Source organism: Vibrio sp. LQ2 (genome assembly GCF_023920125.1).
GTDB lineage: Bacteria > Pseudomonadota > Gammaproteobacteria > Enterobacterales > Vibrionaceae > Vibrio > Vibrio fluvialis.
Genome location: NZ_CP085308.1, coordinates 3,450,835 through 3,681,520, shown reverse-complemented (window position 1 = coordinate 3,681,520; position 230,686 = coordinate 3,450,835). Strand labels below are relative to the sequence as shown.

196 protein-coding genes, 3 tRNA genes and 1 other annotated feature (2 of these 200 running past the window's edge) are annotated in these 230,686 nt (G+C 50.5%); of the genes, 110 read left to right on the top strand and 89 right to left on the bottom strand.

The genetic code is table 11. The features are described from left to right. On the bottom strand, positions 1-1,170 hold the 5' portion of the coding sequence (gene tolC / locus LGV68_RS17135) for an outer membrane channel protein TolC (RefSeq protein WP_020332188.1). 147 nt of this gene lie to the left of the window's left edge; only the first 1,170 of its 1,317 coding nucleotides appear in the window; its start codon is at positions 1,168-1,170; its stop codon lies off the left edge, out of view. A 234-nt stretch (positions 1,171-1,404) separates the two neighbouring features. On the opposite strand from tolC, the gene nudF reads away from it, so the two are divergent. From nudF to parC, 6 genes are all read left to right on the top strand, one after another. Continuing rightward, positions 1,405-2,034, top strand: a complete 630-nt coding sequence (nudF, locus tag LGV68_RS17130) for an ADP-ribose diphosphatase (RefSeq protein WP_252535714.1) — start codon at positions 1,405-1,407, stop codon at positions 2,032-2,034. Then, on the top strand, positions 2,022-2,471 hold the full coding sequence (locus LGV68_RS17125) for a DUF1249 family protein (protein ID WP_024374517.1): 450 nt from the start codon (positions 2,022-2,024) through the stop codon (positions 2,469-2,471). Before nudF ends, LGV68_RS17125 begins: the two co-directional genes overlap by 13 nt. 17 nt (positions 2,472-2,488) lie before the next feature. Continuing rightward, a complete protein-coding gene (cpdA, locus tag LGV68_RS17120) occupies positions 2,489-3,310 on the top strand; it encodes a 3',5'-cyclic-AMP phosphodiesterase (RefSeq protein WP_020432345.1) in 822 nt (273 codons plus the stop codon). 2 nt (positions 3,311-3,312) lie between these two features. Beyond that, entirely contained in the window at positions 3,313-3,900 is a 588-nt protein-coding gene (gene yqiA / locus LGV68_RS17115) for an esterase YqiA (protein WP_020332192.1), read from the top strand. A gap of 211 nt (positions 3,901-4,111) precedes the next feature. After that, positions 4,112-5,992, top strand: coding sequence for a DNA topoisomerase IV subunit B (gene parE / locus LGV68_RS17110; RefSeq protein WP_020332193.1), 1,881 nt, complete (start codon positions 4,112-4,114; stop codon positions 5,990-5,992). A 3-nt stretch (positions 5,993-5,995) separates the two neighbouring features. Further along, entirely contained in the window at positions 5,996-8,269 is a 2,274-nt protein-coding gene (parC, locus tag LGV68_RS17105) for a DNA topoisomerase IV subunit A (protein ID WP_020332194.1), read from the top strand. Between the two features lie 50 nt (positions 8,270-8,319). Here parC and yacG read toward each other — a convergent pair whose 3' ends face one another. From yacG to nadC, 8 genes are all read right to left on the bottom strand, one after another. Further along, positions 8,320-8,517 carry a DNA gyrase inhibitor YacG gene (yacG, locus tag LGV68_RS17100; protein WP_020332195.1) on the bottom strand — a complete coding sequence of 66 codons (198 nt, stop codon included), beginning with the start codon at positions 8,515-8,517 and terminating at the stop codon, positions 8,320-8,322. A 54-nt stretch (positions 8,518-8,571) separates the two neighbouring features. After that, positions 8,572-9,312: a cell division protein ZapD gene (gene zapD / locus LGV68_RS17095; RefSeq protein WP_020332196.1), complete on the bottom strand. Its 741-nt coding sequence runs from the start codon at positions 9,310-9,312 to the stop codon at positions 8,572-8,574. Positions 9,313-9,344: 32 nt separating this feature from the next. Further along, positions 9,345-9,953, bottom strand: a complete 609-nt coding sequence (gene coaE, locus LGV68_RS17090) for a dephospho-CoA kinase (RefSeq protein WP_020332197.1) — start codon at positions 9,951-9,953, stop codon at positions 9,345-9,347. 2 nt (positions 9,954-9,955) lie between these two features. Beyond that, positions 9,956-10,825, bottom strand: a complete 870-nt coding sequence (locus LGV68_RS17085) for an A24 family peptidase (protein WP_020332198.1) — start codon at positions 10,823-10,825, stop codon at positions 9,956-9,958. 51 nt (positions 10,826-10,876) lie between these two features. Further along, positions 10,877-12,103, bottom strand: a complete 1,227-nt coding sequence (locus tag LGV68_RS17080; protein WP_222761183.1) for a type II secretion system F family protein — start codon at positions 12,101-12,103, stop codon at positions 10,877-10,879. Between the two features lie 35 nt (positions 12,104-12,138). Beyond that, the gene (gene pilB, locus LGV68_RS17075) at positions 12,139-13,827 is read right to left on the bottom strand and encodes a type IV-A pilus assembly ATPase PilB (RefSeq protein ID WP_252535713.1); all 1,689 of its coding nucleotides are present in this window, start codon (positions 13,825-13,827) and stop codon (positions 12,139-12,141) included. Between the two features lie 9 nt (positions 13,828-13,836). Beyond that, on the bottom strand, positions 13,837-14,256 hold the full coding sequence (locus LGV68_RS17070; protein ID WP_252535711.1) for a pilin: 420 nt from the start codon (positions 14,254-14,256) through the stop codon (positions 13,837-13,839). Between the two features lie 231 nt (positions 14,257-14,487). Continuing rightward, positions 14,488-15,375 carry a carboxylating nicotinate-nucleotide diphosphorylase gene (gene nadC / locus LGV68_RS17065; protein ID WP_061056143.1) on the bottom strand — a complete coding sequence of 296 codons (888 nt, stop codon included), beginning with the start codon at positions 15,373-15,375 and terminating at the stop codon, positions 14,488-14,490. Between the two features lie 152 nt (positions 15,376-15,527). Between nadC and ampD the strand changes: the two genes are divergently transcribed. Then, positions 15,528-16,079 carry a 1,6-anhydro-N-acetylmuramyl-L-alanine amidase AmpD gene (gene ampD, locus LGV68_RS17060; RefSeq protein ID WP_202639829.1) on the top strand — a complete coding sequence of 184 codons (552 nt, stop codon included), beginning with the start codon at positions 15,528-15,530 and terminating at the stop codon, positions 16,077-16,079. A 4-nt stretch (positions 16,080-16,083) separates the two neighbouring features. Here the strand turns inward: ampD and fldB are convergent, their stop codons facing one another. Beyond that, a complete protein-coding gene (gene fldB / locus LGV68_RS17055) occupies positions 16,084-16,605 on the bottom strand; it encodes a flavodoxin FldB (RefSeq protein ID WP_020430452.1) in 522 nt (173 codons plus the stop codon). Between the two features lie 141 nt (positions 16,606-16,746). Here fldB and xerD point away from each other — a divergent pair, with 141 nt between their 5' ends. From xerD to lpdA, 7 genes are all read left to right on the top strand, one after another. Next, positions 16,747-17,655 (top strand): site-specific tyrosine recombinase XerD, encoded by a 909-nt coding sequence (xerD, locus tag LGV68_RS17050; RefSeq protein ID WP_047459088.1) that lies wholly within the window; start codon positions 16,747-16,749, stop codon positions 17,653-17,655. A 16-nt stretch (positions 17,656-17,671) separates the two neighbouring features. Next, positions 17,672-18,436, top strand: a complete 765-nt coding sequence (gene dsbC, locus LGV68_RS17045) for a bifunctional protein-disulfide isomerase/oxidoreductase DsbC (protein ID WP_055452474.1) — start codon at positions 17,672-17,674, stop codon at positions 18,434-18,436. Between the two features lie 49 nt (positions 18,437-18,485). Beyond that, positions 18,486-20,225, top strand: a complete 1,740-nt coding sequence (gene recJ / locus LGV68_RS17040) for a single-stranded-DNA-specific exonuclease RecJ (RefSeq protein ID WP_143683922.1) — start codon at positions 18,486-18,488, stop codon at positions 20,223-20,225. 342 nt (positions 20,226-20,567) lie between these two features. After that, on the top strand, positions 20,568-21,338 hold the full coding sequence (gene pdhR / locus LGV68_RS17035) for a pyruvate dehydrogenase complex transcriptional repressor PdhR (protein ID WP_020331986.1): 771 nt from the start codon (positions 20,568-20,570) through the stop codon (positions 21,336-21,338). Positions 21,339-21,389: 51 nt separating this feature from the next. Next, positions 21,390-24,050, top strand: coding sequence for a pyruvate dehydrogenase (acetyl-transferring), homodimeric type (aceE, locus tag LGV68_RS17030; RefSeq protein ID WP_252535709.1), 2,661 nt, complete (start codon positions 21,390-21,392; stop codon positions 24,048-24,050). A 17-nt stretch (positions 24,051-24,067) separates the two neighbouring features. Continuing rightward, a complete protein-coding gene (aceF, locus tag LGV68_RS17025) occupies positions 24,068-25,963 on the top strand; it encodes a pyruvate dehydrogenase complex dihydrolipoyllysine-residue acetyltransferase (protein ID WP_020430458.1) in 1,896 nt (631 codons plus the stop codon). 258 nt (positions 25,964-26,221) lie between these two features. Beyond that, positions 26,222-27,649 (top strand): dihydrolipoyl dehydrogenase, encoded by a 1,428-nt coding sequence (gene lpdA, locus LGV68_RS17020; protein WP_020331989.1) that lies wholly within the window; start codon positions 26,222-26,224, stop codon positions 27,647-27,649. A 121-nt stretch (positions 27,650-27,770) separates the two neighbouring features. Here lpdA and LGV68_RS17015 read toward each other — a convergent pair whose 3' ends face one another. Further along, positions 27,771-28,388: a LuxR/HapR/OpaR family quorum-sensing transcriptional regulator gene (locus tag LGV68_RS17015; protein WP_024374317.1), complete on the bottom strand. Its 618-nt coding sequence runs from the start codon at positions 28,386-28,388 to the stop codon at positions 27,771-27,773. Between the two features lie 320 nt (positions 28,389-28,708). Between LGV68_RS17015 and hpt the strand changes: the two genes are divergently transcribed. Continuing rightward, positions 28,709-29,236 carry a hypoxanthine phosphoribosyltransferase gene (hpt, locus tag LGV68_RS17010; RefSeq protein WP_020331991.1) on the top strand — a complete coding sequence of 176 codons (528 nt, stop codon included), beginning with the start codon at positions 28,709-28,711 and terminating at the stop codon, positions 29,234-29,236. 49 nt (positions 29,237-29,285) lie between these two features. On the opposite strand, the gene can is transcribed toward hpt, so the two are convergent. Further along, positions 29,286-29,954: a carbonate dehydratase gene (gene can, locus LGV68_RS17005; protein ID WP_020331992.1), complete on the bottom strand. Its 669-nt coding sequence runs from the start codon at positions 29,952-29,954 to the stop codon at positions 29,286-29,288. Positions 29,955-30,297: 343 nt separating this feature from the next. Between can and LGV68_RS17000 the strand changes: the two genes are divergently transcribed. Further along, complete coding sequence (locus LGV68_RS17000) at positions 30,298-31,215, top strand: ABC transporter ATP-binding protein (RefSeq protein ID WP_020331993.1); 918 nt, start codon at positions 30,298-30,300, stop codon at positions 31,213-31,215. Between the two features lie 4 nt (positions 31,216-31,219). Beyond that, positions 31,220-31,990: an ABC transporter permease gene (locus LGV68_RS16995; RefSeq protein ID WP_020331995.1), complete on the top strand. Its 771-nt coding sequence runs from the start codon at positions 31,220-31,222 to the stop codon at positions 31,988-31,990. 58 nt (positions 31,991-32,048) lie between these two features. Here LGV68_RS16995 and panC read toward each other — a convergent pair whose 3' ends face one another. The 7 genes from panC to sfsA form a co-directional block, all read right to left on the bottom strand. After that, on the bottom strand, positions 32,049-32,930 hold the full coding sequence (panC, locus tag LGV68_RS16990) for a pantoate--beta-alanine ligase (protein ID WP_020331996.1): 882 nt from the start codon (positions 32,928-32,930) through the stop codon (positions 32,049-32,051). An 11-nt stretch (positions 32,931-32,941) separates the two neighbouring features. Beyond that, positions 32,942-33,736: a 3-methyl-2-oxobutanoate hydroxymethyltransferase gene (gene panB, locus LGV68_RS16985; protein ID WP_020331997.1), complete on the bottom strand. Its 795-nt coding sequence runs from the start codon at positions 33,734-33,736 to the stop codon at positions 32,942-32,944. Next, positions 33,733-34,242 carry a 2-amino-4-hydroxy-6-hydroxymethyldihydropteridine diphosphokinase gene (gene folK / locus LGV68_RS16980; RefSeq protein ID WP_020332000.1) on the bottom strand — a complete coding sequence of 170 codons (510 nt, stop codon included), beginning with the start codon at positions 34,240-34,242 and terminating at the stop codon, positions 33,733-33,735. The genes panB and folK overlap by 4 nt, the downstream gene beginning before the upstream one ends. After that, positions 34,239-35,600 carry a polynucleotide adenylyltransferase PcnB gene (gene pcnB, locus LGV68_RS16975; RefSeq protein ID WP_100268295.1) on the bottom strand — a complete coding sequence of 454 codons (1,362 nt, stop codon included), beginning with the start codon at positions 35,598-35,600 and terminating at the stop codon, positions 34,239-34,241. Before pcnB ends, folK begins: the two co-directional genes overlap by 4 nt. A 90-nt stretch (positions 35,601-35,690) precedes the next feature. Beyond that, complete coding sequence (gene gluQRS / locus LGV68_RS16970) at positions 35,691-36,581, bottom strand: tRNA glutamyl-Q(34) synthetase GluQRS (protein ID WP_020430470.1); 891 nt, start codon at positions 36,579-36,581, stop codon at positions 35,691-35,693. 94 nt (positions 36,582-36,675) lie between these two features. Next, positions 36,676-37,125 (bottom strand): RNA polymerase-binding protein DksA, encoded by a 450-nt coding sequence (gene dksA / locus LGV68_RS16965; protein WP_020332003.1) that lies wholly within the window; start codon positions 37,123-37,125, stop codon positions 36,676-36,678. Between the two features lie 125 nt (positions 37,126-37,250). Continuing rightward, the gene (gene sfsA, locus LGV68_RS16960) at positions 37,251-38,006 is read right to left on the bottom strand and encodes a DNA/RNA nuclease SfsA (protein ID WP_047459077.1); all 756 of its coding nucleotides are present in this window, start codon (positions 38,004-38,006) and stop codon (positions 37,251-37,253) included. Positions 38,007-38,078: 72 nt separating this feature from the next. Between sfsA and hrpB the strand changes: the two genes are divergently transcribed. From hrpB to LGV68_RS16910, 10 genes are all read left to right on the top strand, one after another. Beyond that, positions 38,079-40,541 (top strand): ATP-dependent helicase HrpB, encoded by a 2,463-nt coding sequence (gene hrpB / locus LGV68_RS16955; RefSeq protein WP_252535704.1) that lies wholly within the window; start codon positions 38,079-38,081, stop codon positions 40,539-40,541. After that, positions 40,538-42,886 carry a penicillin-binding protein 1B gene (gene mrcB / locus LGV68_RS16950; RefSeq protein WP_075988160.1) on the top strand — a complete coding sequence of 783 codons (2,349 nt, stop codon included), beginning with the start codon at positions 40,538-40,540 and terminating at the stop codon, positions 42,884-42,886. The genes hrpB and mrcB overlap by 4 nt, the downstream gene beginning before the upstream one ends. Before the next feature lie 101 nt (positions 42,887-42,987). After that, a complete protein-coding gene (locus LGV68_RS16945; protein ID WP_289781666.1) occupies positions 42,988-45,249 on the top strand; it encodes a patatin-like phospholipase family protein in 2,262 nt (753 codons plus the stop codon). A 244-nt stretch (positions 45,250-45,493) separates the two neighbouring features. Continuing rightward, the gene (gene acnB, locus LGV68_RS16940; RefSeq protein ID WP_020332008.1) at positions 45,494-48,091 is read left to right on the top strand and encodes a bifunctional aconitate hydratase 2/2-methylisocitrate dehydratase; all 2,598 of its coding nucleotides are present in this window, start codon (positions 45,494-45,496) and stop codon (positions 48,089-48,091) included. 127 nt (positions 48,092-48,218) lie between these two features. Continuing rightward, the gene (locus LGV68_RS16935) at positions 48,219-48,590 is read left to right on the top strand and encodes a YacL family protein (RefSeq protein WP_024374324.1); all 372 of its coding nucleotides are present in this window, start codon (positions 48,219-48,221) and stop codon (positions 48,588-48,590) included. A 207-nt stretch (positions 48,591-48,797) separates the two neighbouring features. Then, positions 48,798-49,136 carry a P-II family nitrogen regulator gene (locus tag LGV68_RS16930; protein WP_004729026.1) on the top strand — a complete coding sequence of 113 codons (339 nt, stop codon included), beginning with the start codon at positions 48,798-48,800 and terminating at the stop codon, positions 49,134-49,136. A 26-nt stretch (positions 49,137-49,162) separates the two neighbouring features. Further along, on the top strand, positions 49,163-50,392 hold the full coding sequence (locus LGV68_RS16925; protein WP_020332010.1) for an ammonium transporter: 1,230 nt from the start codon (positions 49,163-49,165) through the stop codon (positions 50,390-50,392). A gap of 140 nt (positions 50,393-50,532) precedes the next feature. After that, positions 50,533-51,546 (top strand): Fe(3+) ABC transporter substrate-binding protein, encoded by a 1,014-nt coding sequence (locus LGV68_RS16920; RefSeq protein ID WP_222777186.1) that lies wholly within the window; start codon positions 50,533-50,535, stop codon positions 51,544-51,546. Between the two features lie 100 nt (positions 51,547-51,646). After that, the gene (locus LGV68_RS16915) at positions 51,647-53,272 is read left to right on the top strand and encodes an iron ABC transporter permease (protein ID WP_172570515.1); all 1,626 of its coding nucleotides are present in this window, start codon (positions 51,647-51,649) and stop codon (positions 53,270-53,272) included. Further along, positions 53,272-54,303 carry an ABC transporter ATP-binding protein gene (locus tag LGV68_RS16910; RefSeq protein ID WP_020332013.1) on the top strand — a complete coding sequence of 344 codons (1,032 nt, stop codon included), beginning with the start codon at positions 53,272-53,274 and terminating at the stop codon, positions 54,301-54,303. The genes LGV68_RS16915 and LGV68_RS16910 overlap by 1 nt, the downstream gene beginning before the upstream one ends. Positions 54,304-54,347: 44 nt before the next feature. Here LGV68_RS16910 and LGV68_RS16905 read toward each other — a convergent pair whose 3' ends face one another. The 14 genes from LGV68_RS16905 to hemL form a co-directional block, all read right to left on the bottom strand. Further along, positions 54,348-55,760: a phosphoglucomutase/phosphomannomutase family protein gene (locus tag LGV68_RS16905; RefSeq protein ID WP_252535699.1), complete on the bottom strand. Its 1,413-nt coding sequence runs from the start codon at positions 55,758-55,760 to the stop codon at positions 54,348-54,350. 48 nt (positions 55,761-55,808) lie between these two features. Continuing rightward, positions 55,809-58,211 carry a N,N'-diacetylchitobiose phosphorylase gene (locus LGV68_RS16900; protein ID WP_252535698.1) on the bottom strand — a complete coding sequence of 801 codons (2,403 nt, stop codon included), beginning with the start codon at positions 58,209-58,211 and terminating at the stop codon, positions 55,809-55,811. A gap of 69 nt (positions 58,212-58,280) precedes the next feature. Next, positions 58,281-60,197 (bottom strand): family 20 glycosylhydrolase, encoded by a 1,917-nt coding sequence (locus LGV68_RS16895; protein ID WP_252535697.1) that lies wholly within the window; start codon positions 60,195-60,197, stop codon positions 58,281-58,283. Between the two features lie 9 nt (positions 60,198-60,206). Beyond that, positions 60,207-61,082, bottom strand: a complete 876-nt coding sequence (locus tag LGV68_RS16890; RefSeq protein WP_252535693.1) for an N-acetylglucosamine kinase — start codon at positions 61,080-61,082, stop codon at positions 60,207-60,209. Further along, a complete protein-coding gene (locus tag LGV68_RS16885) occupies positions 61,079-62,803 on the bottom strand; it encodes a glycoside hydrolase family 9 protein (RefSeq protein WP_252535692.1) in 1,725 nt (574 codons plus the stop codon). Before LGV68_RS16885 ends, LGV68_RS16890 begins: the two co-directional genes overlap by 4 nt. A 46-nt stretch (positions 62,804-62,849) precedes the next feature. Beyond that, entirely contained in the window at positions 62,850-63,845 is a 996-nt protein-coding gene (locus LGV68_RS16880) for an ABC transporter ATP-binding protein (protein ID WP_020332020.1), read from the bottom strand. A gap of 32 nt (positions 63,846-63,877) precedes the next feature. Further along, positions 63,878-64,861, bottom strand: a complete 984-nt coding sequence (locus LGV68_RS16875; protein WP_020332021.1) for an ABC transporter ATP-binding protein — start codon at positions 64,859-64,861, stop codon at positions 63,878-63,880. A 2-nt stretch (positions 64,862-64,863) separates the two neighbouring features. Next, a complete protein-coding gene (locus LGV68_RS16870; RefSeq protein ID WP_020332022.1) occupies positions 64,864-65,889 on the bottom strand; it encodes an ABC transporter permease in 1,026 nt (341 codons plus the stop codon). A gap of 2 nt (positions 65,890-65,891) precedes the next feature. Then, complete coding sequence (locus tag LGV68_RS16865) at positions 65,892-66,878, bottom strand: ABC transporter permease (protein WP_044363926.1); 987 nt, start codon at positions 66,876-66,878, stop codon at positions 65,892-65,894. Positions 66,879-67,043: 165 nt separating this feature from the next. Then, positions 67,044-68,714: an ABC transporter substrate-binding protein gene (locus LGV68_RS16860; RefSeq protein WP_020332024.1), complete on the bottom strand. Its 1,671-nt coding sequence runs from the start codon at positions 68,712-68,714 to the stop codon at positions 67,044-67,046. Positions 68,715-69,401: 687 nt separating this feature from the next. Next, positions 69,402-72,791: a response regulator gene (locus LGV68_RS16855; RefSeq protein WP_222814074.1), complete on the bottom strand. Its 3,390-nt coding sequence runs from the start codon at positions 72,789-72,791 to the stop codon at positions 69,402-69,404. Between the two features lie 204 nt (positions 72,792-72,995). Beyond that, positions 72,996-74,018 carry a 16S rRNA (guanine(1207)-N(2))-methyltransferase RsmC gene (gene rsmC / locus LGV68_RS16850; RefSeq protein WP_024373683.1) on the bottom strand — a complete coding sequence of 341 codons (1,023 nt, stop codon included), beginning with the start codon at positions 74,016-74,018 and terminating at the stop codon, positions 72,996-72,998. Positions 74,019-74,102: 84 nt separating this feature from the next. After that, entirely contained in the window at positions 74,103-75,188 is a 1,086-nt protein-coding gene (locus LGV68_RS16845) for an AI-2E family transporter (protein WP_024373684.1), read from the bottom strand. A gap of 264 nt (positions 75,189-75,452) precedes the next feature. Further along, a complete protein-coding gene (gene hemL / locus LGV68_RS16840) occupies positions 75,453-76,745 on the bottom strand; it encodes a glutamate-1-semialdehyde 2,1-aminomutase (RefSeq protein WP_020332029.1) in 1,293 nt (430 codons plus the stop codon). 308 nt (positions 76,746-77,053) lie between these two features. On the opposite strand from hemL, the gene erpA reads away from it, so the two are divergent. The 3 genes from erpA (at position 77,054) to LGV68_RS16825 (ending at position 81,682) form a co-directional block, all read left to right on the top strand. Continuing rightward, positions 77,054-77,395 carry an iron-sulfur cluster insertion protein ErpA gene (erpA, locus tag LGV68_RS16835; RefSeq protein WP_020332030.1) on the top strand — a complete coding sequence of 114 codons (342 nt, stop codon included), beginning with the start codon at positions 77,054-77,056 and terminating at the stop codon, positions 77,393-77,395. A gap of 96 nt (positions 77,396-77,491) precedes the next feature. After that, entirely contained in the window at positions 77,492-78,592 is a 1,101-nt protein-coding gene (locus LGV68_RS16830) for an efflux RND transporter periplasmic adaptor subunit (RefSeq protein ID WP_024373685.1), read from the top strand. Positions 78,593-78,601: 9 nt separating this feature from the next. Then, positions 78,602-81,682 carry an efflux RND transporter permease subunit gene (locus tag LGV68_RS16825; RefSeq protein WP_252535690.1) on the top strand — a complete coding sequence of 1,027 codons (3,081 nt, stop codon included), beginning with the start codon at positions 78,602-78,604 and terminating at the stop codon, positions 81,680-81,682. Positions 81,683-81,710: 28 nt separating this feature from the next. On the opposite strand, the gene LGV68_RS16820 is transcribed toward LGV68_RS16825, so the two are convergent. After that, complete coding sequence (locus tag LGV68_RS16820) at positions 81,711-83,003, bottom strand: peptidoglycan DD-metalloendopeptidase family protein (RefSeq protein WP_020332033.1); 1,293 nt, start codon at positions 83,001-83,003, stop codon at positions 81,711-81,713. A 130-nt stretch (positions 83,004-83,133) separates the two neighbouring features. Between LGV68_RS16820 and tyrS the strand changes: the two genes are divergently transcribed. Then, positions 83,134-84,321: a tyrosine--tRNA ligase gene (tyrS, locus tag LGV68_RS16815; protein WP_020332034.1), complete on the top strand. Its 1,188-nt coding sequence runs from the start codon at positions 83,134-83,136 to the stop codon at positions 84,319-84,321. 35 nt (positions 84,322-84,356) lie between these two features. On the opposite strand, the gene LGV68_RS16810 is transcribed toward tyrS, so the two are convergent. Continuing rightward, positions 84,357-84,926 (bottom strand): YbaN family protein, encoded by a 570-nt coding sequence (locus tag LGV68_RS16810; RefSeq protein ID WP_020430505.1) that lies wholly within the window; start codon positions 84,924-84,926, stop codon positions 84,357-84,359. Positions 84,927-85,152: 226 nt separating this feature from the next. Here LGV68_RS16810 and LGV68_RS16805 point away from each other — a divergent pair, with 226 nt between their 5' ends. After that, positions 85,153-85,998, top strand: a complete 846-nt coding sequence (locus LGV68_RS16805) for a magnesium transporter (RefSeq protein ID WP_158125387.1) — start codon at positions 85,153-85,155, stop codon at positions 85,996-85,998. Here LGV68_RS16805 and dacB read toward each other — a convergent pair. Further along, complete coding sequence (gene dacB, locus LGV68_RS16800; RefSeq protein WP_252535689.1) at positions 85,964-87,406, bottom strand: serine-type D-Ala-D-Ala carboxypeptidase; 1,443 nt, start codon at positions 87,404-87,406, stop codon at positions 85,964-85,966. The two genes, LGV68_RS16805 and dacB, sit on opposite strands and share 35 nt — an antisense overlap. A gap of 99 nt (positions 87,407-87,505) precedes the next feature. Further along, complete coding sequence (locus LGV68_RS16795) at positions 87,506-88,510, bottom strand: porin (RefSeq protein ID WP_061056168.1); 1,005 nt, start codon at positions 88,508-88,510, stop codon at positions 87,506-87,508. A 543-nt stretch (positions 88,511-89,053) separates the two neighbouring features. Here LGV68_RS16795 and greA point away from each other — a divergent pair. Continuing rightward, a complete protein-coding gene (gene greA, locus LGV68_RS16790) occupies positions 89,054-89,527 on the top strand; it encodes a transcription elongation factor GreA (RefSeq protein WP_020332039.1) in 474 nt (157 codons plus the stop codon). A gap of 75 nt (positions 89,528-89,602) precedes the next feature. On the opposite strand, the gene yhbY is transcribed toward greA, so the two are convergent. Beyond that, the gene (gene yhbY, locus LGV68_RS16785; protein ID WP_252535686.1) at positions 89,603-89,899 is read right to left on the bottom strand and encodes a ribosome assembly RNA-binding protein YhbY; all 297 of its coding nucleotides are present in this window, start codon (positions 89,897-89,899) and stop codon (positions 89,603-89,605) included. Positions 89,900-90,018: 119 nt separating this feature from the next. On the opposite strand from yhbY, the gene rlmE reads away from it, so the two are divergent. The 17 genes from rlmE (at position 90,019) to LGV68_RS16700 (ending at position 107,917) form a co-directional block, all read left to right on the top strand. Continuing rightward, positions 90,019-90,648, top strand: a complete 630-nt coding sequence (gene rlmE / locus LGV68_RS16780) for a 23S rRNA (uridine(2552)-2'-O)-methyltransferase RlmE (protein WP_020430511.1) — start codon at positions 90,019-90,021, stop codon at positions 90,646-90,648. 99 nt (positions 90,649-90,747) lie between these two features. Then, complete coding sequence (ftsH, locus tag LGV68_RS16775) at positions 90,748-92,718, top strand: ATP-dependent zinc metalloprotease FtsH (protein WP_080650541.1); 1,971 nt, start codon at positions 90,748-90,750, stop codon at positions 92,716-92,718. Between the two features lie 72 nt (positions 92,719-92,790). Next, positions 92,791-93,630: a dihydropteroate synthase gene (gene folP, locus LGV68_RS16770; RefSeq protein WP_252535685.1), complete on the top strand. Its 840-nt coding sequence runs from the start codon at positions 92,791-92,793 to the stop codon at positions 93,628-93,630. Positions 93,631-93,646: 16 nt separating this feature from the next. Then, on the top strand, positions 93,647-94,987 hold the full coding sequence (gene glmM / locus LGV68_RS16765) for a phosphoglucosamine mutase (protein ID WP_020332043.1): 1,341 nt from the start codon (positions 93,647-93,649) through the stop codon (positions 94,985-94,987). A 256-nt stretch (positions 94,988-95,243) separates the two neighbouring features. Continuing rightward, positions 95,244-95,582: a preprotein translocase subunit SecG gene (gene secG, locus LGV68_RS16760; protein ID WP_024374244.1), complete on the top strand. Its 339-nt coding sequence runs from the start codon at positions 95,244-95,246 to the stop codon at positions 95,580-95,582. Positions 95,583-95,609: 27 nt separating this feature from the next. Continuing rightward, positions 95,610-95,693, top strand: a tRNA-Leu gene (locus tag LGV68_RS16755). Positions 95,694-95,747: 54 nt separating this feature from the next. Beyond that, a tRNA-Met gene (locus tag LGV68_RS16750) sits at positions 95,748-95,824 on the top strand. Between the two features lie 206 nt (positions 95,825-96,030). Continuing rightward, the gene (gene rimP, locus LGV68_RS16745; protein WP_020332045.1) at positions 96,031-96,486 is read left to right on the top strand and encodes a ribosome maturation factor RimP; all 456 of its coding nucleotides are present in this window, start codon (positions 96,031-96,033) and stop codon (positions 96,484-96,486) included. A gap of 18 nt (positions 96,487-96,504) precedes the next feature. Beyond that, positions 96,505-97,992, top strand: a complete 1,488-nt coding sequence (nusA, locus tag LGV68_RS16740) for a transcription termination factor NusA (RefSeq protein WP_020332046.1) — start codon at positions 96,505-96,507, stop codon at positions 97,990-97,992. 24 nt (positions 97,993-98,016) lie between these two features. Continuing rightward, positions 98,017-100,722, top strand: coding sequence for a translation initiation factor IF-2 (gene infB / locus LGV68_RS16735; protein WP_020332047.1), 2,706 nt, complete (start codon positions 98,017-98,019; stop codon positions 100,720-100,722). 99 nt (positions 100,723-100,821) lie between these two features. Beyond that, on the top strand, positions 100,822-101,217 hold the full coding sequence (rbfA, locus tag LGV68_RS16730; protein WP_020332048.1) for a 30S ribosome-binding factor RbfA: 396 nt from the start codon (positions 100,822-100,824) through the stop codon (positions 101,215-101,217). Beyond that, positions 101,217-102,164 (top strand): tRNA pseudouridine(55) synthase TruB, encoded by a 948-nt coding sequence (gene truB, locus LGV68_RS16725; RefSeq protein ID WP_020332049.1) that lies wholly within the window; start codon positions 101,217-101,219, stop codon positions 102,162-102,164. The genes rbfA and truB overlap by 1 nt, the downstream gene beginning before the upstream one ends. 116 nt (positions 102,165-102,280) lie before the next feature. After that, positions 102,281-102,550 carry a 30S ribosomal protein S15 gene (gene rpsO / locus LGV68_RS16720; RefSeq protein WP_020332050.1) on the top strand — a complete coding sequence of 90 codons (270 nt, stop codon included), beginning with the start codon at positions 102,281-102,283 and terminating at the stop codon, positions 102,548-102,550. 284 nt (positions 102,551-102,834) lie between these two features. Next, positions 102,835-104,970: a polyribonucleotide nucleotidyltransferase gene (gene pnp, locus LGV68_RS16715; RefSeq protein ID WP_055452129.1), complete on the top strand. Its 2,136-nt coding sequence runs from the start codon at positions 102,835-102,837 to the stop codon at positions 104,968-104,970. Between the two features lie 116 nt (positions 104,971-105,086). Then, a complete protein-coding gene (gene nlpI, locus LGV68_RS16710) occupies positions 105,087-105,995 on the top strand; it encodes a lipoprotein NlpI (protein WP_238775764.1) in 909 nt (302 codons plus the stop codon). 125 nt (positions 105,996-106,120) lie between these two features. Beyond that, the gene (locus LGV68_RS16705) at positions 106,121-106,531 is read left to right on the top strand and encodes a MarR family transcriptional regulator (protein ID WP_020332054.1); all 411 of its coding nucleotides are present in this window, start codon (positions 106,121-106,123) and stop codon (positions 106,529-106,531) included. A 51-nt stretch (positions 106,532-106,582) separates the two neighbouring features. Beyond that, a complete protein-coding gene (locus tag LGV68_RS16700; protein ID WP_024374246.1) occupies positions 106,583-107,917 on the top strand; it encodes an MATE family efflux transporter in 1,335 nt (444 codons plus the stop codon). Positions 107,918-107,971: 54 nt separating this feature from the next. Here LGV68_RS16700 and LGV68_RS16695 read toward each other — a convergent pair whose 3' ends face one another. From LGV68_RS16695 to LGV68_RS16685, 3 genes are all read right to left on the bottom strand, one after another. After that, positions 107,972-108,850 carry a U32 family peptidase gene (locus tag LGV68_RS16695; protein ID WP_238775765.1) on the bottom strand — a complete coding sequence of 293 codons (879 nt, stop codon included), beginning with the start codon at positions 108,848-108,850 and terminating at the stop codon, positions 107,972-107,974. Between the two features lie 17 nt (positions 108,851-108,867). Continuing rightward, on the bottom strand, positions 108,868-109,881 hold the full coding sequence (locus LGV68_RS16690; protein WP_024374248.1) for a peptidase U32 family protein: 1,014 nt from the start codon (positions 109,879-109,881) through the stop codon (positions 108,868-108,870). A 107-nt stretch (positions 109,882-109,988) separates the two neighbouring features. Beyond that, positions 109,989-112,034 carry an EAL domain-containing protein gene (locus tag LGV68_RS16685; RefSeq protein WP_024374249.1) on the bottom strand — a complete coding sequence of 682 codons (2,046 nt, stop codon included), beginning with the start codon at positions 112,032-112,034 and terminating at the stop codon, positions 109,989-109,991. Between the two features lie 208 nt (positions 112,035-112,242). Between LGV68_RS16685 and LGV68_RS16680 the strand changes: the two genes are divergently transcribed. The 4 genes from LGV68_RS16680 to rimI all read left to right on the top strand — a co-directional run bounded on the left by LGV68_RS16680 (position 112,243) and on the right by rimI (position 114,254). Further along, entirely contained in the window at positions 112,243-112,770 is a 528-nt protein-coding gene (locus LGV68_RS16680) for an SCP2 domain-containing protein (protein WP_024374250.1), read from the top strand. Beyond that, on the top strand, positions 112,754-113,260 hold the full coding sequence (locus LGV68_RS16675; protein WP_024374251.1) for an N-acetyltransferase: 507 nt from the start codon (positions 112,754-112,756) through the stop codon (positions 113,258-113,260). Before LGV68_RS16680 ends, LGV68_RS16675 begins: the two co-directional genes overlap by 17 nt. 140 nt (positions 113,261-113,400) lie before the next feature. Continuing rightward, a complete protein-coding gene (locus tag LGV68_RS16670) occupies positions 113,401-113,808 on the top strand; it encodes a DNA polymerase III subunit psi (protein ID WP_020332062.1) in 408 nt (135 codons plus the stop codon). Then, positions 113,808-114,254, top strand: coding sequence for a ribosomal protein S18-alanine N-acetyltransferase (gene rimI / locus LGV68_RS16665; RefSeq protein ID WP_020430533.1), 447 nt, complete (start codon positions 113,808-113,810; stop codon positions 114,252-114,254). Before LGV68_RS16670 ends, rimI begins: the two co-directional genes overlap by 1 nt. On the opposite strand, the gene LGV68_RS16660 is transcribed toward rimI, so the two are convergent. After that, the gene (locus LGV68_RS16660) at positions 114,255-116,312 is read right to left on the bottom strand and encodes an EAL domain-containing protein (RefSeq protein ID WP_222742071.1); all 2,058 of its coding nucleotides are present in this window, start codon (positions 116,310-116,312) and stop codon (positions 114,255-114,257) included. Between the two features lie 208 nt (positions 116,313-116,520). On the opposite strand from LGV68_RS16660, the gene prfC reads away from it, so the two are divergent. Next, positions 116,521-118,110, top strand: a complete 1,590-nt coding sequence (gene prfC, locus LGV68_RS16655; protein WP_020332065.1) for a peptide chain release factor 3 — start codon at positions 116,521-116,523, stop codon at positions 118,108-118,110. 98 nt (positions 118,111-118,208) lie between these two features. On the opposite strand, the gene srmB is transcribed toward prfC, so the two are convergent. Together srmB and LGV68_RS16645 are read right to left on the bottom strand one after the other, a co-directional pair. Beyond that, on the bottom strand, positions 118,209-119,456 hold the full coding sequence (gene srmB / locus LGV68_RS16650) for an ATP-dependent RNA helicase SrmB (protein WP_252535684.1): 1,248 nt from the start codon (positions 119,454-119,456) through the stop codon (positions 118,209-118,211). A gap of 91 nt (positions 119,457-119,547) precedes the next feature. Further along, positions 119,548-120,267, bottom strand: a complete 720-nt coding sequence (locus LGV68_RS16645) for a tRNA1(Val) (adenine(37)-N6)-methyltransferase (RefSeq protein ID WP_143683194.1) — start codon at positions 120,265-120,267, stop codon at positions 119,548-119,550. A gap of 307 nt (positions 120,268-120,574) precedes the next feature. On the opposite strand from LGV68_RS16645, the gene brnQ reads away from it, so the two are divergent. From brnQ to LGV68_RS16620, 5 genes are all read left to right on the top strand, one after another. Beyond that, a complete protein-coding gene (gene brnQ, locus LGV68_RS16640; RefSeq protein WP_020332069.1) occupies positions 120,575-121,888 on the top strand; it encodes a branched-chain amino acid transport system II carrier protein in 1,314 nt (437 codons plus the stop codon). A gap of 174 nt (positions 121,889-122,062) precedes the next feature. After that, positions 122,063-123,161, top strand: a protein-coding gene (prfB, locus tag LGV68_RS16635; protein WP_100268275.1) for a peptide chain release factor 2 whose coding sequence is annotated in 2 segments (ribosomal slippage) — positions 122,063-122,137 and positions 122,139-123,161 — 1,098 coding nt in all. Because the reading frame shifts where the segments join, the coding sequence is not laid out codon by codon here. Positions 123,162-123,193: 32 nt separating this feature from the next. Continuing rightward, positions 123,194-124,726, top strand: a complete 1,533-nt coding sequence (lysS, locus tag LGV68_RS16630; protein ID WP_020430543.1) for a lysine--tRNA ligase — start codon at positions 123,194-123,196, stop codon at positions 124,724-124,726. A 268-nt stretch (positions 124,727-124,994) separates the two neighbouring features. Beyond that, entirely contained in the window at positions 124,995-126,329 is a 1,335-nt protein-coding gene (gene vpsR, locus LGV68_RS16625) for a cyclic-di-GMP-binding transcriptional regulator VpsR (RefSeq protein WP_024374499.1), read from the top strand. A 519-nt stretch (positions 126,330-126,848) separates the two neighbouring features. Next, complete coding sequence (locus tag LGV68_RS16620; protein WP_020332074.1) at positions 126,849-127,100, top strand: hypothetical protein; 252 nt, start codon at positions 126,849-126,851, stop codon at positions 127,098-127,100. Positions 127,101-127,139: 39 nt separating this feature from the next. On the opposite strand, the gene LGV68_RS16615 is transcribed toward LGV68_RS16620, so the two are convergent. Next, positions 127,140-128,174, bottom strand: coding sequence for an NADP(H)-dependent aldo-keto reductase (locus tag LGV68_RS16615; RefSeq protein WP_020430547.1), 1,035 nt, complete (start codon positions 128,172-128,174; stop codon positions 127,140-127,142). A 191-nt stretch (positions 128,175-128,365) separates the two neighbouring features. Between LGV68_RS16615 and LGV68_RS16610 the strand changes: the two genes are divergently transcribed. Then, positions 128,366-128,671 carry a DUF6482 family protein gene (locus LGV68_RS16610; protein WP_158125375.1) on the top strand — a complete coding sequence of 102 codons (306 nt, stop codon included), beginning with the start codon at positions 128,366-128,368 and terminating at the stop codon, positions 128,669-128,671. 17 nt (positions 128,672-128,688) lie between these two features. Here the strand turns inward: LGV68_RS16610 and mutH are convergent, their stop codons facing one another. Beyond that, positions 128,689-129,354 carry a DNA mismatch repair endonuclease MutH gene (gene mutH / locus LGV68_RS16605; RefSeq protein WP_158125374.1) on the bottom strand — a complete coding sequence of 222 codons (666 nt, stop codon included), beginning with the start codon at positions 129,352-129,354 and terminating at the stop codon, positions 128,689-128,691. Between the two features lie 618 nt (positions 129,355-129,972). Here mutH and rppH point away from each other — a divergent pair. The 5 genes from rppH to LGV68_RS16580 are packed head-to-tail and all read left to right on the top strand — an operon-like array spanning position 129,973 to position 135,252. Continuing rightward, complete coding sequence (rppH, locus tag LGV68_RS16600) at positions 129,973-130,491, top strand: RNA pyrophosphohydrolase (RefSeq protein ID WP_020332079.1); 519 nt, start codon at positions 129,973-129,975, stop codon at positions 130,489-130,491. A 2-nt stretch (positions 130,492-130,493) separates the two neighbouring features. Next, a complete protein-coding gene (gene ptsP / locus LGV68_RS16595; protein WP_020332080.1) occupies positions 130,494-132,740 on the top strand; it encodes a phosphoenolpyruvate--protein phosphotransferase in 2,247 nt (748 codons plus the stop codon). A 9-nt stretch (positions 132,741-132,749) separates the two neighbouring features. Next, entirely contained in the window at positions 132,750-133,544 is a 795-nt protein-coding gene (locus LGV68_RS16590) for a sulfite exporter TauE/SafE family protein (protein WP_020430552.1), read from the top strand. 31 nt (positions 133,545-133,575) lie between these two features. Beyond that, a complete protein-coding gene (gene lgt / locus LGV68_RS16585) occupies positions 133,576-134,391 on the top strand; it encodes a prolipoprotein diacylglyceryl transferase (RefSeq protein WP_020332082.1) in 816 nt (271 codons plus the stop codon). A 9-nt stretch (positions 134,392-134,400) separates the two neighbouring features. Further along, positions 134,401-135,252, top strand: coding sequence for a thymidylate synthase (locus tag LGV68_RS16580; RefSeq protein WP_252535683.1), 852 nt, complete (start codon positions 134,401-134,403; stop codon positions 135,250-135,252). A gap of 97 nt (positions 135,253-135,349) precedes the next feature. Here LGV68_RS16580 and LGV68_RS16575 read toward each other — a convergent pair whose 3' ends face one another. Continuing rightward, on the bottom strand, positions 135,350-136,498 hold the full coding sequence (locus tag LGV68_RS16575; protein ID WP_020332084.1) for a Na/Pi symporter: 1,149 nt from the start codon (positions 136,496-136,498) through the stop codon (positions 135,350-135,352). Between the two features lie 396 nt (positions 136,499-136,894). Between LGV68_RS16575 and nhaR the strand changes: the two genes are divergently transcribed. Further along, positions 136,895-137,785, top strand: a complete 891-nt coding sequence (nhaR, locus tag LGV68_RS16570; protein WP_020332086.1) for a transcriptional activator NhaR — start codon at positions 136,895-136,897, stop codon at positions 137,783-137,785. A 257-nt stretch (positions 137,786-138,042) separates the two neighbouring features. Continuing rightward, a complete protein-coding gene (locus LGV68_RS16565) occupies positions 138,043-138,339 on the top strand; it encodes a metalloregulator ArsR/SmtB family transcription factor (protein WP_038129795.1) in 297 nt (98 codons plus the stop codon). Between the two features lie 154 nt (positions 138,340-138,493). Here the strand turns inward: LGV68_RS16565 and rpsT are convergent, their stop codons facing one another. After that, the gene (rpsT, locus tag LGV68_RS16560; RefSeq protein ID WP_004728884.1) at positions 138,494-138,754 is read right to left on the bottom strand and encodes a 30S ribosomal protein S20; all 261 of its coding nucleotides are present in this window, start codon (positions 138,752-138,754) and stop codon (positions 138,494-138,496) included. A gap of 258 nt (positions 138,755-139,012) precedes the next feature. Between rpsT and murJ the strand changes: the two genes are divergently transcribed. The 6 genes from murJ (at position 139,013) to ispH (ending at position 146,617) form a co-directional block, all read left to right on the top strand. Then, a complete protein-coding gene (murJ, locus tag LGV68_RS16555; protein ID WP_020332088.1) occupies positions 139,013-140,575 on the top strand; it encodes a murein biosynthesis integral membrane protein MurJ in 1,563 nt (520 codons plus the stop codon). Between the two features lie 71 nt (positions 140,576-140,646). After that, positions 140,647-141,582 carry a bifunctional riboflavin kinase/FAD synthetase gene (gene ribF, locus LGV68_RS16550; RefSeq protein ID WP_020430559.1) on the top strand — a complete coding sequence of 312 codons (936 nt, stop codon included), beginning with the start codon at positions 140,647-140,649 and terminating at the stop codon, positions 141,580-141,582. A gap of 63 nt (positions 141,583-141,645) precedes the next feature. Then, positions 141,646-144,492 carry an isoleucine--tRNA ligase gene (ileS, locus tag LGV68_RS16545; protein WP_020430560.1) on the top strand — a complete coding sequence of 949 codons (2,847 nt, stop codon included), beginning with the start codon at positions 141,646-141,648 and terminating at the stop codon, positions 144,490-144,492. 9 nt (positions 144,493-144,501) lie between these two features. Beyond that, positions 144,502-145,008: a signal peptidase II gene (gene lspA, locus LGV68_RS16540; protein ID WP_020332090.1), complete on the top strand. Its 507-nt coding sequence runs from the start codon at positions 144,502-144,504 to the stop codon at positions 145,006-145,008. A 166-nt stretch (positions 145,009-145,174) separates the two neighbouring features. Beyond that, positions 145,175-145,621, top strand: coding sequence for an FKBP-type peptidyl-prolyl cis-trans isomerase (gene fkpB / locus LGV68_RS16535; protein ID WP_020430561.1), 447 nt, complete (start codon positions 145,175-145,177; stop codon positions 145,619-145,621). A gap of 33 nt (positions 145,622-145,654) precedes the next feature. Next, positions 145,655-146,617, top strand: a complete 963-nt coding sequence (gene ispH / locus LGV68_RS16530) for a 4-hydroxy-3-methylbut-2-enyl diphosphate reductase (RefSeq protein ID WP_032081028.1) — start codon at positions 145,655-145,657, stop codon at positions 146,615-146,617. Positions 146,618-146,724: 107 nt separating this feature from the next. Here the strand turns inward: ispH and LGV68_RS16525 are convergent, their stop codons facing one another. Beyond that, positions 146,725-148,209, bottom strand: a complete 1,485-nt coding sequence (locus LGV68_RS16525; protein ID WP_024373694.1) for a carbon starvation protein A — start codon at positions 148,207-148,209, stop codon at positions 146,725-146,727. Between the two features lie 239 nt (positions 148,210-148,448). Between LGV68_RS16525 and LGV68_RS16520 the strand changes: the two genes are divergently transcribed. Then, positions 148,449-148,790, top strand: coding sequence for a DUF2799 domain-containing protein (locus tag LGV68_RS16520; RefSeq protein WP_100268282.1), 342 nt, complete (start codon positions 148,449-148,451; stop codon positions 148,788-148,790). A gap of 22 nt (positions 148,791-148,812) precedes the next feature. Further along, positions 148,813-150,612, top strand: a complete 1,800-nt coding sequence (locus tag LGV68_RS16515) for a sodium:proton antiporter (protein WP_171933883.1) — start codon at positions 148,813-148,815, stop codon at positions 150,610-150,612. Here the strand turns inward: LGV68_RS16515 and murQ are convergent. Both murQ and LGV68_RS16505 read right to left on the bottom strand, forming a co-directional pair. Next, positions 150,609-151,541, bottom strand: coding sequence for an N-acetylmuramic acid 6-phosphate etherase (gene murQ / locus LGV68_RS16510; RefSeq protein ID WP_020430567.1), 933 nt, complete (start codon positions 151,539-151,541; stop codon positions 150,609-150,611). The genes LGV68_RS16515 and murQ overlap by 4 nt on opposite strands. A 43-nt stretch (positions 151,542-151,584) precedes the next feature. Then, the gene (locus LGV68_RS16505) at positions 151,585-152,697 is read right to left on the bottom strand and encodes an anhydro-N-acetylmuramic acid kinase (protein ID WP_252535682.1); all 1,113 of its coding nucleotides are present in this window, start codon (positions 152,695-152,697) and stop codon (positions 151,585-151,587) included. Positions 152,698-152,833: 136 nt separating this feature from the next. On the opposite strand from LGV68_RS16505, the gene nagZ reads away from it, so the two are divergent. Further along, entirely contained in the window at positions 152,834-153,823 is a 990-nt protein-coding gene (gene nagZ, locus LGV68_RS16500) for a beta-N-acetylhexosaminidase (protein ID WP_222744574.1), read from the top strand. A gap of 60 nt (positions 153,824-153,883) precedes the next feature. Here nagZ and btsR read toward each other — a convergent pair whose 3' ends face one another. Next, positions 153,884-154,600, bottom strand: coding sequence for a two-component system response regulator BtsR (gene btsR / locus LGV68_RS16495; protein ID WP_020332100.1), 717 nt, complete (start codon positions 154,598-154,600; stop codon positions 153,884-153,886). Further along, the gene (locus tag LGV68_RS16490) at positions 154,600-156,276 is read right to left on the bottom strand and encodes a sensor histidine kinase (RefSeq protein ID WP_024373699.1); all 1,677 of its coding nucleotides are present in this window, start codon (positions 156,274-156,276) and stop codon (positions 154,600-154,602) included. The genes btsR and LGV68_RS16490 overlap by 1 nt, the downstream gene beginning before the upstream one ends. Before the next feature lie 320 nt (positions 156,277-156,596). Between LGV68_RS16490 and LGV68_RS16485 the strand changes: the two genes are divergently transcribed. Together LGV68_RS16485 and tyrA are read left to right on the top strand one after the other, a co-directional pair. Next, complete coding sequence (locus LGV68_RS16485; protein ID WP_047461292.1) at positions 156,597-157,670, top strand: 3-deoxy-7-phosphoheptulonate synthase; 1,074 nt, start codon at positions 156,597-156,599, stop codon at positions 157,668-157,670. 14 nt (positions 157,671-157,684) lie between these two features. Further along, on the top strand, positions 157,685-158,812 hold the full coding sequence (gene tyrA / locus LGV68_RS16480; protein ID WP_020430575.1) for a bifunctional chorismate mutase/prephenate dehydrogenase: 1,128 nt from the start codon (positions 157,685-157,687) through the stop codon (positions 158,810-158,812). Between the two features lie 51 nt (positions 158,813-158,863). On the opposite strand, the gene LGV68_RS16475 is transcribed toward tyrA, so the two are convergent. Continuing rightward, entirely contained in the window at positions 158,864-159,241 is a 378-nt protein-coding gene (locus LGV68_RS16475) for a PilZ domain-containing protein (protein WP_020332104.1), read from the bottom strand. 134 nt (positions 159,242-159,375) lie between these two features. Next, complete coding sequence (ettA, locus tag LGV68_RS16470) at positions 159,376-161,043, bottom strand: energy-dependent translational throttle protein EttA (protein WP_020332105.1); 1,668 nt, start codon at positions 161,041-161,043, stop codon at positions 159,376-159,378. A gap of 257 nt (positions 161,044-161,300) precedes the next feature. Here ettA and sltY point away from each other — a divergent pair, with 257 nt between their 5' ends. Continuing rightward, positions 161,301-163,247, top strand: coding sequence for a murein transglycosylase (gene sltY, locus LGV68_RS16465; protein ID WP_020332106.1), 1,947 nt, complete (start codon positions 161,301-161,303; stop codon positions 163,245-163,247). Positions 163,248-163,302: 55 nt separating this feature from the next. Next, positions 163,303-163,596, top strand: coding sequence for a trp operon repressor (gene trpR, locus LGV68_RS16460; protein ID WP_020332108.1), 294 nt, complete (start codon positions 163,303-163,305; stop codon positions 163,594-163,596). 51 nt (positions 163,597-163,647) lie between these two features. Here trpR and yjjX read toward each other — a convergent pair whose 3' ends face one another. From yjjX to LGV68_RS16425, 7 genes are all read right to left on the bottom strand, one after another. After that, positions 163,648-164,175 carry an inosine/xanthosine triphosphatase gene (gene yjjX, locus LGV68_RS16455; RefSeq protein ID WP_252535681.1) on the bottom strand — a complete coding sequence of 176 codons (528 nt, stop codon included), beginning with the start codon at positions 164,173-164,175 and terminating at the stop codon, positions 163,648-163,650. After that, a complete protein-coding gene (locus LGV68_RS16450; protein ID WP_020430580.1) occupies positions 164,147-166,495 on the bottom strand; it encodes an EAL domain-containing protein in 2,349 nt (782 codons plus the stop codon). Before LGV68_RS16450 ends, yjjX begins: the two co-directional genes overlap by 29 nt. Further along, positions 166,479-167,525, bottom strand: a complete 1,047-nt coding sequence (locus LGV68_RS16445) for a spermidine/putrescine ABC transporter substrate-binding protein (protein ID WP_020430582.1) — start codon at positions 167,523-167,525, stop codon at positions 166,479-166,481. Before LGV68_RS16445 ends, LGV68_RS16450 begins: the two co-directional genes overlap by 17 nt. A gap of 171 nt (positions 167,526-167,696) precedes the next feature. Then, the gene (gene pheA, locus LGV68_RS16440) at positions 167,697-168,878 is read right to left on the bottom strand and encodes a prephenate dehydratase (RefSeq protein ID WP_020430584.1); all 1,182 of its coding nucleotides are present in this window, start codon (positions 168,876-168,878) and stop codon (positions 167,697-167,699) included. Positions 168,879-168,891: 13 nt separating this feature from the next. Further along, positions 168,892-169,011: a sequence feature (Phe leader region), on the bottom strand. A gap of 110 nt (positions 169,012-169,121) precedes the next feature. Further along, positions 169,122-169,451, bottom strand: a complete 330-nt coding sequence (gene raiA / locus LGV68_RS16435) for a ribosome-associated translation inhibitor RaiA (protein ID WP_020430586.1) — start codon at positions 169,449-169,451, stop codon at positions 169,122-169,124. Between the two features lie 294 nt (positions 169,452-169,745). Next, on the bottom strand, positions 169,746-171,191 hold the full coding sequence (locus LGV68_RS16430) for a lytic transglycosylase F (RefSeq protein ID WP_252535680.1): 1,446 nt from the start codon (positions 171,189-171,191) through the stop codon (positions 169,746-169,748). A gap of 122 nt (positions 171,192-171,313) precedes the next feature. Further along, complete coding sequence (locus LGV68_RS16425) at positions 171,314-172,039, bottom strand: outer membrane protein assembly factor BamD (RefSeq protein ID WP_252535679.1); 726 nt, start codon at positions 172,037-172,039, stop codon at positions 171,314-171,316. 155 nt (positions 172,040-172,194) lie between these two features. On the opposite strand from LGV68_RS16425, the gene rluD reads away from it, so the two are divergent. From rluD to clpB, 3 genes are all read left to right on the top strand, one after another. Then, complete coding sequence (gene rluD / locus LGV68_RS16420) at positions 172,195-173,169, top strand: 23S rRNA pseudouridine(1911/1915/1917) synthase RluD (protein WP_020332116.1); 975 nt, start codon at positions 172,195-172,197, stop codon at positions 173,167-173,169. 3 nt (positions 173,170-173,172) lie between these two features. Beyond that, positions 173,173-173,907, top strand: coding sequence for a peptidoglycan editing factor PgeF (pgeF, locus tag LGV68_RS16415; protein WP_020332117.1), 735 nt, complete (start codon positions 173,173-173,175; stop codon positions 173,905-173,907). A 99-nt stretch (positions 173,908-174,006) separates the two neighbouring features. Further along, positions 174,007-176,580 (top strand): ATP-dependent chaperone ClpB, encoded by a 2,574-nt coding sequence (gene clpB / locus LGV68_RS16410; RefSeq protein WP_024373708.1) that lies wholly within the window; start codon positions 174,007-174,009, stop codon positions 176,578-176,580. Between the two features lie 59 nt (positions 176,581-176,639). On the opposite strand, the gene LGV68_RS16405 is transcribed toward clpB, so the two are convergent. The 5 genes from LGV68_RS16405 to LGV68_RS16385 form a co-directional block, all read right to left on the bottom strand. After that, positions 176,640-177,626, bottom strand: coding sequence for a 2-oxoglutarate and iron-dependent oxygenase domain-containing protein (locus LGV68_RS16405; RefSeq protein WP_252535678.1), 987 nt, complete (start codon positions 177,624-177,626; stop codon positions 176,640-176,642). 105 nt (positions 177,627-177,731) lie between these two features. Further along, positions 177,732-178,208 carry a nucleoside deaminase gene (locus LGV68_RS16400; RefSeq protein WP_252535677.1) on the bottom strand — a complete coding sequence of 159 codons (477 nt, stop codon included), beginning with the start codon at positions 178,206-178,208 and terminating at the stop codon, positions 177,732-177,734. Between the two features lie 9 nt (positions 178,209-178,217). Then, on the bottom strand, positions 178,218-179,000 hold the full coding sequence (locus LGV68_RS16395) for an ABC transporter permease (protein WP_252535676.1): 783 nt from the start codon (positions 178,998-179,000) through the stop codon (positions 178,218-178,220). 24 nt (positions 179,001-179,024) lie between these two features. Beyond that, on the bottom strand, positions 179,025-179,849 hold the full coding sequence (locus LGV68_RS16390) for an ABC transporter ATP-binding protein (protein WP_203344630.1): 825 nt from the start codon (positions 179,847-179,849) through the stop codon (positions 179,025-179,027). A 10-nt stretch (positions 179,850-179,859) separates the two neighbouring features. Continuing rightward, a complete protein-coding gene (locus tag LGV68_RS16385) occupies positions 179,860-180,852 on the bottom strand; it encodes an ABC transporter substrate-binding protein (protein ID WP_055452153.1) in 993 nt (330 codons plus the stop codon). 482 nt (positions 180,853-181,334) lie between these two features. On the opposite strand from LGV68_RS16385, the gene LGV68_RS16380 reads away from it, so the two are divergent. Beyond that, complete coding sequence (locus tag LGV68_RS16380) at positions 181,335-182,696, top strand: amidohydrolase family protein (RefSeq protein ID WP_252535675.1); 1,362 nt, start codon at positions 181,335-181,337, stop codon at positions 182,694-182,696. Positions 182,697-183,554: 858 nt separating this feature from the next. Here LGV68_RS16380 and LGV68_RS16375 read toward each other — a convergent pair. The 4 genes from LGV68_RS16375 to LGV68_RS16360 form a co-directional block, all read right to left on the bottom strand. Then, positions 183,555-184,820 (bottom strand): HD-GYP domain-containing protein, encoded by a 1,266-nt coding sequence (locus LGV68_RS16375; RefSeq protein ID WP_233931185.1) that lies wholly within the window; start codon positions 184,818-184,820, stop codon positions 183,555-183,557. 112 nt (positions 184,821-184,932) lie between these two features. Continuing rightward, entirely contained in the window at positions 184,933-185,337 is a 405-nt protein-coding gene (locus LGV68_RS16370) for a VOC family protein (RefSeq protein WP_020329585.1), read from the bottom strand. A 61-nt stretch (positions 185,338-185,398) separates the two neighbouring features. Beyond that, a complete protein-coding gene (locus LGV68_RS16365; protein ID WP_252535674.1) occupies positions 185,399-187,825 on the bottom strand; it encodes an EAL domain-containing protein in 2,427 nt (808 codons plus the stop codon). A 182-nt stretch (positions 187,826-188,007) separates the two neighbouring features. Further along, positions 188,008-188,970, bottom strand: a complete 963-nt coding sequence (locus LGV68_RS16360; RefSeq protein WP_061056120.1) for a 2-oxoglutarate and iron-dependent oxygenase domain-containing protein — start codon at positions 188,968-188,970, stop codon at positions 188,008-188,010. Between the two features lie 68 nt (positions 188,971-189,038). Here LGV68_RS16360 and LGV68_RS16355 point away from each other — a divergent pair, with 68 nt between their 5' ends. Together LGV68_RS16355 and LGV68_RS16350 are read left to right on the top strand one after the other, a co-directional pair. Further along, complete coding sequence (locus LGV68_RS16355) at positions 189,039-189,215, top strand: hypothetical protein (RefSeq protein ID WP_222764816.1); 177 nt, start codon at positions 189,039-189,041, stop codon at positions 189,213-189,215. Positions 189,216-189,475: 260 nt separating this feature from the next. Beyond that, entirely contained in the window at positions 189,476-189,904 is a 429-nt protein-coding gene (locus LGV68_RS16350; RefSeq protein WP_252535673.1) for a hypothetical protein, read from the top strand. Positions 189,905-190,009: 105 nt separating this feature from the next. Here the strand turns inward: LGV68_RS16350 and LGV68_RS16345 are convergent. Beyond that, positions 190,010-190,094, bottom strand: a tRNA-Leu gene (locus tag LGV68_RS16345). Between the two features lie 143 nt (positions 190,095-190,237). Further along, complete coding sequence (locus LGV68_RS16340) at positions 190,238-191,611, bottom strand: GGDEF domain-containing protein (RefSeq protein WP_252535672.1); 1,374 nt, start codon at positions 191,609-191,611, stop codon at positions 190,238-190,240. A gap of 235 nt (positions 191,612-191,846) precedes the next feature. On the opposite strand from LGV68_RS16340, the gene LGV68_RS16335 reads away from it, so the two are divergent. Beyond that, positions 191,847-192,320: an RDD family protein gene (locus LGV68_RS16335; RefSeq protein WP_075988115.1), complete on the top strand. Its 474-nt coding sequence runs from the start codon at positions 191,847-191,849 to the stop codon at positions 192,318-192,320. Positions 192,321-192,371: 51 nt separating this feature from the next. On the opposite strand, the gene lptG is transcribed toward LGV68_RS16335, so the two are convergent. Continuing rightward, entirely contained in the window at positions 192,372-193,442 is a 1,071-nt protein-coding gene (gene lptG / locus LGV68_RS16330) for an LPS export ABC transporter permease LptG (RefSeq protein WP_020429039.1), read from the bottom strand. A 3-nt stretch (positions 193,443-193,445) separates the two neighbouring features. Next, on the bottom strand, positions 193,446-194,549 hold the full coding sequence (lptF, locus tag LGV68_RS16325) for an LPS export ABC transporter permease LptF (RefSeq protein ID WP_020329556.1): 1,104 nt from the start codon (positions 194,547-194,549) through the stop codon (positions 193,446-193,448). A gap of 191 nt (positions 194,550-194,740) precedes the next feature. Between lptF and pepA the strand changes: the two genes are divergently transcribed. The 3 genes from pepA to LGV68_RS16310 all read left to right on the top strand — a co-directional run bounded on the left by pepA (position 194,741) and on the right by LGV68_RS16310 (position 199,728). Then, the gene (gene pepA, locus LGV68_RS16320) at positions 194,741-196,249 is read left to right on the top strand and encodes a leucyl aminopeptidase (protein WP_020329555.1); all 1,509 of its coding nucleotides are present in this window, start codon (positions 194,741-194,743) and stop codon (positions 196,247-196,249) included. 75 nt (positions 196,250-196,324) lie between these two features. Then, on the top strand, positions 196,325-196,774 hold the full coding sequence (locus LGV68_RS16315; protein WP_038127904.1) for a DNA polymerase III subunit chi: 450 nt from the start codon (positions 196,325-196,327) through the stop codon (positions 196,772-196,774). 92 nt (positions 196,775-196,866) lie between these two features. Then, positions 196,867-199,728 (top strand): valine--tRNA ligase, encoded by a 2,862-nt coding sequence (locus tag LGV68_RS16310; protein ID WP_024373384.1) that lies wholly within the window; start codon positions 196,867-196,869, stop codon positions 199,726-199,728. 72 nt (positions 199,729-199,800) lie between these two features. Here the strand turns inward: LGV68_RS16310 and LGV68_RS16305 are convergent, their stop codons facing one another. Both LGV68_RS16305 and LGV68_RS16300 read right to left on the bottom strand, forming a co-directional pair. Continuing rightward, the gene (locus tag LGV68_RS16305) at positions 199,801-200,763 is read right to left on the bottom strand and encodes a D-2-hydroxyacid dehydrogenase (RefSeq protein WP_252535671.1); all 963 of its coding nucleotides are present in this window, start codon (positions 200,761-200,763) and stop codon (positions 199,801-199,803) included. Between the two features lie 45 nt (positions 200,764-200,808). Then, complete coding sequence (locus LGV68_RS16300; RefSeq protein WP_158125443.1) at positions 200,809-201,546, bottom strand: pseudouridine synthase; 738 nt, start codon at positions 201,544-201,546, stop codon at positions 200,809-200,811. Positions 201,547-201,886: 340 nt separating this feature from the next. Between LGV68_RS16300 and LGV68_RS16295 the strand changes: the two genes are divergently transcribed. Next, on the top strand, positions 201,887-203,158 hold the full coding sequence (locus LGV68_RS16295; protein WP_020429043.1) for an Nramp family divalent metal transporter: 1,272 nt from the start codon (positions 201,887-201,889) through the stop codon (positions 203,156-203,158). 64 nt (positions 203,159-203,222) lie between these two features. Here LGV68_RS16295 and rapA read toward each other — a convergent pair whose 3' ends face one another. Further along, positions 203,223-206,132, bottom strand: coding sequence for an RNA polymerase-associated protein RapA (gene rapA / locus LGV68_RS16290; RefSeq protein WP_252535670.1), 2,910 nt, complete (start codon positions 206,130-206,132; stop codon positions 203,223-203,225). A 416-nt stretch (positions 206,133-206,548) separates the two neighbouring features. Between rapA and LGV68_RS16285 the strand changes: the two genes are divergently transcribed. The 5 genes from LGV68_RS16285 (at position 206,549) to LGV68_RS16265 (ending at position 211,383) form a co-directional block, all read left to right on the top strand. Beyond that, the gene (locus LGV68_RS16285; RefSeq protein ID WP_202641016.1) at positions 206,549-207,925 is read left to right on the top strand and encodes a PhoH family protein; all 1,377 of its coding nucleotides are present in this window, start codon (positions 206,549-206,551) and stop codon (positions 207,923-207,925) included. 117 nt (positions 207,926-208,042) lie between these two features. Next, positions 208,043-209,047, top strand: a complete 1,005-nt coding sequence (gene argF, locus LGV68_RS16280) for an ornithine carbamoyltransferase (protein ID WP_202641017.1) — start codon at positions 208,043-208,045, stop codon at positions 209,045-209,047. A 431-nt stretch (positions 209,048-209,478) separates the two neighbouring features. Then, positions 209,479-210,408, top strand: a complete 930-nt coding sequence (gene pyrB / locus LGV68_RS16275) for an aspartate carbamoyltransferase (RefSeq protein WP_020329546.1) — start codon at positions 209,479-209,481, stop codon at positions 210,406-210,408. A 12-nt stretch (positions 210,409-210,420) separates the two neighbouring features. Further along, complete coding sequence (pyrI, locus tag LGV68_RS16270) at positions 210,421-210,888, top strand: aspartate carbamoyltransferase regulatory subunit (protein WP_020329545.1); 468 nt, start codon at positions 210,421-210,423, stop codon at positions 210,886-210,888. Positions 210,889-210,993: 105 nt separating this feature from the next. Beyond that, positions 210,994-211,383: a RidA family protein gene (locus LGV68_RS16265; RefSeq protein WP_020329544.1), complete on the top strand. Its 390-nt coding sequence runs from the start codon at positions 210,994-210,996 to the stop codon at positions 211,381-211,383. A 55-nt stretch (positions 211,384-211,438) separates the two neighbouring features. Here the strand turns inward: LGV68_RS16265 and LGV68_RS16260 are convergent, their stop codons facing one another. From LGV68_RS16260 to mlaF, 8 genes are all read right to left on the bottom strand, one after another. Continuing rightward, positions 211,439-212,179: a 1-acylglycerol-3-phosphate O-acyltransferase gene (locus LGV68_RS16260; RefSeq protein WP_020329543.1), complete on the bottom strand. Its 741-nt coding sequence runs from the start codon at positions 212,177-212,179 to the stop codon at positions 211,439-211,441. A 72-nt stretch (positions 212,180-212,251) separates the two neighbouring features. Continuing rightward, the gene (murA, locus tag LGV68_RS16255) at positions 212,252-213,517 is read right to left on the bottom strand and encodes a UDP-N-acetylglucosamine 1-carboxyvinyltransferase (protein WP_020329542.1); all 1,266 of its coding nucleotides are present in this window, start codon (positions 213,515-213,517) and stop codon (positions 212,252-212,254) included. 9 nt (positions 213,518-213,526) lie between these two features. After that, positions 213,527-213,781, bottom strand: coding sequence for a BolA family iron metabolism protein IbaG (ibaG, locus tag LGV68_RS16250; protein WP_020329541.1), 255 nt, complete (start codon positions 213,779-213,781; stop codon positions 213,527-213,529). After that, the gene (locus tag LGV68_RS16245) at positions 213,774-214,103 is read right to left on the bottom strand and encodes a lipid asymmetry maintenance protein MlaB (RefSeq protein WP_020329540.1); all 330 of its coding nucleotides are present in this window, start codon (positions 214,101-214,103) and stop codon (positions 213,774-213,776) included. The genes ibaG and LGV68_RS16245 overlap by 8 nt, the downstream gene beginning before the upstream one ends. Next, positions 214,100-214,759 carry a phospholipid-binding protein MlaC gene (locus LGV68_RS16240; RefSeq protein WP_075988107.1) on the bottom strand — a complete coding sequence of 220 codons (660 nt, stop codon included), beginning with the start codon at positions 214,757-214,759 and terminating at the stop codon, positions 214,100-214,102. The genes LGV68_RS16245 and LGV68_RS16240 overlap by 4 nt, the downstream gene beginning before the upstream one ends. A 2-nt stretch (positions 214,760-214,761) precedes the next feature. Further along, positions 214,762-215,256, bottom strand: a complete 495-nt coding sequence (gene mlaD, locus LGV68_RS16235) for an outer membrane lipid asymmetry maintenance protein MlaD (RefSeq protein ID WP_020329538.1) — start codon at positions 215,254-215,256, stop codon at positions 214,762-214,764. A gap of 2 nt (positions 215,257-215,258) precedes the next feature. Continuing rightward, positions 215,259-216,050, bottom strand: coding sequence for a lipid asymmetry maintenance ABC transporter permease subunit MlaE (mlaE, locus tag LGV68_RS16230; protein WP_020329537.1), 792 nt, complete (start codon positions 216,048-216,050; stop codon positions 215,259-215,261). Next, the gene (gene mlaF, locus LGV68_RS16225; RefSeq protein WP_020429047.1) at positions 216,040-216,843 is read right to left on the bottom strand and encodes a phospholipid ABC transporter ATP-binding protein MlaF; all 804 of its coding nucleotides are present in this window, start codon (positions 216,841-216,843) and stop codon (positions 216,040-216,042) included. Before mlaF ends, mlaE begins: the two co-directional genes overlap by 11 nt. A gap of 324 nt (positions 216,844-217,167) precedes the next feature. On the opposite strand from mlaF, the gene LGV68_RS16220 reads away from it, so the two are divergent. The 12 genes from LGV68_RS16220 (at position 217,168) to mgtE (ending at position 226,349) form a co-directional block, all read left to right on the top strand. Next, a complete protein-coding gene (locus LGV68_RS16220) occupies positions 217,168-218,133 on the top strand; it encodes a calcium/sodium antiporter (RefSeq protein WP_020329535.1) in 966 nt (321 codons plus the stop codon). A gap of 12 nt (positions 218,134-218,145) precedes the next feature. Continuing rightward, a complete protein-coding gene (gene kdsD, locus LGV68_RS16215) occupies positions 218,146-219,120 on the top strand; it encodes an arabinose-5-phosphate isomerase KdsD (RefSeq protein WP_020429052.1) in 975 nt (324 codons plus the stop codon). Next, positions 219,120-219,677: a 3-deoxy-manno-octulosonate-8-phosphatase KdsC gene (gene kdsC / locus LGV68_RS16210; protein ID WP_020429053.1), complete on the top strand. Its 558-nt coding sequence runs from the start codon at positions 219,120-219,122 to the stop codon at positions 219,675-219,677. Before kdsD ends, kdsC begins: the two co-directional genes overlap by 1 nt. Then, entirely contained in the window at positions 219,674-220,237 is a 564-nt protein-coding gene (lptC, locus tag LGV68_RS16205; protein ID WP_020429055.1) for an LPS export ABC transporter periplasmic protein LptC, read from the top strand. The genes kdsC and lptC overlap by 4 nt, the downstream gene beginning before the upstream one ends. Then, positions 220,218-220,712, top strand: coding sequence for a lipopolysaccharide transport periplasmic protein LptA (gene lptA / locus LGV68_RS16200; protein WP_020329531.1), 495 nt, complete (start codon positions 220,218-220,220; stop codon positions 220,710-220,712). Before lptC ends, lptA begins: the two co-directional genes overlap by 20 nt. Before the next feature lie 6 nt (positions 220,713-220,718). Further along, positions 220,719-221,444 carry an LPS export ABC transporter ATP-binding protein gene (gene lptB / locus LGV68_RS16195; RefSeq protein ID WP_020329530.1) on the top strand — a complete coding sequence of 242 codons (726 nt, stop codon included), beginning with the start codon at positions 220,719-220,721 and terminating at the stop codon, positions 221,442-221,444. Positions 221,445-221,494: 50 nt separating this feature from the next. Continuing rightward, positions 221,495-222,955: an RNA polymerase factor sigma-54 gene (locus LGV68_RS16190; RefSeq protein WP_158142569.1), complete on the top strand. Its 1,461-nt coding sequence runs from the start codon at positions 221,495-221,497 to the stop codon at positions 222,953-222,955. A gap of 23 nt (positions 222,956-222,978) precedes the next feature. Next, entirely contained in the window at positions 222,979-223,266 is a 288-nt protein-coding gene (gene hpf / locus LGV68_RS16185) for a ribosome hibernation promoting factor (RefSeq protein ID WP_020329528.1), read from the top strand. A gap of 1 nt (position 223,267) precedes the next feature. Next, positions 223,268-223,720 (top strand): PTS IIA-like nitrogen regulatory protein PtsN, encoded by a 453-nt coding sequence (gene ptsN / locus LGV68_RS16180; RefSeq protein ID WP_020329527.1) that lies wholly within the window; start codon positions 223,268-223,270, stop codon positions 223,718-223,720. Between the two features lie 7 nt (positions 223,721-223,727). Next, on the top strand, positions 223,728-224,588 hold the full coding sequence (gene rapZ / locus LGV68_RS16175) for an RNase adapter RapZ (protein ID WP_055451912.1): 861 nt from the start codon (positions 223,728-223,730) through the stop codon (positions 224,586-224,588). Between the two features lie 9 nt (positions 224,589-224,597). Then, on the top strand, positions 224,598-224,876 hold the full coding sequence (locus tag LGV68_RS16170) for an HPr family phosphocarrier protein (protein WP_202641019.1): 279 nt from the start codon (positions 224,598-224,600) through the stop codon (positions 224,874-224,876). A gap of 114 nt (positions 224,877-224,990) precedes the next feature. Continuing rightward, positions 224,991-226,349, top strand: coding sequence for a magnesium transporter (mgtE, locus tag LGV68_RS16165; protein WP_020429062.1), 1,359 nt, complete (start codon positions 224,991-224,993; stop codon positions 226,347-226,349). A gap of 62 nt (positions 226,350-226,411) precedes the next feature. On the opposite strand, the gene pmbA is transcribed toward mgtE, so the two are convergent. Further along, complete coding sequence (gene pmbA, locus LGV68_RS16160; RefSeq protein WP_100267620.1) at positions 226,412-227,755, bottom strand: metalloprotease PmbA; 1,344 nt, start codon at positions 227,753-227,755, stop codon at positions 226,412-226,414. Between the two features lie 108 nt (positions 227,756-227,863). On the opposite strand from pmbA, the gene yjgA reads away from it, so the two are divergent. Beyond that, the gene (gene yjgA, locus LGV68_RS16155; RefSeq protein ID WP_020329522.1) at positions 227,864-228,391 is read left to right on the top strand and encodes a ribosome biogenesis factor YjgA; all 528 of its coding nucleotides are present in this window, start codon (positions 227,864-227,866) and stop codon (positions 228,389-228,391) included. A gap of 88 nt (positions 228,392-228,479) precedes the next feature. Here yjgA and thiQ read toward each other — a convergent pair whose 3' ends face one another. After that, complete coding sequence (gene thiQ, locus LGV68_RS16150) at positions 228,480-229,196, bottom strand: thiamine ABC transporter ATP-binding protein (protein ID WP_222761049.1); 717 nt, start codon at positions 229,194-229,196, stop codon at positions 228,480-228,482. After that, positions 229,190-230,686, bottom strand: partial view of a thiamine/thiamine pyrophosphate ABC transporter permease ThiP gene (gene thiP / locus LGV68_RS16145; RefSeq protein WP_252535669.1) — the 3' portion only. 114 nt of this gene lie beyond the right edge of the window; 1,497 of the gene's 1,611 nt are visible here — the last part of the coding sequence; its start codon lies off the right edge, out of view; it ends in the stop codon at positions 229,190-229,192. Before thiP ends, thiQ begins: the two co-directional genes overlap by 7 nt.

Genomic DNA, 230,686 nt, shown 5'->3' with positions numbered 1-230,686 from the left:
CGCATCCAGTACGTCAACGATAGTACGGGTGCCCACATCAAAGCCAGCTTCCGTTGCATCCAGCGCTGATTGCGCGGAAATCACAGATTGTTCATAAGCTCGCACCGAACCGATCGACGCATTGATGTTGTTGTTGTACGCACGCACGTTTTTCACCACGCTGCGGTACGAAGCTTCCAGATCCTGGCTGGCTGCAACGTATGCGTATTCCGCTTGTTTGGTTTGGGAAGACACGTTACCACCACTGTATAGCGGAACAGTCAGGTTCAGACCAATGTTGAAATCGTTGTTTTCGTGGTAAGTGTCGTAACTGCTGTAGTTATCGTTGTACTCACGACCGTAGTTGTAACCACCGTCCAGAGTCAGCGAAGGCAGGTGACCAGAGCTTGCCAGCGAAATGTTGTCTTTCGCCACGTCTTGAGAGATACGGGCCGACAACAGTGACAGGTTCTTTTCTTGCGCTTGTTCAATCAGTGCTTCCATCGATTCGGTGGTGCGGCTGGTTGAGAAACGGTTGGTATCCAGAATACTCAGGTTAGTGTGTTCCTGACCTGTAATTTCACGCAGCGACTCGTAGCTGTTGATCAGCGAGTTTTCTGCCAGAACTTCGTCTGCCAGAACAGTATCGTATTGCGCTTGTGCGTCATGGACGTCAGTAATCGCCGACAGGCCCACTTCAAAACGTTGTTTGGTTTGTTCCAACTGACGGCCAACCGCGGCTTTTTCAGCACGAACAAATTCCAGGTTGTCCTGCGCGCTCAGTACATCAAAGTAAGCTTGTGCTACGCGTAGCATCAGGCTTTGCTGAGAGTTGGCGTATTGGGCATCAGCCTGACGAGCTTGCTTCTCAGCGGTATCCAGAGAAACCCAGCTTGAGCGGTCGTACAGTTCTTGCGAGAAGTTGATGCCTGCGCTCAGTTTGTCACTGTCGCGTAGATCGACGTCACTGCGGTTAATGTTGTAACCCGCAGTCAAATTGATTTGAGGCAAAAGAGAGCTACGGCTTGAGTTGATCGCTTCAAACGCTGCGTCACGTTGTGCCGCTGCACTCAGCAGTTGAGGATCGTTCTGTTTTGCTTGGTCGTAAATTTGTGCAAGGTCATCCGCGGAAGCTGTTGTGCTAAGGCCGCCCAGAGTTGCACTAATCAATAAAGGAAGCAGTTTTTTCATTAGTCCTATTCCTGCCTGAATATGAAAGGAGTTACGCTCACGAGAGTGTAACGCAAATTGATGGCATTTCACTCGAAACTTTGCACTTTTTTACACTTAGCTATCCAATTGTGCAATAAAAATTGTGTGACGACTTAAATATAAGTACAACTTTTGTATAAAAAGTTGAGCAATGTCCTTGGAAGTCACAAAAATTCATGAGTAAACTATAAGATTCACTGAGAGAGGTTTCTAATGCAACAGTCTGATCAGCCGCCAGGAGTGTTTACTCCTGAAGATGTAGAAATTGTCTCAACCGAGACACTGTTTCAAGGATTTTTCCGAATGGTGAAGTATCGGTTCAAGCATCGATTATTTCAAGGCGGGTGGAGTCAGACTATTGAACGGGAAATGTTTGAGCGCGGTCATGCCGCAGCGTTGCTGCCTTATGATCCGCAACGTGATCAGGTCGTAATGATAGAACAGATACGCGTTGGTGCGCTGGAACATGCCAATCCCTGGCAGTTAGAAATTGTCGCGGGCATCATTGATCGCGCGGAGAGCGCAGAAGAAGTGGTGCGCCGTGAAGCGGAAGAGGAAGCTGGGATCTCCGTCAACAGAACGGAGAAAATTACCTCTTATTATCCCTCTGCTGGGGGATGTTCTGAAAAACTTGATGTCTATGTGGGAGAAGTGGATGCATCCCTGGCTCACGGCGTTCATGGTTTAGACTATGAAGGTGAAGATATCAAAGTTCACGTAATGAGCCGCCGCGATGCGTATCAGTTAGTGACAGAGGGGCGAATTGAGAATGGAGCCTCAATAATCGCACTACAATGGTTGGAGTTAAACTACGGGCAATTACAATCGCAATGGCAGAAATGACAGCACTAAAAAAGCCGTATCATGTTGATTTACCAGAACTGATGCGGACTTATGAAACGAACTACGCCAAGTTGAACGCTTTGTTGCCTGCGCAACCGAGCGTCGGTGACGTGCGCTGTTATCAAGCGGCACATCTGGCTTATCAGCTGCAAGTGCTGGAAGTCACAAAGTACACAACTTTGGTGGAGATTTGTCAAAGTGACGACATTTCGATATTTCCATTACCAACCATGTCTGTCAGGCTGTACCACGACGCTCGTGTAGCAGAAGTACTGACCACCGATCAGCTTAACCGGGTAAAAGCTCGCTACGACTATCCGAATGAGAAGATGGTGCAAAAGGACGAAAAGGCACAGATCAATCGTTTCTTAGGGGACTGGCTGACATTTTGCCTGAAAAGAGGCATTAGCCGAGCGCCCATTAACATCAATCAATAGCATTAGGTTTATAGATTTTGAACGTGTCGTCCAGTATAGACAATTCCGACAGCATCAAGCTGGTTCAGATTACGGATACGCACCTCTTTGCGCCCGATGACGGTAGCCTGTTGAGTGTTAATACCGCAGACAGCTTTCTCGCGGTGGTAGAGGCTATTCGTGCCCAGCAGTTGGAATTCGACGCCATTTTGGCGACCGGCGATATTTCTCAGGATCATACGGCTGAGTCTTATCACCGTTTTACCCAAGGTATTTTACCGCTCGAGAAAATTTGTTTCTGGCTGCCGGGCAATCACGATTACAAACCCAATATGAGCAGTGTGCTGCCATCAAAACAGATTCATGCACCTGAGCATGTACTGCTTGGCGAGCACTGGCAAATGATCCTGTTGGATTCGCAAGTTGTGGGCGTGCCTCACGGCCGTTTGAGCGATCAGCAATTGACGCTGCTTGAGGAGAAACTGTCCGCGCACCCGGAGCGGTTTACCTTGGTGCTGCTGCACCATCATCCGCTGCTGGTCGGCAGTGCCTGGCTTGATCAGCACACGCTGAAAGACAGCGAGGCATTCTGGACCATCGTTGAGCGCCATCAGAACGTGAAAGCGGTGTTGTGCGGGCATGTCCATCAGGACATGGACCGTTTACACCACGGTGTGCGCGTCATGGCAACACCATCCACGTGTGTCCAGTTCAAACCCAATTCCGATGACTTCGCGCTGGATAAATGTTCTCCAGGCTGGCGTGAGCTTGAGTTGCATGCTGATGGGCGTGTGACGACGGCGGTCAAGCGCTTGGCGAAGGGGCTGTTTCAACCGGACTTTAACTCCAACGGATACTGAATATGTCGGACAAACCATCGTTACTTTTGTACATTCACGGCTTCAACAGCTCCCCTTTGTCGCATAAAGCGCAGGTGATGCAGCAGTATTGCGCGCAGCATCGTCCGGATATAGAGGTTGTCGTGCCAAAGCTGCCTTCATTTCCTCAGCAGGCGGCAGAGCATCTGCTGAATGTCGTCAATCAGTACAAAAACGATTATCAGATAGGTCTGGTCGGTAGCTCATTGGGCGGCTATTTGTCTACCTGGCTCAATCACCAGTTCGGCTTTCGCGCTGTGCTGATTAATCCTGCCGTGAAACCTTACGAGTTGTTGGCTGATTTTTTGGGTGAGCAGCAAAATCCTTATACCCAAGAACGTTACGTATTAACCGCCGAACACATTGATGAACTGAAGGCGTTGGATACGGAGACGCTGCGTGCGCCGCAAGACTTCTGGCTTCTGCAACAAACCGAAGATGAAGTGCTGGATTACCGTCAGGCGGTGGACAAATACCAACACGCCCGTCAAACCGTTGAAGAGGGCGGTGACCACAGTTTTGTCGATTTTGAACGTTATCCGGCGCAAATCATTCAATTCTTAAATCTCTGATCTTTTCATTGAGGGAAGAGTCATAATTTTACTTGTTACTTACTGATGTCGCTTGACATCAGCGAGCCTCTTCCAGACTATGTTTCTCTTGGACTTTCCTCGTTTAATTGGCCGATAAAGCGGCAAAGCGCCTGTCATTTCATCAAAAATCAAGCGTTCATAAACGAGTCGTAAAGTTACGAATCATTTATCGATAAAAGCATTCCGTATTATGACTGAACAATATAATGCTGGAGCCATTGAAGTTCTTAATGGCTTAGAACCAGTGCGTCGCAGACCTGGGATGTATACGGATACCACGCGCCCTAACCACCTTGGGCAGGAAGTCATCGACAACAGTGTCGATGAAGCGCTGGCCGGATACGCCACTAAGGTTCAAGTGATCCTACATGCCGATCAATCGCTGGAAGTGATTGATGACGGTCGTGGTATGCCTGTAGACATTCACCCGGAAGAGAAAGTCTCCGGGGTTGAATTGATCTTATGTAAGCTTCACGCGGGCGGTAAGTTCTCCAATAAGAACTACCAGTTCTCCGGTGGTTTGCACGGGGTAGGGATCTCAGTCGTGAACGCGCTCTCCAAGCGCGTCGAAGTTACAGTGCGTCGTGATGGCCAGGTGTATGACATCGCGTTTGAACACGGCGAAAAAGTCTCAGATTTAACCGTTACCGGCACCTGTGGTCGTCGCAACCGCGGCACCAGCGTCCATTTCTGGCCAGACACCAAGTATTTTGATTCGCCGAATTTCTCCGTTACCCGTTTGGTCAACAACCTGCGCGCGAAAGCCGTACTGTGCCCGGGACTGGAAATTACCTTCACCGATAAGGTGAACAATAACGAATACCGTTGGTTCTACGAAGATGGCCTGAAAGACTATCTGGCTGAAGGCGTCAAAGGGTACACCTTATTGCCGGAAGAACCGTTTACCGGCGAATTTTCTGCCGAAACGGAAGCCGCTACCTGGGCCGTGATCTGGCTGCCGGAAGGCGGCGAACTGATCACCGAAAGCTACGTCAACCTGATCCCGACCGCGCAGGGCGGCACGCATGTCAATGGCTTGCGTCAGGGCCTGTTGGATGCGATGCGTGAGTTCTGTGAATTTCGTAATTTGCTGCCGCGCGGCGTCAAATTGACTGGCGAAGATGTGTTTGACCGTTGTGCTTACGTGCTGTCGGTAAAAATGCAGGATCCGCAATTTGCGGGTCAGACTAAAGAGCGTCTCTCCTCGCGTCAGACCGCGGCGTTTGTTTCCGGTGTCGTGAAAGATGCGTTCAGTCTGTGGCTGAACGAAAAGCCGCAACTGGCCGAGCAACTGGCGGAAGTGTGTATTGCTAACGCCCACCGCCGTATGCGTGCGGCGAAGAAAGTTGTGCGTAAGAAAGTGGCTTCAGGCCCGGCGCTGCCGGGTAAATTGACCGACTGTTCTCAGCAGGATCTCAGCCGCACCGAACTGTTTTTGGTGGAAGGTGACTCGGCGGGCGGCAGTGCCAAACAGGCACGCGATCGTGAGTTTCAGGCCATCATGCCGCTGCGCGGTAAGATTCTGAACACGTGGGAAGTTTCGGCAGATCAGGTACTGGCTTCGCAGGAAGTGCACGATATTTCAGTTGCGCTGGGCATTGACCCGGACAACGACAACCTTGAAGCGCTGCGTTACGGCAAAGTCTGTATCCTTGCCGATGCGGACTCGGATGGTCTGCATATCGCGACACTGCTGTGCGCTCTGTTTACCCGTCATTTCCCGGCGCTGGTGCGCGCGGGACACGTGTATGTGGCGATGCCGCCGCTCTATCGTATCGACTGCGGTAAAGAAGTGTTCTACGCGCTGGATGACAGCGAGAAAGACGCAATTCTTGAACGCCTGAGTAAGAAGAAAGCCAAAGTGAACGTGCAGCGATTTAAAGGTCTGGGTGAAATGAACCCGCTTCAGCTGCGCGAAACCACCATGGATCCGAATACTCGTCGTCTGGTTCAACTGACCATTGACGATGATAAAGCGACCGAAGAGATGATGGATATGCTGCTGGGTAAAAAGCGTGCGGATGACCGCCGCAACTGGCTGCAAAGCAACGGCGATCTGGCTGAGGTGTAATAAATGTCGACTGAAATCACCTACGATGGCGTTGAACAGCTGCCACTGCGCAAGTTTACTGAAGACGCTTATCTGAATTATTCCATGTACGTCATCATGGACCGCGCGTTGCCATACATTGGCGACGGTCTGAAGCCGGTTCAGCGACGTATCATCTATGCAATGTCTGAGCTGGGTCTTTCTGCCTCAGCCAAATACAAAAAATCGGCGCGTACCGTTGGTGACGTGCTGGGTAAATATCACCCGCACGGCGATTCAGCATGTTACGAAGCGATGGTGCTGATGGCGCAGCCGTTCTCTTACCGTTATCCGCTGGTTGACGGTCAGGGCAACTGGGGTGCGCCGGACGATCCGAAATCGTTCGCTGCGATGCGTTATACCGAAGCAAAACTGTCTAAGTTCGCGGAAGTACTGTTGAGCGAACTCGGCCAGGGCACAGTAGACTGGCAACCGAACTTCGATGGCACAATGAAAGAGCCGAAGATGCTGCCAGCACGTCTGCCGCACATTCTGCTCAACGGCGTGACAGGTATCGCGGTCGGTATGGCGACCGACATTCCACCGCACAACGTGCGTGAAGTGGCGGCCGCAACGATTCACCTGATTGACAATCCGCAGGCCAGCCTGCCGGATCTGATGCAATACGTGAAAGGTCCGGATTATCCGACCGAAGCAGAGATCATCTCGCCGCAGATTGAGCTGGAGAAAGTCTACCGTACCGGCCGTGGCAGCGTAAGAATGCGCGCAGTGTGGCACAAAGAAGGTTCGGACATCGTGATCTCGGCGCTGCCGCATCAGGTATCGGGCGCCAAACTGCTGGAGCAGATTGCCAACCAGATGCGCGCGAAGAAACTGCCGATGGTGGAAGATTTGCGTGATGAATCGGATCACGAAAACCCGACTCGTATTGTGATTGTGCCGCGCTCTAACCGTGTCGATTGCGATCTGCTGATGAATCACTTGTTTGCTTCGACCGATCTGGAACGCAGCTACCGCGTCAACCTCAACATGATTGGCCTCGACAACCGCCCGCAGGTGAAAGGTCTGGTCAGTATTCTGAGCGAATGGATTCAGTTCCGCCGTGAGACGGTGCGTTCTCGTCTGCAACACCGTCTGGATAAAGTGCTGGCTCGTCTGCACATTTTGGAAGGTTTGTTGATCGCGTATCTGAACATCGATGAAGTGATCGAAATCATTCGTACCGAAGACGATCCTAAAGCTGTGCTGATGGCACGCTTCGGGATTACTGATATTCAGGCGGATGCGATTCTGGATACCAAACTTCGTCACTTAGCCAAACTGGAAGAGATGAAGATCCGCGGTGAACAGAGCGAGCTGGAAAAAGAGCGTCAGAAGCTGGAAGAGCTGCTGGGTTCTGAGCGTCGCCTGAATACATTGCTGAAAAAAGAGATCAAAGCGGATGCCGAGACCTACGGTGATGATCGTCGTTCGCCGCTGGTTGAACGTGAAGAAGCCAAAGCGCTGACGGAACGTGATCTGATGCCAAGTGAAATGATCACGGTCGTGTTGTCTGAGAAAGGCTGGATTCGCCATGCGAAAGGTCATGAGGTTGATTGTGAAGGATTGAACTACAAAGCGGGTGATAACTATCTGGCGCACGCGTGTGGTAAGAGCAATCAGCAAGCCGTCTTCCTCGGTAGTGATGGCCGCAGTTACTCGTTGGAGTCACACACTCTGCCGTCTGCACGTGGGCAGGGGGAACCGATTACTGGTCGTCTCAACGTGGCGGAAGGCACGTCGATTCGTCAGGTCGTCATGGGCGAAGAAGATCAGCTGTGGCTGGTGGGATCTGATGCCGGTTATGGCTTCGTGTGTAAAGGCACCGATCTGTTGTCGAAAAACCGCAGCGGTAAGGCGCTGGTCAATCTGCCGGACAATGCAGAAGTGATGACGCCACAGGCGGTGAACGATCTGCAAAGCGATGAGATCCTGGCGATTACCAATCAGGGCCGCATGTTGCTGTTCCCGATAAAAGATCTGCCGCAGTTAGGCAAAGGCAAAGGCAACAAGATCATCAATATCCCGGCGGCGAAAGCCAAGTCGCGGGAAGAAGTGGTGTCCCATCTGTTGGCACTACCAAAAGATGTGTCTGTAACGCTGTATGCCGGCAAACGTAAGCTGGGGCTGAAACCATCGGATCTGGATAATTTCCGTGGTGAGCGTGGTCGTCGTGGTGCTCTTTTGCCACGTGGTCTGCAACGTGTGACCCGCATCGAGCTGGAATCGGATGCGCAAGAAAGTTCTGAAGAAGAATAATGTAGTCTGAACAAGCAAAAGCCCCGCAATGCGGGGCTTTTTTATGCCAGTCAGTAATTATCTTCCGACCAACCGTCACTGTCGGACATGTCCGGTGCACCGGGAATGGATTTCTCTTCATCGGCCCATTCACCGAAGTCGATCATCTGACATTTTTTACTGCAGAACGGGCGATGAGGGCTTTGCTCCCCCCATTCCACATCCTGGCCACATTGTGGGCATTTCACCACAGTTGGTTTTTTTGACATGGTCATATCCTGTGCGTCGAGAAAGCACATTGCTTTATGGTTAATTAAAGTTGATTAACTGCAAACGGCGAGATCAAATTCAATATCCTGCGTGCTGGCCTGACCGGAACTGAATTCGATAAATTTGATGGCGAAGCGGTTCTTGTGCCCCGAAATCATCGGGTAGACGCCGTAATCCAACGGAATGGACAGGCGCAGAATGTTCGCCTCTTCCGCATCGCTCTGATAAAAACCTGACTTGGCTTCACGGGCGCGAAAGTTACCAGTTTCCCGTGTCAGTTTCAGCCACAGTTTCAGCGCGTCGGCTAACGGTTGCAAGGTATCCATCCACTGGCGGGCATCCTGGATTTTTTGTTCCAAGGCCAGATGCAACCAATAGTGCAGTGCCGGCAAATCAAAACAGCAAGAGCCACCGGGCAGATTGAAGCGCTGGCGAATCGCACTCAGGAAACGGTCTTCTTTGAGAGACTGGCCAAATCGCTCACCACCCATCAGGTTGCGGTGAATGTCGTCAATTTCTCTCAGCAGGCCCAACAACATCTCTTGATCCACCCCTTCGACGTTGAGCCAGTTGCGGTAAGCCAGACGTTGTTTTTCGATATCTTTGGCGAGTTCGCTTTTGAGTTGGATCTGCTCAAAAATTTCCAGCAGATCGAACAGAGAACGGAAGAATAGCTGATGCTGAATATCGTCACGAAACTGCGACGCTTGCTCCATCTGATTGAGCAGCGCTTCGACACGAAGGTAAATACGCGTTTTTTCGTTGAGCGGATGTTCAAACTTATGTGTGGTCATCAAACTAGCCTTGGGTTATTTGGGACTTATTCTCACAGATTTGTACGGCTCATGGCTAGATACTTTTGGTGCAATTCTGTGATTTGAGGCAAAAGTTTCTGGTTTTCTGCATCATTTTTAATCACATCGTCGGCGATGGCTAATCGTTGTTCACGGCTGGCCTGCGACGCGAGAATCGCCTTCACCTGCTGCTCGGAGACATTGTCGCGCGCCAGAGTGCGTTGGATCTGCGTGGTTTCATCGACATCGACCACCAAAATGCGGTCCGCCATAGACTGTAACTGGTTTTCCACTAACAGTGGCACCACTAGTAACGCATAAGGAGAGCGTACTTGTTGTAAATCTTGTGTCATTTTTTGGCGAATCAATGGATGCAACAAATGATTGAGCCAGGATTTTTCTTCGACATCGGCAAAAATACGCTCGCGCAGCGCTGCACGGTCGAGGCGACCATCGGCCTGTAAGATGTCATCGCCAAAATGCTCGGCAATCGCGTTCAGTCCCGGAGTGCCGACGTCCACCACTTCACGAGCCACTACATCGGCATCGACGATATCAATGGCGAAATGTTGCTGAAACAGATTCGCGACGGTGGTTTTTCCGCTGGCGATGCCACCTGTTAAGCCAATGATGAGTGCCATAATCAGAATCCTAATACCGAATGAAAATACCAACCCGCAATGTCATGACCAAACAACAGAGACAGCCAGCCTGCAATCGCCAGATAAGGCCCGAAGGGAAATGCTTTATCAATGCCGCGCTTTTGCAGACGCAGTTGAATGAGGCCGAACACCAGTCCAACCAGAGATGACATCAGAATGATGATCGGTAGTTGCTGCCATCCCAGCCAAGCACCGAGAGCCGCTAACAGCTTAAAGTCGCCATAGCCCATGCCTTCTTTGCCTGTCAGTAGCTTAAACAGCCAGTACACCGACCATAACGACAGATAACCCGCTATCGCACCAATCACCGCATCTTGTAGCGAAATCGGGCTGATGCCCGCCAACGCCAGCGCAATACCAGCCCAGAGTAGGGGCAGAGTAAGCTGATCCGGCAGCAGCATCGTATCGAAATCAATGAAGGTTGCCGCAATCAGCGTATAGGTAAAGAACAGCATGGCAACGGCAAACCAGCTAAAACCAAATTGCAGCGCAATCAAGAGGCTGCATGAAGCCGTCAGCAGTTCAATCAGTGGATAACGCGCGCTGATAGGGCCGTGACAATTCGAGCATTTACCACGCAGCAACAGCCAGCTCAGTACCGGAATGTTGTCGATAACCCGGATCGGCGTATCGCAATGCGGGCAGGTGGAACGTGGCGTGCTCAGCGTTAAAATGCCCTGAGGCGGCTCAATATGATACTCGGGAAAGGATTCCGCACACTCCTGACGCCACTCACGCTCCATGATTTTCGGCAGGCGATAAATCACCACATTGAGGAAACTGCCGATAATTAACCCCAGCACTGTCGCCAGCGTAGGAAACAGCCAGGGGTAAAAATTAAAAATGTCCATTTTATGTGCTCGCGGCGCGTCGCCATCATGTTGGTCTTAATGAGGGTCATACTAACCTAATACACTCATTAAGTTAAAGATTGGCAGGTACATCGCCACCACCAATCCACCGACCACAATGCCCAAAAATACGATAATCAGCGGTTCAAGAATTTTGCCCAGATTGTCGACGGTGTTGTCGACTTCAAACTCATAGATGGTAGCGACTTTATTGAGCATGTCGTCGAGCTTGCCGGACTCCTCGCCGATCATCACCATTTGCAACACCATTTCCGGAAAGGCTTGTGTGTTGCGCATTGCAATATACATCGGCATCCCTGCCGCCGTATGGCGGTGAACATCCTGAATGGCGGTTTCAAAATGCACGTTACCTGCCGTTTTAGCGGTGGTTTTGAGGCTGGCGAGTATCGGAATTCCCGCACTGAAGCTGGTCGCCAGAGTGCGGCTGAATTTGGCAATTGCGGCTTTGGCAAGCACACCGCCAATGATGGGAAAACGCAGGCTGAGCTGGCTGGTTTTAAGACGGACCACGAAGGATTTTTTCCGCGCCGCTTTGATGCCAAACACCAAGCCCAATGACGCGATGAACGCCCCCGCACTGTAGGCTTGTACCCCATGCGATAACTTGAGGATCTGCTGAGTAAACCAAGGCAGTTCAGCCCCAAAACCCTTGAACATACTTTCGAACTCTGGAATGACCATCATCAGCATCAAATAGGAGACGCCGAGTGCCACCAGAATGACCATGCTGGGATAGATCAGCGCTTTGATTACTTTCGCGCGCAGTTGCTCGCTTTTTTCCCGATAGGTGGCAAGGCGTTCAAAGACTTCGGCAAGATTGCCGGACTGCTCGCCAGTCTGAATTAAGTCGACGTACAACGCGTCAAAGTGAGTGCTGGCAGTGCGCATCGCTTTGGAAATCGGCGTACCGGCTTCGACGCCTTTGGTAATTTGCGCCAGAATCGATTTCATCTCGGCTTTACGATGATTATCGCCGACCAATTTAAGTGCCTGCACAATTGGCACTCCGGTGGTCAGCATGGTGGCAAGCTGGCGGGTTAGGATGGTGATGTCTTTAGTTTTGACCCGATTGGTGAGACGAGTCAGAACCGACACGCTGCCTTTTTTGATCTTCTTAACCTGAATGTGCTGTTCTTTCAGTTTGTCGCGGACTTCTATTTCACTGATAGCCAGTGTCTGTCCCGCGACTTTCTTGCCAGTGCTGTTGACGCCTTTCCAGCGATAGTTTTTTAACTCAGGGCCTTTGGTCGGTTTCATGATGGAAGAGTCTCAGAATAAGGTCTTAACCAGAATTAGAAATAGAGAACACGCTGCAACTCACTGAAACTGGTGATCCCGGCGCGAAGTTTTTCGATCCCCGATTGCAACAGCGTTTGCATGCCATGTTGCTGGGCAATGGATTCGATCTGATGGATGCTGGCTCGTTGCATAATCGCTTCAGCCAGCGCGGAGTTAAATGCCATCACTTCATAAATCCCCACCCGCCCGCTGTAACCGTTGGTGCACTCGTTGCAGCCTGATGGGTTGGCGGCATAGATAGGCTGCTGAGAACTCAAGTGAAATTGTTGCTGCAGTGTCGGAGAGGGCGATGTGGCGACTTTGCAGTGAGGGCAAAGGCGTCGGGCAAGTCGTTGAGCGATGATGAGGCTCAGCGATGAAGCGAGGTTAAACGGTTCAATGCCCATGTTCGCCAGCCGAATCACGCTTTCGGCGGCGGAGTTGGTGTGCAGTGTGGATAGCACCAAGTGGCCGGTTTGGGCGGCTTTGACGGCAATCTCTGCCGTTTCCAAATCGCGGATTTCGCCCACCATCACCACATCGGGATCCTGACGCAGAAAGGAGCGCAGAGCCTGCGCAAAGCCAAAACCAATTTTGGGCTGCACCTGAACTTGGTTAATGCCGGGCAGGTTAATTTCCACCGGGTCTTCGGCGGTAGAAATATTCACTTCGTCGGTGTTGAGAATGCGAAGGCCGGTATAGAGTGAGACTGTCTTACCGCTGCCTGTCGGGCCAGTCATCAGAATCATGCCTTGCGGCTTGGTGAGGGCCGCCAGATAAAGCTGCTTTTGCGCATCGTTATAACCCAACTTGTCGATATCGAGGCTGGACGCACTGCTGTCGAGCAGACGCAGGACGATTTTCTCCCCCCACAAGGTTGGCAGAGTGGAGACCCGCATATCAATGGCCGTGTCCGCATTGAGGCGTAATTTGATGCGGCCGTCTTGCGGTAAACGTCGCTCAGCGATATCGAGTTTCGACAAAATCTTAATCCGCGCAGCCAGTCGGCGGCTTAAATGGCTGGCTGGTTGCTGGATTTCCACCAAAATACCGTCGCAGCGCAAGCGAATGCGATAAAAGGATTCATAGGGTTCAAAGTGGATATCAGAAGCGCCTTTACGCACCGCATCCAGCAGGATCTGGTTGATGAAACGACTGACCGGGGAGTCATCCTGACTCAGATCTTCGATTGATGTTTTTTCGTCATCGGAAACCTGCACCAGACTGGCCAGTTCGTCCTGGCTGATCTCCTTGCCCTGCGTGCCATGTGACGTGATGGCTCGGCCATACAAGCGGCGAATAGCGGCTTGCAGTGCTTTATGATCAGCCAATACCAGTTCTACTTGTAACCCGGTCGCAAAACGAAACTCGTCTTCAACTTGTAGGTGAGTAGGATCGGATACCGCAAGAGTCAGTACCTGACCGTTGCTGTTGAGGGGCAGAGCCTGATAACGGGTGATGAGCTCTCGCAGCCCCAACTGCTGGCAAAGCGGCGCGAAGTCAAAACGGGTCAGATCCGTATTCGGCAGACCAAAGATCTGGCTTAGATGCTCGGTCAGTTCATGGTGATGGAAGATCGCCAAATCGATCAACGCTTCCGGAACATTGGTTCCGGAAGCGTGAATATGATCCATTACGGCCTGTTCCTGCGTAGGGCTAAGCAAATCGGCCTGACGCAGAATGGCGAGTAGGTTGGTGAGCATTGTAAAGAATTAACAACCTTTCGGTGCTGCTGCGCTCACGGCTGCTGGGCCGGTGTACGCACATGACCAGCCACCAGTTGTTCTTGTGTATACGAACTTCGCGCCCTTTGCTGAACCATCAGTGTGAGAAAAGGTGATTTCATTGTCTGCTGAGATACTTAGTGTGCCTAAGCTATTAGCGGCAGAGGAAACACCCAGCGATGTGATGGTACTTACTCCACTACTAATCTTTCCATTTTCTTGGACATATAACTCTGCTGGTGTTAGCACGGATTTAATTGTGGCAAAGCCAGAAGCTAACTCACTCTTGGTTACGTAATCCTTATAAGCGGGTACGGCAATCGCCGACAGAACTCCGATGATGGCGACCACGATCATCAGTTCGATCAGGGTAAAGCCCCGCTGTTGTTTGCGTTGATTCGCGTTCATGACACTCTCCGTTATGCGTGTGTTTGTATGATGAGCAGAGCATAAGAAGTTGTTGATATTAGGAGAATTGGGGGAATGAGAGGGCGCGAGGCATTCGGGATTTTTATGCTTGGATTTACATCCATCGGGCAAAATATTTCGACTCAGTTAAAAGCGTTGCGGTGATATGAGGTACGGCAGGCATAAAAAAAGGAGGCGAGGCCTCCTTTTAATACATTGAAAATTCTATTTTTATTTGAAGCGCATCGATAAATCCATGGCGCGCACATGTTTGGTCAGTGCGCCGACAGAGATGTAATCAACACCCGTTTCGGCGTATTCACGCAGTGTTTCCATCGTGACGTTGCCGGAATTTTCCAGCGCTGCACGACCTGCGTTGATCGCTACCGCTTCGCGCATCATGTCCAGCGTAAAATTGTCGAGCATAATGATGTCGGCACCGGCTTCAATCGCCAGACGCAGTTCGTCCAGATTCTCGGTTTCGACTTCAACGGGTTTGCCCGGGTTGAGTTTCTTCGCGGTGCTGATCGCTTGTGTAATGCCGCCACAAGCGATGATGTGATTCTCTTTGATCAGGTAAGCGTCAAACACACCAATACGATGGTTAAAACCACCGCCGCAGGCAACGGCATATTTCAGCGCGCTGCGCAGGCCCGGAATGGTTTTGCGAGTGTCGAGCAGACGACAACCGGTGCCTTCCAGCGCTTTTACGTATTGCGCTGTGGTCGTCGCGCAACCAGACAAGGTTTGAATAAAGTTCATCGCGTTGCGCTCGCCCGTGAGCAGAATGCGCGCCGGACCGCTCAGCGTACACAACGTTTGGTTTGGCTCAACGGTATCACCGTCTTTGACCAACCACTCAATGGTCACTTCGCCGCCCAGTTGCGTGAATACTTCGTCAGCCCAGGCTTGACCACAAAACACACCGTGCTCACGGGTAATGATGGTGGCGCGTCCTTGCACGTCGGCTGGGATCAGACTTGCGGTGATATCGGCTGCGGGATCGAGCGTGCCGCCTAAATCTTCTTTAAGCGTGTCGGTGACCGAGCGGGTGATTTCCAGTGGCAGTTGCTGTTTCAGATATTCGAGGCGTTCTTGACTGTTGTGGGACTCTTTCATCGCAAATCGTTAATATAAGTTGAACTGGGGGAGGGATAATACGCTGAGTGCGGTTGAAATTCAGCCCTTGATCTCGCATTTCATAGCAAGAAAGTTAAAATCAGCCATAGGCTAATGTCGGGGTTTACCCATCAATCAAATGGATAGTGTTTATGATCGATAATCAGGGCTGGTATCAATTTGCCCGTCGCGTACCATCGCCATTCTGCGATCAGCGCAGCGACGAACAGGATATCTCTTTGCTGGTGGTGCACAACATCAGTTTGCCGCCAGGGCAGTTTGGTGGGCCATATATCGAACAGTTTTTTACTGGCCAGCTTGATCCGAATCAGCATCCATTTTTCCGTGTGATACACACCATGGGTGTGTCGGCGCACTGTCTGATTCGCCGGGATGGAGAGGTGGTGCAGTTTGTGCCATTTTCGGCCAGAGCCTGGCATGCCGGGCAATCGTCGTTTGCCGGGCGCGCGCGATGCAACGATTATTCGATTGGCATTGAGTTGGAAGGGACCGATTTTGTCGCCTATACCGAAGCGCAATATCAGGCATTGGCAGCACTCAGCGACGCGTTGATGACGCACTATCCGGCGATTACGTTGCCGCGTATTACCGGGCATCAGTACATTGCCCCGATGCGTAAAACCGACCCGGGGCTGGTGTTTGACTGGCAGAAATACCGCGCGTTATTAAAGCGGTCTGATTGATGTGTCAGATGGCGTCGTGGTATTCGACTAGAACTTGCTCAATCCAGGTGGCGATGCGCTCATCACTCAGTTCGTATTGCGAGTCTTCATCCAGAGCAAGGCCGACAAACTGGGTCCCATCTTCGGTCAGCGCTTTTGAGGCTTCAAACTGGTAGCTGTCATCTTTTGGCCAGTAGCCGATCAGGTTCGCTCCCGTCTTCTTGATCTCGTCGTGGAGCATCCCCATCGCATCGAGGAACCATTCGCCATAGCCTTCTTGATCGCCTAAGCCGTATAACGCGACGTACTTGCCTTTTAGCGACACGCCACCGATGTGATCCCATATTGCGCTCCAGTCTTCTTGGATTTCGCCGAAATCCCATGTGGAGATTCCCAGTATTAACAGATCATAGTCGCTCATAAAACTGAGCGGCGTTTCTTTCACATTGTGAATGTCGAGCAGATCATCACCGAGGATGGCACGCATTTTTTCCGCCGCCATTTCGGTGTAACAGGTTGTTGAGCCGTAAAAAAGACCGATCTTCATAGTTTCATGTTCGTTTTTTATCTGGAATGGTGAATTCTAACCATAAAATAACCCAGAGTGCAGTGAATATCCTGCTGTCAGAATACTTTTATGGTATTAAGCTTAGGGGAATCACGAACGATAAAGAGATGAGAAGTACAGGTGTCAGAGCATTTTTCTCCTGATCACGGGCTGGTGGAACAGTTCCTTGATGCGATGTGGATGGAACGCGGGTTGTCGGAAAACACCCTGATGTCATACCGCAATGATCTGATCAAGCTGCTCGACTGGATGCAGCACAACAATTATCGATTGGATTTCATCAGCCTGTCGGGCCTTCAGCAATACCAAACCTGGCTGACGGATCAGGATTACAAACAGACGTCGCGGGCGAGAATGCTGTCGGCGATTCGTCGCCTGTTTCAATATCTGCACCGTGAAAAAATGCGTGCGGATGATCCGAGCGCACTACTGGTAAGCCCCAAACTGCCTAAGCGTTTACCCAAAGATTTAAGCGAGCAGCAGGTGGATGCATTGCTCAGCGCGCCGAACCCGGACGATCCGATTGAGTTGCGCGACAAAGCGATGCTGGAACTCTTGTATGCCACTGGTTTGCGTGTCACCGAACTGGTATCGCTGACGATGGAAAACATCAGTCTGCGTCAGGGCGTGGTGCGCGTGATTGGTAAAGGCGGCAAAGAGCGCTTGGTGCCAATGGGGGAGAATGCGATTGAGTGGATTGAAACTTTTCTTTCTCAGGGTCGGTCTCACCTGTTAGGTGAACAGACATCTGATGTGGTGTTTCCGAGTAAGCGTGCGCAGCAGATGACACGCCAAACTTTCTGGCACCGGATCAAACATTACGCGGTGATTGCCGGCATTGACGTCGATAAGCTATCACCACACGTTTTACGCCATGCGTTTGCGACCCACTTGTTGAACTACGGGGCGGATTTACGCGTGGTACAAATGCTGCTCGGTCATAGTGACTTATCGACAACGCAAATTTATACTCATGTCGCGACTGAGAGATTGAAACAATTACACAGCGAGCACCACCCAAGGGCTTGATGGAAAGGACTTTTTTATGAAGATTTTACGCCGATTATCACTTCTGCTGCTGCCGTTTGTTGCGGTGGCGTGTAACGCAGAGACTGTGTCAGCCGACAAACCAGCCGCACAGGTGCAGATCGACAAGAGCGTATTTGAGCAACGCTTTGCCAAACTGGGCTTGGATGTCATGGACGTTGTGCCATCGGATATTGATGGGCTGGTCGAAGTGCAAACCGCGGGTGGCGTGCTGTTTGCGTCTCCTGATGGCAAGCATTTTATTGCCGGCACACTGTATGAGATGGACGCCAATGGCGGTTACACCGATGTATTGGCCAAGCGTCAGGCGCCAATCAACGCCAAGAAAATCGCGCAGTTCCAGAAAAGCATGATTGAGTACAAGGCGGACAACGAGAAATATGTGGTGACGGTGTTTACTGACATTACTTGCGGATACTGTGTGCGTCTGCACAGCCAGATGAAAGAGTACAACGACGCGGGTATCACTGTGCGTTATCTGGCGTACCCACGCCAAGGACCCACCGGTCAGGTGGCAGAACAGATGGCGGCTATCTGGTGTTCAGAGGATCCCAAAACGGCGATTCACAACGCCAAGATGAATCGTCAGATGCTGGAAACTAAAGGCGACTTGGCGCAGTGCAAGCAAACCATCGCTCAGCATTATCAATTGGGCCGTGAGCTGGGTATCAGCGGTACACCAGCGATTTTCCTGCCAAACGGCGAAATGGTGGGTGGTTACCTGCCGGCAGCACAACTGTTGCAACGCCTACAACAAATGTAATCGAAGCTTAAAGGATACGGGCCTGAGCCAGTCTCAGGCCTGATAACAGATGATTGAAATTCAACGACGACCTGAGCCGGATCTGGCTCAACTTCCCGAGACCATTCCTGCTCTGTTAAGACGCATCTACCTCAACCGTGGTGTTGAGAGCGTCGAACAACTGGAGAAGGCCGCGAAAGCGCTGCACTCTTATACCCAACTGCACGGCATCGATGCAGCTGTTGAACTCCTGTTTGAAGCGATTAAGCAGCAGAAGCGCATCATCGTTGTCGGCGATTTTGACGCCGACGGCGCGACCAGTTCGGCGTTGTCAGTTCTGGCACTGCGTATGCTCGGCAGCCACAACGTCGATTATCTGGTGCCCAACCGTTTTGAGGACGGTTATGGCCTGAGCCCGGAAGTTGTGGAACAGGCATTGGCGATGAATGCCGAAATGATCATGACGGTCGATAACGGCGTCTCCTCGATTGAAGGGGTACGCTTTGCCAAGCAACACGGGCTACAGGTGCTGGTGACCGATCACCACTTACCAGGCTCTCAGTTGCCGGATGTCGATGCCATGGTTAACCCCAATCTGCAGCAGTGTGCGTTTCCCTCAAAAGCTTTAGCCGGGGTGGGCGTGGCGTTCTACCTGATGATGGCGTTGTGCGTTCACATGCGTAAGTGCGGCTGGTTTGCTGAACAGGGCATGGCGGAACCCAAGCTGATGGAACTGATTGATTTGGTGGCCTTAGGTACGGTTGCCGATGTGGTGCCGCTGGATGAAAACAACCGCATTCTGGTGCACCAGGGCTTGCAGCGTATTCGCGCTGGTAAAGCTCGCCCGGGGATTCAGGCGCTGATTGAAGTGGCCAAACGCGATGCGCGTAAACTGGTCGCGTCAGATTTTGGCTTTGCGCTGGGGCCGCGGATTAACGCCGCAGGGCGTCTTGACGATATGTCGTTTGGCGTCGAGCTGCTGCTGTGTAACAACATTCACGCTGCGCGCCGTATGGCCAGTGAATTGGATGGCCTCAATCAGACGCGTAAAGAGATTGAAGAGGGTATGAAGCAGGAAGCGATGGCGTTTTGTGAACGTCTGCAGTTTGGTAAAGACACCGAACTGCCGCATGGTCTGGTGATGTTTCAGCGTGACTGGCATCAGGGTGTGATTGGTATTCTCGCTTCGCGTATTAAAGAGCAGTTCCATCGTCCGGTGATTGCGTTTGCTGATGGCGGCGATGGTCTGATTAAAGGTTCCTGCCGTTCGGTTGCTGGTCTGCACATGCGTGATGCGCTGGATAAAATTGATACGCAGAATCCGGGCATTATTCTTAAGTTTGGTGGCCACGCCATGGCGGCCGGATTGACGATTGAAGAGAAGAACTTTGAGCGTTTCAGCCGACTGTTTGATGAAGTGGTGCGTCAGGATCTCGATGAAGCGCTGCTTAAAGGTGTGATTCTGACCGACGGCGAACTGACGCCTGAGGAGTTCTCTATGCACGTGGCGGAAATGCTGCGCGCTGGTGGTCCATGGGGACAGGCGTTTCCTGAACCGGTATTTGATGGCGAGTTTAAAGTGCTGCATCAGAAACTGGTCGGGGAGAAGCATCTCAAATTGATGCTGGAGCCGCTGTATAAAGGCCACCCGACCAACATCATGATCGATGGCATCGCGTTCAACGTTGACCTGCGCCGTTGGCCGGACGCATCGGTGAAAACCGTACGCCTCGCTTATAAACTCGATATCAATGAGTTTCGTGGTAATCAATCCTTGCAGCTGATGGTTGATCACATCGAAGCCAAATAAATCAGATGCTGTGAACATAAAAAGAGCACCTTAGCGCGAGGTGCTCTTTTTTTATGCAAATTTTGTGATTTGGTTCTAAATTCTGCTTGTGATATCGACAATGTGAATAACTGTCATAGCCCGTTAATTCCCCGTCTGTATGATTTTTGTAATTGGTCTGACCAATAATATTGCCGTTTTAGTGCGCTATTGTTAGTAAAGTGTTTTGGTAAGGCCTGTTCTATGATTTGGGTCAATTTTTGACTGGACATTGGCGTTTTAATTATGTTAATTTCTGCACCAACTTGAAATTGGTATTACCAATTGCCTGCAAGAACATAAAGAGTAGAAGAATAATAAATTATGGCTTATCAAAGGATTCGTCAGCCGAAGCTATCTGATGTCATCGAGCAAGAGTTAGAACGGTTGATCGTGGAAGGAACATTAGCCCCAGGGCAACAACTGCCACCGGAGCGAGAGCTGGCCAAACAGTTCGATGTTTCCCGTCCGTCCGTCCGTGAAGCCATCCAGCGATTAGAAGCCAAACGCCTGCTGACTCGTCGTCAGGGCGGCGGCACCTTCGTAAGCGAGCACATGTGGAAGAGTTTCTCTGATCCTCTGCTAAATTTATTGTCTAGCCACTCGGAAACCCAGCTTGATCTATTGGAAGCGCGTCATGCGCTGGAAGGTATTTCGGCTTATTTTGCAGCACTGCGTGGTACCGAAGAAGATTTTGCCCGTATTCAAGCCTGCGTGGCGCGAATTGGTGAGCTTCAGGATGCGAAGGACGTAGAAACAGAATCCGCAACTGTCATGGAGTTTCTGATTGCTATTACGGAAGCTGCCCATAACGTGGTTCTGCTGCACATCGTTCGAAGTCTCGCTCCCCTGCTTGAGCAAAATATTCTGCAGAATTTTAAATTATTACGCCGCCGCCCTGAAGCGGTGGAGAAAGTAAGCAAGCACCGAGCTAATATCGTGGATGCGATCGTATCCGGTCAGCCTGAGAAGGCGCGCGAAATGTCTCATTCTCACTTAGCTTATATCGAAGAAACATTGTTGGATTTGACCCGGGAAGAGTCTCGTCGTGAGCGTTCTCTGCGTCGTATCCAACAGGGTAATGAGCCGCAATAAGCGGTCCATTGCGATTCTAAATAAATCCAACCAACAGAAGGATAGATCGCCATGTCTGACATGAAGCATGACGTAGATGCACTGGAAACTCAGGAGTGGTTAGCCGCGCTTGAGTCAGTTGTACGTGAAGAAGGCGTAGAGCGTGCCCAGTACCTGCTAGAAGAAGTACTGGAAAAAGCACGTCTAGACGGCGTTGATATGCCAACTGGTATTACAACGAACTACATCAACACGATTCCTGCGGCCCAAGAACCAGCATACCCAGGCGACACGACTATCGAACGTCGTATCCGCTCAATCATTCGCTGGAACGCGATCATGATCGTTCTTCGTGCATCGAAGAAAGATCTGGATCTAGGCGGCCACATGGCATCATTCCAGTCTTCAGCTGCGTTCTATGAAACATGTTTCAACCACTTCTTCCGTGCTCCAAACGAGAAGGACGGTGGTGACCTGGTTTACTACCAAGGTCATATTTCTCCAGGGATTTACGCGCGTGCTTTCGTTGAAGGCCGCCTGACAGAAGAACAACTGGACAACTTCCGTCAAGAAGTGGATGGCAAAGGCATTCCTTCGTACCCACACCCTAAACTGATGCCTGAATTCTGGCAATTCCCGACCGTATCTATGGGTCTGGGTCCAATCGCATCTATCTACCAAGCTCGCTTCCTGAAATACCTAGAAGGCCGTGGCATGAAAGATACGTCTGAGCAGCGCGTATACGCGTTCCTGGGTGACGGTGAGATGGATGAGCCAGAATCACGTGGTGCTATTTCTTTCGCTGCGCGTGAGAAACTGGACAACCTGTGCTTCCTGATCAACTGTAACCTACAGCGTCTGGACGGCCCGGTAATGGGTAACGGCAAGATCATTCAAGAGCTGGAAGGCCTGTTCAAAGGCGCTGGCTGGAACGTGGTTAAAGTTATCTGGGGTAACAACTGGGATTCTCTTCTGGCGAAAGATACCTCTGGTAAACTTCTGCAACTGATGAACGAAACCATCGACGGCGACTACCAGACTTTCAAAGCGAAAGATGGCGCGTACGTTCGTGAGCATTTCTTCGGTAAATACCCAGAGACTGCAGCCCTGGTTGCTGACATGACTGACGACGAAGTGTTCGCACTGAAACGTGGTGGTCACGAGTCTTCTAAACTGTACGCAGCGTTCAAGAACGCACAAGAAACTAAAGGCCGTCCAACGGTAATCCTGGCTAAGACTGTTAAAGGTTACGGCATGGGTGACGCGGCTCAAGGTAAGAACATTGCGCACCAAGTTAAGAAGATGGACATGACGCACGTGATCGCGATGCGTAACCGTCTGGGTCTGCAAGACATCATTTCTGATGAAGAAGTGAACAACCTGCCTTACCTGAAACTGGAAGAAGGTTCGAAAGAACACGAATACCTGCACGCTCGTCGTAAAGCGCTGCACGGTTACACGCCACAGCGTCTGCCTAACTTCACTCAGGAATTGGTTATTCCAGAACTGGAAGAGTTCAAACCGCTTCTGGAAGAACAGAAACGTGAAATCTCTTCAACGATGGCTTACGTGCGTGCACTGAACATTCTGTTGAAAGACAAAAACATTGGTAAGAACATCGTTCCTATCATTGCTGACGAAGCGCGTACTTTCGGTATGGAAGGTCTGTTCCGTCAAATCGGTATCTACAACCCACACGGCCAGACTTACACGCCTGAAGACCGTGGTGTTGTGTCTTACTACAAAGAAGACACAGCAGGTCAGGTACTGCAAGAAGGTATCAACGAACTGGGTGCAATGTCATCTTGGGTTGCGGCTGCGACATCTTACAGCACCAACAACCTGCCAATGATCCCGTTCTACATCTACTACTCTATGTTCGGTTTCCAACGTGTTGGCGACATGGCATGGATGGCAGGTGACCAACAAGCTCGTGGTTTCCTACTGGGCGCAACAGCTGGCCGTACTACACTGAACGGTGAAGGTCTGCAGCACGAAGATGGTCACTCACACATTCAGGCCGGCACTATCCCGAACTGTATCTCTTACGATCCGACTTTCGCATACGAAGTAGCGGTGATCATGCAAGACGGTATCCGTCGCATGTACGGTGAGCAAGAGAACGTGTTCTACTACCTGACGCTGATGAACGAAAACTACGCGCATCCAGCAATGCCAGAAGGTTCTGAAGAAGGTATCCGTAAAGGTATCTACAAACTGGAAACTCTGTCTGGTTCTAAAGGTAAAGTTCAGCTGATGAGCTCTGGTACTATCATGAACGAAGTACGTAAAGCGGCAGTGATCCTGAGCGAAGAATACGGCACCGCCTCTGATGTTTACTCTGTAACCTCGTTCAACGAACTGGCTCGTGATGGCCAGGACGCAGAGCGTTACAACATGCTTCACCCAGAAGCAGAAGCGAAAGTACCTTACATCGCTTCAGTAATGGGTACTGAACCAGCAATCGCTGCAACCGACTACATGAAGAACTACGCTGACCAAGTTCGCGCGTTCATTCCTGCTGAGTCTTACAAAGTACTGGGTACTGACGGTTTCGGTCGTTCAGACAGCCGTGAGAACCTACGTCGTCACTTCGAAGTGAACGCAGGCTACGTTGTTGTTGCAGCTCTAAACGAACTAGCGAAACGTGGTGAAGTTGAGAAATCTGTGGTGGCGGAAGCTATCAAGAAATTCAACATCGACACTGAAAAAACAAACCCGCTATACGCTTAATTGAAGGTAGGAAAAGCATGGCTATCGAAATTTACGTACCAGATATCGGTGCAGACGAGGTTGAAGTTACTGAGATTCTTGTAAGCGTAGGCGACAAGGTTGAAGAAGAACAATCTCTGATTACTGTTGAAGGCGACAAAGCTTCTATGGAAGTTCCAGCGTCTCAGGCAGGTATTGTTAAAGAAATCAAAGTAGTGGCTGGCGACAAAGTAACGACTGGCTCACTGATTATGGTTTTTGAAGCGGAAGGTGCAGCAGCGGCTGCACCAGCTCCTGCGGCCGAAGCAGCACCAGTTGCGGCAGCGCCAGCAGCAGCGACTGAACTGAAAGAAGTCAACGTACCGGACATCGGTGGCGACGAAGTTGAAGTGACTGAAATCATGGTTGCTGTGGGTGACACAGTGTCTGAAGAGCAGTCTCTGATCACTGTTGAAGGCGACAAAGCTTCAATGGAAGTTCCAGCGCCATTCGCGGGTACCGTGAAAGAGATCAAGATCGCGTCGGGTGACAAAGTGACCACTGGCTCACTGATCATGGTCTTCGAAGTGGCCGGTTCTGGCGCTCCAGTAGCGGCAGCTCCAGCTCAGGCAGCGGCTCCAGCAGCAGCGCCAGCGGTGGCAGCCGACAAAGAAGTCAACGTTCCAGATATCGGCGGCGACGAAGTTGAAGTGACTGAAATCATGGTCGCGGTTGGCGACATGGTGAGCGAAGAGCAATCTCTGATCACTGTGGAAGGCGACAAAGCGTCGATGGAAGTTCCTGCACCATTCGCAGGTAAAGTGAAAGCGATTAAAGTAGCGGCTGGCGACAAAGTGTCAACTGGCTCACTGATCATGGTGTTTGAAGTGGCGGGCGCAGCGCCGGCAGCAGTCTCAGCACCAGCTCAGGCAGCAGCTCCAGCAGCAGCGGCACCGAAAGCTGAAGCTCCAGCGGCGGCAGCGCCTGCAGCGGCAACGGGTGACTTCCAAGAAAACAACGAGTACGCACACGCGTCTCCAGTGGTTCGTCGCCTAGCGCGTGAATTCGGCGTTAACCTGTCTAAAGTGAAAGGTTCAGGCCGTAAGAGCCGCATTCTGAAAGAAGACGTTCAGAACTACGTGAAAGAAGCTCTGAAACGTCTGGAATCAGGTGCCGCATCAGCAGCATCTGGCAAAGGCGACGGCGCGGCACTGGGTCTGCTACCTTGGCCAAAAGTGGACTTCAGCAAGTTCGGTGAAACTGAAATTCAGCCACTGTCTCGCATTAAGAAGATCTCTGGCGCGAACCTGCACCGTAACTGGGTCATGATCCCACACGTTACACAGTGGGATAACGCAGACATCACTGAGCTGGAAAACTTCCGTAAAGAACAGAACGCGATTGAAGCGAAGAAAGATTCAGGCATGAAGATCACGCCACTGGTGTTCATCATGAAAGCTGCGGCGAAAGCTCTGGAAGCGTTCCCTGCGTTCAACTCTTCTCTGTCTGAAGATGGTGAGAGCCTGATCCTGAAGAAATACGTGAACATCGGTATCGCGGTCGATACACCAAACGGTCTGGTTGTTCCTGTATTCAAAGACGTGAACAAGAAAGGTATCTACGAGCTGTCTGAAGAGCTGGCTGTAGTATCTAAGAAAGCACGTGCAGGTAAGCTGACTGCGGCAGATATGCAAGGCGGCTGTTTCACCATCTCAAGTCTGGGTGGTATCGGCGGTACGGCATTCACGCCAATCGTGAACGCACCAGAAGTTGGTATTCTGGGTGTATCTAAGTCTGAGATTAAGCCAGTGTGGAACGGCAAAGAGTTTGCTCCACGTCTGCAACTTCCTCTGTCTCTGTCATACGACCACCGTGTGATCGATGGCGCAGAAGGTGCACGCTTTATCACTTACTTGAACGGTTGCCTGAGCGACATTCGTCGTCTGGTTCTGTAATCGGTTCAAACAAAATAAGGCGGCTATTTAGCCGCCTTGATTCAAGCATTGTCTTGCAATTTGATGATGAAAAAATTTTTCCGCATTGAATTGTTGTCTAGCTCACAGGCTACATGGATTTACTTTTCACACCATTAACATCTCTGTAAACTGTTGCGGTCTGAAAAATAATCGTTTTAAGTAATTCGTTTTAAACATAAAACAAATAGATAGAACACCCACTCAGCCTGTTAGGGATATTGACTACAAGAGGTCGAAATGAGCAAAGAAATTAAAGCCCAAGTTGTAGTGCTTGGTGCCGGTCCTGCTGGTTACTCCGCTGCATTCCGCTGTGCAGACTTAGGTCTGGAAACAGTACTTATCGAACGTTACAACACCCTAGGTGGCGTGTGTCTGAACGTGGGTTGTATCCCATCGAAAGCACTACTGCACGTAGCTAAAGTTATCGAAGAAGCAAAAGCGCTGGCTGAGCACGGTATCGTGTTTGGTGAGCCACAAACAGACATCGACAAGATCCGTCTGTGGAAAGAAAAAGTAATTAACCAACTGACTGGCGGTCTTGGCGGTATGGCTAAGATGCGTAAAGTGAACGTGGTTAACGGTTTTGGTAAGTTCACTGGCCCGAACACGATTGAAGTGGAAGGCGAAGACGGCAAAACTGTTGTGAACTTCGACAACGCGATCGTTGCTGCGGGTTCTCGTCCAATCAAACTGCCATTCATTCCTCATGAAGACCCACGTATTTGGGATTCAACAGACGCTCTGGAACTGAAAGAAGTTCCTGGAAAACTGCTGATCATGGGCGGTGGTATCATCGGTCTGGAAATGGGTACTGTGTACCACGCACTGGGTTCTCAAATCGACGTGGTTGAAATGTTCGACCAAGTTATCCCAGCTGCGGATAAAGACATCGTTAAAGTCTTCACCAAGCGTATTGCGAAGAAGTTCAACCTGATGCTGGAAACCAAAGTGACTGCGGTTGAAGCAAAAGAAGACGGTATCTACGTATCGATGGAAGGTAAGAAAGCGCCAGCGGAAGCTGAGCGTTACGATGCGGTACTTGTGGCAATCGGTCGTGTACCAAACGGTAAACTACTGGATGCAGAAAAAGCAGGCCTGGAAGTGGATGAGCGTGGCTTCATCAACGTCGACAAGCAACTGCGCACTAACGTACCTCACATCTTCGCGATCGGTGACATCGTTGGCCAACCAATGCTGGCTCACAAAGGTGTTCACGAAGGCCACGTGGCTGCAGAAGTTATCGCTGGTAAGAAACACTACTTCGATCCTAAAGTTATTCCTTCAATCGCTTACACTGAGCCAGAAGTGGCATGGGTTGGTAAGACTGAGAAAGAAGCGAAAGCAGAAGGCATCAACTACGAAGTGGCAACTTTCCCATGGGCAGCTTCAGGCCGTGCAATCGCGTCTGACTGTGCTGACGGTATGACTAAGCTGATCTTCGATAAAGAGACTCACCGCGTTATCGGTGGTGCTATCGTGGGTACAAACGGTGGCGAACTACTGGGCGAAATCGGTCTGGCGATCGAGATGGGTTGTGATGCAGAAGACATCGCTCTGACTATCCACGCTCACCCGACTCTACACGAGTCTGTGGGTCTGGCTGCAGAAGTGTTTGAAGGTACGATCACTGACCTGCCAAACGCAAAAGCGAAAAAGAAAAAATAATTTTCTGAGCGCCAAATGATAAAAACCGCTGATTGTTCAGCGGTTTTTTTATGTCTGTTACTCGGCCTCTGAGGCAAAAAAATAGCGCCTTGCGGCGCTATGATTCGTCAATCTTTGCTTATTAGTGATCGCGTTTATAGATGCACAGCATGTCCAGGTAGCTTTTCACCAGTTTACGCATGTAGCCTTCATCGCGAACGCGGTTGGCTTGCACAAACAGTGAGTAGCAGACACCGTGGAACAGCGTCGCCAGATCTTCAGGGTCGTGCTGTTCACACACTTCACCGCGCTCGATGGCTTTCGAGAACATGTTCTTCACCAGCAACTGGTTGGTACGGTTACTGGATACAAACAGTGGCCATACTTCGTCACGCGTCGAGGCGCTCCATTCAAACCACACTTTCAGCCAGTGGCAATCTTCATTGGCCAGCTTAACCATTTCATCGGTGATGTTGGTGAGGTTCTCTTTCGCGTGAATATCGAGATCGATGTTGTCGGTGAGGAAGTTGGAAAACTGGCGAACCACGTAAGTCAGTACGTCGTCGACCAAATCTTCACGAGTAGGGAAGTAGTTGAACACGGTGGCGACAGAAACTTGAGCAATTTCTGCGATATCCGCATGACCACCACGGCCAATGCCTCGTTTTGCAAACACTTCCAGCGCGATTTCCATCAACTGGAGTTTACGTTTTTGAGGAGATAGCCGCGTTCTAGGGCGTTTCTCTATAGATGCGTCCATAGTATTAATCCTTGCCATTTGAGTTGTTATCTGCGTTTTTTAGTAAACGCTAATGATTATTTTATTAATTGCTTTAAAAGCCCTATGAGTGTAATGGTGCATATGATGAAGGTCAATGTTTTGTGCTTATAAAATGTTCACATTTATGAAATGTTTTGAATTTCAAAGTGTTTTATTGAATCAATTTCTCACTAAAACGTAACATCAGTGAAAGGTTAACACCCACCCTCAGCAGTGGTACTATACGCGCCGAAAGATTTAGCGGCGCTGTCGGTGTGGTTTTGCAGTGCCAAGTGTCGCTCCAACAAAACGAGATTGGTATGAAACATACAGTTGAAGTAATGATTTCTGAGCAAGAAGTTCAGGAACGTGTCCGCGCACTCGGCCAGCAGATCACTGAGCACTACAATGGCAGTGAAGATTTGGTTCTGGTGGGTCTGCTCCGTGGCTCTTTTGTGTTTATGGCAGACTTGGCTCGTGCAATCAGCCTGACGCATCAGGTCGATTTCATGACGGCATCGAGCTACGGCAACACCATGGAAAGTTCGCGTGACGTGCGCATCCTGAAAGATCTGGATGACGACATCAAAGGCAAAGATGTGCTGTTGGTGGAAGACATCATCGACACGGGTAACACCCTGAGCAAAGTGAAAGAGATTCTGTCACTGCGTGAACCGAAATCGATACAGATCTGTACCTTGCTGGACAAACCTTCTCGTCGTGAAGTGAACGTAGATGTGAAATGGATCGGTTTTGAGATTCCGGACGAATTCGTGGTGGGTGTGGGTATCGACTACGCACAGAAATACCGCCATCTGCCATTCATCGGTAAAGTGGTTCCGCTTTAAACCGGATGACGCAGAGATAAAAAACGCCCACATGATGTGGGCGTTTTTGTTATCGACACAACAGGCTGTGTTGTGGATTCAGAATTTTTTCCATCGCTTTCTTGTAACTACCGTCGACCATTTCGCGAGAGTTACAACGCACGCCCAGATACTCCAGACGACCGTCACCGATACCGTAAACCACACCGTGAATCTCAACGTCCTGGCCACGCTCCCAAGCGTTTTGCAGGATAGTGGAGTTACCCAGATTGTACACTTGTTCTGCCACGTTGATTTCCGCAAGTTTGTCCGAGCGGTCTTCTTCTGGCATTTGCTCCAGATAGCCGCGGTGTTTGAAGTACAAATCACGGATGTGCAGAATCCAGTTATTGATCAGACCCAGTTGCGGGTTATCGATAGACGCTGTCACACCACCACAGCCGTAGTGGCCACACACGATAATGTGTTTCACTTTGAGCACGTCGACCGCGTACTGCACCACAGACAGGCAGTTCAGGTCTGTATGAATCACTTGGTTGGCAACGTTTCGGTGTACGAACAGTTCACCGGAATACAGGCCGGTTAGGCGCTCTGCTGGGACTCGGCTGTCAGAACAACCAATCCACAGAAAGTCAGGATTTTGTCCTTCGGCTAACTTGCTAAAGTACTCAGGTCGTTCTGCTTTAATAGACTCTGACCACTTCGAGTTGTTTTCGAATAGTTGTTTAATCTCTGGCATTTTACTTCCCTTAGTTTATAGCCAAGTACCCTCAAGGTGCCCGGTTCTGTCCAATGACAGAATACGGCGTCTTGAAACCACTTGGGTATGCTTGCCAACTATACACAATGTCATAAATTCATTCTCTGACAAATTGCTTAACAGACTACTCATCTGAGCAGTTAATGGAAGTAAAATTTTTGCAAGATTTTGTTTGTAAAAGTGATAACTGAAACATGGACTGGTTATCACCATGTTGAAAATGGGGGGATTTTTCTCCGATCTATTTGCGTTCAAGGGTTGAAAAGTGACCGCTTAAGCAGCACATCTAGTCTGTTCGAACAGAAAGAGTTTTCACACTGCTATGTATGCATTAGAAATTGATCAGCTGCGCAAAACCTACGCCGGTGGTTTTGAAGCACTGAAAGGCGTCAGCCTGACGGTCAATAAGGGTGACTTTTACGCTCTGCTTGGCCCCAATGGTGCTGGTAAATCGACCACGATTGGTATCATCTCCTCACTGGTCAATAAGACCTCCGGTACAGTCAAAGTGTTTGGTCACAACATTGACACTCACTTAGAGCAAGCGAAACAACATTTAGGCTTAGTGCCACAAGAGTTCAACTTTAACCCGTTTGAGACAGTCGAGCAGATCGTGATGCAGCAGGCGGGATATTACGGCGTTTCGCGCACGCTGGCCAAAGAGCGGGCCGAGAAGTATCTCACCCAACTGGATCTGTGGGAAAAACGCAAAGAGCGCGCGCGTAACCTCTCCGGTGGGATGAAACGCCGCCTGATGATTGCCCGCGCTTTGATGCACGAACCACAACTGCTGATCCTCGATGAGCCGACAGCCGGGGTGGATATCGAGCTGCGCCGCTCAATGTGGGAATTTCTCAAGCAGATCAATTCGCAAGGAATCACCATCATCCTTACCACGCATTATCTGGAAGAAGCGGAGATGCTGTGTCGTCACATCGGTATCATCAATCGCGGAGAGCTGATTGAAAACACCACGATGAAAGGTTTGCTCGGTAAGTTGCATGTCGAAACCTTTATTCTTGATATCGATAATGAAGAGAAGCTGCAGCCGCTCACCGATGTGGTCTCGCAACGTGTGGTCGACGGTTCGCTGGAAATTGAGCTGGAAAAAACGCAGGGCATGAACCACGTCTTTACCCAGCTTTCAGAGCAGGGCGTGAACGTGATGTCGATGCGCAACAAAGCCAACCGTTTGGAAGAGCTGTTTGTCAGCATTGTTCGCCAGCAGAGTCAGGGGTAAGAGCATGTATCATATTTATTGGACCGCTTTTCGCAGCCTGCTGCGCAAAGAGATCAAACGTTTCACGCGCATCTGGGTACAGACCTTAGTACCGCCAGCGATTACCATGAGCTTGTATTTCATCATCTTTGGTAATTTGATTGGTTCCCGTATCGGTCAGATGAACGGCTTCAGCTACATGGAGTACATCGTGCCGGGGCTTATCATGATGTCGGTCATCACCAACTCATACTCGAACGTGGCTTCATCGTTTTTCAGTGCCAAATTCCAGAAGAACATTGAAGAGCTGCTTGTGGCGCCAGTGCCGAACTACGTGATCATTGCCGGTTATGTGATGGGCGGTGTGACGCGTGGCTTGTTAGTGGGCGCGATGGTGACGTTTGTGTCGCTGTTCTTTGTGGATCTGAGTGTCGATCACTGGGGCATCATCACGGCGACGGTCTTTCTGACCTCGGTTGTGTTCTCATTGGGTGGTTTGATCAATGCGGTGTACGCGCGTACGTTTGATGATATCTCGATTATTCCGACTTTCGTGTTAACGCCGCTGACTTATCTGGGCGGGGTATTTTATTCCATCAGTCTGCTGCCGGAGTTCTGGCAGGGCGTATCGAAAATCAACCCCATCGTCTACATGGTGAACGCGTTCCGTTACGGCTTCCTGGGTGTCTCGGATGTGGGTATCGTAACGTCATTCAGCGTGCTGGGTGTGTTTGTGGTGGTGCTGTACGCCGTGGCCCATTATCTGGTCAGTAAAGGCAAAGGCTTACGCAGCTGAGAGACAGGTTATAAAAAAGGTCAACCGAGGTTGACCTTTTTTACATCCATCAGAAAACTTACTCTTCTTCAGAATCGTCTTTGCCGTCGCTGGAGAGATCCAACACCTGATTATCAATCAGGCGGACTTTTCCTAAGAAAGCAGACATCAGAATCACCGCTTGCTTGCTGTCGGCTGAAATAGGCAGCAGGGTACGCGCGTCGCGAATGAAAATCTCATCCGGTTCTAAATCGGCAGCACGCAGCTGATCCACCGCATCTTCGATGATCGAGGTGTAGTCATCACGACCACCGCGAATCGCACTGTTGATCCAGCGCATGGTGCGAGCCAGAACTGGCGCACGTTGGCGCTCATCCAGCGTCAGCAGATTGTTGCGTGAGCTCATCGCCAGACCATCCATTTCACGTACAGTCGGTACGCCGATGATCTCGATGTCCATGCACAGATCTTCAACCATCTGACGAATCACCGCCAGTTGCTGATAATCTTTTTCACCGAAGCAGGCAACGTTCGGCTGCACAATGTTGAACAGCTTGGTCACGATTGTGGCAACACCACGGAAGTGGCCCGGACGCGAGGCGCCTTCCAGCATGTGAGACAGGCCCGGAACTTCAACAAACGTCTGTTTGTCGAGACCATACGGGTACATGATTTCAGGCGTTGGTGTAAACACCAGATCCACGCCTTCACCGTTCAGTTTGCTCAGGTCTTCATCCAGTGTACGCGGATAGTTGTTGAGGTCATCTGCGCGGTCGAACTGCATCGGGTTCACGAAGATGCTCACCACGACCACATCGGCCTGTTCACGGGCTTTACGCACCAGTGTCAGGTGACCTTCGTGTAAATTGCCCATGGTCGGTACAAAAGCGACACGGCGGCCATCACGCTTGACCTGTTTGATCTGCTCGCGAAGAGCTGAAACGTCAGCAAAAGTCTGCATGAAATACTCCTTTAGGCAATAGTGTGTGCGTCATCAGGGAACGTACCGTTTGCCACATCTTCCATGTATTTAGCTACGGCTGTACGCATATCACCTGTTTCCGCAAGAAAGTTTTTCGAGAATTTTGGCATGTAGTTCGCCGAAATTCCAAACATGTCGTGCATGACCAGAATCTGGCCATCGGTGCCATTACCTGCGCCGATGCCGATCACCGGTACATCCAGCAACTGAGTAATCCGGTTGGCCAGTGATGCAGGTACGCATTCCAGCAGAACGATCTGAGCGCCAGCTTCTTGCAGTGCCAGCGCGTCTTTTACCATACGATCTGCTTTGTCCTGCTCGCGGCCCTGAACTTTGTAACCACCAAAAATATTAACGGACTGAGGCGTTAGCCCCAGGTGTGCACACACAGGGATCGCACGTTCAGTCAGCATTTTTACGGTATCTACCAGCCAGTCACCGCCTTCAATCTTAACCATGTTCGCACCTGCGCGCATGATTTTAGCCGCGTTCTCACACGCTTGTTCAGGCGTGGCGTAGCTCATGAACGGCATATCTGCCATCAGCAGCGAATTCGGGCTGCCAGCACGCACACAGCGAGTGTGATAAGCAATCTCGTCGACCGTCACTGGCAGTGTATCGGTCTGGCCTTGCAGAACCATACCCAGTGAGTCGCCCACTAACAGCACCGGCATCTCCTGACTTTCAAAAAGCTGGGCAAAGCTGGCATCGTAAGCAGTCACAGTCGGAAATTTACGACCTTCCTGTTTCCATTTCATCAGGTCGTTAATGGTGATTTTTTTCATTCGTTGTCCTTACTAGGAGTTGGCGTCTGCCAAATACTGAGCCCATTAAGCGGAACGCTTTTCAGCAGTGTCTGCAACTCAGTCCCATCAGGGAGTTGTAAATTTGGTGCGATTTCCGCAAGCGGGTAGAGTACGAATTCACGTACTTTCATTCCGTAGTGGGGAATGATCAGTCGCTCGGAATCCATCACCTCATTGCCGTACAGCACGATATCTAAGTCGAGAGTTCTTGGGCCCCAACGTTCGGCTTTACGGACACGCCCATGTTCCTGTTCAATCGCTTGTGTGCAATCGAGCAGTTCCAGTGGCGTTAAATCGGTTTCAATGGCCACGACCGCATTGATGTAATCCGGTTGATCCTGTGGCCCCATGGGTGTGCTGCTATACAGCGACGAAGCCGCGATAAAACGCGACTTCGGTACAGATTTCAGTGCTTCGATGGCGTGTTTCGCCTGAGTCACCGGGTCGCTGAGGTTACTGCCTACGGCGATAAATGCTGTGATCATGACGAGGTTTTGCTCTTTTTCTTACGCGACGATGGCTTGCGACGACGCGGCGTGGTGGTTTTGGCGCCACCATCTAGATCTAACACCATCGCTTGACGCATATTGCGTCCTGCATTCTGGAAAGTTTCCCACCAGTCTGCCAGCAGCTTGGTTTCACCGTCTTCCACTTCGCCACGCATCTCCAGAAAATCGAAGCCGGCGCGGAACTTGTTCAGCTCCATCAGGCGGAATGCTCGTTTTCCGGTGCGACGCGGCAGACGCAGTTGCAATTGCCAGATTTCGCGAATGGTCGCCGTATGACGGCGCGGAATAGCAATGCTTTTCACCACTTCGTCGAGAATGCGGTTGCTGGCTTCCATCACGGCATCGTATTCGTTGAAGTGCTGGTGTTGCGTCAGCTCATCGGCCAGTTCCATCATCGGATACCACAGCATCGCGGCGAACATAAATGCCGGATTGATGCGTTTTCCTTCTTCCATACGCTGATCGGTTGAGTCCAGCGCCAGATCCAGCATCTGCTCCGTTTTTGATGAATAATCGTCGGTGAAGTGACGGGCAATGGTCGGGAACAACTGTTGGAACAGGTTGTACTCACGCATCAGGTGGTACGTTTCCAGGCCGTAGCCGGATTGCAGCATCTTGAGCGATTCTTCGTACAGACGCGCAGCCGGAATGTCACGTAGCAGCGGTGCTAAGTGTTCGATAGGCGCAGCGGTCTCTTCTTCGATGTCGAAGTCGAGTTTCACAGCAAAACGAATCGCACGCAGCATGCGCACCGGATCTTCGCGGTAGCGTGTCTCCGGATCGCCAATCAGACGGATCAGCTTATCATCCATGTCTTCCATGCCGCCGGCATAATCGTGAATGCTGTAGTCGGCGATGTTGTAATACATGGCGTTGATGGTGAAATCACGACGTTCGGCATCTTCATCAATGGTGCCGTAGACGTTATCACGCAGTAGCATGCCGGCTTCAGATTGTGACGCAATCTGTTTGTTGTTTTCTTGGTGGTGACCACGGAAGGTCGCCACTTCAATAATATCGCGGCCGAACATGATGTGAGCCAGACGGAACCGGCGCCCGATCAGGCGGCAGTTACGAAACAGCTGGCGAATCTGCTCAGGTGTGGCATTGGTGGCCACATCGAAATCTTTGGGTTTTCCACCCAGCAGTAAATCACGTACACCGCCGCCGACCAGATACGCCTCGAAGCCCGCCCCATTAAGGCGGTACAACACTTTTAGCGCATTCTCGCTGATATGCTGACGAGACACGTTGTGCTCTTGGCGCGTGATGATATTCAAATCTAGATCTGTATATACGCGATGTTTGCTTGGTTCTAAATCGTTGTTATTCATGTGCATCTGACATTGATTGGTGTTGCCTATTCAAGCGTGTTTCTGCACGTATCGTGGCTTAAATGGGCCGAATTTGCGGCTAATAATAGCTTACACAACGCCATTTGAGAATCGTGGTGTGATCTCGGTCTCTACTGGCAGCTGTGCAATCTGCCAGTTCTGGCATCCCCACGCAATGATTTCCTCAATGCGCGCATCCATAAAATCTTCTGGAATATCAAAGCCTAAAAACGTCATGGCGTGAATTAACGTTGGCTTCGGATCGTCCGGATTAATGGCGGTGGCGTGATTTTGTTTTGAGAGTTTATTCCCGTTGCCATCCATCGCCAAAGGCAAATGTAAGTAGCTGACCGGGTTTTGTTTTAAAGTGTGATACAAACTGATTTGTCTTCCGGTTGGCTCAATTAAATCCGCACCTCGCACCACTTCGGTCACGCCTTGGTCGATGTCATCAAGTACCACCGCCAGATTGTAGGCAAACAGGCCATCGCGGCGTTTGATGATGAAGTCTTCTTCCGCCAGTGCTGCAGGTATAGTGATTTCCCCGTGTTTCAAATCAATGAAGGAATACACCGGGTTATCCATGCGCAGACGAATGGCGCAGTCTGGGCTAAAAGGCAACTGTTTATCACGGCATGTGCCGGGATAAAAACCGCCAGCGGCTTTGATTTGTTTACGGGTACATTGACAATAGTAGGCTTGCCCCGAACTCAACCAGGCGTCAATCTGCCCTTGATATAAGCCGTGACGCTGGCTTTGATAGACAACCTCACCGTCCCAGTGCAGGCCATAGGCATCGAGTGCCTGTAAAATCCAGTCAGCGGCGCCGGGCATTTCCCGTGGCGGGTCCAAATCTTCGACACGAACCAACCATTGCCCCTGTTGAGACTTAGCCTGAAAGTAGCTGCCGAGTGCGGCAATCAATGAACCGAAGTGAAGGGGACCGGAAGGGGATGGGGCGAAACGACCAATGTAACTCATAGTATTGCGATTTGTGACCAGTGACTCTCAAGTGTAACCTGCAGACAAAACAAAAAGGGAGCTTTTTGCTCCCTTTTTCTCATCTGAAGGGTATTTAGCCCATCATCTGTTTTTCTTTGATTTCTGCAAGTGTTTTACAGTCGATACACAGGTCGGCTGTAGGACGAGCTTCCAGACGACGGATGCCGATTTCAACGCCACAAGATTCACAGAATCCAAAATCATCTTCCTTGATTTTGTCTAGTGTCTTTTCAATCTTCTTGATCAAACGGCGCTCGCGGTCGCGGTTACGCAGTTCCAGGCTGAACTCTTCTTCCTGAGAAGCGCGGTCAACAGGATCAGGGAAGTTGGCTGCTTCGTCCTGCATGTGGTGCACGGTACGGTCAACTTCTTCTCTGAGCTGGTTACGCCAGGCTTCTAAAATCTTTGTAAAATGAGCGATCTGATCAGGTGACATGTACTCTTCACCTGGTTTTTCCTGATACGGCTCAACACCTGCAATGGCTAGGATGCCTAGCGTTTTCTTTTTGGATTCTTCTGGCATACAGCATCTCCTACTAACACCTAGTCAACTGCGAGAGCAGTCAATTTAAGGCGGGTATCTATAGCAAAAAGAAGTTGGAGAGGCAAACACTCAATTATAAAGTTATCGTCAATGTGAAGGCTTCATCAATTTTTTGCAGGTTGATGAGCAAATTCTATTGAGGACACTAATCGAATGCTGCAGTCAGAAAGTTCTGCTTTGTAGCACAGTACTTCCACTCCGGCTTCTTGAGCCATCTTTAACAATTGTGAATAGTTCGCGTCTATATGGTGAGCAGGGGCGACTTTTTCAATCCCTGAATGCAAAACAGCAAATAAAAGTACTGCTCTGCTTCCATTTTTTGCCATTTCTGCCAGCTCACGTAAATGCTTCTGTCCCCGAGTTGTGACCGCATCGGGAAAGTAGCCCTGACCAACTATCTGATTTTCCTCGCCCGTGGCTAAGTTCCGTTCATCCAAAAGAGTGACGCTTTTCACTTCTATATAACAGTTTGGACCGGATTCTGAGTTGAGCAAGATATCAATGCGGCTATTTTCATTGCCGTATTTCACTTCAGTGAGCAGCTGGTCATAACCTTGCAGCTCGGTAATGGTGCCATCTTGGATGGCTTCTACGGCCAACTGGTTCGCCCGCGCGGTATTAATGCAGATACGATGGCCGCGTGCCGTCTCGGTCAGTTCCCAGCTGTGGGCGTATTTGCGCTTCGGGTTGTCTGAGGTGGAATACCACACAGTGCTGCCCGGTTCGGCGCAGCCCGTCATCGCGCCGGTGTTGGCACAGTGCATGGTGATGGTCTCGCCGCTTGGCAGAGTGACATCGGCCAAAAAACGTTTGTAGCGCTGAATCAGCGTCGCGGATTGAAGTGGAGGGGAAAACTGCATAAATGACTCGTTTCGCTTTGATTACTGTTTTTATGTACAATACCGGCGCCATTTAAACACAAGGATATTGTCTTGTCACAATTGCCCATCGAAGCTGTGATTCCCGAGCTGCTTGCCGGTGTTCAGCGTTTCCCTCAGGTGATCCTCAAAGCCGCTCCCGGTGCCGGTAAGTCGACTCACTTTCCGCTGGCTCTGCTCAACGCCAATCTGGTGACGGGGAAAATCGTCATGCTGGAACCGCGTCGTCTGGCGGCGCGTAATATTGCCCGTTATCTGGCGCAGCAACTTGGTGAAAGCGTTGGTGAAACGGTCGGTTATCGCGTGCGCGGCGAAACGCGCGTCAGCGCGAGTACTCGGCTGGAGATTGTGACCGAAGGGATCATGACCCGCATGATTCAAAGCGATCCGGAGCTCGACGGTATCGATGCGCTGATTTTTGATGAGTTCCATGAGCGCAGTATTCATGCTGATACCGCGCTGGCGTTCAGCCTGGAAGTGCAGTCGGCGCTGCGGGATGACCTCAAAATCATCGTCATGTCGGCGACCTTAGACCATGAGGCGTTGCAGGTTTTACTGCCGATGGCGACTTACGTGGAATCTCACGGCCGCAGCTATCCGGTGGCCACACGTTATCAGGCGCTGAAGCCGGGTGAGCCGCTGGTGGCGAGCATGGAAAAGCAGATTCGTCAGCTACTCGCGCAGGAGAATGGTTCACTGCTGGCTTTTTTACCGGGCGCGGCCAGCATTACTCAGCTGACTCAGGCTTTAGGCGATGTAGCGGACGATATCGATGTGTGTCCTCTGTTTGGGCAACTGAGTTTTGCTGAGCAGCAGAAAGCCATTGCGCCAACGCCAAACGGGCGACGCAAAGTCGTGCTGGCGACTAACATTGCTGAAACTTCGTTAACCATTGAAGGCATTCGCATCGTGCTCGACAGCGGGTTAGAGCGCCGCGCGCGGTTTGATTTAAAAACGGGTATTACGCGCTTGGAACAGGTGCGGATTGCCCAATCGTCGGCAGAGCAGCGCGCTGGCCGTGCCGGCCGTCTTGAGCCGGGCCTGTGTGTGCGTCTGTACAGCGAAGCGCAGCTCAAGCAGCAACCGATGGTACCGGTCGCTGAAATAATGCAGAGTGATTTGGCACCGCTGGCGCTGGAGCTGGCGCAGTGGGGCGCGCAAGAAGCAACGGATTTACCGTGGCTGGATCTGCCTCCCGCCGCCGCGATGGCTCAGGCACGTAGTTTGTTGTGTATGCTGGGGCTGATGGATGAGCGTCAGCAACTGACCGCGCAAGGCAAAGCGGCACACGAACTGGGGGTGGAACCACGCATCGCAGCGATGCTGCTGGCAGCGCAGGCGCAAAGCCCCGCGCACATGCAGAGTGCGCTGGCGCTGGCGGCTCTTCTGGAAGATCCTGAACGCCAGGTGCTGGATGTGCAGCACAGTTTGCATCGCTGGCAGCAGGGCAAACACAATAAAGCGCGCACGATGAATCAACGTGCCACGGCGCTGGCACATAAACTGGATGACAGTTTCGACCTGCGCCGTGTCGACACGACTCTGCTTTCGGTCGTTGCGTGTCTGGCATTTCCCGATCGTATTGCTCAGCAACGCGGGCAGCATGGTCAGTTTTTACTGGCCAATGGCCATGGTGCGTTTGTTACTGATGATCAGCCGCTGGCAGGCAGTGATTATCTGATTGCGCTCGACCTGATGCGGGGTCATCAGCAATCGAGCCAGGTTTTTTCCGCTCTTGAGCTGGATGTCGGTCAACTGGAACAGCAGTGTCCTCAGTTATTTAACGAGCTGGAACGTGTCGACTGGGATGACAAAGCGGGCCGTCTGGTGGCGGAAATGCAGCTTCGTTGCGGACAACTGGTGATTCGGCGTCAAGCCCTGCCTGCGCCAAATAAACAAAAAATGACGCAAGCTTTGCTCAATTATGTCGAGCGCAAAGGGCTTTCGGTATTAAATTGGACCGAAGCCAGTCTGGACTGGCTGACGCGCGTGCGTTGTGCAGCCGAGTGGCTGCCGGAGGAAAACTGGCCTGACATGGATGACGACGCGCTGCGAAGCCATCTGTCTGAGTGGTTGGAACCTTATTTAGCTGGCATCAGCTCCGTGAAAGAATTAAATAAAGTGCCGTTGATGGACGCCCTTAATACGCGTTTAGGCTGGCCTTTGAGCCAGCAACTGGATGAGTGGCTGCCAACCCATCACGCGTTGCCAACTGGTACTTGCAAGAAGATCCGTTACCAGTTTGGCATGGAGCCTGTGCTGTCGGTGCGGATGCAGGAAGTGTTCGGTGAAAAGAGCACACCGTTGATTGCTAAAGGCACCAAGGCAATAGTCATGGAGCTGCTTTCACCGGCCCAGCGTCCGCTGCAGGTCACCCGCGACTTGGCGGGCTTCTGGAGCGGTGCGTATAAAGAAGTACAGAAAGAGATGAAAGGACGTTACCCGAAACATGTGTGGCCGGATGATCCCGCCAATCACAGTGCGACGACCAAAACCAAGCGACAACTGAATTCATGACCAAGAAAAGCGAATCCCCAAAGAAAACCACGCCGGCAAAGAAATCGGCGCCACGTAAATCTTCCTCCTCCAAACCGAGTGGTTCCCGTTCGTGGCTGAAACGTCTGTGGAGTCTGGGCTGGAAAGTCGGTTTGGCGCTGGCTGCCGTGCTGATTTTTACCGGCATTTATCTCGACAGCATGATCAAGCAGCGTTTTGAAGGACAGCTGTTTGAACTGCCGACGGTGGTGTACGCGCGTATTCTGACCCTAGAGCCCGGCAGCGACATCAGCATTAAACAGATGCGCAATGAGCTGGACGTGCTCAACTACCGTAAAGTGAGCCAGCCGCGCTATGCGGGTGAGTATTCGGCGTCGTCGACCCGCATTGAACTGATCCGTCGCCCGTTTGAATTTGCCGATGGTCCGGAGCCGGATCGCCATGTCATGCTGATTTTTGATGACAATGGACTGAATCGCATTCAGTCGCTGGAGAAACGTGGCGATCTCGGTTATCTGCGTATTGAGCCGAAAATGCTGGGTATGCTGGAGAAAGATACTCAGGAGCAGCGCCTGTTCCTGCGCCGCGAGCAGTTCCCGGAAGTGATGATTGATGCGCTGTTGACCACTGAAGATCGTAACTTCTACCAGCATGATGGCGTGTCGCCGATGGCGATTGCCCGTGCAATGGTCGCGAACCTCAAAGCAGGCCGTACCGTGCAGGGTGGCAGTACGCTGACTCAGCAGTTGGCGAAAAACATTTTCCTTTCCAGCGATCGGACCTTGTGGCGTAAATTACGTGAAGCCTACATGGCGCTGATCATTGATTACCGTTACAGCAAAGATCGCATTCTGGAAGCGTACCTGAACGAAGTGTATCTGGGCCAGAATGGCAAAGAAGCGGTGCACGGTTTTGGCCTGGCGTCGCGCCTCTATTTTGGTCAGCCGTTGCAGGAGCTGCGCATCGACCAGTTGGCGCTGCTGGTGGGCATGGTGAAAGGGCCGTCTTATTACAATCCGATGCGCTATCCGGAGCGTGCTAAAGAGCGTCGCGACTTAGTGCTCAAGCTGATGATGGATCAGGATATTCTGACAGCCAAGCAGTATGAGCAGGCGGTGACCCGTCCGCTGGATGTGCAGAAACAGGCCCGCATTGCCAGCCGTCAGCCTGCTTATTTCCAGCAGTTGTCGATTGAACTGAAACAAAAACTCGGCGATGCGTTTAAGTCCGATACCGGGCTGCGCGTATTTACGTCACTCGATCCGGTGTCGCAGGCCAAGCTGGAAGAAGCGGTGGAAAATCAGGTGCCGATTCTGGCACGTACCGCGGGTAAAGATCTTGAAGCAGCGGCCATAGCCGTTGATCGCCACAGTGGTGAGATTCGCGCTATGGTGGGCGGTAAACGCACGGGCTATGACGGATTTAACCGCGCGCTTAATGCCAGCCGTCCGATTGGTTCACTGGTGAAACCCGCTGTGTATCTGACGGCGCTGGCGCAGCCGGAGAAATACAATCTGGCGACGACCTTGATGGACAAGCCAATCACACTGCAAGGCAGTGAAGGCAATGTGTGGACGCCGCGCAACTTTGACCGTCAGTTCCGCGGTGAAGTGCCGCTCTACCTGGCGCTGGCCAAATCGCTCAACGTACCGACGGTGCAACTGGGCATGCAGTTGGGGATTGAAAACGTCACCAAAACGCTGGAAAAACTGGGTGTGAGCCGCGACGAAATTCGTCCGGTGCCGTCGATGTTCCTTGGTTCGTTTTCGCTGACTCCGTATCAGGTCGCGCAGATGTTCCAGACGGTCACCAACTCGGGCAAAAAAGCGCCGCTTTCCGCGCTGCGTTCGGTACTCGATCTGGATGGTAATGTGCTGTACGAATCGATTCCTAAAGTATCCCAGGCGGTTGATCAGCAAGCGGCCTGGTTGACGACGTATGCGATGAAGCGTGGTGTGCTGGAAGGCACGGGACGTTACCTGAACAGCCAGTTTGGCTGGGCAGCGCTGGCGGGGAAAACCGGCACCAGCAGTGACAGCCGCGACAGCTGGTTTGTTGGTGTCGATGGCCGGGAAGTCACCACTATCTGGCTGGGACGAGATGACAACCAGCCAACTAAACTGACCGGCTCGAGTGGTGCGCTGCGCGTGTACGCCGATTACCTGCGTTATCGCATTCCGGAGAAACTGGTGTTGCCGTGGCCGCAAGGGATCAGCACGGTCGGTTTTTCTCAGTCCCGCTCCGGCGGACTTGAACTAGACTGTAACAACGATTTCAAACTGCCCGTCTGGGATGCCTCCGGCAGTTGGAAAAAACAGTGTGAGAATCGTCCCACCGAGTGGTTGAAAAAACTCTTTCAGTGGTGATTAAGCCCGTTTATAGTGGCTTGATTTTCAACTAAATGGATAACAAGGATTTGAGGACGACCGTGACCCGTTGGCTGCTCAGTATAGTGTGTTTACCGGCTTTGATTTGGCCTGCGTTGAGTCTGGCGCAGGCGTCATCACAAACGGCTGAACTCGGACATTCACGCCCGAAAATTGCGTTGGTACTGGCTGGCGGTGGTGCGAAAGGCGCCGCTCACATGGGCGTCCTTAAGGCCTTAGAAGACATGCATGTGCCGGTGGATATTGTCATCGGTACCAGCATGGGCGCGTACGTCGCAGGTCTCTATTCCACCGGGATGAGTGCGGAAGAGATCGAAAGTTTTATCTACAGCGTCGACTGGAATACCGGTTATCGCGACCGCGTGAACCGCAGCCAGCGCCGAGTGCGTGATAAAGAGTATGAAGACCGCTACCAACTGACCACCGATTTAGGCGTGCGTCTTGACGGGGTGCACGCGCCGCGCGGTGTGGTGCAAGGTCAGAACATGCTGCGCATTCTGCGCGAAACTTCCGGTAACCTGATGCCGTTCAACTCCTTTGATGATCTGGTCGTGCCGTATCGCGCAGTCGCTACCGACATCATCAAACTGGAACCTGTGGTGATTGATAAGGGTTATTTGGTCGATGCCATGATGGCGAGTATGTCGGTGCCGGGTGCTTTACCTCCGTATGAAATTGATGGTCGCTGGCTGGTGGATGGCGGCGTGACCAACAATATGCCTGTTGACGTGGCTCGTCAGATGGGAGCCGATATCGTCATCGCGGTTGATATCAGTACCGACTACAAAAGTCAGGAAGCGTTTACGAACTTTCTGACGGTCGCGGATCAACTGTCCAATTATCTGGTCCGTCGCAGTACAGAACTTCAGGCTGAGACACTGACCGACGATGATGTACTGCTGCGTCCTCAGGTCGGCCTGATGGAAACCACCGAATTCGATAAAATGCCAGATGCCTTTGCCAAAGGGTACGAGGCAGCGATGGACAATCAAGTGAAGCTGGAAAAGCTCGCGCTAAGCAGCGCTGAGTATCAGCAGTATGTCGATCGCAAAGAAGATCTGCGCCGCCAGCTCAAGCATGGCGATGACATCACCATCGACAACGTCATCATCCAGAATAACTCCCATTACAGCGATGTGCTGTTGCAAAACCGACTCAATCTCGATGCGGGCGAAAAACTGAGCACGGAAGAGATCGAATCGAGCATTCAGGATTTATATGCCCTCGATCGTTTCAGACTCGTTCGTTATCAGTATGAAGAGAAAGATGGTGAGAACAATCTGGTCGTTGATGTGGATGAGAAATCATGGGGACCGAATTATCTTAACTTCCGCTTCTTCCTTGAAGATGATTTTAATACCGATAGCCAGTACTCCATTGGCGCATCATTCAATTTTACCGACATCAACTCCCACGGTGCGGAGCTGGCAACCAACTTCAATATTGGTACCGATAAATTGGCCGAAGTGGAGCTCTATTCGCCGGTAATGTCGGGACAGAAAACCTTCTATACCGCTTCATTGCGTTTTACTGATGATAACCGCAACGTGCCCGTTAGCGGATTTGATGACACTTCGCTGGCGGCCAGCCGCAATTACTTGCCGGTCACGTACAAAACCTGGCGGGCTGAGCTTGCGCTTGGTTATCAGGAAACGTTGTGGCGAGAGTTTAAAATTGGCGGGCGCTATTCGGATGGCTCTGCCAACTACTCCACGTTACCGGATTACGCGGACATGAACTTTACCCGTCAGGGCATCTTCTTCAACTATCGTATCGATTCGCTGGATGATTTCAGCATGCCAAGAGAGGGGGTGTACCTCGATCTCGAATATCTGGTGTCGCATGATGATGTTGACCTGACCGAAAGCGGCGTGGCGGAAAATTCATCGGATACGGTGTATGAGTTGTCAGCGAAATTCATCGCCGCACACAGTTTTAATCGTCATACTTTAGTCGGCAATATTGATTACGGTGTGGTGAAGAGTAAAAATTCAATTCAACCTATCGATCCTAAAACGATTGGCGGATTTCTCAATCTGTCGGGGATTTCCCGCAACAGTCTGATTGGCCAAAACAAAGCGTATGCCAATATGATTTATCGCTATCGTTGGTTCGACAATGATTTCGGCCTGTTCACATCGCCCGTCTATCTTGGGGCATCCATCGAGTATGGTGGAGTATGGTCCGATCCAGACCTATCTATTGATACCGCACCACTGTATGCCGCGGGATCGATATTTGCCGGCGTGGACTCCCCAATTGGTCCCATAATGTTCGGTTACGGACGCACAGAGCAGAATTTTGATTCGATTTATCTGATCATCGGTACCACGTTCAACTAGCGCAAGATTCGAGATTTGAAAAGTTAATTCCTATAACTTTCGTCTTAAGTTGCTATGTTGGTCAAAATGATGAGATTTTAATTTATCGTTAATTTTGCTATCCTGTCGCCCACAGTTTGGCCTCTAGGGCGCTGTTTCTCAGTCAAATTTGAATGAAAACATGGGCAACGGAGAGCCAAGTTTCCAAGGATGTTCACTCACATTTTTATAATAATTGGGTGAACCGCAATGAGAGGAAAAAGTCGTGCTTGAAGCCTACCGTAAACACGTCGAAGAGCGTGCTGCTGAAGGAGTTGTACCTAAACCCCTAGACGCTGAGCAAGTCGCTGGACTTGTTGAGCTACTCAAAAATCCCCCTCAAGGAGAAGAAGAATTCATTCTCGATCTGCTTGAGAACCGTATTCCTCCGGGCGTTGATGAAGCTGCCTACGTCAAAGCTGGTTTTCTGACTGCAATCACCAAAGGTGAAGTGACATCTCCACTGGTTAGCCGTGAAAAAGCGGCCACTCTGCTGGGTACCATGCAAGGTGGTTACAACATCGAACCACTGGTTTCTCTGCTGGATGACGCAGATTTGGCACCAATCGCTGCGACCGCTCTGTCTCACACACTGCTGATGTTCGATGCGTTTTACGATGTCGAAGAAAAAGCAAAAGCGGGTAACGCACTGGCGAAACAAGTTCTGGAATCTTGGGCTGAAGCTGAATGGTTCCTGTCAAAACCTGCTCTGGCTGAAAAAATCACTCTGACCGTATTCAAAGTAACTGGTGAAACCAACACGGACGATTTGTCACCAGCTCCGGATGCATGGTCGCGCCCTGATATTCCTGTGCATGCTCTGGCAATGCTGAAAAATGAACGTGATGGCATCGTGCCGGACGCACCAGGAAAAATTGGTCCAATCAACCAAATTGAAGCACTGAAAGAAAAAGGTCATCAACTGGTTTACGTTGGTGACGTTGTCGGTACGGGTTCTTCGCGTAAGTCGGCGACCAACTCCGTACTGTGGTTCATGGGCGATGACATTCCAAACGTACCGAACAAACGCGCTGGCGGTTATGTACTGGGCGGTAAGATTGCACCGATCTTCTTCAACACCATGGAAGATGCGGGCGCACTGCCAATCGAAGTGGACGTTTCAAAACTGAATATGGGTGATGTGATTGACGTTTACCCATACGAAGGCAAAGTGTGCAACCACGAAACGGGCGAAGTACTGGCGACATTCAAGCTGAAAACCGACGTACTGATCGACGAAGTCCGCGCGGGTGGCCGTATTCCTCTGATCGTTGGTCGTGGTCTGACTGACAAAGCGCGTCAAGCACTGGGTCTGGAAGCATCGACCGTGTTCCGTCGCCCTGTTCCTGTGGCAGACAGCGGCAAAGGCTTTACTCTGGCACAGAAAATGGTCGGTAAAGCGTGTGGCGTAGAAGGTATTCGCCCAGGCACTTACTGTGAGCCGAAGATGACCACGGTGGGTTCTCAGGACACTACCGGTCCAATGACTCGTGACGAACTGAAAGATTTGGCGTGTCTTGGCTTCTCTGCAGATTTGGTGATGCAGTCTTTCTGCCACACCTCTGCGTATCCAAAACCCGTTGACGTGCAAACGCACCACACGCTACCGGATTTCATCATGAACCGCGGCGGTGTGTCACTGCGCCCGGGCGACGGTGTTATTCACTCATGGCTAAACCGTATGCTGCTGCCGGATACTGTCGGTACCGGTGGTGACTCGCATACGCGTTTCCCACTGGGGATTTCATTCCCGGCAGGTTCTGGTCTGGTAGCCTTCGCAGCAGCAACTGGCGTCATGCCTCTCGATATGCCTGAGTCAATTCTGGTGCGTTTCAAAGGTGAAATGCAGCCGGGTATCACGCTGCGCGACCTGGTTCATGCGATTCCTTACTACGGCATCAAACAAGGTCTGCTGACGGTTGAGAAAGCCGGTAAGATTAACGAATTCTCTGGCCGCGTGCTGGAAATCGAAGGTGTTGAACACCTGACGGTTGAACAGGCATTCGAACTGTCTGACGCCTCTGCTGAGCGTTCAGCAGCAGGTTGTACCGTCAAACTGTCGCAAGAGTCTATCGCGGAATACCTGAACTCGAACATCACCATGCTGAAGTGGATGATCGCAGAAGGTTACGGTGACCGTCGTACCATCGAACGTCGTATTAAAGCGATGGAAGAGTGGTTGGCTGCTCCAGAACTGATGGAAGCAGATAAAGACGCAGAATACGCGCACGTGATTGAAATCGATCTGGCGGACATCAAAGAACCGATTCTTTGTGCGCCAAACGATCCGGATGACGCGCGTCCGCTGTCTGAAGTACAAGGCACAGCGATTGATGAAGTGTTCATCGGTTCTTGTATGACCAACATCGGCCACTTCCGTGCGGCAGGTAAACTGCTGGATAAATTCAACGGTCAACTGGAAACGCGTCTGTGGGTGGCACCGCCAACCAAGATGGACCGCGATCAACTGACTGAAGAAGGTTACTACGGCATCTTTGGCCGTGCTGGGGTGCGTATCGAAACTCCGGGATGTTCACTGTGTATGGGTAACCAGGCTCGCGTAGCGGACAAAGCAACCGTGATGTCAACTTCGACGCGTAACTTCCCGAACCGTCTGGGTACAGGTGCGAACGTGTACCTGGCTTCAGCAGAGCTGTCGGCGGTAGGCGCTATTCTGGGTCGCATTCCAACTCTGCAAGAGTATCTGGAATACGCGAAACAGATCGACGCAACCGCAGCCGATACTTACCGTTACCTGAACTTCCACCGCATGAGTGACTACACCAAGAAAGCGGATACGGTGATTTTCCAAGAACCGGCATAATCGCTGATTAGCCCAAAGATTCAAGGTCGCTGCTTGCAGCGGCCTTTCTTTTTGCGTCTTATTCAGGCTCGTCATTCGGTTTCGCTGGCGCTATACTCGCGCCAACTTAATCAACCGGTCATCGTCGATGGAATTTGAATTCACCAAAAATACCCTGCTGGGGGAGTATTACGTTACCTGCAGCATGGAGCATCAAATTGTGGCCCGCTGGTTACAGGAAGAGGTGGCGCAGGATCGCACAAAAATCGAGCAAGTGTTGGCTCTGCTGGAGAAAGCGCACCAGTTTCCTGCACAAGAGTGGCAATTCGCTGGTCGTGAAATCTCAGTGATGATTTGTGGTGACGAAGTGACGGTGCAAGACAATGCGCTGAACTATGGTCATGATGTTGAGTTTGAAAGTGAATTTGAACTTTATGAAAGCGAGAGTGTGGCGCAGTGTGGTTTGGAGGATTTCGAGTCGTTGTTGATCCAATGGCAGGATTTCCTCGCCGGATACTGAGTTTGTCTCATCAACAGGCTGCACTCATGTGGTGAAGAAAGCCAGAGTCGCATTATTTTTGGGAAAGGGTTGCACAAAAAACGTGCAACCCTTTTGTGTTTTTGAATCGGAATCTCACTATTTTATTGTTTATCAATGAGTTAAAAAGTTGGCACGTACCTTGGATTAATAGAACTGTAAATGGACTACAGCTTCAGAGAGGACGCGATGAAACTCATTAACGCAATCATCAAACCATTCAAACTTGACGATGTTCGTGAAGCTTTGGCCGATGTGGGCATCGAAGGGATGACCGTATCAGAAGTCAAAGGCTTTGGCCGTCAGAAAGGTCATACCGAACTTTACCGTGGCGCGGAATACCAGGTGGATTTTCTGCCGAAGGTAAAAATCGAAATTGCCACACAAGCGGATAACGTTGATCGCGTTCTGGAAGCGATCATCAAAGCCGCACATACCGGCAAAATCGGTGATGGCAAAATTTTTGTTTATGACTTGAGCCACGCTGTTCGAATTCGCACCGGCGAAATGGACGCGGAAGCACTTTAAGATTCAAAGGACTGGAGACGACTATTATGGAACTGTCAGCTACAGTAACGGAGTTACGTTACGCACTGGATACATTCTTCTTCTTGATTTCGGGCGCACTGGTTATGTGGATGGCGGCGGGTTTCGCTATGCTGGAAGCTGGTCTGGTTCGTTCTAAGAACACCACCGAAATTCTGACCAAAAACTTTGTGCTGTATGCGATTGCGTGCACCATGTACCTCATTGTGGGTTACAACATCATGTATGTTGATAACGCAGAAGCAGGCTGGCTACCATCGTTTGGTTCACTGATTGGCTCACAAGCTGACGGTGCTGACCACTCTCTGGAATCCGACTTCTTCTTCCAAGTGGTATTCGTAGCAACGTCAATGTCTGTGGTTTCAGGCGCAGTTGCTGAACGTATGAAACTTTGGGCATTCCTCATTTTCTCAGCCATTTTGACTGCCTTTATCTATCCTATGGAAGGTTACTGGACTTGGGGCGGTGGCTTCCTGTCAGCAGCGGGTTTCAGCGACTTTGCGGGTTCAGGTATCGTTCACATGGCGGGTGCAGCTGCAGCGCTGGCAGGTGTTTTACTGCTGGGTGCTCGTAAAGGCAAATACGGTAAAAACGGCGAAATCTTCCCGATTCCGGGGTCAAATATGCCACTGGCAACACTGGGTACCTTTATCCTGTGGTTCGGTTGGTTCGGTTTCAACGGTGGTTCACAACTGATGCTGTCTGATTTCGAAAACGCGACAGCGGTGGGTCAAATCTTCCTCAACACTAACGCAGCAGCGGCAGCGGGTTCTATTGCAGCGCTACTGGTTTGTAAAACGACCTGGGGTAAAGCTGACCTGACCATGATTCTGAACGGCGCGCTGGCTGGTCTGGTGGCTATCACCGCTGACCCACTGTCACCATCACCGCTGTACTCGGTTGCAATCGGTGTCGTTGCAGGTGCGATTGTTGTCTTCAGCATCATTGCTCTGGATAAACTGAAAATTGATGATCCAGTGGGTGCAATCTCTGTACACGGTGTGTGTGGTTTCTTCGGCCTGATGGTTGTGCCATTAAGCAACAGCGATGCCACCTTCGGTGCACAGCTTCTGGGTGCAGCAGTCATCTTCGCTTGGGTATTCGGTGCTAGCCTGGTGGTTTGGGGTATTCTGAAAGCAACCATGGGTATCCGTGTCTCTGAAGAAGAAGAGATGGAAGGCATGGACATGCACGATTGTGGAGTCGGCGCTTACCCAGAGTTCGTGACAGTTAAGTAATAATTGGTTACAAAACCTTTGCCTAAAACCTGCCCTTCGGGGCAGGTTTTTCATTTTTACTGATTGTTTTATTAAGGGTGGCCAATATAATTAGCGCAATTGATAAGTGTTATCATTAGCAATAATAAAGGACTTGAACCATGAAAAAACTGCTGGCTCTATCGGCAATCGCATGTAGCGTATTGGCCCCTTCGGTTATGGCGGCTGAAGAAGTAAATGTTTACTCATACCGTCAACCTTTCCTGATTGAACCGATGTTTAAAGAGTTCACTCAAGAGACCGGAATCAAGGTCAACGTGAAGTTTGCCAAAGAGGGCATTGCAGAAAAATTGGCTCAAGAAGGCGAGTACAGCCCGGCCGACGTGATTCTGACTTCAGAGTTCAGCCGTCTGTTTGAACTGTCGGATAAAGGCTTAACGCAACCCGTAAACAGTCGTGTCATTGACGAGAACATTCCGGCGCAGTACCGCGACAGCAGCGAAGAGTGGTTTGCATTGACCGTGCGCACTCGTAGCGTCTACTCATCACGCGATCGCGTGGGCAAACTGGGCGATGATTTCGATTACCTCGATCTGGCCAAGCCAGAATACAAAGGTAAGATCTGTACACGCAGCGGTAAGCACCCGTACAACATTGCGCTGGTTGCCGCGATGATCGCGAACCACGGCGAAGCTCAAACCAAAACCTGGTTGGAAGGTCTGAAAGCTAACCTGGCGCGCAAACCGCAAGGCAACGATCGCGATCAGGTTCGTGCGATCAAAGAAGGTCTGTGCGATCTGTCTCTGGGCAACAGCTACTACCTAGGCAAAATGCTGGAAGACAAAGAGCAAAAGAGCTGGGCGGAATCGGTATATATCAACTTCCCGGGTCAGAATGTTCAGGGTACTCACGTCAACGTCAGTGGTATGGCAATGGCGAAATACGCACCAAACCGTGACAATGCCGTCAAGCTGATGGAGTTCCTGACTGGTGAAACCGCGCAGCACATGTACGCAGAAGTGAACTACGAATACCCGGTGAAACCAGGTGTTGAGCGTTCAAAACTGGTGGCTTCATGGGGTGAATTCAAATCTGATTCTCTACGACTGGAAAAAATTGCCGACAACCATGCGGCGGCCATCAAGCTACTTGATGAAGTCAAATTTGACCTTTAATTGAGTCTGGGGGTATAACTATACCCCTGATTTATTAAAGGGATATGAGATGTATTTGCAGATGCATTTATGCCTCAGTCAGCCTGACAGTTTCTAGGCAATGAAAGAAAAACACCTTATTTGGAAAACCAGTAGTGTGGCTTTGGCGACGCTGCTGGTTTTGCCGATCTTAGCGATCTTTTTTACCGCCATTGGTCAGACGGACGATGTGTTTGCGCATTTGATGTCGACCGTGATGCCCACCTATGCCTTCAATACCGTGGTTCTGACGCTGAGCGTAATGGCGCTGGCGCTGCTCTTTGGTATTCCGAGCGCCTGGTTAATGGCCATGTGCCGCCTGCCGGGGGAGAAAGTCCTGCAGTGGGCTTTGGTGCTGCCGCTGGCGATTCCCGGTTATATTGTCGGCTACATCTTTACGGGCTGGTTTGATTATGCCGGGCCGATTCAGGTTTGGCTGCGAGCACAGACTGGCTGGATGGCCGGGGAGTATTATTTCCCGGATATTCGCTCATTGGCCGGTGCCAGCATCGTGCTGGCCTTGGTGCTCTATCCCTATGTCTATCTGATGTGCCGCGCCGCGTTTATGGAGCAGAACGTTTCGCTGTTGCAGTCGGCCCGTTTGTTGAAATGCTCGCCGTGGGAAAGTTTTCGCCGTATCTCGCTGCCGTTGGTTCGTCCATCAATCGCGGTAGCCTTGTCGCTGGTCGCGATGGAAACCGTCGGTGATTTCGGCACCGTCAGCTACTTTGCGGTCAACACGCTGACCACCGCGGTGTATGATACCTGGATGAACTATTCCAATTTGACCGCCGCAGCTAAAATTTCAGCTGTGATGCTGGTCATCGTATTGCTGCTCCTGAGCGCCGAACGTTACAGTCGCCGTCGGCAAAAGTTATATCAGAGCCAGTTCAACAGCCATGAAGATTTTCGCTACGCTTTGCGTGGCTGGAAAAAATGGCTGGCACTGTTGTGGTGTTGGGGACTGGTGTGCGTGGCCTTTATCTTTCCGCTACTGCAACTGCTCAGCTACGCTTATACCTACTTTGAGCAGAGTTGGACGGCAGAGTTTCGTGAATACGCGTTGAACAGCCTGCAAGTTTCTCTGAGTGCTGCGTTGATTGGCGTGGCAGTCGCGTTGGTCGTGAACTTTTACAGCCGTCTCAAATCCAACCGCGTCAGTGTGGCGCTGATGCGGCTCTCTTCAATGGGGTATGCCGTGCCGGGTACGGTATTGGCGATTGGAGTGATGGTTCCCGTGCTGACGCTCGATCATGCGGTCAACGATGTGGCAAAAGCGATGCAATGGGGCAGGCCGGGGCTGATTTTCTCCGGCACCATGTTTGCGATTATTTTTGCGTTGATCGTGCGCTTTTCCGCAGTGGCAATCGGCAGTATCGAAAGCAGTCTGAATAAGATCTCGCCGTCACTGGATATGGCAGCGCGTACCATGGGGTGTCAGGCCAATGCGATGTTGTGGCGCGTTCATCTGCCACTGGTGCGTCGCGGCGCCCTGATTGCCGGTCTGCTGGTGTTCATTGAATCGATGAAAGAGTTGAATGCGGCATTATTACTGCGCCCGTTCAATTTCGAGACCTTGGCGACCTACGTGTATAACTACGCCTCGGACGAACATTTGGAACTGGCAGCCTTGCCTGCGGTGCTGTTGGTGTTGGTTGGATTGATCCCACTTGTTGTTGTAAACCGTTCTCTGGAGCAAAACCACTGATGAGCTGTGCATTATCGATTCAAAATCTGACTTGTCAGTACGATACTCAAACGGTCCTGGAATCGTTGTCGCTGAACGTAGAACACGGCGAAATCGTGTGTCTGCTTGGTGCCAGCGGTTGCGGTAAAACCACGTTACTCAAAGCGATTGCCGGCTTGCTACCGCTTTCATCCGGCATCATGAGCCTTAACGGCATGACCATCGACGATGGCAAGCATTGGCTAGCGCCAGAGCAGCGTAATATCGGCATGATCTTTCAGGACTATGCGCTGTTTCCTCATCTGACGGTGGCGGAAAACATCGCCTTTGGCCTGCGTCAAATGGCGGCGGAGGAACGTCATCTGCAAGTGCAGCAAATGTTGGAACTGGTCCATTTGAGCGGTTTCGGTGACCGTTATCCGCACCAGTTGTCGGGTGGTCAGCAACAGCGTGTCGCTATCGCGCGCTCGCTGGCTTACAAACCGGATCTGCTATTGCTGGATGAGCCATTTTCCAATATTGATACTCAGGTGCGTCATGACCTGATTGGAGAAATTCGTAAAATCTTCAAAAAGCAGGGGGTGACAGCGATTTTCGTCACCCACTCACGTGAAGAAGCGTTTGCCTTTGCCGACAAAATGGCGGTGATGAATCACGGGGTGATTGAGCAATACGGCACCGCCTCAGAGCTTTACTATCGTCCGTCGAGCAAATTTGTCGCTGACTTTCTGGGCGGTGGCAGTTACCTGCCAGCTACGCGTTTAGCGGAACATCAGTATCAAACGCCGCTTGGCGTTGTGGACGCGTATGCGCAGCAAAGTATTGCTCAGGGCAGTCAATGTGAGCTGTTGCTGCGTCCGCAGCAGATCAGTATTTATGCGGATGAAGAGAGCAGTGTCACGGTGCTGGAGCAGCAGTTTATGGGCGATCATTGCCGTTACGTGATCGATGCGCATGGCTCTAAGCTGCTGGCAACTTCTTCACAGGGCTTGTCGGTTGGTCAGACCGTGGCCGTCAGTATTGATACTCAAGGCGTTCTGGCCTTTGCCTAATAAGAAAAAGCCCGGTTAAACCGGGCTTTTTTATCGCACTTGCATTACAGAGACAGAAACTGTTTCATCTGCTGTAAAACGCGCTCTGCTGTCTCTTTGTCCTGCATTTCGGCAAAGATACGCAGCAAAGGCTCAGTGCCGGAGAAGCGGGCAATCACCCAGCCACCATTACGAAAATAGACTTTAGCGCCATCCTCATAGCTGACTTTTTCAACTTCAAACCCAAACTCTGGTAACTGTTTCTCTACGTAAATCTTTGCGTAGATCTCCGCTTTCTGGGTCGGCTTGAATTTGCAATCGCCCTCGGCGGTGTAGGCATAACCGTAGCGGCTGTATATTTCGCTCAACAGCTCAGAAAGCTTTTTACCCGTCACGCTGATCATTTCCACCAGCAAGCTCGACGCGAATACGCCATCCTTGCCTTTGATGTGGCCGCGAATGGTCAGACCGCCCGAGCTTTCACCGCCAATCAGCGAATCGTCGGCTTCCATTTGGGAACTGATGTGCTTAAAGCCTACCGGAACCTCAAAGCTCTTCTCTCCATGATCGGCTGCCACTTTGTCCAGCAGGTGGGTGGTGGCGATATTGCGCACGACAGAGCCTTTCCAGCCTTTGTATTCAAGCAGATAGTAATACAACAGCAGCAGAACTTCGTTGGGATGAATGAAGTTACCTTTCTCATCAATAATACCCAGACGGTCAGCGTCTCCATCGGTACCAATGCCAATATCGTAGCCTTGATTTTTGACCAGATGTTGTAGGCGATACAGCGTTGCTGCGCTGGGTGACGGCATCAAACCACCAAAATCAGGGTTCTTACCATCGTTGATCACGTCGACATCGCAGCGGCCATTGATCAACACGGTTTGCAGCGCGTTTTTTGCCACGCCAAACATCGGATCAATCAGCACGCGCAGATTGGCGCGTTTGATCGCTTCAATATCGATAAAGTCGATGATCGAATCGACGAATTCATTCATCGGGTTGATCACCTGAATCCGGCCTTGGGCGACCGCCAGATCAAAGTCCTCACTGCGCACGTCGGTGGCACACAGTGTTGAAACTTGTTGCTCGATCTTTTGTGTGATCACTTCGTCGGCGTCGCGTCCGCCTTCAATAAACACTTTGATGCCGTTATAGTCTGCCGGGTTATGCGATGCCGTGATGCATGCCGAGTAGGCGCAGTTCATCTCTTTGGCCTTAAACATCACCACAGGGGTGGGAACAAACTTATTGATGAAGCTGACGGTGATCTGGTTGCCCGCCAATACTTCGGCAAACCAGCGCCCCGCTTTGTCAGACAAAAAGCGGCGGTCATAGCCGATGACAAAACCGCGCTCAGCCACTTGTTCCTGATTGATAATGTTAGCTACCGCTTGAGCAACCAGGCGAACGTTGTCTTTGGTAAACTCTTCGCCGATAAAGGCGCGCCAACCACCGGTACCAAATTGAATCATGCTGTATCTCCTTATGTGGGCGCCGCCAGCGCGGCACCCTAAAGCGGATTAACCTAAAATCACGGTCACCTGATTTACGCTGCCCGCTGGTTGCGCGTGAACTGCATCCACGGGTTCGCCATTGACCAGAATGGACTGTACGCCTTTGCTCACACCATGCGGGTTTTGCACTTCAATGTGGTAAGTTGCGCCGCGCCATTCGCGGGTGACGTCAAAGCCCGGCCACGAAGTTGGAATACACGGATCAATTGTTAGCGTGTCAAATCCGGTGCGTACCCCCAAAATGAAGTTGGTGGTTGCGTAGTAAGCCCAGCCGGAAGTCCCCGTCAACCAAGGATGGTTGGCACGGCCGTGGTCTTGATGATCGCGGCCCATAATGAACTGCACGTAAGAGTACGGCTCGGCCACGCGGGTTTCGATGATGTCGTTCTGGTTATATGGGTTGAGCGCATCGTAGAATTCCATTGCGCGATCACCGCGGCCGAGTTTGGCTTCGGCGACCCATGCCCACGGGTTAGGATGTGAGAAAATCGCACCGTTTTCTTTTACGCCTTGGTATACGCGGGTGACAAAGCCAATGTCATCATTGGGCGTTGCAAACGACGGTGCGTTGAGGTGCAAACCGTATTTGGAGAACAGGTACTGATACACGGCATCCATCGCTTTTTCGCCGCGCTGTTGTGAGACTGCACCAGACAAAACGGCCAGCGTATTGGACTCAAGGTGAACTTTGCCTTCTTGCTGTTCAAATGTGCCGATTTTATCGCCATCTTTGGTCAGGCCGCGAATGTACCAGCCGCCATTGTCATCCCACAAATGAGTTTCACATGCCTCGCGCACGCCGTTGGCCATCGCCTGATACTTGTCGATCGCCGCCGCGTCGTTGCGATGACGTGCCAGTTCCAAAAACGCTTCCAGTGCCCAAAAGTGCAGGAACGACACCATCGCAGACTCGCCGCCGCCAAGGTTGAGACAGTCGTTCCAGTCGGCGCGCAGGCCTTTACAAATGCCGGTTTGACCGACGTATTCCGCTGAGAAATCCAATGCTGCCATCATATGTTGATACACGGTCGCATCGCCGCCGTCAGCGTAAGGGATCACTTCGTCAATAAAGCTCAGATCGCCCGTCTCTTTGACGAAGTTAAGAATCGTCGGCACGATCCACAGGTGATCATCAGAGCAGGTATCTTTGATGCCGTGGATCTTATCTTCATCCGATGGCGTCGGTACCACCGTTGGTGATTTTGACGGTTTGACATCGGCTTTTTCTGGATCGAACCAGTCAGGATCAAACAAGTGCAGACCATAACCTGCTTTAACTTGGCCGCGTAGCAGATCCACCAGACGCTTGCGGGTCATCGCCGGGTTAGTGTGCGGGACGGAGATCGCATCTTGTGCGGTGTCGCGATAACCGAGGCCAGTACGGCCACCGACTTCAATGAACGAGGCAAAGCGTGACCACACCACACAGGTTTCCGCTTGGTATAGAGTCCAAGCGTTGATCATGGTGTTGAGGCCTTCATTCGGTGAACGGACCTGGAATTTCGCGCAGCGTTCGTCCCAGTGTTGTTTGATGCCCGCAAACGCCATATCGACTTGGCTGAGGTCTTGATATTTTGCACGCAGTTTTTCGCCGTTGCCTTTCCCTACACCCAGAATCACCGCAAAACGGACTTTTTCCCCCGGTTGCAGCACAAACTGTTTGTGCAGGGCGCCGCAGTGGTTGTAACAGGTTTGCGCGCTGTTCGAGCAGCGACCGTTGGCAACGGCAATCGGGTTGGCTTCGTCGCGGTACATACCGAGAAACGCATCACGCTGACCATCGTAGCTATCGGCATCAAACGTCGCGGTCAGGTAGTAGAAACCGAGGAAATCATCGGTGTTGTAGTACAGGTCGTATTCCAGCACACCATTGTTGTATTCGGTGCCCGCAGAGTAGAGCGACATCTGGTGGTTCTGGTTGTCTGAGGCGATGTGACTGAAGGAGAACTCAACATAGCTGAATGCACTGATGGTGCGTGGTTTATCCGAGGTGTTTTCAATTTCGACATCCCACACCTGAGCATCTTCACCTTTCGGCACGAACAATGTTTTAGTGGCCACAATACCGTTGTAATCACAACGGTATTTTGAGTATGACAAACCGTGGCGTACTTCGTACTTCGCGTCGTCGAGGTTTTTGGCAACGGGCTGCCAAGAGACTGACCAGAAATCACCAGTTTCATCATCGCGCAGATAGATGTAATGCCCTGGACGATCTTGCGTGAAGTTCGGGCGGAACTTGGTCACACGGTTGTACTCAGGAGAATGATAGAAAGAGTAACCACCCGCATTGTGCGAGATGACGGTGCAGAATTTTTCCGTACCCAGATAGTTCGTCCAAGGCGCAGGAACATCGGGACGAGTAATGACGTATTCGCGATTGTCGTTATCGAAATAGCCGTATTTCATGGTAATTTCCTTTTTAAACAGTGGCGCACTGGCGCCACTCAATGTCGATGCTAGAGAAAACGTGTTGGGTTATGCTTTCCATGGCGCCCGGTAACGGATGCCTTGTTGATCAAGCAAAGGTAGATGGCCTTTGAGACGCGCCAGATAATCGTGCCAGTCGCGTTGCGATTTCTGCGTCCAGGCGGCCTCCGCCAATGCGGTTAAGCGCGGATAAATCATGTAGTCCATGCGGTTTTGGTTGTTGACCAGTTCACACCACAGCGCGCACTGAATCCCCAAAATGCGTTTGCGCAGTGGGTCCTGTTCCGGCACTTCGGCGAGCGGCTCGTAGCAATAAGCACGTTCCAGCGGCGTCACGCCTGCCCAGTCCACGCCCGGTTCTTCCGGCGCGTAGTCCTGAGCTATATCGAGGTAAGTAAACTGGCCCGGTTGCAAAATGACATCAAAGCCCTGACGTGCGCAGTTCAGAGCAGCTTGCTCTGACAGCCAGGAATAAATCACGGTATCTTTGCTGACTTTATCGCCATGCTGGGCTTCTTCCCAACCCACCATGCGTTTGCCGAGCGATTTGAGTTTTTTCTCGGCGTAGCGCAGCAGGTGACCTTGCAACTCTTTGGCGTCGGTGTAGCCCTGTTCTGCCATCAATGCCTGACATTTCGGGCTGTTGACCCACACGCCATCCGGCACTTCATCGGCGCCGATGTGAATGAAGTTACTCGGAAACAGGGCGGCGACTTCTTCCAGCACGACATCAAGAAAGCGGTAAGTGCCGGAAAGGGCAGGCGATAACACGTTGTCGTTGTAGTACTGAATGCTGCGATATTGCGATTGGTCGTCTTCATCGAGCAACCATTCCGGTAACGCTTTGATCGCCGCACGGCTATGACCGGGGATATCAATTTCTGGAATGACGGTAATGCCGCGCTCTGCGGCGTAAGCGATCACCTCACGGATGTCATCTTGGGTGTAAAAGCCACCGTGTTTTTCGGTCAGCAGGCTGTATTGTGGTTCCAGCACCTCATCGACGCCGCGCCAGGCACCAATGTCGGTCAATTGAGGCAGGGCTTTGATTTCAATACGCCAGCTTTCATCGTCGGTCAGATGCCAATGAAAGGTGTTGAACTTGTAATGCGCCAGTTGGTTGATGAGACGTTTAACGCGTTCCAGCGGATGAAAATGACGCGCGCAATCAAGCATCATGCCGCGATATTTAAAGCGAGGTGCGTCTTTGATTGCGATGTGTGGCACACGCAGACTGTCGCCATCCGGGCGAACCAATTGCAGTAACGTCGCACTGGCGTGAACAAAGCCCACGTGGCTGCTGGCTTCTAAACGAACGCCTTTGCGATCAACCGATACCTGATAGGCACCTTCATCCAGGGTTGGGTTGGTGCGTAGCACAATATCAGCACTGCCAATCGGGTGCGGTTGCCAATGGTAGAGACGTGTGAGTTCTTGTTTTAGCCAGGTTGCTGCAGTTTCTGCACAAGACGATTGCAATGAGATCTGGCTGGCGGCAGTGAGAATAAATTGACCATCCAGCAGTTCAACATGATTGGGTTTGGGCAACAGACTCAGCGGGGCGGCGTTGACCTCAGGGATTTCGCTGCGTTCACGATACGGCGATGCCAGTGCGATTGGCGTGACGATGACATCGTGACGGATGACAGGCTCACGCTGGTTCAGTTGCACAAACGCAGCTTTGATGCCGTCAGTGTAGTAATGAAACGGCGCCGTTTTGATGCTGAATTCACAATAGAAATGGCCGTTAGCTTTAATCACACTTTGAGCGGGAACGAGCGAGCAGAAACTACCTACCTGATTGATCTCGCCATGGCTGATACTGTCGGGCTGAATATAGCGATCAATGGTAAAGTGCAGACTCCAGTCCTTTAAGTCCTGATCACTGAGGTTGTGCAGTGTCAGACCAAAACGGCAGAACTGTTTGTGTTCCGACAACACTGCGAAATCTATTCGATAGTTCATGAGCAACCCTTAATACAAATTATGCTCGGTTTTACCGGCAAACATTAATGCGCCCTCCATCGCATCCGCTTGCGGTGCGGCGATCCATTGCTGAACGGGAGGGGATAACCATGCGAGAATACGTTCTGCGATGCTGCCCATCAGGCAGATTCGCTGTGCCCCTTTGCGGTGCAGGGCGTGCAAAAACATTTCAACGTCCGCTGCTGTCTGTTTGAGTAGCGAAATCGCCAGTTCATCTCCTTGGTTCGCAAACGCGAAAATCTGCGGAGAAAACTGACCGTAGTCACGGGGTAAAGCTGATTTAGACCAAGCCACAATGGCATCAACATCGTGTTCAAAATGCTGCATGACAAACTGACTGAGTGGCGTCGCCGCATAGATCCCATCTTCAATCAGCAACACATGTTGAATCAGGCGTAATCCCATCACTGCGCCGCTGCCCTGATCGGAGATCGGGAATTCACGTCCGCCTACCACATGCTGGTGGCCGTCTTGCAGTAAAATGCCGCATGAACCAGTGCCTGCGATCATGATCGCGCCATCGTTTCCGTTATGTGCGCCGAGACAAGCACCATAGGCATCGGTATTGAGCGTGAGAGAAGCAAACGGATGAGGCAGTTGCATAAATGCTTGCCAAGCAGATTTTTGTTCTGCGCCAGCCAGTGCCAGACCCACGTGCAGTTGGTCAAAGCAACCTTCATTCAGGCCGCCTTGTTGGGCAGCCAGCGTAATGGCACTGACGACGGATTGCAGCGCGCTTTCAACACCGAGCAGTATGTTGGCACTGCCTGTTCTGGCTTCACCAATCAGATGACCTTGTGCATCGCGAATGCGCGCGCGGCAGGAGGTACCACCGCCATCAATACCAGCGTAGTAGAGACTCATGCGCTACCTCGTGTGGTTGAGAAAAAATCAAATTGATGAACGATGGCCAGCAGATACCAGGCTCCGTGTGGAATCCATTGCTCACCCCAGCGCCAGTTTTGCAACATATCCTGATCGTGTGGTTGCGGGTTGAAGGCAATGTCCTGTTCATCCTCGAAACCTGCGGTGATGCCGTTGCACACGCCGCCTTTGGCATTGAAGAACCCTAAATGAGGCAGGTAGTCCGGATTGTTACGGCCATGGCCGTCGAGCATGCACATGTCATATGGGTTGAGGCCGATAATCCAACTGAGTGCATTGTGTGCCAGTGTCAGCATGCCGTGTTTTAGCTCGTCGTCAGTAAGGTAATCCTGAACGGCAAAGGCCATGGCGGCCAGTGAACCGAGGCGCGCATTTTCTCCTTGCCACCAGTAGCCGCTTTCGTTGTCATGAGTAATGAAAAATGCGCTACGTTTGCCGCCGTGAAGGTCTTTCACGTACTGACGTGGATAACCAAACGGATTGTGTACTTCGCGCGTGATGTTGAGCTCAAACTCACAAGCCCGATGTAGAATCTCCAGCGCGTTGTGGCGTGCGCTGTGTTCGGTTTCAATCGTCAGATATTGGCACAGAGCGATCACGGGCAGGCCCGCTTCTGCGGCATGGTAATAGGGACGAGAACCGTCACGATTAGCCGACCAGAAATAGTGCTGTTGTTCATCACTGTGCTGACGAGCCAGCAGGCGAGTTGCCCACTCACGGGCCTGATGCAGGTAGTCAGACTGCTGAGTCGTAGTAAACAGTTCACAAGTCGCCATCAGCGCACAGTACTCATCGATGATGTTCTCTTCACCATCATCTAGGTAGCGCTCATTGCACTCTTTCAAATGCCAGTAGCCATGCTCGGCTGCCGCCAGATAATGCTGCGGGGTAAAATCCCCTCCCACGCTTTGGCGAGCCGCCGCGGCCAATGCTGCGATCGCCATGCCTCCTCCTTGGCGAAAGCCCGCCTGGTAGGCATCGGACTTCACACCTTGCTGGGTGGCGTAGGCACAAATCTCCCGTTGCGCCGTGTCTTTGCTCCATTGATCAAAGACAGTCATGTAAAAAAATCCCTCGGGATTTTGCATACGAAGCAGAAAATCAGCACCAAACAACGCTTCTTCCTTGAGGCGAGTGCGGGAAAACGGTGCAAAACCCGAGTGATTGTCTAAAAGCGCCAAGCTTTTGAACATGTTCCAGACCACCATAGGTGTTTGCTGTGGGTTCAAATAGTTGGCGTAAGAAAGGTGACTTAAATACTTACTGACGTCACCAGAAGCGTCGTACCAGCCTCCGTGCACATCGGCAGTGGTTGAGGTGCCCAGAAGCGGTACGTGCTTGTCTTGTTGATCGAAAATGCCGCCGCAGCGTTGCGACTTAAAGTAGTGCAGCACATCGGAAAATGTACGCTGCATCAGAACTCCGTTGCCAATCGTAAATGGTTGTGACTGCGCAGTTTCGACACACAGATAGAAGTCGCCTTCACGACGAATGTGTGAAAAATCAATACGATGAAAATACCCCTGATGCCAGTTTGCAACCTGGCCACCACATGCAAATGCGATGCGCTCAACCGTTTGGTGAGTGCGGGCGCAGACCAATAAGGCTTCTTCCACTTGCAGATGAGCCACATGCGTTAACAAAACCGCGTGTTTAGGGCCGGAAACTTCATAGCCGATGTGGTTGATGAGTAACTGCATTCAACGTCTCCGAGTGAATTGGCGCCCGCAGAACGGGCGCTCAGGCTTAGTTTTCGTACAGGTAACAGCGAACAAAGTGGTTGTCAGACAACTGAGTGATGCCCGGAAGCTGCTCACGGCATTTGTCGGAAGCGTGCAAACAGCGACCGGCAAACGGACAACCGACGGAATCTGGTGTCCAGAGCGGGATTTCACCTTTATTGCCTTTCAGTTTTTCGTGAATCGACTTCTTCGGATCCGGCACCGCAGAAACCAGTAACTGAGTGTATGGATGTTGAGGATCGTGAATGATGGCTTCGGTATCGCCCCATTCAACCATGTGACCGACGTACATCACCGCCAGATCTTCCGCGATATAACGTGCAGTCGCGATGTCGTGCGTGATGTACAGCAACGACATCTGCTTCTCGAATTTCATCTCTTCCATCAGGTTAAGTACGCCGGCGCGGATGGAAACATCCAGCATGGAGGTCGGCTCATCTGCCAGTACCACTTCTGCGCCGACGGCGATGTTGCGAGCCAGATTGACACGCTGACGCTGACCACCGGAAAGCTGATGCGGATACTTGGCTGCGGTCTCTTTGGGTGGGATCAGGCCAACCTGTTCCAGCAGATCGTAGACGCGTTCTTGAAGCTCCTTTTTGTTGCCGGGCTTCACCTTTTTATGGATCAGTAACGGGCGAGCAATGTGGTGAAAAATGGTATGGGTCGGGTTGAGAGAACCGAACGGATCCTGCCATACCATCTGGACGCCTTCGCGATAATGCATGAGATCGCTACGAGACTTGATCGTTTGAATATCGCGGCCTTTGTACTCGATCTCACCCGACGTTGGCGCATACATTTTGGCGATCATTTTCGCGGTGGTGGATTTGCCCGAACCGGATTCTCCCACCACGGACAAACCGCGGCTTTTATACATCTTGAATGACACGTCGTTGATCGCACGCATCATCGGTTGTTTGAGTGCGTTACTGTTGATCGGAAAATCCTTAACCAGATTTTTGCCTTCCACCAGTAGTTCGCCGAATGGTTTACTCATATTAAACTCCAGAAATTCTGTCTCTACCGGACTTACAGTTTCACTTGGGCAATTGGCGCACCATACAGGTGGCAGTTGGATAAACGGCCCGGCTCAATCTGACGCAAGCTGGTCGGGATTTTGGTACACGCTTCGTGTACTCGATCGCACCGCGCCTGAAAGCGACAGCCCTGTGGAATTTCCAGCAAGTTGAGCGGGTTACCCGGAATCCCCGTCAGGCGAGTTTTCGGTCCGGTCAAAGGTGGAAACGAACTGCCAAGGCCTTTGGTATATGGGTGATACGGGCTTTGCAGAATTTCTTTGGACGGCGCCACTTCAATCAGTTCACCGGAGTACATGATGCCGATGCGATCTGAGAACTCGACCATCAGAGATAAGTCGTGCGTAATGAACAGAATTGAGAAACCGAATTCCTCTTTCAGGGCGTAGATCTTTTGCAGGATCTCGCGCTGTACCACCACATCCAGAGCCGTGGTTGGCTCATCCATAATGATCATCTTCGGATTCAGTGCCAGTGCGATGGCGATCACCAGACGCTGACGCATGCCGCCAGAAAACTGGTGCGGATAGTCGTTCAGGCGGCTAGGATGAATATCCACGATTTCCAGTAAGCCTTCCGCGCGGCGTTTAGCCTGCTGACGATTCATGGTGGTGTGGCGCATGATCACGTCGCAAAATTGCTCTTCCATAGTCAGAACGGGGTTGAGTGCGTTCATTGCACTCTGGAACACCATTGACATCTGGCTCCAGCGGAATGACTGCATACGGTCATCGCTGTATTTAAGAATGTCTTCACCGTTGAAAATTACCTCCCCCCCGGTAATGAACGCGGGCGGCTTATGCAGGCGCATCAACGAAAAGGCGACGGTTGATTTACCACAACCAGATTCGCCTGCCAGGCCAAACACTTCACCTGGTGCGATATCAAAGCTGACGTTGTTGCAGGCGCGCACGTCGCCGGCGTCGGTAATGTAGTCCACACATAAGTTGCGGATCGAGATAAGTGGTGCTGTCATGATTATTTGTCTCCGCTCCAGATGGCTGTTTGTGGTGCAGGCTCTGGTTTACGCGCCTGCTTGTCCTGTGCCGCCAGTTTTTTCCAGCGCTTCATCCCTTTATGAGAGCGCAGTTGCGGGTTGGCAATTTCATCCACGGCAAAGTTCAGCAGTGCCAGACCTGTGACCAGTAATGTCAGAGAAATACATGGTGCCAACAGTTCCCACCAAGCGCCGATGAGCATGGACGATGAGGTCTGTACGTTGTAAAGCATAATGCCCCAACTGATGGTGTTCGGATCGCCGAGTCCCAGGAAGGAGATCGTTGCCTCCATCATGATGGCGTACATCACTGAGCCGATGAAACTTGCGCCGACAATCGAAATCAGGTTCGGCAGAATCTCAACGAAGATGATGCGCCAAGAGGATTCACCCAACACTTCGGCAGCTTTGACAAACTCTTTCTCACGCAGAGCCAGAGTTTGGGCACGAACCACACGCGCCCCCCAGGCCCAGGATGTGCAGCCGATGATCAGGGCGATGGTTAACGGGCCTGCTTCTCCGATGAAAGCTGCAACCACAAACAACAGAGGGTACTGAGGAATGACCAGCATGATGTTCATCGCTGCTGTTAGAAAGTCATCAACCCGCCCACCAAAGTAACCAGCGGATACCCCAAGTACGGTTGCCAGAAAACAGACCGTAATGCCAGCACCAAAACCAACAGCCAGCGAGACGCGCGCCCCGTAAGCAACTTGTGACCATACATCTCGGCCCATACGGGTGGTGCCTAGCGTGTGGTCGGCATTTTTCGACAACGCCATCGTGCGGCGATCGGTCGCGAGATTCTCTGCCACCCAACCATCAGGATTGGCTTTGGCTGCTTTCACGACAAAAGCCGGATATTCATGTGGGTTACCCGTACGTTTATCTGGGGCATGTTTAGTAATCAGCGGGGCTGCCAGTGCAATGAACAGGAAGATGCTCAGAATAGTGACACCCACCATGGCAACACGGTTGCCGCGTAGTAGTTTCCAAAGAGCTTTCATGATTATTTACCTCCCTTGCGCAGGCGAGGGTCGAGCACGACGTACAACATGTCCGCCAGTAGGTTAAAGAACAGCATAAACAGCGTCATGATCAGAAGTTGCCCTTGCAGAACTTGGTAGTCACGAGCGGTGATTGCGTTGAATAGCACGGTGCCCAGCCCCGGGTAGTTAAAGATGATTTCAATAATGAGCTGGCCGCCGATAGCCATCCCCAGAGACATAGACAGTGCGGTGACACTTGGCAGCAGGGCATTGCGAGCAGCGTAATTAAAGACCACACGGTTTTCGCTCAGTCCTTTGCCTTTCGCCATCGTGATGTAATCTTCTGCCAGCAGGTTGATCATGTTATTTCGCATATTGACCAAAAAACCGCCAATTTGGACGATGGATGCACAGATCAAAGGCAGCACAGCGTGGTAGCCGACATCTTTGATGAATGTCCAACTGGTCCAGTCAGGAGTTGTCCCTGCAGTGTAGGCGTAGCCGGTTGGGAACCAACCAAGGCCTATCGCAAAGGTAAACATGGCCAGCATAGCAATGACCACTTGGGGCACCGCTTGGATGACCAGCATTCCTGGGGTGATGAAGGTGTCGTAGTTGCTCCCCCGTTTCCAGGCGGCGAAAATGCCCAGAATTGAGCCAATCGAAAACGAGATCACCACGGCCGTACCCGCTAAGAACAGAGACCAACCAAACGCCCCGCCTAGCAGTTCATTCACACTCAGTGGATAAAATTTGATAGAAGTCCCCAGCTCCCAGCTGAAGATACTTTTCATATAAGTCGCGTATTGCACATACCAAGGACCATCAACGAAACCGAGCAGTTTTTGCATCGCTTCGATACGTTCTGGTGTTACTTGCGTTGTGGCGTTGGCAAACATCATGGTAACCGGGTCACCAGGCATTGCCCGCGGAATAACAAAGTTGAGCGTTGCGGCAACCAGCAACGCGGCAAAGTAGAACGACAAACGTCTTAAAAAATAACCCATAACTCACACACCTTACTCACCCAGTCTGTTCCTGAACTCCGGTTCAGGTCGCTCCTAGCGAAAATTGAGAGCGAGAAATCCCCTGACGACGAGCGCCATATTGACTACTAAGTAAGGGGATTTTAATCAGCGGCGCACAATGGGTGCGCCGCAAAGATAGAACGTTTACTTAACTGGTTTCAGATCCAGTACGTGTAGCAGACGCTCAGGGATACCAGCCCAAACACTTGGACGGCCTTTAGGATTTTCTTCGTTCCACCAACCAGTGAAGCGAGTCGTGTTGTACTGATACATCCAAGCACCAGACATCACAGGAACCGTAACTTGGTTTTCAGCAATGATCTTCTGAATACCGTGTGCGATTTCCATCTGCTCGTTCTTGTCTGCTGTTTTGTAGAAGCTGTCCAGCAGGCCATCCAGTTTGTTGTTTTTGAAGAAGTGCATCGCGAAGCGAGGCATACCGTCGCCTTTCTGTAGTGCTGAGTTGTAAGCACTGTTCCAGTAAGTGTATGGGTCTGCACCGTGGAAGTAGTTGGTGTACGCTACGTCGTAGGTCCCTTCCAGCATCGCTTGGTTGTAGACTGCAAATTCTGGCGTACGCGCTTTCGCTTTGATGCCCACTTCTTGTAGCTGTTCTACTGCCAGTTGTACGGTGTTGTTGAAATCAGTCCAACCGTTTGGCGATTGAATCAGTAGTTCAAACGACTTGCCTGATGGTGTTTCAACGAAACCGTCACCGTTAATGTCTTTGAAGCCTGCTTTAGCCAGCAGTGCTTTAGAACCATCGACGTCGTAGGTGTTGAAGCCTTTGTACTTGTTGTGAACCGTTTCATCAGACCAAGACTTGAACGCGTAACCCAAACCAGATGCAAAGTCGTTCACGGTACCGCCGCCATAGAAGGCGATATCGATGATAGTCTGGCGGTCAAGTGCCATTGAGAACGCACGGCGGAAATCTACGTTATCCAGTGCTTCTTTCTTCGCTGGATCTGGGTTTTTGAAGTTAACTACGAATGCCTGTGTGCCCGCCGCTGGGTACCAGTAGTGGTGATTCGGGTTCGCTGCTGCGTAAGTGCGGTCGATATCCGGAACGAATGATGATGTCCAGTCGAGCTCAGAGTTGACAATTTTACCCAGTAGTTGGTCGTTGTTGGCGATTTGAGGAACACGCAGACAGTCGACTTCCAGGTTTGCAGCATCCCAGTAATTCGGGTTGCGGCACTGAATGTAAAGTTGTGGAGTAAAGGTGTCGATTTCTGTAAATGGACCCGTACCTACTGGGTTTTCGTTAGTGAATGTGGTTGGATCTTTCACTTCTTTCCAAACATGTTCAGCAACGATTGGCACCTGAGAAATTTCATAAGGGACGTTAGAGTTGGCTTCTGTCAGGCGGAAACGAACTTTGTAGTCATCGATTTTCTCAACACTGGTTACCCATTTGTTGATACCACGTTGATCAAGCTCTGGTTTGTTCTTCAGGAGATTGAACGAGTAAAGCACATCGTTTGCAGTAAATGCCTGACCATCAGACCATTTCACGCCTTTACGAATGTCGAATGTCACACTCATCAGATCGTCAGACATTTTGTAGCTTTCTGCCAGACGCATTACCGGAGTGTTGCCATGCATTTCGTTAAAAACAACCAGCGGCTCGTAGATGAAGTCAGTGGTGGTACGTAGGTTTGTGGCTAAGTACGGGTTAAAGTTACGTACCATTGTAGGGTAGAAATCTGGCACGATGGTTAGCTCACTACGGGCAAATGCCGGAGCTGAAACGCTGGTTGCTGCAGCAATAACTGCGGCTGCAAGTGCGGTTTTCTTAATATTGGCAAGCATAGCTGTTCCTTACTATTTGCTTTTATTTCACAAATGGAGTCGAGTGCTATCGTTTGATCAACACTCACAAGGACCTACCTCATTGGGTGTTACCAGGTCGGAGGTACCCGATAACATGAGTGGCCTGTAGGCCTTTGACAGAGGTAAGGAAACACCTTGTGGAGGAATTTATCAATTTCATTTCCCGTTAAAAACGTCAAAACATCCAAGCCAGCCGTCACAAACGTCAAAATTGACTAAAAAACTTTCTGTGTGGCTGAAAAGTAGGCAGTGGTGTTGGTCACATAAATTTTTCGATCACCTAAAGTATGTAAGTGTTTACTATCGTTTATGTTTCCTTTTTATATGGCTTTGTTTGGGTTTTTCAGTTAGTGAGATCTTGCTCACTGTGAGATTTTGGATGAAATTTTTCCTCAGAAATTAAATCTGGCGAATTGTTGTGATTCGTTTCGCAAAGTTGTGTTATCCGCTTCAGAAAATGGAATGGAACGGCCCATTTGGTGGCTTGATTGACGTGTTTTGTGTTCAGTTTACGTTATTGGATAAGGTTTATTTCGACGTAAAAATGAAGCGCTTCCGCCGTTAGTAATGGAGGGGATATATTTCAGCAGACCACAACCGTCATGAGAGAGCTGTCGTCAGATTTTAGGTAGTAAAAAGCCCACCAGAAGGCGGGCTTTTGGTCTCTTATTCAGAGGTGAGCAGCTTTTGCAGTTTGTCGCGTTGTACTTCAATGTAGGTACGTTCAGGCCCCTGCTCCTGGCAGTGGTCGAGAATGTAATCCAGCGAATTGAGTACCGTGCGCCACCGCGGTGTTTTAGGCAGTGTTTCGATACGCAGATACTTGTCGAGTGTGCGGGTCTGCAGCGTGCTTCGGTCCAGATAGACGCGCCATAACCCACTTTGTTCTGCGAACGTGAATTTGCTTTGCCCGGAGACTTTCTCCCAATAGTTGAGGGCTGATGTCATCGCATCCACCAAGACGGCGCGCATCAAGTCCTGCTTAGATTGGCTGTCACCTGAGGCTTTGTCTGCCAGACGGGTAAATTCTCCCCCCAGTTCTTTGAGTTGCTGCAGCTTATCCTTGTCGCCTTCAAAGGCATAGCTCGACAGGGCTTCAACGGCGGTTTCAAGGTTATGAATACGCGCAGCGTTAATGCTGCCACCCACATTAAAGATATACATTGCCTGTAATCCGGCGCCTTCTGGCAGACGGAGGACATCAGCATTGACGTGTTGCCGAATATCATCAACAAAAATATCGACGTTGCCGCAATAATGTTCCTGTTCGACCAGCAGATACTTCGGAGCGATCAACTCATCTGCGTTAGAACGCTTGATTTGCTCCTGACTGCGTTTAAACAGGCGCGAAGCAGCTTCATTGGCAAAGCGGATTTTGTGATCTTCACGAATACAAACAATGGCTTCCGGTGCCGATTCCAGCTGTTCCAACAAACGTCCTTGTGTTTCCAGCAAACTGGCCTCAACCATCGCGCGGTGCTTCAATTCTTTCTGCAACTCGGCGTTTTCAATCCGACGTTGTTCTGCTTTGCTCGCTGTCAGGTGCGCGATAATACGTGCAGCCAGTTCCTGTTTGTTGAAAGGTTTGGACAGGTAGTCGTTGGCACCCGCTTCAAAGCCTCGTACGCGATCGTCGGTTTGATTCAGAGCGGTCAGCATAATTACTGGTAATTGAGCGTGATCATACGTTTTACGCAGCTCTTCACAAACCTGATAACCGCTCATACCGGGCATCATGATGTCGAGTAATAGCAGCTCCGGTTTCTCTTCGGCCACAGCTTTCAACACTTCATTGCCATCCTGTGCGGTGCGTACACGATAGCCTTCTAAACGCAGGAAGCTGTCCAGAACACGTAAGTTAACTGGTTCATCATCCGCGACTAACAGCAGTGGGCCGTTCGGATTTTCCGGAATGCTATGATTCTCAGGCAGATCCAGTTCCGTAAATTCAGGAGCCTGGAAATGGGGTAGCTGCGTCAGCTGTGCGGCAGCAATCTCTTGTTCTGACGCGATTGGCAGGGTGAAACTAAAGGTAGTGCCAACCATAGGTTGGCTGCTGACATACAGCGAGCCATGCATCAACTCAATTAACTGACGGCTGATGGAGAGCCCCAGTCCTGCGCCCTGACGATAGCGGCTGGTGTCATGTCCGGCTTGAATCAGAGGTTCAAAAATGTGTTCCAGCTGTTCGGCCGGAATGCCTTGCCCGGTATCCACGACCTGAACGCGAATATGGTTATCCACTTGATTGGCTGAGATGACAATCTTACCTTCCGAGGTGTATTTGATGGCGTTGCCGATCAGGTTGTACAACACCTGTTCCAAACGCTGGGCATCGGCAGATACCCACACTGGATTTTCGGCGACTTGGTTAATAATGCGGATTGGCTTTTTGCCCAACAGATGATTAGACAGTTCCAGCACCAAACGCGTGGCATTGGACAGATTAACCGCAGTCCTGTTGATGTCGAGATTGCCGTAGCGCATTTTGTGGTAGTCGAGCAAGTCATCCACCAAGGTGGCCAGTCGTTGACCGCTACTGATGATAATGTCGAGCTGATACTTGTGTGCCGCATTAATTGGACCATTGGCGCCGGAAATCAGCGCCTCGGCAATACCGATCATGCCATGTAAAGGCGTTCTGAGTTCATGCGAAGTTGTGGCGAGAAACTCATCTTTCAGTTTGTTGGCCAACTGCAATTCATCGTTCTGTTTACGAATGACCTGAATATTGCTTTCCAACTCTTTATTCTGCGCCTTAATCAGTTGCATCTTCTCGCGAATAGAGCGTTGCATACGTTCAAAACTCACCGCCAACCGACCAATTTCATCACGCCGATCGGTGTTGATCATGGTTTCATCCAAGTCGCCAGCGGAGACACGCTCCGCTGCCCAGGTCAGTTTAAGGAGCGGAGATGTAATGAAGTTAGACAGATAATGTGAGGCGATCACCACCAAAATAATTGCGGTCAGCATGGCGAAGATGAACAGCTTCTCCAACTGACGGACGCGCGCAAAGGCCTCTTTTTCTGGTAGTTCAACCACCAGTGCCCAATGCAAATCTTTGAGGTTGATAGGGGCGTAGGCGGCGATGGTTTTTTCCCCGGCCTGATTAGTATAAGTGCCAACAGAACGACTGCCGTTCAGCGCCCAATCAATCACTTGAGTACTCTTATCGATCTCTGCTTGCTCGTAAGCGAGGGTACGCGAGCGATGATCCTGGCCGACCAACAGAGTGCGCATTGAAGAGGTGCTGTTGGTATCTGCAATCAGCTTGGTAATGCCATTATTGGGCAGGCGGAACATCGCATAACTGTGCAAGTAGCCTTGCTGAATGATTGGTGCACCCATCCACGCATATTGACGGCCATTTTCATCAACAAAATCAGACAGTACGACAGGGGTGTAATCTTCATTGGTTTTACGGTGTTCGCTGACCTGCTGTTCTAGTTGGCGGAAGGTTTGACCCAGATTACTGTCTTTAAATTTGCCCGTCAGCAGGTTGGTGCCGTAGTTGGCATTTTTAAAAATGGAATACACCACGTTTCCGTTGATATCGACCAACAGAATATCGTCAAAATCGGAACGCTTAAGCAGTTCCATATACGCCCAGTGGTAGCGTTTATGCAACAAGCGATAGCGTTCGCTGCCGACGTAACTGCTCGACTCTGGTAACACGGAGGTTTTGATTTGGTCGCCGGAGCCCGGTACATAACGTTGCTGCGCATGCTCGCGCGCCTGATCGATATCGACTCCCAAGCGCTGAAATGCGTTGACCAATCCATAGAAGCGACCGCCACTGGCATAAGCAAGTTCTGAGCGGACAAAGCCCATCACTTCAGACTCTTTAGCCGTGAGGTAGTCGATTACTTGCTGCTGTTTGGTATCCCGTACTGAGAGAAGGTGCGATGTGCTTTGTTCCTGCAAGTCTTTACTGTGAGATTGAAGGAAAAAGATTGCCGTCACCGTCAGAGGGGTGATGCTGAGAACCAGGAACGCCAGCATAAGAGTATTCTGCAGGCGCTTAAACTTTTGCTTCCGATTGAACCTAAACATAGAAAAGGCGTTACTTTGGTGGCACTGATCCGTGCAGAAAGCACGAATGAGTTAAGTGAATGACAAGAAGTACCTGAAATAACGAAATTAACGAGTTTTTTTACTTTGACAAGTAAGTTGGGTTCAAAGCGTGGGCATGGACGCAGTTTTCGGTCGGATAGTGGCGAAATTACCGCTAAAAACGGCAATTTCGCGTTGCGGGAATTATTTCTGTGCGTGATAAATCGTGAATTTATTGGTCTTATTTAACGTCTCGCAATTACCAAACGCTTGTTCGATGATCGGCGGATATTTGAGAAAACTGTTGGCGACAACCATCAGTTGTCCACGAGGTTTGAGATACGCCGGGGCTTTGGCCAGCAAGGTCTCTGTGGCGTTATAGCTGGTGTCCAGACCTGCGTGGAATGGTGGGTTAGTGACGATAAACTGATAATCAGAGGCGGTATCTGAATAAACGTCTGACGCAAAGACGCGGCCGCTGAGGCCGTTGGCAGCGAGTGTTTCCTGGCTTGAACGAATAGCCAGCGCGCTGATGTCACACATCTCCAGCTCAATTTCCGGATTGAGAGTGGCCATGACGCACCCCAGTACTCCGGCGCCACAGCCGAAATCCAGCACTTTCCCGCGTAGGGCTGGTAGTGTGTCGAGTAGCAAACGACTGCCAATGTCAAACTCACCATGACTAAATACGCCGGGTAGGCTGCGAATAGTGAGGTTGTATTGCTGGTACTGAACTGGGTAGGACTTAAACCAATCGTTGAGGTTGAATGGTTTTACGCTTTGCGTGCATTGGCCCCAGTAAAATGAGCAACGACGTGCAGAGTCATACTTTTGAATCAATCCGTACGGTGCGAACATTTTCTCAATGCTTTTCACTCCGGAACGATTTTCACCGACCACGACGATCTCTGTATTTTCGCCCAGCTTTGCCATCAGCATCGCCAGCAAGTATTCTGCTTCCAACTTGGCTTTTGGCCAATACAGCAGCACCATGTCGGCGTCGATCTCGTCGACCAGTTCGGCTCCAAAGTAACAGTTTAGTGCCGACTTGCCTTGCAACTGGCGATAGTAACCATAGTTGGTGGTAAATACGGACACAGACGTGCAATGATTGGCCAGTTCTAATGGAAACAGGTCTTCGGCTTCTCCGGCAATCAGTACGTGTTTACCTTCAAAGTAGGCCAGCTGGCGCTGCGCGATCTGACTTGGAGCGATGTAATTGGACATAACAGACTCGACACAAAATAGGGGGGCTGATTTTCGCATAATCAGCCCGGTGCTTGAAGTGCTTTATCTGCTTTACGTTGAGGATCAGCTGTTGTCTTGGTTGTTCAAAAAGCCCTGAAACTCTTCTTCGTAAATGTTAAACAGCACGATGGTAATGGCAAAGATCAGTGGGCCATAAATCAAGCCAATCAAGCCAAACAACTGAATCCCTCCGAGCAAAGAGAAGAAAATCATCAGCGTATTCATACCGGCACTTCCCTGCATCAGGAACGGACGCAGCAGGTTGTCGATGGATCCGACCACGGCAATACTCCACACGGCGAGGAAAATCGCCCAGGTGGTATCGCCGATAACAAACAGATAAATCGTAGCTGGAATCCAGATTAATGCCGTACCGACCACCGGAATGAAAGAGGCAAAGCCCATCATAGTGCCCCAAAACAGCCCCGGGAATCCGGCCATCCACATCCCAAAACCACCCGCTGCACCCTGAGCGATGGCGGTTAAAAATGACCCCATCACTGCCGATTTCGACACCTGTTCGATTTCAGACAGCAGTTTGTCTTCCTGGCTGCGTGACAGCGGCAGAATATGGCGAATAGCAGAGATGATTTTGTCGTGATCGCGCAGCAGGAAGAACAGCACAAACAGCATCAACAGAAAATCCATCAGGAAGTTGGTGGCGTCACCGAGAATTTTTGCGCTGATACCAACCAGATTAGTGCCAAATGAAGTCGCAAATTGTCCGACTCTTTGTGCGATTTGTTGCGGTGTTATTTCATCAAACGGTAAGTAATGGTTGGCCAGCGACAACCCTTTGACCACCCAAGGATGGTTAAATACCGTTTGAATACCGCCGTGCGTTACCCATTGATAGACGTTTTGTGAAAATTTTGACCCTTGCTGAACAATCGCTCCGAAGACAAACAGTAGTGGAATGACGATAATGAAGGTCAGAATGATGCACGACAGCAGCGAAACCAAGTTTTTGTGTGAAGGCAGCTTGGATTCCAGTTTCTCATGGATAGGGAACATCAGAAGTGAGATGATGAACGCCATCACAATTGAGTTCACGTAAGGCTTGACCAGTAGGTAACAGGTGAACGCCGCTGCCAATAAGGCAACGATCAAAACCCAGTGACTGGAGGATATTTTCAGTTTTTCAGGCACGGTAGCGGTCCAATGTGATAATCAATTGGGTTTATAATGGCTGCATTTCAGTCAGTTAGCAATGAGGAGCAGGAAATGGGATGTTGCGATAACGATAAAGGCTGTGAAAGTAAGCTGGCGAAACGTCGCCGTCTGCCTTGGCTTGGTATTGTCATTGGCGTGCTGGTTGTGTTGGTTGTCATCAATTGGCAGTAAACGACCAGATACTATGTTTGAGATATAAAAAAGGCTGCGTGTGCAGCCTTTAGTCTTTTTCGCGAGTGTTTACGCTTCCTGAGCGAGAATAGCGAAGCTACGGTCTGCGGCTTCGAGTGTCGCATCAATTTCTTTAGAGCCGTGTGCCAGCGAAGTAAAGCTTGCTTCAAAAGCAGAAGGTGCCAGATAAACGCCGTGTTGCAGCATCAGGTGGAAGAACTTCTTGAAGCGTTCTACATCGCACTTAGCCACATCTTCGTAGCAGGTAACGCTGGCTTGATCGGTGAAGAAGAAGCCGAACATGCCACCGACTTGGTGAACCAGCAATGGAATTCCGTGTTTGTCCGCTAGCTCTTTGAAGCCGTCGGCCAGTTGTTTAGTTTTCGCTGCCAGGCGTTTTTCGTTGCCTTCTTCTTTCAGCAAAGACAGACACGCATAACCCGCTGCCATTGCAATTGGGTTACCAGATAAGGTACCCGCTTGATAAACCGGACCGGTTGGCGCAATGTATTGCATCACGTCTTTACGGCCACCGAATGCGCCGACTGGCATACCGCCGCCAATCACTTTGCCCAATGTGGTCAAGTCTGGTTTGATGTTGTAATGCGCTTGAGCGCCGCCCAACGCAACGCGGAAACCTGTCATCACTTCATCAAAAATCAGCAGCGCACCTTCTTGATCACAGATTTCACGCAGTCCTTCGTGGAAGCCTTCAACGGGTGGAATACAGTTCATGTTACCCGCAACAGGTTCGACGATGATACACGCGATTTCGCCTTTGTTGGCTGCAAATAGCGCACGAACTGAATCGAGATCGTTAAAGCGCGCCGTCAGCGTGTATTTAGCAAAGTCTGCTGGTACGCCCGGAGAACTTGGTTGGCCCAGAGTCAGAGCGCCTGAGCCAGCCTTTACTAACAGGCTATCGGCATGTCCATGGTAACAGCCTTCGAATTTGATGATTTTGTCACGGCCAGTGTAACCACGAGCCAGACGAATCGCACTCATGGTTGCTTCAGTACCTGAGTTCACCATACGCAATTGTTCCATTGATGGCACCAGTTCCGACACCAGTTCTGCCATCGCAATTTCCATTTCGGTCGGCGCACCAAAGCTCAGGCCACGATGGGCTGCGTTAATAACCGCTTCACGAATCACAGCGTGGTTGTGACCGAGAATCATCGGACCCCATGAACCCACATAATCAATGTAAGCTTTACCGTCAGCATCAAAAATCAGGGCGCCGTCTGCACGGTCAACAAACAGTGGAGAACCGCCTACGCCATTGAATGCGCGCACTGGAGAGTTTACGCCGCCTGGAATTCTGGTTTGTGCCTTTTGATAAAGATCTTCTGATTTGGTCATGGATAGTTCCTCTTGATGATTGCTCGGACCAATGTGGGCTGCATTGTACGCTTATGCGACGCGAGACGAAATATTTTCCCCAATTTTCTGCGCCCATTCACAGAGTCAATGAGCGAGTCTGGTATACAAAGGGCGTTAAATCATTCGCTTGGCTAATACTTTACACTCGGAGATGCTGAAATTCCGGCTAATACTTGAACGGATAAGTCAGGTATTGGATAATCGTGGCAACAGCATAATTAGACAGACCTGACGCTGAGCCTGAAATGACTTAAGCGCGGGCACATACACGAGTGAGAGAGGTCGTCGTGAGCGAAGTAAATGTACCATTATCCTTTTCGGATGCAGCGGCAACACGCGTAAGAGCACTGATCGCTGAAGAAGAAAATCCTGCACTGAAACTGCGCGTGTATATTACCGGCGGCGGTTGTAGTGGTTTCCAGTACGGCTTTACCTTTGACGAAAATGTCAATGACGGAGACACCACGATCGTAAACAGCGGCGTGACCCTAGTGGTTGACCCGATGAGTCTGCAATATCTGATCGGCGGTGTGGTTGATTACACTGAGGGCCTGGAAGGTTCACGCTTCTTTGTAAACAACCCGAATGCGACAACTACTTGTGGTTGCGGTGCATCATTCAGTGTCTGATCTCAGACCACAGATGCCAGAGTCAGTCGTGCTTATCGGCTGACTCGCCTACGTATTGAGACCGTTGCGTAGGGATATAATTATAAGGGATTATTTATGTCTCACCCTACGTCAGGGCGCCTGCCAATCGGCCGTTGGTTAACACAACGACCTTGGCTTTTTTCTGCATTTCTAATCATTATTCTTTCCGTTTGGCTTAGCCTCGGTGCCACCAATGCCGAAGAGCGTAGCGAGCCAAAAACGGAAGCTATCCCTCTCGCGCGAGTGCAGTATCAAACCTTTCACGCGCAGCCTACTGAAAAGAAAATCGACCTCTATGGGCGCACAGCGCCGAATCGCCAAGCTCGTTTGGCGGCAGAATTTAACGGCCGAATTTTGGAACTGGCGGTCAACAAAGGTCAATCTGTTGCTCGTGATCAGGTGATTGCCCGGATTGAAAAAGGCGATTTGGCCGCTCAACTCGAGCAGGCCAAAGCACAATTACGGGTTCGTGACCAAGAATATCAGGCTGCAAAGTCGCTCAAAAACCGAGGTCTACAAGGTGAAGTGGCTTACACCAATGCTGTTGCGGCGCTGGCGGAAGCGAAAGCCGCAGTCAGCCGGGTTGAGCTTGCACTGCGCCACACTCAGGTTCGTGCACCCTTTAGCGGCGTGGTTGAATTGTTGCCTATCGAGCAGGGGGATTATGTTGGCATCGGTGACCCCATTGCCACGTTAATTGAACTCAATCCTTTGGTGATCGAAGCCAACGTCAGTGAGCGCCACATTCAGAGCCTGTCGGTCGGACAAAAGGCCGTTGTACGTTTTATTGATGGCGCGCAGAGTGAAGGCACAATTCGCTATCTGGCACGGGTTTCGGACCCTGCCACCAATACTTTTGCGATTGAAGTGGAAGTCCCCAATCCACGAGATGCCATGCCGGCAGGTGTGAGTGCTGAAGTGGAACTGAATCTGGCCGTTCAACCTGCGGTTAAAGTGACTCCTGCGATGCTGGCGCTGGATGCGGAAGGCAATCTCGGGGTTAAAACGCTGGTGGACAATATCGTGCATTTCGTGCCGATTCAATTGGTCAAAGCCGAGCAAGACGGCGTGTGGCTGACGGGCTTGGGTGACCGCGTTGATATCGTTACCCGTGGGCAAGGATTTGTGCGCGATGGTGATCGCGTAATTGCGGTTTCGCAACCTGTCAATCCATAGGAGAACGCCATGTTTACTTTGATTGACGCCGCGTTGTCCCGGGCGCGAACTATGCTGACGCTGCTGGTGTTTATTCTCGCGGCTGGCGTGTTGACTTACTTTACGATTCCCAAGGAATCGAGTCCGGATATCACTATTCCAATCATTTATGTCTCTGTCACCCATCAGGGCATCTCGCCGGATGATGCGGAACGTTTGATCGTGCGCCCTCTCGAGCAGGAATTACGCTCGATAGAAGGCATCAAGGAGATGACGGCCAATGCGGCGGAAGGTTATGCATCCATCGTGTTGGAGTTTAACGTTGGGGTAGACCTCAACAAAGCGATGGCTGACGTACGTGACGCGGTTGACCTCGCTAAGCCCAAACTGCCCGCCGATAGTGACGAACCTGTGGTAAACGAAGTGACTCTGGCCTCTGAGCAACCCGTGTTGTCGGTCGTTCTGTATGGCACGGTACCAGAGCGGGGCATTGTACAAATTGCCCGAGCTTTGCGGGATAAACTCGAAAGCTATCGTCAGGTATTGGAAGTCGATATTGCCGGCGATCGAGAGGATATCGTAGAGATCGTGGTCGATCCTCTGCTGATGGAAAGTTATGGTCTCGATCAGGGCGATATTTATAATCTGATCGCGCTCAACAACCGTGTTGTCGCGGCCGGATTTGTTGATACCGGTTACGGCCGTTTTTCGGTGAAAGTGCCTTCCGTCTTTGATTCCTTGAAAGATGTGTTGGAGTTGCCCGTCAAAGTTGAGGGCAAAAGAGTCATTACTTTTGGCGATATCGCGACGGTACGCCGCTCATTTCGCGACCCGGAAAGTTTCGCCCGTCTTGACGGGAAATCGGCGCTGGTGCTGGACGTGAAAAAACGCGCCGGAGAGAACATCATCGAAACGGTTGAACTGGTAAAAACGGTACTTCGCGAAGCGCAAAAGCGTGAAGACTGGCCGAGCAACCTGTTGGTGAAATATACCTGGGATGAGTCCAAAGACGTTCAGTTGATGCTTAATGATCTGCAGAACAACATTCTATCCGCCATCATTCTGGTGGTTATCGTCATTATCGCTATCCTGGGTGTCCGCACCGCATTTCTGGTCGGGGTTTCGATTCCCGGGTCTTTCCTGACAGGGCTTTTGGTACTGTCGGTGTTTGGTTTGACCGTCAATATCATCGTGTTGTTTTCACTCATCATGGCCGTCGGCATGCTGGTGGATGGCGCCATCGTGGTGACGGAGTTTGCGGATCGGCGCATGCAGGAAGGCATGCCACGCAGCGAAGCATATCGTGATGCAGCCAAACGCATGGCTTGGCCCATCACTGCGTCTACGGCTACCACGCTGGCCGCGTTTGCCCCTTTGTTGTTCTGGCCGGACATTACCGGCGAGTTTATGAAATTTTTACCACTGACGTTAATTGCAACGTTGGCAGCATCGCTGGTGATGGCGATGTTGTTTGTTCCGGTATTGGGCAGCTTGATTGGTAAGCCGCAACATGTGTCTGCGCAAAATCAGGCGCGCATGATCGCGCTACAAAACGGCGAGTTTGAACAGGCAACGGGGATTACCAAGCTCTACTACCTGACGCTTGCCGTAGCGATCCGTCATCCGGTTAAGATTCTGCTCGCCGCCATCCTGATGGCGGTAGGAGTGGGCGTCACCTACGCCAAAGCGGGCCTTGGCGCCGAATTTTTTCCTGAAGTGGATCCGCCGTTTTTTACCGTTAAAGTGCGCTCTTATGGTGATTTATCGATTCAGGAAAAAGATACCATCATGCGCGAAATTGAGCAGGTAATGCTGGGCCATGACGAGTTTGAAAGTGTTTACACCCGCACGGGCGTGGATGATGGTATCGGTCAGATTCAGATAACGCCAGTTGATTGGCAGTATCGGCGTAAAGTGAAGACCATCATTGAAGAACTCAAACAGGTCACGGATCAATTTGCTGGCGTTGAGATCGAGTACAAGTTTCCTGATGCTGGTCCGCCGAGTGAACACGACTTGGTTATTGAACTTTCAGCGCGCAGTCCTGATGAACTCAATGCCGCCGCTAAACAGGTCAGAGCTTGGGCAGATGCTAATCCGGCGTTCACCAACATCAGCGACAGCAGTAACAAGCCTGGTATTGACTGGCGAATCGATATTCGTCGTGACGATGCTTCACGTTTTGGGGCGGATGCCACGCTGGTGGGGAATACGGTTCAGTTTGTGACTAATGGCCTCAAAATTGGCGACTATCTGCCGGATGATGCCAATGAAGAGGTGGATATTCTGGTTCGTTATCCGGCGCAGCAGCGTGATATTGGCCGCTTTGACCAGCTAAGGGTGAAAACGCAGGCTGGTTTGGTTCCGATCACCAACTTCGCGTCCATCAAGCCGGATCACAAGCAGGACACGATCAAGCGGGTCGATGGTCGCCGGGTCATCAATGTCATGGCTGATCTGAACGAAGGTTATAACTTGGCGTTGGAGCTTCCCAAAATAGAACAAGCACTGTCAGATTTATCGCTGCCGTCCAGTGTTGATTTTCGTCTGCGCGGCCAAAATGAAGAGCAGGAGCATTCAGCGGCGTTTTTACAGTCCGCTTTCGTGGTGGCTCTGGTGGTGATGGCGCTGATTCTGATCACCCAATTCAACAGTTTCTATCAAGCCTTTTTGATTCTGAGTGCGGTGTTGTTTTCCACCGTGGGGGTATTTGCCGGGCTTCTTATCTTCCACAAGCCATTTGGCGTGATTATGTCGGGTATTGGTGTGATTGCGTTGGCCGGGATCGTGGTCAACAACAACATCGTACTGATTGATACCTACAACCAGCTGCGCAAACGTGGCTTAAGTAAACAAGAAGCCATATTGCGCACTGGCGTGCAGCGCCTGCGTCCGGTGATGCTGACGACGATCACGACGATTCTGGGCTTGTTGCCGATGGTGCTGGAGATGAACATCGATATTATTAATCAGAAGATTGAATTTGGCGCACCGAGCACACAATGGTGGTCGCAACTGGCGACGGCTGTGGCCGGAGGTTTGGCCTTTGCTACTCTTCTGACTTTGGTCCTGACACCGTGCATGTTGATGCTCGGTCGGGAGAAAAAATGAACCGGAGCAAGCTCCGGTTTCGATGGTGTTAGTTTTTTGCGTACAGCAGCTCACTGTAGCGGGAGAGTTTTTGTAGCCGAATTTTTGCATTAGCAATAAAGGTTTCTTTGGCTTTCCCGTTGAGTGATTTTGATTGCGGCAGTTCGACTGTACGCGGGTTTTTATGAACCCCATTAACCAGAAACTCGTAATGCAGGTGCGGACCAGTGACTCGACCAGTTCCCCCCAGCGTACCGATCACCTGTCCCTGTTTTACTCGCTGACCCGTTTTAACAGTGCGGCGCGTCAGGTGCAGATATTTTGTGATGTAGGTGTTGCTGTGACGAATGAAAACGTAGTTACCGTTAAATTGGTTGTAGCTGGATTTTTCTACCACGCCGTCACCAGCTGCCCAAATCGGCGTGCCGACAGGGGCAACATAGTCAGTGCCACGGTGCGCTTTCACCTGACCAGTTACAGGGTGTAAGCGACGCGGATTAAAGTTAGACGAAACGCGGCGGAAATCGAGCGGAGAACGCAGGAATGCTTTTTTCATCGCACGGCCGTTTTCATCGTAATAGTTGCCCGTATTGTCATCCAGAATTGCGGTAAACGTGGTGCCTTGGTTGGTGAACATAGCGGCGATGATGTTACCCCGGCCAATCACTTCACCTTCAACCACTTTCTCCTGATACAGCAATTTGAATGTATCTCCGCTACGAATATCGAGAGCAAAATCGACGTCCCAGCCAAAAATGCCTGCCAACTCCATGATTTGGTTCGCCGACAAACCAGCACTGACGGCAGCATTCCAGAAATTAGACGTGATCTCTGCCTCCGCATAATTGTATTGGTAGAAGATGTCTTTTTTATCAAATTCGGACGTGTAACCCGATTCTGAACGGGTTACAGAGAAGGTTTCGTACGCGCTGATTTTGCGTTTGAGCTGAATCAGATCGTTATTCTCATCAAAGCCAAACTGTAATTCATCACCAGGTCTTAAGCGTGACAACTGATTGTTGATATCGTCGTTGCTGGAGGTCAGCTCATATAACTGACGGGAAGATAGGCCGATACGCTGAAACAGAACAGCAGCACTTTCCCCTGAGTGGACAGTGTGTTTCTCCCAACGCAAAACGGCAGAAGGCAAAATGGTTGCACCGGGAGAGAGCGCTTCACTATTAATAGCAAGCGGATAATGGTGTCCGACCTGGAGCCGGTTGGAATCGTTTCTCAGTGCCTCCGGATTCGGCAGAAAAAACAGGGCGATGACGATCAACGCACTGAACAGGGCAATTAACGCCCGATGAATCCACGGAAGACGAGCAAAAATAGAAAGCATACTCGGGTTCGTTCAATGATTAATTAACAAAAACGCTAGTTCGTTAGTCTAACTGGTTTCAAAATTCATCGCTATTCAAGTAAGATGTCGAACTATTAAATTTTTGCCAAATCTGTGGGAGTGAACAAGAATGGCGAGTATTGAAGCTGCTTTAGCTGAGATTAAGCGTGGTGTCGAGGAGCTGATTCCGGAAGAAGAACTGATTGCCAAGCTGAAAGAAGGCCGTCCTCTGCGTATCAAATTGGGTGCGGATCCAACGGCTCCGGACATTCACCTTGGTCACACGGTAATCCTGAACAAGCTACGTACTTTCCAGGACTTAGGCCATGATGTGACGTTCCTTATCGGTGACTTCACTGGTATGGTTGGCGACCCAACAGGTAAAAATACCACGCGTCCGCCGCTGACTCGCGAAGATGTACTGCGCAACGCGGAAACCTACAAGCAACAGGTGTTCAAGATTCTGGACCCCGCTAAAACCAAGATTCAGTTCAACTCAGAATGGCTGTCTGAACTGGGTGCGGAAGGTATGATTCGTTTGGCGGCGAACCAAACGGTAGCTCGTATGCTTGAGCGTGATGATTTCAAAAAACGTTATGCGAACGGTCAGCCGATTGCGATTCATGAATTTATGTATCCACTGCTGCAAGGTTACGATTCTGTCGCGATGGAAACCGATGTTGAGCTGGGTGGTACTGACCAGAAATTCAACTTGCTGATGGGGCGTGAGCTGCAAAAATCAAACGGCCAGAAGCCACAAGTTGTGCTGATGATGCCTCTACTGGTTGGTTTGGACGGCGAGAAGAAAATGTCGAAGTCAGCCAACAACTATATTGGTGTCAGCGAAGCGCCAAGTGAAATGTTTGGTAAAATCATGTCGATCTCGGATGATCTGATGTGGAGCTATTATGAGCTTCTGTCTTTCCGTCCTCTGGAAGAACTTCAGCAATTTAAAGCAGATGTGGCGAACGGTAAAAACCCTCGTGATATCAAAATCCTGCTGGCGAAAGAGATCATCGCTCGCTTCCATTCAGAAGCGGATGCGGATGCGGCAGAGCAAGAGTTCATTAACCGTTTCCAGAAAGGTGCGATGCCGGATGAAATGCCGGAGTTTGAATTTGAAGCGGGTATCGCGATTGCTAACCTGTTGAAAGACGCAGGCCTGGTTGGTTCAACATCGGACGCTCTGCGTATGATCAAGCAAGGTGCGGTAAAGCAAGACGGTGAAAAACTGGATGACGCGAAACTGGTTCCTGAGGTAGGCACATCGGTTTATCAAGTTGGTAAGCGTAAGTTTGCGCGAGTAACGGTAAAGTAATTGACGGTTACCACAACGATTAAATGAAAAGCGCCTCAGGGCGCTTTTTTTGTGGGGTGGTTTGGAGCGATATAGGTTTTTAAGCGCAGGATAAACCAAGTTTCAAACAGCAGCAGTGCTGCAATCGCATATTGCCAGTGGGTATTCTGTGCCATGAAATACCACACACTCCCCATGGACAGCCAAATGACGGTCAGCGACTGCCACTTTTCCGCCCGGGTAAATCCTTGTTTATGGTGTAACCGCCTGGCCAACGGCCCCAGCCTTTGGTGTTGTAGCAGCCATTGCTGAAATCTCGGTGACGATACGCCAAAGCAGTACAGAGCCAGCAGCAAAAAGGGCACGGTGGGCAGAAGCGGTACGGTGGCGCCGATGGCACCCAGAATCACACAGGTGATACCGACACACTGATAACCTTTGCGTTTTATTCGGTTCATCAATAACGTGAATCCTATGATTTTCATCGCGTTATAAACAGTATCGAAGCGATTTAACCAGATGTCGAGGTGCTGAGAAAATTTACGCTGATTTGACTGTTTTTTAGGTTTTGGTTTGCTACAATCCCCGCGCTGCTTTAAATGCCGCGTAATTTCGGAGACTAACATGAACAATACCGACCATCCCCCTAGTATGAAGGGAGAAAAATAACCCGCTGTTGGTATTGGCTTGTTCGCCCTGCCTGCGCGGTAGGGAACCTTTTCTCAAATTCCTCTCTATTTTTCTCCATTCCTCTAGTTGATAAGCCTTGGCATGTCACACGTAATGACGTGTGAAATGTTGTTGATGCCTACTTATCGATGGTCGTTACCTATGCCAATCGGGAGATTCGCCATGACGGTAATGAACAACTACTACATTGAAAATAATGCCTATTTTTCTCAAGAGGAAATCGGCGCTGCGCGTAACGCATTTTTGCAATACGATGAACAAACGCAAGTACATTTGCTGACGGTTATGCCGATTGATGAAGCGGTGGCGATTTTGCACCACTGTTCGGTTGGCTATGTCCAGCATTTGCTGAACTTGCTGGATAAAGAAGATCACGATAAACGTGCTCGTCACTATGCCCACCGCTTGGGTTTCATTCACTCAGAGGTGGAGACGTCGCACAGCTATCTGAATACCAGTGTGATGGAGCATGTGAAACATCGTATCGGATGGATCATTTCGCTGGCTTTGCTGGGTATTGTGTCAGGCCTGATCATTTCGCACTATGAAGACACGTTGAGTCAGTTAGTATTGCTGGCGGTGTATATGCCTGTGATCGCGGCTGCGGGCGGTAACACTGGCAGTCAGGCAGCTACATTGGTGATCAGTGCTCTTGCGACGGGCGAGCTTAAAAAGCGGCAGTGGATGAGTGTGCTATGGAAAGAGAGCCGGGTGGCATTGTGTATCGCATTGGCCATTTCGCTGGTCATGATTGGCCGCATTCTGCTGTTCAGCGATCCGAATGCGGCTGGGGGATTCAGTTTGAATAGCATTGCGCTGGCGATCGCCATTGCGCTGTTTATTCAAGTGACGATCTCAACCACACTGGGCGGCATTCTGCCGATCATCGCCCGGGCTTGTAAGCTGGATCCTGCGGTGTTGGTCAGCCCGGTATTGGCATCGATCGTCGATATCTCAGGGATGTGGATCTACTTTACTGTCGTGAATCATGTGCTTGGCTTAGGCTGAGAACCTGATGATAAAATCCGGACTCAAACTGAGTAATGGGGGCTTCGACCGGAAGCTCAGTTTGGGACTCTGGCGGGAAATAGTCGGTGACATACTGAATAAACAGTGTCTCCGGCTTGCCCTGTTTGTCCAGTCCGAAACCAACCACGTTGTGTGTACCGTACAGCGATCCACTCTTCCCTTTGATCTTGCCTTTCACTTCATCGCTGCGCATGCTGCGGCGATATTTGAGTGTGCCACTCTCACCAGCAACAGGAAGCAAATCGATAAGCCCTAATTCCTGATCGTGTTGCCAGACGTAGATGAGGATCTGGCGCATGCTGTCGAGACGAATTCGGTTGTTGCGTGATAAGCCGGATCCGTCGGTGAGCTGTGCGTCAGCCAGTGAAATGCCTGTACGCGCAAAAATGATCTGTTTGATCGCTTCGGTACCGTTGGTAAAGCTGCCTGGTTGAAGGAAAAAATGGTGTCCTAGCGTTTTGGTCAGCGTGTCAGCAATCAGATTGTCAGAATCTTTAAGCATGGTATCCAATAGCTGAGTCAGGCTTTCGGATTGGTGAGTGGCAATCACTTGAGCGGTTTTTCCGGGCAGAGCGCCAATTCTTACTTCACCTTTTAAAGTGATGCCCAATTGATTGAGCAATTTATACACCAGACGCTGAGCATACAAATCTGTGTTCTGCACGGCGAATTTCAGTGGCAGAGGCTTTGTTCGACTGGGCAGGCAACCTGCGAGACGATAATGGTTTTCCGGTGATGTGGTGAGCTCTAAATCGCAATGCTGGCTTTGTTGTTCGGTATCGCTCACGCTGCGGGCTTCGGAAATCACATGCACCGGGTAATGCTCAGGAACGAATACGCGGGTTCGGCCATCATCCTGAGTATAAATGGATGCCTGAATGCAGTTTCCATCAAGATTAATCGAGCTGACCGGAGCACTGTAACATACGCCCATGACGTCCCAGGGCCAACCGATCGCGCGCTCGTATCCGGTAAAGCGGCGATTATCAAGCCATAAGTCGCCCGTGATGGTCGAGCCTTGCTGTTGTTTGAGTGCTCTGAGCAGTGTTTTCACATCGTCGGTTTTGAGCGTGGGATCTCCACTGAACACCAGCGCTGCGTTATTTCCGGAAACGGCTAATGTTGTTTCAAAGCGAAAATCCGGCCCTAACTCTAACTGGCTCGCTAATGCGGTGATCACTTTTAATGTGCTGGCTGGCGGAAAATACTCTCCGGTTTGCAGACGTTCACTCGGCTCCGCGTTATTGAGCGACTGGATAAGCAGCCCAGCGCGAGCGCCGTTCGGTAAAGATTGCGTGTTTAGCTGCGCTGAAGCCGCTACGGAAAAGAAAACACAGTACAGGGAGAAGGAAAAGACACGGAATCGTCGGGGTTGAAGTAAAGACATAACGCCTGATCACTGGGGAAATGGTGACAGAGAGTATAGCGAGATAGAAAAACGCCTGCTAGTAAGCAGGCGTTTTGCGATTGACAGATGAATGTCAAATTAGAAGTCGTAACGCAGACCCAGTGCGATTTCGTCTTCAGCGTCAACTTTAGTTGCAGTGCCTTTACCAGTTGAAGTACCGATAGTATCGCCTTTGTCAATCAGGTTGAAGTTGTACGATACGTAAGCACGGAAGTTAGGCTTGAAGTAGTAAGTCGCGTCTACTGCCAGGTTGTCAGCAGAAGTTTCACTTTCAGTTTCAGCGTTGTTGTAAGTAGTAGTGAATACAGTTTGGTTCAGAGTGTAAGCTGCTGCTAGCTCGTAACCAGTGTAGTCGTACTTGTTGCGGTTTGAATCTTGTTTCTCACCGTCAGTAAACAGACCTGCGAAGTAGAAATCAGAAACGGTGTAAGACGCTGCTAGCATGTATTCGTTAGCTTTGTCTTGGTCAGCGTAGCCAGCACCTAGTTTCACGCCAGTGTCGCCGATTGCGTAGATAGCAGACAGAGAGTAACCATCTTGTTTGTTATCAGAGAAAGTTGAACCGTCATCGCTACGGTCTGCAAAACGGTAAGTCGCACGTAGAGCCAGGTCAGAGAACTGGCCTTTGTATGCAATCATGTTGTCCGCACGGTCAGCAACAGTCAGTTTGTCTGCTGCAGAGTTACCGTGGTAAGCCATGATATCGGTAAAGTCAGTGATTACACCCAGTGAGCCTTCAGTTTTACCGTAAGATACTTCACCGAAGTTGCCGCCGATTCCAGCGTATGCGTAACGACTAGTCAGGTTATCGCTATCGCTGTCGATATCGCCGCCATCGTTAGTAGTCAGTTCAGCTTCGTAGAAACCAAGACCGTACAGGCTGTCGTTGATTTGAGTTTTGCCCAGAACGTTGATACGCACACGAGTTTTGTCGTCTGCTTTGCCATCTTTCAGAGACAGACGTGCTTCAGCACGGCCGCCTAGTGCTAGAGAAGTACCATCTTGGTTGTATAGTTCACCAGCGTTTACGCCAGTAGCCACTGCTGCAGCTGAGACCGCAAGAGCAATCAGAGTCTTTTTCATCTTATTAAGTCCTAGTTTACTGTCCATAAGTAATAATTCAGCCACGTTGTTTTATCTAACGTGCGGCGAATATTTAAATGTGTCTAGTTGAATACCTATTACATATTAGTATTCACACAGAACATTCAAAGCGTTCGTGGCTCAATTTGTACCCTCAAAGTTCCTCAATCAGTTAGTAAAATGATATAAATCCAGCTTATGAACAGTGTTTTATTGTCAATAAAAAAATATCAAATTATTGTTTTTTAACGTTTTTGTTTGGTTTTGTGAAAGGTTTTAAATGGTAAAGAAAGTTGAATTCTTTATCTTTTTTTACGTGTTTTAGCGGAAATTCTAAACAAATGAATTGTGCAGCAGATCACGCTGAATCTTACAGGTTGGGCTTAATCTCAATTTCTGGTCGCAAAACTTGAATTTGGATGATTTCATCGGCATGTTTGTTTACACTAATCTGCAAATGATTCATCGAGTACTACCTAATCCTTTTTTAGGGGTTGGGTAGTTTTGTATTGTCCAAAGATAGCTTTGGCATAGAGGTATAAAATGGAAAAAGTTCCGATGACACTTCGCGGCGAAAAGATGCTGCGTGAAGAACTGGATAGACTACTTAAGCTTCGTCCGAAGATTTCAGAAGCGATTGCGGAAGCGCGCGAATTGGGCGATCTAAAAGAAAACGCAGAGTATCATGCCGCTCGTGAAGAGCAGGGCATCTGTGAAGCGCAAATTCGCGATATCGAATTCAAGCTGTCAGTGGCTCAAGTTATTGACGTCACCAAACTGGAAAACACAGGCAAAATCATCTTTGGTTCAACCGTGACTCTGATTGACGTTGATACTGATGAAGAGAAAACGTACCAAATCGTGGGCGAAGATGAAGCAGACATCAAATCTGGCCGCATCTCTGTAAGTTCGCCAATTGCACGTGGGCTGATCGGTAAGATGGAAGGCGATGAAGTGACTATCTCGACACCCGGTGGTGAAAAGGTGTTTGAGATCGACCGCGTCGACTATCTATAAAACACGCGAAACGCAGGCACTAATAATCAAAAAGGTCGCATCATGCGACCTTTTTGTAATCTTAAGTAACCGAAATTACTTGCGTGGCAGTTCGATTTTACGTTGTTCAGACGGACGGAAAAGAACCAATACTTTGCCGATTACCTGAACTTTCCCTGCTCCGGTCTCACGAACAATAGCATCTACAATCAGATGTTTAGTTTCGCGATCCTCTGATACCACTTTCACTTTAATCAGTTCGTGGTGGTCAAGCGCAATTTCGATTTCCGCTAAAACAGCTTCAGTAAGTCCGTTGCCACCCATCAGCACAACAGGTTTTAAATTGTGTGCCAGGGCTTTTAGATGCTGCTTTTGTTTGTTGCTTAGGTTCATTACGCGCCCAATTTTCTTTACTATTAGGGTTGAAAAAACACATTTTAACGCCATCTATCTTGGAAGACTATATTTTCTACCATACTTTCTCAGATAGAGGCTGCTAAGTTAGGAATCGAATGAGTAAACAGAAGCATTCGGCGAGCTCCGGCCGCTGGTTGAAAGAACATTTTGACGACAAATACGTAAACGAAGCTAAAAAGAAAGGTTATCGTTCACGTGCTATCTTCAAAATAGAAGAGATTCAAAGTAAAGATAAATTATTGCAGCCAGGCATGACAGTCGTCGACTTAGGCGCCGCGCCAGGGGGCTGGTCGCAATATGCAGTTGGAATCGTTGGTGATGAGGGGCAAGTGATTGCGTGCGATATTTTGCCGATGGATTCCATTGCTGGTGTTTCATTCCTGCAGGGCGACTTCCGTGAGGAAGCGGTATTGGATGCGCTGCTGGAACGGATCCAACCGGATATGGTTGACGTAGTAATGTCTGATATGGCGCCAAATATGGCGGGTAACCTGTCCGTGGACCAACCACGAGCTATGTATCTGGTGGAATTAGCTTTAGATATGTGTCGACAAGTTCTTGCACCTAATGGTAGTTTTGTGGTCAAAGTGTTCCAGGGCGAAGGGTTTGACCAGTATGTCAAGGATGTCCGAGACATGTTCAAAGCGGTTAAAATCCGTAAACCCGATTCTTCAAGGGCGCGTTCCCGCGAAGTCTACATCGTCGCCACCGGTTACAAAGGTTAACTATTTTGCCCATAGTGGGAAAAGTTAACACTATGGCTACAGCCTACAAACTGTAGTACCCTACCTTTAATTACAACTAGTTATCGCGAGGCTTACACCTTGAGTGACATGGCAAAAAATTTAATTCTGTGGCTTGTGATTGCGGTCGTACTGATGTCTGTATTCCAGAGCTTTGGCCCTGGTGACAGTAACGGCAGAACCATCGATTACACCACATTTGTACAGGAAGTTGGCCAAGGCCAGATTCAGGAAGCTCAATTCAATAACAGTGAAATTTCTTTCACCCGTCGTGGTGGAAGTACTCGCTACGTCACTTACATGCCAGTGTATGACCAGAAGTTGCTGGATGACCTGATTAATCAGAACGTCAAAGTTCAAGGCACACCTCCGGAAGAGCAAAGTTTACTGGGCACCATCTTTATCTCTTGGTTCCCGATGATTCTGCTTATCGGTGTATGGATTTTCTTCATGCGTCAAATGCAGGGCGGCGGCGGCAAAGGCGCAATGTCCTTTGGTAAGAGCAAAGCTCGCATGATGAGCGAAGAGCAGATCAAAACCACGTTTGGTGATGTCGCTGGTTGTGACGAAGCCAAAGAAGACGTGAAAGAACTGGTGGATTATCTGCGTGATCCGAGCCGCTTCCAGAAACTGGGCGGTAAGATTCCGACGGGTGTTCTGATGGTGGGTCCTCCAGGTACTGGTAAAACCTTGCTGGCTAAAGCGATTGCTGGTGAAGCTAAAGTCCCATTCTTTACAATCTCTGGCTCTGATTTCGTTGAAATGTTTGTTGGTGTCGGTGCCTCTCGTGTGCGTGACATGTTCGAGCAAGCGAAAAAAGCCGCGCCATGTATCATCTTTATTGATGAGATCGATGCTGTTGGTCGCCAACGTGGTGCGGGTGTCGGTGGTGGTCACGATGAACGTGAACAAACCCTGAACCAGATGCTGGTTGAAATGGATGGTTTTGAAGGTAACGAAGGTATTATCGTTATCGCTGCAACCAACCGTCCTGACGTACTTGACCCTGCGCTGCTGCGTCCTGGCCGTTTCGACCGTCAGGTTGTTGTTGGGCTACCCGATGTTCGCGGTCGTGAACAAATTCTGAAAGTACACATGCGTAAAGTACCGCTGGCTGGCGATGTGGAACCTTCGCTGATTGCTCGTGGTACGCCAGGTTTCTCGGGGGCTGATCTTGCGAACCTTGTGAACGAAGCGGCTCTGTTTGCTGCTCGTGGTAACAAACGCAACGTTTCGATGGTTGAGTTTGAACTGGCCAAAGACAAAATCATGATGGGTGCTGAGCGCCGTTCAATGGTGATGTCTGAAGAGACTAAAGAATCGACGGCTTACCATGAAGCGGGTCACGCTATTGTTGGTCGCTTGGTTCCTGAGCACGACCCTGTTTATAAAGTGTCGATCATTCCACGTGGTCGCGCTCTTGGTGTGACTATGTATCTGCCAGAGCAAGACCGAGTGAGTATGTCTAAACAGCATCTCGAGTCGATGATTTCCAGCCTGTATGGTGGTCGTTTGGCGGAAGAACTGATTTACGGCGTTGAAAAAGTGTCTACGGGTGCGTCTAACGACATTGAACGTGCGACAGATATTGCGCGTAAGATGGTGACGCAATGGGGCTTCTCGGAAAAACTGGGCCCTATGCTGTATGCGGAAGAAGAAGGCGAAGTATTCTTAGGCCGCAGTGTAACGCAGACTAAGCACATGTCAGATGACACCGCGAAACTGATAGACGATGAAGTTCGTAAGATCATCGATCGCAACTACGAGCGTGCACGCAAAATTCTGATCGACAATATGGATATCATGCATTCAATGAAAGATGCACTGATGAAGTATGAGACGATTGATGCGGGTCAGATCGATGATCTGATGGCTCGCAAAGAGGATATTCGTGAACCTGCGGGTTGGGGAGACCGTGCGAATGCGGCGCCTCAGGATAAAGCAGAGCCAGAAGTGAAAGCCGAAGATACGGTTGCAACTGCTGCTCCGTCAGATGAGCAAACTGCGGACCAAGATTCAGCACAACCAGCTGACAAGAAAGACGCAGAGTAATCCTTCTCTTATATTAAAACCCCGACTTGTTCGGGGTTTTCTGTTTCAGGCCAAATCTATTTTCAGGGACTTATGAAAATACAAACTGCAACTAAAACTCTCGAACTTGATCGCCCACATGTAATGGGTATTCTCAACACCACGCCGGATTCTTTCTCTGACGGTGGCAGCTACACCACGCTGGACAAAGCGCTGGAAAGAGCGCAAAAGATGATCGCAGCCGGTGTCAGTATCATCGATATTGGTGGCGAATCGACGAGGCCAGGCGCGCCGGAAGTTAGTTTAGAAGAAGAACTTGAGCGAGTTATCCCAATTGTAAAAGCCATTCGTGAGCACAATCAGGATGTGTGGATTTCAGTGGATACTAGTAAAGCGGAAGTGATGCGTCAGTCTGTGGCTGCGGGCGCTGATTTGATCAATGATATCCGTTCATTGACCGAGCCGGGTGCGCTTGAAGTTGCCGCGGCCGCGAATGTTCCTGTATGCATCATGCACATGAAAGGCCAGCCGAAGACCATGCAGCAAAATCCGCAATATGGCGATCTAATGGCTGAAGTCGAAGCGTTTCTTCTGGAGCGTATGGCTGCATGTGAGGCAGCAGGTATTGCTCGTGAGAATATTATCCTCGATCCTGGATTTGGCTTTGGTAAATCCATCGTACACAATTATCATCTGCTGGCGAACTTGGAACAGTTCCATCGTTTTGGCTTGCCTGTCTTGGCTGGTATGTCACGCAAATCTATGATTTTTAAATTGTTAGATAAAAAACCCGCGGATTGTATGGTCGCCAGTGTGACTTGTGCATCGATTGCTGCGATGAAAGGTGCGCAGATTATTCGTGTGCATGATGTCGAAGAGACACTGGAAGCGATGACTATCATCGAAACGATGAACAAAAACAGCATATTATAAAAACTAAGGAATCATCATGTCTGATCAAAGACGTTATTTTGGTACTGACGGTGTACGTGGCAAAGTTGGCCAATATCCAATTACACCGGATTTCGTATTAAAGCTTGGCTGGGCGGCTGGACGAGTGCTGGCTAAGCAAGGCACTAAGAAGGTCATCATAGGTAAAGATACCCGCATTTCTGGCTACATGCTGGAGTCTGCGCTTGAGGCAGGCTTGGCTGCCGCTGGCTTGAAAGCCATTTTTACAGGACCAATGCCGACACCGGCGGTGGCGTATCTGACTCAAACTTTCCGAGCAGAAGCGGGAATTGTGATTTCTGCATCACATAATCCGTACTACGATAACGGCATTAAGTTCTTCTCTTCGGAAGGCACCAAACTGCCAGATGATATTGAGCTGGCGATTGAAGCAGAGTTGGACAAACAGATTGAGTGCGTTGAATCGGCAGAGTTGGGTAAAGCCTCGCGTCTGGTCGATGCTGCAGGTCGCTATATCGAATTTTGTAAGAGCACATTTCCCTCCAAGCTGAGCCTGGCTGGATTAAAAATTGTGGTCGACTGTGCGCACGGCGCCACCTACCACATTGCACCGAATGTATTTAAAGAGCTGGGTGCAGATGTCATCGCAATGGGTGTTGAGCCTGATGGTCTGAACATTAACGATAAAGTGGGCGCGACGGATGTGCGTGCGCTGCAACAACGGGTTGTTGATGAAAAAGCAGACCTTGGCCTTGCCTTTGACGGTGATGGTGACCGCATCATCATGGTTGATGAACTGGGTAATAAAGTTGATGGCGATCAGATTGCCTACATCATTGCCCGCGATGCGCTACGCCGTGGCGAGCTGAAAGGCGGCGTTGTCGGTACGCTGATGACCAACCTTGGTATGGAAAATGGTCTCAAACAATTGGGAATTCCGTTCATTCGAGCTGCGGTCGGTGATCGTTATGTCATGGAAAAACTGCAGGAAAAAGGTTGGCTGATTGGCGCTGAAAACTCAGGCCATGTTATTTTGCTGGATAAAGTCACTACAGGTGATGCCATTGTGGCGGCGCTGCAGGTGTTAGCCTCTGTGGTGGGGAGCGAAATGACGTTGAGTGAGCTGGCCAAAGGCATGACCCTTTATCCGCAAGTGCTGGAAAACGTGCGTTTCAGTGGCGACAACAATCCTCTGGAAGCGGAAGCGGTGATTGCATCAGTTAAAGAAGTGGAAGCTGAGTTGGGTGATAAAGGACGTGTTCTGCTGCGTAAATCAGGCACAGAGCCTTTGATTCGCGTGATGGTTGAAGGTGAAGATGCTGCGCTGGTGCAAACATCTGCGTTGAAAATTGCTGAAGCGGTAAAAGTGAACTGCTAAACGCAGGTCGCTACTTGCCCGATAAGCTAGGTTATTGAAAAATGGTCGGCAAATCGGGCAAGTTTTTGATTACGCTTTCTTTGAACCTTTTTTGACCGTTTGATTCATAAACTCGACTTTTTTCGAAAATTCCGCTTGTCAGTCAAACTTGCATTCGTTAGTATTGCCTCCGCCTTCGAAGAGGAGGTCGCTAGCCTTGTTCAAGTCGAATGATTGAACGGCGCTGGCTCAACAATTTGGAACATAGGTGGAAGTAATGTTTACAGTTCTACTTGTGATTTACCTGTTGGCAGCGGTTGGTATCATTGGCCTGGTGTTGATTCAACAAGGTAAAGGCGCAGATATGGGAGCCTCTTTCGGTGCTGGTGCTTCAAACACAGTGTTTGGCGCGAGCGGCTCAGGTAACTTCCTAACCCGAATGACTGCAATTTTTGCAACCGTATTTTTTATCATCAGCTTGGTGCTAGGCAATATGTCTACGCATAAGACTGAATCACAATGGGTTGACCCATCGCAAGGTCAGGTGATTCAACAGAAAGCTGCTGAGACAGTGAGTGAAGCTCCAGCTAAATCAAGCGACGAAATTCCTCACTAACTTATCGAAAGCGATAAGTCAGGTTATGCCGAGATGGTGAAATTGGTAGACACACTAGCATGAGGTGCTAGCGCCCTAGGTGTGAGGGTTCGAGTCCCTCTCTCGGCACCATATTTACAAACTTGTAAATCACCTTGTAGAGCGTATAATTGCTTACAAGTCGGACGCGGGGTGGAGCAGCTTGGTAGCTCGTCGGGCTCATAACCCGAAGGTCGTTGGTTCAAATCCGGCCCCCGCAACCATCTAACCTCTAGGGTTACGGATGCAAGTTTGGCAGTGTTAACCTCACTGCAGTTGAGAAGAAATTCTCAATTTATCAGGGTCCAGCAACAAAAAACCCCGACTTTCGGGGTTTTTTGTTATCTGAATTTTTCATCCGAAAATTCAGGTGCTTGCTTGGAATTTAAATTGGGCTCTATGCCCTTTTTTTGTTTCTGGAGTGGTTTAAATGACTGGTTTAGAAAGACAACTTACTGAAATGCTTGACGCTCCAGTTGCTGCATCAGGTTATGAGTTAGTTGGATTAGAATTTGTCCGTGCAGGACAGCACTCAACGCTACGTATCTATATCGATCACGAAAACGGAATTACCGTGGATGACTGTGCAGAAGTAAGTCATCAAGTGAGTGCAGTGTTGGATGTTGAAGATCCAATTACAGTGGCTTACAACCTTGAAGTTTCTTCACCTGGTTTAGAAAGACCACTTTTTAAAGCTGCACACTATGAACAATTTAAAGGTCACGAGGTCAGCATCGTGTTGAAAATGGCTGTGGGTAACCGCCGCAAGTGGAAAGGTGAAATCCTTGGCGCCGACGGTGAAACCATCAATGTCATGGTTGAAGGGCAGGAAGAACATTTCGCTCTCAGCAACATTTCAAAAGCTAACCTGATCCCTAAATTTTAAGTCTTAGAGGCTATAACAATGAGTAAAGAAATTTTAGCGGTTGTTGAGGCGGTTTCTAACGAGAAAGCGGTACCTCGTGAGCGTATTTTTGAAGCGCTGGAAACTGCGCTGGCTACATCAACAAAGAAGAAATATGAAATCGAAATCGATGTTCGTGTTGCTATTGACCGTAAAACTGGTGAGTTCGATACGTTCCGTCGCTGGCTGGTTGTTGATGAAGTAGAAAACCCGACTAAAGAAATCTCTTTAGAAGCAGCGGTTTACGATGATGAATCAGTCAAACTGGGCGACTACATCGAAGATGAAATCGAATCAGTAACGTTTGACCGTATCACGACTCAAACGGCGAAGCAGGTTATCGTACAGAAAGTGCGTGAAGCTGAACGTGCACAAATCGTTGAACAGTTCATCGACAATGAAGGCGAACTGATCACTGGTGTGGTGAAGAAAGTAAACCGTGACACCGTGATTCTGGATCTGGGTAACAACGCAGAAGCGGTCATCCTACGTGAAGACCAACTGCCACGTGAAAACTTCCGCCCAGGCGACCGCGTGCGTGGTCTGCTGTACAAAGTGGCGCCAGAAGCGCGTGGTTTCCAACTGTTCGTTACTCGTTCTAAGCCAGAAATGCTGGCAGAACTGTTCCGTGTTGAAGTGCCAGAAATCGGTGAAGAGCTGATTGAACTGAAAGGCGCTGCGCGCGATCCGGGTTCTCGTGCGAAAATTGCCGTGAAAACCAACGACAAACGTATTGACCCTGTGGGTGCGTGTGTTGGTATGCGTGGTGCGCGCGTTCAGGCTGTTTCAGGCGAGCTGGGCGGCGAGCGTATCGATATCGTTCTTTGGGATGATAACCCAGCGCAATTCGTGATTAATGCAATGGCTCCAGCGGATGTGGCGTCGATCATCGTTGATGAAGATGCACACGCCATGGACATCGCTGTTGAAGCAGACAATCTGGCACAGGCAATCGGCCGTAACGGTCAGAACGTACGCCTGGCATCTCAACTGACTGGTTGGGAACTGAACGTTATGACAGTGGCAGATCTGCAGAAGAAACACCAAGAAGAGTCAATGGCTTCTATCGAAAACTTCATGAAGTACCTGGATATCGAACAGGACTTTGCGGAGCTTTTGGTTGAAGAAGGTTTCTCGACTCTGGAAGAAATCGCTTACGTTCCAGTGAATGAGCTACTGGAAGTAGACGGCCTGGATGAAGATCTGGTTGAAGAACTACGTAACCGTGCCAAAGATGCGCTGACTACCATCGCATTGGCACAAGAAGAATCGTTTGACGGCCTGGAGCCTGCAGAAGATCTGCTGGCACTGGAAGGCCTAGAGCGCGAAATGGCGTTCAAACTGGCTGCGAAAGGTGTTGCGACACTGGAAGATCTGGCAGACCAGGGTATCGACGATCTTGAAGGTATTGAAGGCCTAACCGAAGAGCGTGCGGGCGAATTAATTATGGCGGCTCGCAACATTTGTTGGTTCGGCGAAGACGCATAATTTTCAGCAAGGGGAGGAAGCGGCATGACACAACTTACAGTTAAAGCACTGAGTGAAGAAATTGGTACTCCAGTTGACCGCTTATTAGAGCAACTTGCTGATGCTGGTATGAAAAAATCAGGTTCAGACAGCGTAACCGAGGACGAGAAGCAGAAGCTTCTCTCCCATCTGCGCAAAGAACATGGCGAAGCATCAACGGCTGAGCCAACTCGTTTAACACTCCAGCGTAAGACCCGCAGTACACTGAGCGTAAATGCCGGTGGCGGTAAAAGTAAGAATGTTCAGGTTGAAGTGCGCAAAAAACGTACGTATGTTAAGCGCAGTACAATCGAAGATGAAGCGACACGTGAAGCTGAAGAAGCAGCAAACCGTGAAGCGGAAGAACAAGCGAAACGCGAAGCTGAAGAAGCACTGAAACGTGAAGCTGCTGATGCAGCGAAACGTGAAGCGGAAGAAAAAGCAAAACGTGACGCGGAAGAGAAAGCTAAACGCGACGCTGACGATAAAGTGAAGCGTGAAGCTCAAGAAGCAAAACGTGAGCGTTCTGCAGAAGATAAATCGAAGCAAGAAGCAGCGCGAAAAGAGGCCGATGAGCTAAAACGTCGCCAGGAAGAAGAAGCGAAACGTAAGGCGGAAGAGGAAAGTCGCCGTCAGCTTGAAAAAGCGCGTGAATTGGCCGAATTAAACAAAGAGCGTTGGTCTGCTGAAGAAGAGAAAAAGGGTGATATGCAAGAAGATACAGATTACCACGTAACGACTTCACGCTACGCTCGTGAAGCCGAAGATGAAGCAGACCGTCGTGAAGAAGGTTCAAGCCGTCGTTCTACCAAAGCGAACAAGAGAAAAATGTCTTCTCGCGATGATAAACAAGAACGTGATTCTTCTCGTACTCGTGGTGGTAAAGCCGGTCGTAAAGGTCGTATCAGCAAGCCTACGTCAATGCAACATGGTTTCGACAAGAGTGCTGTCGTTGCAAAATCTGATGTAGTGATCGGCGAGACTATCGTCGTGTCTGAACTGGCTCAGAAGATGTCAGTGAAAGCGACTGAAGTCATCAAAGTGATGATGAAACTGGGTGCTATGGCAACCATCAACCAAGTGATTGATCAGGAAACTGCTCAACTGGTTGCGGAAGAAATGGGCCACAAAGTTATCATTCGTAAAGAAAACGAGCTGGAAGAAGCCGTTCTGTCTGACCGTGATGACGAATTTGAGTCTGTGCCACGTGCTCCGGTAGTAACCATCATGGGCCACGTTGACCACGGTAAAACGTCTACACTGGACTACATTCGTCGTACGCACGTTGCGTCAGGCGAAGCGGGTGGTATTACTCAGCACATCGGTGCTTACCACGTTGAAACACCAAACGGTATGATTACCTTCCTGGATACTCCTGGACACGCGGCATTTACTGCAATGCGTGCTCGTGGTGCTCAGGCAACGGATATCGTTGTTCTTGTGGTTGCAGCGGACGATGGCGTAATGCCACAGACAGTTGAAGCGATTCAGCACGCGAAAGCGGCCGGCGTACCTTTGATTGTTGCGGTAAACAAGATCGATAAAGAAGCGGCAAACCCAGACAACGTGAAAAACGAACTGGCTGCCTACGATGTTATGCCTGAGGAGTGGGGCGGTGAGAACATGTTCGTTCACATCTCTGCAAAACAGGGTACCAACATCGATGCACTGCTAGAAGCGATTCTGCTGCAAGCTGAAGTTCTGGAACTGCACGCAGTGAAAGACGGTATGGCTTCTGGTGTGGTTATCGAATCACGTCTGGATAAAGGTCGTGGTCCGGTTGCAACGGTTCTGGTTCAGTCCGGTACTTTGCACAAAGGCGACATCGTACTGTGTGGTCAAGAATATGGCCGTGTACGTGCAATGCGTGACGAACTGGGTAACGAAGTGGAAGAAGCAGGTCCTTCTATCCCTGTAGAAATCCTGGGTCTGTCAGGCGTTCCTGCTGCAGGTGACGAAGCAACTGTTGTTCGTGACGAGCGTAAAGCACGTGAAGTAGCGAACTACCGTCAAGGTAAATTCCGCGAAGTGAAGCTGGCTCGTCAGCAGAAATCGAAACTGGAAAACATGTTCTCGAACATGGCTGCTGGTGACGTTGCTGAACTGAACATCGTTCTGAAAGCGGACGTACAAGGTTCGGTTGAAGCGATCGCTGACTCACTACTGAAACTGTCTACTGAAGAAGTGAAAGTGAACATCGTGGGTTCTGGCGTCGGTGGTATTACTGAGACAGATGCCGTACTGGCAGCTGCATCAAATGCTATCGTAGTCGGCTTTAACGTTCGTGCAGATGCGTCTGCTCGTCGTACCCTTGACGCAGAAAACATCGACCTTCGCTACTACTCGATCATTTACCAATTGATCGACGAAGTGAAACAAGCGATGAGCGGTATGCTGGCTCCAGAATTCAAGCAGGAAATCATTGGTCTTGCTGAAGTTCGTGACGTGTTCAAGTCACCGAAACTGGGTGCAATCGCAGGTTGTATGGTGACTGAAGGTACCATTAAACGTCATAGCCCAATTCGCGTACTGCGTGATAACGTTGTTATCTACGAAGGCGAACTGGAATCTCTGCGTCGCTTTAAAGACGACGTAGCAGAAGTTAAGAATGGTTACGAGTGTGGTATCGGCGTTAAGAACTACAACGACGTTCGCGTAGGCGACCAGATCGAAGTGTTCGAAACCGTTGAGATTCAACGCACCATCGACTAACCAACTAAAATTGCATTATCGGCAAGTTTAGGTTGTTGAATACACCATGGGGGGCTGGGTAAACCATCCCCCCATTCTTTCTATCAGTGAGAAAAGAATATGCCAAAAGAATTTAGCCGTACTCAACGTGTGGCACAGCAATTACAAAAAGAATTAGCGATGATTCTACAACGCGAAGTGCGCGATTCCCGTCTGGGTATGGTGACCATTTCTGACGTTGAAGTGTCTCGCGATCTGGCTTACGCCAAAGTTTTCGTCACTTTCCTGTGCGTGGGTGAGCAAACACCTGAATCGTGCCTGAATGCGCTGCGTGAGCACGAAGTGCACATCCGTATGATGCTGGGTAAACGCATTCGTCTGCGTCTGACGCCGGAAATTCGCTTCCACTACGACAACACCCTGGTGGAAGGTATGCGCATGTCAAACCTGGTGACCGAAGTGGTGAGTCAGGACAAGCGCAAGCAAAAAGATGCTGGTCGTGAGGACGAAGAGTAATGGCGCGTCGTCGTAAAGGCCGTGCGATCAACGGTGTTCTGTTACTGGATAAGTCAACGGGCATTTCGTCGAACGACATTTTACAGAAAGTGAAACGCCTGTTTTTCGCCGAGAAAGCCGGACACACAGGTGCTCTGGATCCTCTGGCAACTGGTATGCTGCCGATTTGTCTCGGTGAAGCGACCAAGTTCTCCCAGTTCCTGCTCGACTCCGACAAACGCTACCGCGTGATTGCCAAGTTAGGTGAGCGCACCGACACCTCAGACTCTGACGGTGAAGTGGTGGAAACACGCCCGGTGCATGTCGAGCGCGAAACATTGCTGGCCAAGATTGAATCATTCCGTGGCGAAACCGATCAGGTGCCATCGATGTTTTCTGCGCTGAAATATCAAGGACGTCCGTTGTACGAATACGCACGCCAAGGTATTGAAGTGCCGCGTGAAGCGCGCAAGATTACAGTGTACGACATTGTCCTGCATCGCTTTGAAGGCGATGAAGTGGAGATGGAAGTGCATTGCTCAAAAGGCACATACATTCGTACTATCGTTGACGATTTAGGCGAAATGCTGGGCTGTGGTGCTCACGTCACGATGCTGCGCCGCACTGGTGTGGCAAAGTACCCGTACGAAAATATGGTCACGTTGGAGCAACTCAACGAAATGGTTGAGCAAGCACAACGCGAAGATCGCTCACCTTACGAGATTTTAGATGCGTTGCTGCTACCAATGGATACCGCAGTGCAGGATTTGCCAGAGGTGAATCTGGTACCTGAACTGGTGCACATGGTACAACACGGTCAAGCGGTGCAAGTCTTTGGCGCGCCAAGTGATTGCTTCGTCCGCTTGACTGGCGGAGAGGAGAAACTCTTCTTGGGCGTGGGTGAAATGAACGACGATGGCAAAATTGCGCCGAAACGTCTGGTGGTTTACCCGAAAGACGCCGAGTAACCGTCTTTTTTGATCTTGTGCGAAGGGGAATAATTCCCTATAATTCGCGCTCCTCGTGTCGGCTGAATCAGAGATTGGCTGGCACAAATATAAACTTAACTCTTTAGGAGAGAATTATGTCTCTGAATGCAGAAACTAAAGCAGCAATCGTTGCTGAATACGCACGTGGCGAAGGCGACACTGGTTCACCAGAAGTACAAGTAGCTCTACTGACTGCTTCTATCAACCACCTACAAGGTCACTTCAAAGCGCACAAAGGCGATCACCACAGCCGTCGTGGTCTGCTACGCATGGTTTCTAGCCGTCGTAAACTTCTTGATTACCTGAAAGGCAAAGACCTGTCTCGTTACCAAGATCTAATCAAACGTCTAGGCCTACGTCGCTAATCAGTGGCTGCATAGAACAGTTTGTTTAAAAAGGGGCTATATGCCCCTTTTTTGTTATCTAAATTTGGCACATCTTTCGCAATGTAGTTTATACTACCCGCCGTCTGACTTGATGAAGTCAGCATTATCTAAACTCAAGGCATTACAGTCACCGTAAGTCGGCCAACAGGTCGCGGCTATTAAAAGCAGATTGGGCAATCAGTCCGTTTTTACTAGTCGCGATTGGTGATGTTTTGAGTCTTCAATCGATTCATCCAGGTATGCCCTGGAAAAGGAAAAACTCAATGTTTGAAAAACCAGTAGTAAAAACATTCCAGTACGGTAACCACACCGTGACACTGGAAACTGGCGTTATGGCTCGTCAGGCAACGGCAGCTGTAATGGTAACCATGGACGATACAGCAGTATTCGTGAGCGTGGTTGGTAAGAAAGAAGCCGTTGAAGGCCAAGATTTCTTCCCTCTGACAGTAAACTACCAAGAGCGTACCTACGCTGCAGGTAAAATCCCTGGCGGCTTCTTTAAGCGTGAAGGCCGTCCTTCTGAAGGCGAAACGCTGACTGCACGTCTGATCGACCGTCCAATCCGCCCGCTGTTCCCAGATGCATTTAAAAACGAAGTTCAAGTGATTGCGACCGTTGTGTCTGTTAACCCAGACGTGCAACCTGACATCGTGACCATGATTGGTACTTCTGCTGCGCTAGCGATCTCTGGTATTCCGTTCAATGGTCCTATCGGTGCTGCGCGTGTTGGTCACATCAACGGTCAATTGGTTCTGAACCCAAGCAACGCTGAGCTTGCAACATCGAAGCTTGACCTTGTAGTTGCTGGTACTGAATCTGCCGTTCTGATGGTTGAATCTGAAGCAGAAGTTCTGTCTGAGGAAGAGATGCTGTCTGCGGTTGTATTTGGTCACGATCAACAACAAACCGTGATCAAAGCGATCAACGAATTCGCAGCAGAAGTTGCGACTCCTGCATGGGATTGGGAAGCGCCAGCAGAAAACACTGAGCTGAAAGCGAAGATTGCTGAGCTGGCTGAAAGCCAATTGGTTGAAGCGTACCAAATCACTGAGAAAATGGCGCGTTATGACCGCATCCACGAAATCAGTGCTGAAGTCAGCGCGAAGCTGCTGGCTGAAGACGAAGAACTGAATCCAAAAGAAATCCACACTATTTTCCACGACCTGGAAAAAACTGTGGTACGTCGCAGCATCATCGCTGGCAACCCACGTATCGATGGCCGTGAAAAAGACATGGTTCGTGCACTGGACGTACGTACTGGCGTTCTGCCACGTACTCACGGTAGTGCTCTGTTTACTCGTGGTGAAACTCAGGCTCTGGTTACGGCGACTCTGGGTACTCAACGTGACGCACAAATCATCGACGAACTGACTGGCGAGAAGAAAGATCACTTCCTGCTGCACTACAACTTCCCTCCATACTGTGTGGGCGAGACGGGTTTTGTGGGTTCTCCTAAGCGTCGTGAAATTGGTCACGGTCGTCTGGCAAAACGCGGTATTGCTGCGGTTATGCCTTCTATCGATGAATTCCCATATACAGTGCGTGTAGTATCTGAAATCACTGAATCAAACGGCTCGTCTTCAATGGCGTCTGTATGTGGTTCTTCACTGGCTCTGATGGACGCGGGTGTGCCAATCAAAGCATCGGTTGCGGGTATCGCAATGGGTCTGGTGAAAGAAGAAGATGACTTCGTCGTTCTGTCTGACATTCTGGGTGACGAAGACCACCTGGGCGACATGGACTTTAAAGTAGCCGGTACTTCAAACGGTGTGACTGCACTGCAGATGGACATCAAGATTGAAGGTATCACCAAAGAGATCATGCAGATCGCTCTGAACCAGGCAAAAGGTGCACGTCTGCACATTCTGTCTGTGATGGATCAAGCTATCTCTGGTGCTCGTGACGATATCTCTCAATTCGCTCCACGTATCCACACCATGAAGATTAGCGCAGACAAGATTAAAGACGTGATCGGTAAAGGTGGCGCAGTGATTCGTCAGCTGACTGAAGAAACAGGCACCACCATTGAAATCGAAGATGACGGCACGATCAAGATCGCGGCAACTTCAGGTGAGCAAGCGCAAGATGCGATTCGTCGTATCGAGCAGATCACTGCAGAAGTTGAAGTGGGTAAGATCTACACGGGTAAAGTGGCACGTCTGGCTGACTTCGGCGCATTCGTAACGGTACTGCCTGGTAAAGATGGTCTGGTACACATTTCTCAAATCGCTGACAAGCGTATCGAGAAAGTGTCTGACGTACTGTCTGAAGGCCAAGAAGTACAAGTTAAAGTTCTGGAAATCGACCGTCAAGGCCGTGTACGTCTGAGCATGAAAGAAGCGGTTGAAAAACCAGCTGAAGAAGCGATGGCTGCACAGGATGCACCAGAAGCTGAATAAGCGTCACTGTCTGGGTTAAAGCGCGATCTGTTTTCGCTTTTTAACGCCAAAGCATGTTATAAAGGGAGCGTCATTCGCTCCCTTTTTTAATGCGGGATAAACAGGAGTATCGATTTGTGAAATGGTTTCGAACCGCAACGGTCAGCGTAGCGCTGATGATTCTGGCAGGTTGTGCCACTAAGTCTTCGACGCAAAATACCCAATGGGTATATCCACCGATGGCGATTCCATTGCAAGCCAGTGTTCAGCAGGAAGTACAGATTGCCCGCTTAACTCAACTGTTGCAACGTACGGATTTGAGCAACGAAGTACGCGCGAAAATGTTATTCGAACGCGGCAATTACTACGACAGTGTCGGCCTCAGAGATTTGGCTCGTCTGGATTTTACTCAGTCACTTTCTCTCAATCCGGCGCAACCGGATATCTTCAATCTGCTCGGCGTGTATTACACCGAAGCAGGCGAGTTTGATGCAGCCTATGAATCGTTTGATTCCACGCTGGAACTCGATCCGGAAAACTTCTATGCCGCCCGTAACCGCGCAATTGCCCTTTACTACGGAGAGCGTCCGGAGCTGGCTCTGGAAGAAATTACCAAACATTATCAGCAGGATCCGAGCGACCCGTTTCGCGCGCTCTGGCTGTATATTATTCAAAGCGAGCAGTATCCTGAACAAGCTCGTCAGGACTTGATGGCACGCTATCAACAACATGATGAGCAATGGGGCTGGGTATTAGTAGCTCTGATGCTGAATGAAGTCTCTGAGGAGCAGGCTTTCAAAGCTGTGCTGGGCGGTACTCGTGATAACAGCGCACTGGCACAGCACTTGACCGAAGCGTATTTCTATCTTGGCAAGCGCTATCAGATGCAAGGTGACTATGCTCACGCAGTCTCACTCTATAAGCTGGCGATTTCCTTCAACGTGTATGAGTACGTCGAGCATCGCTACTCGTTCATTGAACTTGGCCGCATCTACCAACACTTGCGCGATGTTCAATTGGCCAAGGCAAAGCCTGAAGCTGAATAAGTTGTCATCTTAATGTGACATTCCATCACTAAGATAAAAAGGCTGCTGATAAGGCGGCTTTTTTATTGCCTGTTGTTTTTAGTTTAGGCAAAATAGTTAGCCTATCTAACCAAGTGGCAAGATTCATGAGTTTAGGCATTCAACTGGAAAAACTGGAACGTTTCACGGCAAAAGTGTGGCGAAAGTACAGTAAAGAAGACCCAATCGCGCAGCTCAGTTTTAATGAGTATGACTACTTAAAAGTGATTCAGGGAGCACAGGAAGCGATTCGGCTGACAGATCTTGCCGCGGAACTGGAAGTGACTAAACCTTCTGCTTCTAATATGGTCAAGCGCCTAGAACGGAAAGGCTTAGTTAGAAGGACTCGTTGCAGCGAAGATGCCCGCTCACATCGTTTTGAGCTGACCGAGCTGGCGGAAGAGCACCTTGAATCAGAAGCTAAGGTGTATCAAATCCTAGCCAACCGGGTGTCACAACATCTCAGTGATGAGGAGTCGGCAGTTCTTGGTATGTTATTGAGTAAAGCATTGCGTTAATTTTTTATGTTTTTAGTTAGCTAGGCTAATTATATTAATGAGTGGTTGAATATGAATACGTCTATCTATCGTCAGTTTCTGCGTTACGCGATTCCGACCGTTGCAGCCATGTTGGTGAATGGCCTTTATCAGGTCGTGGATGGCATCTTTATCGGCCACTATGTGGGCGCGGAAGGTTTAGCTGGAATCAACGTGGCTTGGCCAGTGATTGGTACGATTCTGGGGATGGGGATGCTGGTCGGGGTGGGCACCGGAGCATTGGCCTCGATTAAACAAGGCGAAAAAGATCTCCACAGTGCCAAACGCATTCTTGCGACGGGGTTGCTGACGCTGGTGATGTTGGCGCCGATCGTTGCTACGATACTGTGGTTCTTCGCTGATGACTTTTTGCGTTGGCAAGGCGCTCAAGGGCGCACGTTTGAATTGGGCATGCAGTATCTGCAAATCCTGATCATCGGTTGTGTCTTCACTCTGGGGTCGATTGCAATGCCATTTTTGCTGCGCAATGACGACAGTCCGAATTTAGCCACATTGCTGATGGTGGTGGGCGCGCTGTGCAATATCGTGCTCGATTACGTGCTGATTGCCTGGTTGCAATGGGAGTTAACCGGAGCGGCGATTGCGACCGCGATTTCGCAGCTGATCGTCACCGGTCTTGGTTTTAGCTACTTCTTCTCAAAGCGTGCCAAACTGCGTCTGACGCGCGCTTGTCTTACCATGGAGTGGCGCTATCTGCCGAAGATCTTTGCCATTGGAGTTTCCAGCTTTTTTATGTATGCCTACGGTTCAACCATGGTGGCGCTGCACAACAGCCTGATCATTCAGTACGGCAATGCCGTCATGGTCGGCGCGTATGCCATTTTGGGATATATCGTCACCGTGTACTATCTCACCGTGGAAGGTATTGCTAACGGGATGCAGCCGCTGGCGAGCTTTAACCATGGCGCGCGTCAGTACGACAACATTCGCCGCTTGCTGAAAGTCGCCATGAGTATTGCAGTGCTGGGCGGGGTGGTGTTTGTGCTGATGATAAATCTGTTCCCCGAACAGGTTATCGGCATTTTTAACTCAAACGATCCCCGTTTGATGGAAGGCGCGGTGTTTGCGCTCAAACTGCATATGTTCGCCCTGTTTCTGGATGGCTTTTTGGTGGTCAGTGCCGCTTACTATCAGGCAACCAATCATGGCGGCAAGGCGATGTTTGTCACCGTGGGCAACATGATGGTTCAGTTACCGTTTCTGTATATTTTGCCGAAGCTGTACGGCATTACCGGAGTGTGGATTGCGTTTCCGCTGTCGAATATCGCGCTCAGCTGCGTGGTCGGTGTGATGCTGTGGCGTGATGTCTCACGCTTAGGAAAAACGTCTGTACCTGCTTATGCTTAGTGAATTGACGTGCAAAGAAACCAAAAGGCTGAAATAGAACTTCAGCCTTTTTAGTCAGATATTTTTAATTTCTAAACCCGCCAGTTGATGCCAGTAGCCGTTGCATTGGTGATGCTCAAGCGGTTGGGGCTTCTGGCCCTGTTCATTGGCTTTAAAACGCTCGAGATGGCCGAAGGTTTCCACCCCCAATGGACTGAGCCGCACCACATCCACCAGACTGCTCATCGCAGGCAGATCGTTGATGAGGTTATAGCAGTACCCCGATTGAGTCTGAATACCGTTGAGATTGAATACCGATTGACCTTCCTGACTGTGAACCTGAATGCCGGTGGGATATTTAATACAGCAGGTTTCACACTCATCTTTGGCTCGGTTCTCGGCGCGCGCGGTAAAGCAACGCGCAGAGTAGGCCAGAGGCAGGTAACCGTGACTGAACACTTCGGTTTCAAACTTTCCACGGATGCCCAGCTGTTCACACTGTTCGAGAACGTTCGCCAGCCAGTCGCGAGAGAGTTCCACAGGCATACACCAGCGCGTCATCCCTTGTTTGAGAAACAGTTTCAGCGCATGGGCGTTGTAAGTATTGATCGCTGGGCCGACTACAAACGGAATGCCTTTTTCACTGGCCATTTGAATCGCGGCCATGTCATTGGCTTCCACGGCGAAATCGCCGTTATCAATGTACTTCTTCATCACATTGATTTCGCTTGGTGCTTCGAGCAGAGCCATGGTTGAGAGCACGATCTGCTTACCGGTTGCACTCAGCGCTTTGGCGATCTCCAGCCAGTGTTGCGGTTTAATTTCGCGACGCTTCGAACAGACGGTTTCACCCAGATAAATGATGTCCGCATCGCTGACACAAGCTTGTTGATAAAATTGCTCAACGTCCTGTTTAGGCCAGAAGTAGAGCAGGGGACCAAGGGCGTATTTCATTGCATTCTCCACTTCGATTATTGCCACTGGCGATGATAGGCGCCCAGTGTGGTCTGCGTGCCTTCCGAAACATTGGCCAGCGCAGCGTTCCACGCGGCTTCTACCTGATAAGCTCCCGGGTTAGCCAGATAGCGGTCGATGGCGGCACGCCAGGTTCGGGTCACTTGTTCGACATAAGCCGGACTGCGCTGACGTCCTTCGATTTTCACTGACGCGACATTTGCAGCAAACAGCTCTGGCAATAGTGAAAGAGTATTGAGACTGGTGGGTTCTTCCAGTGCATGATAGCGCTTTTGTTCGCCATCGAGTTCGGCCACAAAGCGGCCTTTGCACAGCGTAGGGTAGCCCGCATTCTCTCCGGCTGAATATTTGTCGATCAGGATTTCATTCAGGCGCGATTCAAGACCGGACGCGGTTTCCTGCCAGCGCACGTATTTGGCTGGTGAGCACGCACCGACGGTATTCGGTGATTCGCCGGTCATGTACGACGACAGATAGCAGCGACCTTCCGACATAATGCACAGGCTGCCAAAGGCAAACACCTCCAATTCAACATCTTGCGGAATGTTGCGTGATAGCTGTTTGACCTGGTGAATCGACAGTACGCGGGGCAGAACAACACGCTTCACGTTGAAATTCTGCTTGTAGAACTCTACCGCTTTGACGTTGGTGGCTGAGGCCTGTACGGAGAGGTGCAGTTCCATGTCGGGGTAACGCTGGGCAGCGTAATCAAGAATGGCCACATCGGCGACGATCAGGGCATCAACACCCAAATCTGCAGCCTGATCCACCGCGTTTGTCCAGCGTTCAAAACCGTTCGGGTGCGCAAAGGTATTCAGCGCAACGTGGATTTTTTTACCTTGGTCATGCACGTACTGAACCGCTTTATCCAGCTTTTTACCGCTGAAGTTAAGGCCGGCGAAGTGACGCGCGTTGGTGTCATCTTTAAAACCGATGTAGACCGCGTCGGCGCCACAATCAATGGCCGTTTTGAGAGCAGGCAAGTTACCTGCGGGACAGAGAAGTTCCATTGCTCGGGTACTGTTTTCTAAGGAAAAGTGCCCGCATTTTATGAAGAATTATGAATACCGGATTTGATGTAAGGCAGGTTTCACTCAATAAAGGCGAAATTACTCACTTAGAGTGATTTACGGTGGCGTCGATGCTGCGAAAACAGCTCTTCCACTTCGTGCTTTGGCTGAGGCCGGTAGAAATGGAAACCCTGAATGGAATGGCAGTTCAGGTTGGAAAGCAGTGTCGCTTGCTGTTGGGTTTCAACCCCTTCTGCCACTACGGTCAGATTGAGTGATTTGCCCAAATTGATAATGTTTTCAATCACCGTGACCTGCTTGGGCAGTGTGTCGATGTCGGTGATAAATGCGCGGTCTATTTTCAGCTCATCAATCGGGAATCGGGCCAGATAAGCGAGCGATGAATAGCCTGTACCGAAATCATCAATTGACAGCGAGAACCCCAGTTTTTTGATGGCATTGAGCATTTGCAGCGTATGATCACTGTCGCTCATCATTGCGCTCTCAGTCAGCTCAAAGGTGATGCAGTTTGGATCCAAAGCGGTGGTACGCAACAGCTTCTCAAGGTAATCAATCAGTTGTGGGTTGCCAAACTGCTCGGGCGAAATGTTGATCGCCACACGGCCTGGCAGAATACCTTGCTGTTTCCAGCGTTTGACGGTCGCAAACACATCGCGCATCACCACGCGGCCAAGATGTTCAATCAAGCCTGCTTTTTCCGCGACCGGAATGAAGGCCCCCGGGCTGATATAGCCTTCAACTGGGTGTTTCCAGCGCACCAGAGCTTCGGCGCCGTTGATACTGAAATCACGCGCGTTCACTTTCGGTTGGTACCACACTTCGAGGCCATTTTGCTGCAGTGCTTTTTGCAGTTCAATTTCCAGCCACAAGCGCATGCGCGCTTCTTTATTCATTTGATCATTGAACTTGATCAGACGGTTACGTCCGCGGTCTTTGGCTTCATACATCGCGGTGTCGGCGTTTTGCAGCAATACGCGTGCATCATTGCCGTCGCCCGGGTAGCGGACGCTGCCAATAGAACAGGCCAAACGTTTACTGAAGTGGTGCAGATCGAACGGTTGGTTGATGAGCGAAATAATGCGCTCCGCCAGCATTTCCGCCGAACGGTTATGTTCGGGCTCTGGCAGGATCAAACCGAATTCATCGCCGCCGAGGTGGCCCAACACCGCTTGTGGCGGCAGCAGACGTTTAAGGCGTGAAGAGACTTCTTTAATGACTTTGTCGCCGATGTGATGCCCCAGCGAGTCATTGATATTCTTGAAGTTATCAATGTCGAGGTAGAGCATTACCAGCGGAGTATCGTTCTGAATCAGTTGTTCCAGACGTTTGGTAAAGCCCAAACGGTTATACAAACCGGTTAAGGTATCGATATGCATATCCGTTTGGGTCGTCGCGGACAGCTGCTTAGTCGCCTGCGACGCATCCTGAATCAGGATCAGTTGAGAATTGCTGCCCAGAACACGAGTAGTGCCAGCGTTCAGCTGAACTTTACGCTCAAAGCCGCAGCGCGGACCTGTGAGACAAACCAGAGGGGCTTCAGACAACAGCAGCCCGATTGGCGTAGTAAATACGGCTTTGGTTTTCTCATCAATAAACAGGCGTGACAGCTCTTCACCGAGAAGATCGGACGTGTCATCAAAACCGAGCAAACGAGCGGATGATGGGTTGGCAGAAATGATGCAGTCGTCTTCCACCAACAGTAAGCCATCCGGCAGCAGAGTAGTCAGGGTCGAGAACTTGTTCTCCGACTCTTCCAGCGAGCGGATTAGGATCTGTTTTTCGGAGGTGTCTATGGCGTGAAACACCACATATTCAACTTGATTGTCGTTGAGTATCGGGGACAGCGAAAAGTGCAGGCTGGTCTCTAGATCGAGTTCATGCAGTGTCACTTCCGCTTCGAGAGTTTCTCCGTTAAACGCACGAGAGTAATACGGTTGGAGATGCTGGTAGAAGTGTTCACCCAAAACCTGAGTGTCGTTCATACCAATCAAGTCGTCAGCAGGAAGGCCGGCGATATCGCAATAGCGCTCATTGACCAGAACATACTGATGTTGGTCATTAAGCAGTGCAAAAAAGAACGGACTATTCGACGTAATTTTTGCAAACCAGTGCTGTATATTTTGCGAGGGCATGTGCGAAAGCATCAAGATACTACCAACCGTCCAGAGCGCGTACTATTCATTGAACTTGTTACTCTTACAAGAGATATTAACTATAACTTTGATTCCCGCTACTGAAAAGGTGCATCAGGGTACGGGTTTTTTGATGCATAACAGGAATCGGCGCAAATACATCCATTATGATGAGACACACTTAAATTAAAGGTAACGGATAACGCGCGTGATTAACAAGATTCGTACTCAACTAGTTCAAAATGCCGCATCAATTTTGAGATCTCCAATCCACTTATTGCCCAAATCTGTGCAAAAAAAAGCCTTGCTGGATGGGCTCAAACTCGCCTTTCATGAAGCGCTAGACGATGGAGACTTCGAATTTCTTGAAGATAAATGGCTGAAAGTCGAAATTCGTGACCTGAATTTACGCTGGTTTATCAGTTATGAGAATGACAATCTTATCGTGGCTGATAATGTGAAGCACGAAGATGTGAGTTTTAGTGGCGATCTGAATGACCTGATTCTGATTGCCGGACGCAAAGAAGATCCGGATACCTTATTTTTCCAGCGCCGCCTGTCGATTGAAGGTGACACAGAACTGGGACTGGAAGTGAAAAATTTGATGGACAGTGTGGATTTGGAACAATTACCCAAAGCATTGCAAATTTTACTTCACCAACTCGCCGATTTTGTGCATAAAGGCATGCAAACGCCAAATACACACAATGAGGTAGTGAATGCTTATTCGAACTGAGGCTCCAGCGGACATTCTGGCCGTCGACCGCTTACTGAAAGAGGTCTTTGACACCGAGGCTGAAGCCAATCTGGTCATGGCATTACGCGAAAACGGCCATCGGACTTTGTCATTGGTCGCGTGTGATGATGAGGGCGAAGTGGTTGGACATGCCATGTTTAGCCCGGTGCATCTCAACGGTGAAGATCTTAACTGGCAGGGGCTTGCTCCACTCGCCGTGAAGGCTGAATACCGTAAGCAGGGCTTGGGTGCAGAATTGGTGCACGAAGGTCTGGCTTCACTGGGTGAACTGGGGTACCCGGCGTGTGTTGTTCTGGGGGATCCGGCCTACTATTCCCGTTTTGGTTTTACGGCTGCCGATGAGCAGGGTTTTCGCTGTCAGTGGGATGTACCAGCTGGTGCGTTCCAGATTGTCGCGTTGTGGGACGATGAACTGAAAGGGCGCAGTGGCGAAATTCAGTACTGCCCAGAGTTTTCCGACTTGGCATAAACGGCTTGCCATTTTCCAAAGCAACGATGTGAAGGAGCCTGTGGGCTCCTTTGTTTTTTCGCTTTTTCGCGCTGCGCTTCTTGAGTGGATTCGCGGAAGTTTGTTAGCATGACGCGCATTGAAATTATGAGCAACTCAACATGTCTGATCACCAACAGCAATACTTACACGCCATGGGCATTCAGAGCTGGGAACTGGTACATCCGGAACGTCTGCAGGGCTATCAGCCGACGCTGGCACCATTGGACGAAGGTTGCCGCTTGCTGTTGGTCTGCGCCAGCCACCCGACGGCAGCAGAAGCGATACTGTTTGAGCGTGTGTTGAAGAGTTTCCATTTACCGTTGAGTGCAGCACGACATGTCTACCCGCATCAACTGTCTCAGCTTGAACTGGCTGGCCTGGAGTGGATATGGTTTGCCGGCTGTGACGTGGCTGCTGACACTTCTGCGAATCGTCTGATCTCACCAACGCTGGCTGAGATTGACGGTCATACCCAACATCGCCGTGATTTATGGCAGCAAATTTGCTCATACGGAGCACAATCTTAATGACGATTCAGTTTATGCCAATGGCACCGCAGCATACCCAAGCGGTGTATCAGATTGAGCAACGTGCCCATACTCATCCTTGGTCAGCAAACATGATTGGTGATTTATCCAGTCGGGGGGCCTGTCATTACGTTATGTTGGTGGATGAGACGCTGGTGGGCTATTTCTACGCGCAGAATATTGTCGGTGAAGTGACACTGCTCAATATCGCCGTTGATCCGCAGCAGCAGGGCAAAGGCTATGGTCGCCAATTGGCCGAGTATTTTCTGGAGATCTGTGAGCAAGCGGGCGCGGAGAGTGCCTGGTTGGAGGTGCGCGAAAGCAATCAACGCGCCTATGCTCTCTATTCGGAGCTTGGATTTAACGATATTGACCGCCGGGTGAACTACTACCCTACGGCCAATGGGCACGAAGATGCGATCATCATGAGCTATCTGTTTCTGTGATCATTTAAGGCCAAACTGGCGGGCTGCTACTGGTTCCAGTAGCTCATGATAGCGGTTGTGAGTGAAACGCTGAGCCATCTCTTTCGCGTTGAGCGGCTTATCAAACAGATAACCTTGGAACTGCTCGCATCCCAGCGCTTTCAGCGCATTGAGTTCAAAAGTATCTTCTACTCCTTCGGCAATCACTTCCAGCCCCAGTCGGCGGGCAATCATGATGATGGTATCGACAATCGCCTGATCGCTGTCATCAAGATGCAACTGTGTCACGAATGAACGGTCGATCTTCAAGACATCGACCGCCAGATGTTTCAGGTAGCGCAGCGAGGAGTAGCCGGTACCGAAATCATCGATGGAAATGTTGAGCTGAAACTCTTTCAGGCGCGCCATTTTTTCAATCGCACTCTCTACATTTTCCAGCAGCAGGTTTTCGGTGATCTCCAGTTCGATGTGTTCACCAGTGATGCCAGCCTGATGCAGTGTCTCGTGGATGTGATCGACAAACGAATCCTGAGCAAATTGCAGCGGACTGATGTTAATCGCCAAGCGTTGAAACTCGTCAGGCAGCACGCCGTCTTTCTTCCACTGCGCGTACTGATAGCAAGCCTGTTCAATAATCCAATTGCCGATTTGCAGTATCTGCCCGGTCTCTTCTGCAATCGACATGAACGCGCCCGGAGGCAGTACCCCTTTCTGTGGGTGATTCCAGCGAATCAGTGCTTCCACGCCGATGATCTGATGATTGAGGTTCACCTGTGGCTGATAGTAGAGCTCAAACTGATTGCGGCTCAGCGCTTCATGCAAGCCTTTTTCGGTTTCGAGGAATGATTCCACCTGAGCCTGCATTTCCGGCTCATAAAACACGTATTTGTTGCGACCGCAGACTTTGGCCCGGTAGAGCGCGGTATCGGCCTGACGCAGAATATCGATGTTGGTGGTGCCCAGTGACGGGAACATCGAGATGCCGATACTGACGGAGCAGTAGAGCTGGTGATCATCAATCGAATATGGGTTGGAAATCAGCGCCAGCAACTGCTTGGCGACGTTCTCCACCCGATCATTGGGCAGAGTGGGGATCAAGACCACAAACTCATCACCGCCGATACGCGCGGCAATATAGTCGTGTTTAGCCCACGCTTGCAGACGGGTGGCGATCGCTTTGATCAGCTTGTCGCCAATGGTGTGGCCGAGCGAATCATTGATGGTTTTAAATCGGTCCAGATCGAGGTAAAACAGCACACCACTCTGCTGCGTTTGCTCAGCTTGATCGAGGGATTTACTCAGCATCTGTAGCAACAGGCTGCGGTTGGCCAACCCTGTGAGACTGTCGTAATAGGCGAGCTGGTTGAGTTTGGCTTCGGCCAGTTCCCGTTCATGCCACAGGGTTTGAAACGAAGAAGCAAGTTCGCTCAGCTCGCTCTCCTGATTCAGTGGCGGCGGCGAAATGTTGTGTGGCGTATCCGGTAGCGATCGCACCCAGTTGATCAGCGTGGTGATCGGCAACGACAACTTACGGTAGAAGAACACCAGCAGAATCGACGTCAGCAAAATGTTGCGCAGTAGATCGAACAACAACACCCGTGTCGTCTTGGCAATGAAATCTTTGGCGATTGAGCTGCCGTCGATGGAAAACGTTAATGTTCCCACCACCACGTTGGAATTGGGTTGATGCAGGTCAGCCTGAAATGTTGGTACATCGGGAGTGAGATAGCGCGACAGTAACTGAATAATCACGCCCTGCGGTTTGACCTCCTGTTCCATGCGCGCCAGATCGTCACCAAAATCATCGACGATCGCCACGCGGTAAATACCGGGGTCGGCCATCAGGCTGGTGGCTACTTGCTCTGCCAGTAAATGATTGAGATGGTACGCGGCTTGGCTGGCGTTCGCATAGCTTTGCATCAGGCGAAAATGGTAGTGTTCCTCAATTCGCCCGCGCTCCTGATGCAGGTCGACCAGCGTATGATAGAAGCTGAAGCACAACCCCAATAGTACGGAGACCAGAAAGACGGTCTTGGCTTGGCGAAACGCTAATGAATGTATCTGCTTGAATCTGGTCATAGAGGTTGAGCATTCCCTGTTCTTCCTTATCAGTTATAGTCCATAATTGCAGAGAAATTAATGGCAAAGTAAAAACTCAGCTTTTATTCCATTCGTGTCTTAAAGTTGCTCCCAAGGCCAAGATCAGCGAGAATACCGCGCAAATTTGAACCGAAAGGCTAGGGCGCGGCTTTAGTCCCCGTTTTAGCATCAAGAGAAGATCCGTTTCATGTCTACTACACCTTTTGTGGGCGAAGTATCCAAGCGTCGTACTTTCGCCATCATCTCGCACCCGGATGCGGGTAAAACAACCATCACTGAAAAAGTGTTGCTATTCGGACGCGCGATTCAAACGGCCGGTTCGGTCAAAGGCCGTGGTTCAGCACAGCACGCGAAATCAGACTGGATGGAGATGGAAAAAGAACGGGGCATCTCGGTCACCACCTCTGTGATGCAGTTTCCTTACCGCGATGCGCTGGTTAACCTGCTTGATACCCCGGGACACGAAGACTTCTCCGAAGATACTTACCGTACCCTGACGGCGGTAGACTCGTGTCTGATGGTGATCGACGCGGCAAAAGGTGTTGAGGATCGTACCCGCAAACTGATGGAAGTCACCCGTCTGCGTGATACGCCGATCGTGACGTTCATGAACAAACTCGACCGTGAAATCCGCGATCCGATGGAATTGCTGGATGAAGTGGAAAACGAGTTAAGCATCGCGTGTGCGCCTGTGAGCTGGCCGATTGGTTGTGGTAAAGAGTTCAAAGGCGTATATCACATTCATCGTGATGAAACCGTGCTGTATGCGACCGGCCAAGGCCACACCATTCAGGAAGAGCGCATTATCAAAGGCTTGGATAACCCAGAGCTTGATGCTCAAGTGGGTGAAGATCTGGCGATGCAACTGCGTGAAGAGCTGGAACTGGTGCTGGGTGCCTCACACGAGTTTGACCGCGAACTTTTCCTGAAAGGTGAACTGACGCCGGTATTCTTTGGTACGGCATTGGGTAACTTCGGTGTTGATCACATGCTGGACGGCCTGACAGAGTGGGCTCCGGCACCACTGCCACGTGAAGCAAACGAGCGTAAAGTCGAAGCGACCGAAGAAAAATTCAGTGGTTTCGTGTTTAAGATTCAGGCCAACATGGACCCAAAACACCGCGACCGTATCGCGTTCATGCGTATCGTATCCGGCACTTACAAGCAGGGTATGAAGATGAACCATGTACGTCTGGGCAAACAGGTGAGCATTTCTGATGCAGTCACCTTCATGGCAGGCGACCGTTCACGCGCAGAAGAAGCGTTTGCGGGCGATATCATCGGCCTGCACAACCACGGTACGATTCAGATTGGTGACACCTTTACCCAGGGGGAATCACTGAAGTTCTCGGGCATTCCTAACTTTGCACCAGAGCTGTTCCGTCGTATTCGCCTTAAAGACCCATTGAAGCAGAAACAGCTGCTGAAAGGTCTGGTTCAGTTGTCGGAAGAAGGTGCGGTGCAGGTGTTCCGTCCGCTGCAAAACAACGATCTGATCGTAGGCGCGGTGGGTGTGCTGCAGTTTGATGTGGTCGTGGCGCGTCTGAAATCAGAATACAACGTGGAAGCGATCTACGAAGGCGTGAACGTAGCGACGGCTCGCTGGGTAGAATGCAGCGATGTGAAGAAATTCGAAGAGTTCAAACGTAAGAACCAGAGCAACCTGGCGCTGGACGGTGGTGATAACCTGGCGTACATCGCGCCAACCATGGTGAACCTCAACCTGGCTCAGGAACGTTCTCCGGAAGTGACATTCCGCGCGACCCGCGAACACTAAGAGTGTTGACCGCGTCAGCCTGTAGGGTGGCGCGGTATTCGACGGTGATAAAAAAGCCGATGCTGTGCATCGGCTTTTTTCGATCTTAAGAGTCAGAATTATTTTTTCTTCTTCTTTGCGCTGCTTTTTTTGCTGACAGGCTTTTTCGTGGCCGTCTTTTTCTTGCTGTCGTCTTTTTTCTTTTTCTTAAACACGGGTTTTTTGTGTTTAGGACGCATGCCATCGACATAGCGCTCTTTGATGTCTTCTTTCAGGTAGCGCGCTACACGGTCCATCATTGGTTGGTCGTGGGCTTCTACCAGAGAAATCGCGATGCCTTTCTTACCCGCACGAGCAGTACGACCGATACGGTGCAGGTACACATCCGCGCTGCGTGGCAGATCGAAGTTGATCACGTGGCTCACATCCGGTACGTCGATACCACGTGCAGCAACGTCGGTCGCCAGCAGAATGTTAACGCTGCCGTCACGGAAGCGGCTGATGGCGTTGTTACGACGATCCTGTGGCATTTCACCCTGAATCCACGAACAGGCAATTTGCGCGCTTTCCAGCACCGCACGAACTTCCGCCAGACGCTCACGTGTTTTGAAGAAGACGATCGCACGCTCTGATTGCTGCGTCAGAATCGCTTTCAGCAGAGCCAGTTTGTGGTTCATGTCGTCGGCACGGTGATACCACTGAGAAATCTTTTTGCGCTCACGACGTGGCGGCTCAGCGTTGACTTCGGCCGGCTCTTTGAGCAGATCCGCGGTGAAACCTTCGACGCCACGACCTTCCAATGTTGCTGAGAACAGCAGCGTTTGTTTACGCCAGCGACACTCTGCTGACAGACGATCGACCACCGGGCCAAAACCCATGTCCAGCATGCGGTCCGCTTCGTCCAGGATCAGCCATTCAATCGCACGGCAGTCAAAACGTTCCGCTTCGATGTATTCCAGCAGACGACCCGGCGTTGCGACCACGATATCTTGCGTGGTTGCCAGAATGTCAGCGTGTTCCTGATACTGCACACCACCGGTGATGGTGAAAATGTTCAGCTTGGTGTACTTCGCCAGTTCACGTGCCTGCTCTGCAATCTGCATCGCCAGCTCACGAGTCGGAGTCAGCACCAGAATACGGGCCGGGCCCGCTTTCTTGCGTGGGAAATCCTGCAGGAATTGCAGCGCTGGGATCACGAACGCGGCGGTTTTACCGGTACCGGTCGGAGCGGATGCCAATACATCTCTGCCGTCCAGGGCTTGGGGAATCGCTTCGGCTTGAACTTGAGTCGGGCGTTCGAAGCCCATTTCCTCGATAGCTTCAAGAAGATTTGGGTCCAGTTCTAGGTCAGCAAAGGTTTTGATCACTGTTATTTACTCCGCGAGCGCTGGGCTGATCAGTCTAAATTAAAGGGCGCACATTATAGATGGATCATCGACCAGATCACATCTTTAATTTCTACATCTTCAGATAAAAAGCGCGAGTTAAGGCGATAAAGTCGGCACTGTAGTCTGCTCCATCCTGAATAATGAGCGTGCTGAGTTGCGTTTGGCACGGGTCTCTTTGTAGCTCAAACAATAAGCGGTGTACAGGTTTGCGCGCTGAAGGTTGCACGTCGCAGCGCCGTGCCAGATGCCAGCCTTGTTGTGTGGCCAGCGTAATCAATTGTTCGCCCTCCACGATGGGCAGAATCAGGCTGGCTTTGCCTTCTGGCGCAAGCAGACGCGCCATCGCACCGAGCAAATCGCTGTGGTTTAACGTATCAGTGTGGCGCGCGGTTGCCCGCTGCGCATGCTGAGATTGCTGGCCGTCATTAAAATACGGTGGGTTACAGATGATGGCATCAAACGCGGCATTGCTCTGAGTGGCGAGAATGTCTTGGTGAGAAACATGAATGCGTGCCGACCACGGTGACTGTTGCGCATTGCAACTGGCGGCCGCAAACGCATGCGGGTCGATATCGACGGCTTCAATTTGCGCGTTTGGAAAACGCTGGGCACACATCAGAGCAAGCAATCCGGTCCCCGTGCCGATGTCGAGAATACGTTGTGGCGGCTTTGAAAATGCCCACGCACCGAGCATGACACCGTCAGTACTGACCGGCATACCACTTTGCCCACCCTCAATGGCAAATTGCTTAAATTTGAAGCCTTTAGTCTTTAACGTGCTACTTTTCATGAAAATATCGATTTCATCCAATCATTAAGTAATTATGTCTGTTGTTATTTTATTGTGTGGTTTTTTGTGCTGACTGTTGTGGTTTTGTAGGTGCTAATGATCGAAATATCGTTCTGTCTATTTTTTAACAATCGGTGGATTTCACTGCTTTTTGGCGAAGATTATAAATTAATGTAGTGTTTTTGGCTTTGCTATTGCGAAAAGTCAATGGTTTCGTCATTATTCGCCCCCTAATTTAAGGTTGGGAGCTTAAGATTCCCCGCCTAATGCATACACAACATTCATGACATTTTAATAAGGGTTATCTGTGAAGCAGACGTTAAAACTAACAGATATTGCCGCTTTAGGCTTTATGCTTTTCGCGTTCTTTTTGGGCGCAGGGAACATCATTTTTCCTCCTTTGGCCGGCCAGATGGCGGGCGAAAACCTGATGCCAGCGATGGGCGGTTTCCTGCTCACGGCCGTGGGCCTTCCTCTGGTTTCGATCATCGCGGTGGCGATTGCTGGTGGTAGCTGGCAACACCTGACGAAAGATCTTCCGGCTAAAGTAGCCACTCTGATTGCGGTGCTGATTTTTATCATTATCGGTCCAGCTTTTGCGGCTCCGCGTACAGGTCTGGTGGCATATGAAATGGCGGTCAGCCCGCTGTTTGCTGAAACTTCGCAAATGCATCTGACTGCGTTCTCAGTACTGTTTTTTGTTGTCGCGATGTTTTTTTCCTGGTCACAAGGTCGTCTGATCGATCTGATCGGTAAACTGTTGACGCCAGCGTTGTTCATCGGCCTGATCGTTCTGGCGGTGGGCGTGTTTATGGATCCGCAAGGCGAGTGGATGCCGGCGTCTGGTCCATACGCGACTCAACCGTTCACCAAAGGTTTCCTGGAAGGCTACAACACCATGGATACTCTGGCGGCACTGATGTTCGGTATGCTGATTGTTGACGCGCTGCGCAGCAAAGGTATCACTGAAGCGCGTGCCACGACCAAGTATCTCATCAGCTCAGCGTTCATTGCTGCATTTGGTTTGGCATCGGTTTACGTGTCTCTGTTCTATCTCGGCGCCACCAGCTCGGCGATTGCAGGCGGTGCAGACAACGGCGGCTTCATTCTGAGCCAATACGTGCAGGCGCTGTTTGGCCCATACGGCCAGGTGGTTCTGTCGACTATCGTTCTGCTGGCGTGTCTGACTACCGCAATTGGCCTGATCTCGGCGTGTTCAGATTACTTCAGTTCGCTGACTAAAGTGCCTTACCGCGCCTGGGTTATCATCAACGGTGTGGCGTGTGCAATTGTGGCTAACGTAGGTCTGGCACAACTGATCGCACTGTCTATTCCGGTTCTGGTTGCCCTTTACCCAGTGGCGATTGCTCTGGTTCTGCTGGCGTTCGTGCGTCATAAACTGCCAAACCCGAAAGCGGCATTTCGCGTCGTCACGCTGGTGGCGTTCCTGTTCGCACTGATCGATGCGGCGAAAGTCGTCGGCATTGATGTTTCAGCATTTGAAGTTCTGCCACTGTTTGATGTTGGCATGGGCTGGGTGCTGCCAACCTTCGCGGCACTGGTGTGTATGTTTTTCGTTGCCGGTTCTGTGCGCGAAGAGCTGCAACAGAAAACAGCCTAATTGTTAGATTGAAAGCAAAGGCGGATGCGGTGTCATCCGCCTTTTTTATTTGCGGCGATTTTCCGTCTGAGCAGATAAAAACCCTGCGCAGAGAGGCGAATTTTTCCTGTATCTTCGTCACATTTTTCAGTAGAATTCTGCGGTTAAATTCTATTCATAAAGTCAAAATCAAACATGTTTGAAATCAATCCAATTAAAAACCGCATTCAGGATGTGTCAGAGCGCACAAACGTCCTGAGGGGGTATCTTTGACTATGACGCCAAGAAAGAGCGTCTAGAAGAAGTCAACGCAGAACTTGAACAACCGGATGTCTGGAACGAACCTGAGCGTGCACAAGCGCTGGGTAAAGAACGTTCAGCTCTGGAAGCGGTTGTTGAAACCATTAACCAGCTGGATCAAGGTGTCGATGATGTAGAAGGTTTACTGGAACTGGCGATTGAAGCCGAAGACCAGGAAACATTCGACGAAATCGGCCCTGAACTGGACGAGCTGGAAACTAAGCTGGAACAGCTGGAATTCCGCCGCATGTTCGCCGGCGATCACGACTCATCTGACTGCTACCTGGACCTGCAAGCGGGTTCTGGCGGTACGGAAGCGCAGGACTGGACATCCATGATGCTGCGTATGTACCTGCGTTGGGCAGATGCCAAGGGCTTCAAAACTGAAGTGATCGAGGTATCGGAAGGTGACGTGGCTGGCCTGAAATCGGCGACCGTTCGCATCGTCGGCGATTACGCTTACGGTTGGCTGCGTACAGAAACCGGTGTTCACCGCTTAGTTCGTAAATCACCATTTGACTCAGGCGGTCGCCGTCACACGTCATTTGCGTCTGCGTTTGTTTACCCAGAGATTGATGAAAACATCGCGATCGACATTAACCCGGCGGATCTGCGTATCGACGTGTACCGCGCTTCGGGTGCGGGTGGTCAGCACGTTAACACCACGGAATCTGCGGTACGTATTACCCACCTTCCAACCAACACCGTTGTACAGTGTCAGAACGACCGTTCTCAGCACAAGAACAAAGATCAGGCGATGAAACAGCTTCGTGCGAAACTGTTTGAGCTTGAACTGCAAAAGCAGAACGCTGAGAAACAGGCTAACGAAGACGCGAAATCGGACATCGGCTGGGGTAGCCAAATCCGTTCATACGTGTTAGATGATTCTCGAATCAAAGATTTACGTACCGGCGTTGAAAACCGTAATACACAAGCGGTTCTTGACGGTGACTTAGACAAATTTATCGAAGCTAGCCTGAAATCAGGTCTTTAAGCTTTTTACCGACAAAACAGGGTACATGCAAAATGACTGATGCTGTTCAAAACGAAACGAATCAAGAACAAATCGCGCAAGAAGAAAACAAACTGATTGCAGAGCGTCGCAGCAAGTTAGAGCACATTCGTAAGAGTTGTAAGGCGAACGGTCACCCAAATGACTTCCGTCGTGACAGCCTAGCGGGTGATCTGCAAGCTGAGTTCGGTGAAAAGAGCAAAGAAGAACTGGAAGCGCTGAATCATGTTGTTGCCATCGCAGGCCGTGTAATGGCAAAACGTGGTCCATTCCTGGTTATTCAAGAGACTTCAGGCCGCATTCAGGCTTACGCATCTAAAGATGTGCAAAAAGCGCTTAAAGAGCAGTATCAAGGCCTGGATATCGGTGACATCATCGGTGTGAAAGGCGCGCTGCACAAATCCGGCAAAGGTGACCTGTACGTGAACATGGATGAGTACGAGCTGCTGACCAAAGCACTGCGTCCTCTGCCAGAAAAATTCCACGGTCTGACCGACCAGGAAATGCGTTACCGTCAGCGTTATGTTGATCTGATCGTGAACGAAGATTCACGTAACACTTTCATCATTCGTTCTAAGCTGGTGAGTGCAATCCGTAGCTTCATGACTTCTAAGGGTTACCTGGAAGTGGAAACGCCAATGATGCACGTGATCCCGGGTGGTGCTTCTGCACGTCCATTCGTGACTCACCACAATGCTCTGGATATCGATATGTACCTGCGTATCGCGCCAGAACTGTACCTGAAGCGTCTGGTTGTCGGTGGTTTTGACCGTGTGTTTGAAATCAACCGTAACTTCCGTAACGAAGGTCTGTCTCCTCGTCACAACCCAGAATTCACAATGATGGAATTCTACCAAGCGTACTCTGATTACGAGGATCTGATGGATCTGACGGAAGAGATGCTGAGCACGGTTGCGATGAACGTGCTGGGTTCAACTTCAATGCCTTACGGCGATGAAATGGTTGAGTTTGGCGGCAAGTACGCACGTATGAGCATGCTGGACGCGATCAAACACTACAATCCGAACCACACTGAAATCCAAGCTCTGGATTACGATAAAGTGCAGGATCGTGAGCACATGGTGGCGATTGCGAAATCTGTTCATGTTGAAGTGGAACCGTTCTGGACTTGTGGCCAGCTGCTGGAAGAGATCTTCGGCGAAACGGCTGAGCCTAAACTGATTCAACCAACTTTCATCACTGGCTACCCAGCGGACATTTCTCCACTGGCACGTCGTAACGATGATTTCCCATTCATCACTGACCGTTTCGAGTTCTTCATTGGCGGTCGTGAAGTTGCGAATGGCTTCTCTGAGCTGAACGACGCGGAAGACCAAGATGCGCGCTTCAAGGCTCAGGTAGACGCAAAAGATGCGGGCGATGACGAAGCGATGTTCTACGATGCAGACTACATTACTGCACTGGAACACGGTCTGCCGCCAACCGCAGGCCAAGGTATCGGTATCGACCGTCTGGCGATGCTGTTCACTAACTCTCACACCATTCGTGATGTGATCTTGTTCCCAGCGATGCGTCCTCAACTATAATTGCTGATAGTGAATTGAAAAGCCGCCATTTATGGCGGCTTTTTTTATTTAAGCAGTAATAACTTCCATATATGAGGGGTTATCCCCACTGTTTATTTGCCAAGGGATGTGGCTTAATCCTGAGCGGTAGTAGAAAGTTTTCTAATTCCTTTCTAGTCTTACATTTGAGACAGATTCTAACCACAAGTCTCGTTAATGTAACGTCAGTGGTGAAGGTGCCAAATAAGTAGCACTGCAAAATAATTTTATAACAATAAGGATTCAGTTGATGGGCACTCAATTCCGTATGGACTCCGTGCCAGGCTCGTTAATCGTCGTTGGTGGTACCTACGAGCCGTGGCTTTCGGTGTTAGAACAAGTGGGGTGGCGATGTACTCAGTGTGCGGACTTGCGCAAAGCGGATCTGCTGTTTACTGAAACAGGGCCATGTATTGGTATTGTCGATTTAAGCCATGATGAATTTAGCCTCAATGGCATTGCGAATCTGGTGAGCAGCCATAAGCAAGTTCGCTGGCTGGCATTTATTCGCGAATCTCAGCTCAGTTCCGATACGATTTGCCAGTTCATTGTGAACTTCTGTATCGACTTCTTTACCGCGCCGATCCCGGACACTCAACTACTCAGCACAATTGGCCACCAGCTTGGCATGTTAAAGCTTGAGAAAAAAGTCTGGCCGCATTATGGCTCAAACGGCGACATGGGGCTGATTGGTGACTCGATCCCGATGAAGCGTCTGCGTGACCAAATTAAACGTATCGGGCCGACGGACGTCAGCATTCTGATTTACGGTGAAAATGGTTCTGGTAAAGAAACCGTAGCGAAGGCCATTCATAAAACCTCTTCTCGTTCGCAAAAGCCGTTTGTTTCGGTTAACTGCCGAGCCATGTCAGAAAAGCGGATTGAATGTGAGCTGTTTGGTATTGGTTGTGATGATGATTCTGTCGCGCCGTTGCTGCTGCAAGCTGATGGCGGAACGCTGCTGCTCAATGACATTCTGACGCTGCCTAAAAGCCAACAACTGAACCTCCTACGTTTTCTGCAGGAAGGTACGGTAGATACGTCAAATGGCAGTAAAGCTGTTGATGTTCGAGTGCTGGCCGCGAATTCATCGGACATTGAGAAAGCGCTGATCGACGGCGATTTCAATGAAGAGCTTTATCACTACATTAACGTGCTGCGCATCAATGTGCCGAGTCTGAAAGAGCGCGCGGCGGATGTTGCGGTACTGGCGAAGCATTTTTTGCGGGAATACTCCAAAGAGTACAACGCACAAGCTCGCAGCTTTTCGGAAGACGCAATGCGCGCGCTGACTCGTTACCACTGGCCAGGTAACGTTCGTGAGTTGATGAACCAACTTAAACGGGTTGTGTTGATGTCCGATACCATCATGCTGGAAGAGGCACATCTGGATTTGCCAAAGCGCGGCGATGGCAAACGCAGCCTGAAAAGCATTCGCGAACGTTCGGAGCGTGATGCATTGTTGCTGGTATTGGAGTCGCATTCAGGACAAGTCTCGACAGCGGCCAAAGAGCTGGGGGTATCCCGCGCGACCATGTACCGTTTGCTCAACAAGCATAACTTGATTACCGACGGCACGTTTTGATGCTCAGCCAAGCCACCTACGGGTGGCTTGTTCATTTCAGCACACAATATCGGGTTGGCATGACATGAGCACAAACAAATATGTTGCATATTCGGTTATTACTCCGATGAATACATTATATCTTTCTGTTATTACGCAAAATGCTGGCGATATTGGTTGTTTTTTCGCTAAGTGTTAATTAAAGGTTGAAGATAATACTCAGTTGCATAGAATTTAACCGTGAGTCTAGCTCACTGAAAACACACTTCTTTTTGGATTAATGATTTTTGCTTGGAGGCGCATTATGAAACATTTCGTATCGATTCATACCCTTTGCGCTTCTATTAACGGTTCATCTGCCGCGACCGCAGCACCCATGTCTGCCGATCGTCGTTGCGATGATAACAAGAGCAAAGATATCTAATTAATCCGTAACCTCTGATAGGCTGCGGAAAATGGCAGCTAGCAGGGGTAATCCCAATCAATTCAGCGAAGTAGCGCCATTTTTCCAGTCTTAATTTTCTAAACTGGAGAAAAATCATGCGTCATTCTGTTTATCTACAACTAGCCACTCTATTGGTACGTGCTGATCTGCGTCGTGAAGAACGTGAATGGAAACGAAAAGTACGTCGTAGTGCATTTGATATTCCATGGCACAACGAACATTTACTGAAAGATATCGGCTTGCAAGTGGACGGTCGTCCAATGGGCAGTAGCGTACCTGATGCGATCAAAGCGGACCGCCGTGTGCGTCATATCCGTCGTGTCTTAAGTGCGCGAATACCGACGTAAACAAGCGGGGCTGGCTGCTGCGCCAGCCCCGCTTAAACCCTAAGGGCAGGGATTGGAGTAGAGTGTGCCAATTTCCTGAATCTTAAGCAGTAACTCTTCACTCAACTCAAGTTCCAGACTATCAATGTTGGATTTCAGCTGTTGCAGGTTGGTGGCGCCGATGATGTTGGAGGCCACGAACGGACGCTGATTAACAAACGCCAACGCCATCTGGGCTGGATCGAGGCCAAACTCTCTGGCCAGATTGACGTACGCTTCCGTCGCCTTCAAGCCTTGTGGCGTAAAGTAGCGTTGAAAACGTTCGAACAAACTGCAACGCGCACCCGTCGGGCGGGCGCCATTGAGGTATTTGCCGCTGAGCACGCCAAATGCCATTGGTGAATAAGCCAGCAGTTTGACACCCTCATAGTGGCTGATTTCAGACAAGCCCACCTCAAAGCTGCGATTGAGCAGGTTATAGGGGTTCTGAATCGAGACCATGCGCGGCAAGTCGTGTTTTTCAGCCAGACGCAGATACGTCATCAGCCCCCACGGTGTTTCGTTGGACACACCGATGTAACGCACTTTGCCCATGCGGACTAAATCACTGAGCGCTTCCAGAGTTTCAATCAGAGTGACTTCTTCCTGCTGATCCGGATAAGGGTAATTGAGCTGACCAAAGGTATTGGTCTGGCGTTGTGGCCAGTGCAGTTGATAAAGGTCGATGTAGTCGGTTTTCAGGCGGCTGAGGCTGTCGTCGATCGCTTGATGAATATGACGATGATCGAGCGCCATATTTTCTCTGATATAGGGAACGTTGCGTGGCCCCGCGACTTTGGTCGCCAGAACGACTTTTTCACGCTTACCGGATTTTTCCAACCAGTTACCGATGAACTCTTCAGTTTTACCCTGAGTTTCGGCTTTTGGGGGTACCGGATACATCTCTGCCGTGTCGATAAAATTAATGCCACGCTCCAGCGCATAGTCTAACTGGCTGAAGGCTTCAGCCTGCGTATTTTGCTCGCCGAACGTCATGGTACCAAGACACAGTTTACTGATTTCAAGGCTCGAGTGAGGCAGTTTGGTATATTGCATAGCACTTCCTTGTTTGTGTTCGGAACACACCACTTATAGCTTATTGAAACTAAAGCGGCTTTTGATCTGAATTTCACTATAAGCGAAGAAATGGTCGGAAAGGAAATGAAATTTGTGTCATTCGGTAGCGATGGAACAAGGGCTGGAGCTATTGGAATGCTCGACTACACTGAGTAACAGGAGGTGAAGCGATGCATAAACGACAACTCAACAAGTGGATGAACGCGGCACACAAACCGGGCTTTGTTCCGCCTAAAGCCTACGTCATTGGGTGTGCTGATGCGACTCATTATACGCTGGGCGTTGAGGTGAAACACCATATCGAGCCGCTGCTCGACAGAGGTCAGCCTCTGCATTTTTCGTCATTGAATGCCGCCAAAGCTCAGCTGTTGCGTTTGGGGCTGACTCAGGCTTATTTGCGTATGAGTTGCGCATATGAGGAGTGTGGTTTCGCCGGGAGTCAGAAGTTCAGCGATATTCCGTTACCGCTGCGTTAGTCATCAATCGATGCGGTTCAGGCGTAGTAGGTATCGAGAATGCGGGCAGTAAACTGGGTGCGTAAGTAAAAACCGCGCGGCAAGGTTTGGATTGGCCGGCCATTTGCGCCATAGGCTTCGGTTTTCACCCGACCGTTGGCGGCTTTGGGGCGCAGTTGCAGCACCTCTCCGTGGCGCGCACTGATTTCGGATACCTTACCCAGCACGATAAATTCCATCAACTCTTCCCAGTCCGCTTTGAGCTGCGCTTCTTCTTCCGCAGACGGGCTCCAGATTAAAGGGGAGCCCACTCGGCGCTCAGCCAGCGGGATTTCCCGCTCGCCTTCAACCGGTATCCAAAGCACGCGCGACAGTTTGTTGCGTACATGGCTTTGCTCCCAAGTCAGGCCGTGCACTCCGGTCAGTGGCGCAACACAGACGAAGGTGGTTTCCAGCGGCTTCCCGCTATAGCTGATCGGGATGCTTTTAAGTTCAATCCCCAGTTGCTCAAAGTCCTGCTGAGGTTTGCTCCCGGCACAGGCACCTAAATGCCATTCCAGTAATTGACCAACCCAGCCCTTATCTTTGCGTAGATCGGGCGGCACTGTCATTTCGGCTTCACTGGCCAGATCCGCAAAGTTCGCTCCCGCAATGAGTTGCGCGCGCTCTAGCAGTTCTTGTTCGCTCTGGGGTTCTGGTTTCATAAAAAGTGCCGTTAGAAAAAAGGCGATTGTAGCAAATTTTCGCCGGATGAGGACCGTGGAGAAAGAATGATCAATGTGAGTAAAAGATCTACTATTAACGAGTTATCCACAGTTGAGTCACTAAAGTAAACGAAATTAATGTGATATGTATGCATAAACAGGGGTTTTTGTACGATTCGCTGGGAGGCTAGTGTGCTGGAAAAGCGCATTTTCTCCAATGTGTGTGGATAACAGCGTGATTGGTGGATCTTTGAGCGCTTTAAGTGGGCGAATGATCTTTCATCATTTTTCAATCAAGCTTATTCGCTGATTTATCTTTTAAATTATGATTTTTAACAATAAATTTGTTTTTGTTCTGCTGGTGATAGCAATGCGATGTGACTAGTATGACGGATTTTTTGCACAGTTCACGAGCTTCTGCACATGGTTATTCACAGAAAACGTGAATAAATGTGGTCTATGTCGCACTCTTCTGTTGATAACTTAAGTTTTGAGCAAAACTTATTCAATTTGAATGTTATCCGCAATAAATATCGTGTGAATCACATTAGTAAGTTTGCTCCCGTTGGGGATATGTGGAAAAATCAAAGCAATTAAGATTTTACTAGAGGTTTGCCAGTGATAGATGGCGATGGTTACCGACTCAATGTGGGTATTGTGATTTGTAACAACCATGGTCAGGTATTCTGGGCGAAACGATACGGGCAACACTCATGGCAATTCCCGCAAGGTGGAATTGATGAGGGTGAATCTCCTGAGCAGGCGATGTTTCGGGAGCTTTACGAAGAGGTTGGCTTAACGAAGAAGGACGTCAAAATCATTGCGACCAGTCGGCATTGGCTAAGATACAAGTTGCCAAAACGCTTGGTGCGATGGGATTCGCAGCCTGTCTGTATTGGACAAAAACAGAAATGGTTCTTACTGCGTCTGGAATGTGATGAATCAAAAATCAACATGCAGCGTGGTAATGCCCCTGAATTTGATGGTTGGCGCTGGGTGAGTTACTGGTATCCGGTGAGACAAGTGGTCTCTTTCAAACGTGACGTTTATCGTCGGGCGATGAAAGAATTTGCGTCATTGGCGATGCCGTTTAAAGAACGTAAAGTAAAAGGTAAGCGCAAAAATCGAAGAGGATAGAGATGCTCTCTCAGCTAAGGGATATAGTTGAACAGGTTTCAAAAGTTGAAGATGTCTATCAGGCGTTGGATATTTTTGTAAAACAGACATGCAGTGCGATGAGTACTGAATGTTGTACTGTCTATTTAGCAAACGAAGAGATGCATCGCCTGGAATTGATGGCTACTCAAGGTCTGAAATTCAAAGGCGACAAAATTCTGATCGATTTCGATGAAGGTCTGGTTGGTTTGGTGAAGCGTTCTGCCGAACCCATCAACCTGGCTGAAGCGTCTAAACACCCCAATTTTAAATATTTCAAAGAGCTGGGCGAAGAGGTGTATAACTCTTTTCTCGGTACTCCGATTATCTACCGCAAACAAGTGTTAGGTGTGCTGGTTGTTCAGCAGAAATCACCGCGCCTGTTCAGTGAGATGGAAGTCTCTTTCCTGGTCACGCTGGCAGCGCAGCTGGCGGTGATCGTTGCACATGCGCAAACACAAGGTCACTGGCTGCTGACGAAAAAGCAGCAAGCCATCAGCGGTATTCCTGCTTCTTCTGGTGTCGCGATTGGCGAGCTCTGGTGGGATGACTCACAACCTCAACTTGCGGATGTTTATCCGGCGTCGACGCTGGATATCGAACGTGAACACGAGTGGCTGACGCGCGCCATTGAAAACGCTCTGAGTGATTTTCGCAAGATGCGTAAAAAGCTCGACAGCGAAATCAATAAAGAAGCGCTGGCGATCTTCGATCTGTTTACCCACCTGTTGAACGATCCGATGCTGCGTAAAGATCTTAAAGCGCAGATTCAAAAAGGCGATCGCGCCGACTGGGCACTGCGTCAGGTGGTCGAAACCTATTCCAACCGTTTTGCCCGCATGTCCGATGCTTATTTGCGTGAGCGTGCTCAGGATGTGCGTGAGCTTGGTCAGCGTCTGCTGTTTTTCCTCTACAACACTGAGCATGATCAGCAACAGCTAGACAAGCCTATCATTCTGGTCGTGCGTGAACTCACAGCGTCCATTCTGGCGGCTTTACCTAAAGATAAACTGTTGGCTGTAGTCTCGCTCGAAGGGGCGGCCAACTCGCACGCTGCCATTTTGTCGCGCGCTCTTGGCATTCCCGCCATCATGGGCGTGTCAGTTAACCTCAAACAGATCAACGGTAAAAAGGGCATTGTCGATGGTTACAGCGGCAAGCTGTTTATCTCGCCAGCCAAGCAGATCCTCTCTGAATATCGCGCGTTAGCCAGCGAAGAACGAGAGCTGTCGAAAATGGTTAACGAAGCCATTTCGGAGCCGGCGTTTACACAAGATGGTAAACGCATCGAATTGCTGCTCAATGCGGGCTTGAGTGCTGATACCAATATTGCTATCAACCAGGGCGTGGATGGCGTAGGGCTGTACCGGACTGAAATTTCATTCTTGTTGCAGCACCGTTTCCCGTCGGAAGAGGAGCAAATTCAGCAATATCGCACGGTGTTGGGAGCCTACCCTAGCAAGCGGGTGGTGATGCGTACGCTGGACATCGGCGGCGATAAACCTCTGCCATATCTGCCGATAGAAGAGGACAATCCGTTCCTCGGTTGGCGCGGGATTCGCTTTACTCTCGATCACCCAGATATCTTTTTGATCCAATTACGGGCGATGATGCGTGCCAGCAGCGAATACAACAATCTCAGCATTCTGCTGCCGATGATTTCAGGCACCAAAGAGCTCGATGATGCGCTGAAACTGATTCACCAAGCGTATGAGGAAACCCTCAAACTGGATGATAAGGTGGTGATGCCGGAAATCGGCATCATGGTGGAAGTGCCATCAATGTTGTATCTGTTGCCACTGATTGCCGACAAAATTGACTTTGTTTCCGTTGGCACTAACGACTTAACTCAGTATCTGCTCGCCGTTGACCGGAACAATTCCCGTGTGGCTGATGTCTATGAATCGATGCACCCGGCGGTGGTCATGGCATTGAAGCAGATTCAACAAACCTGCGAGCAGTACCAGATTCCCGTCTGTGTGTGCGGTGAGTTAGCGGGTGATCCGATTGGCTCTTTGCTGTTGATTGGGTTAGGGTACACCACCTTAAGTATGAACACGTCGAACGTCGCGCGGGTGAAGTACTTAGTGCGTCACTCTGATTTAAACGATTTGCGCGTACTTGCTGACAAAGCGCTGATGCAACCGTACGGTCATGATATCTATAATATGATGCTCACACACTTCGAAGACAAAGGCTTCGCCGGCTTTGTGAGAGCGGGAAAAAAATAGGAACAGAATGTGAGTATCGAATTAATGGCCCTGTTGTTGGTGTTAGGGTCGGTAGTCGGTGTGCTGGCAGGTTTGCTGGGCATCGGCGGTGGTTTGGTCGTCGTACCGGCATTACTGTTTCTGCTGCCTCAGGCAGGTATTTCCCCTGATATTGTGATGCAACTTGCGCTGGCAACGTCGCTGGCGACGATTATCGTCACGTCGGGTTCATCGGCACTCAATCATCTCAAACTCGGCAACGTGGATATGTTTGTCGTCAAATGGCTGCTGCCTGGTGTATTGGTTGGCGGTTTTCTCGGTTCGGTGATTGCAGAGTGGATCCCCAATCAGTACCTGCCGAAGGTGTTTGGCGTGATTGTACTGGTGCTGGCGCTGCAAATGTTTCGCTCCATTCGTGCCACGCACACCAAGCCGATGCCCGGAGCGGTGATGACCACTGTGTACGGCGGCGGTATCGGTGTGGTGTCGAGCCTGGCGGGCATTGGTGGCGGCTCGCTGTCGGTGCCCTTCCTCAATCATCATGGTGTGGAAATGCGTAAAGCGGTCGGTTCGTCGTCGGTATGCGGTTTTATGATTGCTATCTCCGGCATGCTGGGCTTTGTTCTGCACGGTTACCATGCTGAAGGCCTGCCGCAGTACAGTGTGGGTTATGTGTATTTACCTGCGCTGGTGGCAATTGCTTCCACCTCCATGCTAACCACTCGTATCGGTGCCAAGCTGGCAACTCAGTTGCCAACTAAGGTGCTTAAACGTTTCTTCGCGGTATTCCTTATGTTCGTTGCCATCACCATGTTGATGCAATGATCTGATTTTAAAAGAGAAGAGAACACTATTTATGTCTCAGGGCTATCTTGAATTTCCAAACATTGACCCCGTTTTAGTTTCTATTGGGCCGATTTCTGTGCGCTGGTACGGCATGATGTATCTGATTGGTTTTATGTTTGCCATGTGGCTGGCGAACCGTCGTGCTGACAAACCCGGTAGTGGCTGGACTCGTGAGCAGGTTTCCGACTTGCTGTTTGCCGGCTTCCTGGGTGTGGTCATTGGTGGCCGTATCGGTTACGTGCTGTTCTATAACTTCGATCTGTTCTTAGCCGATCCTCTTTACTTGTTTAAAGTCTGGACTGGTGGCATGTCGTTCCACGGCGGTCTGCTGGGTGTGATCTCCGCTATGTTCTGGTATGCACATAAAAATCAGCGCACCTTCTTTGGTGTGGCCGACTTTGTGGCGCCGCTGGTGCCGTTTGGTCTTGGCATGGGCCGTCTGGGCAACTTTATGAACGGTGAACTGTGGGGACGTGTCACGGATGTGCCATGGGCGATTATTTTCCCAAATGCAGGACCGCTGCCTCGCCATCCGTCACAACTGTATGAATTTGTTTTAGAGGGGATTGTTCTGTTCCTGATCCTCAACTGGTTTATTAAGAAGCCGCGTCCGTTGGGTTCGGTAGCCGGGCTATTCCTCGCCGGATATGGTACATTCCGCTTCCTGGTTGAATTTGTTCGAGAGCCGGATGCCCAATTAGGCCTGTTCGGCGGTATCATCTCAATGGGACAAATCCTTTCAACACCAATGATTATTGCTGGCGTGCTGCTGATGGTATGGGCTTACAAACGTGGCCTGTATAAAGACAGCGTGGCAGCAAAGTAAGGGTTCGACGTGAAACAGTATTTAGATCTTTGCCAGCGCATTGTCGATGAAGGTGTGTGGGTGGAAAATGAGCGGACAGGCAAACGTTGCCTGACCGTGATCAATGCCGATTTAACTTATGATGTGGCCAATAACCAGTTTCCACTGGTGACGACACGTAAGAGTTTCTGGAAAGCCGCGGTGGCTGAGCTGCTGGGCTACATTCGCGGTTATGATAATGCGGCGGATTTCCGTGCACTGGGCACCAAAACCTGGGATGCCAATGCTAACCTGAACGACGCGTGGCTCAATAACCCGCACCGTAAAGGTGAAGACGATATGGGCCGTGTATATGGAGTTCAGGGGCGCGCGTGGGCTAAGCCGGATGGCGGTCATATTGACCAGTTGAAGAAAATTGTCGATGACCTGACGCGTGGCGTTGATGATCGCGGCGAAATTCTCAATTTCTACAACCCGGGTGAGTTTCATATGGGCTGCTTGCGTCCTTGTATGTACAGCCACCACTTCTCGCTGCTTGGTGACACCCTGTATCTCAATAGTACGCAACGCTCGTGTGATGTCCCGCTGGGGTTGAACTTTAACATGGTTCAGGTCTATGTGTTCCTGGCGATTATGGCGCAGATCACGGGTAAGAAACCGGGTCAGGCGTTTCATAAGATCGTGAACGCACACATCTATGAAGATCAACTGGCGTTAATGCGTAATGTACAACTGAAACGTGAGCCACTGGCTGCGCCTCAGTTCCACATCAACCCGAAAATCAAGTCGCTACACGATTTGGAAACTTGGGTAACGTTGGATGATTTTGAAGTGACCGGTTACGAGTTCCATGATCCGATTCAATATCCGTTTTCGGTGTAGGGATGAGATAGTAAAAAACGCTGGCTGTGCCGGCGTTTTTTTATGGTTGCAGAAAACAAAAAAGCTCCCCGAAGGGAGCTTTTCTTATTCGTCCGGATTAAGAGCTGAACGCCAGAATCATACCCGGAATCACGATGAATACCGACAGCAGGTAACCTGCAACCACAGCTTTGCTCTTAATTGCCCATTCTGAAATCGCTTCTGCACCTTTGAGTGGTAGTTCACGCAGGAACGGAACGCCGTAAATCAGCAGTGTCGCCAGCACGTTAAATGTCAGGTGGACCAGAGCGATTTGCAGTGCAAATACCGCGAATTCACCCGATACGGCTGTTGCTGCCAGCAGAGCGGTAATACAAGTACCGATGTTGGCGCCCAGCGTGAATGGGTAAACATCACGTACTTTCAGTACGCCTGAGCCAACCAGCGGTACCATCAGACTGGTGGTGGTCGATGAAGACTGAACCAGAACCGTCACGATTGTACCCGACGCAATACCATGCAGAGGGCCACGACCAATGGCGTTCTTCAGAATGTCGCGCGCACGGCCAACCATCAGGCTCTTCATGAGTTTACCCATCACGGTAATCGCAACAAAGATAGTGGCAATACCAAGTAGGATAAGAGCCACGCCACCGAATGTGTCACCAAATGTAGACAGCTGACCTTTCAGTGCGCCAATCACAGGTTTGGTGATCGGTTTGATGAAGTCGAAGCCTTTCAGGCTCATGTCGCCGGTTGCCAACAGTGGTGAAACCAGCCAGTGAGAAATTTTTTCCAGAATGCCAAACATCATTTCCAGTGGTAGGAAGATGAATACGGCCAGCAAGTTAAAGAAGTCATGGATAGTGGCGCTGGCAAAAGCACGCTTGAATTCCTCTTTACAGCGCATGTGACCCAGGCTGACCAGAGTGTTGGTAACGGTAGTACCGATGTTGGCACCCATAACCATAGGAATTGCGGTTTCAACTGGTAGGCCGCCAGCTACCAAACCGACAATAATAGAGGTGACCGTACTGGATGACTGAATCAGCGCCGTGGCAACCAAACCGATCATCAAGCCCGCAACCGGGTGTGAAGCAAATTCAAACAGGACTTTTGCCTGATCGCCCGTTGCCCATTTAAATCCGCTGCCCACCATCGCTACCGCAAGCAGTAGCAAATACAGCATGAAAGCCAAGTTTGCCCAGCGCAGCCAACGCGTAGTCGCTGAGATTGGCGCGGCAGTGGTAGTCGCTTGGTTTATCATTGTTTTCTCCATTGACCTTTTTATTACGTCTTCGGTCTGTTGTTGAATCTGTGCGCGATAGTAGAGGTTAAATATTTCAGTAATATGACAATGCTGAAACAAAACGAGAGAATTGTTAATTAGACTGTTTTATGGGCAGGTTTTATTTTGATGTTTGATTTTAAGCTTTTGTTTTATATCATTTTATTATCAGGTTTATCTGTTGGGTAAGAACGGGTTTAAACTCTGTTTTACAGACGAATCGTGAGCAGAGTGTGTCAGAATTGTCATATTGGAAAATCAGTAATTCGGAAAAACAAGTCGTTTATTCAAGTATTGTTCGTATATTTCGATGTAATTGCGACATGTCGGTTCATTTGCTATAACCAAGACTCTGTTCATCACGAGTGGCTTTCGATGTCTCATCTCAATTACAACCACCTTTATTACTTCTGGATGGTGTGCAAGCAGGGTTCCGTCACTAAGGCTGCTGACGCGCTGTTTCTTACTCCTCAAACGGTGACTGGCCAAATTAAAGCGCTGGAAGATCGTATGGCAGGCAAACTGACTAAACGCAACGGCCGCAGTATTGAACCAACCGAGCTGGGCCAATTGGTTTTCAAGTATGCGGACCGTATGTTCGGCCTCAGTTACGAAATGCTCGATATCGTCAATTACAGTCAACGTAACAATGTGTTGTTTGATGTTGGTGTTGCTGATGCGCTGTCCAAGCGTCTGGTGAGCAAAATACTGATGACGACGGTGCCGGATGACAACAGCATTCACTTACGCTGCTTTGAGTCGACCCACGAAATGCTGCTTGAGCAGTTGTCTCAGCATAAGCTGGATATGATTTTGTCCGATTGTCCTGTCGACTCCAGCCAGAGTCCGGGCTTATTTAGTAAGAAACTGGGTGAAAGCCATATGGGCTTTTTCTCCAGTGGCCATGTTGAAAAGGGGCGTTATCCCGCAGTACTGGAAGAGCATAAGTTATTGATTCCGGGTAGCCGCACCGCGATGGGGCGCAAAGTCCGTCAGTGGTTCGACCGACAGGGCATTCAACCTAATATTCTCGGCGAGTTCGACGATGCTGCACTGATGAAAGCTTTCGCACGTTACCATCCGGATGTGATTTTCATGGCACCGTTGCTGTACATGAACGAAATGGAGCAGGATCTATCGCTGCAACTCATCAGTCGGATCGAAGAAATTAAAGAAGAGTATTATGTGATATTCGCAGAACGAATGATTCAACATCCTGCGGTAAAGAATGTCTGTGATGCAGATTTTAGTAATTTGTTTGAATGAGCGTTTTATTACTGTTAATAAATAGATTACTATCACGCCAACCGATTAAAACGCATTCTGTTGTCTTGTAATGACAGAAAAACGTGATCGGCATATTTAGGCATACTCTGTGTTCGTTGCTGTCTGATCGTTCATCCGATCATGAACCACCATAATAATGGGCGTTGCGAGGTAACTTGCCGCTGAAGGAAGGCAATCAGGCACTAACATGATGTGCGAGAGTAGCGCTTAAGCGGTTATTTCAAGGGGGCTTACTCGTGAACCTACAAGAAATGGAAAAGAACTCCGCCCAAGCAGTGGTGTTACTAAAAGCCATGGCGAATGAGAGACGTCTGCAGATTCTTTGCTTGTTGCACAACCAGGAACTTTCCGTGGGGGAATTGTGTGGCAAGCTGGAACTGAGTCAATCAGCGTTATCGCAACACCTGGCTTGGCTAAGAAGGGATGGCTTAGTGGAGACGCGCAAAGAAGCGCAAACCGTGTACTACACACTCAGCAGTGATGAAGTGAAATCGATGATCGAATTGCTTCACAATTTATACTGCAAGAGCTGACAAGGATGTCTGACTGAAGTTTTTATTCTGTTCACTATGCGTATAACGATAGTTACAAAGAATAAAGAGTAAGAACTTTGGTTTTCTGCAAACACAAGCAATAAAAAAACCGGCGAATGCCGGTTTTTTTTATCACTGGGATATCAGGCTCAAATTACAGAGCTTTGATAGCAGCAGCGAAACGAGACTTATGACGAGCTGCTTTATTCTTGTGAATAAGGCCTTTAGTTGCCATACGGTCTAGGATTGGTGTAACTACTGCGAATGCAGCAGTTGCAGCTTCTTTGTCGCCTGCAGCGATTGCAGCAACAGTTTTCTTCATGTAAGTGCGCATCATAGAACGACGGCTAGCATTGTGCTGACGACGTTTCTCAGATTGGATAGCGCGCTTCTTAGCAGATTTACAGTTTGCCAAGGGTCTAACTCCCAAAAACTTTAGTTCGGTGACAATTTAAGGGCCGGAAATATCCCCTATTTGCACTTAATTGTCAAATGATTTGTGCAAAAACCCATCTAGGCCAAACAAGTTTGGAATCGGAAGGTCTTCGCGGTTAAGATGGCGGGGATTCTAACAGTATTTTTTTGCCAATGCTAATACTTATCTGATCTCTCACTGACATTATTTCCCGGTGAAGAAAGATAATGTTGTTTTAGCGTATTTTTCGAGGTTACCGTGAGTAAACGCTTACTCAAGTCAGGCATGATTGTCAGTGCCATGACGTTGATTTCGCGCGTCTTGGGATTGGTGCGCGACATTGTCGTCGCCAACCTGATGGGTGCAGGCGCCAGCGCTGATGTATTCTTTTTTGCCAACCGCATTCCCAACTTCCTGCGCCGTCTGTTTGCAGAAGGGGCTTTTTCTCAAGCTTTTGTTCCGGTCCTGACGGAATATCATGCGTCAGGGGATATCAATAAAACCCGTGAACTGATTGCCCGTGCAGCGGGCACGCTGGGGGTATTGGTCACCATCGTGACTGTATTGGGCGTGGTATTCTCTGGCGTGGTAACTGCGCTGTTTGGTGCGGGGTGGTTTCTGGATTGGCTCAATGATGGCCCGGCGGCGCCGAAGTTTGAGCTCGCCAGTCTGCTGTTAAAAATTACCTTTCCTTATTTATGGTTCATTACCTTTGTCGCACTGTCAGGCGCGGTACTGAACACGCTGGGTAAGTTCGCGGTCTCTTCCTTTACGCCCGTCTTTCTCAACGTCATGATGATTCTGTCGGCATGGTATATCTCGCCGCTACTGGATCAGCCTGAAATTGGTTTGGCAATTGGTGTATTTTTAGGCGGCTTGGTTCAGTTTTTGTTCCAACTGCCTTTTTTGATCAAAGCTGGCGTGTTAGTCAGACCAAAATGGGGCTGGAAAGATCCTGGGGTGGTGAAAATTCGCACACTGATGATTCCGGCGCTATTCGGGGTTTCGGTTAGTCAAATCAACCTGTTATTTGATTCGTTTGTGGCGAGTTTTCTGCAAACGGGTTCCATCAGTTGGCTCTATTACTCCGACCGTTTGCTGGAATTTCCGCTCGGGCTGTTTGGTATTGCGATTGCAACCGTAATACTGCCCGCGCTGTCGCGCAAGCATGTAGATGCTCACAGCGACGGGTTTGCCCATACCATGGACTGGGGCGTACGGATGGTGATTCTGCTTGGTGTGCCTGCCATGCTTGGCTTGATGGTGTTGGCGAAACCGATGTTGATGGTGCTGTTTATGCGCGGCGAGTTTACTCCTGATGACGTGCACATGGCGTCGATGTCGCTGCTGGCGTATTCAGCGGGGTTGCTCAATTTCATGCTGATCAAAGTGTTGGCGCCGGGCTACTACTCGCGTCAGGATACGAAAACACCTGTGCGCTTTGGTATCATCGCGATGCTGAGCAATATTGTGTTTAACGCTATCTTTGGTTGGTTCTATGGTTATGTCGGTCTGGCGGCGGCAACGGCATTGTCGGCCTTTATTAATATGGCACTGCTGTATCGCGGTTTGCACAAACAAGGTGTTTACGTGATTAGCGCGCGCACGGTTGGCTATATTATCCGCCTGTTGATCGCTGGCGGTGCGATGGTCGCGGCCATTTTGTGGCAGATGGAATCGATGTCGGTCTGGCTGAGTTGGGGGCTGACGCAACGGGCTCTGACGCTGACAGGGCTGATCGCACTCGGCGCGATTGTATATTTAGTCACCGCTCTGGTGCTGGGCGTCCGTTTAAAAGATTTAAAAGCGGCGACAGATTAACGCTGATTAGGTTATAATCCGTCGGTTTCACACCAAGATAATTGAGAACTATAGGTTTTAAGCGTATTCCAATGGAATTGATTCGCGGTATTCATAACATCAAACCACGCCATCATGGCTGTGTATTGACCATAGGTAACTTCGATGGTGTCCATTTGGGACATCAACAGGTATTAGATCAGGTCTCTGAGCGAGCGAAATCGCTGAACCTGCCTTCGGTCGTGATGACCTTTGAACCGCAACCTATGGAGCTGTTCTTAAAAGATAAGGCTCCGGCTCGGTTAACAAGATTGAGAGATAAGTTTGTCCAACTCGGCAAACTGGATATTGATCGTCTATTGTGTGTGAACTTCAACCATCACTTCGCCAACCTTGATGCACAGGCGTTTATCCGTGACTTGTTGGTCACTCGTTTGGGTGTTAAGTTTTTGGTCGTTGGCGACGATTTCTGCTTTGGCCAGGGGCGCAAAGGTAACTTTGCTATGCTGGAACAGGCAGGACGTGAATACGGCTTTGAAGTGGTGAGTACCCAGAGCTTCTGTTTACAGAAACTGCGTGTCAGCAGTACGGCAATTCGTGAGGCCTTAGCCGCTGATGAACTGGCCGTGGCCGCAGACATGCTGGGCCGCGATTACAGTATCAGCGGGCGCGTGTCTCACGGGCGTAAACTCGGACGGACCATCGGTTTTCCGACGGCCAATATTCCGCTCAAACGTTGTGTGTCGCCAGTTTCTGGTGTGTACGTGGTGGAAGCATATGGGTTAGGTGAGCAACCTGTCGGTGGTGTAGCCAATATTGGCCAGCGTCCGACGGTAAATGGGGTTCGCCAACAATTAGAAGTGCATTTATTCGACTTTCATGGCAATTTGTACGGCAAACAGCTGGAAGTCGCACTTTTACATAAACTGCGCAACGAACATAAGTTTGAGTCCTTTGAAGCACTCAAACAACAAATAGAATTGGATGCTGAGGCAGCAAGGGTGTGGCTGCGTCAGCTTAAGGGTTAACCGGATGATTCCACCGGCTAACATAATGTCTAACTTCGCCCAATATAACGGAATTAAGAATCGATGAGTGAGTATAAAGATACCCTGAACTTACCTGAAACAGGGTTTCCAATGCGCGGCGATCTGGCTAAACGTGAGCCAGAAATGCTTGAACGTTGGTACAAAGAAGATCTTTACGGTGCAATCCGTGAAGCAAAAAAAGGCAAAAAATCTTTCGTATTGCACGATGGCCCTCCATATGCCAACGGTGATATTCACATTGGTCACGCACTAAACAAGATTCTTAAAGACATTATTATTAAATCCAAAACACTTTCAGGTTTTGACGCACCTTACATCCCGGGTTGGGACTGCCACGGTCTGCCAATCGAACTGATGGTAGAGAAGAAAGTGGGCAAGCCTGGTCAGAAAGTGACCGCGGCTGAATTCCGTGAAAAATGTCGCGAGTACGCAGCGGGTCAGGTTGAAGGCCAGAAAGAAGGCTTCAAGCGTCTGGGCATCCTGGGTGAGTGGGACAAACCGTACCGCACCATGGATTTCTCAACCGAAGCGAACATCATTCGCGCGCTGGGTAAAATTGCCGACAACGGCCACCTGCTGAAAGGTTTCAAACCGGTTCACTGGTGTACCGATTGTGGTAGTGCGCTGGCTGAAGCGGAAGTGGAATACAAAGATAAAGTGTCTCCGTCTATCGACGTTCGTTTCAAAACGGCCGACGAAGCGGCGCTGCTGTCTAAATTTACCCTGACCGAAGGTCACGAAGGTAAAGGTGACGTATCCATCGTTATCTGGACCACCACGCCATGGACACTGCCAGCAAACCGCGCAGTATGTCTGCGTGACGATCTGGAATACGTGCTGATCCAAATCGAAGGTGAACAGCCTGAGCGTATCATCGTTGCGTCTGAACTGGCGAAATCTGTAATGGATCGTGCGGGTGTCGAACATTTCCACTTCCTGGGCTTTGCCAAAGGCGCGGATCTGGAACTGTCTCAGTTCAACCATCCGTTCTACAACTTCACTGTACCGGCAATTCTGGGCGATCACGTCACCACAGATTCTGGTACAGGTGTGGTTCACACTGCTCCTGGCCACGGTCAGGAAGACTTTGCAGTCGGTCAGAAATACGGTCTGGAAGTCGCCAACCCTGTGGGTTCAAACGGTGTTTATCTGCCAGATACTGAACTGTTTGCGGGTCAACATGTATTTAAAGCCAACGATGCTGTGATTGAAGTGCTGAAAGAGCACGGCGCACTGTTGCATCACCATGCTTACGAGCACAGCTACCCACACTGCTGGCGCCATAAAACACCGATCATCTTCCGTGCGACACCACAATGGTTCGTATCGATGGATCAAGCGGGTCTGCGTGAGAACGCACTCAGCGCGATTAAAGGCGTGAAATGGATGCCGGATTGGGGTCAAAGCCGTATCGAAGGTATGGTGGAAGGCCGTCCTGAATGGTGTATCTCACGTCAGCGTACATGGGGTGTGCCAATTGCTCTGTTTGTTCACAAAGAAACCGCAGAGCTGCATCCCAAGACTTCTGAGCTGATTGAAAAAGTCGCTCAACTGGTTGAACAGAAAGGCATTCAGGCTTGGTGGGATGTAGACGCCGCTGAGCTGCTGGGCGATGACGCTGAACAGTATGAAAAAGTACTGGATACCCTGGATGTTTGGTTTGATTCAGGTGTGACTCACTATGCGGTGGTTGATAACCGTGAAGAGTTCCATGGCGCTGAAGCGGATATGTACCTGGAAGGTTCTGACCAACACCGCGGCTGGTTCCAGTCTTCTCTGATTTCATCGATCGCGATGAAGGGCAAAGCACCTTACAAAGAAGTACTGACGCACGGTTTCGTGGTTGACGGCCAAGGCCGTAAAATGTCGAAATCGATCGGTAACGTGGTTGCGCCAAAAGACGTGACCAACAAACTGGGTGCAGACATTCTGCGTCTGTGGGTGGCATCAACTGACTACACGGGCGAAGTGGCGGTTTCAGACGAAATCCTGAAACGCAGCGCGGATTCTTACCGTCGTATTCGTAACACGGCACGTTTCTTCCTGGCGAACCTGAACGGCTTCAACCCGGCAACCGACATCATTGCGGCTGACGAGATGGTGGCACTGGATCGTTGGGCGGTTGCCCGTGCAATGGCTGCTCAACAAGAGATCGTCAAAGCGTACGCAGAGTACAACACTCACGCTGTGGTTCAGCGTCTGATGCACTTCTGTTCGGTTGAAATGGGTTCATTCTACCTGGATGTAATCAAAGACCGTCAGTACACCGCGAAACTGGGCGGCAACGCGCAGCGCAGCTGTCAGACTGCACTGTACTACATCGTAGAAGCGCTGGTTCGCTGGATGGCTCCAATCATGTCGTTCACTGCCGATGAAATCTGGAACGAAATGCCGACTAACCAAGCCAACGGCGAAGCTCGCGGTAAATTCGTATTTGCTGATGAGTGGTACGAAGGTCTGTTTGGTCTGGCTGAAGGTGAAGAGCTGAACAACGAATTCTGGACTGATATTCAGAAAGTTCGTGGTGCGGTGAACAAGTTGCTGGAAAATGCGCGTAATGAGAAAACCATCGGTGGTTCTCTGCAAGCGGAAGTGACGTTGTTTGCAAGCGACGAGCTGGCAGCCAAAATCAACAAGCTGGAAGATGAACTGCGCTTTGTATTGCTGACTTCAAAAGCGAACGTGAAACCGCTGGCTGAGAAGAGCGACGCGGCTCAGGCAACCGACATCGACGGTCTGTTTGTTCAAGTGAACAAAACGGAAGCTGAGAAGTGTGATCGCTGCTGGCACTACACCCCAGACGTGGGCACCATCAAAGGCCATGAAACTATTTGTGGTCGTTGTGTGTCGAACGTTGACGGTGAAGGCGAAGTTCGCAAGTTTGCTTAAAGGAACTGCATGACACAGCAAGCATTAACGCTTAAACAATCGGGAGTTCGCTGGCTATGGCTGGCGCTCCTTGTTTTTGTCGCTGATATCGCTATCAAATTGGTGGTGATGAACAGCATGGGGTATGGCTGGGAGAATCGCATCGAGATTCTGCCGTTTTTCAATCTGCTGTACGTGCATAACTACGGCGCCGCATTTAGCTTTCTGAGTGATCAGGCAGGCTGGCAGCGCTGGTTGTTTACCGGTATCGCGTTTGCTGTGGTTGGCCTGTTGGCCTTCTGGATGCGCCGCCTACCGTCCAGCGACAAATGGAATAACATGGCTTATGCACTCATTATCGGTGGTGCGGTAGGCAATGTGTTCGACCGGGTAGTGCACGGATTTGTGGTCGATTATCTCGACTTCTACTGGGGCACTTACCACTGGCCAGCGTTTAACCTCGCTGACAGCGCCATCTGTATTGGTGCTGCGATGATCATTTTGGATGGTTTTCGCGGTAAAAAGCAGACGGCGTAAGTGATTAAGCCGAAATAACCCTAAGCGCCGCCCGTTGATTCGGGGGGCGCTTTTTGTTATCAAGCAGTTTAGATTCAATCCACTCTGTACCAACCTCATCACCGTAAGAAATGAGGGGAACATTTACGAAGGTATGACCTTCGATTTGCATTAAGGAAGCCAGAACGTGACGACGACACATTTAAAAACTATTACTCAGAACTCAGCGGTAACGCTGCACTTTACTATCAAGCTGAAAGATGGCTCAGTGGCCGACAGCACTCACAACTTTGGTAAAGCGGCCAAGCTGGTGATCGGCGATGGCAGTCTGAGCGACAACTTCGAGCAGTGCCTGCTGGGCATGCAAGAGGGCGAAAGTAAATCCATTGAACTAGCGGCGGTTGACGCGTTTGGCGCGCCTAACCCAGACAACATCCATCATATGGATCGTGCCCGCTTTGTCGGTGACGCCGAAGTGGAAGTCGGCACCATTATGGGGTTCAGCGGACCGGACGGTATGGAAATTCCGGGCATCATTACCAACATCGCTGGTGATTCAGTGACGGTGGATTTCAACCACCCGTTAGCCGGACAAGATGTGATCTTCGACGTTGAAATTTTGTCTGTCGAATAACTTGCCGTAGAATAGCCAGCCAGAAAGAGAACCATGAGCAAATCCATGAAAATACTGTTAGCAAACCCGCGCGGCTTTTGTGCCGGCGTTGATCGCGCCATCAGCATCGTTGAGCGTGCACTTGAAATGTATCAGCCTCCGATTTATGTCCGTCATGAAGTGGTGCACAACCGCTTTGTGGTTGAAGGTCTGAAGCAGCGCGGTGCGATTTTCGTTGAAGAGCTGCACGAAGTGCCAGACGACAACATTGTGATTTTCTCCGCTCATGGGGTCTCGCAAGCGGTGCGCCAGGAAGCCAAAGAACGTGCATTGACGGTATTTGATGCCACGTGCCCGTTGGTAACCAAAGTGCACATGGAAGTGGCTCGTGCCAGCCGCCGCAATATGGAAGTGGTCCTGATTGGCCACGCCGGTCACCCGGAAGTCGAAGGTACCATGGGCCAATACGCCAGTGATACGGGTGGTATGTATCTGGTTGAAAAGCCGGAAGATGTGGTTGCACTGCAAAGCAAAGTTAAAGATCCATCGCACCTGCATTACGTGAGTCAGACGACGCTGTCGGTTGATGAAACCGCAGACGTGATTGATAAGCTGCGTGAAGTGTTCCCTGAGATTCAAGGGCCGCGCAAAGATGACATCTGCTACGCAACACAAAACCGTCAGGATGCGGTGCGTATTCTGGCTCAGGAAGTGGATGTGATGGTCGTGGTTGGCTCCAAGAACTCATCGAACTCGACCCGCCTTAAAGAACTGGCCGAGAAACTCGGTACGCCGGGTTATCTGACGGACTGTCCGGAAGACATTCATCCGGAGTGGTTCGACGGTGTAAGCAAGATCGGTGTCACCGCGGGCGCTTCTGCGCCTGAAGAACTGGTGAATCAGATTCTGAACCGCATCAAAGAGCTGGGGGCAACCTCAGTGGATGAAGTGCTGGGACGGGAAGAAAACATGTTCTTTGAAGTACCCAAAGAGCTGCAAATTAAGCAGGTTGACTAAGCAAGTTTGATGATTGTATCTGCTATCTCAGAGGGCAGATTCAATCCAACGAATCAATAAAAAAGGGCTCCCATCGGGAGCCCTTTTGCTATGCGTGTGTGGCAGGGTTAAGCGGTTTCGGTGACGCCCGAAGGTTTGTCTTCGTCAGCCAGTTCAGTTTCGCCTTTGCCTTTGGAAATCTTAATTACGTACAGGGTAATTGCCAGCGTTGCGACCACACCGATGATGGTGGAGATTTGCATTGGCATACCAAAGCCCAGAGAGCTGTTGTTCAGGATGAAGGCAATACATACCGTGGTCATGAACGCTGCCGGAATGGTGGTGATCCAGTGCAGTTTGTTGTGACGTAGCAGGTAAGCCGACGCAGTCCACAGCATCATTACGGCTGTTGTCTGGTTAGCAAAACCGAAGTAGCGCCAGATGATACCGAAGTCTACTTGGGTCAGGATGCCACCAATCACGAACAGAGGCATCGCCATCAGCAGACGGTTACGCAGTGTTTTCTGTTCCATGTTGAAGTATTCAGCCAGGATCAGACGGCTTGAACGGAACGCCGTGTCACCTGAAGTGATTGGCAGGATAACCACACCCAGGAACGCGATGATACCGCCAAATACGCCCAGCAGACCAAACGATGCGCTGTAAACTACGTTACCAGGGCCGCCGTTTTTCACTGCTTCAGACAGAGAGTCCAGTGAGCCGAAGAATGACAGAGCAATCGCACACCAGATCAGTGCGATGATACCTTCACCGATCATTGCGCCGTAGAATACGAAGCGACCGTTCTTTTCATTCTCGATACAACGTGCCATCAGTGGTGACTGAGTGGCGTGGAAACCTGAGATAGCACCACAAGCGATGGTGATGAACAGCGCAGGCCACAGTGGCATGTCGTTCGGGTTCATGTTTTGCAGCATGTCGCTGACTTCAAAACCGCCCAGAATCTGGTGCTCGCTTGACACTGCGATTGCAGTGATCAGGCCAACTGACATGAAAATCAGCAGCGCGCCGAACAGTGGGTAAAAACGACCGATGATTTTATCCACTGGCACGATGGTAGCGATGATGTAGTAAGCAAAGATAATCACGACCATCGTCGACATGCTGACTGTCATGCTGGTTTGTTCGTTGATCAGGTTAGTGATCATGCCTGCAGGCGCCGAAACGAAAACCACACCAACCAGCAGCAGCAGAACAATGGCAAAAATGTTCATGAAGTGTTTTGCGCCATTGCCCAGGTAGCGGCCGGACAGAGAAGGAACAGAGGCGCCACCGTTACGGATTGACAGCATGCCTGAGAAGTAGTCGTGTGTTGCGCCGGCAAAGATACAGCCAATCACGATCCACAGCATGGCGGCAGGTCCATACAGTGCACCCATGATCGGACCGAAAATAGGGCCGACACCAGCAATATTAAGTAGTTGAACAAGATAGACTTTTGGCGTAGACATAGGAACGTAGTCGACACCGTCGGTTTTCGTGTGGGCAGGGGTTTGGCGTTTCTCATTGATGCCAAATACTTTCTCCACGAACGCGCCGTAGATGAAGTAACCGCCAATCAAGGCAGCGACACAGGTTAGAAACCACAACATAGCGTTTGTCCTTTGTTATTGAATTAGGTGTTAATGAATTAAGCTCAGACTGGATACTAAATTATCAATAAGCGAGCTTCATTGGGTTTCCGGGTCAGTGGTCGTATAGTGAATTAAGTGGTGTTTAACGCCGCTGAGTGGTTTTTAACGATTGGTTAGCGGTGAGTAACGCAGAGTCAGTGGTTATTGCCTATTTTTAAGGGTGAACGATTCATCCGATGGCTAAGTAAAGGTAAATAATGAAAAAAATAATGATGATGTTGGTCGTGGCTGGGCTGATGGGCTGCGCGGCCAGTGACAGTGAACTGGCCAAACAGGGCGACTGGTATCAGATTGGTTACAATGATGGCGTGGCCGGACATACTCAGCGTTCTAACAAAGCGTTGGCGGAACTGGGGCAAGCCAATCAGGCCGATTACAATCAGGGCTACGTCGAGGGAGTTAACGAGTACTGCAACCCGAACTTTGCCTACCAGATGGGCGTCAACGGCCAGTACTACGAAGGGGTGTGCGAAGGCACCGAACAAGCGCAGAAATTCCGTATGGAGTGGCAGCGCGGTTGGAACGAATACAACAACTAATCGACGCTGAGTAACAATAGCCATGCATGAAGAATATATCGCTCTGGCGTTAGCGGCGGTCGGCGTCGTGGGGCTGGGATGTCAGTGGCTGGCGTGGAAACTGCGTCTGCCAGCCATCTTGTTTTTGTTACTGGCGGGAATTGTCGCCGGGCCAGTGACCGGACTGCTTAATCCGCAACAACTGTTAGGCGAACTGCTGTTTCCGCTGATTTCACTCGCGGTTGCCGTGATTCTGTTTGAAGGTAGTTTGACCCTCAATTTCAAAGAGATTCGCGGTGTAAGCAACACCGTGTGGAGCATTGTGTCACTTGGCGCGCTCATCTCCTGGGGCGTCACCTCGTTTGCGACGCATGCCCTGCTCGGGTTTGATTGGCCGCTTGCGCTGCTGTTTGGTAGCTTGACCGTGGTCACCGGCCCAACGGTGATCGTGCCGTTGCTGCGCACCGTGCGCCCGAACGCCAAACTCTCCAATATTCTGCGCTGGGAAGGGATTCTGATTGACCCGCTCGGCGCGTTGTTTGTGGTGATGGTGTACGAGTTTATTGTCTCCAGCAGTGAAGCACACAGCTTACACGTGTTTGGGTTGATTTTGCTGGTCGGCGTTGGGCTGGGAGTGTTATCTGGCGCGGCAGTGGCGTATGTACTGCGCAACGGTGGTTTGCCGGAATATCTGCAGCCGTTTGCGGTTCTGAGCGTGGTGCTGGGCGTGTTTGCTGCATCCAATGCGCTGGAGTCAGAATCAGGGTTGCTCACTGTGACCATCATGGGCATGTGGCTGGCCAATGCTAAAGATGTCAATATTCAGCATATTCTGCACTTTAAGGAAAACCTCACTGTCCTCCTCATCACCGGGCTGTTTATTTTGCTTGCGGCGCGGATTGAAGTGGACGACTTCGCTGTGCTGGGGTGGAGTGCTTTGGCCTTGTTTGTGGTGATGCAATTAGTGTCGCGTCCGCTGTCGATTTTTCTCGCCACGCTGCGCAGCAGTTTGCAGTGGAAAGAGAAAGCGTTTCTGGCCTGGGTTGCGCCGCGTGGGATTGTTGCGGCATCGATATCGTCACTGTTTGCCATTAAGCTTGATTCGTTTGGTATGGCGGAAGCCAACTTGCTGGTACCGCTGACGTTTATGGTCATTATCGGTACCGTGGTGCTGCAAAGCATGACGGCCAGATCCGTTGCCGTAGCACTGAAAGTGGCTGAACCAGCGCCGAAAGGTTTCCTGATCCTCGGTGCGAACGATGTGGCGCGTCAGATTGGCACGGCGATTGCCAAGTACGATTGCCGTGTCGTGCTGACCGATTCCAACTGGGATTACATTCGCCAGGCACGCATGGCGGGGCTGGAGCATTATTATGGCAATCCGATCTCCAGTCACGCTGACGAATACCTTAACCTGATTGGGATCGGACACGTGTTGGCTCTCAGTCCGGATAAACACTTCAATATCATGGCGTGTATGCAGTTTCTGTCCGACTTTGGTGACAAGCGCGTGTTCTGTTTGCATGACAATGCCAATGGTAACAACAGTGATAAACACACCGTGGCGCAGGAGTATCACGGACTGCCATTTTTAGGTGGCGAGGTGAGTTATAAAAAACTGGCCAGCCTGCTGAATCAGGGCGGTGAAATCAAGCACACCAAACTGAGCGAAAACTTCACTTTTGACGATTATCAGCAGCAGCACAAAGAGAGTTATGTCCTGCCGCTGTTTGTAGTCGACCATCGTGGTCGGATTCAGATGTGTGCCGATGTCGCCAATTTCAGCGCTAAAGAGGGCGAAACTGTGGTTGCCCTGATCAAGAAAAGCCAGGAGAGCCGTTAACGGCTCTCGTTTTCTTCCTCTTCCATCGCGCGGCGCAGAAAACCGTCGGAGTCGGACAGTTTGGCTTTGGCTTGCGCGGCATCAACACCAGTCAGGTGCATCAGAATCGCCACCTTGGCATTGTTGTCGCTCTCGGCCAGCAGCGCTTCGGCGGTATGGCGGTCGCAATCTGTTGCTTGCATAACAATTCTTACGGCGCGCGCGACCAGCTTTTTGTTGGTCGCTTTCACATCCACCATCAGGTTCTGATAGCTTTTCCCAAGGCGAATCATGCTGGCGGTGGTGAGCATATTGAGCACCAGTTTCTGGGCGGTGCCCGATTTCAAACGAGTTGAACCGGTTAACGCTTCCGGGCCGACCACCGGACTGATGGCGATACTGGCCAATTCGGCAATCGGCGAGTTGGGGTTACATGATAGCGCCACGGTGACGGCGCCCAGATCGTTGGCGTATTCCAGTGCGCCAATCACATACGGCGTGCGACCACTGGCCGCAATGCCGACTAATACGTCCTGCGCGCTAAAGCCAATCGCTTTGAGATCATCGATACCCAGCAGCGGAGAATCCTCAGCGCCTTCCTGGGCGGTAAACATCGCGTCGCGTCCGCCCGCAATCAAGCCGATCACCATTTGATCTGAGACGCCAAACGTAGGCGGGCATTCAGAGGCATCGAGCACACCTAAACGGCCACTGGTGCCTGCGCCCATGTAAATCAGGCGTCCACCTTGCTTGAAGGCTTCGGTAATCCTATCGACCGCCAGTGCGATTTGAGGCAGGACCTTCTCAACGGCTAATGGAACTAATTTGTCTTGTTGATTGAGACGCTGCACGATTTCCTGCGAAGAAAGCAGGTCGATATCCATGGTGTCGGGATTACGACCTTCAGAAACCAGATGGGAAAGGGCAGCGAGCAGAGCATCGTTCGTCATGGTGGTTGTCCATATCTGTCATTTCAAAAATACAAAGCGTGGCCTAGTCGGCCGGATAAATCACACCGAGTGAGGTAAAGCGTGCGGCGCCAGTGACGCTGGGAAGATTGCTCGGCAGATTGTGCATGCGGCGTTGCGCCAGCCAGGCAAACGCCATCGCTTCCATATAATCGCCATCGACGCCTTTGGCGGTGGTCGGAGCCACTTGCCAACCTGGCAGCAAGGATTGCAATCGCTCCATTAACAGCGCGTTTTGCGCGCCGCCGCCGCACACCAAAAGCTCAGGTGCCGGACCTTGAGCAAAGCACTGCACATCATTGGCGATGCTGCGTGCGGTGAGTTCACACAGGGTGCGCTGCACATCGATAGCAGAGGCATCATGAGCGGCCAGTTTGTTGTCCAGCCATGGCAGGTTGAACCATTCGCGCCCGGTACTTTTGGGCGCAGGTTTAGCAAAATAGTCATCATTCAGCAGCGTGGTGAGCAGCGCGGTATCGAGTTCGCCGCTGCGTGCCCAATCACCATTGCTGTCATAAGCCTGACCAATATGGCGCTGGCACCAGCCATCCATCAACACGTTACCGGGGCCGGTATCATAACCAATCACGCCACCGCCGGGTTTGAGTACCGACACGTTGGCGATGCCGCCGATATTGAGCACCACCACGCTGGAATCGCGCACATCAAAAATCGTGCGGTGGAACGCTGGCACCAGTGGCGCGCCCTGGCCTCCCAGCGCGATGTCTTTACGACGAAAATCCGCCACGGTGGTAATGCCCGTGCGTACAGCAAGAATATTGGCGTCGCCAATTTGCAGGGTGAACGGCGTATCGCCGTTTGGCTGGTGGAACACGGTCTGACCGTGGTTACCTAGCGCGCGAATCTGACTGGCGTGATGGCCGCTGTGCTCAAGCAGCTTGAACACCGCATCGGCATACAGATGACCGAGCAAGTGATCCAGCGTGCCAATCTCTTGCAAATTGGTTTCCTGGCCCAGACATACCGCCAATAGGCGCTGTTTGAGGTCGGCGGGCATAGGCAGAAAATCGTGTGCCAGCAGTTCAATCTGATTGCCCGTCAGGGCGACCAGCGCCGTGTCGACGCCGTCCATGCTGGTGCCGGACATGATACCTATGTACAGTTCGCGTTCAGTCATTCTGTTATCCGATTGTCAGATTTCTCGTTTCCGAGGGCTAAGTCCTTAAAACTCATTGTAATTGAAAAACAAACTGAATAACCTCATTTGCTGTGACAAATTTTGACAATCCATCTTGATGAATTAAGGGGAAAAAATGGGACCGTTATGGCTAGACGTCGAAGGTTGTGAACTGACGGCGGAAGACCGCGAAATACTGGCGCATCCTACCGTTGGCGGTGTCATTCTGTTTGCTCGTAACTACCACGACAACCAGCAGTTACTGGCGCTGAACAAAGCGATTCGTCAGGCGGCGAAGCGTCCGATCCTGATTGGTGTGGATCAGGAAGGCGGCCGCGTGCAGCGTTTTCGTGACGGTTTCAGCAAGATCCCCGCAGCGCAACTGTACGCGCGCAGCGACAATGGCGAGCAGTTGGCCGAAGACGGCGGCTGGTTGATGGCGGCGGAACTGATCGCACACGATATCGATCTCAGCTTTGCGCCCGTATTGGATAAAGGTTTTGACTGCCGTGCGATTGGCAACCGCGCCTTTGGCGATGATGTGCAAACCGTACTGACTTACAGCAGCGCTTACATGCGCGGGATGAAATCCATTGGCATGGCAACCACCGGTAAACACTTTCCCGGCCATGGTGCGGTGATTGCCGATTCGCATCTGGAAACGCCTTACGATGAGCGTGATTCCATTGCCGCCGATATGGCGATTTTCCGCGCGCAGATTGAGGCCGGCATTCTGGATGCCATGATGCCAGCACACGTGATTTATCCGCACTATGATGCCCAGCCCGCCAGCGGTTCTCCCTATTGGCTCAAACAGGTTTTGCGTCAGGAACTGGGTTTTAAAGGCATTGTGTTCTCGGATGATCTGAGCATGGAAGGCGCGGCGATCATGGGGGGCCCGGCAGAGCGCGCGCAGCAGTCGCTGGATGCCGGTTGCGATATGGTGCTGATGTGCAATAAACGCGAATCGGCGGTAGCGGTGCTGGATCAGCTGCCGATCAGTGAAGTGCCGCAGGCACTGCCTTTGCTCAAACAGCAGAATTTCACCTTCAGTGAACTGCAAGCGACCGAGCGCTGGAAGCTGGCTTCTCAAGCCATGCAGCGTGTGATTGACGCGCACAGTTAGAAGACAAAGAAAAAGGCTCCCTGGGAGCCTTTTTCATCACAAGAGCTTAATAGACAATGTCTAGTGGAAGCCCAGCTTCTCTTTGAGCTCCTTCAGATAGCGGCGACTGACCGGTACCTGATGCCCCGAGCGGGTGATGATCTCTGCCAACCCGTTCTCCAGTAATTTGATTTCTTTGATCGCTTTGGTGTTGACCAAATACTGGCGATGGCAGCGCACCAAAGGCGTTTTCTCTTCCAGAATTTTGAGCGTTAACTGGCTGGTGGCACGCTGCTGATGGGTTTGCACGTGCACGCCACTGATATCACTGAAGGCAAACTCGACATCAATTGTCGGTACAATCACGATGCGGTTAAGGCCAATGCACGGCACCTGATCGAGGTTGCTCGGCGCCAGTACCGAGTAGTCTTGGGGTTTACTCATGCTGCGCACCAGGCGCTGAATGGTTTTTTCCAGCCTTGTTGGGTCAATCGGTTTGAGCAGGTAATCAAACGCATTATCTTCAAATGCTTGCAGCGCATATTGATCGTAGGCAGTGACAAACACTACTTTGGGCATGGTGTCCGGGTCGAGCATACCCAGCAGTTCTATGCCGGTGATTTGCGGCATCTGAATATCCAGAAACACCACCTCCGGTTTGAGCTGGTTGATTTTTTTCAGCCCTTCGATGGCGTTGTTGGCTTCGCCAATGACCTCGATTTCGCCGCTCTCTTCCAGCAATTCCGTCAGTTCTTCCCGAGCGAAGAGCTCGTCATCAATGACCAGTGCAGATAACATTAATACGTTCCTTTATGCGGAATGAGGAAGCTCATTCGCGTGTATTTATCGTGTTCCACTTCGATGTTGAGCGCAGAGGCAGCACCGAATTTGTAGGTCAGGCGTTTGGCAACAATTTGCATGCCGAGGCCATCATGATCTTCGCTCGGCGCTTGGTAGCTGCCAGCGTTATCTTCCACCACAATCCGGTGCCCGTGCTCCTCTTCAATACTGTAGATACGCACTTTGCCGCCTTCCAGCAGATTGGACGTGCCGTGCTTGATGGCGTTCTCGACCAAGGGCTGCAAGGTAAAGCTGGGCACATTGCGCTCCAGCAGCGCCTCGTCGATATCGATGTCGACATCAAGGCGGTCACTAAAGCGCGCTTTTTCAATTGTCAGGTAGGCGTTGACATGCGCCAGCTCTTCTTTGAGCGTTACGGTGCCGATGTTCTGTTTGAGGTTACTGCGAAAAAACTGCGACAGATGCTGGATCAGCTCGCGCGCTTTGTTGGGATCGCGGCGGATCACCGCGCTGATGGTATTGAGCGCGTTAAACAGAAAGTGCGGATTGACCTGCGCTTGCAGCAGTTTGATTTCCGCGCGCGACAGCAGTATCTGTTTCTCCTGATACTCACCATACAGAATCTGGCTCGACAACATCTGCGCGATACCCTCGGCCATCGACATATTGATGGTCGAAAACAGCTTACGTTTCGGTTCGTACAGCTTAATGGTGCCGATAACCCGATCACCTGCGCGGAGCGGAATGATCAGCGCCGAGCCGAGTTTACAGGTTTTCGACAAAGAACACTGATACGGGTGCTCTTTGCCATCAAGATAAATAATCGCGTTACGCGCAATGGCATCCAGCGTGCTTTGCGAAGAAATCGGTGTATTGGGTTTATGGTGATCATCGCCGATGCCCACGAAGGCGAGAATCTTTTCGCGGTCCGTAATCGATACCGCGCCGACGTTGGTTTGCTCATACACGATGCGCGCGATCTTCTCGGCATTCTGCGGGTTAAACCCCGCGGCCAGAATACCCACTGAACGCTCAGCAATGTTCAGTGCGCGGCGTGAAAACGTGGCGGAGTACTCTTCAAAGATGGTTTTACGATCCTGCAGAATGCTCATGAACAGCGCCGCGCCGACAGAGTTGGCAATGATCATCGGCGCTGCAATGGTGGAGACCAGCGCGTAGGCTTCGTCATACGGTTCAGCGATCAACAATATAAGCAGCATCTGCACAATTTCGGCAAACAGCGTGACGGCAAACACCACGCTGGGGCTGAACAGCAAACGGCCTTTGCCTTTGCGCAGCAAATACGTATGCAGCAAGCCGCCGATGATGCCCTCGGCCGTGGTCGAGACCGCGCACGCCACATCGGTAAAGCCACCTAACGTATAGCGATGAATCCCGCCGGTAAAGCCGACCGCAAAACCAATGAATGGCCCGCCGAACAGACCGCCCATTACGGCGCCAATCGCCCGCGTGTTGGCAATCGCATCGTTGATTTGCAGACCAAAGTAGGTGCCCATGATGCAGAACAGAGAAAACAGCACGTAGACGCTAAGCTTGTGGTTCAAGCGGCGCGAAATATTGAGCAGCGGTAAGAAGATGGGGGTCTTGCTCAGCATGTAAGCCAGAACCAGATACACACACATCTGCTGCAACAGAGAGAGAACTAAATCCATATACCTTTCTTCATTGAGTGCGTGACGATAATGCCCGGCCTTCAACCTCATGTTTATCACCGCTTTCTATGGTCTGCGGTTGGCAGGTCAGAGAAAGGGTGTGAATAGGGATATTTTAGGGGAGATAGAGCGAATAAAACACGCTTCATTCGTTAGTTTAGGTATTAAGATGCGAAAATGATGTGTGTAAATTAATTTTTACATAATATGTTTTTTAAAATTTACACTTGCATTGTTTTTAAAGGCTGTTAATTTGTTGGTTATTCGGTTTAAACGCTCAGAGATAACGTGAGTGTAAATTAATTTATACAGGTGATGCGATGAAAAAAAGTGAATTAAGCGATATCAACATTGTTGATGAACAGATACTGATTACTCCGGATGCACTCAAGGATAAGTTGCCACTGAGTGACAACGCGCGCCGTTTTATCCGTGAATCACGTCAGACTATCGCAGACATTATTCACAAACGTGATCATCGCCTGCTGATTGTGTGTGGCCCGTGTTCTATCCACGATGTGGAAGCGGCGAAAGAGTACGCCAAGCGCCTGAAAGCCCTGTCAGAACAACTGAAAGATCAACTCTACATCGTCATGCGTGTGTACTTCGAAAAACCACGCACTACCGTGGGCTGGAAAGGGCTGATTAACGACCCGCATCTCGACGGCACTTTTGATATTGAGCATGGCCTGCATGTCGGTCGCCAACTGCTGGTGGAACTGGCTGAGATGGAAATCCCTCTGGCGACGGAAGCTCTGGACCCGATCAGTCCGCAGTACCTGGCAGATACCTTCAGCTGGGCTGCGATTGGTGCACGTACCACGGAATCGCAAACTCACCGTGAAATGGCCAGTGGCCTGTCGATGCCAATCGGCTTCAAAAACGGTACAGACGGCAGCTTGTCGACCGCCATCAACGCGATGCAGGCTGCGTCATCCAGCCACCGTTTCATGGGAATCAACCGTGAAGGTCAGGTTGCACTGCTGACCACTCAAGGCAATGCTAATGGTCACGTGATTCTGCGCGGCGGCAAGCAAACGAACTACGATTCAGTGTCCGTCGCTGAGTGTGAAGAAGAGCTGGCGAAAGTGGGACTTGATTCTGCACTGATGGTCGATTGTAGCCATGCGAACTCGCGTAAAGATTACCGCCGCCAACCGCTGGTCGCTGAAGATGTGATTCACCAAATTCGTGAAGGTAATCAGTCTATTATCGGTTTGATGATTGAAAGTCACCTTAATGAAGGTAACCAGTCGTCTGACCTGCCGCTTGATCAAATGGCGTACGGCGTGTCTATCACGGATGCGTGTATTAATTGGGCATCAACTGAGGCATTATTACGCCACGCTCATCAAGAGCTGATTCCATTTTTAGAAAATCGCCTCAAAGGTTAAGTAAAGGATTGCCCATGGCCGTAGAACTGAATGAATTGCGTGATCAGATTGATGCTGTCGACAAGCAGATGGTGGAACTGTTGGCTCGTCGCCTGGCATTAGTGGAGAAGGTGGGGGAGGTTAAAAGTAAACATGGCCTGCCTATCTATGTTCCCGATCGAGAAGCGGCCATGCTGGCTTCTCGCCGTGAAGAAGCTGAGCGTAAAGGCGTTCCGCCGCAACTCATTGAAGATATTCTGCGCCGCACGATGCGTGAGTCATACGCCAGTGAAAAAGACTCCGGCTTTAAATGCCTCAACCCTGAACTGCGTTCGGTGGTGATCATCGGCGGTAACGGCCAGTTGGGTGGCCTGTTTGGTCGCATGTTCAGACTGTCAGGTTACCAGGTTAAAGTCTTGGGCAGTAAAGACTGGGATCGCGCCGATGAAATGCTCAGCGACGCAGGCTTGGTGGTGGTCACCGTGCCAATTCACCTCACCTTGGGTGTGATTGAAAAACTGGCCAATCTGCCTGAAGACTGCATTTTGTGCGACCTGACGTCGATCAAGTCTAAACCGCTGCAAGCCATGCTCAATGTGCACAAAGGCCCGGTAGTCGGCTTACACCCGATGTTTGGTCCGGATGTGCCGAGCATGGCGAAGCAGGTGGTGGTCTACTGTGACGGTCGTGGCGAAGAGCATTATCAGTGGTTGCTGAAACAATTTGGTATCTGGGGCGCGAGCCTGTGCCAGATTGATGCGGCAGAACACGATCACGGCATGACCCTGATTCAGGCATTGCGTCACTTTACGTCATTCGCTTACGGTCTTCACCTGTCGAAAGTGAACCCGAATCTGGCCCAGTTGCTGAAGCTCAGCTCACCGATTTACCGTCTTGAGCTGGCGATGGTCGGGCGCCTGTTTGGTCAGGATCCGAATTTGTACGGCGACATTATTCTTTCTTCGGAAGAGAACGTAGAAATGATTCAGCACTTCTACCGTAACTTTGGTGAAGCCGTAAAACTGATTGCCGAACACGACAAAGAGGGGTTTGTGCAGAATTTTGAAAAAGTCAGCCAATGGTTTGGCGACTACTCTCAGCAGTTCATGCTAGAGAGCCAGAATTTATTAAAACAAGCAAATGACTCGATTCATCGAGGCTAATCTCCCCCGGTAATTCGCGCTGCTTCGGCAGCGCTTTTTTTCGCCTGTCAGTTACTCTGCTTCGCTGTCTCCTAAGTCGGCCAGATATTCCATCTCGCGATGCAGCAGACTATCACTACCCACATTGAGCTCGACCAGACGTTTCAGATGACTGATGCTGTCGATGTCAATATGATCGATTTTTAGGCGCAGAATGCGTTCATCTTGACTGATCAGGCGCGCGGTCAGCGCGATATTGATGTCGCTGTCGGGCAACAGAAAGGTGACATCGACCAGTCGGGCCGGATCTAAATCCGGTTCATCGACCGCCCAAAGCAGCAGTCCGTGCAAAGACAAGTCCTGAATACAGGTCGCCAGCTGATAGTCTCCCTGAAAAAGGGTGGCCGGAGCCTGATAGATGATGCGGGAAAATCGGCGACGTTCAATCATAGCGTTCTCACTTTACTGGCTGGTTAAGCCTTTCAAGCATAGCAAACGTAGGGACATTACACTGAAAGAGTGATCGCGAAACACGGCAATAAAAAAGGCCGCTTAAAGCGGCCTTTGAACATTCCGGTGTGGAATTACTTAGAAATACGTTTGTATTTGATGCGGTGTGGTTCTGCCGCTTCAGGGCCAAGCGTTTTCTTCAGCCACTCCATGTATTCGCTGTAGTTTCCTTCGTAGAAGTTAACCTGACCTTCATCACGGTAGTCAATGATGTGGGTCGCGATACGGTCGAGGAACCAACGGTCGTGCGAGATAACCATGGCACAGCCAGGGAACTCCAGCAGCGCTTCTTCCAGTGCACGCAGCGTTTCTACGTCCAGGTCGTTGGTTGGTTCATCGAGCAGCAGTACGTTGCCGCCAGCTTTCAGCAGTTTCGCCAGGTGTACACGGTTACGCTCACCCCCAGACAGTTCGCCGATCACTTTTTGTTGATCCGAACCTTTGAAGTTAAAGCGAGAGCAGTACGCACGCGCTGGAATTTCAAAGTTGTTGATCTTGATGATGTCTGCGCCTTCCGAGATCTCCTGGAACACGGTGTTCTTGTCGTTCATTGAATCACGGAACTGATCCACTGACGCCAGTTTCACGGTGTCACCCATTTCGATAGTACCTGAATCGGGTTGCTCAACGCCGCTCAGCATCTTGAAGAGTGTCGACTTACCTGCACCGTTGGCACCGATGATGCCGACAATCGCACCTTTTGGCATGTTGAATGACAGGTCATCGATCAGAACACGGCCGTCAAATGACTTGCTCAGGTTCTTCACTTCGATCACTTTGTCACCCAGACGCTCGCCTGGCGGAATGAACAGTTCGTTAGTCTCGTTACGTTTCTGGTGATCCGTGCTTTGCAGTTCTTCAAAGCGAGCCATACGCGCTTTCGATTTTGCTTGGCGACCTTTAGGGTTTTTACGAACCCATTCGAGTTCTTTCTCGATGGTCTTTTGACGGGCGCTTTCTTGAGACGCTTCTTGTTGCAGACGCGCATCTTTTTGCTCTAGCCAAGAGGTGTAGTTACCTTGCCATGGAATACCTTCACCACGGTCAAGTTCCAGAATCCAGCCAGCAGCGTTGTCCAGGAAGTAACGGTCGTGCGTGATGGCCACAACAGTACCCGAGTAATCAACCAGGAAGCGTTCCAGCCAAGCCACGGATTCCGCATCCAGGTGGTTGGTTGGTTCGTCGAGCAGCAGCATGTCTGGTTTTTCCAGCAGCAGACGACAGATAGCGACACGGCGGCGTTCACCACCTGACAGATGGGCAATTTTCTGATCCCATTCTGGCAGGCGCAGCGCGTTAGCTGCACGCTCCAGCGCGTTCTCCAGATTGTGGCCATCTTTCGCTTGGATCAGCGCTTCCAGATCACCTTGCTCTTTAGCCAGCGCATCGAAGTCTGCACCGTCTTCGGCGTATGCCGCGTAGACTTCGTCCAGACGCTTCAGCGCGCCAGCCACATCAGAGACAGCTTCTTCAACCACTTCGCGAACGGTTTTTGATTCATCCAGCACAGGTTCCTGAGGCAGGTAACCTACTTTCAGACCTGGTTGTGGACGAGCTTCACCATCGATATCGGTGTCGATGCCCGCCATGATACGTAGCAGAGTCGATTTACCCGCACCGTTCAGACCCAAAACACCGATTTTTGCCCCTGGGAAGAAACTCAGGGAAATGTCTTTCAGAATTTGACGCTTAGGTGGCACAACTTTGCTCACCCGTGACATGGTATATACGTATTCAGCCATTGCCGATCGTTCCTAATCTTTCCAACAGAATAAAGTCGACATTCTATACTAAAGCAATGCCATTTGTTACTAGGGCCAGCGCTTTTCCAGCGTAAATGATGTAGCACTCAAATAGTGAATACTTACTTTGCAACCTATGCTGGCTTTTTATTCTCTGTCTCATTATTTACATCAAGTTTACATCTGGCTGCTTTACATTTAGCGCTAGAATTAGCGTAATGAACGTCGGTTAATTTAGCTTTAAAGGAATAAGAGCCATGACGCTTTGGTGGGTTTCAAAGCCGCATCGTCTTGTATCGTCAATGTTGATGTTCAGTTCATTGATCAGCGGCACAGCGTTTTCGAGCTCTTTGGATCTGGATGCTCAACGTGATCTCTACGATCAGGCCCAGCAATGGCTTGACGATAAAAATGTCGACGCGTTTAAAAAGAATCGGCGCAAGATCGCCGACTACCCGTTAACACCTTACCTTGACTATCGCAGTTTTCTGATTGATCTCGGCTCCAAACCGCCCATCGCGGTGCGGGCGTTTATCGATACGCATGACGATTTCCCCTTTTCCAACCGCATCAGCGCCCCATATCTGGATGCGTTGGCGAAGCAGGAGAAGTGGGGAACCTTGTTGCAATTCTCTCCCAATGAACCCAATGGTGAGACGTACCGCTGTTATTACTACAACGCCAAACTGCAAACAGGCAAACGTGCCGAAGCGTATGCGGGCGCGAAACGTTTGTGGCTCAGTGGTGGCAGTGTTGCGGATGCCTGTGACCCGCTGTTTGATGCCTGGGATAAACAGGGCGGTTTAACGGATGCTCTGGTCTTAGAGCGTATGGTGCTCGCGTTTGAAGGTCGCAACCGGGCGCTGATGAAATATTTGGTGAAAAAACTTGATAGTAAAGCCAGCGCTAACATCGCGCAGGAGATGATCGATCTATACGACAAGCCAGAAACCGTGGTGGCTTTTGCTCAGCGGCATCCGAAAGATGCGCTGGCGCACCGACAGGTAGAACTGGCACTGGAAAAGCTGGCGCGTATTGATGCGCTGAAAGCGCAGAGTCTGCTGGCCAATGTGGTCAACGCTCAGCGCTGGAGTGCCTCGCAACAAGCGCGCAGTGGTCAGTATATTGCGCGGCGAATGATGGATGTCGAGCCGCTTGAACTGCGCCAATGGCGTGATGGTGTGATTGCTGGCAGTGAGAACGTTGATTTGATTGAAACCCGCATCCGTGTGGCGCTACGCAATCTCGATTGGCAGGGTGTTGCTGATTGGATTGGCCAGTTACCGAACACGGAGCAAGCGACGACACGTTGGCAATACTGGCTCGGGCGCAGTGAAATGGCGCTGGGGCAACAAGACGCGGGAGCAAAACGGTTGCAGGCGATTTTGGGCGAGCGCAATTTCTACAGTGTCGCAGCCGCCAAAGCGGTGCAGCAGTCGGTGAAGTATCCGGTTTCGACGCTGGAGCTTGATCAAAACAAAGTACAGCCATATCAGACTTCGCTGGTGAGAATTCAGGAACTGATCGATCGCGACAAAATTGCCGCGGCGAAAAGTGAATGGAGCTGGCTGTTGAGCCGCGTCAGCCTGGCAGAAAAAGAGATGCTGGCAGCGTATGCCGCAAGCAAGAGCTGGCATCACCTGACAGTCACCGCATCGATTTCAGCGCGCATGTGGGACAATATGGCGCTGCGCTTTCCGATGGCACACCAGTGGTGGTTTAACTTCTATGGCGAAAAGCACGGCATTGATCCGATCATGCTGATGTCGCTTGCCCGTCAGGAGAGTGCAATGGATAGCGAAGCCCGTTCGCCTGTGGGCGCGCGCGGTATCATGCAAATCATGCCAGCCACGGCGCGTTATACGGCGAAGAAGTATCAGCTCAGCTACGATAATGCGGACGATTTGTATCAGGTGGGCAAGAACATTGAAATCGGCAGTCACTATCTCAACAGCTTGTTGGAAAAGTACGACAACAACCGTATCTTTGCGTTTGCCGCCTACAACGCTGGCCCGCAGCGGGTTGACCGCTGGCGTAAAGAAACGGATGGCAAGCTGGATGCTTACGCGTTCATTGAAGCCATTCCGTTTTCCGAAACGCGTGGCTATGTGCAGAACATTCTGATGTTTGAAACTTACTATCGGGACCTGATGGGAGTCGATGGTGCGTTTTTAAATGAGCATGAGGTTAAGACAAAATATTGATTCCGCTTGTGTGATCTCTACAATAGAGGGCATGTATCACTCAACGAGTACAATCATGTCACAACAACCTGAGTACAGTGACTGGTCGCAGCTGATGACATTAGTAAAACAAGCCGCAGACCAAGGGCAGCATGAGATGCTGTTAACGATGTTAATGACCCCGGACGAGCGTGAAGCGCTGGTGGCCAGGGTCAATATTCTCTGCGAACTGTTAAAAGGCGAGATGTCACAACGCCAGGTGAGTCAGATGCTGGGCGTGGGTATCGCGACGATTACTCGGGGCTCAAATGAGTTGAAGTCGCGTTCCGACAGCGACAGAGAAACGTTGAGTCAGTTGATTCTGAAATAAGTAAAGCCAGCCTTCGGGCTGGCTTTATTGTTTTGGTTCCCCGTCAATTCTCTACAGATTGTTCGGGAAATGTTCTGGGTTGGTAAACGGGATCAGCGCCAGAATCAAAGCCTGATGGTAAACCGAGCTGCGGGTCAGGTGGTGTTGTGTCAGCAAACCAATCGCGCCGCCTTTCTGTTTGATGTTATCGGTGCCGAACACTTCGTCCATCACATCGCCGAGCTCGTTGGCATCCGCCAGTTTGCTTAGGACTACAGGTGGCAGCATCAGGCTGGCCGAGCGTGATTCACCGCGTTGCGTGGCCGATTCAATGATCATCCAGGCAAATGTCACGTCGCCATCAATACCCGCTTCCAAACCGACATAAAAATCGCCGTCGGTAATACTCTGTTTGGCATTGCGGACGCGGTTGAGAGCTCCGAGCTTAGTCTCATGATCGCTCATGGGCTGATCGGCCACTTCGCTGGGTACGCTCACCCCCTGAAAAACACAGTGGTAATCAGGGAATACGGTTGAAAAAGCACTTTCCACTGCACGGATTTTGGCAGGGTTAAGAGAAGCAATGATCACCTTTTTCATAGAGTTCTGTAATCTCGTATTGTTGCTGCCACGCACGCACTTCACTCAGCGACATCGGCTTGCCAAAGAAGAAACCTTGCATGTAGTCGCATCGATAGCTGGCGAGCCACTGATGCATCTCTTCGCTTTCAATACCTTCCGCCGTCACTTTCATGCGTTGCGAATGGCATAGGTCGATGAGTGGCTTGATGACTTTTTGTTTGTTGGTGGCGATCAGTGTATCTAAAAACGCCCGATCAAACTTAATTTTGTGCACTGGATACTGCACCAGTTGGGCAATAGAAGTGTAGCCGGAGCCAAAATCGTCAATCGTGAGGCCATACCCCATGCGCGACAGTTCATGCAAAAGAGAGAAGCTTTTGGAGTCGGCGGCAAAGGTTTCGGTAATTTCAAAATCGACCCAACGCGGCGTGACTTGGTGCAATTGAGCCTGCTGGTGGATAAACTGCGCCAAATGCTGAGAGTCGAGTTCTGCCGACGACAGGTTAATCGAAATCTGCACAGGCTGGGTAAACAGATTGCGTAAAGTATTGAGCTCGGCAAAGGCAGATTCAACCACCCAGCGGTCGATTAGGCCAAACAATCCGGTTTGTTCAGCAATCGGAATAAATTCATCCGGCGATACTTCGCCCAGTTGCTCGGATTCCCAACGCAAGAGCACTTCAAACCCGGCCACTTTATGCCCGGAGCAGGTGAAATAAGGCTGATAGACCAGACTGAATTCCTGGTCAAAGTTGCCCAGTCGCAGCGCCCGTTCAATATTGTTGCGTCGCTGAACAATCTCATCGAGCTGCTGTGAATAGTGCGCGATCTGGTTTTTACCTGCGTTCTTAGCCTGATACATCGCAGTATCGGCATTGAGCAACAATTTCTCAATATGATCACCATCTTCCGGATAGGTCGCGATACCGATACTGGCGGTGATCGGGAAATGCCCCAAAGGCGAGTCGTCGTGTTTTTGAATCGGGTCGAGCAGGCGCTGGGCAAACTGATTAGCATTGTCATTTTTACGGTTGGGCGCGCAGAGCAGAATAGCAAACTCATCGCCGGAAAGGCGGGCAGCCAGACTGTAGGTGAAGTCCCGCAGTTTGAACTCCTCGCATAACCGGCGCACATGATCGGCGAAGCTGACCAACAACGAATCACCAATCTGATGACCGTATTTGTCGTTCACATATTTGAAGTTGTCGAGGTCGATATACAGCACCCAGATATGGCTGTTGCGCGGCGTTTCCTGCAAGGTGCGTTCGGCCTGAACCTGAAACTGACGACGGTTTGCCAGCTTGGTCAGGTGATCATATTCGGCAAGCGTCTTGGTACGCTGATAGGTGGTATCAAGCTCGGTGTACATCGCGTAGAAGCGCGAAGAAAGACGGCTGAGTTCATCACTGCCGTTGAGAATTTCGATATTTTTGCGTTGTTTGTTTTCGACTTCCTGAAGCTGCTTATCGAGGCGCAAAATCGGGTTAATCATGTACTTATAGAGCAGAATCAGCAGCAACAGCACCGTGATGAGTGCCGACATACCAAAAGAGAGAGTCAGTTCTTTGTATATCTGATCCAGATGGGTACGCAGTAACATCGGCGCCGGGTCGAGAATCGCATACATACCGGGTTGCAGTTCAACACTTTGAGTCAGTTTTTGCGGATTTTCCGGAGGGTGGTCCTGAAAGAAAATCTGGCTTCGGTTGTCGAACTCAATCTGCTGACGCAGGGCGTTGAACTTATCCAATACGACATACACTACAATAAAGAACACTTCATTGCGGTTATAACTCAGCGGCGTTTGCAGGGTTTTGGTATCAAGGGCGTCGTAGCGAACCAAAATGCCTTCACCTGCGGAGTTTTCGGTGTAGCTGATGTCGGAAGTTTTACCGGTCTGATTAAAGCGCTGGTCGACGAACTGTTTCACCAACGGATCCATTTGTGCAAACGGGTCGTAGCTGTTTTCTGCGTAATACAGGATCTTGCGGTTACCATCGAGAATGGAGAGCGCGACGTACTGGGAATCGTTCGGTTGCAGAATACTGATGGTTTCGTGCAGGTTATCCACCAGTTCCAGTTCGCGATAGGGATTGTGTTCGTAATAGAAATAGTGGCGAATGATGTCGCTTTTGGCGAGGGTGAACGAATAGCTATTTACCAGAGCGCTGGTTTGTCTGAAATGGCTGGCCAGTTTCTCCATATTTAGCTGCAGGTAGCTATCGGTCTTTTTAAGTAGTGCGTCTTTCTGACTGCTGTAAATAATATAGCTGGACGCTGCTGCACTGAGCAGAATCACCGGAGCAATCAGCAGAAGAATTCTATGGTTGAGCTTCATGTTGGTTGATCACACTGTTAATTATTTTAGCTCTGACGTTTAGGTTGCCCGGTGAAATCTCGCTGTCAATGATGCCCCGGTCAATCAAGTAGGGTGAGGGAAACAGGCTTGAGTCGTTGCGATACTCTTCCGTCATCAATGAGATGGCACTCAGGTTGGGCGTAGCGGCTTGTATATCTTCGGCGTTCATGGCTGCGATTTCAGGCAGCATCAGGAAATCAAGAAACGCTTTGGCCTCCTGTTTGTTCACGGAATGACTGTTGACTGCCATGCAGTCCACCCACAGGTAAGGTCGCCCTTCCGGCAGGCTAAAGCCCCAGTCATCGTTTTCATAGAAGCGGTTTAACGAATATTGATCGCCACTGTAAGCCAATGCCATATATAAGTTATCAGTTTTGGCATGGCTTCGAACGTAACTTAATGCATATTCGTAGGTCAAGATATTTGGGTTGGATTGTTCAAGTGCCTGATAAGCCGCTTTCAATGCCTCCACTGATTCGGTGATCGGCGAGTATCCGAGGGTATAGAGAGCGGGTAGCAAAGTTTCGACGCTGTCAGAAATCAGCCCGACATGGCCTTTCATATCATCACTGATATTGACCAGTTGCGACCATTGAGTCGGCGGTGCCGGCAATTTGCTTTTGCGATAAGCAATGCCTACATAGCCCCAAAAATAGGGGACGGCATGAGAGCCGCACGCCTGGTTCCATTTCTCGGCATTATTGTTGCGATGGGGCAAAGTCGAGAGATCTTCAAACACATCCTGGCGAGAGAAGATGTGTGCGGAGACATTATCCAGCACCACAATATCAAACGGCAGTTGAATACTTTTCAGCATCAACAGGCTGCGTTCATCGTCGTTATCGAAGTGATACAGATGAATCGCGCTATCAGGATTGGCTTGGTTCCAGGCGTCAATGACCCGTGGTGAAAGGGTATCTTCCCACAAGTAAACATTGAGTTCGGAACTCTTGACGGGCACCGACAGGATACTGAGCCCTAACAGTGCCGAGAGAATAGTTTTTGTCATCCGTTTGAGTTCGTCCGGCCACTACCGGAACGATATCCTTGTTCTGCGACACTCAAATGCGACGAACGTATCCGCCGGCAGTGCACTTATGACCACTCGTTAAATTTGCAGTGGTCATTATAGGGATTGGATATGCAACTACCAGCGTTTGCAGCGAAATGTATGATTCAGTTATCGTTCAGCAAGCTTAACCTGAGTCGGCTTCACATTTTCGCTTGGATAACAGCCCAGCACTTTGAGGTGACGAGTCAGGCGCGTCAGTTCAACCAGAGCCTGCTGCATCTCTTCGGAATCCAGATGTGCCTCCAGATCGACGTAAAACATCTCTTCCCATGGGTTCCCCATAATTGGGCGTGATTCCAGCTTAGTCATGTTGATGCCGTAACGTTGCAGCACTAACAGCGTGGAGACCAATGAGCCTGCTTCTTGCGAGGTGGACATGATCAGCGTGGTTTTAGCCGGGATTTGCGGTGAGACTTCAACCGGTTTGCGCGCGACCACAATAAAGCGGGTATGGTTTTCGGTCTGATTGGCGATGTTGCCCTGAATGGCTTGCAGGCCGTAAAGTTTACCGCTTGATGCATTGCCAATCGCAGCAACATCTGTGCGATTCAGTTCCTGTACCTTCTTCATTGCATCGGCCGTACTCGCGCAAGTTTCCAGCTTGACGCCTTTCAGGCGGCTTAGGAATTCGCTGCATTGCTGATGTGGCTGTGGGTGTGAATACAGCACTTTGAGGTCTTCCAGGCGAATGTCTGTCGTCGCAACCAGGCAGTGCTCAATCGGCTGAGTGATTTCACCGACAATATACAGCGTGGTGTGTTGCAGAAGGTCGTACACTTCGTTGATTGAACCGGAACTGGTATTTTCAATCGGCAGTACGCCGTAGTCGGCATGGCCGGACTCTACGGTTCGGGTGACTTCTTTGAACTGCTCACAGTTGAGTTCAATCAGCTCGGTATTTTTGCGGCTGAAGTATTCACGAGTGGCCAGATGTGAGTAGGAGCCTTTAGAGCCAAGAAACGCCACACGCGCCAATGGTTTGCGACTTTGTGGGTTAGCCAGATTCTGTAAGTAAGCCTGCTGCAGGAGAACCGAATCTTCAATGATGGTGTGGAATAGTTTGGTGATGTACTGAGCATCAAGTTGGTATTTGTCTTTACCCGCGTGGATCAGTTTGACAAGCAGTTGCTGCTCACGTGCGGCGTCGCGCACAGGTTTGGATGTTTCGACTTTGCTCTTTGCTACTTCAATGCTGAGTTTACGGCGCTCTGAGAACAGGCTCAGCAGTTGGTCATCAAGTTCATTTAAGCGCAATCGAATCTCTTCGAGCGAGTACTGTTTGTCTGTCATGCAAATTATCCTTATAAAAAAACCTCCCAGTGGGAGGCTTTCTGTTCGTTTTTGACTTTTCTTTCGTAAACGAGCACGCCCCCAAGGTTATTGGAGAAAAAAGAAGTCAAAAAAGAACAGGGAGTTAAGCGTCATTGTTTTCCGTAGAAAATGTTATTGAGAAGTCCACACAATAAGCAAGCGGGGTGGGAGCGTCAAGCAAAAAAATAGCGCCCGAAGGCGCTATCTGTGAAACCGTTTACTTTATTCTTCCACTTCTTCTTCCAGCTCTGGTTTGTCGGTCCGACGTGCTTCTGGTTTGTGACGAAGTTTATTCAATTGGCGTTCGAGTTTTTGTTCTACCTCATTAATGGCGGCATACAGATCATCGTGTACAGCGGAAGCGATGAGTTGTCCTTTTGGAATGCTGACGGTCGCTTCAAATTTTTTCTGCTTGTTGGGTTCCTCACTGAAACTTGCCTGACATCCGATGATGTCCACTTGCCATTTTTCTAGTTTCTTAAACTTACTCTCAATGTGATTGCGGATTGCAGAGGTGATTTCGATGTTTTTACCAGTAATATTCATTTGCATAGTGCTTTTTCCTCTGTTGCATCCCTTGTGGGTTAACTCCAGATTACCTATCCCATGCTAAAAGAATGTGATCTAAGTCACTTTTGTGGCGTGTGTTTTTGCCTTTGAAACCAAACGTGATCTTACGCAAAGAGTGATGAGAGAAACGATAAAAAAAGCTTGAGATTCTGCCTTATGTGGCTAAATTGGAAAGGTAATCGACTGAAAATCTCCCCATTTTTAGGGCCTTGTCTCGGCTCGTTAAATTCCCCTGTATGAATCCTGAGCAAGTTATTTTGTGCAGTTGATCGGCTTTTACTGTTGAACCGATTCTGTGTTCAGCGATAACTCTGAATTTGCCGTAGTGTTTTCTTGTTTCACTCGTTGTAACGCATCCAACTGTTTGTACACCACGTAGTAACGACTGATGTTCGAAACATAGCGCACCGTCTCTTTACCGATATTACGGCGGGTGATCACTTCGACATTTTTGAACCACACATTGGGATTAAAACCGTGTTTTTTTGCCAATCTGCGCATTCGATTAATGTTGGCCGGGCCTGCGTTGTAGGCTGCGAGCGCGAAATACACTTGATCATCGGGGCTTATCTCTGGTTCAGAGAAGTAGCGGTCTTTAATAAAGCGCATGTACTTGATGCCCGCATGAATGTTGTTTTCTGCTTTCTCTATATGGGCAATGTTGACGTTGGGATCTTTGGCGGTGCTGGGCAGGACCTGCATGATGCCTACCGCGCCTTTGTGCGAGACTTTACGCTGATCAAAGCCGGACTCCTGAAAACCCTGAGCGGCCATCATCAGATATTCAAATTCGTACATCTCGGAATAGTGGGTGAACATTTTCCGCAGTTGGCCAAGCTTGGCCAGTTTCTGCGGGTTAAGCGCTTTAGTCAGCCAGCGAGTATCGTCGATGTACTTACTGTAAATCACGTTGCCAAGCAGGGTGCCCGATTTGACCGTCTTTAAGTACTGATTGACCATCGCTTGCAATTTCGGACTATTCTTGCGCATCGCCCAAGCAATCTGACCATGTTCCCGGAGCGGCATTTCACTGTGTATCTGAATGTTTTCCATCACGTGCTGCCACATTTCTGCTTTATGGCTGTCGAGTACGGTAGCAGAAATATGTCCGGCGTTGACCATTTCCAGCAATTCGTAATCTTGCAGTGCCTCTTCAATAAAATGAAGGCGAACTGGTGCCAGATTGCGTTCGCTCAAAGCAGCATTCACTTTGTTGATGCTTTCCAGATAACTGGAGCTTTCACGCAGCCAGATCTCTTTGCCGCTTAACTGCGCGATGTTGATGAGTTCAGGATAGGTCTTGTCGGTGACCACGAATTCTTCAATCTCTTTGGTCAACGGAGTGCTGAAGTCAACGTGTTCTAAGCGGCTCGGGGTAACGGTCAGATTAGCGACGGCGAGATCTGCAAAGCCTGCTTCGACGCTGGGGATCAGTTCATCTCTCAATACGGGAATGACCTGCACATGAACATAGGGCGATTGCTTTTTCAGGCTCTGCTCAAAATGGTACAGCAGTTCTGCGCCAATCCCTTTTGGCCTGCCGCCTTCCACGTAGTAAAAACCTAAATCTGCCGACACCACGACCCGAATGGTGCCTTTCTCTTTCAATACAGGCCAATCACCGACATAAGGTTGATTCGTCAGCGGCGACAACTCCAGGCCACTGACCGGTAAACTTAAGCAATAGAGTAGGCTCAACAGTCCCAGTTTACATACTCGCAAAATGCGGCTCCTTTGCATATTTTGCTGGTATTAAGTTTATGAACAAACGGAAAAATCGGCAATGAAGGGCAATAAAAAAGCCACGCATTAGCGTGGCCTTGTTGATGGTTAATTTGACGGGGTTACTCTGGGTTCAGTTCCATCAATTGCTGGGTGCGTTTCACCGATTCTTCCAGCCCTAACTCTTTGTAAGCTTGCAACTGAATGTCGAGTGATTTGCGCGCCGCTTCGGTATCAGGATAGGTTTTTTGCAGTTCCTGAGTGCGGTTGATAGCGGCAATCCACGCTTCGCGACGCAGATAGAAGTCCGCCGTCGCGAGATCATAATCGGCCAGGCGGTTTTTCAACGCGAACATGCGACGCTGTGCGTCTTCCGCATATGGGCTGTTCGGGTAGCGTTGCAGCAGCTTTTTAAAATTGGCAAAGGCCGCTTTGACTGGCTCTGGATCGCGATCGGCACGATCGACGTTAAACAGATCGTGCATGAAGTTGCGATCCTGCGCCATGTGCGTCAGACCGCGCATGTAGAGAACCCAGTCCATTTTTTCATGGGTCGGGTTCAGGCGGGTGAAACGTTCAATGGTAGCCAGACCCAACGCCAGATCGTCGTTTTTGTAGTAGGCGTAAATTAAATCTAACTGCACTTGCTCGGAATACGCACCAAACGGGTAACGGGAATCCAGAGCTTCAAGCTTCTCGATTGCTGTCATCCAGTTACCACCTTGCAGCGAGGTCTGAGCTTCGGTGTACAACTGTGCCGGCGGGACATCCGGGACAATCTCTTTATTGCTCGAACAGCCAGCCAATAGAGATAACGCGAGTAAGCCTGATAAAGTTTGGTATTTCATGTCAGGAGTGAGTTCCTTGCAATTAAAGCTTATACACTTGGAGCTTTGGTGCTCCGCAAAACGTTTCGTTACTTTCTTGGCAGTAACAGATACAATGACGCCATATTTTTCCACACTAGTGGCTATTAGTCTCACGGTTTTTAAAAAAGTTCGATATGGCTCAGCAGATTGAATTAACTCATACAGTAAAAGAGAGCCAGCTTGGTCAGCGTTTAGACCAAGCTGTGGCTGAATTATTTACCGATTTTTCCCGTTCACGCCTGAAAGAATGGTTGTTGGAAGGCAAAGTCATGGTCAACGGCACCGTCGTGACCAAACCACGCACCAAAGTGATGGGTGGTGAAGCGATAACAGTTCAGGCTGAACTGGAAGATGAACAACGCTGGGAAGCTCAGGATATTCCGCTGAATATCGTCTACGAAGATGACGACATCATCGTCATCAACAAACCGCGAGACTTGGTGGTTCACCCGGGTGCAGGCACGCCGGATGGTACAGTGCTGAACGCTTTGCTGTTCCACTACCCGCCGATTGCAGAAGTACCACGTGCGGGTATCGTGCATCGTCTGGATAAAGACACTACCGGTCTGATGGTGGTGGCGAAGACAGTTCCGGCTCAAACGCGCTTAGTACGTGAACTGCAAAAACGTAACATTACTCGTGAGTACGAAGCGATTGCGATCGGTAAAATGACTGCGGGCGGCATGATCGATAAGCCAATTGGCCGTCATTCAACCAAACGTACCCTGATGGCGGTGAGCCCGCTGGGTAAACCTGCCGTAACGCACTATCGTGTGGCCGAACATTTCCGTGAGCATACGCGTCTGCGTCTGCGTCTGGAAACGGGTCGTACACACCAGATTCGTGTCCACATGGCATACCTGCAACACCCACTGCTTGGCGATACCGCTTACGGTGGCCGCGCACGCATTCCTAAAGGTGCAACGCAAGAGTTGACTGACATGATTCGCGGTTTCGATCGTCAGGCTCTGCATGCGGTTATGCTGCGTTTTGCCCATCCGATCACTGGTGAAGAGTTGGAATTCCACGCGCCAGTGCCGGATGACATGGTCGTCATGACAGAAGCGCTGCGCGAAGATGCCAAACTGAACCATTCGGAAGAGTACTGATTAATGAGCTGGATTCTCCCCAACTGGCCAGCACCGACTTCGGTGAAGGCGCTCTCTTCAACCCGAGTGGGTGGCTTTTCTCAGCCGCCATATGCGGGTTTGAATCTGGGCATGCACGTTGGGGATGATCCGAAGTTCGTTGAGCGTAATCGCGACCAGCTAAAACATGACGCAGGCATGCCAAGTGCGCCGATTTGGCTCAACCAGACTCATTCGACGGTCGTACTTGAAGTGGGCGCGCCGACATCCCAGGTACTCGATGCGGATGGGGTTTGGACGACAGCTCCCAATGTGGTGTGCTCTGCGATGACCGCCGATTGCCTGCCCGTGTTGATCTCCAACACGCAAGGGACAAAGGTTGCTGCGGTGCATGCCGGTTGGCGTGGATTGTCGGGGGGCATTGTCGAAAATGCGCTAAGCCAGTTTGCAAACGAAGATGTGTTAGTGTGGCTGGGCCCCGCGATTGGCCCACAAGCGTTTGAAGTCGGTGATGATGTGCTGGCAGCGTTCAGTGCTCACGATGACAACGCGCATCTGGCGTTTAAGCCGGGTAAACAAGCAGGAAAATGGTGGGCAGACATGAATCACCTGACTCGCCTGCGTTTAGCCAAACTGGGTATTGAGCGTGTGTTTGATAACGGACTCTGTACCTATCAGGACGCCAACCTTTTCTATTCTTATCGCCGCGATGGCGTGACCGGCCGTCAGGCCAGTTTTATCTGGATTGATGAAAATTAAACCAGATAAAGTTAATGGTCTTCACTTGAAAATTTCCCTCTGCGTAACCATCTTTCTTAACGTTGTTAGTTTATCTCAGACGAGGTTAGGAAGGTTGTTATGCGTCTTGACAGATTTACCAGTAAATTCCAAATAGCGATTTCTGACGCTCAGTCACTTGCGCTCGGGCGTGATCATCAGTACATCGAACCTGTGCACCTGATGGTGGCGTTGCTCGATCAGACCGGGAGTCCGATTCGTCCACTGCTGACTATGTTGGATGTGGATGCAATGCAGCTGCGTTCCAAACTGGGCGAAATTCTGGATCGTCTACCGAAAGTCAGTGGTATTGGCGGCGATGTTCAACTGTCCAGTGGTTTGGGCACACTGTTTAACCTATGTGACAAAGTGGCGCAAAAGCGTCAGGACGCCTATATCTCGTCTGAAATTTACCTGTTGGCGGCACTGGAAGACAAAGGTCCTCTGGGCCAACTACTGAAAGATTTCGGTCTGACTGAGAAAAAAGTCACTGCAGCGATCGAAAAGATCCGTGGTGGCCAGAAGGTTAATGATCCGAATGCAGAAGAGCTGCGTCAGGCGCTGGAGAAATTCACCATCGATCTGACCGAGCGAGCTGAACAGGGCAAACTGGATCCGGTGATTGGTCGCGATGATGAAATTCGCCGCACGATTCAGGTTCTGCAGCGCCGCACCAAAAATAACCCGGTGATCATTGGTGAGCCTGGCGTGGGTAAAACCGCCATCGTTGAAGGTTTGGCTCAGCGCATCATCAACAACGAAGTGCCCGAAGGTCTGCGTGGTCGTCGAGTCCTGTCTCTGGACATGGGTGCACTGGTCGCCGGCGCCAAATATCGCGGTGAGTTTGAAGAACGCCTGAAATCGGTGTTGAACGAACTGGCGAAAGAAGAAGGCAATATCATTCTGTTCATCGATGAACTGCACACCATGGTGGGCGCGGGTAAAGGTGAAGGTTCGATGGATGCTGGTAACATGCTCAAACCCGCTTTGGCGCGTGGTGAACTGCATTGCGTCGGCGCGACTACTCTGGATGAATACCGTCAGTACATCGAAAAAGATCCGGCGCTTGAGCGTCGTTTCCAAAAAGTGTTGGTGGACGAACCCAGCGTGGAAGATACCGTGGCGATTTTGCGTGGCCTGAAAGAGCGTTATGAGCTGCACCACCACGTAGAAATTACCGACCCGGCGATCGTTGCGGCGGCCAGCTTGTCGCATCGTTATGTTTCGGATCGTCAGTTGCCGGATAAAGCCATCGACCTGATCGATGAAGCGGCATCCAGCATTCGTATGCAGATGGACTCAAAACCGGAAGCGCTCGATAAGCTGGAACGTAAGATCATTCAACTGAAAATTGAGCAGCAAGCGCTGAGCAATGAACATGACGAAGCGAGTGAAAAACGTCTCAACATTCTCAACGAAGAGTTGCAGGAAAAAGAGCGGGATTACGCCGAGCTAGAAGAAGTGTGGAACGCGGAAAAAGCCGCGTTGTCAGGCACTCAGCACATCAAATCGGAACTGGAACAAGCGCGTTTGGATCTCGAAGTGGCGCGTCGTGCCGGCGATTTAAGCCGCATGTCTGAGTTGCAATACGGCCGCATTCCCGAGCTGGAAAAACAACTCGACTTGGCCGCGCAAGCAGAAATGCAAGAGATGACGCTACTGCGTAACAAAGTCACCGATGCTGAGATTGCCGAAGTGCTCTCGAAACAGACCGGTATTCCTGTGGCCAAAATGCTCGAAGCAGAAAAAGAAAAACTGCTGCGCATGGAAGACGTGTTACACCAACGTGTGATTGGTCAGGTTGAAGCCGTCGAAGTGGTCGCGAATGCGATTCGTCGTAGCCGTGCGGGCCTGTCGGATCCAAACCGTCCAATTGGTTCGTTCCTGTTCTTAGGCCCAACCGGTGTGGGTAAAACGGAACTGTGTAAAACCCTCGCCAACTTCATGTTTGACAGTGAAGATGCCATGGTGCGGATTGATATGTCGGAGTTCATGGAGAAACACTCGGTGGCTCGTTTGGTGGGTGCGCCTCCAGGTTATGTCGGTTATGAAGAGGGCGGTTATCTGACCGAAGCGGTACGCCGTAAACCGTATTCAGTGATTTTATTGGATGAGGTGGAGAAAGCACATCCGGACGTGTTCAACATTCTGTTGCAGGTGCTGGATGATGGCCGACTGACCGATGGTCAGGGACGCACGGTTGATTTCCGCAATACGGTGGTGATCATGACATCGAACTTGGGCTCGTCACGCATTCAGGAAAACTTTGCGTCACTGGATTACCAGGGCATCAAAGAACAGGTGATGGAAGTGGTGAGTAAACATTTCCGTCCCGAGTTCCTCAACCGTGTGGATGAGACCGTGGTATTCCATCCTCTGGGTCGTGAGCACATCAAGTCCATTGCCTCGATTCAGTTGGAACGTCTGCGTAAACGTCTGCTGGAAAAAGACTTTGAGCTACAAGTCAGCGACCAGGCGCTGGAGCTAATCGCTCAGGTCGGATTCGATCCGGTATACGGTGCGCGTCCATTGAAACGGGCGATTCAACAGAATGTGGAGAACCCGCTGGCGAAATCGATTCTGGCTGGACAATTTCTGCCGGGAACGCCAATCAAACTGGACGTGAAAGATGGCAACATTACCGCAGCGCAATAATCCGTAGTCGAAGTAAAAGCCACGCATCGCGTGGCTTTTCTTTTATGAGCGATTGTCTCTCATGCAAAGTTGGCGTTGAGGCGCATTTTCAGATAATCCTGAGCGGTGATCGGCGGATAAACCTGCTGCGGCCCCTGAATAATCTGATCGCGATTAGCCTGACAGAAAAACGCCATGCTGTAGCGTGAGCCCTGATTTTCTTCTGCGGTCGGCATGCGCACCCGATGCAGGGTCGACTTCAATAAGTCATCGCTCCAACGCATCAGCATGTCGCCGATATTGCAGGTAATGATTCCTGCCTGAGGAATCACATTACTCCACAGCAAATTCTGCTTGGCGTCTTTGCCTGCCGCCACTTGCAGCCCGCCTTGATTCTCCTGCTGAAACACCATGGTTAAACAGTCGAAGTCGGTGTGCGCTCCCGCGCGCCAATAATCGCCAATGGCGGGAATGTCGCTCATCGGCAGGTAATGCAGCATACGTAACGTACTCAGATAATGCTCCGAATCACGCTGGTGGGCTCGGGTAAAGAAATCGCGCTCAAAGCCTAACTTGTCGGCAAAGCAAGAGAGAATCTTCATCCCTAGCTGCCATGCCTGATATTCCATACTCAGTAGATGTGACTGAAAATCGGCCACTAATTCTTGCTCTGGCCACAACGCTTTCATGTGCGGAAGGGTGATTTGATAAGACTCCTTTTGATCTGCCAAACCCGTAGATGGGCGAACTTGCTGACGAAATTCCCAGCCAGCATTGAGCTCCGCTTTGAGCGGGAAGCGCTGTTTTTGTTCGACAGGCAAAGCAAAGAACTGCTCACTGAGGGTAAACGCTTGTTCAATCTCGCTGAGGGCAATGCCATGATTGACCAGTTGAAAGAAGCCGACTTCCGTGGCGGCTTGCCATAACTGCTCGGTTATCTCTGTTCGGCGTAGGGGAAAGTCAGACAGGTCAATCAATGGAATGGCGCTGAGTTCAGCCTCAGCGCCAAGGCCGCCAATAGTGGTTTCAAAGTTCAGTTCGTCGAGTTGATACGCTTGTTGAGTCATTGTTATTTCTCCAATTAAGCAATGTGCTTGTGATTGGAGCAATGTCCAGCAATCGTCGATGATTGCAGACCGCTTCTACTCCGGGGTTAAGATGAACGATATGGACTACCAGGCACCGTACTGGATTTGTTCGGCTTCTTCTTCCAAGAGTGGTCCGTGCACTTCTGTTGTGCGCTGTCCGGATTCAAATACGATTCGGCACGGCAGCGCTAAAGTCGGGTTTTCCGGATGATTGCCGGTCTGTGCTTTCAAGCGTGTTTCGCTCAAGCCATACACAACACGTCCGACGCCAGCCCAGTAAATCGCACCGGCGCACATGGCGCAGGGTTCGGCGGACACATACAGCGTGCATTGGTTGAGAAAATCAGGTCGATATAACATGCTCGCTTGCGTCATGATCAGCCGTTCGGCATGCCCTGTCATATCCAAATCAGGCAGATAGCCGTTGATTTGCTCCAGTAATATCTCGCCGTTGGCATCGACCAGTACGGCCGCAAAAGGGTGAATGCCGCGCGATTTGGCGTCTTCGGCCAGCGCAAAACTGTGGCGAAGAAAACGGTAATCGATGGTTGGATTTAGCATGTTATCTTCCTAACGTTGTTTTTCTTCATCACTCAGGCTCCAGGCAAAGTAGCCTTTTTGAATCCAACTGACCGATTTGAACAGCACCATGCTGACGACGGAAAGAAATACCAGCGCCGCAAAAGCTTGGGGGATTTTGAAATACGAGGTTGAAAACTGCACCAGATACCCGAGCCCTTTTTCTGCGGCGACAAATTCTGCAATGACCGAGCCGATGACGGCCAGCGTAATCGCAACTTTGACTCCGCTGAAAATGTGCGGAATGGCGTAAGGCAGGCGAATTTGCCAGATGGTTTTATGGTTGCTGACGTTGAGTGAGCGCGATAACTCAATCAGTTCCGGCGGCGTGGTCAGCATGCCTGTGGTAGCAGAAACGACCAGAGGAAAAAAAGTGATCAGACAGGTGATGGCCAGACGCGGGGCATCGCCAGTGCCTAATATCACGATCAGCAGCGGTGCTATCGCCACCACGGGCGTGGATTGAATCACAACCAGCAGCGGGAAGATGGCACGGGTCAAAAACTTAGAATTGACCATCATGATTGCCAGCGGAATACTGAGCGCGAACGATAGCGCAAAACCAAACAGAGCAATCCTCAGCGTGGCCCAAAGATTGTCTAGCCAGCGTTCGGCGGACACTTGGGTAAATGCCAGCGCGATGTCGGATGGGGCCGGTAGAATAAAAGTCGGCACTGCAAACAGACGGCACACGCCTTCCCAAATGGGGATCAGCGTCAGAATGGCTAATAGCGGCAGCCAGTTTTGCGACCGCTTAGCGAGTAATCCTTTCATAGTGAATCCTTAGTACTGGTGGGCTCAGGCAACAGTGCGACGCAGCGGTGTAATTTTCTCAGCATTTGCGGTGGAAGAGGCGTCAAGCGGTGGTCGATAAAAATACTCACGAATCCGTGTGGTATAGCGCCCGAAATCTGCCTCCTTCAGGGTATTGATGGTGCGCGGACGTGGCAGGTCAATCGCGATTTCTTCCAGAACCGTGCTTGGGCGAGGTCCCATCACCAGCACTTTATCCGCCAGCAACACCGCTTCCGAAATAGAGTGGGTGATAAACAGAACGGTTTTGGGTTTTTCCATCCACAGGCGTTGCAGTTCAAAGCCCATCTCTTCACGGGTTAACGCATCAAGGGCCGAGAACGGTTCGTCCATGATCAGAATGTCGGGGTTGAGCAACAGCGCCCGCGCAATCCCAACCCGTTGCTGCATCCCGCCGGAGAGTTGATTTGGCAGGCTGGTGGCAAAATCACTCAGACCGACTTTTTCCAGAAGCTCAGTGGCCAATTGGCGATCTTTCGGGCTGACGTGGCCAAATTTATGCTGCAGAGGAAAAAGGACGTTATCCAGCACATTTTTCCACGGCAGCAGCGTCGGTTTCTGAAAGACGATGCCGATGTCTTCACGTGGTCCAGAGACCGCATGCCCAAAGACTTGGATTTGGCCTTCGGTTGGCTGTATCAATCCGGACAGCAGACGCAGTAGTGTTGATTTGCCGCAGCCAGACGGTCCGACAATCGCGACAAATTCGTGTTTGCTGATCTCAAAGTTGACCTTATTCAGTACGGTCACCTGGCTTTGTTCCGTTTGATAGGTATGACCTATATCGCGGAAAGAAACGAATGGCTGCATCGTACTCTCCTCAATAAAAATCGCGTGAGATCGCGGTTTCAGGATCGAGCTTGTCCAGTGAGATGTTTTGCGCTTCTGCGGTCCATTTCCAGGTTTCCGCCAGCCGAGCTGGAGTAAATACGCCCACGCCGTCGCGTTCGCTGACTTCGTTCATCACCAGGCCGCGAATCGATTTAATGGTGTCACTGGCTTGTTCGGCATCGACATCCGGTACCATTTTATGAACGTCTGCTGCGCTTTGTTCAGGGTGGGCCCAAGTATAAGCGACCGCTTTGGCGTAGGCGGACAGAAAGCGACGGGCGACCTCTGGCTTATCGTTGAGGAAGCGATCACTGGCAATAATCGAAGAGGAGTAAAATTCCAGCCCTGCATCATACCAAGGCAGGATGGTCAGTTGCTTACCTGCCTGCTGTGCTTGTTGTTGGTTTTTCACCGCATCGGTCATCCAGGAGATCATGACATCGGATTGCCCGGTGAGCAGCATGGGGTTAAGAGCTCCGGGATCGGCTTTGAGCACTTTGACGCTCTGTTCATCGACGCCATTCTTTTTCAGCATCAACGGTAAAAATACGTTGGCGGAGGTAAAGGGGGATGTCACGATGGTTTTGCCCGCGACGTCCTTAATGCTGTTGATTGAGGAATCATTCAGAACATAAAACGCATATGGCGCTTTGCTGAACAGAGAATAGATGGCTTTGACTGGTACGTTGTCATTGGCTTTGGCAACCAGCAGCGCCACGATATCAGATGAGCCGATATCTGCGGTGCCTGTCGCCACCTTAGTGATGGCATCCGTAGAACCTTTACCCCCTAAAATAGTGACATCGAGATCTTCTGCAGCGAAAAATCCTTGTTGAACACCCACATAAACGGGAGCCTTGTCCCCTCCGGGTAACCAGTCCAGCTGAAAGGTCACTTTGTCGGTAGCCCAACTACTTGCTGACGCGCACGCCAGCGACAGAGAAAGGGTGAGGGTTTTGATTTTTGAAATGGCTGTCTTCATAGTTACTCCGTGTCTTCCTTTGCACTTCTTGAAGGTTGTTTTACAACGTCTTCTATTAACTATGAGCAATGTCCCGATGCCGCCCGGCACCTAACCGCTTCTACTCACGAATTGTCATTACTGTTTGAGCAAAGTGTGTGCCACAGCTAGGAGCGGAGATTTAAATTGATTAACGTGTTATTAACAAAACCTTATGGCATGGGTGCTGGAAAGTGCATGTGGTTGTGTTTGTTGTATACAATTTGTTCATGGTAAAAACTGATTAAATGACGCATTGCACATTCGGTGAGCAAATTTTGCACTAATACGGTGCCTGCTCTGTTTGCAACAACGAAAGAGCAGGTGTTTCAGTGATGGTCTGTGAATTGCATTGTATACAGTGTGAAATCAATGATGAGTAGAAGCGGTCAGGGGAGATCTCCGGGACATTGCTCATAGACACGCTGAACATCGGATTCAGCCTCTATATAAAGGAAGTCGCTATGAACTATCTCATCAAGCACGCACGCGCTATTTATTCTTCCCAGTCCGATTGCCAGGACATCCGTATCGGTGACGGAGTGATTACTGAGTTGGGCTGTGATTTGCAGCCTGCGGAGGGAGAGCAGCTAGTGGACGCCAATCGGTGTGTCATTTACCCCGGCTTTGTCAACACGCACCACCACATCGCGCAGTCACTATTGAAAGGCATTCCGGCAGGAATAAATGATGGCTTGGGGGACTGGCTGGCTCATGTCCCGTATCGATACTGGCCGCAAATCACACCGGACGTGATGTACCACGCCGCAAAACTGGGTTTCTATGAGCTGCTGCGCTCCGGTGCGACCACTTGCGCAGACCATCATTATCTCTATCACGCGAAGAGTTCGCAGGAAGTCGAAGCTGCCGTGTGGCAGGCGGCAGAAGAGATGGGCATTAGGCTAGTGTTGTGTCGTGGTGGCGCGACCGTAAAGGGAACCCATAAAGGATTGCTTAAAGCCGGCGTCGAGCCGGAGCCACTGGATCTGATGATTAAACGTTTGGAAGAAAGTCATCAGCGCTATCATCAAAGCGGCGATAACCCAATGCGTCGTTTAGTGGTCGCTCCAACTACGATTGTGCATTCTGCGGCACCGTCGGATTTAAAGATTCTTGCTGAGTATGCGCGCAGTCATCAGTTACGCTTGCACTCTCACTTGCTGGAGGTAGAGTTTGACCAGCAGCAGGCACTGACTAAATACGGCCAAACAGCAGTGGAATATGCGCAAAGCTGCGATTGGCTGGGTGAGGATGTGTGGTTTGCGCATTTGGTCAAAGCTGGCCCTGCCGATATTGCCTTGCTCGCGGAAACCAAAACGGGCGTTGCACATTGCCCGACATCCAATTGCCGCTTGGGGAGCGGAATTGCTCCGGTTATTAATATGGCCAAAGCGGGAATGCCGATTTCATTGGGCGTTGATGGCTCAGCGTCTGCGGAATCGGGCTCAATGTTGCAGGAGTTGAACCTTTCCTGGTTACTTCATCGAAGCCAGCATGGCGCTTCGGCTACCACAATAGACGGTGTTCTCGATTGGGCAACTGCTGGTGGTGCGTCGATACTCGGTCTACACAATCTGGGACGCATCGAAATTGGCGCAGCAGCCGATTTGGTGTTGTACGACATTCAGCAGCCGCGTATGGCGGGATGTCATTCGGAAATCATCGCTCCAATTGCTTGTGGTGAGCCTGCCAAAATTCAGGCGAGCTTTGTCAATGGCAAGCTGGTGTATAAACATAACAATGAAGAAGACTACGAAGAATTAGTCGTTAAGGTCAGAGAGTCTATCCATCATCTCAACCAGAAAGTCGCACAGTTAGGCGTCTGACAGAGGCGTTTTGCTCACTTAAAACTCAACTTGGCGTTAATTTAGGCGTTCAGTCAGAAAAGCGAATTTTTTGGCTGATTTGCTATTGCCAAGTGTTTTTTCCTCCCTATAATGCGCATCCGTTGTCAGGCAATTCTGAATAAGAAAGCAGGGCAAGTAAGACGGCAAATTTGATTTCTTAACCTAAAGAAAATTAAATAAAAAAGTTGTTGACTCGCTAAGTTAACTCGCTAAAATGGCCGTCCGCTTTGAGAAGAAAGCTTCGAAAAGCAAAGCTCTTTAACAATATAAACCTATCAATCTGTGTGGGCACTCGTTGATGATAATCGCAAAAGATTTATCAATGAACTGAGTGACCAATTTGATACTTCGGTATCGAGCACAGTCAATTCAACATTACGTAGTAATGTTATCATGATAACATTACTACGTAATGTTGAATTGACTGTGCTCGATACCGAAGTATCAAATTGGTCACTCAGTTCATTGATAAATCTTTTGCGATTATCATCAACGAGTGCCCACACAGATTGATAGGTTTATATTGTTAAAGAGCGTTGCTTTTCGAAGCTTTCTTCTCAAAGCGGAGGTGCATTCTAGCGAGATAACTGAGAGTGTCAAACACTTTTTTCAATTTTCTTTTTTTAGAAGCTTACACCTCGATGACAACCTCTGAAGCCTTGTGGCGTCTGCCGTGTCAGTGAGGCGGCATTATAGAGAGTTGCTTAAAGTTGGCAAGCACAAAAAGGCATTTTTTTATAAAAAAACGTTCGTTTGACCAATAATCAAACGAACGCCTTTTTATGCAGATCTTATCTTCAGCATGACCACAATTTACTCACAAAAACTTGTGGATAACTAGTCATCACTGTCAAAGAAGTAAGAGATTCTCGAACGCGGGTTGAGATACTCACGAATCTTATCCGGTAATTTGTTTGGCAGAATCGCACTGACGATTTTAATGTCCTTATCTGCCAGCTCGATAATCGGTGCCTGCGTTCGAGGAACGGACGGATCGTAGATAAGAACATTCGGAAACAGCAGACTGCGCGCGTTCACCGAGATCACCAGCCCAATCATGTCGTTGGAAAGCTGGACGACCGTTCCTGGTGGAAACACCCCCATGAACTTCACCAGGATATTAAGGTTGTCATGGTTATAGAGGTGTTTGCAGTTCTTATATAAGTGGGAAAGCGCCACATACGGAATCTTCTGCTCTGATGGAATGTTCGGATGGCACAAGTTATCAAAGGCATTCGCCACGGCTACTACTTGCGCCAGTTCATCAATATCCTCTTCTTTTAATCCAAGCGGATAGCCGGAACCATCGTTGAGCTCGTGATGCTGTTCGATGACCCTCATCGCACTCGGTGGAAAGTGTTGAATATTCCCAGCGATTTCGGCGCCGTACTTGGTGTGCAGCTTAAGATAGTTTTTTTCCGGCTCACTAAGTGGCGTTTGCTTACGTACGATGGCGCTAGGTACGCGAATCTTGCCGATGTCATGAAACAGCGACGCGAATGCCAGCTCTTTGATTTTGTCTGCCGGGTAGCCTTTGGCTTTACCAATCATCATCGCGATAACCGACACGTTGAGCGAGTGGAAGTAAATGTCTTCGAATTCACTTTTGCTGTTCATCAGATGGAGAGTAACGCTGTCATCACTGAGTAGCTTTTCGACAATGTCTTCGACCAGTTGCGCGGCTTCATCAACCGCATCCTGTGGGCGGTTACGAATTTTGTTCATCACCGCGCGCATGCGAGCCAGCGAGCGTTCGAACTCTTTTTCACAGCTGATGACTCGACGGCGATACGCACTGAGCTTTTCAATACGCTTCTGCTTTTCCTGCCATAGCTTATCCGCTTCGTCATTTATCGCGGCGTTAGACTCTTCTGTCTCTGCACTGTTATCACTGCTGACCGTGTTGGGCGGTAGCGGTGTCGTATCGCTCTGCGCCGGATTCAAAAAGACATGCTGAATCCCCAGATGCTTGATCAGCTTGATCTGTTCTTCGGTTTTGATCTTGAAGCTATTCAACAAAAAGGGATGCTCATTCCATTTCACTGGCAAACGAATATGTAAGCCAGGTTGCAGCCTATCTACCGTGATCTTTATGCTCGCCACAATTTACCAACACCTTTACTTGTAAATTTTGATTATTTTAGAAGAAGTTGCGCATAAGATCATTAATGCAACCCTGTTCTTATTGATAACCTTATGACCTGTTTCACGCCTGTCAACAAAACTCACAATTGATTATCCAACGGATACCGAACTGGTCTTCTATTTTGGCACAGCGTGTCCCCCAGAAGGTATCCGCCAACGGCATCATCACTTTTCCACCTTCTGCTAAGCGATCACACAGGATGACTTGCTGATCCAAATCATCCATGACCACCAGCAGCGCAATCTGATTGTCTTTCAGTTCCTGAGCGGCGATACCGTCTGACAGCATCAACTTCATATGCTGTGTTACCAACTCCGCATGCATGACCCAATTCGGATCGACGCCTTCTATGTATTGAGGAGATTCATAGAAGTGACGTTTGATCAGCACGTGACCATCAAAACACCAACAGTAGAACTCTAGAGCCTGTTCGCAGCGCCCGGAAAAGAATAAATAAGGTGTCAGGTTGAACATACCCACCTCCGTCTATCTTTCTTGAAGCATAGACGATCCCGGCAATCCTTCCCGCATTGGCTCAAATCATAAAATCGACACTTTGTGGCTGTTCCACCAGATATTGCAAAATAACGCTTTGAGTCAAAATGCCTTTATAGATTTTTCCTTTGGTAAGGATCCAAGGAAAACCGAGATGGTGTTCTCGAATCAGTAATGGAATTTGCGAAACATCGATAGCAGCATCAATGCTCGTAAACGTCAGCTCCATGACTTGATTGACCGGGCGATGCCACATCGACGCTTCTTTCATGGTTTCCAGCTCTGACCCCATTCCCGGCGTGAGATGCAGATTCAGCCTTGCCCGGTCCACCAACCCAACGCATTCCTGATCAATGATCACAGGCAGCACTTCCACATCCGCCGACTGGAAATACTGATAAGCGAGAGAGATGGGATCTCCCGGGTCCAGGCGTGGGCTGTGGGCATGATGTAAGCTCATCAAACTGCTTGCCGACAGGCTCTCCTTCTGGGGCGCGATCAATTGCAGTCGTTGTGGCAACGTACTCTCGATAAATGCCAACAGATCATCCATCGCCAATGGCTTGGCAAAATAGAATCCTTGCAGATAGTCAAGACGACCAAACGCCAGCAACTGTGCTTCTTCCTCGCTTTCCACTCCCTCAGCAATCACTTTGACGCCCAGTGAGTGGCACATTTCCACCAGCATTTTGATCACTTGATATCGGTTGGTTTGGTTTCCCAGGCCATCGATGCAACTACGACTGATCTTCAGATAATCGAAGTCTGAAGCTGACAGATGGTCGAACAATGAATAATCCGTACCCATATCGTCAATGGCGATCTGCACACCGAGTTGACGCAGCTCTTGCAGCGCATCGGATCGGACCAGAGCCTGAGAATGATACTTCGCCTGAGTAATGTCGATGATGATTCGCTCTGCGGGCACCTGTTCACTCGCCATTAACTGGCGTAAACATTGAATCAGCGCAGGTAAGCCCTGGCGGGTATTTGGCGAGATATTTACAGTCAACCAGATAGGATGCTCATGCTGTGCCTGCAATATCGGCCACTGACGCAACGCTTGTTGTTGCACCTGCAAATCCAACTCGGAGATCAGATCCAAATCTTCGGCAATACTGATCAGCTCACTGTTGCTGACTTCCAGCGCTGCCGGAAGAGGAAAACGGCACAGCGCTTCATAACTCATGACTTGCCCCAAGCGGGTATCAATAATGGGCTGAAACTCCACCAGCAGCGACTGATTGCGAATCGCGTCCGTTACCAACTCTTCCAGTAAGCGGCGTTTTTTGATCTGCCGATGTAATTGAGTATCAAAGAAGCGGATCCGCTGCGCCTCACCTTCCTCACCTTGTTCCAGAATCGCCTGAACCGAATGGGTCACCGCCATTCTGGCCGTGTGAGCATCAAGCCCCAGCACCGATATGCCAATTTTGCCTTGAATGCAGGTGCGATGTGTTTCGGCACTCGCCTGTTTCAGCTCCTGAAAAAAACCACGGATACGCGCGTGAATATAACGAAAAGGCTCCCCCATCATCGGGAGCGGACAAGTGACACACAATAGATAAAGATCGTCACGGATTTTGCCAAACAGACGACACTCTTTCAGTCTGGGCATCACATCCAGCAACATCGAGAGCTGAGCCCCATTCACCTGTTGCACGCTGAGCGTCATCACCACATACAGATCGTTCATCATTCGGTTTTGGTGCAGGCTTTCGAACTGAGCAATGAACGCCGCTTTATCCATCACGGGGCGCACACTGAGTGCAGGCGCGGACTCGACCAGAGAAAACAGACTGAGCACAACAGAGTGATCATCGTTGTCCATTAAGCGGATTGATTGATGTTGATAGGCCTGAGAAATCCCCGATGTATGTTTGATGGACACTCGGGGTTGTGAGGTCCCCGTAATATCGGTGCTTTCTTCAAACAACCAGAGGCTGCTCAGCCCCAGAAGATCACTCTGCTGAAAACCGGTAAAACGTTCAAAGGCCGAATTGCATCCCAGTACCTTGTGCTCCCGGTTGGTGATCAATAGCCCTGCGGCTGAATGATTGAGCAGTGCTTCCAACCAGTGAATCGCCTGCTCGACCTGAGTCAGTTCAAAGATGGGTTGAATGTCCCCTTGCAGCAACTGTTTGGATAGACGCTCAACGCTAAACACCACGTAGACGGCGCGATCGGGAGACAAACGCAAGACAGCGTTCAGCGCACGTTTATCTCCCTGCGTGAGTACCTGTTCGATCAATTGCTCCGCCTGCTCACGAGCCTGCAGATCAAACAGCGCTAACCATTGTTCCAATGCCGAAAACGCCAACAACGGCGCCATCAGGTCATTCACTTGATCGGCATAGTGGTTAAACGTCTGGTTTTCTATATCCAGCGTCCAATGCAGTGGCACAAAACGAGCAGGGGAACTGACGTTCGTGATCGCGGGTTTAATCGGGCTGTCACTTTCTGGCATACACTCACCTCTTGACCGACGGCAGACAGGCTTAACGCCTCGTATGTTGACGGAACTTGATTTAACTATAGCTAAACCAGTGGCATATAAAGTGAGTACGGTGGCAATTCGAACAGTGAATAATGCTGATATCTTGCCGGGCAACTGACATACCAACGTCGCTGCTACGATATTGATAGTATTTAAACCGTGAGGCTTTCCTCTTCCCGGCGGTAAGAGTAAGTGTCCGCAAAGCGCGATAAAATCCAGTCCCCTGCAGTAATGAACGGATAGCCCCCCTGCTCTGGCCGTTCAGCTAAACACGAAGAGAGTGTTTCGATTGGTGTATCAAAATCGGGTTCAACAAAGAAAGGCATCGAGAAACGCGTGCGGCCTGTGGTCGGACTCGCCACCCGATGTTTGGTCGAGCGGTAAATATCATTCGTCCAACGCTGCATCAAATCGCCAATATTAACCACAAAGCTTCCTGCAACGGGCGGTGCATCTATCCATTCATCTTGCTTGTTCAACACCTGAAGGCCACCGCTCGAATCCTGATAGAGCAACGTAATACAGCCATAGTCAGTATGAGCACCCGCACCATTGGTCTCTTTCATCTGGCTTGGATAGTGAAGCATGCGCAGCACAGAAATCGGCAAGGTAAAATACTGAGTGAAGAAATCCTCCGGCTCTTTGAGCGCAATCGACATCGCCTTGAGGATCCTTAAGCCAACATCCAGCGTCAGTGAATAATGCTGAATCATCGCCTGTGTAAATCCTTCGATATTCGGATACTGGTTGGGCCCGTAAAGTTCTGGGCAGCGGGCGACCTGAGAATGATACGGCGATAAATCCAGCGCCATGTCGAAAGACTCTTTGCAATCTAACGCTCCCTTGGGGTCCAACTTCTCCGCATTTAATCGGCCCCAGCCACGATGGTTACTGCTTTTTTCGATCGATAACCGCTGCTTTTCTGCCTCCGGTAGAGCAAATAGTTTTCCAGCCATCGACTCAATATGGTCAAACTGTTGCTGGGGAATGCCATGCCCGACAACGTAGAAAAATCCTAACTCACGACAAGCACTGTCGATCTGGTCAATCACTGGCTGCCAATCTTGGCGATTAGCGGAATGTAGGGCTGAAATATCGATAATGGGCAGTGACATGCTCTCTCCTTGATTGTCTCTCTATCCACGTATTTCCCTTGTTGCGAAAGGAATGTTGGATCAGTGTGATGGGGTTAAGCAAAAAGCTGACCACTCAGCCAACTTTTAACCAATCCCATTTACCACAAGGCAAAGAGGGCTGCGTCTCGCCAGAAGCGAACATTCACTGCACCGGAAGTGTTCAATCGCTGATTGCTCTGCACTATTTTGGTCTCATGATTTGGTCTCATGATTTGGTCTCATGAACAGAAGCAAATAAAATCAATTCGGCCGCAGGCCACTGATCTAAAACTGAACTGGTTAACATTTGCTTACACTTCGCCATTCATACTAATTAGCGAATAAAATCAATCAGAAGCATCAGCCATTTTCTACTCTATTCTCACAAAACCAATCCAAAATAAAAATCAATGCAACCAAAATCATACCCCGTCCGTATGAGTAAGCTGTTGGTAGATGTAACGCTGACAAACACAAACATCTTACTCTGCAACGGAAAATCATTATGAAAAATCATTTACTCAGTTCAGCCAAAAATCTGTGTCTTACCTTATCACTTATCGGTGCCTCTTCATTCGCTTGGGCAGGACACCATCTCAGCGTCAAAGGCACCGATCAGGATGTGTCCGGAGGGACCGTCACTGCCGATATGATCATGGCAGGAGAAAATGGCTGGATGGTCGTTCATCGTACCGACAGCAACATGAAACCCGGCCCGGTCGTTGGCTATGCGCCAGTGAAGAAAGGAAGTAATCAGACAGTCTCAGCGATTTTGACCGAACCGGTTAAAGCGGGCGACATGCTGATGTTGATGCTCCATGGCGAAGCAGGCGGAATGAAAACGGGTGTGTTCGAATATACCTTGGGCGCTAAAGCGGACGGCCCGATTCGAGAGGACGGAAAGTTAGTCATGGCCGTCATCACAGCCAAATAATCAATTAACCTGTCGCTGAAACGAAAGAGCACAAAAGTGCTCTTTTTGTTTTTCAAAACCTCAAAACGACGAAAGGCCACTTTAATAAGCGACCTTTCTGAATAATGGTACCGATGGGCGGACTTGAACCGCCACTCCCGAAGGAAACGGATTTTGAATCCGTCGTGTCTACCAATTTCACCACACCGGCATCTTGGGGGATGACCCTTTGATGATTGGCCATTATACGGAAGAAACCGGTTGGCGCAATAACAATATATTGAAAAGTAAATTGTTTGCTGAATATTTCGCCAAGCGCAATATTTTCGAAACTAACTCCGCAGCAACCCCCGATTATTCCTCGGTCAGTTGTTGCACAACCTGGTTCCTGCCCTGCGCTTTGGCGCGGTACAAAGCCATATCTGCGCGGCGGAAAATAGAGGCTTCACTGTCCATGTCGTGATAGCTGGTCACGCCAATACTGATCGTAAATGCGGGTAAGTTGCCCACTTGCAGCAATTCCATTTGCGAGCGCAGGCTTTCCGCAAGTTTACAGGCGCTTTCGATATCCTGCATCGGCAGCAAAATGGCAAACTCCTCGCCCCCCAGTCGAAACAACATATCCGTCGAACGTATCCGTTGTTGCAACTCTGATACCATGCGTTTCAATAATTGGTCACCAACCTGATGGCCAAACTGATCGTTTACCCGTTTAAAATAGTCGACATCCAGCAGAATCAAACCGAACGGATAACCACCGCGCTGAGCGAGATTAAGCTGCATATTGATTTGTTCATCCCACTTGTGGCGGTTGTAAGCACCGGTCAGTTTGTCTTGGGTCGCCAGAGTCAACAATTGCTTTTCGACCTGTTCCCGACAGGTGATTTCTTTCGCCAAGCGCGACATGACGGCTTTGATGTCGTGTTCCAGTTCGGCCAGCTCATCCTTGGTGGTAATTTTGCTCACCGCTTCCTGAGACGACGAATCCCCTTGGTCAAGGGACGCATTGAGAGTTTTGATGTCACCCTGAATGCGTTTAATCCGCTGCAAGATGATTTGCACAATGTAAACCGTCAGCAAAAAGCCAAGCACAACGGCGCTGATACCGAGCAGCGAACTGACAAACAGAAACTCTTTCTCATGTTTCTCGGTGTAATACACATCATTGGTCGTGATGGTGTTGAGCTGCTGAATGATAGCGTTTTCTGCACTTTCCAGCTCCGCTGCCATTTGTTCCATCGCACTGCGCTGTTCATCGTTCAGTGTCTGGTTTTCAAACAGTTGTTCAAGGTGGGATTCAAAGGCCGCACTTTTCTGCGCATAACTTTCTATGCGGCTTAGCACTTGTTCGTGTTCGCTTTGAGCCAGCATCAATTGTTTCGCGCTCAGGCTTTCGGTAATCAGCCCGACCGCACGATCCAACAGGCTCTTGAGTTGCTGTTGTTGAAAAACCAATTGTTGATGTTGCTTGAGCTCCTGATACGGTTTTTCGCCTTTCAACTGATACTGTTCAAACTGAAGGTGCTGCTCCAGTTCGATGAACTCAACCTGACGCATGATTTGGCTGAGCGGAATATCCAGATACGCGACTTCCCGCATCTCCTTTTCAATCAGTTTAATTTTGTAGCCTGAATAGACGATGACAAAAAACAAAAACGACAGCAACAGCACAAACAGGCCACCGATTTTTTGTTTGATAGAGGCGTGGTACCAGTTAAATACCGACATGAGAATCCTTGTAATGCAATACGAATGCGTGGCTGAAAATCCTGTTGCTCATTCTACCCCGCCCCTTTCGCGTGACAAGGTTGACGGGCCAGCTTTTCCCTGCATATCTCGCCGTAGCGCCAGGATAGAGTCTGAAATATTGTGCCGATTCGTTAACCTGTGCGGCAGCTCTCTTTTCAGTACCGCCCTCAGCCGATATGCTTGCCGCCATTTGTTGTCAGACACAAAGGTCGTTATGCACACATCAACTTTGCCTCCTGCAGGACTGTTTCGCCGTCTGGGCGCCCTGTTTTATGATTCCCTGGTCGTGATGGCTATTCTGATGATTGCCGGTGGCGTTGTCGTCGCCGTGTTAGAAGCTCTGGTTGCCGCCGGACTGTTCAGTTACGCGCCTTATCAGGACGCAGGAGAACTTCTGACTCGCCACCCAATCTGGAGCCCGGTGTACACCTTGTATCTGGCTGCGACTTGGATCTACTTCTTTGTCTATTTCTGGACACGTGGCGGGCAAACACTGGGCATGCGCGCCTGGAAAATTGTGGTGTGCAATCAGAATGGCGATCGCATCTCAGCCACTCAGGCTCTGATTCGCCTGGCAACGTCCGTTTTTGGTCTGGGCAATCTGACGGTTCCGCTTGACCCCAAAAAACGTGCCTTTCAGGATATGTGGGCCAAAACCCAAGTTCTCGTGCTGCCAAAAGTGCGCTAATCGCGGTAAAGCCCGCAAATAAAAAAGGAAGGCATCGCCTTCCTTTTTTATTTACAGTTTTCGTCTTAGCAGCAACAGCGCGATGGTCAGAAATACCAGGCTGGGAGCCACCGCGCCGAACACAGGCGGGATGCCATACACCAGACTGAGCGGCCCAAAGAACTCGCTGGAAATGTAGAACGTAAAGCCCGCAATCACGCCAGACAGGATTCTCGCCCCCATGGTGACGCTACGCAGCGGACCAAAGATAAACGACAGCGCCATCAGCATCATCACCGCAATCGAAAACGGCTGAGTGATCTTACGCCAGAACGCCAGTTCATAACGCGAAGCATCCTGCTCTGACGCTTTCAGATAATGCACGTAATCATACAAACCGCTCAACGCCAGCTCTTCAGGCTTCACTGTAACGACGGCGAGTTTGTCCGGTGCCAGAGAGGTTTCCCAGCTGTACTGTGGCAGTGACTGTTTAGTAATCACGACATCGTTATTCATGTCAGTCACTTCCACATTTTTCATCATCCACTCATTCTCACCGAGGTAATCCACCTGCTTGGCAAAAATAACCGTGCGCAGTTGTTTCTGTTCGTCGAAACGCCACATGTTGAGACCGTACAGATGGTTGTCATCAATCTTACCAATGAAGATAAAATCGTTGGCATCCCGGGCCCACACCCCCGTTCTAACTGACAGAATCTGACCACCGGATGTGGCAAACGCACGTAAATCACGCGCCGCTTTCTGTGCTTGTGGTGCGCCCCATTCGCCAAGCAGAGTAATGATGATCATCAGCGGCACTGCGGTTTTCAGTACCGACAGGCCGATATCCAATTTGGAAAAGCCTGCGGCCTGCATGACGACCAGTTCAGAGCTCGCCGCGAGCGCACCAAGACCAATCAGCGCGCCCAACAGAGCTGCCATCGGGAAAAACATCTCAATGTCGCGCGGAATACTCAGCACCACAAACAATAGCGCCTGCATCAGGTCATAAGTACCGTTACCGACTTTGCGCAGCTGTTCGACATATTTGATGATGCCCGACAAACCGATAAAGGTCGTCAACACTAAGATAGTGGTTGCGATGATGGTCCGGCCAATGTACCAGTCAAGAATCTTAAACACGACTTACGCTACCTTTCTCTTCTGTCTTAATTTGTCTTTGAATTTTCTGACCGGCACACTGTCGAGTGTATTGGCAACAATTGCCGCCAGCAGCAACGCGGCGTTGATTGGCCATAAGCCGACCATGGCAGGAATTGAACCGTCTTCCAGTGCTGATTTGGTCGCACTGATGGCCAGAAAGTAAGTCAGATAAATCAGGATCGCTGGCCCCATTTTGGCAAAACGTCCCTGACGCGGGTTCACCGCCGACAGCGGCACCACCAGCATGGTCAGCAGTGGAATACACACCACCAACGAAATTCGCCATTGCAGTTCCGCCTGAGCGCGGCGATCCGGATTTTGCAGCAGTTCGAGTGTCGGAATCGCATCCCAACCGCGGCCTTTTTCCTTCACTTCACGCTGACCAATCAGACCTTCGTACTCATCAAATCGAGTCACCATGTAATCGACACGAGTCGGCACACCTTCATAGCGGGTACCGTTGTACATCGTGATGACCTGGCGGCCGTCGCTGAGCTCTTTGACATCACCAGAATCGGAGAACATCACGCTTGGCAGAATCGACTCACGCGGTGCCAACTGGGCAACGAACACATTGCTCAGTTTTTTGTTCTCAATGTTATCGATGAATACCACCGACGAACCATCCGGCGAACGCTGGAACTGCCCTTTTTGCAGCAAATCAACACTGTTTTCCGCTGCCAGTTGTTCCATCACCGAATCGACTTTGTCCTGACTCCATGGCGATAGCCACAGCGCGTTAAAGCCCGCCAGACAAGAAGTGATGATACCGAGATACAGTGCGGCGCGGATCAGGAACTTGTTGCCGATACCGGTCGCGTTCATCACCGTGATTTCACTTTCAGCATACAAACGCCCGAAGGTGAGCAGAATCCCGATATAGAGACTCAAAGGCAGCATTAATAACCCCATCGATGGCATGTTCAAACCAACGATAGATAAAATTAAGCGAGCTGGGATTTCACCATCTGACGCATCGGCCAAAACGCGAATAAATTTTTGGCTCAGAAACACTAAAAACAGGACGAAAAAGATAGCCAATTGGCTTTTTAGTGTCTCGCGGATCAAATATCTAACAATAATCACGCTGAAATAACCTATGCAAAACTTGTTTTTTTGATTGAATCACTATAATTTCCCGTTGAACCTTTTATTTTTAAAAATTTCGCTATGTGTTAGAGCGCTTAAACAAAGGGTAGATCCAATTAAGGATTCAACAAGTAAGAACGCATTATCTAACATTTAGTTCTATTTGTCTTTAGGATGTAGGAGTACGCATGGAGTTCAGTGTTAAAAGTGGTAGCCCTGAAAAACAACGTAGCGCATGTATCGTTGTCGGAGTCTTTGAACCACGCCGCCTTTCTCCAGTAGCAGAACAGCTTGATAAAATCAGCGACGGCTATATTAGTTCACTGCTTCGCCGTGGTGATCTAGAAGGTAAACCGGGGCAGATGCTACTGCTGCATCAAGTGCCAGGTGTCTTATCTGAGCGTGTATTGTTGGTCGGTTGCGGTAAAGAGCGCGAACTGGGCGAACGTCAATACAAAGAAATCATTCAGAAAACCATCAGCACACTTAACGAGACAGGTTCTATGGAAGCCGTTTGCTTCCTGACTGAACTGCACGTGAAAGGCCGCGATACTTACTGGAAAGTTCGTCAAGCCGTCGAAGCGACTAAAGATGGTCTGTACACCTTTGATCAGTTCAAGAGTGTGAAGCCAGAAACCCGTCGTCCACTGCGTAAACTGGTGTTCAACGTACCTACTCGCCGTGAACTGAGCCTGGGTGAACGCGCGATTACTCACGGTCTGGCAATTTCGTCGGGCGTGAAAGCGTGTAAAGATCTTGGCAACATGCCACCAAACATTGCTAACCCAGCTTACTTGGCATCTCAGGCTCGTCGCCTGGCTGATGACTATGAAACCATCACCACCAAAATCATTGGTGAAGAAGAGATGGAAAAACTGGGCATGAGCTCTTACCTGGCGGTGGGCCGCGGTTCAAAGAACGAATCCATGATGTCGGTTATCGAATATAAAGGTAACCCAGATGCAGACGCGAAACCGATCGTTCTGGTTGGTAAAGGGCTGACCTTCGATTCAGGCGGTATCTCACTCAAACCGGGTGAAGGTATGGACGAGATGAAGTACGACATGTGTGGTGCGGCGTCCGTATTCGGTACTATGAAAGCGATCGCGAAACTGAACCTGCCACTGAACGTTATCGGCGTACTGGCTGGCTGTGAAAACATGCCGGGTAGCAACGCTTACCGTCCGGGCGACATTCTGACCACGATGTCAGGTCAAACCGTAGAAGTCCTGAACACGGACGCCGAAGGCCGTCTGGTACTGTGTGATGCGCTGACTTACGTCGAACGCTTTGAACCAGATTGCGTGGTGGATGTAGCGACCCTGACTGGCGCTTGTGTGATTGCGCTTGGTCATCATATCAGCGGTGTCATGTCGAACCACAACCCGCTGGCGCACGAGCTGGTCAATGCCTCTGAACAGGCAAGTGACCGTGCATGGCGTCTACCACTGGCAGACGAATACCATGAACAGCTGAAGAGCCCGTTTGCCGATATGGCGAACATCGGTGGTCGTCCAGGCGGCGCTATCACTGCTGGCTGCTTCCTGTCGAAGTTTACCAAGAAGTACAACTGGGCTCACCTCGACATCGCAGGTACTGCGTGGAAATCAGGTGCAGCGAAAGGGTCTACCGGTCGTCCGGTCTCGATGCTTGTCCAATTCCTGCTAAACCGCAGTGGCCAAGAGACCGAGGAATAAACCTCATCCACAAAAAGGGCCGCAAGGCCCTTTTTTGTTTTTCACCTTCACCATAACAGGAGCGCTCAGACGACTATGGCAACTGCCACGTTTTACATCGTTCGGCCCGACTCGGAACAAGCCACCACGGCTGGTTTCGAGGCGTACGTGGTGTACCTGACTCAGCACTTTGCACGTCAGGGCGCAAAAGTATATTTGCAGTGCGATAATAAAGCGCACGCCGAACAATTGGCGGAACGATTCTGGCAGGTCGAAGCCAAAGACTTTCTGGGCCATAATCTGGTGGGTGAAGGACCGAAATACGGCACCAATATTGAGATTGGCCATGTCGGGGTGAAACCCTCTTGGAACCGACAACTGGCAATAAATTTGGCCGATAATCATACAACCTTTGCGAAGGCCTTCGCAGAGGTGGTAGACTTCGTCCCCAACGAAGAAAATGCGAAACAACGGTCTCGCGAGCGTTATAAGTTGTACCGTCAGGCGGGTTATCAACTGCAAACCATCGAGATCCATTATCCGTAACGGTTCATCCTTATAGTTAAGCTCTCTTTGCCAGAGAACTCACTTATAAAGATTGACCGAATTAACCATCAAAGTATCCATTAAAGAGCACTATGGAAAAGACATACAACCCAACATCCATCGAACAAGATCTGTATAAGACTTGGGAAGAGAAAGGCTACTTTAAGCCTCACGGTGACACATCAAAAGACGCATATAGCATCATGATTCCGCCACCGAACGTCACTGGTAGCCTGCACATGGGTCACGCATTCCAAGACACCATTATGGATACCTTGATCCGTTGCCAGCGTATGAAAGGCAAAAATACGCTGTGGCAAGTGGGTACTGACCACGCCGGTATCGCAACTCAAATGGTTGTTGAGCGTAAGATCGCTGCAGAAGAAGGCAAAACGAAGCACGATTACGGCCGTGATGCATTCATCGATAAAATTTGGGAATGGAAAAACGAGTCTGGTGGCACCATCACTAAGCAGCTTCGTCGCTTAGGTGCGTCTGTCGACTGGGATCGTGAACGTTTCACTATGGATGACGGCTTCTACAAAGCGGTTCAGGAAGTGTTCGTTCGTCTATACAAGGATGATCTTATCTATCGTGGTAAACGTCTGGTGAACTGGGATCCAAAACTGCACACCGCGATTTCGGATCTGGAAGTTGAAAACAAAGACGTGAAAGGCCACATGTGGCACTTCCGCTACCCACTAGCTGATGGTGTTAAGACTGCTGACGGTAAAGACTACATTGTGGTCGCCACCACACGTCCAGAAACAATGCTGGGTGATACCGGTGTTGCCGTTAACCCAGAAGATCCTCGTTACAAAGATCTTATTGGTAAAGAAATCATTCTGCCTATCGTTGACCGTCGCATTCCTATCGTGGGCGATGAGCACGCGGACATGGAAAAAGGCACGGGCTGTGTGAAAATCACACCGGCGCACGACTTCAACGACTATGAAGTTGGTAAGCGTCACCAGCTACCAATGATCAACATTCTGACTTTCGATGCCAACATCCGCGATGCAGCCGAAGTCTTCAACTCAAACGGCGAAGCCAGCACGGCTTACGGCACTGACATTCCTGCGAAATACCAAGGCATGGAACGTTTTGCGGCACGTAAAGCGATCGTGGCAGAATTCGAAGAGCTGGGTCTGCTGGAAGAAATTAAAGATCACGACCTGACTGTGCCTTACGGCGACCGTGGTGGCGTAGTTATCGAACCTATGCTGACTGACCAATGGTATGTGCGCGCAGGTATTCTGGCGAAACCAGCGGTTGAAGCGGTTGAGAACGGCGACATTCAATTCGTACCGAAGCAATACGAAAACATGTACTTCTCTTGGATGCGTGACATTCAAGACTGGTGTATCTCTCGTCAGCTGTGGTGGGGTCACCGCATTCCGGCGTGGTACGACGCACAAGGCAATGTTTATGTTGGTCGTAACGAAGACGAAGTTCGCGCAGACAACAACATTCCTGCGGATGTGGCACTAAACCAAGACGAAGACGTGCTGGACACTTGGTTCTCTTCTGCGCTTTGGACCTTCGGTACACTGGGCTGGCCGGAAAAAACAGACGCGCTGAAAGTCTTCCACCCATCCGAAGTGTTGGTAACAGGGTTTGACATCATCTTCTTCTGGGTTGCCCGTATGATCATGATGACCATGCACTTCATTAAAGATGAAGACGGTAAACCACAAGTGCCATTCAAAACCGTGTACGTAACGGGTCTGATCCGTGACGAAAACGGCGACAAAATGTCGAAATCGAAAGGCAACGTGCTGGATCCAATCGACATGATCGATGGCATTGATCTTGAGTCACTAGTAACTAAGCGTACTGGTAACATGATGCAGCCGCAACTTGCTGCGAAGATCGAGAAAAACACACGTAAAACATTCGAAAACGGTATCGAACCATACGGTACTGACGCACTACGCTTTACTCTGGCAGCAATGGCATCGACCGGCCGCGATATCAACTGGGATATGAAGCGTCTGGAAGGCTACCGTAACTTCTGTAACAAACTATGGAACGCAAGCCGTTACGTAATGATGAATACAGAAGAGCAGGATTGTGGCTTTGGCGCGGGTGCTGAGCTGGAATACTCTCTGGCGGACAAATGGATCGAATCTCAGTTTGAACTGGCTGCCAAAGCGTTCAACGAGCACATCGACAACTACCGTCTGGATATGGCCGCGAACACGCTGTACGAGTTCATCTGGAACCAGTTCTGTGACTGGTACCTAGAGCTGACTAAACCGGTACTGTGGAAAGGCAGTGAAGCGCAGCAACGCGCAACACGTCGCACGCTGATCACCGTACTGGAGAAGACGCTACGTCTGGCTCACCCAGTTCTGCCATACATCACTGAAACCATCTGGCAAAGCATCAAGCCACTGGTTGACGGCGTGGAAGGCGATACCATCATGCTGCAGGCGCTGCCTCAGTTTGACGCGGCGAACTTCAACCAGGAAGCGCTGGATGACATCGAGTGGGTGAAAACCTTCATCACCGCGATTCGTAACCTGCGTGCCGAGTACGACATCAACCCAGGTAAACCACTGGATGTGATGCTGAAAGCGGCGAACGACAGCGATGCTGCACGTCTGGAAGCGAACAAGCAAGTACTGGTGTCTCTGGCGAAACTGGAAAACGTACGTGTTCTGGCGGCTGGCGAAGAGACTCCGGCATGCGCAACGGCACTGGTTGGTAAATCTGAGTTGATGATCCCGATGGCAGGTCTGATCGATAAAGACGCCGAGCTGGCTCGTCTGGCAAAAGAAATTGCCAAAACCGAAGGCGAGATCAAGCGCATCGAAGGCAAACTGGGTAACGAAGGCTTTGTTGCGAAAGCACCTGAAGCCGTGATTGCCAAAGAGCGTGAAAAGCTGGACGGTTACAAAGAAACCTTGGTGAAACTGGCTGAGCAGCAAGCGACTATCGCGGCGCTGTAATGCCGGCGTTTACCTAAGCAAAAGGCAGCGAATTCGCTGCCTTTTTTGTTACCTGAAGTTTTCGAGCGCCGGTCACACAATACGATTTTGCTGGCGACCTTCGACAAACGCCTGAATATTATCAATCAGAATGTTGGCCAGTTTCTGAATCGCAGAATCACTGCCCCACGCCACATGCGGCGTCACTAGCAGATTAGGTAAATCCATGTTCGCAATCAGCGGATTGCTGATATCCGCCGGCTCCTGAGTAAACACATCAACGCCCGCTCCGGCAATCTGACGTCTCTTCAACGCATCCACCAGTGCCACTTCATCCACCAGCCCACCGCGCCCGGCATTGATCAGCAGCGCGTTTGGTTTCATCTGCGCAAACTCCGCTTCGGCAATCAGATTGCGTGTCGTTTCCGTCAGCGGACAATGCAGGGTCAAGACATCCGCCTGTTGCAGAACCTGTTCAAACCGGGTGTAACCGTCACGGCAATGCTCAGCGCCTTTGTGTTCCGCAAACAACACTGTCATACCCAGCGCTTGGGCGAGGGTTGCGGTCGCTTGCCCCAATGCGCCACCGCCCACCACGCCCAGCGTGCTGCCTGCGATATCGCCAATCGGATGAGTAAAGAAACAAAACTGCTTATTACGCTGCCACTCACCGGCGGCGATATCATGATGGTACCCCATCAGATTGCGCCGCAGAGCAAGCATCATCGCGACCACATGCTCCGGCACGGATTGGGTCGCGTAGCCTTGTATGTTGCACACCGCGATATGGTTGGCGCGGCAATAGTCGATATCCACGTTGTTGACGCCTGTCGCCGACACCGCGATCAGACGCAGCTTGGGCAGTTGCGCCAGCATTTCTGCGGTGAGTACCACTTTATTGGTGATCACGATTTCCGCGTCTTGCAAGCGTTCAACCACCTGTTCCGGCAAGGTAAAATCGAATTCTTGCCAACGATGGGAAAACGTCAGTGCGGGCACATGAATATGACGGGGAATCGTCGCGCGATCGAGGAATACAACAGTGGGTAAAGACATAACTTCTCCTTTGCCTACCCACTGTCATCAATAAAAGATAATCGATTAAGGACGGGGTAGTTTTTTATAATCCGGCAATTTTCGCTCAGGATCGAAATGCTGCAATATCTCTTCCTGCGCTTCGGGATAGAAGTCACAAGGAACAAAGATAGAGCGTAGCCAATGACTACGAGGATGATAAAAGCTCAGCTCTGCGGCATGCAACTCCAGTCGATCAGTAAAATCGATCGCTTCTTGCGGCGCGTAGAACTCATCACCAACAATCGGATGCCCCAGTGCCTGCATGTGCACTCGCAACTGGTGTGAACGTCCGGTTATCGGCAACAGACGAACCACTGTAGTGTGCGCTTCACGCTTGACGACCTGAAACAATGTCTGCGATGGTTTCCCAGTTTCATGACAAACCATCTGTTTAGGACGATTTGGCCAATCACAAATGAGCGGCAGATCAATATTACCTTCATCCTGCTCTAACACACCCCACACACGGGCATAATAAATTTTATGCGTCAGACGGTACTGAAACTGCTTCTTGAGCGCCGCTTCCATGTACTTATCTTTGGCAAACAGCATCAGGCCTGACGTCGACATATCAAGACGATGCACCACCTGAATCTCCGGGTATTGTTCCTGCAGGCGACTCCACATACTGTCGTGGTGTTCAGCCAGGCGGCCCGGAACGGAAAGTAAACCGGACGGCTTGTTCACCGCCAGAATGTAGTCATCCTCAAAGACCACATCAATCCACGGATCCGTTGGTGGGTGGTACTCGGTCATTGCCATAAAAGTCTCTCGCGAAAACGCTCATCTACAAAAATCGGCGCATTATATACCCAAACCTTTTATCCCCAAACCTCAGTGAGTGGCGCTCCACTCCCCAATGCATGAACACCACCACAATGGGTACGTTTTACCTATATGAGCACAGTCTTGGTCGTCGCTTTTCCTTGCATGTGCACTCGGTGAATAAAAAGTTGCGTTGAAGTTGTAACTATAAATTGACACTAATAATCAGTGTGATATTCATGGAGGGTATTGACAATAAAATCAGCCCAATCCCAAGCAGGACAAGGCGAATCATAAATACAATCAAACACAACATAACAATTCATAAGGAACAAGAATGGAAAACGCCGTCCCTTATCCATCCGAACAACGGCTCTCATTATCACAACTACTTCGCTCACTAGGTCCTGGCATCATGATGGCAGCCGCAGCCGTTGGCGGTTCTCATCTGGTGGCATCAACCAAAGCGGGTGCTATTTATGGCTGGCAACTCGCGGTCCTGATCCTGCTGGTTAACCTGTTTAAATACCCGTTCTTCAAAGCAGGCGTACAGTACACCATGGGCACCGGTGACAGTTTGGTCGAAGGCTACGCCAAAATGGGCAAACCTTACCTGTGGATCTTCACGGTACTGGCGGTGTTCTCAGGCATCGTTAACACGGCTGCACTGCTGATGTTCAGTGCCAGCCTGCTGAGTTACTTCATTCCGTTTGAGCTTTCCATGCCTGTGCTGTGCGGCATCGTGCTTGCCACCTGTCTGATCATTCTGTTTGCCGGCCATTACCGTGCACTGGATACGTTGTCTAAAGTAATCATGGCGGTATTGACCATCGCGACGCTACTGGCGGTCGTGATTGCCGCAGCGAACCCGGCCCCCGTCACGGTAACGACAGAAGGCCCATCACCATGGACACTGGCCGCAATCGGCTTTTTGGTGGTGACCATGGGCTGGATGCCTGCGCCGATTGAGATCTCGTCGCTGACGTCAGTATGGTTGAAAAGTCAGTGTCGCCAGCAACGTGTGACTGCGCAGTCTGCCCTGTTCGACTTCAACGTCGGTTACATCGGCACTGCGATTCTGGCGATTGTTTTTCTTGCGTTGGGCGCTCTGGTGCTGCACGGCACTGGTGTAGAGCTGTCAAAATCCGGCGTGGGTTTCTCGCATCAGTTAGTCGGTCTGTACGCCTCCACTATCGGTGAATGGTCACGCTACCTGATTGCTGTGATTGCCTTCTTCTGTATCTTCGGTAGTACTATTACGGTGATTGATGGCTACTCACGCGTGATTGCCGAATCACAGCGTCTGCTGAAAGAGCAGAAAGAACAGAGTCCGAAAGTGCTGCAAGGCTGGATGATTCTGGTATCGGCTGCGTCACTGGCCATCATTGTGTTCTTCGCGTCTGCTCTGATGCCCATGCTGAACTTTGCCATGATCATGGCTTTCATGACCACGCCGGTATTTGCGCTGCTGAACTACGTCCTGGTGACACGTACCGAGCTGCCGGACGAGTTGAAGGTGGGACCGAAACTCAAAGCGCTGTCGATTCTCGGCCTGATTTACTTGTTTGGTTTCCTGGCGCTGTTCATCTGGTGGAAATGGCTGATGTAATCCCGCCATTTTACAGACATAAAAAAGGCCTTCCACTGGAAGGCCTTTTTACATTTCGGGAAACTTAGTTGTGTGCCACGACAATCAGACGCAATGAATCAAGCTGATACTGTGCCTGTGCGATGTAGCCGGTCAGCTCCTGAATCTGCTGCTCCAGCACCTCAATCTCTTCATCACGAATGTTCGGGTTAACCGCTTTAAGCGCCTGCAAACGCTCCAGTTCACCGTTGAGGATCTGGTGCATCTCTTTCTGCGCCTGCTCGCGAATCGCGCTAACCTGATCCATCACGGGAACTTCACTGGCCGTGATCAGACGATGAACGTCGTTCTGCACTGAGCTCACCAGCTTGCTGGCCAGATGACGGTTCACCGGGCTGAGCTGGCGGTTGAACGCTTCAAACTCCACCTGCGCCGACAAATCATTGCCACGCGCGTCCATCAACATACGGATTGGCGTTTGTGGCAGGAAGCGGCTGATGCCAGTGCGTTTTGGTGCCTGTGCGTCCACCAGATAAACTAGTTCAAGCAAAATGGTGCCCACTGGCAGCGCTTTGTTTTTCAGCAGTGAGACAGCCGAAACGCCCACGCCTTCGCTCATCAGCAGATCAATACCGCCTTGAACCATCGGATGTTCCCAACTGATGAAGTGCATATCTTCACGCGACAGCGCGGTATCGCGATCAAACGTGATGGTCGCACCTTCATACGGCAGACCCGGGTAGCTCGGCACCATCATGTGTTCAGACGGCGTCACCACCAACGCGTTCTCACCACGGTCTTCCTGATTAAGGCCGATGGTATCGAACAGGCTCAGCGCAAACGTCACCAGATTGGTGTCGCCATCGGTCGCGGCAATTTGCTGGGCAATCTGCTGCGCTTTGTCGCCACCGTTGGAGTGCATTTCCAGCAGTCGATCTCGCCCTTGCTCCAACTGAGCTTTGAGCGTTTTGTTCATCTTGGCCGATTCATCGATGATCGCATCCAGCTCGCTATCATCACCGGAAGCCAGAATCGGGATCAGGCGCTCGGCAAACTCATCGTACACCGCGCGGCCCGTCGGACAGGTTTCGGCAAACGCGTTGAGACCTTCCTGGTACCAGCGCGCCAGAATCGCCTGTGAGGTGCCTTTGAGGTAGGGCACATGAATATCGATGTCGTTCTTCTGGCCGATACGATCCAGACGACCGATACGCTGCTCCAGCAGGTCTGGGTTGAACGGCAAATCAAACATCACCAGTTGGCTGGCAAACTGGAAGTTACGACCTTCAGAACCGATTTCACTACAGATCAGCACCTGTGCGCCGCCCTCTTCTTGGGCAAAGTACGCCGCCGCTTTATCACGTTCCAGAATCGACATGCCTTCGTGGAAGACGGTCGCGCGGATACCTTCACGCTCACGCAGTGCTTGTTCCAGTTGCAGCGCGGTACTGGCGCGTGATGCGATCACTAGGATCTTGTCACTGCGTTTGGCTTTGACTTTTTCAAGCAGCCAGTTAACGCGTGAGTCAAACTGCCACCAGCTGGCATCATCGCCCTCGAACTCTTGGAAGATTTCTTCCGGATAGAGCATTTTCATCGCACGAGCTTCCGGACTGAGCTTACCGCCAATCATGCCAGCCACACGCATCGAGGTGGTGTATTGCTGCGGGATCTCCATCTCCATCAGATGCACATTGCGCACCGGGAAGCCTTTGATTGCCGCGCGGGTGTTACGGAACAGCACACGTCCGGTACCGTGACGATCCATCAGGTTATCGATCAGCTCCTGACGTGCCGATGCTTTCTCTTCGTCATCTGCCTGGCTTTCCAGCACGCGGAACAGCGGTTCCACATCTTGCTCCGACAGCAGCTCGGTAATTTGGTTTTTGGCGTCATTTGGCAGCGCCTGACCGGAGAACAGCGCGCTCACCGCATCCGCCACCGGCTCGTATTGCGCTTCTTCCTGCACGAACGCTTCATAGTCGTAGAAACGGTCCGCATCGAGCAGACGCAGACGAGCAAAGTGGCTTTCGCGGCCCAATTGCTCTGGCGTTGCGGTCAGCAGCAGAACGCCCGGCGTGCGCTCAGCCAGCGCTTCAATCACCTGATATTCACGGCTCGGTTTATCCTGACTCCACTCCAGGTGATGCGCTTCATCGACCACCAGCAGATCCCATTCCGCCTCCAGTGCCTGTTCAAAACGCTGACGGCTCTTACGCAGGAAGTCGAGCGAACACAGGACAAACTGTTGGGTTTCAAATGGGTTGTCCGCTTCAGCGAACGCTTCCACGCAGCGCTCTTCGTCAAACACAGAGAAATGCAGGTTGAAACGGCGCAGCATTTCCACCAGCCACTGATGTTGCAGCGTTTCTGGTACCACGATCAGAATACGTTCCGCGCGGCCAGACAGCACCTGCTGGTGAATGATCATGCCCGCTTCGATGGTTTTACCCAGACCCACTTCGTCGGCGAGAAGCACACGCGGTGCATGACGACGGCCCACTTCATGGGCAATAAACAGCTGATGCGGGATCAGGCCGGCACGCATACCACACAGACCACGCATCGGGCTCTTGTGTTGCTGGTACTGGTTAGACAGCGCACGGTAGCGCAGCACAAAGTTGTCCATACGATCAATCTGACCGGCAAACAGTTTGTCCTGCGGTTTGTTAAAGCGAATTTGGTTGCTGAGGAAAATCTCGCGCAGCGCGACACCCGATTCTTCGGTGTCCTCACGCGTACCCAGATAGGTGAACAGGCCGTTCTCTTCCACCACCTGTTCCACTTGCAGCGACCAGCCTTCCTGGCAGTCAATCACGTCGCCGACATTAAACGTCACACGGGTTACCGGGGCATCGTTACGTGCGTACACGCGGTTTTCTTCGGATGCAGCAAACATCAGTGTCACAGTACGGGTATCCATGGCTACCACAGTACCTAAACCTAAATCGCTTTCCGTATCGCTTATCCAGCGTTGCCCCAAAGCAAAAGTCATGAATCGACTACCTCATCAATTTGGATTGGAATTTATAGTGACCTGCGACCACAAGAAGGGAGAGTCTAATTATGATAGTTCTGAAAGAGTGGTGCAGAAAAAGGTCGCTAATCTTACTTGATGGCGTGATGCAGGTCACGCCCATTCCCTGCTTTTTTTCGTCAAGATCTAACTGACATCAAACTGTAAGAAACCAGTGGCATTTGTAAATAACAGCGTTGCTATACTCAAGGTGAAGGCGCGACGAGCTGAGGTGAAAACCTTGGCACAAAGTCTGCAAGTTCAAACAGAGAGTATCAACACGGGTTTGCACCAATCGACAAGTGATCGAATGCCTGACCCAAGCGTACGATCCTTGTAAGTACTGTGGCAAACATCCTTTGCAAAGCAAGCTACTACGTAGCAAGGAGACGCTTATGGGCGATACCGATCGGAAACTGTTTGTACTGGATACCAATATCCTGCTTCATGAACCTCTAGCCATCTACTCCTTCCAAGAACATGACGTGGTCATTCCCATGACCGTCCTCGAAGAACTCGACCGAATCAAAGACAGCAAGCGCGATGTTGCGCGCGATGCCCGTGTGGCGATTCGTGCCTTAGAGAATATGTTCCACGACGCGACTCCAGATGAGATTTCAGAAGGGATTCCGTTTACCAAACACGGCAGTGCGACCGGCACCATCTCCATTCTCGCCGATTACGATGTCCACGAAAGCGTTAAAGCGTTTACTGACAAAGAGGGCGACAACCGTATCCTCAACGCGGTTCTGCATCTGCAGAACAAACGTGCGCCACGCTCGGTGGTGCTGATCACTAAAGACATCAACATGCGTTTGCGCGCCAAAGGCGCTGGCGTGCGTTTTGTTGAAGATTATCGTACCGACCAACTGATCGACGACGTGCAGTATCTGACCAAAGGTTTTCAGACCCGACCGGGGAATTTCTGGGACAAAGTGGACAGCGTCGACAGCTACTCACTCGGCGGCAAAACCTTCCACAAACTGGATCGCGAGCCGTTTGAACCCACCTACATCAACCAATACGTACTGGACGAAGAGAGTGACTTCGCTGCGCGGGTTGAAACCATCACCGAAGACAAAATCACTCTGCTCGATTTAAGTCGTGAACGCATGCTGCACCGCAAAGCATGGGACATTACACCGAAAAATATCTATCAGGGCATGGCGCTCGATGCCCTGCTCGACCCAAACATCGATCTGGTGATTCTGACTGGCGCTGCCGGTAGTGGTAAAACGCTGCTGGCCATGGCGGCTGCACTTGAGCAGACCGTTGAGAAAAAGATGTTCGACAAGATCATCGTCACGCGTAACACGCCGGATATCGGCGAATCGATTGGTTTCCTGCCCGGCACCGAGGAAGAGAAAATGATGCCTTGGCTGGCGGCCGTTACCGATACGTTGGAAGCACTGCATAAGAACGATCACTGCACTGAAGGGTCGCTGAAATACATCGTCGACAAAGCCAACATTCAGTTCAAATCCATCAACTTTATGCGCGGCCGGTCCATTCAGGATGCCTTTGTGCTGCTGGATGAGTGTCAGAACCTCACCGCTTCGCAAATCAAAACCATCATCACCCGTTGCGGCGAAGGCACCAAGATCGTCTGCTCGGGCAACCTGGCGCAAATTGACTCCCCTTACCTGACCCCGGTGACCTCCGGTTTGACCTACATGGTTGAGCGCTTCAAAAACTTCGAAGGCAGCGCCAACATCCACCTCAACGGTGTCGTCCGCAGCCGTCTGGCTGAATTCGCCGAAGAGAATTTATAATCACATCTGGCGAGATATTATCTATATCTCGCCACTCCATTTAAAATAATTATTCACTTTTATAGCATTTGTATGTTTTACTAGCCGTACTCAATTGTTACAGCTAAGGACTGAGATATGGCTTTCAATTTACGTCACCGCAATTTTCTCAAACTGCTCGATTTCACGCCGAAAGAAATTCAGTTTCTGCTGGACCTATCTGCCGACCTGAAACGCGCAAAATACGCGGGCAACGAGCAGAAAACCCTGACGGGTAAAAACATCGCACTCATCTTTGAAAAGTCCTCTACTCGAACCCGCTGTGCTTTTGAAGTGGCGGCATTTGATCAGGGCGCTCAGGTGAGTTACCTCGGCCCGTCGGGCTCGCAAATCGGCCACAAAGAGTCGATGAAAGACACCGCGCGCGTGCTCGGTCGCATGTACGATGGTATTCAGTATCGTGGCTTTGGTCAGGAAATCGTCGAAGAACTCGGCCAGTTCGCCGGCGTTCCCGTCTGGAACGGTTTGACCGATGAATTCCACCCGACGCAAATTCTGGCCGACTTTCTGACCATGCAAGAACACGGTCGCGGTAAAGCGCTGCACGAAATCAGCTTTGCTTACCTCGGCGATGCACGTAATAACATGGGCAACTCACTGATGGTGGGCGCCGCGAAAATGGGCATGGATATCCGTCTGGTTGCACCAAAAGCGTTCTGGCCAGACGCCGAGTTGGTGCAAACCTGCCAGCAGATTGCCGAGCAAACCGGAGCCCGCATTACTCTGACTGAACATGTCGCCGAAGGCGTCAAAGGGTGTGATTTCCTCTACACTGATGTGTGGGTTTCAATGGGTGAAGCTGCCGATGCATGGGATGAACGCGTTGCAATGATGAAACCGTATCAGGTCAACATGCACACCATCGAAGCGACCGGCAATCCGCACGTCAAATTCATGCACTGTCTGCCTGCGTTCCACAACGATGAAACCACCATCGGTAAACAAGTCGCCGAAAAATACGGCATGAAAGGGCTGGAAGTGACGGAAGAAGTGTTTGAATCCGACTACTCCATCGTGTTTGACGAAGCCGAAAACCGCATGCACACCATCAAAGCTGTCATGGTCGCGACGCTGGGTTCCTGATTCACCCCGAAGGCTCAATAAGTGATTGCGGCGAGTGAAAGCAGAGAACAACGCGCCAGTGACTAAGATGCCGAAATCGCTTCAAAATCATGGGTGCTGTCGCTAGGCCGCCATTGAACGAGACCCGATGAGCATACATCCGTATGTGATTCGGGCGAGCGAAAGCAGCGAACAACGCGCCAGTGACCAGGATGAAGAAGATTGTGAGTTAATCGCTTGCGCTCACACCACTTAGGCGTATAATGCCGAGCAATTTGTCTGAGGGGTAGCCGGTGAAACAAGTCCAGGTAACACATTACACATTCGGTAAGCGAGCATGCTTACAGGGCGTCGTATTTGCCCCCTCTATTGATTTTTAAAGCCTCCCAGATCGGGGGGCTTTTTTATGGCTAAAAGCCGGGTATTGCTACACATTTATAGGGAAGAAGATCATGGCGAATTCGCTTTATCAAAAGCACATCATCTCCATTTCTGAGCTTTCACGTGAAGAACTGGAACTGATTGTAAACACCGCGGGCCAGCTTAAAGCTCAGCCTAATCCGGAACTGATCAAACACAAAGTCGTCGCGAGCTGTTTCTTTGAACCATCGACCCGTACTCGTTTGTCGTTCGAGACGGCGATTCAGCGTATCGGTGGCAGCGTGATTGGTTTTGATAACGGCGGTAACACTTCTCTGGCCAAAAAAGGCGAAACACTGGCTGATTCAGTGCAGGTGATTTCCTCTTACGTGGATGCCTTCGTGATGCGTCACCCACAGGAAGGTGCGGCGCGTCTGGCGTCTGAATTTTCCAATGGTGTGCCCGTCATCAACGCCGGTGACGGCTCCAACCAACACCCAAGCCAAACGCTGCTGGATCTTTTCACGCTGTTTGAAACTCAGGGCCGTCTCGACAACCTGAATGTTGCGTTCGTCGGTGACCTGAAATATGGCCGCACAGTGCATTCTCTGGCTCAGGCTCTGGCGAAATTCAACAATAACCGCTTTTTCTTCGTCGCACCGGAAGCACTGGCGATGCCAGACTACATCTGTGAAGAGCTGGACGAAGCGGGCGTCGAATACAGCCTGCACGCCGACATGGAAAGCGTGATTCCGGAACTGGACATTCTGTACATGACTCGCGTGCAGAAGGAGCGTTTCGACGAATCCGAATACGCCCACATCAAGTCGGCGTACGTACTGACAGCGGCAATGCTGGACAATGCCCGTCCAAACATGAAAGTGCTGCACCCGCTGCCACGTGTCGATGAGATCACGACCGATGTCGACAAAACACCGCACGCCTACTTCTTCCAACAGGCAGAAAACGGCGTGTACGCGCGTGAAGCCCTGCTTGCCCTTGTTCTGAACGAATCACTGTAACCGGAGTCTGTCATGAGTAAAGAAACCAAACTGCAAGTTGAAGCGATTAAAAACGGCACAGTGATTGACCACATTCCGGCGAAAGTGGGCGTAAAAGTGCTGAAGCTGTTTGATATGCACAATTCCAACCAGCGTGTGACGATTGGCCTCAACCTGCCTTCATCGGCGCTGGGTCATAAAGATTTGCTGAAAATCGAGAACGTGTTCATCAGTGAAGAGCAAGCCAATAAGCTGGCGCTGTACGCACCGCACGCCACCGTGAACCAGATTGAAAACTACGAGGTGGTGAAGAAACTGGCACTGGAACTGCCTGAGCGCATCAACAATGTGTTTGCCTGCCCGAACAGCAACTGTATTTCGCACAACGAGCCGGTGGAAAGCAGCTTCCGCATTTTTGAAAAGGCTAACGACATTCGCCTGAAATGTAAGTACTGCGAGAAAGTGTTCTCACGCGAAATCGTGACCGAACGCGAAGCGTAAGCCATGAGGCCGGCCGGGTGAAATCCATGGTCGGCTCTTTACCTCGCCGCCAAGAACAGGCACACTGACCGCTCGTTTTTTTGCTTAACCAATGGAATAACAAGCATGACAAAAGTTCTGCATACAGACTCTGCACCTGCAGCTATTGGCCCTTACATTCAAGGCGTTGATCTTGGCAACATGGTTCTGACTTCAGGCCAGATCCCAGTAAACCCAGCGACGGGTGAAGTACCAGCAGACATCGCGGCACAAGCACGCCAGTCTCTGGACAACGTCAAAGCCGTTGTTGAGGCCTCTGGTCTGACTGTCGGCGACATCGTGAAAATGACCGTGTTCGTTAAAGATCTGAACGACTTCGGCACCGTAAACGAAGTGTACGGCAAATTCTTTGATGAGCACCAAGTCGCTCACTACCCTGCACGCTCTTGCGTGGAAGTGGCTCGTCTGCCAAAAGATGTGGGTATCGAAATTGAAGCCATTGCCGTACGCAAGTAGGTGATGAAAACAAAAAAGGTTGCTCATTGAGCAACCTTTTTTTATTGGACTGAAATCAGTTAGACGTCGCTTTCTTAGCATTGCGCATCGCCACTTCGTCATCCAGTTCTTGCAGTTTAGCTTTCATGTCGTGATAACAACGCTGCGACAGCTCACGCACGTGCTCTTTACCCATGCCTTCTGTGCTCACTGGCGGTAGCATTTCAACAATGATGTGGCCGTTGTTCCAGCGGTTGAGGCGCAGTTTATCCGTCGAGCTGCATACAATCGGAATGATAGGCACGCCTGCCCCTAGCGCAGCGTGAAACGCACCAGCTTTAAACGGCAGCAAACCACGGCCGCGTGAACGGGTACCTTCCGGGAACATCCACACCGACACGTCGCTGTTTTTCATGCTATCGACCACTTGATCGATGGTGCCTTTGGCTTTGGTTTTGTTCGCGCGGTCAATCAGAATGTTACCAGTCAGCCAGTAAAGCTGGCCAAACAGCGGCATCCAAGCCAGGCTCTTTTTGCCGACGGTCACCACTTTTGGGGTCACCGCGGAAGAGACGGTAAACAAATCCCAGTTGTTCTGGTGGTTGGCAATGTAAATCGCCTGGCCACGATTGTAAGCATCATCCGGAATACGCAATTCCAGCTTAATGCCAAACACTTTGGACATCGCACCAAACATGCGACCAAAGGTAAATACGTGCTTCGGGTTACGCGGGCTAAGCAGGCAGTAACCACAACCGAACACAAACATCACGACAGCAAACAACGCCACCGCAAGAATACGGAGTAAAGCAATCATCCAGATTCTCCAAAGGAGCTAGAATAAAAAAGCCGAAACCCTTGGATTTCGGCCCATTGATAAGTCGGCAGTTTAACTCGACTCGCGGAAACGCTCAATATTTGCGCCCAGAGCCGACAGCTTGTCTTCGATCTTCTCGTAACCACGGTCGATGTGGTAGATACGATCAACGATGGTTTCACCTTTGGCAATACAACCCGCGATCACCAGACTCGCCGATGCACGCAGGTCAGTGGCCATCACCTGAGCACCGCTCAGAGAATCCACATCACCACAGATCACCGTGTTGCCTTCAATTTCTGCTTTTGCGCCCATACGCATCAGCTCTGGCACATGCATGAAACGATTTTCAAAGATGGTTTCAGTAATCACGCCACCACCTTTAGCCATCATGTTCAGCAGGGTAAACTGAGCCTGCATGTCGGTTGGGAAACCTGGGTGTGGCGCGGTACGAATCGAGACGGCTTTGAGATCGCGCCCCGTCATATCAAGGCTGATCCAGTCTTCACCCGTTTCAATCAGCGCTCCCGCGTCTTCCAGCTTAGCCAGAACGGCTTCCAGCAGTTTGGCGTTGGTGTTGCGACACACCACTTTGCCGTGTGACACCGCGGCCGCCACTAGAAACGTACCTGTTTCGATACGGTCTGCCACCACTGAATGTTTACCGCCACCCAGACGCTCAACGCCTTCGATGGTGATAGTATCAGTACCGGCACCGCTAATCTTCGCGCCCAGCTTGTTCAGGAACATCGCCGTATCAACGATTTCTGGTTCACGCGCTGCGTTATCCAGTACGGTTTTACCGTCTGCCAGTGTTGCAGCACACATGATGGTAATGGTGGCGCCGACACTGACTTTGTCCATCACGATGTGCGCGCCTTTCAGGCGGCCATCAACGGTCGCTTTCACGTAACCGTCTTCCAGAGCGATGGTAGCACCCAGTTGCTCCAGACCGTGAATATGCAAATCCACCGGACGAGCACCGATCGCACAGCCACCAGGCAGTGACACCTGACCGTGACCAAAACGAGCCACCAGCGGACCCAGAGCCCAAATTGATGCGCGCATGGTTTTCACCAAATCGTACGGTGCGCAGTATTGATCAATTTGACTTGGATCGACGTGGACAGAACCGTTACGTTCAACTTTGGCACCCAGACGCTTAAGCAGCTCCATGGTGGTGTCAATGTCACGTAAGTGAGGAACGTTAGCAACTTCTACTGGCTCAGACGCCAGGATAGAAGCAAATAAAATTGGAAGTGCAGCATTTTTTGCACCAGAGATGGTCACTTCGCCTTGCAGCGGTTTATTGGACCCAATAACTCGAAACTTATCCATTCACAAACCTTATAGCGACATCAACTTTTTATCGCGAGCCCACTCGCTAGGCGTGAACGCTTTGATTGACACAGCATGAATATCATTGCGCTGAATGTACTCCATCAGAGGAGCGTAGATCAGCTGCTGTTTCTTCACACGGCTCATGCCTTCAAAAACGGCATCAACAGCAATCACTTCGTAGTGACTGCCTTCACCTTTGACGTGAATCTCTTGAAGATTGAGTGCTTGTTCTAATATCTGTTGTACTTGTGCGCTATCCACAATTCACCCCTGCTGGTTGTTTAATGTGTCGAGACATCATTGCGTCAATGTTACTCAACTGAAACAGTGTGCGCAGTTGCTCTGGCACAAAACTCAGCATTATATGACAGTTTTGCTTTTTTGCATGCTCTAATAAGTGAATTAACATCACCATCCCCGCAGAATCGATACGTGTCACCGATTTCAGGGAAAGCTCACAATGCGCACCTTGCGGCTGCCATTGTTGCAAAACTGTCCACAACCCAGGTACGGTATCGCGGTCTAACGCTCCGCTCAGCTCCGCCTGTTCAGGGTTTAGCTGTTGCCATTGTGGATGGCTCATTGGGTTTTACTCTCAAAGCGAATCGGTTGTGCTGCCAAATCGTCAAGCTCTTTGGCCACCGCCAGAATACCCTCCTGACGAATCTTGCCATTCCACTCCGACTGTTTGCTCGACAACAGGCTGATACCTTCAGCAATCATGTCGAACGCACGCCATTCGCCGGATTTCTCTTTACGCAGTTTGAATTCCAGTTTGATATTCGGACGCGGAGTATCGACGATGTCGACTTTCACGCTGGTGATACGGCGATCATCGCCCACCGCCTGTTCCGGACCGAATTCAATCGTCTGATCACTGTACTGAGTCAGTACCTGAGCGTAACTGGTCACCAGATAAGCACGAAATGCGGTGATGAACCTCGCCACATCTTCACGCTTTGCCCCTTTCAGGTTTGGACCCAGCAATTTCAGCGCCGCATACTGATCGTTGACGTAAGGCATCAGCTCTTGTTCAACGATCACCTTCAGATGTTCCGGATCTTTGTGCACTAGATCCTGCTCAGCTTTGAGACGATCAAACGACTTTTGCGCTACCTGCTTCATCATCAGATACGGATCGGTCTGATCAATCTCCTGCGCGGCATTTGCCGTCCAGGTCAGCAACGCACTCACCAGAAGAATAACGTATTGTTTCAGCCACTTAGTTTTACTCAGCATGATTACTCACTCTTCTTGTTGTCTTTATCTGATCCGCCGACGCTGTACAGCACCTGACCAATCAAATCTTCCAGTACCAGCGCCGATTTGGTGTCCTCAATACGGTCACCGTCTTTCAGCATGCCTTCATCCTCAAACACAAAGCCCGGGATCAAGCTGATGTACTGTTCACCGATCAGGCCAGACGTCAGGATCTGCACACTGGAGTTTTCCGGAAACTGGTTATAACGACTGTCAATCGCCAAAGTTACGGACGGGATCAGACGCTCTTTGTCCAGCGAAATCGATTCGACCCGTCCCACCACTACGCCACCAACTTTGACTGGTGAACGTACTTTCAGACTACCGATGTTATCAAACTCCGCTTTTACCGAATAAGTATCGTTGGAGCCCAGCCCTTTCACGTCAGCGACTTGAAAAATCATCACCAGAATTGCGCAAATTCCTGCCAGCACAAAACTGCCTACCCAAAATTCTAGTTTTCGTGTTTGTTGCATGATTAGTTCCCAAACATCAATGCGGTAAGTACAAAGTCCAGCCCCAACACGGCTAAGGACGAATGCACAACGGTTCGTGTTGTCGCACGGCTGATGCCTTCAGAGGTCGGAATCGCATCATAGCCATTAAACAGAGCAATCCAGGTGACGGTGATGGCAAACGCCACACACTTAATCACACTGTTGCCAATATCTTCACCCAGCTCGACCGATGCCTGCATCGCAGACCAGAAGCTGCCGTGATCAATCCCTTTCCAGTCAACGCCGACCAACTGACCGCCCCAGATACCGACCGCCATAAAAATCATCGCCAAGAGCGGCATCGAAATCAAGCCAGCCCACAAACGCGGCGCAATGACACGCTTAAGCGGGTCAACCGCCATCATTTCCAGGCTGGACAACTGTTCGGTCGCTTTCATCAGGCCGATTTCCGCCGTCAGAGCAGAGCCTGCACGTCCGGCAAACAGCAGTGCGGTCACCACCGGGCCAAGTTCACGCAGTAAGGAGAGAGCGACCATCTGACCCAAGCTGGTTTCCGCGCCGTAATCGACCAGAATCACGTAGCCTTGCAGACTGAGCACCATGCCGATAAACAGACCAGAAACGACAATAATCGCCAGAGACTGAACGCCGACGCTGTAAAGTTGTTTGACTAATAAAGGTAAATTCTGAATCGGACGCGGACGCCCGGCCAGCGCACCAAACAGCATCAGGCTGGCACGGCCAAACGATTCGCACATTGCAAAGAAGCGTCGTCCGACTCCGCCGATCCAGCGCTGCAGATTATCCAACATGGAAAAGATCCTTTTCTATCGGCTGAGCCGGAAACCGGAAAGGCACCGGACCGTCGGCTTCGCCTTGTAAAAACTGCTGCACACGCGGATCGCTGTTATTGACCAGATCTTGTGGCGTGCCAAAGGCAATCACTTTGCCGTCGGCCAGCAGATAAACCCAGTCGGCAATGCTCATCACTTCCGGTACATCATGCGATACCACCACAGAAGTTACGCCAAGCGCCTGATTGAGGTTACGAATCAGCTCAACCAGAACACCCATGGTGATCGGGTCTTGGCCGACAAAGGGCTCATCAAACATGATCAGCTCCGGGTCGAGCGCGATCGCCCGCGCCAGCGCCGCTCGGCGAGCCATCCCACCGGAGAGTTCACTTGGCATCAGTTGCGCCGCACCGCGCAAACCAACCGCTTCGAGTTTTAACAGCACCAGAGTTCGAATCAGGGATTCGTCGAGTTCTGTGTGCTCACGCAACGGAAACGCGACGTTATCAAAGACATTAAGATCGGTGAACAGTGCGCCGGACTGGAACAACATGCTCATTTTTTTGCGGGCTTTATAGAGTTTACTGCGAGTCAGAGTGGGAATGTTCTGGCCATCGAACCAGATATCGCCATGTTCCGGGAGTAACTGTCCGCCGATTAAGCGCAACAGTGTGGTTTTACCAATCCCGGAAGGCCCCATAATGGCGGTCACTTTCCCTTTGGGAACATGCAGGCTGATATCATCAAAAATCACTCGCTCAGCACGGGAAAACGTCAGATTGTTTATGGTCACTAGATCGGTTTCGGACATACTCGCGATTCGCTATTGTGGGATTTCCATCCAAGGAATGGGCAATCATAAGCACATTGCCCAAAAATTAAAAGCACCGTTCAATTACATTTCGTGTTCAAACTGAATTTAAGAACGATTTTCAGTTGATACGAATCTTTTGTTGATAAACTCATCAAGCGCTTGAATTAAAGCACACCAAGCAACCGGGTAAACACGCTCGTTGGCAGCGATGATGAACAGTGAAAATGAGACAATAAATTGTATCTTCGGCTTCCCTTTTAATGACCAACAAGTCAAAATTGGCGGTTACTCATTTAATTTTTCATAAAGTTAGGAATTGTCATGCTTGAAGCCGTTGCGTTTCTTATTGTAGGTCTCGTTCTTCTGGTCTGGAGTGCCGATAAACTGGTCTTTGGATCCGCAGCCTTAGCGCGCAACATTGGCATTTCTCCTTTAGTCATCGGCATGACGATTCTGGCCATGGGCTCATCCGCTCCTGAGATGATGGTGTCGGCAACCGCCGCTCTCGATGGTAAAACCGATACCGCCGTAGGTAACGTCCTCGGTTCTAACATTGCCAACATCGCATTAATTCTTGGCATAACCGCTTTGATTAAGCCACTTTCTATTAGTTCCACTGTTATTCGCCGTGAACTTCCACTGATGATTGCCGTCACATTACTGGCGGGCGCACTGTTGTGGGATAACCATCTTGGTTTTTACGAAGGCATTCTGCTGTTCGTCCTGTTTGCCGCTTTTATTCTGGCGATGCTGAAAATCAGCCGCAGTGAACAGAAAAATGGCGATACGCTGCTGGAAGAACACGAATCGGAGATCCCGGAAGGTGTCAGCAACTGGAAAGCCGTCATGTGGGTCGCGATCGGTCTGATCCTGCTGCCACTTGCAGCCAGTTTACTGGTCGACAACTCCGTCATTATCGCTAAATATTTCGGTATGAGCGATCTGGTGATTGGCTTGACGATCATCGCGATCGGTACCAGCCTGCCAGAACTGGCCGCCTCATTGGCAGGCGTTCTCAAAGGCGAAGATGACATGGCCGTAGGTAACATCATCGGCTCCAACGTATTTAACATTCTGGCAGTTATGGGACTGCCGGGGATCCTGAATCCGTCAGTTCTCAGCTCACATGCTATGGGACGTGATTTCTGGGTGATGCTGGCAGTCTCATTACTGCTGGTTCTGATGGCACTGGGTAAATCTCGCAGTATTAACCGCATCGAAGGAGCAATCCTATTTGCGGCATTTCTTGCGTACCAGGTTTACCTGTTTATGAATATGGCTGCTTAACTGGAGTTTAGGATGTCTGATCACTTTGACTACCGCAGTGTTGCTCAGCAGGTGCTGGCAACGGAGATCGAAGGTCTGCAACAACTCGACCAATACTTTAATGACGACTTCTGCCGTGCCTGCGAGATGATCCTGGCCAATAACAGCGGTAAAGTAGTTGTGATGGGGATTGGTAAGTCTGGCCATATCGGTAAAAAAATTGCTGCCACGCTGGCCAGTACCGGCACATCGGCATTCTTTGTTCATCCGGGCGAAGCGTCACACGGCGATCTCGGCATGATTGAAAGCGGCGATATTGTGCTGGCCATCTCCAACTCCGGCGAATCATCCGAAATTCTGGCGCTGTTCCCGGTCCTCAAGCGTCTGAACAATCGCATCATCAGCATGACGGGCAACCCGCAATCGAATATGGCCAAGTTGGCTGACATTCACTTGCAAATCACCGTCCCTAAAGAAGCCTGTCCGCTGGGTCTGGCGCCGACATCCAGTACAACCGCAACACTGGTGATGGGTGATGCACTGGCTGTGGCGCTGCTTCAGGCTCGCGGTTTCACCGCCGAAGATTTTGCCTTGTCTCATCCGGGGGGCGCTTTAGGGCGTAAGCTGCTAATGAAACTACAAGACATCATGCACTCGGGTGAAGCACTGCCGAAAGTCCAGCCCACCGCACTGGTACGTGACGCACTGCTGGAAATCAGCCAGAAAGGGCTGGGGATGACCGCTGTAGTGGAAGGTAATGATCATATGATTGGTATTTTTACCGACGGTGACCTGCGCCGGATTCTGGACAAACGCATTGATATTCACACAGCGACCATCAGCGAAGTGATGACCCGTAACCCGACCGTGGCCTCTCCGAACCTGCTTGCCGTCGAAGGCCTTAATCTGATGCAGGACAAACGCATCAACGGTTTGATGCTGGTAGAAGACGGTAAGCTGGTCGGCGCGCTGAATATGCACGATTTACTCAAAGCCGGAGTCATGTGATGAGCCAAACTATCGAAACCTTGTATGGCGACGTGGATGCTGCTCTGCTGGCGATTGCCAAAGAGATTAAACTGCTGATCTGCGATGTGGATGGCGTGTTTTCTGACGGCCTGATTTACATGGGCAATCAGGGTGAAGAGTTGAAAACGTTTCATACCCGTGACGGATATGGCGTAAAATCGTTAATGAACGCTGGCATTGAGATCGCTATTATTACCGGCCGAAAATCTCAAATCGTTGAAAATCGTATGAAAGCACTGGGCATTAAACTGATCTATCAGGGTCAAGATGACAAAGTGAAAGCGTATCACGATATTTGTCAGCGTCTTGCCATTGAGCCACAACACACGGGCTACATTGGCGATGATCTGATTGACTGGCCCGTAATGGAAAAAGTGGCCCTAAAAGTTTGTGTTGCCGACGGTCATCCGCTGTTAGCCAAACGCGCAAATTACGTCACTCACATCAAAGGCGGACACGGCGCAGTACGCGAAGTGTGCGATTTAATTTTACAAGCACGGAATGAGCTCGACGTACACAAAGGCCTGAGTATATGAGTTTTTCTCGTATCCTTTACGCGATACTTTTCTTTGTTGCATCATGGTCTGCCTATTACCTGTTGGACAAAGAACAAAGCACGGCAATTCAGGTGGCTCCGAATCTTGAGCTGCCGATGTTTAGCGGAAAAAATCTGGACAACATCACGTATGATCAGCAAGGTATCAAAAGCTATGTGATCACCTCCAAGCATTTGGATCACTATGCCAAAGGCGGCAACACCATTTTTGAATACCCTGTATTGAAAGTGTATCAACAGGGCGTCACGCAAGAGTGGGAGATCACCGCAAAACGTGGCATTCTGACCAAAGAACATGTGCTGACGCTGTACGATGACGTACTGGTCAAGAATTTATTTGAAGACTCCGGTTTTGACACGCTCACCACATCGCGCATGAGCATTCAGCTCGATAACCGCGATTTTTGGGCAGACAACCCCGTTGAGTTACTCGGTCCTCAGTTTGAAACTCAAGGACAGGCGATGAAAGGCAACTTTGGCGATCATTCGGCTGTACTGTATAACCATGTACAAGGTAGATATGAAACTCTCACACCTTAGTTTTCTGGCACTGTTGCTGGCTTCTGGCCACGCTCTGGCATTATCGTCGGATTCTCAGCAGCCGGTGTACATTGACTCAGACAGCCAGCAGCTGGACATGAAAAGCAGCCGCGTGACCTTTCTGGGCGACGTGAAGCTCAAACAAGGCAGCATCAACATCAATGCTGACAAACTGATCGTCATTCGTGACGCGAAAACCGGCAAAGTGCAGGACATTGAAGGCTACGGCAATCTGGCGACCTTCTCGCAGCTGACCGATGATGGTAAAACGCTATACGGCGAAGCCAAAGAGCTGTATTACAAAATGGCAGATGACGAACTGACCATGATCGATCAAGCCATGTTGTCCCAGGACGACAGTGAAATCCGCGGCAGTAAAATCCGCTACAAAATTTCTTCGCAGAAGTTGATTGCCGACAGCAATGGCAGCGGCCGTGTGTCTACCGTCCTTCAACCTCAAGCGACGCAGCAGTAGTAACCTATGGCAATACTCAAAGCAGAACATTTAGCCAAGAGCTATAAAAAACGTAAAGTGGTGTCGGACGTCAGCCTGCAGGTTGAATCCGGCCAGATTGTGGGCCTGCTTGGCCCGAACGGAGCAGGGAAAACCACCTCGTTCTATATGATTGTCGGTCTCGTCGCCCGTGATGAAGGCAAAATCTGCATTGACGACAAGGACATCAGTGTCCTGCCAATGCACAGCCGTTCACGCATGGGGATTGGTTATCTTCCACAGGAAGCTTCGATTTTCCGTAAGCTGTCAGTGGAAGATAACATCATGGCCGTGCTGGAAACACGCGAAGAGATGACGCGTGAAGAGCGCCAGGACAAGCTGGAAGATTTGCTGGAAGAGTTCCACATTCAGCACATTCGCAGCAGTGCCGGTATGGCGCTGTCTGGTGGTGAGCGCCGCCGGGTGGAAATCGCGCGAGCACTGGCCGCCAACCCACAGTTTATCCTGCTGGACGAACCGTTTGCCGGGGTTGACCCGATTTCGGTTATCGACATCAAGAAAATCATCGAACATCTGCGTGATCGTGGCTTAGGGGTGTTGATCACCGACCACAACGTTCGTGAAACCTTGGATGTGTGTGAAAAAGCTTATATCGTAAGTCAGGGACGCTTAATCGCAGAAGGAACACCGCAGGAAGTGCTCAACAACGAGCAGGTGAAACAGGTTTATCTCGGTGAACAATTCCGTCTATGATTAGAGTAGATTGAGATCAATTCTAACAAAAACAAGGCAGTTAATACTGAATGAAACCCTCATTACAGCTCAAGCTCGGTCAACAGTTAGCCATGACACCTCAGTTGCAGCAAGCGATTCGCTTATTGCAGCTGTCGACATTGGATCTGCAACAGGAAATCCAGGAAGCGTTGGAATCAAATCCGCTGCTGGATGTTGAAGAATCAATGGAAGAGTTTTCGGCCGCTGAACATTCGACCGCCAGTGAGGAGAAAGACGCCAGTGCTGACATCGCCGAACCTGAACCGCAAGACAGCTCAGAACTGATCGAAAAATCGGAAATCAGCGCCGAACTGGAAATTGATACCACTTGGGATGACGTATACAGTGCCAACACTGGCAGCACCGGCATTGCCCTCGATGACGACGCACCTGTCTATCAGGGCGAGACGACCCAGACCCTACAGGATTACCTGTTGTGGCAACTGGATTTGACGCCGTTCAGCGATACCGACCGCACCATCGCTCTGGCATTAATCGACGCCATCGACGATTACGGTTACCTCACTCAATCTCTGGAAGAGATTCTGGAAAACTTCAACAGTGAAGAGATTGAGCTGGATGAAATCGAAGCGGTGCGCAAACGCATTCAACAGTTCGACCCGCTGGGCGTTGCCTCACTGAATCTGCAGGACTGCCTGCTGCTGCAACTGGCCACGTACCCATCCGACACCCCTTGGCTGGAAGAAGCCAAGACGCTCCTATCTCAGTACATCGACTCTCTTGGCAACCGCGATTACAAAGTCATTCTGAAAGAGACTAAACTCAAAGAAGAAGAGTTGCGCGAAGTGCTACAGCTGATTCAGCAGTTGGACCCAAGACCAGGCAGCCGTATCGCATCAGAGCATGCTGAATACGTCATCCCTGATGTGTCGGTATTTAAAGAGCATGGCAAGTGGATTGTGACCATCAATCCGGATAGCGTGCCAAAACTTAAAATTAACCAACAATACGCCGATCTGGTGCGCGGAAATAGTGCTGACAGCAACTACATCCGTACCAACCTGCAAGAAGCTAAATGGTTAATTAAGAGCCTCGAAAGCCGAAACGAGACCTTGCTCAAAGTTGCCAAGTGCATAGTTGAACATCAGCGTGATTTCTTCGAGTATGGTGAAGAAGCCATGAAGCCGATGGTTCTCAACGACGTCGCGCTTGCCGTGGATATGCATGAATCGACCATTTCTCGTGTTACGACACAGAAGTACATGCATACCCCGCGTGGCATATTCGAATTGAAGTACTTTTTCTCCAGTCATGTTAGTACTGACAACGGCGGAGAATGTTCATCTACCGCGATTCGAGCACTGATCAAAAAATTGGTCGCTGCGGAAACCCCAGCCAAACCATTAAGTGACAGCAAGATTGCGGCTCTACTCGCTGATCAAGGGATTCAGGTGGCAAGACGTACCATCGCCAAATACCGCGAATCCTTGGGCATCGCCCCTTCAAGTCAGCGCAAACGCCTGCTATAAGGCCTAACTGAGAAGGAAAGTCTATGCAAATCAATATTCAAGGCCATCACATTGATCTTACCGATTCAATGCAAGACTATGTTCACTCTAAATTTCAAAAACTTGAACGTTTTTTCGACCATATCAATACTGTTCAGGTGATTTTACGTGTTGAAAAAACGCGCCAAATCGCTGAAGCTACGCTTCACATTAACCAAGGAGAAGTTCACGCCACTGCGGAAGATGAAATCATGTACGCAGCGATAGATGGCCTCGTGGACAAGCTCTCTCGTCAACTCAACAAGCATAAAGAAAAGCTAAGTAGCCACTAACATGCAATTACGCGAAGTACTTTCACTGGACTGCACCAAGAGTGCAGTCCAGTGTTCTAGCAAAAAAAGAGCCCTGGAAATCATCAGCGAAATCGCCGCGCTGCATACGGGTCAAAACGCCACTGAGCTGTTTGAGTGTATGCTCAGCCGCGAGAAAATGGGCAGTACGGGGATTGGCAACGGTATCGCCATTCCGCACGCTCGAATGACCTCCAGTGACCAGGCTGTGGCCGTGTTGGTGCAGTGTGAGGAACCGATTGAGTTCGACTCCATCGACAATCGTCCGGTTGACCTGCTGTTTGCCTTGCTGGTCCCGGAAGCTCAATGTAAAGAACACCTCAAAACCTTGTCTTGCATGGCTGAACGCCTGAACGACAAACAGACTCTGAAACAGCTGCGCGGTGCTACCAGTGACCAGGAGCTGTACGACATCATGGTTAACCAACCTCAATAGGTCCCCCATGCGTTTAATTGTTGTGAGTGGTCAATCTGGCGCAGGCAAAAGCGTCGCGTTGCGTGTCCTGGAAGATCTGGGCTACTACTGCGTGGACAATCTGCCCGTCGGTTTGCTGCATGCCTTTATGCAATCGGTTCAGGGCAGCAAACAAAATGTCGCCGTGAGTATCGATATCCGGAACCTGCCGAAAGAACCCGGCTTGGTGGAGGATGTTCTTGACCAACTCAAACAAAACAACGATGTCAGCGTACTCTTTCTGGATGCCACCAAAGAGACGCTGATGAAACGCTATAGCGAAACCCGTCGTATTCATCCGCTCTCGCTCAGTGAAGGCAAGCCGACGCTGGCTCAGGCGATTGAACTGGAAACCCGTTTACTGGAGCCGCTCAAAGAGCAGGCGGACTTGTTGCTCGACAGCAGCAACAAATCGCTGCATGAATTGAGTGAAACCGTGCGCATGCGGGTTGAAGGCCGCGAGCGCAAAGATCTGGTGATGGTATTTGAATCCTTCGGTTTCAAATACGGCTTGCCCAGCGACGCCGACTATGTGTTCGACGTGCGCTTTCTGCCTAATCCACACTGGGAACCGGATCTCAGACCGCTCACCGGGCTGGACGCACCGATCAAATCGTTTCTTGAAAGCCATGCTGAAGTGATGGAACTTAAGCTGCAGATTCAGAAGTTCTTTGAGCACTGGCTGCCATTGCTGGAAAAGAACAACCGCAGTTACCTGACCATCGCGATCGGGTGTACCGGCGGGAAACACCGCTCAGTCTACCTGACCCAACAGCTTGGCGAATACTTTGCTGAAATGGGTCACCAGGTACAAATTCGTCACACCTCGTTGGAAAAAAATCTGTCATAAGGAAATGATATGCCACAAGCCAGCCGTACCGTCCTGATCCAGAACCGCCTGGGCTTGCATGCCCGCGCTGCCGTTAAGCTGGTTGAACTGGCTCAATCATTTGATGCCGTGCTGATCATTCAGAGTCAGGAAGGCAAAGAAGCGACGGCTGACAGTGTCATGGGGCTGCTGATGCTGGAGTCTGCGCAAGGGCAAAACGTCACCATTTCCGCCGAAGGTTCTCAGGCAGAGCAAGCGCTCGATGCCGTATGTCACCTAATTGAAGATAAGTTCGAAGAAGAAGAATGACGCACTTTCGAAAACGAAATTAAATGCTCATGATTAATAATAACGTATTAAATAAGACCTAAAATTAAGTTACTATTCAACGCATTGTCACAATTCAAGCATTAGGGGGAAGCGATGGCCGAGCAAATCGAATTTGACCAAGCTCACCAAACCCTCCAAGAAATCACAGAAGCGCTGGAAAACGGCCGCTTCGTCCATGTCCGCCGACAATTGCAGGACATGGAACCGGAAGATATAGCCAGCCTGTTAGAAGCCTCTCCCCGCAAAGCACGTGATGTGTTGTGGCAACTGACCGATCCTGAAGATTACGGTGAAATCCTTGACGAGCTAAGCGAAGACGTCAAAGACGCGCTGGTATCCAAAATGGCTCCGGAAAAACTCGCGGAAGCCACCGAGGGCATGGATACGGATGACGTCGCTTACGTTCTGCGTAGCTTACCCGACGACCTGTCCCGTGAAGTTCTGGCGCAAATGGACGCCGCTGATCGACTGCGCGTTGAAACCGCGTTGGCGTATCCGGAAGATACCGCTGGCGGCCTGATGAATACCGACGTGATCACCATTCGTGGTGACGTCGACGTCGACGTAGTCCTGCGTTATTTGCGCATGAAAGGCGAACTGCCCGAAGCCACCGATGCCCTATATGTCATTGACGATGACAGCAAACTGATTGGCCATTTATCGCTGGCCACCCTGCTGACCACTCAGCCGGATGTCCAGGTCAGTGAAGTGATGGACGACGCTGACGAAGCGATCAAAGTCGATACCAAAGACTCTGACATCGCCAGCCTGTTTGAACGCCGTAACTGGATTTCAGCCCCCGTGGTGGACGAGAACCAGCATCTGGTCGGTCGTATCACCATCGATGACGTGGTCGACGTGATCCGTGAAGACGCCGAACACTCGATGATGAGTATGGCGGGTATGGACGATGACGAAGATACCTTTGCACCCGTGGTCAAATCCGCGCGCAAACGCAGCGTCTGGCTGGGCGCCAATGTACTGGCCGCTCTGGCGGCAGCTTCGGTATCCAACATGTTCGAAGCCACTCTGGAACAGATGGCGGCAATTGCGGTCCTGATGACCATCGTACCGTCGATGGGCGGTGTCGCAGGTAACCAAACAGTAGCCCTGGTGATTCGAGGCCTCGCTCTCGGTCATATCGGTGACAGTAACCGGCGCGAACTGCTGCTCAAAGAGGCGGCGATCGGCTTTCTCAACGGTATCCTGTGGGCGCTGATCATCGGCGCGATTGTCGTGGTGTGGAAAGGCGAATGGTTGCTGGGCGGCATTATTTCTGCGGCGATGATGACCAATCTGTTTGTTGCTGGTGTGGCAGGCGTCACCATCCCTGTGCTGCTCAAGAAAATGAAAATCGACCCGGCTCTCGCTGGCGGTATGGCGCTGACCACCGTCACCGACGTGGTCGGCCTTTCGGTATTTTTGGGGCTGGCGACACTGTTTATCCGCTGAAGTGAAATCCAACGCAACAAAAAAGCGCAGACCTTGGTCTGCGCTTTTTTATCCTGCAGGGCTTATTCACCCGCCACTTTCATGGTTTCCAGCAGAATCGAACCGGTCTGGATTTGCGAGCGGGTTTCCGTATCGCTACCGACCGCCACAATCTGGTTGAACATGGTCTTGAGGTTACCCGCAATGGTAATTTCCGATACCGGGTATTGAATTTCACCATTCTCAACCCAGAAACCGGCGGCGCCGCGTGAGTAATCACCGGTCACCACATTCACACCCTGACCCATCACTTCGGTCACCAGCAGACCAGTGCCCAGCGCTTTAAGCATCTGCTCAAAGCTCTGTCCGGTATGTTTAACAAACCAGTTATGTATACCGCCCGCATGGCCGGTTGGAGTCATTTTCATCTTACGCGCTGCATAGCTGGTCAGCAGGTAAGTCGCCAGCACGCCGTCGGTAATGATTTCGCGATCTTCCGTGCGCACACCTTCACTGTCAAACGGGCTGGATGCCAGGCCGCGCAATACGTGGGGACGCTCTGAGATGTTGAACCAGGAAGGCAGGATCTGCTGACCAAGATGATCGAGTAAGAATGACGATTTGCGGTACAAGTTGCCGCCACTGATCGCCATGACCAGATGGCCCATCAAGCCAGTTGCCACATCCGATGCGAACATCACTGGATATTTGCCGGTTTTGAGCTTTTTCGCATCGAGACGGCTCACCGTTTTCTCCGCAGCATCAAGACCAACACGTTCAGGAGACCACAGGTCATCGACATGACGCGCCACGGTGTAGCTGTAGTCGCGTTCCATCTCGCCATTCTGGCCCTGACCAATCACACAGCAGCTGATGCTCTGACGGCTCGAGGCGTAGCTGGCCAGCAAACCATGGCTGTTACCATACACTTTAACGCCGTAATGGCTGTCGTAACTGCCGCCATCGCTCTGTTTGATTTTGTCACTGTATTGCAGCGCAGCACGCTCCGCTTCAATGGCAATTTGTGCCGCTTTGTCTGGATTCGGTTCATCCGGGTGGAACAGATCCAGATCCGGAATATCGGTCACCATCAGCTCTTTCGGTGCCGGACCGGCATACGGGTCTTCCGAGGTGTATTGAGCAATGTCCAGCGCCGCCAACACGGTTTGCTGAATCGCCTTTTCACTTAAATCAGAGGTAGATGCACTGCCTTTACGCTGACCACGGTACACCGTGATACCCAGCGCACCGTCACTGTTAAATTCCACGTTTTCCACTTCGCACATGCGAGTCGAAACACTTAAACCTGTGCTTTTGGTAATGGCAACTTCAGCGGCGTCAGCACCGGCTGAGGCCATGTCGAGCGCTTTTGCAACGGCCGCTTCAAGCTCGGTACGCTGCACAGCGACTTGCTGTCTTACATCCATATCTCATCCAACTATTGCGCTTTAATGTGGTTAGGATAACAAGAATTTCGCTTTCTCCCCACGATTCTTGCTAAAATAGCAGACATAAATAACTCATTAGTGAAGAAAATGGCTCGTAAGAATCAAAAAGCCCCTTGGGAAGACGAAGACGAAATCATCTGGGTAAGTAAGACCGAGATGAAGAACGATATGATTGTGCTGCAAAAACTGGGCGAAGAACTGGTTGAACTCAAGCCGTCTGTGCTGGCGAAATTCCCGCTACCCGATGACTTGGCAGCCGCGATCAAAGATGCGCAGCGTTTTAAAAACGAAGCACGTCGTCGTCAACTGCAATACATTGGCCGTCTGATGCGTAATATTGACCCAGAACCGCTACAGGCGGCGCTGGACAAACTGCGCAACAAGCACTCACAAAATACTGCGGTGCTGCACAAGCTGGAACAGATGCGCGATCGCATCGTCGAGCAAGGTGATGACGCAATCGAAGACGTGATGGCACTGTATCCGGATGCCGATCGTCAACGTCTGCGTCTGCTGGCACGTCAGGCGAAAAAAGAGAAACAAGGCGAGAAACCGCCAAAAGCTTCTCGCGAAATTTTCCAGATGCTGAAAACCCTCAACGACCAAGAGTTCTGAGTGTTTCTGCCTGTGGTAATCACGAAAAAGGTTGGCCTATGCCAACCTTTTTTCTTGCTTGTCATTGAGCAAATCTTCGAAAAAACGCTTATTCACCTGCGCGAACAAATTCCGCCAGTGGCGCGTAGCTGTGCTGCGCCGTCAATGCAGCAATCGGCTCCATACGCTGCACTTGGCCCTGGGCCATAAACGCAAAATGCGTGGCGATTGCACGGGCATCACTGATGTGGTGCGTCACCATTAACACGGTGATACTGCGTTCCGCTGCCAAGGTTTTTACCAGCGTTAACATTTCCTCACGCAGCAGCGGATCCAGTGCGGAAAACGGCTCATCCAGTAACCACACCGGATGCGGCTGAACAAAACAGCGGGCCAGTGCGACGCGCTGGCGTTGACCACCAGACAGTTGCTCCGGCAGACGATCGAGAAAATCCCCCACCCCAACCATGTTAGCAGCACGCACCACCTGTTCACGCTGCGCGGCACTGAGTTTGAGCCCTGGATGCAATCCCAAACCAATGTTGTCACGCACGCTCAGGTGCGCAAACAGATTGTGCTCTTGAAACAGCATCGAAAACGGACGCAGGTAAGGTGCTTTCCCTACCACCGACACAGCTTCACCATTGCTTTGCACGTGAATATCACCGCTGTGCGGCTCAATAAAACCGGCCACCAAGCTGAGCAACGTCGACTTGCCCGCTCCGCTTGGTCCCATCAGTGCGACAATGCTGCCTTGCACGACACTGAGATCAAACACGAACCACTCATCCTGATATTCGTAACGCACATTATCCAGCACTAACATGAGCTTCTCCGCGATGATGTAGAAGACGAACGCACTCGAAACAGGCGTTCAATCAGATAAAACAGGCCAACACTCAGCACCAGCAGCACCAGTGATACCACCGCCGCGGCCTGCATTTGATAGCTGCCCAGCAGTTGATAGAGATAGAGCGGCAGCGTGCGAAAATCTTGGCTGCCAAACAGCGCAATCGCACTCAAATCGCCCATCGACAATAGAAAACTGATGGTAAACGCATGCGCCAGCGGTTTGCGCAGTGCGCGCAGTTCAATCAAGCGCAGGCGTTGCCAGCCGCGCATTCCTAAACTGGCACACAAGAACTGGTATTGTTGCGCCAGATGCAGCATCGGTTGGCTGAGCGTCTTGACCACATACGGCAACGCCATCAGGCCATTGACCGCCACCACGACCCAATACGCGAGGCTGAACACATCAGTCAGATTACGCAGCAGTAAGAACAATCCGGTACTGATCACCAGGCCCGGCGTCACCAGAATGATGGTGCCAATCAGCTCAAGTCCGCTTGCCCGGCGCGGGTGTGACTGCAAACGCCAGTGACGACTGGTGATGATGATCGCCGCCCCCGCCAGCAGCGCCAGCGAACTCGCCAGCACCGCGACCTGCAACGATGCGCCCATCGCGCTCCAGAAATCACCACTGCTCAGCACACTGACGAACTTATTGTTGAGACCACTCAGCACCACCATCAGCAGCGGTGGGATGACCAGCAGCAGAGCAAGGCTGATCCATGCTCCATCCCACAAGCGGCTCCAGCGCGAATCACGCAGCCAGCGCTGCTCGGATAAACTGCCACTATTGACCGGCAACGGACGCGAAATGCGTTGAATCGACAGGGTCAGCAAACCACACAGCAACATCTGCCACAGTGCCAAGAGCGCGCCAGTTTGCAGATCGAAATCGAACTTGATCGCCTGGTAAATCGCCAGCTCAATCGTGGTCGATTTGGGCCCGCCCCCCAGTGCCATCACGGTGGCAAAGCTGGTAAAACACAGCATAAACACCAAGCCAAACACATGTGGCAGTTGCTGACGCAGACGCGGCCACTCCACCGCGACAAACTTGTGCCATCCCTTCATACCAAGATGAGCACACAGCTTATGCTGCTCAGCCGGAATGGTTTCCAGACTTTGCAGTAGCAAACGCGCGGCATACGGCAGATTAAAAAACACATGGGCGAGCAAAATGCCGTTGAGGCCATACAATGAAAACGGCAGTTTGAGCTGCCAGTGTTGCAGCCCGCTTGCCAGTAAGCCACTGTTACCATAGATAGCCAGCAGGCCAAAAACCCCGACCAGCACAGGCAGCACCAGCGTCATAGCAAACAGTTTGAGCAGCAGTCCGCGCCCGGGGAAACGGCGGCGGCTTAACGCGTGCGCCACGGGCACCGCCAGACCAACACTGAGCAGCGTCGACAACAGGGCTTGATAAAAACTGAACCAGGTGACGTGGCGATAATAAGCATCGCCCCAGAT

What these genes read in the sequence shown, in the direction of transcription:
- nudF (WP_252535714.1), top strand. Translation starts at nt 1,405, where the DNA reads ATGCAACAGTCTGATCAGCCGCCAGGAGTGTTTACTCCTGAAGATGTA.
- LGV68_RS17125 (WP_024374517.1), top strand. Translation starts at nt 2,022, where the DNA reads ATGGCAGAAATGACAGCACTAAAAAAGCCGTATCATGTTGATTTACCA.
- yqiA (WP_020332192.1), top strand. Translation starts at nt 3,313, where the DNA reads ATGTCGGACAAACCATCGTTACTTTTGTACATTCACGGCTTCAACAGC.
- parE (WP_020332193.1), top strand. Translation starts at nt 4,112, where the DNA reads ATGACTGAACAATATAATGCTGGAGCCATTGAAGTTCTTAATGGCTTA.
- parC (WP_020332194.1), top strand. Translation starts at nt 5,996, where the DNA reads ATGTCGACTGAAATCACCTACGATGGCGTTGAACAGCTGCCACTGCGC.
- yacG (WP_020332195.1), bottom strand. Translation starts at nt 8,517, where the DNA reads ATGTCAAAAAAACCAACTGTGGTGAAATGCCCACAATGTGGCCAGGAT.
- zapD (WP_020332196.1), bottom strand. Translation starts at nt 9,312, where the DNA reads ATGACCACACATAAGTTTGAACATCCGCTCAACGAAAAAACGCGTATT.
- coaE (WP_020332197.1), bottom strand. Translation starts at nt 9,953, where the DNA reads ATGGCACTCATCATTGGCTTAACAGGTGGCATCGCCAGCGGAAAAACC.
- LGV68_RS17085 (WP_020332198.1), bottom strand. Translation starts at nt 10,825, where the DNA reads ATGGACATTTTTAATTTTTACCCCTGGCTGTTTCCTACGCTGGCGACA.
- LGV68_RS17080 (WP_222761183.1), bottom strand. Translation starts at nt 12,103, where the DNA reads ATGAAACCGACCAAAGGCCCTGAGTTAAAAAACTATCGCTGGAAAGGC.
- pilB (WP_252535713.1), bottom strand. Translation starts at nt 13,827, where the DNA reads ATGCTCACCAACCTACTCGCCATTCTGCGTCAGGCCGATTTGCTTAGC.
- LGV68_RS17070 (WP_252535711.1), bottom strand. Translation starts at nt 14,256, where the DNA reads ATGAACGCGAATCAACGCAAACAACAGCGGGGCTTTACCCTGATCGAA.
- nadC (WP_061056143.1), bottom strand. Translation starts at nt 15,375, where the DNA reads ATGAAAGAGTCCCACAACAGTCAAGAACGCCTCGAATATCTGAAACAG.
- ampD (WP_202639829.1), top strand. Translation starts at nt 15,528, where the DNA reads ATGATCGATAATCAGGGCTGGTATCAATTTGCCCGTCGCGTACCATCG.
- fldB (WP_020430452.1), bottom strand. Translation starts at nt 16,605, where the DNA reads ATGAAGATCGGTCTTTTTTACGGCTCAACAACCTGTTACACCGAAATG.
- dsbC (WP_055452474.1), top strand. Translation starts at nt 17,672, where the DNA reads ATGAAGATTTTACGCCGATTATCACTTCTGCTGCTGCCGTTTGTTGCG.
- recJ (WP_143683922.1), top strand. Translation starts at nt 18,486, where the DNA reads ATGATTGAAATTCAACGACGACCTGAGCCGGATCTGGCTCAACTTCCC.
- pdhR (WP_020331986.1), top strand. Translation starts at nt 20,568, where the DNA reads ATGGCTTATCAAAGGATTCGTCAGCCGAAGCTATCTGATGTCATCGAG.
- aceE (WP_252535709.1), top strand. Translation starts at nt 21,390, where the DNA reads ATGTCTGACATGAAGCATGACGTAGATGCACTGGAAACTCAGGAGTGG.
- aceF (WP_020430458.1), top strand. Translation starts at nt 24,068, where the DNA reads ATGGCTATCGAAATTTACGTACCAGATATCGGTGCAGACGAGGTTGAA.
- lpdA (WP_020331989.1), top strand. Translation starts at nt 26,222, where the DNA reads ATGAGCAAAGAAATTAAAGCCCAAGTTGTAGTGCTTGGTGCCGGTCCT.
- LGV68_RS17015 (WP_024374317.1), bottom strand. Translation starts at nt 28,388, where the DNA reads ATGGACGCATCTATAGAGAAACGCCCTAGAACGCGGCTATCTCCTCAA.
- hpt (WP_020331991.1), top strand. Translation starts at nt 28,709, where the DNA reads ATGAAACATACAGTTGAAGTAATGATTTCTGAGCAAGAAGTTCAGGAA.
- can (WP_020331992.1), bottom strand. Translation starts at nt 29,954, where the DNA reads ATGCCAGAGATTAAACAACTATTCGAAAACAACTCGAAGTGGTCAGAG.
- LGV68_RS17000 (WP_020331993.1), top strand. Translation starts at nt 30,298, where the DNA reads ATGTATGCATTAGAAATTGATCAGCTGCGCAAAACCTACGCCGGTGGT.
- LGV68_RS16995 (WP_020331995.1), top strand. Translation starts at nt 31,220, where the DNA reads ATGTATCATATTTATTGGACCGCTTTTCGCAGCCTGCTGCGCAAAGAG.
- panC (WP_020331996.1), bottom strand. Translation starts at nt 32,930, where the DNA reads ATGCAGACTTTTGCTGACGTTTCAGCTCTTCGCGAGCAGATCAAACAG.
- panB (WP_020331997.1), bottom strand. Translation starts at nt 33,736, where the DNA reads ATGAAAAAAATCACCATTAACGACCTGATGAAATGGAAACAGGAAGGT.
- folK (WP_020332000.1), bottom strand. Translation starts at nt 34,242, where the DNA reads ATGATCACAGCATTTATCGCCGTAGGCAGTAACCTCAGCGACCCGGTG.
- pcnB (WP_100268295.1), bottom strand. Translation starts at nt 35,600, where the DNA reads ATGAATAACAACGATTTAGAACCAAGCAAACATCGCGTATATACAGAT.
- gluQRS (WP_020430470.1), bottom strand. Translation starts at nt 36,581, where the DNA reads ATGAGTTACATTGGTCGTTTCGCCCCATCCCCTTCCGGTCCCCTTCAC.
- dksA (WP_020332003.1), bottom strand. Translation starts at nt 37,125, where the DNA reads ATGCCAGAAGAATCCAAAAAGAAAACGCTAGGCATCCTAGCCATTGCA.
- sfsA (WP_047459077.1), bottom strand. Translation starts at nt 38,006, where the DNA reads ATGCAGTTTTCCCCTCCACTTCAATCCGCGACGCTGATTCAGCGCTAC.
- mrcB (WP_075988160.1), top strand. Translation starts at nt 40,538, where the DNA reads ATGACCAAGAAAAGCGAATCCCCAAAGAAAACCACGCCGGCAAAGAAA.
- LGV68_RS16935 (WP_024374324.1), top strand. Translation starts at nt 48,219, where the DNA reads ATGGAATTTGAATTCACCAAAAATACCCTGCTGGGGGAGTATTACGTT.
- LGV68_RS16930 (WP_004729026.1), top strand. Translation starts at nt 48,798, where the DNA reads ATGAAACTCATTAACGCAATCATCAAACCATTCAAACTTGACGATGTT.
- LGV68_RS16925 (WP_020332010.1), top strand. Translation starts at nt 49,163, where the DNA reads ATGGAACTGTCAGCTACAGTAACGGAGTTACGTTACGCACTGGATACA.
- LGV68_RS16920 (WP_222777186.1), top strand. Translation starts at nt 50,533, where the DNA reads ATGAAAAAACTGCTGGCTCTATCGGCAATCGCATGTAGCGTATTGGCC.
- LGV68_RS16915 (WP_172570515.1), top strand. Translation starts at nt 51,647, where the DNA reads ATGAAAGAAAAACACCTTATTTGGAAAACCAGTAGTGTGGCTTTGGCG.
- LGV68_RS16910 (WP_020332013.1), top strand. Translation starts at nt 53,272, where the DNA reads ATGAGCTGTGCATTATCGATTCAAAATCTGACTTGTCAGTACGATACT.
- LGV68_RS16905 (WP_252535699.1), bottom strand. Translation starts at nt 55,760, where the DNA reads ATGATTCAATTTGGTACCGGTGGTTGGCGCGCCTTTATCGGCGAAGAG.
- LGV68_RS16900 (WP_252535698.1), bottom strand. Translation starts at nt 58,211, where the DNA reads ATGAAATACGGCTATTTCGATAACGACAATCGCGAATACGTCATTACT.
- LGV68_RS16895 (WP_252535697.1), bottom strand. Translation starts at nt 60,197, where the DNA reads ATGAACTATCGAATAGATTTCGCAGTGTTGTCGGAACACAAACAGTTC.
- LGV68_RS16890 (WP_252535693.1), bottom strand. Translation starts at nt 61,082, where the DNA reads ATGAGTCTCTACTACGCTGGTATTGATGGCGGTGGTACCTCCTGCCGC.
- LGV68_RS16885 (WP_252535692.1), bottom strand. Translation starts at nt 62,803, where the DNA reads ATGCAGTTACTCATCAACCACATCGGCTATGAAGTTTCCGGCCCTAAA.
- LGV68_RS16880 (WP_020332020.1), bottom strand. Translation starts at nt 63,845, where the DNA reads ATGAGTAAACCATTCGGCGAACTACTGGTGGAAGGCAAAAATCTGGTT.
- LGV68_RS16875 (WP_020332021.1), bottom strand. Translation starts at nt 64,861, where the DNA reads ATGACAGCACCACTTATCTCGATCCGCAACTTATGTGTGGACTACATT.
- LGV68_RS16870 (WP_020332022.1), bottom strand. Translation starts at nt 65,889, where the DNA reads ATGAAAGCTCTTTGGAAACTACTACGCGGCAACCGTGTTGCCATGGTG.
- LGV68_RS16865 (WP_044363926.1), bottom strand. Translation starts at nt 66,878, where the DNA reads ATGGGTTATTTTTTAAGACGTTTGTCGTTCTACTTTGCCGCGTTGCTG.
- LGV68_RS16860 (WP_020332024.1), bottom strand. Translation starts at nt 68,714, where the DNA reads ATGCTTGCCAATATTAAGAAAACCGCACTTGCAGCCGCAGTTATTGCT.
- LGV68_RS16855 (WP_222814074.1), bottom strand. Translation starts at nt 72,791, where the DNA reads ATGTTTAGGTTCAATCGGAAGCAAAAGTTTAAGCGCCTGCAGAATACT.
- rsmC (WP_024373683.1), bottom strand. Translation starts at nt 74,018, where the DNA reads ATGTCCAATTACATCGCTCCAAGTCAGATCGCGCAGCGCCAGCTGGCC.
- hemL (WP_020332029.1), bottom strand. Translation starts at nt 76,745, where the DNA reads ATGACCAAATCAGAAGATCTTTATCAAAAGGCACAAACCAGAATTCCA.
- LGV68_RS16830 (WP_024373685.1), top strand. Translation starts at nt 77,492, where the DNA reads ATGTCTCACCCTACGTCAGGGCGCCTGCCAATCGGCCGTTGGTTAACA.
- LGV68_RS16825 (WP_252535690.1), top strand. Translation starts at nt 78,602, where the DNA reads ATGTTTACTTTGATTGACGCCGCGTTGTCCCGGGCGCGAACTATGCTG.
- LGV68_RS16820 (WP_020332033.1), bottom strand. Translation starts at nt 83,003, where the DNA reads ATGCTTTCTATTTTTGCTCGTCTTCCGTGGATTCATCGGGCGTTAATT.
- tyrS (WP_020332034.1), top strand. Translation starts at nt 83,134, where the DNA reads ATGGCGAGTATTGAAGCTGCTTTAGCTGAGATTAAGCGTGGTGTCGAG.
- LGV68_RS16810 (WP_020430505.1), bottom strand. Translation starts at nt 84,926, where the DNA reads ATGTTAGTCTCCGAAATTACGCGGCATTTAAAGCAGCGCGGGGATTGT.
- LGV68_RS16805 (WP_158125387.1), top strand. Translation starts at nt 85,153, where the DNA reads ATGACGGTAATGAACAACTACTACATTGAAAATAATGCCTATTTTTCT.
- dacB (WP_252535689.1), bottom strand. Translation starts at nt 87,406, where the DNA reads ATGTCTTTACTTCAACCCCGACGATTCCGTGTCTTTTCCTTCTCCCTG.
- LGV68_RS16795 (WP_061056168.1), bottom strand. Translation starts at nt 88,510, where the DNA reads ATGAAAAAGACTCTGATTGCTCTTGCGGTCTCAGCTGCAGCAGTGGCT.
- greA (WP_020332039.1), top strand. Translation starts at nt 89,054, where the DNA reads ATGGAAAAAGTTCCGATGACACTTCGCGGCGAAAAGATGCTGCGTGAA.
- yhbY (WP_252535686.1), bottom strand. Translation starts at nt 89,899, where the DNA reads ATGAACCTAAGCAACAAACAAAAGCAGCATCTAAAAGCCCTGGCACAC.
- rlmE (WP_020430511.1), top strand. Translation starts at nt 90,019, where the DNA reads ATGAGTAAACAGAAGCATTCGGCGAGCTCCGGCCGCTGGTTGAAAGAA.
- folP (WP_252535685.1), top strand. Translation starts at nt 92,791, where the DNA reads ATGAAAATACAAACTGCAACTAAAACTCTCGAACTTGATCGCCCACAT.
- glmM (WP_020332043.1), top strand. Translation starts at nt 93,647, where the DNA reads ATGTCTGATCAAAGACGTTATTTTGGTACTGACGGTGTACGTGGCAAA.
- secG (WP_024374244.1), top strand. Translation starts at nt 95,244, where the DNA reads ATGTTTACAGTTCTACTTGTGATTTACCTGTTGGCAGCGGTTGGTATC.
- rimP (WP_020332045.1), top strand. Translation starts at nt 96,031, where the DNA reads ATGACTGGTTTAGAAAGACAACTTACTGAAATGCTTGACGCTCCAGTT.
- nusA (WP_020332046.1), top strand. Translation starts at nt 96,505, where the DNA reads ATGAGTAAAGAAATTTTAGCGGTTGTTGAGGCGGTTTCTAACGAGAAA.
- infB (WP_020332047.1), top strand. Translation starts at nt 98,017, where the DNA reads ATGACACAACTTACAGTTAAAGCACTGAGTGAAGAAATTGGTACTCCA.
- rbfA (WP_020332048.1), top strand. Translation starts at nt 100,822, where the DNA reads ATGCCAAAAGAATTTAGCCGTACTCAACGTGTGGCACAGCAATTACAA.
- truB (WP_020332049.1), top strand. Translation starts at nt 101,217, where the DNA reads ATGGCGCGTCGTCGTAAAGGCCGTGCGATCAACGGTGTTCTGTTACTG.
- rpsO (WP_020332050.1), top strand. Translation starts at nt 102,281, where the DNA reads ATGTCTCTGAATGCAGAAACTAAAGCAGCAATCGTTGCTGAATACGCA.
- pnp (WP_055452129.1), top strand. Translation starts at nt 102,835, where the DNA reads ATGTTTGAAAAACCAGTAGTAAAAACATTCCAGTACGGTAACCACACC.
- LGV68_RS16705 (WP_020332054.1), top strand. Translation starts at nt 106,121, where the DNA reads ATGAGTTTAGGCATTCAACTGGAAAAACTGGAACGTTTCACGGCAAAA.
- LGV68_RS16700 (WP_024374246.1), top strand. Translation starts at nt 106,583, where the DNA reads ATGAATACGTCTATCTATCGTCAGTTTCTGCGTTACGCGATTCCGACC.
- LGV68_RS16695 (WP_238775765.1), bottom strand. Translation starts at nt 108,850, where the DNA reads ATGAAATACGCCCTTGGTCCCCTGCTCTACTTCTGGCCTAAACAGGAC.
- LGV68_RS16690 (WP_024374248.1), bottom strand. Translation starts at nt 109,881, where the DNA reads ATGGAACTTCTCTGTCCCGCAGGTAACTTGCCTGCTCTCAAAACGGCC.
- LGV68_RS16685 (WP_024374249.1), bottom strand. Translation starts at nt 112,034, where the DNA reads ATGCCCTCGCAAAATATACAGCACTGGTTTGCAAAAATTACGTCGAAT.
- LGV68_RS16675 (WP_024374251.1), top strand. Translation starts at nt 112,754, where the DNA reads ATGCTTATTCGAACTGAGGCTCCAGCGGACATTCTGGCCGTCGACCGC.
- LGV68_RS16670 (WP_020332062.1), top strand. Translation starts at nt 113,401, where the DNA reads ATGTCTGATCACCAACAGCAATACTTACACGCCATGGGCATTCAGAGC.
- rimI (WP_020430533.1), top strand. Translation starts at nt 113,808, where the DNA reads ATGACGATTCAGTTTATGCCAATGGCACCGCAGCATACCCAAGCGGTG.
- LGV68_RS16660 (WP_222742071.1), bottom strand. Translation starts at nt 116,312, where the DNA reads ATGACCAGATTCAAGCAGATACATTCATTAGCGTTTCGCCAAGCCAAG.
- prfC (WP_020332065.1), top strand. Translation starts at nt 116,521, where the DNA reads ATGTCTACTACACCTTTTGTGGGCGAAGTATCCAAGCGTCGTACTTTC.
- LGV68_RS16645 (WP_143683194.1), bottom strand. Translation starts at nt 120,267, where the DNA reads ATGAAAAGTAGCACGTTAAAGACTAAAGGCTTCAAATTTAAGCAATTT.
- lysS (WP_020430543.1), top strand. Translation starts at nt 123,194, where the DNA reads ATGACTGATGCTGTTCAAAACGAAACGAATCAAGAACAAATCGCGCAA.
- vpsR (WP_024374499.1), top strand. Translation starts at nt 124,995, where the DNA reads ATGGGCACTCAATTCCGTATGGACTCCGTGCCAGGCTCGTTAATCGTC.
- LGV68_RS16620 (WP_020332074.1), top strand. Translation starts at nt 126,849, where the DNA reads ATGCGTCATTCTGTTTATCTACAACTAGCCACTCTATTGGTACGTGCT.
- LGV68_RS16615 (WP_020430547.1), bottom strand. Translation starts at nt 128,174, where the DNA reads ATGCAATATACCAAACTGCCTCACTCGAGCCTTGAAATCAGTAAACTG.
- LGV68_RS16610 (WP_158125375.1), top strand. Translation starts at nt 128,366, where the DNA reads ATGCATAAACGACAACTCAACAAGTGGATGAACGCGGCACACAAACCG.
- mutH (WP_158125374.1), bottom strand. Translation starts at nt 129,354, where the DNA reads ATGAAACCAGAACCCCAGAGCGAACAAGAACTGCTAGAGCGCGCGCAA.
- ptsP (WP_020332080.1), top strand. Translation starts at nt 130,494, where the DNA reads ATGCTCTCTCAGCTAAGGGATATAGTTGAACAGGTTTCAAAAGTTGAA.
- lgt (WP_020332082.1), top strand. Translation starts at nt 133,576, where the DNA reads ATGTCTCAGGGCTATCTTGAATTTCCAAACATTGACCCCGTTTTAGTT.
- LGV68_RS16575 (WP_020332084.1), bottom strand. Translation starts at nt 136,498, where the DNA reads ATGATAAACCAAGCGACTACCACTGCCGCGCCAATCTCAGCGACTACG.
- nhaR (WP_020332086.1), top strand. Translation starts at nt 136,895, where the DNA reads ATGTCTCATCTCAATTACAACCACCTTTATTACTTCTGGATGGTGTGC.
- ribF (WP_020430559.1), top strand. Translation starts at nt 140,647, where the DNA reads ATGGAATTGATTCGCGGTATTCATAACATCAAACCACGCCATCATGGC.
- ileS (WP_020430560.1), top strand. Translation starts at nt 141,646, where the DNA reads ATGAGTGAGTATAAAGATACCCTGAACTTACCTGAAACAGGGTTTCCA.
- lspA (WP_020332090.1), top strand. Translation starts at nt 144,502, where the DNA reads ATGACACAGCAAGCATTAACGCTTAAACAATCGGGAGTTCGCTGGCTA.
- ispH (WP_032081028.1), top strand. Translation starts at nt 145,655, where the DNA reads ATGAGCAAATCCATGAAAATACTGTTAGCAAACCCGCGCGGCTTTTGT.
- LGV68_RS16525 (WP_024373694.1), bottom strand. Translation starts at nt 148,209, where the DNA reads ATGTTGTGGTTTCTAACCTGTGTCGCTGCCTTGATTGGCGGTTACTTC.
- LGV68_RS16520 (WP_100268282.1), top strand. Translation starts at nt 148,449, where the DNA reads ATGAAAAAAATAATGATGATGTTGGTCGTGGCTGGGCTGATGGGCTGC.
- LGV68_RS16515 (WP_171933883.1), top strand. Translation starts at nt 148,813, where the DNA reads ATGCATGAAGAATATATCGCTCTGGCGTTAGCGGCGGTCGGCGTCGTG.
- murQ (WP_020430567.1), bottom strand. Translation starts at nt 151,541, where the DNA reads ATGACGAACGATGCTCTGCTCGCTGCCCTTTCCCATCTGGTTTCTGAA.
- LGV68_RS16505 (WP_252535682.1), bottom strand. Translation starts at nt 152,697, where the DNA reads ATGACTGAACGCGAACTGTACATAGGTATCATGTCCGGCACCAGCATG.
- nagZ (WP_222744574.1), top strand. Translation starts at nt 152,834, where the DNA reads ATGGGACCGTTATGGCTAGACGTCGAAGGTTGTGAACTGACGGCGGAA.
- btsR (WP_020332100.1), bottom strand. Translation starts at nt 154,600, where the DNA reads ATGTTATCTGCACTGGTCATTGATGACGAGCTCTTCGCTCGGGAAGAA.
- LGV68_RS16490 (WP_024373699.1), bottom strand. Translation starts at nt 156,276, where the DNA reads ATGGATTTAGTTCTCTCTCTGTTGCAGCAGATGTGTGTGTATCTGGTT.
- LGV68_RS16485 (WP_047461292.1), top strand. Translation starts at nt 156,597, where the DNA reads ATGAAAAAAAGTGAATTAAGCGATATCAACATTGTTGATGAACAGATA.
- tyrA (WP_020430575.1), top strand. Translation starts at nt 157,685, where the DNA reads ATGGCCGTAGAACTGAATGAATTGCGTGATCAGATTGATGCTGTCGAC.
- LGV68_RS16475 (WP_020332104.1), bottom strand. Translation starts at nt 159,241, where the DNA reads ATGATTGAACGTCGCCGATTTTCCCGCATCATCTATCAGGCTCCGGCC.
- ettA (WP_020332105.1), bottom strand. Translation starts at nt 161,043, where the DNA reads ATGGCTGAATACGTATATACCATGTCACGGGTGAGCAAAGTTGTGCCA.
- sltY (WP_020332106.1), top strand. Translation starts at nt 161,301, where the DNA reads ATGACGCTTTGGTGGGTTTCAAAGCCGCATCGTCTTGTATCGTCAATG.
- trpR (WP_020332108.1), top strand. Translation starts at nt 163,303, where the DNA reads ATGTCACAACAACCTGAGTACAGTGACTGGTCGCAGCTGATGACATTA.
- yjjX (WP_252535681.1), bottom strand. Translation starts at nt 164,175, where the DNA reads ATGAAAAAGGTGATCATTGCTTCTCTTAACCCTGCCAAAATCCGTGCA.
- LGV68_RS16450 (WP_020430580.1), bottom strand. Translation starts at nt 166,495, where the DNA reads ATGAAGCTCAACCATAGAATTCTTCTGCTGATTGCTCCGGTGATTCTG.
- LGV68_RS16445 (WP_020430582.1), bottom strand. Translation starts at nt 167,525, where the DNA reads ATGACAAAAACTATTCTCTCGGCACTGTTAGGGCTCAGTATCCTGTCG.
- pheA (WP_020430584.1), bottom strand. Translation starts at nt 168,878, where the DNA reads ATGACAGACAAACAGTACTCGCTCGAAGAGATTCGATTGCGCTTAAAT.
- raiA (WP_020430586.1), bottom strand. Translation starts at nt 169,451, where the DNA reads ATGCAAATGAATATTACTGGTAAAAACATCGAAATCACCTCTGCAATC.
- LGV68_RS16425 (WP_252535679.1), bottom strand. Translation starts at nt 172,039, where the DNA reads ATGAAATACCAAACTTTATCAGGCTTACTCGCGTTATCTCTATTGGCT.
- rluD (WP_020332116.1), top strand. Translation starts at nt 172,195, where the DNA reads ATGGCTCAGCAGATTGAATTAACTCATACAGTAAAAGAGAGCCAGCTT.
- pgeF (WP_020332117.1), top strand. Translation starts at nt 173,173, where the DNA reads ATGAGCTGGATTCTCCCCAACTGGCCAGCACCGACTTCGGTGAAGGCG.
- clpB (WP_024373708.1), top strand. Translation starts at nt 174,007, where the DNA reads ATGCGTCTTGACAGATTTACCAGTAAATTCCAAATAGCGATTTCTGAC.
- LGV68_RS16405 (WP_252535678.1), bottom strand. Translation starts at nt 177,626, where the DNA reads ATGACTCAACAAGCGTATCAACTCGACGAACTGAACTTTGAAACCACT.
- LGV68_RS16400 (WP_252535677.1), bottom strand. Translation starts at nt 178,208, where the DNA reads ATGCTAAATCCAACCATCGATTACCGTTTTCTTCGCCACAGTTTTGCG.
- LGV68_RS16395 (WP_252535676.1), bottom strand. Translation starts at nt 179,000, where the DNA reads ATGAAAGGATTACTCGCTAAGCGGTCGCAAAACTGGCTGCCGCTATTA.
- LGV68_RS16390 (WP_203344630.1), bottom strand. Translation starts at nt 179,849, where the DNA reads ATGCAGCCATTCGTTTCTTTCCGCGATATAGGTCATACCTATCAAACG.
- LGV68_RS16385 (WP_055452153.1), bottom strand. Translation starts at nt 180,852, where the DNA reads ATGAAGACAGCCATTTCAAAAATCAAAACCCTCACCCTTTCTCTGTCG.
- LGV68_RS16380 (WP_252535675.1), top strand. Translation starts at nt 181,335, where the DNA reads ATGAACTATCTCATCAAGCACGCACGCGCTATTTATTCTTCCCAGTCC.
- LGV68_RS16370 (WP_020329585.1), bottom strand. Translation starts at nt 185,337, where the DNA reads ATGTTCAACCTGACACCTTATTTATTCTTTTCCGGGCGCTGCGAACAG.
- LGV68_RS16365 (WP_252535674.1), bottom strand. Translation starts at nt 187,825, where the DNA reads ATGCCAGAAAGTGACAGCCCGATTAAACCCGCGATCACGAACGTCAGT.
- LGV68_RS16360 (WP_061056120.1), bottom strand. Translation starts at nt 188,970, where the DNA reads ATGTCACTGCCCATTATCGATATTTCAGCCCTACATTCCGCTAATCGC.
- LGV68_RS16355 (WP_222764816.1), top strand. Translation starts at nt 189,039, where the DNA reads ATGGGGTTAAGCAAAAAGCTGACCACTCAGCCAACTTTTAACCAATCC.
- LGV68_RS16350 (WP_252535673.1), top strand. Translation starts at nt 189,476, where the DNA reads ATGAAAAATCATTTACTCAGTTCAGCCAAAAATCTGTGTCTTACCTTA.
- LGV68_RS16340 (WP_252535672.1), bottom strand. Translation starts at nt 191,611, where the DNA reads ATGTCGGTATTTAACTGGTACCACGCCTCTATCAAACAAAAAATCGGT.
- LGV68_RS16335 (WP_075988115.1), top strand. Translation starts at nt 191,847, where the DNA reads ATGCACACATCAACTTTGCCTCCTGCAGGACTGTTTCGCCGTCTGGGC.
- pepA (WP_020329555.1), top strand. Translation starts at nt 194,741, where the DNA reads ATGGAGTTCAGTGTTAAAAGTGGTAGCCCTGAAAAACAACGTAGCGCA.
- LGV68_RS16315 (WP_038127904.1), top strand. Translation starts at nt 196,325, where the DNA reads ATGGCAACTGCCACGTTTTACATCGTTCGGCCCGACTCGGAACAAGCC.
- LGV68_RS16310 (WP_024373384.1), top strand. Translation starts at nt 196,867, where the DNA reads ATGGAAAAGACATACAACCCAACATCCATCGAACAAGATCTGTATAAG.
- LGV68_RS16305 (WP_252535671.1), bottom strand. Translation starts at nt 200,763, where the DNA reads ATGTCTTTACCCACTGTTGTATTCCTCGATCGCGCGACGATTCCCCGT.
- LGV68_RS16300 (WP_158125443.1), bottom strand. Translation starts at nt 201,546, where the DNA reads ATGGCAATGACCGAGTACCACCCACCAACGGATCCGTGGATTGATGTG.
- LGV68_RS16295 (WP_020429043.1), top strand. Translation starts at nt 201,887, where the DNA reads ATGGAAAACGCCGTCCCTTATCCATCCGAACAACGGCTCTCATTATCA.
- rapA (WP_252535670.1), bottom strand. Translation starts at nt 206,132, where the DNA reads ATGACTTTTGCTTTGGGGCAACGCTGGATAAGCGATACGGAAAGCGAT.
- LGV68_RS16285 (WP_202641016.1), top strand. Translation starts at nt 206,549, where the DNA reads ATGGGCGATACCGATCGGAAACTGTTTGTACTGGATACCAATATCCTG.
- argF (WP_202641017.1), top strand. Translation starts at nt 208,043, where the DNA reads ATGGCTTTCAATTTACGTCACCGCAATTTTCTCAAACTGCTCGATTTC.
- pyrB (WP_020329546.1), top strand. Translation starts at nt 209,479, where the DNA reads ATGGCGAATTCGCTTTATCAAAAGCACATCATCTCCATTTCTGAGCTT.
- pyrI (WP_020329545.1), top strand. Translation starts at nt 210,421, where the DNA reads ATGAGTAAAGAAACCAAACTGCAAGTTGAAGCGATTAAAAACGGCACA.
- LGV68_RS16265 (WP_020329544.1), top strand. Translation starts at nt 210,994, where the DNA reads ATGACAAAAGTTCTGCATACAGACTCTGCACCTGCAGCTATTGGCCCT.
- LGV68_RS16260 (WP_020329543.1), bottom strand. Translation starts at nt 212,179, where the DNA reads ATGATTGCTTTACTCCGTATTCTTGCGGTGGCGTTGTTTGCTGTCGTG.
- murA (WP_020329542.1), bottom strand. Translation starts at nt 213,517, where the DNA reads ATGGATAAGTTTCGAGTTATTGGGTCCAATAAACCGCTGCAAGGCGAA.
- LGV68_RS16245 (WP_020329540.1), bottom strand. Translation starts at nt 214,103, where the DNA reads ATGAGCCATCCACAATGGCAACAGCTAAACCCTGAACAGGCGGAGCTG.
- LGV68_RS16240 (WP_075988107.1), bottom strand. Translation starts at nt 214,759, where the DNA reads ATGCTGAGTAAAACTAAGTGGCTGAAACAATACGTTATTCTTCTGGTG.
- mlaD (WP_020329538.1), bottom strand. Translation starts at nt 215,256, where the DNA reads ATGCAACAAACACGAAAACTAGAATTTTGGGTAGGCAGTTTTGTGCTG.
- mlaE (WP_020329537.1), bottom strand. Translation starts at nt 216,050, where the DNA reads ATGTTGGATAATCTGCAGCGCTGGATCGGCGGAGTCGGACGACGCTTC.
- mlaF (WP_020429047.1), bottom strand. Translation starts at nt 216,843, where the DNA reads ATGTCCGAAACCGATCTAGTGACCATAAACAATCTGACGTTTTCCCGT.
- LGV68_RS16220 (WP_020329535.1), top strand. Translation starts at nt 217,168, where the DNA reads ATGCTTGAAGCCGTTGCGTTTCTTATTGTAGGTCTCGTTCTTCTGGTC.
- kdsD (WP_020429052.1), top strand. Translation starts at nt 218,146, where the DNA reads ATGTCTGATCACTTTGACTACCGCAGTGTTGCTCAGCAGGTGCTGGCA.
- kdsC (WP_020429053.1), top strand. Translation starts at nt 219,120, where the DNA reads ATGAGCCAAACTATCGAAACCTTGTATGGCGACGTGGATGCTGCTCTG.
- lptC (WP_020429055.1), top strand. Translation starts at nt 219,674, where the DNA reads ATGAGTTTTTCTCGTATCCTTTACGCGATACTTTTCTTTGTTGCATCA.
- lptA (WP_020329531.1), top strand. Translation starts at nt 220,218, where the DNA reads ATGAAACTCTCACACCTTAGTTTTCTGGCACTGTTGCTGGCTTCTGGC.
- lptB (WP_020329530.1), top strand. Translation starts at nt 220,719, where the DNA reads ATGGCAATACTCAAAGCAGAACATTTAGCCAAGAGCTATAAAAAACGT.
- LGV68_RS16190 (WP_158142569.1), top strand. Translation starts at nt 221,495, where the DNA reads ATGAAACCCTCATTACAGCTCAAGCTCGGTCAACAGTTAGCCATGACA.
- hpf (WP_020329528.1), top strand. Translation starts at nt 222,979, where the DNA reads ATGCAAATCAATATTCAAGGCCATCACATTGATCTTACCGATTCAATG.
- ptsN (WP_020329527.1), top strand. Translation starts at nt 223,268, where the DNA reads ATGCAATTACGCGAAGTACTTTCACTGGACTGCACCAAGAGTGCAGTC.
- rapZ (WP_055451912.1), top strand. Translation starts at nt 223,728, where the DNA reads ATGCGTTTAATTGTTGTGAGTGGTCAATCTGGCGCAGGCAAAAGCGTC.
- LGV68_RS16170 (WP_202641019.1), top strand. Translation starts at nt 224,598, where the DNA reads ATGCCACAAGCCAGCCGTACCGTCCTGATCCAGAACCGCCTGGGCTTG.
- mgtE (WP_020429062.1), top strand. Translation starts at nt 224,991, where the DNA reads ATGGCCGAGCAAATCGAATTTGACCAAGCTCACCAAACCCTCCAAGAA.
- pmbA (WP_100267620.1), bottom strand. Translation starts at nt 227,755, where the DNA reads ATGGATGTAAGACAGCAAGTCGCTGTGCAGCGTACCGAGCTTGAAGCG.
- yjgA (WP_020329522.1), top strand. Translation starts at nt 227,864, where the DNA reads ATGGCTCGTAAGAATCAAAAAGCCCCTTGGGAAGACGAAGACGAAATC.
- thiQ (WP_222761049.1), bottom strand. Translation starts at nt 229,196, where the DNA reads ATGTTAGTGCTGGATAATGTGCGTTACGAATATCAGGATGAGTGGTTC.